A 229387-nucleotide genomic window follows, 5' to 3' on the forward strand; every position below is an offset into this window, starting at 1 on the left:
ACAGCCCTCCTTCCAGGCGCGGACGAACAGGGGCCACGGCAGCTCAGGACTCGCGGTTACGCACGACAGCCCTCCTTCCAGGCGCGGACGAACAGGGGCCACGGCAGCTCAGGACTCGCGGTTACGCACGACAGCCCTCCTTCCAGGCGCGGACGAACAGGGGTCACAGCGGCTCAGGACTCGCGGTTACGCACGACAGCCCTCCTCTCGGCACGTGGTGGCGGACAGCACGGGCTCACGACTCGCGATTACGCACGTCAACACTCCTTTCGGCACGGTAAACAGAGGTCACCACGGCTCAGGACTCGCGATTACGCACGACAGCCTCCCTCCGGCGGTTCGCGCGGGCTTCGGGACGTGGAGGCTCAGGACTCGCGGTTGCGCATGACGGCGGCCTCCCTTCACTGCTCCGAACGTGTGGCAATCATCGATCGGGGCGGCCCGGTGTGGTGGGGTGGATACGGATCGTCGGATCACCCAGGGGAGTTGCACCGCCTTGAGTATGGACGGCGCCCGTCCGGCCCAACCCCGCGCGGGACGGATCCGTGGGGCGCTGAACCCTGCTCACTGGACCCTCTGGCAGCAGCGCGGGTCGCTGATCTTCTACTGCTTCCTCGTCGAGCCCGTGGCGCTCGCCGCCACCGTTCTGGCCGCCGTTGCCGTGCCCGTGCGTGGGTGGGATCTCGCCGTCTTCGGGGTTCTCGCCTGCCTGGGTGTTCTGCAGGCCGAGCTGGGGCGGAAGATCGAACGCGTCCGGCGGCTGGTGTCCGACACCCCGCACATCAACCTGACGTCGGTCTGGACGTTCGCCGGGGTGCTGCTCCTGCCGCCCGCGCTCGTCACCGCGCTGATCGCCGTCCTCTACCTGCACCTCGCCACACGCAGCCTGGCGCGGATGAAGCGTGTGCCGCCGTTCCGGATGACGCTGAACGCGACGCTGGTCGTCATCACCTGCTTCTCCGCCGAACTCGTCCTGGGCCGCCTCGGCGTCCCGGACATGTACGCCGCGCTGACGGCGGGCTGGCGCGGCGTCACGGCCATCACGCTGGCCGCGGTCACCTACTTCCTGGTCTCGGCGATCACCATCGTCCCGGCGCTGACGATCACCAAACGCACGATCAAGGCGTTCTTCGGCGGCCTCGGCGACAACCTCCTCGAGGTCGCGACGCTCTGCCTCGGCCTGCTCACGGCGTTGACGCTGGCGACGCTGCCCGCGCTCGCCGTCGCGATCGTGCCGCCGCTGCTGGTGCTGCACCGGGCGGTGCTGATCAAGCAGCTGGAGATCGCCGCCACGACCGACGAGAAGACCGGCCTGTTCAACACGACCGGGTGGCACCTGCTCGCTTCGCGCGAACTGGCCCGGGCCCAGCGCAGCAAGCGCAGCACGTTCGGCGTGCTGATGATCGACCTGGACTACTTCAAGCTGATCAACGACGAGCACGGGCACCTCGCGGGCGACACCGTGCTGCGCGCGGTCGCGGCGACGATCAAGAGCGCCGTCCGCGACTACGACTCGGTGGGCCGCTTCGGCGGCGAGGAGTTCGTCGTCCTGCTGCCCGACATCGGGCCGGCGGCCGTGCTGGCGGTGGCCGAGCGCATCCGCTCGGCGATCGAGTCCCTGCGGGTCGACTACGAAGACGGCAGCCGCATCCGCTCGATCGGCGGCCTGTCCGCCTCCATCGGCGTCGCCACCTACCCGGACGGCGGCACCGCCGTCGACCGGCTGCTGCAGGCGGCCGACAAGGCCCTGTACCGGGCCAAGGACGCGGGCCGCAACCAGGTCGTCGCCGGCACCGCGTCCGCCTGATCTCCCCGAGAACCCTCCTCTGACCAGGCGACTTGCCGGATTTGCTCGGCTGAGCTAAATTTTGCTCATGCGAGCAAGAACGTTCACCGAGTCCGGCAGGCGGGCCCAGATCGTGCGGGCGGCGATCGCCGTGATCGCCGAAGCCGGCTACCTCAAGGCGTCGTTCAGCCGGATCGCGAAGCACGCCGGCCTGTCGAGCACGGGGATGATCAGCTACCACTTCGCCGGCAAGGACGACCTGCTCGCAGCGTGCGTGACCGAGATCGAAGAGATCACCGGGGCGTACATGCAGCCGCGCATCGACGCCGCCGTCGGGCACGTCGCCCAGCTGCGTGCCTACGTCGAGGCGAACGTCGACCTCGTCGGCGAGCACCCCACCGAGGTCCGGGCGCTGATCGACCTCGTCAAGAACGCCGGCTCGCGCAGCGACGCCGTCAACGGGCGGCTCGCGTTGTTCGAAGAACACTTCCGCACCGGGCAGGCGGCCGGCGCCTTCGGCACCTTCGACGCCCGGACCGCGGCACTGTCCTTCACCTCCGGGCTCGACGCCGTCGTCGCCACGGCGGCGGCCGACGTGCCCGAACCCGCCGAGCTCGCGCGCATCGGCCGTGAGCTCGCCGACCTTTACGTGCGGGCGACCGCACCCGAATCCACTGGGGAACCCGGATGATGATCGAGCAGAAGACCGAACCCGACGCCGGCCTGCGCCGGGTCGTGCGCGCCAACGTGCGGAACGTCGTGTTCGAAGTGATCGTGCCGATGGCGCTGTTCTACGGCCTGCGCGCCGCGGGGGTGAGCCAGTGGTGGGCGCTGATGGCGGGCGTCCTCGTGGCCGCGCCGTACGTGCTGTGGACCATCGCCCGCAACCGCAAGGTCGACCTCGTCGCCCTGGTCACGCTCAGCGTCCTGGTGCTCTCGGTCGTGCTCGGCCTGCTCTCGGACGACCCGCGCACGCTGGTGATCCGCGAAGGCTGGACGGCGGCGCTGGGCGGCCTGTTCGGCGCGTGGATGCTGGTGACGGTCTTCGTCGGCCGCCCGGCGCAGCTGACGCTCGGCCGCACGATCGCCGAGGTCAAGCGCGGCGCCGAGGGCGCGGACGCGTGGGCGGGCCGCTGGGACACCGATGCCCGGTTCCGGCGCGGCCTGCGGGTCAACACGGCCGCCTGGGGCGCGGTGCTGCTGGGCAGCGCGGTGGTGCACATCGTGCTCGTCTACACGCTGCCGATCGACCTGATCGCGCTGGTCACCAACGTGGCGTGGTTCGGCGCGCTGGCCCTGCTGATCGCCTGGCACGTCTGGTACCTCCGCAAGGAGAACCTCGATGCCTGACGTCCTGGTCGCGGGCGCGGGCCCGACCGGCCTGCTGACCGCGTTCGAGCTGGAACGCGCCGGCGTCGACGTCCTGGTCCTCGAGCGCGACGCCGGACCCGCCACGCAGTCGAAAGCGCTCGGCCTGCAGCCGCGGTCGGTCGAGGTGCTGGCCGACCGCGGCCTGCTCGCCGCGATCGAGCCTCATGTCCAGGCCAAGCTGCCCGCCGGGCACTTCTCCGGCGTCCCGATCGACTACACCGACCTGCCGACGTCCTTCCCGTACCAGCTCGGCGTGGAACAGGCCCACGTCGCGGCGGCGATCGAGGCGCGGCTGCGCACGCCGGTGCGGCGCGACGCGGCCGTCACCGCCGTGGCGCAGGACGACGAGGGCGTCACGGTCACCGCGGGCGGGCGCGAGCACCGGGCCGGCTGGCTGGTCGCCGCCGACGGCGGGCACAGCACGGTCCGGACGCTGCTGGGCGCCGCGTTCCCCGGCCGTTCGGCGCGGATCTCGCTGGTCGTCGCGGACATCACCCTCGCCGCCAAGCCCGCCGGGCTCGCGGAGGACTGGCAGCTGCCGTCCTCAGGGTCGGGCTACCTGCTGCCGCTGTCCGAGGGGCGCTATCGCACGATCGTCTTCGGCGAGGAGCAGCAGCGGCTCGGCCGCGACGCACCGGTCACCGCCGGCGAAGTGCAGCGGGCGCTGACCGCCGCGCACGGACCGGAGCTCCTGGTGGGCGACGTGCTGTGGGCGTCGCGGTTCGGCGACGCGTCCCGGCAGCTGGAGCGCTACCGCCACGGCCGGGTGCTGTTCGCGGGCGACGCGGCGCACATCCACCTCCCGGTGGGTGGCCAGGGCCTCAACCTGGGCCTGCAGGACGCGGTGAACCTGGGCTGGAAGCTGGCCGCGACGGTCCACGGCACGGCACCGGACGGGCTGCTCGACAGCTACCACGACGAACGCCACCCGATCGCGGCGCGCGTGCTGGTCAGCACGCGTGCCCAGGCGGTCCTCGGCGTACCCGACCCGGACGCGGCGGCGGTCCGGACGGTGGTGATGGAGCTGCTCGCCGTGCCCGAGGCGCGGCGGGCGGTCGCCGCGGAGCTGTCGGGCATCGGGGTGACGTACCCGGGGATCACCGGGCGCGCGACCGACGTCCCGGCCAGCCCGGACGGCCGCGCGGTCCTGGTCGGCACCACCGTGCCGGCCGGGTGGTCCGGGCGGGTCGAGGGCCGCGAGGGGGCGGCGCCTCGGCTCGTCCGGCCCGACGGGTACGTCGCGTGGGACGGCGGACCGGGGTTGGACGAGGCACTCCGCCGCTGGCTCGGCACACCCGCCTAGCGTCGTGCGCCCCAATGTGGCCTTCGGTGCGCTCAACGCACCCAAGGTGGCCTTCGGTGCGCTCAACGCACCCAAGGCCACATTGGGGCGCTTGAGGCCGGTGCGGTCAGGAAGCCGCGGCCAGAACCGCCTGTTCCACTTCACGCCGCCAGCCCGGCTCGATGCGGCCGCTGCGGGGCGTCACCGCGAAGGAGTCCACCACCGCGCCGCCCAGCGTCGACGCCTTCGCCCAGCGGACCTCCGCGTCGCACCGGCGCAAGGCGCCCGCCACCCGGAACAGCAGGCCGATCCGGTCGGCCGCGCGCAGCTCCAGGACCACCGTGTCCGGGCCCGTCGTCTCGTCGTCGAACCAGAGCACCTTCGGGGCGACCGGTGGCGGGGGGCCGTAGTCGCGCTCCTTCGCCGCCAGCCGCTGGGTCAGCGGCAACGTGCCCGCCACCGCGCGGGCGAACTGCTCCCGCAGCAGCGTCGCGTCCGGCAGCGACCCGAACTTCGGGGACGCCGTGAACACGCCCGCGCGGCCGCCGTCGTGACCGCGCAGGACCGCCGAGTGGACCTCCAGCGAGTTCAGCGCCAGCACGCCCGCCGCCGGGGCCAGGAGTTCCGCCCGGGCCGGGACCGCCAGCAGGACCGTGACCACCTTGCCGTGCGAGCTGATCCGGATCTCGCCCGTCCCCGACGCCACGGCCGCGGCGACGAGCTCGCGCTGTTCGTCGTTCATCGGCTCCGGGGCGGTGAACCCCTTGCCGTGCAACACTTCTTCGCAGCCCGCCGCCAGCTCCGCCATGAGGCGCGCCTTCCAGTCGGTCCAGACTCCCGGACCGGTGGCCAGCGAGTCGGCCTGCGTCAGCGCGTGCAGCAGCTCGACCAGGACGAGGTCGCTGCCCAGGGTGTTCACCACCCGCGCCACCGTGGCCGGTTCGCTGATGTCGCGCCGCGTCGCCGTGTGCGGCAGCAGGAGGTGGTGGCGGACCATCGCCGACACCGTGGCCGTGTCGGCCGGGGTGAGTCCCAGCCGGGCCGCGACCTGGGCGGAGATCTTGGCGCCCAGCTCCGAGTGGTCGGCGTCGCGGCCCTTGCCGATGTCGTGCAGCAGCGCGCCGATCAGCAGCAGGTCGGGGCGCGAAACCGTGGTGGTCAGCTTGGCCGCCTCGACGCAGGTGCGCACCAGGTGCCGGTCGACCGTCCACTGGTGCACCGGCGAGCGCGGCGGCAGGTCGCGGACCGCGCCCCACTCCGGGAACAGCCGGGACCACAATCCGGTGCGGTCGAGCGATTCGACCGCGTCGACCAGGCCTTCGCCGGCGCCGAGCAGCTCGACCAGCGCGTTCAGCGCCTCGGCCGGCCACGGGGCACGCAGCTCCGGGGCCGACTCGGCCAGCGCCTTGAGGGTGCCGAGCGCGATCGGCTTGCCCGTGCGCGCCGACGCCGCGGCGACCCGCAGCAGCAGCGCCGGGTCCTTCGCCGGGACGGCGTCGCGGGCCAGCGCGACCTCGTTCCCGTGCAGGACCACGTTTTCCGCGAGCGGCGTCCGCGACGGACGGCGCCCGAACCGCGTCTTCGGCGGCTCCACAGTGGACCGCAGCGCGACGTCGAGCGCGTACGCGATCGTGCGGCCCGCTCCGGAAAGCTTGCGGGCCAGCGTGAACCGGTCGCCGAAGCCGAGTTCGGCGGCGACCAGTTCGGCCTCCGGCGCGGACAGGACGTCCCGTTCGCGCCGGATCTCACGCCGCAGCTCGGTGCGGACGTCGAGCAGGAGCCCCTTCGCGTCCAGGAGTTCCTCGCCCGGACGCGCGGTGAGCTGCGCCGCGGCGAGGGCTTCCAGGACGGCGAAGTCCCGCAGCCCGCCCCGGCCGTGCTTGAGGTCCGGTTCGGCGGACTGCGCGATTTCGCCGCTGCGGGCCCAGCGCTGCCGGACCGACGCCGTCATGTCCGGGAGCTGCTTGCGCGCGGTGCGGCGCCACTGGTCCCGCGCCGCGGACACCAGCCGGCCGCTCAGCTCGGCGTCCCCGGCGAGGTGCCGGGCGTCGAGCAGGCCCATGGCCACGCGCAGGTCCTCCGAAGCGACCTTCAGCGCCTCACCGGGCGTGCGGACCGAGTGGTCCAGCCCGATTTTCGCGTCCCACAAGGGATACCAGAGCGCGTCCGCGATCTCGCCGACGCCGCTGTTGCCGTTGTGCACCAGCAGCAGGTCGAGATCGGAGAACGGCACCAGTTCCCGGCGGCCGAGCCCGCCCACGGCGACCAGCGCGACACCCGGTTCCGCGGTGTCGACGCCGGCCGCCGAGGCTCCCCTGCCCAGCCAGAACTCATAGAGGTCGACCAGGGCCGCCCGCAGTGCGGACGCCCCCAGCCTCCCGTGCCTGCCCTCGAGCAAACGCTCGGTGGCCTTGACCAGTTCGCCCCCGTCGGCCATCCCAGACGCCTTATAGAGCGTCCGTGCCGCGCTCGCCGGTCCGTACCCGGATGACGGTCTCCACGGGCGTCACCCACACCTTGCCGTCACCGATCTTGCCGGTGTGCGCGGCCGTGGTGATGGCCTCCAGGACCTTCTCCACGTTGGTGTCGTCCGTGACGACCTCGACCTTCAGCTTGGCCACGAAGTCCACCGAGTACTCCGCGCCGCGGTAGACCTCGGTGTGGCCCTTCTGCCGCCCGTAGCCCTGCACCTCGCTGACCGTCATGCCCAGCACGCCCAGCTGTTCCAGCGCGGAGCGGACGTCGTCGAGCGTGAACGGCTTCACAATCGCCGTGATGAGCTTCATGCCTTGCTCTCCTCGAGTTTCGCGGCCGGGGTGGACTTGACCGGGATGGTGTTCGGGTGGCCGAGGCCACCGCCCGTCCCGGTGAAGTCGTAGGCGCTCTCCGCGTGCTGGGCTTCGTCGATGCCGCTGACCTCGTCCTCGGTGCTGACGCGGAAGCCGCCGGCCTTCTTGATCACGAAGCCGATGATGAAGGACAGCACGAAGGAGTACGCGAGCACCGCACCGGCGGCCGCGGCCTGCCGACCCAGCTGGGTGAACCCGCCGCCGTAGAACAGGCCGTCCGCACCGAGCGCGTTGACGCTGGTGGTGCCGAAGAAGCCGATCAGCAGCGTGCCGACGATGCCGCCGACCAGGTGGACACCCACGACGTCGAGCGAGTCGTCGAAGCCGAACTTGAACTTGAGCGAGATGGCCAGCGCACAGAGGACACCGGCGATCAGGCCGATCGCGATGGCGCCGAGCGGGCTCACGAAACCACACGCCGGGGTGATGGCGACCAGGCCGGCGACCGCACCGGAAGCCGCGCCGAGGGTGGTCGGCTTGCCGAACTTGAGCTGCTCCACGATCAGCCAGCCGAGCACGGCGGCGGCGGTGGCGACGGTGGTGTTGGTGAACGCGACCGCGGCGAGGTCGTTGGCGGCCAGCGCCGAACCGGCGTTGAAGCCGTACCAGCCGAACCACAGCAGCGAGGCGCCGAGGAGCACGAAGGGCACGTTGTGCGGGCGGCCGGTGTCCTTCGGCCAGCCCTTGCGCTTGCCGAGCACGATGGCCAGCGCCAGGCCCGCGGCACCGGCGTTGATGTGGACCGCGGTGCCACCGGCGAAGTCGAGTGCCTTGAGGTTGTTCGCGATCCAGCCGCCGACGGCGTTCTCGCCGATGAAGCCGTTGAACGAGAACACCCAGTGCGCGACCGGGAAGTACACGACCGTGACCCAGACGACGACGAACAGCGTCCAGCCCCAGAACTTCGCGCGGTCGGCGATGGCGCCGGAGATCAGCGCGGGCGTGATGATCGCGAACATCAGCTGGAACATCACGAAGGCGAGGACGGGCAGGCCGTCCGAGCCGGGCCAGGCGACCGCCGGCGAGGTGTCGGTCGCGGCGACCGCGAAGCCGGCCACCTTCCCGAAGGTGTTTTCGAGGCCGGCGAAGTGGAAGTTACCGAGGAAACCTCCGAAAGCGTCGTCTCCGAAGGACATCGAGAAGCCGTACAGGGCCCACAGCACCCCCACGACGGCCAGCGCGATGAAGTTCATCATCAGCATGTTCAGGACGCTCTTCGCGCGGACCATGCCGCCATAGAAGAACGCCAGTCCTGGGGTCATGAGCATGACCAGCGCGGCGCTGGCCAATACCCATGCGGTGTCTCCTGCGTTCAGCACATCGTCCTCCCGTGCCCTGGGTTGGTGCGATGGCAGTTTTGGCTCGCGGTGTTTCACGGGGCGGCGCGCGAGGTTTCACCCGCGTGAACTGTCCGCGCCCGGTTGTTACGGCCAGGTTTCCCAGGACCCCTCCTCGGGTGTCCGGTTGCGAAACGTCGTGGTCGAATAGCCCCATGACACCGGCCGACCACGGGAATGACCCACTGCCACCCCCGGTCGTCGCGGCACTGCGGTGTTCGGTGTGCGGTGACCCGATCGGCCCAGCGGGACGCACGCTGCGTTGCGGGAACCGCCACTCTTTCGATCTAGCACGCCAGGGTTACGTGAACCTGTTGCACGCGCGAATCCCGGCCGGCACGGCGGACACCGCGCCGATGGTCGCGGCGCGCGCGGACTTCCTGGCGTCGGGCGCTTACGCGCCGCTGGCGGACGAGCTGGCCCGCGTTTGCGCGGACGCCGGCGGCCTGGTCGTCGACGCCGGTGCGGGCACGGGCTACTACCTCGCGCGGGTGCTCGAGGCGTCGGCGGCCTTCGGTCTCGCGCTGGACGTCTCGGCGGTCGCGCTGCGGCGGGCGGCGCGGGCCCACCCGCGGCTGGGCGCGGCGGTGTGGAACCTGTGGGAGCCGTGGCCGGTGGGCGACGGCGTGGCGTCGGTCGTGCTGAACGTCTTCGCGCCGCGCAACGGGCCGGAGTTCCACCGCGTGCTGCGGCCTGACGGTCGGCTGGTCGTCGCGGCGCCGGCCCCGGACCACCTCCGCGAGCTGGGCGACCTGGTGCTGGCCGTCGACGAGCGCAAGGAGGAACGCATCGAGGGCACCCTGGGCGAGCACTTCACGCGCACGGACCGCACGGAGGTCCGGCGCGAGGTGGAGCTGACGCCGCGGCAGGTCCGCCAGGCGGTCGAGATGGGGCCCGCCGCGTTCCACCTGGACCGCGACGGGCGCCGGGAGCGGCTCGACGCGCTGCACGAGCCGCAGCACGTCACGGTGTCGTTCACGGTCTCGGCGTACCGGCGGCGGTGAGTCTGGAAGGGTGAAGGGGTGAGGCCCGACTGGACCGCGTCCGCGACCCGGCTCGCGGACGCCGAGTGGGTGCGGGCCCGCATCGGCGGCGCGGCGAAGCTGTACGGCTGCGCGCGCCCCGAGGTGCTCGGGAGGATCTGGTGGTACTCGCTGTCGTCGGTGCTGGTCGGGCCGGCGGTGGAAGGCCTGGTGGCCGGGACGCCGGTCGATCCGTCCCTGGACGCCGTGGAGCTCGACCTCGTCGCCGACGGGCGGTTCCTCGGCGCCCGCTCCACCCGGCCGCTCGACGGCGGCCTCCCCGAGCTGGGCGCCGCCCTCACCGGCGCCCTCGGCACCGCGATCACCACCATCGCGGCCGTCAGCGGGGCGCGGGAGCGCGCGCTCGGCGCGATCGCCACCGACTCGATCGGCAACCGGCTGCTGTGGACGTCCGATCCGGAGCGCGCGATGACCCTCGCCGAGCCCTTGGTCGAAGCGATCGACCTGGGCCTGCCGAAGCCGCGGTTCGTCCGCGTGGGCCGCACACCCGCCGTCCGGCGTGCTTCGTGCTGCCTGATCTACGAAGCCGGCAACCCGAAGTGCGTGAGCTGCCCGCGTCAGACGCCGTCAGAGCGCGAAGCACGCCTTCGCGCCGCCTTGGGTTAGAGCACGGCCAGCTCCAGCGCGGCGAGCCGCTCCGGGTCGGCGATGACGTCGATGCCCGTGATGCGGTCGTCGTCGACGCGGAACGCCAGCACCACGGCCAGCCGCCCGTCGCGCACCATGAGCAGCCCGGGAGCGCCGTCGACCAGGGCGAGTTCGCTGGCGCGAGCCCGCTCGGACGCCAGGATCGCGCCGCGGCGCACGCTCTCGACGCCGCGCAGCACGATCGGCGCCGGGCTCGGACCGGCGAACCGGTCGGCGTGCAGCACCACGTCCGGGTCGAGCAACGCCAGCAGGGCTTCGAAGTCGCCGCCGCGGGAGGCCGCCAGGAAGGCTTCGACGACCTTGCGCCGCCGGGGCAGGTCCGCGTCCGTCGTGGTCCCGCCCTTGACCCGGCGCCGGGCGCGGCTCGCGAGCTGCCGGGCGGCGGCCGGGGTCTTGCCGATCACCGGCGCGATCTCGTCGAAGGGCACCGCGAACATGTCGTGCAGCACGAACGCGACGCGCTCGGCCGGGCCCAGCGCGTCGAGGACCACCAGCAGCGCGAGCCCGACCGTGTCGGCCAGCTCCGCCTCCTGCCCGGGGTCGCGGCGGTCGTCGTCCGGCTCGGGCTGCCCGTCGAGGGGCTCTTCGCGGTGGTTGCGGCGCGTGCGCAGCAGCGACAGGCAGACCCGGGCGACCACGGTGGTCAGCCACGCGGGGATGTTGTCGATCTCGCCGGCGCCGGTGCGGTGGAACCGCAGCCACGCCTCCTGGACGGCGTCGTCGGCTTCGGCCGCCGAGCCCAGCATCCGGTAGGCGACCGCCCGCAGCCGCGGCCGCTCCCGCTCGAACCGCTCGGTCAGCGCGTCCACCGTGTCCACCTTGTCCCGTTCCTTCCGCCGTGCGTCGTAAGCAGTAGACCCCGCGGCGGTGGCCGATGTGACCGGAACGGAAGTGATCTCGGTCATCCGGCGGCGGCGCGGCGCAGGACCTCGGCCAGCAGCGCCGCGGGTTCGGAGAGCGGACCCGGCAGCCGCGCCAGCACGACCCGCCGCCGCTCCGCCGGGCCGCCGCGCACCTCCAGCACCCGCACCCCGGGCGGCACCGCCTCGGCCAGCGAAGCGGGCAGCGTCGTCAGCCCGCACCCCGCGGCGACCAGGCTCAGCTTGGCCAGCCAGTCGCGGGCGGTGTGGGCGATTTCGGGCCGCTCGTCCAGCCCCGGCCACACGCCCATCAGCGTGTCCTCCCCCGCCGACGGCCCGGCGATCCAGCGCTGCCCGCGCAGGTCCGCGACGTCGACCGGGCCGGCCCCGGCCAGCGGGTGGCCCGCCGGCACCGCGAGGCGGAGGCTGCGCTCGGCGAGCGTCTCCAGGCGCAACGCCGGCGTCTCGGCGTCCGGCGGGCGGAACGGCGGGACCGAGCCGAGCACGGCCAGGTCGACCGTGCCCGCGCGCAGCGCCCGGACGAGTACTGGGGTGGTGGCCTCCCGGGTGTGCACGGTGACGGCCGGGTGCGTGCGCCGCAGTTCGGCGACGGCGCGCGGCACCAGCACCGCGCCCGCGCTGGGGAACCAGCCCAGGCGGACCGTGCCGGCGTCGGCGGGCAGCCCGGCCAGCTCGCGCCCGGCCGCGTCGATCTCGTCGAGCACCGCGATCGCCCGGCGCAGCACCACGGTCCCGGCGGTGGTGAGGCGGACGCCACCGGGCCGCCGCTCCAGCACGGGCGTCCGCGCCACTCGTTCGAGTGAGGCGATCTGCCGCGACACCGCGGACTGCGTGTAGCCGAGCGCCGCTGCGGCCGCGGTGAGCGTGCCGCGCTCGGCGACCTCGCGGAACACGCGCAGGGCCACCAGGGAGACGTCACCGAAGTCCATGACGTTCACGCATACCAGGGTTGCCGAATTCTCGCTTTTCGCATGAGGCCGGTCGCCTTAGCGTGACGGTATGACACGCACCGCCGTGGTGACCGGGGCCAACCAGGGGCTCGGCTTCGCCCTCGTTCGCGGGCTCGCCGCTCGCCTCGCTCCCGACGACCTCGTCCTGCTCACCGGCCGCGACGCGGGCCGGGTGGCCTCGGCCGCCTCCGCCGTCGCCGCCGATCCGGCGACGCGCAGCCGGGTCGAAGGGCGCGTCCTCGACGTCTCCGACGCGGACGCCGTCGCTCGCTTCGCCGAGCCGGTCGACATCGTGCTTTCGAACGCCGTCGGCCCGCTCGACCCGGACCTCCCGCAGGCCGAGCAGGCCGACGTGTTCCTGGATGTCGCGAACGGCGGCACCCACGCGGTGCTGCGGTCGTTCGCGCCGGTGCTGCGCCCGGGCGGGCGGCTGCTCGTCGTGGCCAGCTCGCTGGGCACCCTGGGCCACCTGCCCGAGCCGCTGCGGCCGCGCTTCGACGGCGTCTCGCTGGACGACGTCGAGAAGGCGATCGAGGACTGGCGCGCGGCGATCCACGACGGCACGGCCCGGGCGGCGGGCTGGCCGGACTGGATCAACGTGCCGTCGAAGGTCGCCCAGGTCGCGGCGGTCCGCGCGGTGGCGGCTCGGCGGAGGGACGCCGACCTCGCGAACGGCACCCTGGTGGCGGCGGTGTGCCCCGGCCTGGTGGACACGCGGGCGTCCCGGCCGTGGTTCAGCGACTTCAGCCAGGCGCAGAGCCCGGACGAGGCGGCCCGGGCGGTGCTGGACCTGGTGTTCGCCGACGTCGACCCGGCGACCTACGGCGAGCTGATCCGGTTCGGGCAGGTGCTGCCGTGGCGAGGTGGCAGCCCGCGCCGCCACGAGGGCCTGATCGGCTAGGGGTGGACCGCCCTGCGCGGCTCGTACCAGCTCTCGCCCACCGGCTCGCCGGCCATGTTCCAGCTCCAGGAGACCCTCGGCGTGATCCGCGCGTACAGCCCGGGCCCGACCAGGCCGGTCCGCTCCACGGGGTCGTCCGCGACGCCGTAGACGCGGATCGCCCGGGCGATGAACGGCTGCAGCGAAACGAGGTCGTCGACCAGCAGGGCGACCTTCCGGCGGCCGGCGGCGACGTTGCGGAACTTCCGCGTCGCCGCCACCGCCGCGCCGACGCCGCCGACCCAGAAGTGCTCGCCGTCGTATTCGAAGGCGAGCGGGACGAGGTCGGGCTGGCCGCCGCGGCCGAGGGTGGCCGCCCGGGCGAGCGGCTGGGAACGCAGGTAACCGATCTCTTCGGCCGTGAACGCCATGGCGACTCCTTCGTGCGGTGGGTGCACCGGCTACACGAACGGGCAGGGCCCGGATGGACCGCTCACAGCACGCAGAACTCGTTGCCCTCCGGATCGGCCAGCACGAAATGATCGGGACGGCCGTCGAGCTTGTCCTCGCGCAGGACGGTCGCGCCGGCGGCGGTCAGCCGGGCGACCGCCTCGATGACCCGCTCCCAGCGCGTCTCCCACGGCACCTCGCGCCCGCCGCCGGCCTGGACGTCCAGGTGGAGGCGGTTCTTCGCCGTCTTCGCTTCGGGCACCTTGAGGAAGCTCAGGCTCGGCAGGACGCCTTCGGGATCGGTCAGGTACGCGCCGTCGTCCCACTCCGCCTCGGGCACGCCGTGCCGGGTGAACCAGGCTTCCCAGCTCGCGAACCCCGGCGGGGGCGGCCGTTCGATGTAGCCGAGGGCCACCGACCAGAACCTCGCCAGCGCCCGGGGGTCCGCGCAGTCGATCGTCACGCTCCAGCGCACCGTCACGGGGTGGAGCGTAGCCGCGTCCACGCCCCGGGAGCGCGTGTCATCCGGGGGATGATGCGGTTACCGTGGGCTCCGATGAGTGAACGCAGCTGGGGCTTCCGCACCCGCGCCCTGCACGCGGGTGGCACGCCCGACCCCGCGACCGGGGCGCGGGCCGTGCCGATCTACCAGACCACGAGCTTCGTCTTCGAAGACGCCGCCGATGCCGCGAACCTGTTCGCGCTGCAGAAGTACGGCAACATCTACAGCCGGATCGGGAATCCGACCGTGGCCGCCTTCGAAGAGCGGGTCGCCAGCCTCGAAGGAGCCATCGGCGGCGTCGCCACCGCCAGCGGGCAGGCCGCCGAATTCCTCACCTTCAGCGCGCTCACCGAGGCCGGCGACCACATCGTGTCCGCGAGCGGCCTGTACGGCGGCACCGTCACCCAGCTCACCGGCACGCTCCGGCGCTTCGGCGTCGAAACGACCTTCGTCAGCGGTGGCATCGACGACTACGCCGCCGCCGTCACCGACCGGACACGGCTGCTCTACACCGAGGTGATCGGCAACCCCGGCGGCGGCATCGCCGACCTCGCCGCGCTGGCGGACCTCGCGCACGCGCACGACATCCCGCTCGTGGTGGACGCGACGCTGGCGACGCCGTACCTGTGCCGCCCGATCGAGCACGGCGCCGACATCGTGCTGCACTCGGCGACGAAGTTCCTCGGCGGGCACGGGACCACGCTCGGCGGGATCGTCGTCGAATCCGGGAAGTTCGACTGGGGCAACGGGAAGTTCCCGCGGATGACCGAGACCGTCGACAGCTACGGCGGCCTGAAGTACTGGGAGAACTTCGGCGAGTACGCGTTCTGCACGCGGCTGCGCGCCGAGCAGCTGCGGGACATCGGCGCGGCCCTGTCGCCGCACTCGGCTTTCCTGCTGCTGCAAGGGGTCGAGACGCTCCCGCAGCGGATGGACGCGCACGTGGCGAACGCCCGCGCGGTCGCCGAGTACCTCGAAGCCGACCCGCGGGTGGCCTGGGTGTCCTACGCCGGGCTGCCGTCGCACCCGCACCACGAGCTGGCCCGCCGGTACCTGCCGGCCGGGCCGGGCGCGGTGTTCTCCTTCGGCATCGACGGCGGCCGCGCGGCCGGCGAGAAGTTCGTCGAATCGGTGGAACTGCTGTCCCACCTGGCGAACGTCGGCGACGCGCGGACGCTCGTCATCCACCCGGCGTCGACCACGCACGCGCAGCTGTCGGAGGAGCAGCTCGCGGCCGCGGGTGTCGGGCCCGACCTGATCCGGCTGTCGGTCGGCCTCGAAGACGTCGAGGACATCCTCTGGGACCTCGACCAGGCGCTGGGCAAGGCGGTGGCCGGATGACGCCCGGCGGCCACCACGTCGGAGCCGTCGAGCGGCGCGCGATCCTCGACCGGACTAAGTCGGTGACGCTGGTCGGCGCGTCGGCCAACCCGGCGCGGCCCAGCTACTTCGTGGCGACGTACCTGCTCTCGTCGACGCGGTACGAGGTCAACTTCGTCAACCCGCGCGTGGACACGCTGTTCGGGAAGCCGGTGTACGCGTCGCTGAAGGACGTCCCGGGCGAGCCGGACCTGGTCAGCGTCTTCCGCAAGCACGACGACCTGCCCCGGGTCGCCGAGGAAGTGATCGACGCCGGCGCGCGGACGCTGTGGCTGCAACTCGGGTTGTGGCACGAGCCGGTGGCCGACCGGGCGCGCGAAGCCGGGCTGGACGTGGTGATGAACCGGTGCGTCAAGATCGAGCACGCGCGCTTCGCGGGCGGCCTGCACCTGGCCGGGTTCAACACGGGCGTGATCAGCTCGCGGCGGCCGTCGGCGCCGTAGGGAAGAGAACGGGCGTTCCCGCCGTTGGCCCGGGTATGACCTTGGGGATCACGTTCTCCGGCGGCCCGACCGCCCTGCTGGAACTGGGCGGCGTCCGGCTGCTCACCGACCCGACCTTCGACGCGCCCGGCGACCACCCCGTCGGCGAGCGCGTGCTGGTCAAGACCGAGGACTCGGTGCTGTCCGAAGACGCGATCGGCGTGGTGGACGCCGTCCTGCTGTCCCACGACCAGCACCCCGACAACCTCGACGACCGCGGCCGCGCCTATCTCGCGACGGTGCCGCTGACGCTGATCACGCCCGCCGGCGCCGCCCGGCTCGGCGGGACGGCGAAGGGCCTGGCGCCGTGGGAAGAGACGCGCGTCGGGCCGCTGACCGTCACCGCCGTCCCGGCACTGCACGGCCCCGAAGGCGCTTCGCGGCTCACCGGCGACGTCACCGGCTTCGTCCTGACCGGCGACGACCTCCCGACCGTGTACGTCAGCGGGGACAACGCCTCCGTCGACCTCGTGCGGGAAATCGCCGCGCGGTTCCGCGTCGACATCGCGGTGCTCTTCGCCGGCGCCGCCCGGACCAAGTTCTTCGACGGCGCTCCCCTGACGCTGACCAGCGCCGCCGCGGCCGAAGCGGCGAAGGTGCTCGACGCGGCGAAGGTCGTCCCGCTGCACTTCCGGGGCTGGCAGCACTTCAGCGAGGGGCCGGACGTGCTGCGGAAGGAGTTCGAGGCGGCGGCGCTGGCCGACCGGCTCGTGCTGCTGGAACCCGGGGAGCGCGCGGAGGTCTGACGCCCGGCCGTGAGAGGCTGGCGACATGGCCAAACCCACCCCGCTCCAGTTCCGCAACCTCCTCGTCGCCCTCCTGGCGGCGGCGGGCTTCGTCTGGAGCATCGTGACGGGCCTGCCGTGGTGGGTCAGCGCGATCGTGGGCTGCGCGGGTGTCCTGTCGCTGGCCTCGGCTTACCTCAACCGCCCAGGGGCCAACGGCTAACGCGTCTTCGCGTATCTCGCCTTCAGGTTCGTGCGGCCCGCTTCGGTGAGCCGGCCGAAGAGCCGCAAGCGGGCCAGGCCGCCGTCCGGGTAGATGTCGAGCCGGGCCTCCGTCACCTCGGGGGCGTCGGGCAGTGCGAACCGGTGGCGGGTGTCCGGCTGCAAGCGCGTCTTCGGCAGCAACGGCACCCACTCGCCGTACGTGTCGCGGCCGCTGACCGACGCCCAGCCCGGCGCGTTGCCCTTCAGGTTGCTCGTGTCCAGTTCCGCGAATCGCACGATCCCGGCGCCGGCCAGCCGCAGCGTCACCCAGTCGTTGCCGGAGTCGCGGCGGCGGGCCGTCTCCCAGCCCTCCGCCTGGTGGGCCGCCAGGCCCGGCGAGAGGATGTTGTTCGGCGACGAATAGAACCGGTTGCTGCAGCCCGTGACGAGCGCGCCGTTCTCCAGCGCCGCCAGGTCGAGCGCGTCCAGGTCGAGCAGCGCCGGGTCCGGGATCGGCGCGCCGTGCACGCGCAGGCGCGCCACGCCGCCGTCCGGGTGCTGCGTCAGCCGCACGTGCGTGTAGCGCCGCGAACCGTTGACCGCGTAGAAGTTCTCCGTGTGCCCGGCCGCCGGGGCCCGGTCGACCAGCGGGTCCCAATCGGCCGTGGCCACCTCCGCCGCCGACGGGTAGCCCGGGAGCGACGTCGCCTCGACCGAGACGAACGGCGGGTAGTTGCCCTTGAAGAACGCCGTGTCGACGATGACGCCGGTGATCGTGCCGGCCAGGCCGAGCCGCACGATGGCCTGGTCGTCGCCCGGTTCCCGGTGGCGGCGGGTCTCCCAGCCGTCGTAGACCTGGCCCTTCGGCCCGAACGTCTCCGCGCGGTGCGCCGGCACCCACGGGTTGACGAGGTTCTCCTTCTCGGCGAACAGCTCGTCGGTCGCCCACATCACCGTCCCGCCGAAGCGGCGGGAGGCGAGGTCGGGCAGTTCTGTCCACTCCGGACGGTCGGACACCACGGCCTCCATTTCAGCAGTTCCTCCGGGTCAGCAGCGCACCGCGCGGCTCGTCACCGGTGATTTCGGTGCCCCGCAGCCAGGTCGAACGCACGACGCCGGCGAGCGGACGCCGGTCGTAGGCGCTGACCGGGTTGCGGTGCTTCAGTTTCGCGACGTCGACCACGAACGCCTCCTCCGGCGCGAACACGCAGAAGTCGGCGTCGTACCCCACCGCCAGGTGGCCCTTGCGGCGCATCCCGGCCTGCGCGGCCGGGCGCTCGGCCATCCAGCGGACGACGTCGGTGAGCGCGAACCCGCGCTGCCGCGCCTGCGTCCAGATCGCCGGGAGGCCCAGCTGCAGGCTGGAAATCCCGCCCCACGCCTGGCCGAAGTCGCCGCTGTCGAAGCGCTTCAGCTCCGGCGTGCACGGCGAGTGGTCGCTGACGATCGTGTCGATGACGCCGTCGGCGAGCCCCTGCCAGAGCAGCTCGCGGTTGGCCGCCTCCCGGATCGGCGGGCAGCACTTGAACTGCGTCGCGCCGTCACGGATCTCCTCGGCGACGAAGCTGAGGTAGTGCGGGCAGGTCTCCGCCGTCAGCGCCACGCCGTCGCGGCGCGCCGCGGCGATCAGCGGCAGCGCGTCCGAAGAGGACAGATGGAGGATGTGGGCCCGCGCCGAGTGGCGCCGGGCCGCCTCGATGACGTGCGAAATCGCGAGGTTCTCCGCCTGCCGGGGCCGCGAGTGCAGGAAGTCGACATAGCGACCGCCGTGTGGCTCGGGTGCCTCGTCGATCTCGTGCGCGTCCTCGGCGTGGACGATCATGAGCGCGTCGAAGGAACTCAGCTCCCGCAACGCTTCGTCGAGCCCGGCCGGGTCGAGCGGCGGGAACTCGTCGACGCCGGAGTGCAGCAGGAAGCACTTGAAGCCGAACACCCCGGCGTCGTGCAGGCCCCGCAAGTCCCCCACGTTGCCCGGGATGGCGCCGCCCCAGAAACCGACGTCGACGTGCACCCGGCCGGTCGCCGCCTTGCGCTTGACCTCCAGGGCCGCGACGTCGACGGTCGGCGGCAGGCTGTTCAGCGGCATGTCCACGATCGTGGTCACCCCGCCCGCCGCGGCCGCGCGGGTCGCCGTCTCGAAGCCCTCCCACTCGGCCCGGCCGGGGTCGTTGACGTGGACGTGGGTGTCGACCAGCCCCGGCAGCAGCACGACGTCGTCGCCGAGCTCGAGGACGCGGTCGCCGGACAGCGCCGTGCCGCCGGGTTCGACCGCGACGATCCGGCCACCCTCGACACCGACGGTCGCCGGGACCTCGCCCTCGGCCGTCACGGCCCGGGCGGCGCGCACCACAAGATCCATCCGAAAGCCCTTCTGCGGGAGGATGACCACCGCCGATTTCACAGAACGGAATGACGGTTTCGCACAACGACAGTAACCACGGCGCGCGCCGCTCGTCAACGACGGCTGTAGCGCGTTACGGTCATCCGCGTGAGGCTTGAGGCGGAGTTCACCAGCGAACCGTTCCACGGCGAGGGTTCGCCGCCCGAGCACGCCGTCGCCGCCCGCGACGCCGCCGCGGAAGCCGGGCTGGACACCGATTTCGGGCCGCTCGGCACGCTCGCCCGCGGCGAGGCGGAGGAGTTGCTCGAGGCCCTTCCGGCGATCGCGAAGGCAGCGCTGGAGGGCGGCGCGACGCGCGTCACGCTGCAGCTGCGCCGGGCCGACGATCCCGGCAGCGCCCCGGTCGTCGAGCTGAACGACGCCCTGGCCCGGCTCATCGCCGACGTCGAGCGCGAACTGGGCGCCAAGCTGGGCGACCTCGACCGCGCGGGCAAGCAGCGCGCGGTGCGGCTGCTGCGCGAACGCGGCGCCTTCGGCCTGCGGAAATCCGTCTCGTCGGTGGCCGACGCGCTGGGGGTCACGCGGTTCACCGTCTACAACTACCTCAACCGGGAAACGGACTGACCAGCGCGTTCAACAAAATGTTGACGGAACTCCGGCGCCGACGTACGGTCAGCGGGACGCCACCCACGAGGAGTTCCCCGTGCCGCTCACCCTCTCCGACTTCAACACCGCCGACGCCGGCGTGGTCCGCCCGGTGCTCACGGCCTGCCTCGCCGTCCCGCGCTGGGTCGACACCCTCCTGGACCACCGGCCGTACGAAACCCGGGACGCGCTGGAAGCCGCCGCAGACCTGCCGCTGAGCAGCGACGAGATCCGGCAGGCGATGGCCGCGCACCCCCGGATCGGGGAAAAGCCCGCGGAAGGCTGGGCGCGGTCGGAACAGTCCGGTGTGGACAATCCGGACGCGTTCGCCGCCGCGAACGCCGAGTACGAAGCCAAGTTCGGGCACGTCTACCTGGTCTGCGCCAGCGGCCGCAGCGGCGGCGAACTGCTGGAGATCCTGCGTGACCGGCTGGGCAACGACCCGGCGACCGAGCTCGCGGTCGCCGGCCGTGAGCTGCTGAAGATCGCCGGACTCCGGCTCGCGAAAGCGGTGACCGCGTGAGCCTCGTGACCACCCACGTCCTCGACACGGCCGCGGGGCGCCCCGCCACCGGGATCGCCGTCCGGTTCGAGACCGCCGGCGGCGAGCCGATCGCCGAAGGCCGCACCGACGACGACGGCCGCATCCGCGACCTCGGCCCGGAAACCCTGGCGCCGGGCGGCTACCGGCTGGTCTTCGACACCGGCGCCTACCTGGGCCCGGACGCGTTCTTCCCGGAGGTCGCGCTGACCTTCCGGATTTCCGACGGCACCGCGCACCACCACGTGCCGCTCCTGCTCAGCCCGTTCGCCTATTCGACCTACCGAGGGAGCTGACCGTGGCCATCACCCTGGGCCCCAACCAGTACGGCAAAGCGGAGGTCCGCCTGGTCACGGTGCGCCGCGACGGCCCGGTGCACCACCTGAAGGACCTGACGGTGTCGACGTCGCTGCGCGGCGAGCTGGCCGCGACGCACCTGACCGGCGACAACGCCGGGGTGCTGGCGACCGACACGCAGAAGAACACGGTGTACGCCTTCGCGAAGGAGGCGCCGGTCGGTGAGATCGAGGACTTCGGCCTGCGGCTGGCCCGCCACTTCACCGGCACGCAGGAGAACATCACGGGCGCGCGCGTCAAGATCGACGAGCACGGCTGGGACCGGATCGCCGTCGGCGGCGAGCCGCACGACCACGCGTTCAGCCGCTCCGGCGACGAGCGCCGCACGACGGCGGTGACGGTGCGGGACGGCCGCGCGTGGGTCGTGTCCGGCATCGACGGCCTGACCCTGCTGAAGTCCACGGGTTCGGAATTCCACGGTTTTCCCCGCGACGAGTACACGACCCTGGCCGAGACCGGGGACCGGATCCTCGCCACCGCCGTCACGGCGAAGTGGCGCTACCAGGGCGAGGACCTCGACTGGGCTTCGAGCCACCGCGAGATCCGGCGGGTGATGCTCGAGACGTTCGCGACGAAGCACAGCCTTTCGCTGCAGCAGACGCTGTACGCGATGGGTTCGGCGGTGCTCGAGGCGCGGCCGGAGGTGGCCGAGGTGCGGTTGTCGCTGCCGAACAAGCACCACTTCCTGGTGGACCTGAGCCCGTTCGGGCTGAAGAACGACAACGAGGTGTTCTACGCGGCGGACCGGCCGTACGGGTTGATCGAGGGCACGATCCTGCGCGACGACGCCGAGGACGCGGGGCCGGCCTGGGACCTCCACTGAGAAGCGCAAGTTGATAGAACGCTCTATTATCACGGCGTGGCAGGGACCAAGGAACGCATCATGGCCGCCGGGGCGGAGCTCTTCCGGCGCAACGGCTACGCCGGCACCGGCCTGAAGCAGATCGTCGCCGAGGCCAACGCGCCCTTCGGGTCCCTCTACCACTTCTTCCCCGGTGGCAAAGAACAGCTCGGCGAAGAGGTCATCCGGACTTCCGGGCTCGCCTACATCCAGCTCTTCGACCTCTTCATCGCACCCGCCGCGGACCTTGTCAGCGGCATCGAAGCTTTCTTCGCCGCCGGGATCGCGACCCTCGAAGCCACCGGCTACGTCGAAGGCTGCCCGATCGCGACCGTCGCCCTCGAGGTCGCCGCCACCAACGAACCGCTGCGGAAGGCCACCGCCGATGTCTTCACCGCCTGGATCGACGCCGGGACCGAGCGGTTCGCGCGGTTCGGGCTCGGCCCGCAAGCCGCGCGGACCCTCACCATCACCGCCGTCAACAACCTCGAAGGCGCCTTCGTCCTCTGCCGCTCGCTGCGGGACACCGAAGCCATGGCCGTCGCCGGGGCCGCGACCGTCGACGTCGCCCGGCGACTCCTCCAGGAGCGCACACAACTTTAGTCGGGAATCCAACACGAGTCACCAACATGGCGCTTGACCACACAGCAAATCACCACCCATCCTGCGGAATGGTCTAGTCCTCCTGCCTCACAACGCCGTCCGGTTGGAGCCGCCATGCGCCGAATCCTCGCCGTCTTCGCCACTGCCCTGGCCGCCGCCTCGATCACCAGCACCCCCGCCCAGGCCCTCGAAAACGGCCTCGCCCGCACCCCGCCGATGGGCTGGAACACCTGGAACACCTTCGAGTGCAACATCAGCGAAACCCTCGTCAAGCAGACCGCCGACCTCATGGTCAGCTCCGGCATGCGCGACCGCGGCTACGCCTACGTCAACCTCGACGACTGCTGGATGACGAAGTCCCGCGACAGCGCCGGCAACCTGGTCGCCGATCCCGCGAAGTTCCCCAGTGGCCTCAAGGCGCTCGGCGACTACATCCACGCCCGCGGCATGAAGTTCGGCATCTACGAAAGCGCCGGCACCATGACGTGCCAGAGCTACCCCGGCAGCCTCGGCCACGAACAGGCCGATGCCACCCTCTTCGCGAGCTGGGGCGTCGACTACCTCAAGTACGACAACTGCTTCAACAACGGCAGCAACAGCCAGCAGGACTACATCCGGCGCTACTCGGCGATGCGCGACGCGCTGAAGGCCACCGGGCGCCCGATCGCCTACAGCATCTGCGAATGGGGTGACTTCGCCCCGGCGACCTGGGCCGGGGACGTCGGCAACCTGTGGCGCACCACCGGCGACATCAGCAACAACTGGGGCAGCATCGACTCGATCTACCGCCAGAACGTCGGGCTCGCCTCCGCCGCGAAGCCGGGCGCCTGGAACGACCCGGACATGCTCGAAGTCGGCGACGGCATGGACTTCCAGGAAGACCGCGCGCACTTCACGCTGTGGGCGGCGATGGCCGCGCCGCTGATCGCCGGGGCCGACCTGCGCTCCGCGAGCGTCGCCACCTTCTCGACCTACTTGAACTCCGACGTCATCGCCGTGGACCAGGACCCGCTCGGCAAGCAGGCGCGGCGGATCGCGACCGGGAACGGGCTGGACGTCCTCGCGAAACCCCTCCAAAACGGCGACGTCGCCGTGGTGCTGTTCAACGAGAACGGCGCCACGAAGACCGTCTCGACGACGGCCGCCGCGGCCGGGCTGCCCGCCGCGTCGAGCTACCGGCTGACCAACCTGTGGTCGAAGGAGCGGACCACGAGCAGCGGCGCGATCAGCGCGGACGTGCCGTCGCACAGCACGGTGATCTACCGCGTGAAGGCGAACGCGTCCGGCACCAGCGTCGGCACCACCCAGCCGATCCAGGGGGCGTCCTCGGCCCGCTGCATCGACATCAACGGCACCGCCCCCACGCCCGGCCCCCAGGTCGACGTCTGGGACTGCGACGGTGGCGGCAACCAGGCCTGGACGTTCACGAGTGCCGGCGAGCTCAAGGCGAACGGGCTCTGCCTGGACGCCAGTGGCGGCACCAGCGCGGCGGGGACGAAGCTCGTCGCCTGGACCTGCCACGGCGGCGGGAACCAGAAGTTCAAGCTCGCGGCCGACGGCTCGATCACGCAGGCCGGGCTGTGCGTCGACGTCACCGGCGGCGACAAGCCCGCCGGCAACGTCAACGGCACGCAGCTCGAACTGTGGAACTGCAGCGACGACGCCAACCAGAACTGGACACTGAAGTAGCTCAGGTGCCGGTGAGGTGCTCCGGCCGCACCGGGACGCGGGTGAGCGCGAGCCCGGTCGCGGCCCGGATCGCGGCCACGATCGCCGGCGTCGACGAGATCGTCGGCGGCTCGCCGACCCCGCGCAGGCCGTACGGCGCGTGCGGGTCCGGGCGCTCCAGGACGTCGATGGTCATCGGCGGCATGTCCAGCACGGTCGGGATGAGGTAGTCGGTGAAGGAGGGGTTCCGGATCTTCCCGCCGGAGGTCTGGATCTCCTCCATCACCGCGAGCCCGAGCCCCTGCGCCGAGCCGCCCTGGATCTGGCCCAGCACGGCCTGGGGGTTCAGCGCCTTGCCGACGTCCTGGGCGCAGTCCAGCGCGACCACCTTGACCAGGCCCAGTTCGGTGTCGACGTCGACGACCGCCCGGTGCGCGGCGAACGCGTACTGGACGTGGGCGCTCCCCTGCCCGGTTTCCGGGTCCAGCGGGGCTGTCGGCCGGTGCCGCCATTCCACGGTTTCGTCGTAGACGTCGTCGCCGAGAACGTCCACCAGATCGGCGAGCACCTGGCCGTCGGCCGCGACGAGCTTGCCGCCGACGACGCGCACCCGCTGGTCGAACCGGGACAGCAGCCGCGCCCGCACCGCCGCGCAGGCGGCCTGCACGGCGCCGCCGGTGACGTAGGTCTGGCGCGACGCCGACGTCGAGCCGCCGTTGCCGATCGAGGTGTCCATCGGCAGGACCGTCACCTGGTCGACGCCGAGTTCGGTGCGCACGATCTGCTGCATGATCGTCACCAGGCCCTGGCCGACCTCGCAGGCCGCGGTGTGCACGGTCGCGGCCGGTTCGCCGCCGACCAGCTGCAGGCGCACGCGAGCCGTCGAGTAGTCGTCGAAGCCTTCGGAGAAGCAGACGTTCTTGATCCCGACGGCATAGCCGACCCCGCGGACGACGCCTTCGCCGTGCGTCGTGTTCGACACCCCGCCCGGCATGTGCCGCAGGTCGAACGGCCGCTCCGGCGGCATCGGCATCTCCCGCACGCGGGACAGCAGCTCCGCGACCGGCGCTTCCGCGTCGACGACCTGGCCGGTCGGCATCAGATCGCCTTCGCTCATCGCGTTGCGGACGCGGATCTCCACCGGGTCGAGACCACAGGCGTCCGCGAGCTTGTCCATCTGGGACTCGTAACCGAACGCCGCCTGCACCGCGCCGAAGCCGCGCATCGCGCCGCACGGCGGGTTGTTCGTGTACGTGCCCCAGCAGTCCACCGCCACGCTGTCCACTTTGTACGGTCCGACCCCGAGCGTGGCCGCGTTCGCGACCACCGCACCCGTCGAGGACGCGTACGCGCCGCCGTCGAGGTACAGGCGCGTGCGCACGTACACGAGACGGCCGTCGCGGGTGGCGCCGTGCTCGTAGTACATCTTCGCCGGGTGCCGGTGCACGTGCCCGTAGAAGGACTCTTCGCGGTTGTAGACCATCTTCACCGGCTTGCCGGTGTGCAGGGCGAGCAGGCAGGCGTGCACCTGCATCGACAGGTCTTCCCGGCCGCCGAAGGCCCCGCCGACGCCGCCGAGCGTCAGCCGCACCTTCTCGATCGGCAGCCCCAGCGCGGCGACGATCTGCTGCTGGTCGACGTGCAGCCACTGCGTCGCGACGTAAAGATCGACGCCGCCTTCGGTGTCCGGCACGGCGAGCCCGGATTCCGGGCCGAGGAAGGCCTGGTCCTGCATGCCGACCTCGTAGACGCCGGAGACGACGACGTCGGCGGTGGGCTCCTGCGGTCCGCGGCGGATCTTGACGTGCCGGACGACGTTGCCGCCTTCGTGCAGCGAAGGCCCTTCGCCCGCCACAGCCGCTTCGGAGTCCGTCACCGGCTCGAGCTCTTCGTAGGTGACGACGATCCGCTTCATCGCGCGGCGGGCGGTCTCCGGGTGGTCGGCGGCGACCAGCGCCACCGGCTCGCCCTGGTACCGCACGACGTCGGAGGCGAGCACCGGCTGGTCGGTGTGCTCGAGGCCGTAGCGGTTCACGCCGGGGACGTCCTCGTGCGTCAGCACCGCGTAGACGCCGGGCACGGCGAGGGCTTCCGCGATGTCGATGCCGGTGATGCGCGCGTACGGATGCGGGCTGCGCAGCGTCACGCCCCACACCATGTCCTCGTGCCAGAGGTCCGAGGAGTAGGCGAACTCGCCGCGGACCTTCACCGTGCCGTCGGGCCGCCGCGGCGACGTGCCGACGCCGTTCGCGGTCGTCGTCGTGACGGACGTGGTGCTGGTCATCTGCCCTCCCGCAACCGGGCGCTCGCGGCGGCCAGCTCGCGGGCGACGGCGGACTCGTCGGCTTCGCGCAGGGTGCCGTCCTCGACGACGGCCTTGCCGCCGACGAACAGCCTGCGCAGCGGCGGCGTGGTGCCGAGCACCAGCGCCGCGACCGGGTCGGTGATGCCGGCGTAGTTCAGCCCGGTCAGGTCCCAGACGGCCAGGTCGGCGAGCTTCCCGGGTTCCAGGGAACCCAGGTCGTCCGCGCGGCCGAGGCAGCGGGCGCCGCCCATCGTGCCCATCCACAGCGCTTCGCGCGTGGTCAGCCCGCGCGGGCCGCCGCGCTGGCGGGCCTGCAGCAGCGACTGGTGCAGCTCTTCGCCGAGACCGCCGGATTCGTTGGACGCGGCGCCGTCGGCACCCAGGCCGACCGGCACCCCGGCGTCCAGGAGGTCGCGGACGGGCGCGATGCCGGCGCCGATGCGGCCATTGGACGTCGGGCAGTGCGCCGACCCGGTGCCGGTGGCGCCGAAGCGGCGGATCGCGTCGGGCGCGAGGTGGATCGTGTGCGCGAGCCAGACGTCGTCGGCGAGCCAGCCGAGCTTGTCGGCGTACTCGGCGGGCGTGCAACCGACTTCGGCGAGGCACTGCTTCTCCTCGTCGAGCGTCTCGGCCAGATGGGTGTGGAGCCGGACGCCCTTGCGGCGGGCCAGCTCGGCCGCGCCGGACATCAGCCGCTCGGTGACCGAGAACGGCGAGCAGGGGCCGGCGGCGATCTGCAGGTGGGCCCCCGCGGAGTCGTCGTGGAAGCGGTCGATCGCCGCTTCGGTGCCGGTCAGCGCGTCCTCGGTCGACTCGACCAGGTTGTCCGGCGGCAGGCCGCCGTCGGACTCGCCGCGGTCCATCGACCCGCGCACCACGTGCAGCCGGACGCCGATGCGCTGGCGGGCCGCGGCCAGCGCCGCGACCTGGTCACCGCCGTCGCGCGGGAAGACGTAGTGGTGGTCGGCGACGGTGGTGCAGCCGGTCAGCGCCAGCCGGGCCATTCCGGCGGTGCCCGCGGCGTGCGTGATCTCGGCGTCGAGGCGGCTCCAGACCGGGTAGAGCGCGACCAGCCACTCGAAGAGCGTGTGGTCGGCGGCCATCCCGCGGGTCGCCCACTGGTAGAGGTGGTGGTGGGTGTTGATCAGCCCCGGCGTGATCAGGCAGCCTTCCGCCTCGACGCGTTCGTCGAACTCGCCGGTGTACACGCCTTCGCCGACCGCGGCGATCCGGTCGTTCTCGACCACGACGTGCCCGCTCGCGTACTCCTCGCCGGAGACGGTGGCGATGGCCGCGTTCGCGATGAGCGTCCTCACGCGACCCCCTCCTTCGCCGCCGCGCGCACCGCGTCGAGGATCTTCTCGTAGCCGGTGCAGCGGCAGAGGTTGCCCGCGAGGGCTTCGCGGATCTCCTCGTCGGACGGGTCGGGGACGCGGTTCAGCAGGTCGTGCGCCGCGACGACCAGCCCCGGCGTGCAGAACCCGCACTGGACCGCCCCGGCGTCCACAAAGGACTGCTGGACCGGGTCGAGGGTGTCGCCGTCGGCCAGTCCCTCGACCGTGCGCACCACGCGCCCCTCGGCCTGCCCGGCCGCGACCAGGCACGCGCACACCGGAAGGTCGTCGAGGTAGACCGTGCACGATCCGCATTCGCCCTGCTCACAGGCGTTCTTCGAGCCCGGCAGGCCGAGCCGTTCGCGCAGCACGTAGAGCAGGCTTTCGCCCTCCCAGACGTCGTCCGCCTGCCGCGGCTCGCCGTTGATCGTGACATTCAGGCGCATGCGCGCACTCCCGTCCGGTGTTCTTCCCAGGCCCAAGTCAACGTACGCCGCGCTAGTACCCCGAGCGCGTGCTTCCGATACGCGGCGCTGCCCCGGACGTCGTCGATCGGCTCGGCGGCCGCGGCGACCAGGTCGCCGAAGCGGCGTTTCAGGGAGTCCGGCAGCGGCTCGGACGACGTCCACGGCAGCTCGGCGGCCAGGAAGTCCTCGGCGTCCCGGGCGTGGCGCGGGGTCGGCGCGGCCGAGCCGATGGCGGCGCCGACCTTGCCTTGCCGGAGCGAGATCGCGAACGAGCAGACCGCGATGACCATCGCGTTGCGCGTGCCGACCTTCGCGAACTGCTGCGGCCCGGCGTGCGCGGGCAGGTGGACGGCGGTGATCAGCTCGTCCGGAGCCAGTGCGTGCCGTTTCACGCCGACGTAGAACTCCGCCGCGTCCAGCAGGCGGGTCCCCCGCACGGAGGCCACCTCGACCCGCGCGTCCAGGGCGAGCAGCACCGGGTGGGTGTCCCCGGCGGGGGACGCAGCGCCGAGGTTGCCGCCGACCGTGCCGCGGTTGCGGATCTGCGGGGACCCGACCGTGCGCGAGGCCATGGCCAGGGCCGGGACGGATTCACCCAGTTCGGTGATGACCCGGGAGTACGGGACACCGGCGCCGAGCCGGACCGTGCCGTCCGAGTGGTCCACAGTGGACCACTCCGCCAGCTCGCCGACCCGGGTCAGGTCGAGCAGGGCCTCCGGGCGCCGGTGGTCGAAGTTCAGCTCGACCATGACGTCGGTGCCGCCGGCGATCGGCACCGCGCCGGGCAGCTCGGCCTTCACGGCGAGGGCCTCGGCGAGCGTCGTGGGACGCAGGAACTCCACTGGTTGCTCCTTCGAGAGGGCGATAGACCAGTAGACGACGGATCACCGCCGGGCGGCAACGGCGCCACGCATGAAACGCGCAGCAGCGAACCGGGGTGCGTTTGTGCTTTCCTACAAGCCTCATGACGACCGTGAAAACACTGCTGGGCCTGCCCGGGCTGCGGCTGCGCCCCCGGGCCGGGACCGACCTGCTCGACCGGCCGGTGACGCGCATCTACGTCACGGAGCTGTCCGACCCCGGACGGTACCTGTCGGCCGGTGAGCTGGTGCTTTCCGGCCTGCTGTGGTGGCACGCCCCGGGTGACGCCGAGCCGTTCGTGGCCGCGCTGGCCCGGGCGGGCGCGGCGGCGCTGGCCGCGTCCGGCGCCGACTCGGGCGGCATCCCGGACGACGTCGTCGACGCCTGCGTCCGGCACCGGATCCCGCTGCTGGAAGTGCCGCCCGACCTGTCGTTCTCGGTGATCACCGAGCAGGTCGTGCTGGCGCTGGCGGCGGCGTCCGACAGTGCGCGCAAACGTTTGCAGGCGGCCGCGGAGGCGCCGGTCGAGACGCTGCTGGACCGCGCGGCGGCGGAACTCGGGCTGCCCTGCTGGGTGCTGTCGGGCCTGGGCCGGCTGATCGCGGGGACGGCCCCGCCGCCGATGCCGCCCGAGGACGTCGTCCGCCGGTACGCGGCCCGCGAGCCGGGGCCGCTGACGCTGGTCCCGGTCGAGGGGCGGCACGCGGTGCCGTGGCTGATCGCCGTGGGCGGGCCGCTGAGCACCGCGCAGGCCGAGCTGGCCGAGGAGGTGGCGGGGCTCGTCGGGGTCACGCGGGCACGGGCGGTTCCTTCGGCCGCCGAACTGCCCGATGAGGTGTGCGTCGTCGGATTGCGGACCGAAGGCAGCGACGAGAGCCGGGACGTCCTGAGCGAATGGCTGCCGGACGCGCTGCTGCTCGAATCCGCCGGGGAAACGTCGTACGCGGCGACCGCGCTGCGGCCCGCACCGGCCGAGCTGTCCATTGTGGAACCCCTGCTCCGGGCGAAGCGGATCGTCTGCGGCGTCAGCGATGCCGGTCCGCGCGACGAGGCGGCGGAGAGCGCGCGGTACGCGGTGGAGGTGGCGGCCCGGCGGCCGGGCCGGGTGGCGGTGGTCCGGGCCGGTGAAGTGGACGCGCACGAGCTGCTGCTGGCCGGGGCGCCGGCGGGGGTGCGCGCGGCCCTGCGCCGCCGGGTGCTCGGGCCGTTGCTGGCTTACGACGCGGAGCAGCACACGGATCTCGTGCACACGGTCCGGGTGTTCCTGGAGTGCTCGGGCTCGCCGACCCGGGCGGCGAAGGCGTTGCACGTCCACGTCAACACGCTGCGGTACCGGATCGGGCGGGCCGGCGAGCTGCTGGGAACGGACCTGACGGAGTTCACCGACCAGCTCGACGTGTACCTCGCGTTGCGCGCCGGCGACTAGAGCTGCCGAACGCCCGCTCGCCCGCTCGGCGCAGGAGGCGCGCCTCGCACCCCATCGGCCGCCGTTGCGCGTTGCGTGGCCGGGGTCCGGGGGGAGGATGAGGGCGTGAACCCCGACATCGGTTCGGCCCGGCAGGCGGCGGACGACGCCCGCGTGCTGGCCTTCGGGTGGCTGCAGGGCGCGGCACACCGGCTCGGGTACCTGCTCGGGCGGGCGCTGGAGCGCGAATGCGGGATCACGCACCTGATGTACGAGGTCCTGCTGCTCGTGGGCCGCACCGGTGAGGACGGGCTGACCATGCGCTCGATCGCGCAGGAACAGGTGCTCACCACCGGCGGGGCGACCCGGCTGGTCGACCGGATGGTCGCGATCGGGCTGGTGACCCGCACCGCTTCCCCGAGCGACCGGCGGGTCCAGCTCGTCCGGCTGACCACGCTCGGCGAGGAGACGGTCGTGCGGGCCAGCCGCGTGCACGTCGAGAACGTCGAGCAGTTCTTCTTCGGGCCGCTGCCCGAGGACCACCGGGAGCGGTTCGCCGACGACCTGCGGACGTTGAGCCACTTCGCCCGGGACGCGCTCCCGCGGCTGCGCTAGACCGCTGCGTCAGACCACCGTCGCCACCGCGAGCCCGAGGAAGACCACCGGCACCGCGCCGGTGGCGAACCGGCGGGCGCGGACGTGGGCGGCGATCGCCCCGAGGTAGTACAAGGTCAGGCCGCTCGCCGCCGCCACGCCGAGGACCGGAACGCCGAGCAGGCCGAGGAGCAGCCCGGCCGCACCGGCGAGCTTCAGCGTGCCGAGAGCGGGAAGCCAGCCCGGCGGAACGTCGACGGCGGCCGAGGTGGCGAGGACGAACCGCGCTTTCAGCAGGTCCGCGAGGCCGATGCCCGCGTTGAGCGCGATCGTGACGAAAACCATGGCAGTGTGCATGCCTTCCCGACGGGCCCGCCGCCCGGAAGGTGACCGGTCAGGCCGCGACCGGCGTCGCTCCTTCGAGGGTCTCCCGCAGTTTGTCCCGATCCAGCTGGCCTTCGGACTTGGCCACCACGAACGTCGCCACGCAGTTGCCGAGCAGGTTGACGAACACGCGCATCGAGTCCATCAGGCGGTCCGCGCCCAGCAGCAGGGCCACGCCCGCCACCGGGAACGCGCCGATCGCCGCGGCCGTCGCCGACAGGGCCAGGAAGCTGGAGCCCGGGACGCCCGCCATGCCCTTCGACGTCAGCATCAGGATCAGCACGGCCAGCAGCTGCTGGCCGAGCGTCATCTCCACGCCGAACGCCTGGGCCAGAAACACCGTGCTGATCGAGAGGTAGATGGTCGCGCCGTCGAGGTTGAACGAATACCCGGTGGGGACGACCAGCCCCGTCGCCGCGCGCGAGCAGCCGGCGTCGGTGAGCTTGGCCATGATCCGCGGCATCACCGACTCCGTCGAGGCCGTGCCCAGCGCGAGCAGGAACTCTTCGCGCGCGTAGCGGAGGAACTTCCAGACCGAAACCCCGGCGTAGAACCGGGAAATCGCGGCGAGGACGAGCGTGAAGAGCACGGCCGCGCCGTAGCAGGCGGCGATCAGCTTGGCGTAGGTGCCCAAAGTGGACAGACCGTACTGGCCGATGATGAACGCCATCGCGCCGAACGCGCCCAGCGGCGCGACCCGCATGATCCAGCCCATCACCTTGAAGATGATCTGCTGCACCTGGTCCACGAAGTCCAGCACCAGTGGCGCCCGCTCCCGCCCGATCGCGGCGAGCGCCACCCCGAAGAACACCGCGAACACGAGCACCTGCAGCAGCTGGTTCTGCGCGAACGCGTTCACCACGCTGTCGGGGATGGTGTGCAGCAGGAAGTCCCCGGCCGACGGCAGCTGCCCGCCCTTGGTCTGGGCGGTGACGGCGTGCGGGTCGAGCGTCGCCGGGTTGATGTCCAGCCCGGCGCCGGGCCGGAAGACGTTCGCCACGACCAGGCCGAACAGCAACGCGAACGTCGTGACGACCTCGAAGTAGACGATGGCCTTGAGCCCGATTCGTCCGACCGCTTTGATGTCTCCCACGGCCGCGATCCCGGTCACCACGACACAGAAGATCAGCGGCGCGATGATCATCTTGATCAGCCGGATGAAGCCGTCGCCGACCGGCTTGAGCTGGGCGCCGAGCACCGGCCAGAAGTGCCCGACCAGCACGCCCGCGACCACCGCCACGAGCAGCTGCACGAACACCGACGTCCACCAGCGCTTCTTGTTCTCCGCCATGGCGGGACCCTAAGCGTCGGATGTTCCGGCGGTGTTAACGCTCGCAGTGACGTACCCGACGCCCGGAAAACCGGCTGCGGCAGACTGAGCCGCGTGGGCAAGCGCAAGCAGATCCGCGTCGGCCCGCCGCCGGCGACGGCCGAGGAATTCAGTGACGCGCTGCTCGCCGCCGCACCGGGTGACGCCGACCGGCTGGCACCGGGCTTCACCCTGCCCGCCGAACTCGTCGAGGCCGCGGACCGGACCGGGCAGCAGCTGATCGGCCGGGCGTGCCGGGGTGGCTGGCTGCCCGAGGACCTCCACCAGGCGGCCCGGCGCCGCCTGGACGAGTTCGCCGGCTCGTACCTGCTCGACACGCTCGCCGCCTACGCCGGGCAGTTCACCGCCGTGCACCCGGCGTGGCGGGAGCAGCTCGAGGCGGCGGGCGCCGTCCGCTGGTGGACGGAGACCGAGCCGCACCTGCCGCAGTGGGCGGCGAAGCACATCCTGACGCCGTCCGAAGCGGTGGCGGCGGTCATCGAAGCCTTCGGCCTGCTGAAGACGCTGCCGGCGCTGACCGTCGTGCTGCCCGCGCCGGGCACCCCGCTGGAGCGGCCGGTCCGGCAGCACGTCGACGAGAAGAAGCTGAGCCGGGTCCGCGCGCTGCTCGCCAAGGCCGAGTCGAGCTCGTTCCCGGAGGAGGCCGAGGCCCTTTCGGCGAAGGCGCAGGAGCTGATGACCCGCCACGCCCTCGACCGCGTGCTGGTCGAAAGCGCCGAGGCCGCACCCGATCGGCCCGCGGCCCGCCGGATCTGGCTCGACACGCCGTACACCGACGCCAAGTCGCTGCTGGTCCACGTGGTCGCGACGGCCAACCGCTGCCGCGCGATCTTCGACCCGCGCTGGGAGTTCGTCACCGTCATCGGCGACGAGGACGACCTGGACTCGGTCGCGCTGCTGACGACGTCCCTGCTGGTCCAGGCCACGCGGGCGATGATCGCCGACCCGGCCGGCCGCTCGCGTCCGTTCCGCAAGTCGTTCCTCGTCTCCTACGCCACCCGGATCGGCGAGCGGCTCGAGCGGGCGGCGGAAGCGACGATCGCCCAGGCGCCGGAGCTGCTGCCGGTGCTGGCTTCGCACGAGAGGAACGTGGCCGCGGCGTTCACCACGCTGTTTCCCGAAGTGGTGACCAAGTCGGTGACGGTGCGCAGCCACGAAGGCTGGGGCGCGGGCCGGGCGGCGGCCGACCGCGCCCGGCTTGGCGAGTGACGCTCACGCAAGCCGCAGCGCGTACTTCTCCAGTTCCGGCCGCCCGAACGGCAGCTCACCCTCGTCCAAAGCCCCGCAGTCCAAGCCCCGCAGCAGGTAGACCGCCAGCGCCTGCGCGGTGGCCGGCTCGTCCAGCACGCCCCCCGACGTCTTCTCCGCGTACGCGCGCAACCGCTCCACCGCCTCCGGGAATCCCGCCCGGTAGAACGTGTACGTCGCCGCGAAGCGGGTCGGCAGCTGATGCGGGTGCAGGTCCCAGCCCTGGTAGAAGCCCCGCTCCAACGAGCGGCGCACCAGCCGCAGGTGTTCCGCCCACGCCATGGGCAGCGCGTCACCGATCGGGAGCTTGTTCGTCGAGCCGTCCGAGAGGCGGACGCCGGTTCCCGCCGCCGAAACCTGCATCAGGCCCTTGGCCAGGTCCGCCGCCGGGTGCTCCATGCTCTGGTACGCCGCCGCGATGCCGAGGCCCGCGCTGTAGTCGTACGTGCCGTAGTGCAGTCCCGAACAGCGACCCGAGGCGGCGTGCACGATCCGCGCCACCGACAGCGTCCCGTCGAGGTCCACAATGGACTGGGACGTCTCGATCTGCACCTCGAAGCGCAAGGTGTTCTCGGGCAGGTCATACGCGGATTCCAACCGCGCCAGGACTTCCGCGGCGACCGAGACCTGCTCCACGGCCGTCACCTTCGGCAGCGTGACGACGAACCCGGGCGGCAGCGGCCCGTTGTCCAGCAGCGATCCCAGGAACAAGTCCAGGGTGCGGATGCCGCGCCGGCGCGTCGCCGCCTCGAAGCTCTTGAAGCGGATTCCGCAGAACGGCGTACCGCCGGTGGTCGCCAGGGTCTGCCCGGCCGCCAGGGCGGCCGCGTCCTCGACGTCGTCGGCGACCCGGCCGTAGCCGTCCTCGAAGTCGATCCGCAGGTCCTCGATCGGCTCGGTCAGCAGCTTCGCGCGGACGCGTTCGTAGACGTCCGCGTCGGCGCCGAGGAGGTCGCCGTGCTCGATGAAGACCCGCATCGCCTGCTTGCCCCAGTCGGCCACCAGGCGGGTCTTGTACCGCGACGCCGGGACGTAGACCGTGTGCACGGGCTGCCGTCCCGGCCGCTCCCCCGGGTACGACGCCGCGACGCGCGCGTCGGCCGCAGCCAGGCGCGCGTCGGCGGCGTCGTAGACGTCCTCGGGCAGCCGCACTACTTGATCCGCTTGTACGCGGGCAGCGTCAGGAAGTCCGGGAACTCGTCGGCCAGGGCGACCTGCTCGAACAGCTCCACCGCGGGCTCCAGCTGCTCGGGCTTGAGCTCGCCGGCCAGCTCGCCGCGGACGTCGGCCAGCACGCCGCGCACCAGCTCCGCCGTGACGACGTCGCCACTGTCCAAAGTGGTCCCGTTCTTGACCCACTGCCAGATCTGCGAGCGTGAGATCTCGGCGGTGGCGGCGTCCTCCATCAGGTTGTGGATGGCCGCCGCGCCGTTGCCGCCCAGCCAGGACGCGATGTAGCGGACGCCGACGTCGACCGCGGCGCGCAGGCCGGCCGCCGTCGCCCCGCCCGGCGTCGAAGCGACGTCGAGCAGCTGGTCGGCGGTGACGCTCACCTCGTCACGGGTGCGGCCGAGCTGGTTGGGCTGGTCGCCGAGGACCTTGTCGAACTCCTCCTTGCAGAGCTCGACCATGCCCGGGTGCGCGACCCAGGAGCCGTCGAAGCCGTCGCCGGCCTCGCGCGACTTGTCCGCGTGGACCTTCTCGAAAGCGCCCTTGTTGGTCTCGGGGTCCTTGCTCGGGATGAACGCGGCCATGCCGCCGATCGCGAAGGCGCCGCGCTTGTGGCAGGTGCGCACCAGGAGCTCGGTGTAGGCGCGCATGAACGGCGCGGTCATGGTGACCGAGTTGCGGTCCGGCAGCACGAACTTCTCGCCGGCGTCGCGGAAGTACTTGATGACGCTGAACAGGTAGTCCCAGCGGCCCGCGTTGAGGCCCGACGCGTGTTCGCGCAGCTCGTAGAGGATTTCCTCCATCTCGAACGCGGCCGGGATGGTCTCGATCAGCACGGTCGCGCGGACGGTGCCGTGCTCGATGCCGAGGGTTTTCTCGGCGTGGGTGAAGACGTCGTTCCAGAGCCGCGCTTCGAGGTGGCTCTCCATCTTCGGCAGGTAGTAGTACGGGCCCTTGCCGCGCTTAAGCAGTTCGGCCGCGTTGTGGAAGAAGTGCAGGCCGAAGTCGACGAGCGCGCCGACGCCCTCGCGGCCGCCGAAGGTGAGGTGGCTCTCGGGCAGGTGCCAGCCGCGCGGCCGGACCACGATCGTGGCGTGCTCGACGTCGTCCTTCAGGGCGTAGCTCTTGCCGCCGCTCTCCAGGGTGATCGTCTCGCGGACGGCGTCGTAGAGGTTGACCTGGCCGGAGACCACGTTCCGCCAGTGCGGCGTGTTGGCGTCTTCGAGATCGGCGAGCCACACCTTCGCGCCGGAGTTGAGCGCGTTGATGGTCATCTTGCGGTCGGTCGGCCCGGTGATCTCGACGCGGCGGTCCCGCAGCGCGGGCGGCGCGCCGGCGACCTGCCAGTCGCCTTCGCGGATCTCCTTGGTCTCCGGCAGGAAGTCGAGCCGGCCGGTGGTCCGGGCCTCTTCTCGGCGCTTGCCGCGCGCCTTGAGCAGCTCGTCGCGGCGGCCGGCGAAGGCGTCGTGGAGGCCGGCGAGGAAGGCGAGCGCCTCCGGCGTGAGGATCTCGTCGCCGCGCTCGACCGGGTCGCCCAGCACCTGGACTTCAGAAGACATGGGGAAACACCTCGAGGGTTCGGATCTTTGGATAACGGCCCTACGGTTTTCTACCAGCCGGACTATAGTTTCTGCATAGCGGAAGCTCAACGCCGACGTAAGGAGGGCCACCGTGCCGGCGGAGAAGAACGGTCGCGACGGCGGCGTCCAGTCCCTGCAGCGTGCCTTCGAGCTGCTGGAACACCTCGCGGACACCGGCGGCGAGGCCAGCCTGTCCGAGCTGGCGACGCTGTCCGGGCTGCCGATGCCGACGATCCACCGGCTGATCCGCACCCTGGTCGACCTGGGGTACGTCCGCCAGAACACGAACCGCCGCTACGCGCTGGGCGCGCGGCTGATCCGGCTCGGCGAGAACGCGAGCATGCAGTTCGGCGCGTGGGCGCGTCCGCTGCTGGCGGAACTGGTGGAGGAGGTCGGCGAGACGGCGAACCTGGCGGTCTTGGAGCGTGACGAAGTCGTGTACGTGGCCCAGGTGCCGTCGAAGCATTCGATGCGGATGTTCACCGAGGTCGGACGGCGGCTGCTGCCGCACGGGACGGGCGTGGGCAAGGCGATGCTGGCGCACCTGCCCGCTTCCGATGTGCGTTCGCTGCTGGAGCGGACCGGGATGCCCGCGTACACGGAGCACACGTTCACCGAGCCGGACGCGCTGGCGGTGGAGCTGTCGCGGATCGCCTCGCAGGGTTATGCGCTGGACGAGGCGGAGCAGGAGCTCGGGGTCAGGTGCGTCGCGGTGGCGGTGCCGGGGGCGCCGGTCCCGGCGGCGGTGTCGGTGTCGGGACCGTCCGGGCGGCTGACCGCCGAGGCGGTGGCGCACATCGCCCCGGCGGTGCAGCGGGTCGCGGACGCCCTGGGAGCGAGCCTGTCCCAGGCGGTCACGGTCTGACGCTGAGTGCCCGCCCGACCACCCATGCCGATATCGTGATCGGCATGCCTGATCTGTTTCGCACTGCTCGAGCCCGAGAGATCCGGCAGCTTCTGGCCGAGCAGACAGCGTTACTCGACGATCTGCTCAGGACTCAACGCGAACACGATCGGCGGCTGGGAAGCACCCACGCCAAGCTCGGCGGCCTGAGGCGGACGATGGACGATGGTTTCGCTGGGTTGAACAGCCGACTCGAGCACATGGCGGGGCTCGCCCAAAAGCTCGCCGACAAGAGCTGACCGCTCAGCTCAGCTCGCCCGCCAGCAGGTCCATCAGCAACCCGTCGTGCCAGGTGCCGTCCGGGGCGCGTTCGTAATCTCGCAACACTCCGACCGGGCGGAAGCCCACCTTCGTGTACACCCTGATCGCCGTCTCGTTCGACGCGGCCGGGTCAATCGTCAGCCGGTGGTGGCCCTGGGCGAACAGGTGCGCGGCCAGGGCGCGGATGGCGTCCGTGCCGACGCCGCGGCCGTGGAAGCCCGGGTGCACCGAGATGTCGATGCCCGCGTGGCGGTACTGCGGATCCAGCTCCTCACAGCTCTGGATCAGGCCGACGACTTCACCGTCGAGTTCGATGACGTAGACGGTGTAGCCCTCTTCGACCTCATACAGGCCTTCGGTCTCGCGATCGGGGTCGCCCCACCAACGGGCGACCTCCGGAGTGGCCAGGATTTCGCGCACCCGGGGGCGATCCGCTGGGCCGATCGGGCGCAGCCGCACCCGATTGCCGTGAATGGCGGTCATGATGGGTCCTCTCTCGTAGCGAATGACGGCTTCGGGGCGTCTGTCACGAGGAGGGGCACGAGCGGAAGTGCGTCAACCGGGCATCCCCGGATTCTGCGCCGGCGCACGACCGCCCGTCATCCGAATATCGCCGGAGGGCCGCATGGACCCGTACACCGGCGGCGCACTGAACTGGCTCGCTCAGGGCGCCGCTTCGAACCTGCTGGACCGGCTCGTGGACCGCGCGCTCGACGGCTCGCCGCAACCGCCCACGTGGCCGCGTCCGGCGAAGTCCGCGCCGGGAACGGTCGAAATCTCGGTTCGCCACCACACCGCCGCGAAGGTGCGGACGCCGGTGATCCTGACGCTGCAGGAAGACGGCAGCCGGACGGGCACGGCGTTCTCGGTGGTGCTGGGCCACACGGCCCGCATCGCCGTCCCGAGCGGCCGCTACTTCGGCGCGGCGATGGTGGTGGATCCGGCCCGGCGCACGCTCCAGGGGATCGGCTGGTCCCGGCTCACGGTGACGGCCCACGGGACGTCCCCGTGCCTCATCCCGGCCGGACGGCCGTCGGCGCCGGTGATGCTGCAGCTGGGCCTGCGCCGGCCCGACGGGACGCCGCTGTTCCGGATCTGATGTCGCGCGTCGCAAGTTGTTTGACGTCCGGGAAGAGCGGGGACCGGGCCGCTGTCACTGAACTTCGGACGCGCGAGGCTAGCCGAGCAGGGCGTCCACGAACGCGCCGGGCTCGAACGGCGCCAGGTCGTCCGGGCCCTCGCCGAGGCCGACCAGCTTCACCGGGACGCCCAGCTCCTTCTGGACCTGGAACACGATGCCGCCCTTGGCGGTGCCGTCCAGCTTCGTCAGGACGATGCCCGTCACGTCGATGACCTCGGCGAACACCCGCGCCTGCATGAGCCCGTTCTGGCCCGTGGTCGCGTCGAGGACCAGCAGCACCTCGTCGACCTTCGCCTGCTTCTCCACGACGCGCTTGACCTTGCCCAGCTCGTCCATCAGGCCGGTCTTCGTGTGCAGGCGGCCCGCCGTGTCGACCAGGACCGCGTCGACCCCCGTGTCCACGCCGCGCTTGACCGCGTCGAACGCCACCGCCGCCGGGTCCGCGCCCTCCTTGCCGCGGACGACCTCCGCGCCCACGCGCTCGGCCCACGTCTGCAGCTGGTCGGCCGCCGCCGCGCGGAACGTGTCCGCCGCGCCCAGCAGCACCGTTCCGCCCTGCGCCACCAGGACGCGGGCGAGCTTGCCCGTGGTCGTCGTCTTGCCCGTGCCGTTGACCCCCGCGACCAGCACCACAGCGGGCTGCTTCTTGCCGTCGACGGTGTGCGGCAGCGCCCGGACCGCGCGGTGGCCGTCGGTGGACAGCTGCGCCGTCAGCACCTCGTGCAGCACTTCGCGCGCCTCGGCCGACGACCGCACCGCACGCCGGGAGAGCTCGTCGCGCAGGCGCTCGACGATCTGGTTCGTGGTGGCCGCGCCGAGGTCGGCCATCAGCAGCGTGTCCTCGACGTCCTGCCAGGAGTCTTCGTCGAGGTCGCCGGCGCCGAGCAGGCCCAGCAGGCTCGTGCCGAACATCGAGCGCGACTTCGTCAGGCGGCCGCGCAGCCGCTCCATGCGGCCCGCCGCCGGCTCGATCTGCTCGGCGACCGGGGCCGGTTCGACGACCTCGGCGTCCGGCAGCTTGACGTCGCGGACCGTGCGCTGCGCCGAGTCGCGCGGCACCGCCGCGTCGTCGCCCACCGCGGGCTGGCCGTCGACCTCCGGCCGGTCCTCGACCGGGTGCTCGTCAGCGGGGGCTTCCACGGGGGCCGCCGTGCCGCCGGGCGCGAGGGCGATGCCCCCGCTCGCCGCGTACGAACCGCCCTTCGGTTTCTCCTCGACCTCGCGCTGGGCGTCCAGGCTGATCCGCCGCCTGCGCGCGATCAGCAGGCCGGTCACCAGCAGGGCGACCAGGACGACGACGGCGACGACTACGAACAGGAACCAGGTGCTCGACACGGACCCATCCTTTCATCCGCGCTCCCCGCGCGCCGGACCCCGCCCCGCACAGGCAATTCATCACGACCTGGGTCCCGATTGGGGCAAGACTTCACCAAGTGGGTTGCGTCACAGGGGAGGCTCCACTAAACCCCTCCGGATGGGGATGCGAGCCAGCCACGGCTTCCGGGTGATCGGCCTGATTTCGGGCACGTCGCTCGACGGGATCGACGTGGCCGCCGCCGACCTGCACGCCGAAGACGGCACGGTCGTGCTGACGCCGCTGGGCGAGCTCGACGTCCCCTACCCCGAGCCGCTGCGCGAGGGCCTGCTCGCGGCGTTGCCGCCGAACCCGTGCACCGCCGGCGAGCTGACGCGGCTGGACACCGGCGTCGGCCAGGCGTTCGCCGACGCGGCCCGGCGTGGGGCCGCGGAACTCGCCGATGGCCGCGCGGACCTGGTCGCGTCGCTGGGCCAGACGGTGTTCCACTGGGTCGAAGACGGGCACGTCCGCGGCACCCTCCAGCTCGGCCAGCCCGCCTGGATCGCCGAAGCGACCGGGCTGCCGGTGTGCGCCGACCTGCGCGCCCGCGACGTCGCCGCGGGCGGGCACGGCGCGCCCCTGGCGAGCACGCTCGACCAGCTCTGGCTGCGCGGCCTCGCCGAGGACACCGGCCGGCCGGTCGCCGCGCTGAACCTCGGCGGCATCGCGAACATCACCGTCGTCGCCGACGGCGAACCGGTGATCGCCTACGACACCGGCCCCGCCAACGCCCTGCTCGACCTCGCGGCCCACCGCGTCGCCGGGCAGCGCAGCGACGTCGACGGCCGGCTCGCCCTCGGCGGGTCGGTGCGCGCCGACCTGCTCCTCCGGCTGCTCGCCGACCCGTACTTCGCCGCCGCGCCACCGAAGTCCACCGGCAAGGAGCACTTCAACGCCGGCTACCTCGACGCGGCCGCGGCCGGCCTGGACCCGGTCGCCCCCGGCGACCTGCTCGCGACGCTGACCGAGCTGACCGCCGTCACCGTGGCCGACCAGTGCCACCGCCACGGCGTCACGACCGTGATCGCCTCCGGCGGCGGCGTCGCGAACCCGGCGCTGATGGCGGCGCTGGCCCACACCCTGCGTTCGGCGGTGCTCAAGACCAGCGACGACCTCGGCCTGCCCGGCGCCGGCAAGGAGGCGTACCTCACCGCGTTGCTGGGCTGGCTCACCTGGTGCGGCGTGCCCGGTACGGTGCCGTCGGCGACCGGTGCCCGCGGCCCGCGCGTGCTCGGCGCGCTTGTTCCGGGCGCCGGGCCCTTGATCCTTCCCGCCCCGCTGGGGGGCGCCGTGACGCGGTTGCGAGTCGCGGAGAAGGCCGGATGACGGTAGGAGATATCCATGCGCGGTGTTGACCTCGCCATCATCGTGATCTACCTGGCGGCGATGCCGCTGATCGGCGTGCTCGTCGGCCGGAAGCAACGGTCGGCGGCCGACTACTTCGTCGGCGAACGCAGTCTGCCGTGGGGTGCGGTGATGCTGTCCGTGGTGGCCACGGAGACCTCGACACTCACCGTGATCAGCACGCCCGGGCTGGTCTTCGGCAACGCCTTCCTGTTCCTGCAGCTGGCCTTCGGCTACATCATCGGCCGGACGATCGCCGCGTTCGTGCTGCTGCCGCGGTACTTCCGGGGCAACCTCGTCAGCGCGTACGCGTTCCTCGGGAAGCGGTTCGGCTCCGGGCTGCAGGGCACCGCGTCGGTGACGTTCGTGGTCACCCGGCTGCTCGCCGAAGGCGTGCGCCTGTTCGCCGGCGCGATCCCGATCAAGGTGATCCTGGCGCACTACAACATCCACCTGGACTACTGGGTGATCGTCGTCATCCTCACCGCCCTGACGCTGGTGTACGCCTACATCGGCGGGATCAAGGCCGTCGTCTGGGTCGACGTCATCCAGCTGTCGCTGTACCTGGGCGGCGCCGCGGTGGCCGCGATCGTGCTGCTGAACAAGCTGCCGGCCGACTGGGTCTCGCAGGCGTCCGCGGACGGCAAGTTCGTGCTCGTCGACTTCACGAAGAACCTGCTGACCAGCCCGTACGCCTTCGTGACGGCGGTGCTCGGCGGCGCGGCGCTGTCGATGGCGTCGCACGGCGCCGACCAGCTGATCGCGCAGCGGCTGCTGGCCACGCGCAGCCTGCGCGACGGCCAGAAGGCGCTCATCGGCAGCGGCATCATCGTCACGATCCAGTTCGCGCTGTTCCTGCTGGTCGGCGCGATGCTGTGGGTGTTCAACGGCCGGAAGTCGGTGGCGCAGCTGGGGCTGCAGAGCCCGGACGACGTGTTCTCGCGGTTCATCATCGACGACCTGCCCGTCGGCGTCTCGGGCCTGCTCATCGCCGGGGTGCTCGCGTCGACCATGGGTGCGCTGGCGTCGGCGCTCAACGCGCTGTCGACGTCCACCGTGTCCGACCTCTACCAGCGGTTCACCAAGCGCTCGCCGGAAGATTCGAAGCTGCTGCAGCACGGTCGCATGTGGACACTGATCTGGGCCGTCGTGTTCGCCGTGTTCGCTTCGCTGTTCTCCACCACGAAGAACTCGGTGATCGAGCTCGGCCTGGCCATCACCGGGTACACCTACGGCGCGCTCCTGGGCTCGTTCCTGCTCGGCCTGCTGATCAAGAAGGCGCGGCAGGTGGACGCGATCATCGCGTTCGTCGTCACGGTCGTGGTGATGGCGTTCGTCATCCTCGGGGTGAAGTTCAACGCGAAGACCGGCGGCCTGATCGGCGTCGACTTCGGCAAGGCGGCCGGGGACAAGGTGGCGCTCGCCTACCCGTGGTACACGCTGATGGGCGTGGTCATCACGCTGGTCGTGGGCGGGCTGCTGGCGCTGCGGCACCGGACGCCGGACCCGAAGGCGGCCGAAGCCGAAGCCGCCGAGGAGACCGCGGAGGTCCGGGCCGCCTGATTCTTCTGAACCGTTTCCGGCGGGCGCCCGTGTCGCATTGCGGGAGCCCGCCGAGAAGCGGCGGGAGGATTTCGAAGGTGGATTCCATGAAGCGGATGACGGTGGCGCTCGCGATCGGCGCCCTCCTGGTCGGCGGCGCGGCGACGGCTTCGGCCACCCCGGCGCACTCGACGGTGCCGGACGCGATCAAGGTCCCGGCGGGCAACCGCGCCTTGGCGAGCTACCCGGCCGAAGGCGTGCAGATCTACGGCTGCACGAACGGCGCGTGGGCCCTGATCCAGCCCGCGGCGGTGCTGTCGCGCCACGGGAAGCCGGTGGCGCTGCACAGCAAGGGCCCGGTGTGGACGTCCATAGTGGACGGCAGCACGGTCGGTGCGGCAGCCGCGGCCAACGCCCCGCGGGACGGCGCGATCCCGGAGCTGCTGCTCAAGGCGAACCTGAACACCGGCGACGGCATCTTCGGCAAGGTGACCTACATCCAGCGCCTCAACACCCGCGGCGGCGTGGCCCCGGCGGGGACGTGCACGGCGGGCGCGCAGACGGCGGTCCGGTATTCGGCGGACTACGCGTTCTGGGTCGCCGGATAAGCGGATGTGGTGCCCCTCCCGCTCCCGTAGCCTGGGACCGGGAGGGGATCACATGGGGTTCTTCATCGGGCTCGGCGCCATCCTCGCGGTGGTGCTCGTCATCGCGCTCATCATGGACCGGTCCGACCGCAAGCGCGGGGTCAAGCACGGCATGCTCCGGCCCCGCGGGCGACGGCCGCAAATGGGCGACGCCGCTCAGGTCGGCAACGACTTGCGCCACTACGAGCCGCGCGTCCGCGGCGAAGATCGCCGCGTCCCGCGCGAAGACGAGATGTGACCGCCTCAGCCGACCGCGACCGGTTCGTCGTCGGCCGTGCGCAGGCGCTGCGAGATCACCTTGGTGATGCCGTCACCCTGCATGCTCACGCCGTAGAGCGCGTCGGCGATCTCCATCGTCGGCTTCTGGTGGGTGATGATGATCAGCTGCGACGAGTCGCGCAGCTGCTCCAGCAGCCCGATCAGCCGGCGCATGTTGGTGTCGTCGAGCGCCGCCTCGACCTCGTCCATGACGTAGAAGGGTGACGGCCGGGCGCGGAAGATCGCGACCAGCATCCCCACCGCGACCAGCGACTTCTCGCCACCCGACAGCAGCGAAAGCCGCTTGACCTTCTTGCCCGGCGGGCGGGCTTCGACGTCGACACCGGTGCTGAGCAGGTCGTCCGGCTCGGTCAGGACCATCCGGCCCTCGCCGCCCGGGAACAGCACGCTGAACACCGTTTCGAACTCGCGGGCCACATCGGCGTAGGCGCCGGCGAAGACCTCGAGGATCTTCTCGTCGACCTGCTTGATGACGGCTTCGAGGTCCTTGCGGGTGTCCTTGAGGTCTTCCAGCTGCGTGGAGAGGAACTTGTACCGCTCCTCCAGCGCCGCGAACTCCTCCAGGGCCAGGGGGTTCACCTTGCCCAGCAACGACAGGTCCTTCTCGGCGCGCTTGGCGCGGCGGGCCTGCGTGTCGCGGTCGTAGGGCATCGGCGGCGGCGGGGTGACGTCCTCGCCGCGGTCCTTGGCCGCCTCGTACTCGGCCATCTCGCCCGCGCTCGGCGGCACCGGGACGTCCGGGCCGTACTCGCGGACGAGGTCCTCCAGCCCCATGCCGAAGTCCTCGGCGATCTTGGCTTCCAGGGTCTCCAGCCGCAGCCGCTGCTCGGCGCGCAGCACCTCGTCGCGGTGCACGGCGTCGGTCAGCTTCTCCAGCTCGCCCGTGAGCTCGCGGACCTTGGCGCGGACGCCGGTCAGGGCCTGCTCGCGGCTCTGACGGCGGGCCTGGACCTGGTCGCGTTCGGTGGCGGCGCGCTGGACCGAGTGCTCGATGCGTTCCAGCGCGAGCTCGCCGGCGTTGACGACGGCGTTGGCGATCCCGGCGCCGCGCTTGCGGGCCGCGGCGGCGCGCTCGGCGCGTTCGCGGGCCTGCTGCTCGGCGTGCGCGGCCCGGCGGAGGCCTTCGGCCTTGCCCGCGATGCTGCGGGCGCGCTCCTCGGAGGTGCGCTGCGCGAGCCGCGCTTCCATCTCCTCCTGCCGCACGACGGCCAGCTCTTCGACGGCCTGGTCGCGTTCGGCGGTGTCCGGGTCGTCTTCGACGGGCTGCTCGGCGACGGCGGCGAGCCGCTCTTCCAGCTCGGCGAGCTGGGCCAGCGCCTGGACGCGGCTCTGCTCGACCTTCGCGCGCTGCCCGGACAGCCGCTCGACCTCGGCTTGGGCCTGGCGGGCGGCCTGCTGCATCCGGTTGAGCCGCTCCGACGAGCGCGCCTTGCGGACCTTCGCCTCGCCGAGCGCGTCCTTGGCCTGCGAGACCTCTTCGCGACGCGCCTGCTGCTCGGCGCGGGCGCCTTCCAGCTCGGCCGCGTACCGCTCCAGCGAGCGCTCGGCCAGGCGGAGCCGCTCCCCCGCCTCGTCGACGGCGGCCTGGACCTCGATCACGCTCTCGCGCTTGCCGGAGCCGCCGATCGCCCAACGGGCACCGAAGACGTCGCCCTCGGCGGTGACCGCCCGGACGTCCGGGTGCACCGCCACCAGGTGACGCGCCGCGTCGAGGTCGCGGACCAGGGCCAGCTTGTCGAGGGCCTGCTCGACGGCGGGCCGCAGCTGCGGCGGCGCGGTGACGACTTCGCGGGCCCAGCGCGCGCCTTCCGGCAGCGACGGCCACGCGTACGTGTCCACAGTGGATTCGGGGCCGCCGAGCAGGATGCCCGCGCGGCCGGAGTCCGTTTCCTTCAAGTACTTCAGCGCCCGCAGGGCGTCTTCGCCGCCGGTCACGGCGACGGCGTCGGCCACCGGGCCGAGGGCCGCGGCCAGCGCGACTTCGTGGCCGGGCTCGACGGTGAGCAGCGCGGCGACCGAGCCGAGCAGGCCCGGCAGTTCGTAGGACGCGCCGAGCAGCGCACCGGCGCCGTCCTTGCGCCGCAAGCCCATCGACAGCGCCTCGACGCGCGCCTTCTCCGACGCGATCTCGCGCTCGGCCGCGCGCTCGGCCTTGACCAGTTCTTCGACCCGCGCCTTGGCGGCGTTGTTGGCCTCGACCGCGCGGTCGTGGCGGTCCATCAGGCCGGCGTCGTCGGACTCCTCGACGCCACCCTCGGCCTTCGCCATCTCGAGTTCCTCGACGGCGATCTCGGCGCGCTCGGCGGCCTCTTCGAGGGAGACACTGAGGCGGTCGATCTCGTCGGAGGTGGCGCCGTTCTTGCTGCGCAGCGCCTCGACCTGGCCGGTCAGCTTGGCCATGCCCTCGCGGCGGTCGGCGATCGCGCGGACGGCGGCCCAGTGCGCGCGCTCGGCGGCCTGGACGCGCTGTTCGAGGTCTTCGCGGCGCAGAATCGTCTGAGCGAGCAGCTCGCGGGCCTCCATGACGGCCTCGTTGAGCTCTTCTTCCTGCTCGGCGACGCGCTCGGCCTCTTCGAGGAGCTCTTCGGGGTCGCGGCCGCCGGTCGACGTCGAGACGTCGGCCGACAGGTGCCGCTGGCGCTCGATCGCGAGCCGGACGGTGCCGCGCAGGCGCTCGGCCAGCGCGGACAGCTTGTACCAGGTCTCCTGGGCGGTCTGCAGCAGCGGCGCGTCCTCGGCGAGCGAGGCTTCCAGCTCGGCTTCTTCGGCCGAGACGATCTCGAGGGTCTGTTCGACTTCGGCGCGGCGCGCGCGGGCCGTCTTCTCGTCGGCCTCTTCGCGGGCGAGGGCGTCGCGCTGGGTGACCAGGTCGTCGGCGAGCAGGCGCAGGCGGGAGTCGCGCAGCTCGGACTGCACCGACTGGGCCTTGCGGGCGATCTCCGCCTGCTTGCCCAGCGGCTTGAGCTGGCGGCGCAGCTCGGTCGTCAGGTCGCCGAGGCGGTCGAGGTTGCCCTGCATGTTGGCGAGCTTGCGCAGGGTCTGTTCCTTGCGCTTGCGGTGCTTGAGGACGCCGGCGGCCTCTTCGATGAAGGCGCGGCGCTCTTCGGGCTTGGACTCGAGGATCGCCGAGAGCTGGCCCTGGCCGACGATGACGTGCATCTCGCGGCCGATGCCGGAGTCCGACAGCAGTTCCTGGACGTCCATCAGGCGGCAGCGGTCGCCGTTGATCTCGTACTCGCTGGCGCCGTCGCGGAACATCCGGCGGGTGATCGACACCTCGGAGTACTCGATGGGGAGCGCGCCGTCGGCGTTGTCGATGGTGAGGGTGACCTCGGCGCGGCCGAGCGGGGCGCGGCCCGCGGTGCCGGCGAAGATGACGTCCTCCATCTTGCCGCCGCGCAGGTCCTTGGCGCCCTGGGTGCCCATGACCCAGCGCAGCGCGTCCAGCACGTTGGACTTGCCCGAGCCGTTCGGCCCGACCACGCAGGTGATGCCCGGTTCGAAGCGCAGCGTGGTGGCCGAGGCGAAGGACTTGAAGCCCTTGAGCGTCAGGCTTTTCAGGTGCACTGGGTGCTGACCCCTCTGGCTGCCGGTACTGGCGATTCAATCGTCCCAGGCTACCTGGGGCCGTCCGGGGGCCGCCGGACGCGCCCCCTCCTCGGCGCGCCTAGCACATCCGCGCCGGCCTCAGCAACACCACGAGCCCCACCGCCCCCGGACGGACCAAACCCGCGCTACCGCTCGGCGAAGCCGCTGAGCCCCCCTTTCGGGTCGGACCAGCGCTCGGCGACGTGCTCCACACTTCCGGGTGATTCTCCCGACCGTAACGCCGCTAACAGCCGCTGACAGTGGTCTCGACTACCTTCCGCTATCACCTCGACACGCCCGTCGGCCAGATTGCTCGCGCTCCCGACCAGGCCGAGCTCCAGCGCACGGCTGCGCGTCCACCAGCGGAAACCGACACCCTGGACCCGCCCCCGCACCCACGCCGTCAGCCGGGTGTGGGTTTCTTCCTCACTCACGCCATTCCTCCCTTCCGGGTCAACCGACCGCGCACAGTAACGGATCAAGGCCACTACCTGGGCGAATACCCGCACGCCGGTGATAATCTCCCGCCGAGGTCACTCCCCCGCCGTGGGCGCACTGCTCCATCAGCACCAGCGCTCCCGTTCACGACCTCGCCGTGTCATCGCTGTGCCGCCTCAAAGCTGTGCCGCCTCCCCTTCCCCAAGGAGCCCCGTATGCCCCGCCCCGCCGGGTCGGATTCGAGCTCTCGGATCACCAGGATCGACACCGCGCCGCCCAAGAGCAGCAAACCGAACCGCACCGGGTACGTCGTGCTCGGCGTGGCCGGGCTGGTCGTCGCGACCGCGTTCGCCGCCGTGGCCGAGCTCGCCGGGCCGATCCCCGCCACCACCGCGGGCGGCACGGGCGGCCCCGGCGGCCAGGGCACCGTCCCGGCCGGCGTGCGGACCCTGCCGGCCACGCCGTCGCCGAGCGACCCGGCGACCTCGTCCAGCGGAGCCCCGACCACGTCGAACCCGACGTCGCCGAGCGCGCCGACGACGGTCGTGTCCGTGAGCCCGGACGGCAAGACGACCACCACGGTCGTCACCCAGCCGTCGCCGCCCCCGCCGCCGCGCATCGACACCGGCGGCAACCCGCCCCCGGTCTCGTCGCCGCCGTACACGCCGCCGACGTCGGCTCCGCCGAGTTCGGAGAAGCCCACGACCACGCCGCCGACGACCCCGGTCACGCCGCCCCCGACGACGACGTCGTCGACCGGTGGCGGCTCGAGCTCGGCCGGCGCCCCCTCGTCGAGCACGACCGGCCCCCGCACCGCAGCCTAGGCCCAAGTGCCCCAACGCTGGGGCACTTGGCTCTAGGCCAGGACGGCGGCGACCATCGCGTCGCGCAGGAACTTCCCGTAGCGCTCCGGGGACCACCCGCGCTCGAGGCAGAGCAGCTCGTACTGCTCCGGGCCGTGGTAGGTCCACAGGATGTCGCGGACGTCGTCGGCGCTCAGGCCCGGCTTGACCTGCCCGGTGTCCAGCAGCTCGGCCGAGAAGTACGTCATGGCCATCAGCATCTCCTGCCGCATCTGCGCCCACACCTCGGCGGCCGCGGGGTCGGCGGCGGCCGCGTCGCGGGCCAGCAGCTGCACCGGGGACACCTCGGGGACGATGCTCACCAGGTGGTCGAGGTACAACTCGATCTTCCGCACGGCGGCCGGCTCGGCCCGGATCCCGGCGATGAAGTCACGGCCGGCGATCGGCACGTCCTCGTCGTCGCCGGCGACCGTGACGTCGAAGACGGCCTTGAGCAGCGTCGCCTTGTTGGCGAACGCCTTGTAGACGGTCTGCACGGCGACACCGGCGGCCTTCGCCACCTCGGGCATCGAGGTCCCCGCGTACCCCTTCTCCCGGAAGAGCGCCGACGCCGCCGCCAGGATCCGGCGGCGGTTCTCGCGCGCCTGCTCCTGACGCCGCGACGTGTCGTAACGACGCTTGACAGGCCCGTCCATTTGGGTAGAGACTCCTCTATCTAATAGATGAACATCTATCATGACACCCTGAGGGGGCGCTGACCATGATGGAACAAGCCACCACCGACGCCGTGACCGCCGCGCGGGAGCTCGCGCCCGAGCTGAGCGCGCGGGCCGTCGAAGCCGAGCAGCTCCGGACCCTGCCTCGCGATCTCGTCGAGCGGGCCCGCGAAGCCGGGCTCTTCCGCCTGGCGACGCCGCGCGGCCTCGGCGGGCAGGAGCTGCCACCCTCCACGATCGTCGAGACGGTCGAGGAGCTGTCGCGCGCGGACGGCTCGGCGGGCTGGACGATCACCATCGGCAACGGCTCGGCGTTCCTCGCCTGGCTGGACCCGGCTGTCGCGGCGGACCTCGTGGCCGCCACCCCCGACCCGATCGGCGGCGGTGTGTTCGCGCCGATGGGCCGCCTCACCCCGGACGGCGCCGGCAAGTTCGCGCTCGCCGGCCGGTGGGGCTTCTGCAGCGGCAGCCCGCACACGGACCTGTTCTTCAACGGCGGCTTCGCCGGCGGCGACCCGCGGGACTGGCGGCTCGCCGCGGTGCCCGCCGCCGAGGTGCGGGTGGTCGAGAACTGGGACGTCAGCGGCCTGCGCGGCACCGGCAGCCACGACGTCGAGATCGACACGGTCGTGGCCGGGGAGCACACGATTTCGCCGTTCACGAACCCGGCGCGCCACGACGGGCCGCTGTGGCGGTTCCCGTTCTTCACGCTGATCGGCACGATGTTCGCGGGCGTGCCGCTCGGCATCGCCCGGCGCGCGCTGGACGAGTTCACCGCGTTCGCGCCCGCCAAGTTCCGCCCGCCGGGCCCGGGCCCGATCGCCGAGGACGGCGACGTCCAGCTCGTCCTGACCCGCGCGGAAGGGCGGCTGCGCTCGGCACGCGCGTTCGTCTTCGAGGCACTCGGCGAACTGTGGGACACCGCGTGCGCGGGTGACGTCCCGGACGTCCGGCAGCGCGGCCAGTTCCTGCTGGCGACCCAGCAGGCGATGCGGGCTTCGCTGAGCGCGGTGAACCTCGCGTTCGGCTACGCGGGCGCGGGCGCGCTGCACGCGGACCAGCCGATGCAGCGCTGCTTCCGGGACCTCCACGCGGCGGCGCAGCACATCTACTTCTCGGCCGCGGCGTCCAAGCGGTACGCGAAGCTGCGGTTCGGGATCGAGCAGCCGACCTTCTGGTTCTAGCGCCGCCTGGATCCGGACGGCTTGGATTCAGACACGGCGCCGCAGCCGGTGGGCGACCAGCGCCCACAGGTAGACCGTCAGCAGGGCACCGGCGCCGGCCGCCGCGACGCGCAACCACGTCGCCCAGCCGGCGCCGCCCTCGAAGGCGGTGAAGAGCCAGCCGAGCGCGCCGAAGGTCGCGCCCACCGCCAGCGTCAGCACGATCACCGGCGGGATGCGCTCACCGCCGAGCAGCCACGTTTTCGACCCGTCCATCTCCGGGAAGAACCCCGCCCGGGCACCGGCTAAACCTCGAAGCGGTAGCCCATCCCCGGTTCGGTCAGCAGGTGCCGGGGCCGGGAGGGCTCCTGTTCGAGCTTGCGCCGCAGCTGGGCCAGGTACACCCGCAGGTAGTGCGACTCCGTCTCGTACGACGGGCCCCACACCTCGTGCAGGAGCTGCTTCTGCGCCACCAGCCGGCCGCGGTTGCGGACCAGCAGCTCCAGCACGCCCCACTCGGTCTTCGTCAGGTGGACCTCCACGCCGTCGTGGCGGCGGACCTTCTTCGCCGCCAGGTCCACGCTGAACGACGCCGTGTCCACGACCGCGTCCGCGCCGTCCGCGCCCGCCACCGCCGAGCGGCGGACCGCCGCGCGCAGCCGGGCCAGCAGCTCGTCCATGCCGAACGGCTTCGTCACGTAGTCGTCGGCGCCCGCGTCGAGGGCCTCGACCTTGTCCGCCGAGTCGCCACGTGCCGAAAGGACGATGATCGGGACCGTCGTCCAGCCGCGCAGGCCCGCGATCACCTCGGTGCCGTCGAGATCGGGCAGGCCGAGGTCCAGCACCACCACGTCGGGCTTGGTCTCCGCGACCGCTTTCAAAGCCGCCGTCCCGTCGTGCGCGGTGATCACCTTGTAGCCGCGGGCGGTCAGGTTGATCCGCAGTGCCCGCACGATCTGCGGCTCGTCGTCCACCACCAGCACGGTGGCACCCGGGTCGCTCATCGCACCCCCTCCTCTTCGAGCTCGACACTGAACGCGGGCAGGGAAACCACGACCGTGAGCCCGCCGCCCGGGGTGTCCTCGGCGCGGATCGTGCCGCCCATCGCCTCGGTGAACCCCTTCGCCACCGACAGCCCGAGCCCGACGCCCGGCGTCGTGTCCCGGTCGCCGCCGAGCCGCTGGAACGGCGCGAACGCCGAATCCGCGGCGCCCTTGCGCAGGCCCTTGCCGTGGTCGACGATCCGCAGCTCGACCTGGCCGGAGTGCGCGCTGGCCCGGGCCGACACCGGTGCGCCACCGCTTTCGCCGGCACCGTGGCGCAGCGCGTTGTCCAGCACGTTCGCCACCACCCGTTCCAGCAGGCCGGGGTCGGCCAGCACCGAGGGGAGCTGGTCGTCGACCGCGACCACGACGTCGTCCGAGCCGTCCACAGTGGACAGCGCGTGCGCGACGACCTCGTCGTAGCCGACCGGCCGCAGGTGCGGGCGGACCGCCCCGGTGGCCAGCCGCGACGAGTCCAGGAGGTTGTCGATCAACCCCGCCAGCCGGTCGGCCGACAGCTCGATGGCCTCCATGAGCTCCGCGGTGTCCTCTTCGGACAACTCCAGGTCCGCGGCGCGCAGGCTGCCGATCGAGGCCTTGATCGACGTCAGCGGCGTCCGGAGGTCGTGCCCGACCGCCGAGAGCAACGTCGTGCGCAGCTCGGTCGCCTCGGCCTTGCGTTCGGCGCGTGCCGCCGCGGCCGCCATCCGCTGCTGGCGCAGGGCCAGCAGCGCCTGGCCGGCCACGGCTTCCAGCACCCGCCGGTCGGTCGCGGGCAGCGCCCGGCCGCGCAGGGTCAGGTGGACGTCGGCGGTGACGGCGATGTCGACGTCGGCCTCGTCCGGGTCGGCGCACGGGTCCTCCCCCGAGGTCGCCACGCACTGCCACACACCGTCCTGCTTCTCCAGCAGCGTCACCGACGTCAGGGCGAAGTTCTCGCGGACCTTCGCCAGCAGCCGCTCGATCGGGTTCGCGTGGGTGAGCACGGTCCGGGCGTAGGAGGCCAGCAGCGCGGCTTCGGTCCGCGCCCGCGCGGCCTGGGCGGCCCGGCGCGCGGCCTGGTCGACGACCAGCGCCACCAGCACCGCGACCACGACCATCGCGATCAGCGTCACGAGGTTCTGCGGGGTGTGCACGTTGAGCGTGTACAGCGGCGGTGTGAAGAAGAAGTTGAGCAGGCCGGCGCCCAGCACCGCCGCGACCAGCGCCGGGCCGAGGCCGCCGATCAGGGCGACGACGACCGTGACCAGGACGTAGGCGATGACGTCGGTGGCGAAGTCGAGCCCGGTCGGCAGGAAGACGCCGACGAGGGTGACCAGCACCGGCAGCACGACGCCCAGCACCCAGCCCGTCACCAGCCGCGAGAGCCCCAGCGGGCTCGCGGTCAGCCCGGTCCGCAGGCGCCCGCCGGCCTCGGAGTGGGTGACCATGTGCACGTCGATCGGCCCCGACCGCCGGACCACGGAAGCGCCGATGCCCTCGTCGAACAGCCGCGCCATCCGGGACCGCCGCGAGGTCCCGATGATCAGCTGGGTCGCGTTGACCCCACGGGCGAAGTCCAGGAGGGCGCCCGGGACGTCGTCGCCGACCACGGTGTGGAACGTCGCCCCCACCTCCTCGGCGAGCTTGCGGCAGCGGGCCATCGCGACCGGACTCGCTTTTTGGGGATACCGTCCGGCGAGGCCGTCGCCACTGAGAATGTGCACCACCTGCAGTTCGGCGCCGGCGCGGGTGGCGATCCGGCTGGCCCGGCGGATGAGCGTCTCGCTTTCGGGGCCGCCGGTGATCGAGGCGACGACGCGTTCGCGTGCCTCCCAGGTGTCGGTGATCCGCTGCTCGGCGCGGTAACGCTGGAGGGCGACGTCGACCTGGTCGGCCACCCAGAGCAGCGCCAGTTCCCGCAGGGCGGTGAGGTTGCCGGGCCGGAAGTAGTTGCCGAGGGCGGCATCGATCCGCTCGGCCGGGTAGACGTTGCCGTGCGCGAGCCGCCGCCGCAGCGCCTCGGGCGTGATGTCGACCAGCTCGAGCTGTTCGGCGCGCCGGACCACCTCGTCCGGGACGGTCTCCTGCTGGACGACGCCGGTGATCCGCTCGACGACGTCGTTGAGGCTCTGCAGGTGCTGCACGTTGACCGTGGACAGCACGTCGATGCCCGCGGCCAGCAGCTCTTCGACGTCCTGCCAGCGCTTGGCGTTGCGGGAGCCCGGCACGTTGGTGTGCGCCAGTTCGTCGATGACGGCGACCTCGGGCGCGCGGGCCAGGACGGCGTCGACGTCCATTTCGTCGAACGCGCGGCCGCGGTGCTCGGCGGGCCGCCGCGGCACGATCTCGAGGCCGTCCAGGAGCACCGCGGTCTTCTCGCGGCCGTGCGTCTCCACCAGCCCGACGACGACGTCGGTGCCGCGGTCGAGCCGGCGGCGCGCTTCGCCGAGCATGGCGAAGGTCTTGCCGACGCCCGGAGCCGCGCCGAGGTAGATCCTCAGCTCTCCCCGGCGCGGCTTCGCGGGCGCGTTCTCCGTGGTCACGCTGTCAGTGTGCCCCTCCGGCCGCGGCGCGCACGGCCAAGTTGAGCGGAAGCACAGTCACCCCGGGGACGCCGATGCCTGCGCCCGAAGTGTTCTGCGCGATCAGCTGCTTCACCCGGTCGAGGGGCAGCCCGGTGTTCCGCGCCACGCGCGCGGCCTGAAGATCGGCGTAGGCGACGCTGATCGCCGGGTCCAGTCCCGATCCCGACGCCGTCACCGCATCCGGCGGTACCTGATCGGGCGACACGCTTTCGCGCTCCGCGATCAGGGCACGCCGGTCCTGGATCGTCTTCACCAGGTCCTCGTTGTCGGGGCCCTTGTTGGACGCGCCGGAGGGCAGCTCGGGGCCCACGACCGAGGGCCGGGTGTGGAACCACGGGTCGCGCGCCGGGTCGGCGGGCACCGGGTCGACGCCGATCAGCGACGACCCGGCGGCTTGGCCGTTCTGCGTGACGACCGAGCCTTCGGCGTGCCCCGCCAGTCCCGGGACGTGGGCGATCGCCCACACCGCCAGGGGGTAGAGGATGCCGAGCAGGACGGTCAGCACGACGAGGACCCGCAGCCCGGCCCAGGTCTGCTTGACGAGAGTGTTCACGGTTTCACCCGATTCCGGGGATGAGGCGCACGAGCAGGTCGATCAGCCAGATCCCGAGGAAGGGGCTGACGATCCCGCCGAGGCCGTAGACGAGCAGGTTGCGGCGCAGCAGGGCCGAGGCCGACGACGGCTTGTACCGCACGCCGCGCAGGGCCAGCGGGATCAGCACGACGATGATCAGCGCGTTGAAGATGACCGCCGACAGGATCGCCGACTTCGGCGTGGCCAGGTGCATGATGTTCAGCCCGCCCAGCTGCGCGTAGATGCCGGTGAACATCGCGGGCAGGATCGCGAAGTACTTGGCCAGGTCGTTGGCGACGCTGAAGGTGGTCAGCGCGCCGCGGGTGATCAGCAGCTGCTTGCCGATCTCGACGATCTCGATCAGCTTGGTCGGGTCGCTGTCGAGGTCGACCATGTTCCCGGCCTCCTTGGCGGCCGAGGTGCCGGTGTTCATCGCGACGCCGACGTCGGCCTGCGCCAGGGCGGGGGCGTCGTTGGTGCCGTCGCCGGTCATCGCGACCAGCCGCCCGCCTTCCTGTTCCTGCTTGATGAGCGCCATCTTGTCTTCGGGCTTGGCCTCGGCGAGGTAGTCGTCGACGCCGGCGTCCGCGGCGATGGCCTTCGCGGTGAGCGGGTTGTCGCCGGTGATCATCACCGTCTTGATGCCCATCGAGCGGAGTTCGGCGAAGCGTTCCTTCATGCCCGGCTTGACCACGTCGGACAACCGGATCACGCCGCGCACCACCGTGTCTTCGGCGACCACCAGCGGCGTGCCACCTTGGGCGCTGATCGCGTCGACCACCCGCTCGGTCTCGTCGGGGAACTCGCCGCCGTTCTCGCGCACCCACGCGCGGACGGCGCTCGCCGCCCCCTTGCGGATCCGCCGGGTGCCGATGTCGATCCCGCTCATCCGCGTCTGCGCGGTGAAGGGGACGAATTCGCCGTGCTCGTCCCCTTCCGCGTGGCCCGACGTCAGCTCGACGACGCTGCGACCCTCGGGGGTCTCGTCGGCCAGGCTGGCCAAGCGGGCGGCGCGGGCGAGCTCGTCAGGAGTGGACGCGCCCACGGGGATCAGCTCGGTGGCGCGGCGGTTGCCGAAGGTGATCGTGCCGGTCTTGTCGAGCAGCAACGTCGAGACGTCTCCCGCGGCCTCCACCGCCCGGCCGCTGGTCGCCAGGACGTTGCGCTGCACCAGGCGGTCCATGCCCGCGATGCCGATCGCGGACAGCAGCGCGCCGATCGTCGTCGGGATGAGGCACACCAGCAGCGCGGTCAGCACGATCACGGACTGCTCTGACCCGGAGTAGCGGGCCATCGGCTGGAGCGCCACGACGGCGAGCAGGAAGATGATCGTGAGCGTCGAGAGCAGGATCGTCAGCGCGATTTCGTTCGGCGTCTTCTGCCGGGAGGCGCCTTCCACCAGCGCGATCATCCGGTCCACGAAGGACTCACCCGGCTTGGTGGTGATCCGCACGACGATCCGATCGCTCAGCACGGTCGTGCCGCCGGTGACGGCGCTGCGGTCGCCGCCGGACTCGCGGATGACCGGGGCCGACTCGCCGGTGATGGCCGATTCGTCGACGGTCGCGATGCCTTCGACGACGTCGCCGTCGCCCGGGATCACCTGGCCCGCCTCGACGACGACCAGGTCGCCGATCTTCAGCTCGGCCCCCGGGACCTGCTCTTCTCCGGTTTCGGTGAGCCGGCGGGCGACGGTCTCCTTCTTCGACCGCCGCAGGCTCTCGGCTTGGGCCTTGCCGCGCCCTTCCGCGACGGCTTCGGCGAGGTTCGCGAACAGGACCGTGAACCACAGCCAGACGGCGATCAGGATGGTGAACACGCTCGGGTCGGTGACCGCGAAGACCGTGGTGAGCGCGGAGCCCACCCACACCACGAACATCACCGGGTTGCCGAGCTGGTGCTTCGGGTTCAGCTTCCGGAACGCGTCCGGCAAGGACGTCCAAAGCCGGCGGGGGCTGAAGACGCCGGCGCCGACCCGGCTCGGGGGTTCGGCGGGAGCCACCCGGGGTCGTTCTTCGGTGACGGTCATGCGAGTGCCTCCGCGATGGGCCCGAGCGCGAGCGCCGGGATGAACGTGAGGGCCGCGACGAGCACCACCGTGCCGGTGAGCAGGGTGGCGAACAGCGGCCCGGTGGTCGGCAGGGTGCCCGCGGTCTCGGGCACCTTGCGCTGGGCGGCCAGCGAACCGGCCAGGCAGAGCACGGCGAGGATCGGCACGAACCGGCCGAACGCCATGGCGACGGCGAACGACGACTGGAACCAGTCGCTCGTCGCGGTCAGGCCGCCGAACGCGCTGCCGTTGTTGTTGCCGGTCGAGGCGTAGCCGTAGAGGACTTCGGACAGGCCGTGCGCGCCCGGGTTGCCCAGCGCGCCCGCCGTGCCCGGCAGCAGCAGCGCGATCCCGGAGCCGAGGAGCACCACGGTCGGCATCGCCAGCATCGCGATCGCCGCGCAGGTGACCTCACGCTTGCCGAGCTTCTTGCCCAGGTACTCCGGGGTGCGCCCGACCATCAGCCCGGCCAGGAACATCGCGATGATCGCCAGCACGAGGATGCCGTAGAGGCCGGTGCCGACGCCGCCGGGCGAGATCTCGCCGTAGAGCATGTTCAGCAGCGGTCCCCCGCCGCCGAGGCCGGACAGGCTGTCGTGGGCGCCGTTCACCGCGCCGGTCGACGTGCCGGTGGTGGTGTCGGCGAACAACGACGTCAGCCCGATGCCGAAGCGCTGCTCCTTGCCCTCCATGCTCGCGCCCGCGGCCCGCGCCACCGGGTTGTTCGCGTAGGCCTCGGAGAACCAGATCAGCGCCAGCGAAGCGGCCCACAGCAGGCCCATCACGCTCAGCAGGACGTACCCCTGGCGGCGGTTGCCGACCAGCGTGCCGAACGCGCGGGTCAGGCTGACCGGGATGACCAGGATCAGGAACAGCTGGACGAGATTGCTCCAGGCGTTCGGGTTCTCGAAGGGGTGCGCGGAGTTGGCGTTGAAGATGCCGCCACCGTTGGTGCCCAGTTCCTTGATCGCCTCCTGGCTCGCGGCCGGGGCCAGCGCGAGGGTGCTTCCGCTGCCGTCGGGGTTCGTGACGGCGACCCCCGCCTTGAGGCTCTGCACGACGCCGAGCGCGACCAGGACGAGGGCGAACACGAAGGCCATCGGCAGCAGCACGCGGACCGTGCCGCGGGTGAGGTCCACCCAGAAGTTGCCGAGCCGGTCGGTCTTCGCCCGGACGAAGCCGCGGGTCACCGCGATCGCCACGGCCAGGCCGACGGCGGCCGAGAGGAAGTTCTGCACGGTCAGCCCGGCCATCTGCACGAAGTGGCCCATCGTCGTCTCGGGGACGTAGGACTGCCAGTTCGTGTTGGTGACGAACGAGATCGCCGTGTTGAACGCGACGCCGGGGCTGACCGAGCCGCGGCCCAGGTCCCACGGCAGGAGCGGCTGCAGGCGCTGCAGCAGGTAGAGCAGGACAACGGAGACGAACGAAAACCCGAGCACGCCCGCGGCGTAGGTCGGCCAGCGCTGCTCGGAGTCGGGGTTGACGCGGAAGAGCCGGTAGAGGCCCTTCTCGAGCTTGAGGTGCTTCTCGCTGGAGAAGACGCGCGCCAGGTAGTCGCCGAGCGGTCTGTAGACCACGGCGAGGGCGGCGAGGAGCAGGCCGAGCTGGATGAGCCCGGCCGTCGAGTCGGTCATTTAAGCCCCTCCGCGGGGGAAAGTACGTCGGGGCGCATCAGAACTTCTCCGGCCTGATCAAGGCGATGAACAAATAGACGAGCAGGCCGAGCGCGAGCAACCCGCCGACCACGTTGGCAACGGTTCCGGCGCCGCTCACAGCTTTTCCAAGCCGCGCAGCACCAGCGCCAGCACCACGAAAACGCCGATCAGGAGAACGGCGTAGAGCAAGTCGGCCACAGGCACCTCTCAGGACAGGTCACCGGGTTCGGTGACCGGGGACGACGTCACTGTGCGGTCCTGGGAGGCCGCCACGTCCACCGGCTGATGGCGCCTTGATGCGTTCCTGACACGCATTTACGCCGTCTTGATGGCCGGTGGCGGCGGTCACGCAAGCGTTTGCCCCGTTCTCACCGCAGGTAGTTGGTCAGTGACAAGCGACACACCGCGTGACCGAACAGGTGCGGAAAGTGCAATTCGGGCAGACAAGATCTTCGGGTCGTGTTACACCTGGGTTACCAATAGTTGTATCTGCTAAGCAATCTCTGGGAGGGGCTTCGCTATGTGCGGTATCGCCGGCTGGGTTTCCTACGACGCCGACCTCACCCGCCGCCAAGACGTCGTCGACGCCATGACGGGCACGATGGCCTGCCGCGGACCGGACGACTCGGGGACCTGGGTGCGCCGGCACGTCGCGCTCGGCCACCGGCGGCTGGCCATCATCGACCTGCCCGGCGGCCGGCAGCCGATGACCGTCTCGACGCCGAACGGCGACATCGCGATGGTCTACAGCGGGGAGGCCTACAACTTCACCGAGCTGAAGGACGAGCTGACGAAGCTCGGGCACACCTGGGAAACCGACAGCGACACCGAAGTGGTGCTGCACGGCTACCTGCAGTGGGGCGACGCGGTCGTCGACCACCTCAACGGCATGTACGCCTTCGCGATCTGGGACGAGCGCGACGACCGGCTCGTGATGATCCGCGACCGGATGGGCATCAAGCCGTTCTACTACTACCCGACCCGCGACGGCGTGCTCTTCGGTTCGGAGCCGAAGGCGATCCTGGCGAACCCGCTGGCCGCGAAGGTCGTCGACACCGACGGGCTGCGCGAGCTGATGGCGTTCACCAAGCGGCCCGGCTGGTCGCTGTGGAAGGGCATGGAGGAGGTCCGGCCGGGCACGATCGTCACGGTGTCCCGCGAGGGCGTCCGGACTCGCACGTACTGGAAGCTGGACGCGAAGCAGCACACCGACGACCAGGAGACGACGGTCGCCCGCGTGCGCGAGCTGATGACCGACATCGTGAACCGGCAGCTGGTCGCCGACGTTCCCCGCTGCGTCCTGCTGTCGGGCGGCCTCGACTCGAGCGCGGTCACCGGGCTGGCCGCGGCCCGGCTCGCTTCGCAAGGTGAGCAGCTGCGGACGTTCTCCGTCGACTTCCTCGGCCAGGAAGAGAACTTCAAGCCGGACGAGATGCGCGACACCGCGGACTCGCCGTTCGTGCGTGACGTCGCCTCGCTGGTCGGGTCCGCGCACCAGGACGTCGTGCTGAACCCGGCCGAGCTGACCGACCCGGAGGTGCGGCGCGCGGTCCTGCGGGCCCGCGACATCCCGGCCGGCCTGGGCGACATGGACACGTCGCTGTACCTGCTGTTCAAGGCGATCCGCGGCGAGTCGACGGTGGCCTTGTCGGGCGAGTCGGCCGACGAGGTGTTCGGCGGCTACCGCTGGTTCTTCGACGAGGCTGCGGTCAACGCCGACATGTTCCCGTGGATCGCCTTCCGCAGCGCGATGATGACCGACCGGACGTCCATCTACACACCCGAGCTGATGGGGAAGATGGACCTGGAGTCCTACGTGCGCGACCAGTACCGCTCCGCGGTCGACGAGGTCGAGCACTTGGACGGCGAGTCCGAGGTCGAGGCGCGGATGCGGACGATCTGCCACCTGCACCTGACCCGGTTCGTGCGGATGCTGCTGGACCGCAAGGACCGCGCGTCGATGGCGGTGGGCCTGGAGGTCCGGGTCCCGTTCTGCGACCACCGGCTGGTGGAGTACGTCTACAACACGCCGTGGTCCCTGAAGACGTTCGACGGCCGGGAGAAGAGCCTCCTGCGGCACGCGACCAAGCACGTGCTGCCTTCGTCGGTCGCGCAGCGGGTGAAGAGCCCGTACCCGTCGACGCAGGACCCGGGATACGCGGCGGCGCTGCAGCAGCAGGCCAAGGAGGTCCTGGCCGAGCCGGGCCACGCGGTCTTCGGCCTGGTCGACAAGTCCTGGACGCACCGGGTGTCCGAAGTGGACTCGGCGACCATGGCCCCGGCGGACCGGATCGGCCTGGACCGGCTGCTCGACCTGTACCACTGGATCGAGATGTACTCCCCGGAGCTACAGCTCGACTGAGGCTCAGCGGTCCGGCGCGGTTCGCCGCGCCGGACCGGTCAGCTCCTCCGGCCGAGCCGCAGGGCCGCGGTGACCTCGTGGCCCGCGGTGGTGAGCGCCGCGCCCGTTCCGGACAGCAGGGCACGGGGCGCCGTGGTTGCCCGCCGTCGTCGAGGCGATGAACCTTTCCGCTCCACTAACGCGGGCCTCCTCCAGCAGCAGTGCCGTCACCTGCCTGCCGATCCCGCGGCCGCGAGCGGTGCGGGCCAGCCAAATACCCGCCTCGACCGCGTCGCCGTGGGGCTCCAGGCGGGCCGCACCGACCGCGGTGCCGTCGGTGTCGATCACCCAGGTGCGTTCCACCGCCGTCGCCGGGTCCAGGCACCGGGCGCGGTGGAACGCCAGGAACGCGGCGCGGCGGGCGGGCGTCCAGCCGGGCGGCCCGCCTACCGGCGGCATCACCTCCAGGGGATCGGCCCCGGCTTCGGCGGCTTCGAGCAGTCGTGTCAGGGCGGCCTCGTCCAACGGCGTCAGCATGACCATGCCCGGATCTTCACCGCCGGTGGCCGGACGCGCGAACGGATTTCGCCTCGCCGCGCCGCTCGCCCGCAAGCTCCTCAGCGCCTGACCTCCGCCAGCCTCACCGGACGCCGCTCCCTCCTCGACACCTCGCAAGCCTCGGCGATGTAGAACGCCTCCAACGCATCCGCCGCCCCGCAGGGCGAAGGGGCCCGCTCCGCGACGACATCCAGGAACGCTCGCAGCTCCGTCGTGTACGCCGGGCGGAAGCGTTCCATGAAGCCCGGGTACGCCGGCCCGGGCAGCGGGGCCACGCCCGGCTCCACCGACCGCAGCGGAGCCCGGTCGTCCAGGCCGACCACCACGCCCGATACCGAACCCAGCACGTCGAGGCGCACGTCGTACCCCGCGCCGTTGTAGCGGGTCATCGACACCGTCGCCAGCGTGCCGTCGTCCAGGGTCAGTGTCGCCGCCGCCGTGTCGACGTCGCCCGCGTCGCGGAAGAACTGCTCTCCGCGGTTCGCGCCGATCGCGTACACCTCGTCGACCTCGCGGCCGCTCACCCAGCGGATGATGTCGAAGTCGTGCACGCCGCAGTCGCGGAACAACCCACCCGAATGGGCGACGTACTCCGCCGGCGGGGGCGCCGGGTCGAACGTCGTCGCGCGCAAGGTGTGCAGCCAGCCCAGTTCGCCGGACGCGACCGCCGCCCGGGCCGCCGCGTATCCCGCGTCGAAGCGGCGCTGGAAGCCGATCTGGACGGGGACGTCCGAGGCGCCGATGCGGTCGATGACCGCCAGCGTGCCCGGGATGTCCGCAGCCACCGGCTTCTCGCAGAACACCGGGAGGCCCGCGTCGACCGCCGCGATGATCAGGCCGGGGTGCGCGTCCGTCGCCGCCGTGACGACCAGCCCGTCGAGCCCCGCGGCGAACAGCTCGTCGAGGGAAACCGATTCGACGCCGAGCTTCGCGGCGGCCGAGACGGCTCGCGCGGGGTCGACGTCGGCCACGACGACCGATTCGACCTCCTCGAAGCCCTTCAGCGTCTCCGCGTGCGCGGTACCGATCCGGCCGGTGCCCGCCAATCCCAACCTCATCGTGGTGTTCCTCCTGTCGCAGACAATTCGGCGGTGGTCGACCGGACCACCAAGGACGGGTGCAGCAGGTGCCGGACCGGCTCCGTGCGCTCCCCGCGGACGCGCTCGATCAGCGCTTCGAAGGCCAGCCGCCCCATCTCGGTACGTGGCTGGTCCACTGTGGTCAGTGAGAGGTGCCGCAGCGCGGCCAGGGACGTGTTGTCGTAACCCACGACCGACACGTCCTCGGGCACGCGCAGCCCGGCCTCCTCCAGGGCCGAGATCGCCCCGACGGCGTTGAAGTCGTTGCCCGCCACCAGCCCGGTCGGCAGGTCGAGCCGCGAGTACGTCGCCAGCAGCTCGCGCACCGCCTTCTCGCCGCCGGTGTCGGTGTGCTCGCTGCGGACGACGATCGGCTCCAGCCCGTGGCGCCGCATCGCCGACTGGAACCCGCGGCGCCGCTGGGCCGCGCCGGCCGCGCCCCCGCCGTCGAGGTGGGCGATGCGCCGGTGCCCGAGGCCGACGAGGTGGTCGACGGCCAGCGCGGACCCCGCCTCGCCGTCGTCGTTCACCGTGTCCACTGTGGACGAGCGAATCGTCCGCGAGACCAGCACGACCGGGCACTGCTTGGCCGCGAGCTGGATCGACGCCGCCGGAACGACCGGCGAAAGCAGGATGATCCCCGCCGGGCGGAAGGAAAGCAGGTTGTGCAGGGCGTTCCACTCGCGGGTGGGACTGCGGCCGCCCGTGTTGAGGATCAGGTCGAAGCCCGCCGCCTGGGCGGCCGCGTCAAGCCCCTCGACGACATCGGCGAAGAAGGCGTTGCGCAGGTCGTTGACCATCACGCCGAGCACGGTGGACGTCCGGCTGGCCAGCGACCGCGCCATCACGTGCGGCTGGTAGCCGAGTTCCTCGGCCGCGCGCAGCACCGCCGCGCGCCGCGCGTCGGACACCTTCGGCGAATTGTTCATCACCAGGGAGACCAGTGCGCGGGAAACTCCCGCCCGCCCGGCGACGTCCTCCATGGTCGGACGCACCATGCGCACCTCCCCTGATCTCGGAAAACTCAGCCTTGACTTGCTGTGACGGACGCTACAAGATTAGAGCGCTCTAATCAATAGAGCGCTCCAACGGACCAACGGAGGCCCCTTGTGACAGCGACGATCCGCGTGGCCGCCGCCCCGATCTCGTGGGGCGTCTGCGAAGTGCCGGGCTGGGGCCGGGTGCTGGACGCGGCGACCGTGCTCGGCGAGATGGCGGCGCTCGGCGTCCAGGCCACCGAGCTGGGCCCGCCCGGGTACCTCCCCCGCGAACCCGCCGCGCTGCGCGAGCTGCTGGCCGGCTACGACCTGACCCTGGTCGGCGGCTTCCTCGCCGTCGTCCTGCATGAAGACCAGCGGGAAGCACTGCGCGAGGCCGAGGAATCGGCCGCGCTCTTCGCCGCCTGCGGGGGTGACGTCCTCGTCCTCGCCGCCGCGACCGGCCTCGACGGCTACGACGACCGTCCGCGGCTCAGCGACGCCGAATGGGCGATGCTGGTCGAGACCGCCGGCAAGATCCGCGACATCGCCGCCGCCCACGGCCTGCGCACGGTGCTGCACCCGCACGTCGGGACGCACGTGGAGCAGCAGGCCGAGGTCGAGCGCTTCCTCGCCGATTCCGATCTCGGGTTGTGCCTCGACACCGGGCACCTGATGATCGGCGGGACGGATCCGGTGGAGCTGGCGAAGCGGTATCCCGAACGGGTGGGGCACGTGCATCTCAAGGACGTCCGGGAAGACCTGGCGGCCGAGGTCCGCGCGGGCCGGCTCGCCTACACCGACGCGGTCGGGCGGGGCATGTACACCCCGCTCGGCGAGGGCGACGTGGACGTGGCGGCGATGGTGCGCTCCGTCCAGGCCGCCGGCTACGACGGCTGGTACGTCCTCGAACAGGACACCGCCCTCGGCGACGCGAGCCCCGACGACCTACCCCGGCGGGACACCGAGCGCAGCCTGGCCCACCTCGCGAAGATCACCGACTCCCTCTGAAACCTGGTCCCAAAGGAGTGACTGTGTTCACCTTCAAGAAGCTGGCCGGCGTGGCGGCGATCGCCGCCGCCGGGCTGATCCTCTCCGCCTGCAGCGGCCCCAGCGCCGACAACTCGAAGAGCAGCTCCAGCAGCAGCCCCTCGGCGGCGGCCCCCAGCTCGGGCGGCCCGCTGAAGGTCGCCGTGGTCACCCACGGCAGCGCCGGCGACGCCTTCTGGAACGTCGTGAAGAACGGCGCCGAGCAGGCGGGCAAGGACCTGAACGTCGGCGTCGACTACTTCTCCGACGGCGACCCGGGCAACCAGGCCCGGCTGATCGACAACGCGGTCGCGCAGAAGGTCGGCGGCCTGGTCGTCTCGATGGCCAACCCGCAGGCGCTGCAGACGTCGATCCAGAACGCGGTGAAGGCCGGCATCCCGGTCGTCACCATCAACTCCGGCGAGGACTTCAGCGCCCAGTTCGGCGCGATCGCGCACGTCGGGCAGAGCGAAGGCCTCGCGGGCCAGGGCGCCGGCCAGCGGCTCAAGGCGGCCGGCAAGACCAAGCTGCTGTGCGTCATCCACGAGGCCGGCAACATCGGCCAGAACCAGCGCTGCGACGGTGCGAAGCAGACCTTCGGCAACGTCACGACGCTGCAGGTCGACATCTCCAACCCGACCGACGCGCAGGCCCGCATCCGCGGCGCGCTGCAGTCCGACCCGTCGATCGACGCCGTCCTGGCGCTGAACTCGCAGGTCGCGGCCCGTGCCGTCGCCGCGGCGAAGGAAGCGAGCTCCAAGGCCCAGGTGGCCACGTTCGACCTGAACGCCGACGTCGTCACGGCCATCAAGGACGGCAGCATCCTGTTCGCCGTCGACCAGCAGCAGTACGAGCAGGGTTACCTGCCGGTCGTGTTCCTGAAGCTGTACAAGGAGAACGGCAACACCATCGGCGGCGGCAAGCCGGTGCAGACCGGCCCGGGCTTCGTCGACAAGACCAACATCGACACGATCGCCCCGTACGCGCAGCGCGGCACGCGATGACCGCAGCCATCCAGGCCCAGCCCGACGAGCGCGTCGCGAAGAAGAGCCTGACCGACCGGCTGGTCGTCAGGCCCGAAATCGGCGCGCTCCTCGGCGCCGTGCTGGTGTTCGTCTTCTTCTCCGTCGTCACCGGCCAGTTCCTCAGCCCGCTGGGCGTGGCGACCTGGCTCGACGACTCCTCGACGCTGGGCATCATGGCCGTCGTGGTCGCGCTGCTCATGGTCGGCGGCGAGTTCGACCTGTCCGCCGGCGTGATGACGGCGTCGACGTCGCTGGTCACCGCGATCCTGGCGACGCAGGCGGGCTGGAACGTCTGGCTCGCGCTGCTGGCGTCGCTGGTCTTCGCGCTCGGCGTCGGCGCCTTCAACGGCTGGCTGGTGATGAAGACCGGGCTGCCCAGCTTCATCGTCACGCTGGGGTCGTTCCTGGCCCTGCAGGGGCTCAACCTCGGCGTGACCCGGCTGGTCACCAACACCGTCCAGGTGTCGGGCATGCGCTCGACCAGCGGTTACGAGTCGGCCGGCGGGCTGTTCGCGTCCACCTTCGACGTCGGCGGCACGGAGTTCCAGTCGTCGATCGTCTGGTGGATCGTCGTCACGGCGATCGCCGCGTGGCTACTGGTGCGGACCCGGTTCGGCAACTGGATCTTCGCGGTCGGCGGGTCGCAGGTGTCGGCGCGCTCGGTCGGCGTGCCGGTGGTGCGCGCGAAGATCCTGCTGTTCATGGGCACCGCGCTCGGCGCGTGGCTGGTCGGCTCGATCAACATCCTGCGGTTCGCCAGCGTGCAGGCGAACCAGGGCATCGGGCTGGAGTTCCAGTACATCATCGCCGCGGTGATCGGCGGCTGCCTGCTCACCGGCGGGTTCGGCTCGGCGGTGGGCGCGGCGATCGGCGCGCTGATCTTCGGCATGGCGCGCCAGGGCATCGTGTTCGCGCAGTGGAACAGCGACTGGTTCATGCTGTTCCTCGGCGTCATGCTGCTGGCCGCGGTCCTGGTCAACAACGCCTTCCGGCGCCGCGCGGAGAGGGTACGCCGATGAGGCTGCATCAATCTGAAGAGCTTCTCTCAGTCCGCTCCATCGGGAAGACCTACGGCAGCGTGATCGCGCTGCGCGATGTGTCCACGGTGGTCAACGCGGGCGAGGTCACCTGCGTGCTCGGCGACAACGGCGCCGGGAAGTCGACGCTGATCAAGATCCTGGCCGGCGTGCACCAGCACGACCGGGGCGAGTTCCTCGTCGAAGGCGAGCCCGTGCGGTTCTCCTCGCCGCGCGAGGCCCTGGATCGCGGCATCGCGACCGTGTACCAGGACCTCGCCGTCGTGCCGCTGATGAGCGTCTGGCGCAACTTCTTCCTCGGCTCCGAGCCGACGACCGGGTTCGGCCCGTTCAAGATGCTCGACCGGAAGAAGGGCCGCGAGACGACGAAGAAGGCGTTGTCCGACATGGGCATCGACCTGCGGGACGTCGAGCAGCCGGTCGGGACGCTCTCGGGTGGTGAACGCCAGTGCGTCGCGATCGCGCGGGCGGTGTACTTCGGCGCGAAAGTGCTGATCCTGGACGAGCCGACCGCGGCTCTCGGTGTCAAGCAGGCCGGGGTCGTGCTGAAGTACGTCGCCCAGGCGCGGGACCGTGGCCTCGGCGTCGTGCTGATCACGCACAACCCGCACCACGCCTACCCCGTCGCCGACCGGTTCCTGCTGCTCAAGCGGGGTGCCGCGCTCGGGCACTACGAGAAGTCCGAGATCGACATCGGCGAGCTGACCCGGCAGATGGCGGGCGGCGCCGAACTGGAAGCCCTCGAACACGAGCTGCGGCAGGTGGAAAAGGCGTGAGTCTCGAAGCGCTGACGATCGGCCGGGTGGGGGTCGACCTCTACCCCGAGCAGAGCGGCGTCCCGTTGGCCGGCGTCAGCACGTTCGCCAAGTCGCTCGGCGGGACGGCGACCAACGTCGCGGTCGCCGCCGCGCGGCTCGGCCGGCGCACGGCCGTGCTGACGAAGGTCGGCCCGGACGGCTTCGGCGACTACGTGCGGCAGGCCCTCGGCGGCTTCGGCGTCTCGCCGGACTTCGTGGGCACTTCCGAAGGCCTCCAGACGCCGGTGGTGTTCTGCGAACTGAATCCGCCCGCGGACCCGCCGCTGCTGTTCTACCGCTCCCCCATCGCGCCCGACCTCACGCTCACCGACGACGACGTGCCGTGGGACGTCGTCGAGTCGGTGCCGCTGCTGTGGGTCACCGGTACCGGTGTGTCCGTGGAACCGGCCCGGGCGACCCAGCGGAAGATCCTCGAGGCCCGGGGGCGCCGGGAGCACACCGTCCTGGACCTGGACTACCGGCCGATGTTCTGGCCATCGGTGGAGCAGGCCCGCGAGGAGATCGGCTGGATGCTCGACCACGTCACGGTCGCGGTCGGCAACCGCGCCGAGGCAGAGGTCGCCGTCGGCACCGCGGACCCGGACACGGCCGCGGACCGGATGCTTTCACGGGGTGTCCGGCTTGCGGTGATCAAGAAGGGCGCCGAAGGAGTCCTGGTGGCGACCCCGGACGGCCGCTGGACGGTGTCGCCGCAGCGTGTCGAGGTCGTCTGCGGGCTCGGCGCGGGCGACGGCTTCGGCGGGGCGCTCATCCACGGCCTGCTGTCGGGCTGGGACCCGGTCCGGATCGCGGAGTACGCGAACGCGGCGGGCGCGCTCGTCGCGTCGAGGCTGGCCTGCGCCGACGCGATGCCCACCGCGGAGGAGATCGAGGAACTGCTGTGAAGGTTGCCGTCGAAGCCGCTGCGAAGGTACTGGAGGCCGCGAAGTGAGCAAGCTGCACCGTCCACTCGGGACACTGTCCGACGACGCCGACCCGGTCCGGCTGACCCCGGACACCGCGGGCTGGCGGTACTCCGGGCTGCGAGTGCTCTCCCTGGGCCCCGGCGAGACGCGCATCCTGCACACCGGCGAGTTCGAGGCCTTCGTCCTGCCCCTTTCCGGTTCCGCGACCGTCCGCGTCGACGGCGAGGTCTTCGAACTCCGCGGCCGCGACTCGGTCTTCACGCGCGTGACGGACTTCGCCTACGTCCCCCGGGACGCCGAAGTCGAGTTGTCGACAAAAGATGGCCTCGAGGTCGCGTTGCCGATGGCGCGCTGCACCCGCCGTCTCTCTCCGAAATACGGACCGGCCGAAGACGTGCCGGTGGAGGTCCGCGGCGCCGGGCAGGCGACGCGGCAGGTGACCAACTTCGGGGTGCCCGGGGTGTGGGACCACGCCGACAAGCTCAACGCGTGCGAGCTGATCACGCCGGACGGCAACTGGTCGTCGTACCCGCCGCACAAGCACGACGAAGCGACCGAGTGCGAGGTCGTCAACGAGGAGATCTACTACTTCCGCATCGCCGGCCGCGACGGCGTGACGCCGTCCCGCGAGGGCTTCGGGCTGCACCGGACGTACACCGCCGACGGCGAGCTCGACGAAGACGTCGCCGTGCGCGATCACGACGTCTTCCTCATCCCGCGCGGGTTCCACGGGCCGTGCGTGGCCGCGCCGGGTTACCCGATGTATTACCTGAACGTTCTGGCCGGGCCGGCCGAGGAGCGGTCCATGGCGTTCTGCGACGACCCCGCGCACGGCTGGGTCCGCGACACGTGGGCGGCGCAGGACCTCGATCCGCGGTGCCCCGTCACGAGTCACGAAGGGCGTGTCCAGTGAAGCTGACGACGGCTCAAGCGCTGGTCCGGTGGATCCTCGCCCAGCGCTCGGAAACCCTCGACGGCGCGGAAGTCCCGCTGTTCCCGGGGGTGTTCGCGATCTTCGGGCACGGCAACGTCCTCGGCCTCGGCACCGCCCTGGAAGGACACCGCGGGGACATCCCGGTCTGGCGCGGGCACACCGAGCAGGGCATGGCGCTCGCCGCGGTCGGGTACGCGAAGGCCACGCACCGGCGGCAGGTCGGCGTGGTGACGTCGTCGATCGGGCCGGGCGCGCTCAACATGGTGACCGCGGCCGGCGTCGCCCACGCGAACCGGCTGCCGGTGCTGCTCCTGCCGGGCGACACGTTCACCAGCCGGGCCCCGGATCCGGTGCTGCAGCAGATCGAGCCGTTCGGCGACGCGACCGCGACGGTGAACGACGCCTTCCGCGCTGTCTCGCGCTACTTCGACCGGATCAGCAGGCCCGAGCAGCTGATCTCGACGTTGCCGCAGGTCGCGCGGGTGCTCACGGACCCGGCCGACGCCGGGCCGGTGACCCTGGCGCTGCCGCAGGACGTCCAAGCCGAAACCTACGACTTCCCGGACGCGCTGTTCGAGCCGGTGACGCACCGGCCGCTCCGCCCGCGCCCGGACAGGCGTTCGGTGACCGAGGCGGCCGGGGTCCTGCGTGCCGCCCGCCGCCCGCTGCTGGTGCTCGGCGGGGGCGTCCGGTACTCCGGGGCCGGGCAGCGCGCGCTCGACTTCGCCGAGCGGCACGGGATCCCGCTCGTGGAGACCACCGCGGGCCGGACGCTGGTGCCGCACGGGCATCCGCTGCACGCGGGTCCGCTGGGCATCACCGGCTCGACGTCGGCGAACGTCGTCGCGGCTTCGGCCGACGTCGTGCTGGCGGTGGGGACGCGGCTGCAGGACTTCACGACGGCGTCCTGGACGGTCTTCTCCCCCGACGTCCGGCTGGTGTCGCTCAACGCGGCCCGGTTCGACGCGGTGAAGCACGGCGCGCTGTCGGTCGTCGGGGACGCCGACGCGGGGCTGGCGGACCTCGCCGTCCAGCTGGAGAGCTGGCGGGTGGATCCGGAATGGACCTCGCGCGCGGCGGTCGAGCGGGGTGCGTGGGACGCGCACATCGACTCGCTGCGGTCTTCTTCGGCCGAGCTGCCGTCGTACGCGCAGGTCGTCGGCGTGGTCAACGACCTGTCGGCGACCGGCGACTACGTCATGACGGCGTCGGGCGGGCTGCCGGGCGAGCTCATCGGCGGCTGGCGCGGGTCCGGCTCGGTCTCCATGGACGTCGAGTACGGGTTCTCCTGCATGGGCTACGAACTGTCCGGCGCGTGGGGCGCCGCGATCGCCCACCCGGGCCTGGTGACGACCCTGCTGGGCGACGGCTCGTACCTGATGCTGAACTCGGAGCTGTTCTCGGCCGCGTTCGCCGGTCACCCGTTCGTCGCCGTCGTCTGCGACAACGACGGGTACGCGGTGATCGCGCGGCTGCAGGAAGGGCAGGGCGGGAAGCCGTTCAACAACTTCTACGCCGACTGCACGACTTCGCACGCTTCGCCGCCGCGAGTCGACTTCGCGCGCCACGCGGAGTCGCTGGGTTGTGTGGTGTTCACGGCGTCCACTGTGGACTCCCTTCGGGCGGCGTACGCGTCGGCCCGCGAAGCAGCCGTCTCGGAGCGGCGTCCGGCGGTGGTCGTGGTGAAGACGCAGCCGTCGGCCTGGACCGAAGCCGGGGCCTGGTGGGAGGTCGGCGTGCCCGAGCACCTGGCCGGGCGCGACGGGTACGAGCGCGGGAAGGGCGGGCAGGTGCGCTACCTCGGGTCCTGAGTGACGGCCGGCGACGCGGCCCCGCCCAGGAGGCGCCGCGGCGCGCCGGAGCCGTCCGCCGGGACCGCCCAGACGGCGTCGTCCAGCCCGTAGAGGATCGTGCGGTCGTCCTGCCAGAGCGCCTGGTCGTCGACGCTGCGGGTCTCCGCGAGCTGAGTCTCCGCCATGCTCGCGAGGTCCAGGACGGCCAGCCGCCAGACGCCGTCGCCGACCTTCTTCTTGAACGCGATCCGCTTGCCGTCCGGGGACAGCGAAGGGCATTCGACGTTCTCGCGCAGGGTCTTCCCGCGGTAACGCCGGTAGTCGGCTTCGACGAGGTAGGTCTTGCCCTTGCTGCCGAGGGTGGCGTAGAAGCGGTTGCCGTCGGGGCCGAAGGTGATGCCCCAGTAGTTGACGTCGGCCGCGAAGTAGCGGTCGTCGCCCTTGAAGACCGGCAGCTCCTCGATCGTCTTGACCAGCCGGCCGGTGTCGACCTCGTAGAGCCCGGCGCGGGTCGAGAAGCCCGTCTGCGCGTAGGAATCGCCGGTGACGAACAGCGTTCAGTCGACGCGCTTGCCGTCCGGCGAGACGCGCGCGCGGCTCGGGGTCCCGGGCACGGTCTCGGTGTGGCGGACGGCGAGGTGGTCGTCGAGGACGAGGACGTCCGTGATCGCCGGGAGCGTGCCGGGCCGGACGGCCAGGCACACCGCCGTCTGCTTCGCCACCGCGAACCGGTCGCACTTCAGGCCGCTGAGCTGCGGTTTCGCCTGCGGGTCGCCGAGCGGGACGGCGCCGACCCGGCCGGTGGCGGTGTCGCGGAACAGCAGCTGCCCGGGGGCCAGGGTCACCGCGGCGGCGGGTTCGGCGGCCGCGGTGTCGTGCCGCGCGCTGACCGTGTACGTGACGGCCGCGGCGATCAGGAGGGCCGTGCCGGCCAGGGCGAGGACGAGTTTCTTCACGGGCGCACCGGTTTCGCGAGGGCGGCGGCGATGGCGACGGCGGCCAGGCAGACCGCGGCGACGAGCACCGCGGGGCGCAGGTCCCACAGCGTCCACGCCAGTCCGAAGAGGACGGAGGAGAGCATCCGGGCCACGGCCTGGCCCGTCTGCACCACGGCCAGCCCGGTGGCGCGCAGGCCGGCCGGGATGAGCGGGCCGGCGGCGGCCATCAGGACGCCGTCGGTGGCCGCGTAGAACACCCCGTGCAGGCCGAGCGCGACCACGGCGAGCCACAGCCCCGCCTGCGGGCCGCAGAGCAGCACCAGGGCCAGGCAGAGGGCCACGTGCCCGCCGAGGAACACCGGCCAGCGGCCGACGCGGTCGGCGAGCTTGCCGAGCGGCACGGCGAGCAGCAGGTAGACCCCGGCGGTGCCCAGCGGCAGCAGCGGGAAGTACGTCGCCGCGATTTCCCAGCGCCGCTGCAGGACGAGGTAGACGAACGAGTCGCCGACCGTCACCAGGCCCAGCAGCGCCGCCCAGAGCGTCACGCGCCGGAAGTCCTGCTGCTTGAGGAGACCGAGCGCGGCTCGGGCGGAGACCGCCGCGCGGTCGACGCTGCCGGGCCGGTCGCGGACGAACAGGGCCAGCAGCAGCACGGCGATGGCCGCGATGCAGAAGCTGGTGACGAACACGCTGGGGTAGCTGCCGAGGCTCACGGCGAGCACCGCCATCGCCACCAGCGGGCCGAGGAACGCGCCGACGGTGTCCATCGCCCGGTGCACCCCGAACGACCGGCCGAGGGTCGCCGGCTCGCTGCTGAGCGAGATCAGCGCGTCACGCGGGCCGGTGCGCAGCCCCTTGCCGGTGCGGTCGGCGGCGAGGACCAGGCCGATGGCCGCGACCGACGAACCGGCCGCGACCAGGCCGAGCTTGCACACCGCGGACAAGCCGTACCCGAACCCGGCGACGGCCTTGAGCCGCCGCCACCGGTCGGCGAGGTGCCCGCCGAGCACCCGCACGACCGCGGTGGCGCCCGCGTAGAGCCCGTCGAGCAGCCCGAACTGCAGCGGGTTCAGGCCGAGGCCGAGCACCAGGTAGAGCGGGAGGACGGCGGTCACCATCTCCGACGAGACGTCGGTGACCAGGCTGACCATCCCCAGCGCCACCACGTTGGCGGACACCCGCTTGAGCGCCGGTTTGCGGTCGGTCTCCGACGCCAGGTCCGAGGTACGGCTTGCCGCGATGTACATGCCCGCGCCTACTGGTGGCAGGTGTAGGTCGGGCTGCTGTCGAGGACCTTGCCGTCGACGCCGATGAGCTGCGTCTGGAACGAGGTGTCCGTCATCGACAGCTTCAGGACGCCGAAGGTCTTCAGCAGCTTGGCGGTCGTCGGGTGCGCCGGGCTCAGGTCGTAGAGGTTGGCGCCGCCGCTGCCGCCGACGATCTCGACCGGACCGTTCGCGTCGGCCTTCCCGTCGGCGTTCTGCGGCACGAACCGCTCGTAGTCGTGGTCGTGGCCGTTGAGGACGAGGTCGACCTTGTCGGCCACCATCAGGTTCCAGAGCTCGATGCTGTCCTTGTTGTCCCCGTGGTCACCCGAGCTCCACCGCGGGTGGTGGTAGTACGCGGCGACGCAGCCCTTCGTGTTGCTCGCCAGGTCCTGCTTCAGCCAGGTGATCTGGGGCGGCTCGGCGAAGTCGTCGTGCGTGGTGAAGTCGTTGGAGTCGAGGGCGATGAAGTGCCAGTTGCCCATTTCCCAGCTGTAGTAGCGCTGGCCCTGCGGCTTGGCGATGGCACCGAAGTACTGGTCGTAGCCCGTGAACCCGCTGTAGGACTCGTGGTTGCCCGGGCTCGGGTGGGTGATGTTCTTGAACTTGCCCCAGCTCTTGTCGTAGTAGTTCTTGAAGTCCGACAGGGTGGGCTCGTCGTACTGGTTGTCGCCCATGGTGATCACGGCCGCGGGGCCCATGTTCTCGACGAGCTTCGCGGTCTTGGGATGGACGCAGCCGGAGCTGCTCGAGGCGCACTGTTCGGCGATGTCGCCGGCCGCGGCGAGGACGAATCCGGCGCTCCCGGCCGCGGTCTTGACCGTGATCGGCGTGCTCGCGGGCGAGGCGTTCCCCGCCGCGTCGCGGGCGCGGACGGCGTAGGTGTAGCTCGTGGCCGGGGTGAGCCCGGTGTCGGTGTAGGACGTCGTCGCGCTGGTGGCGACCGTCGTGCCGTTGCGGAGGACGTCGTACCCGGTGACGCCGACGTTGTCGGTGGCGGCACCCCAGGTCAGGGGCACGCTCGTGGCGGTCGCCGGGCCCGCGGCGAGGCCGGCCGGGGTGGTCGGGGCCTGCGTGTCGCCGGAGGAGTCCGTGGTGCCGAAGACCTGCATCTCCCAGAAGGAGTAGCCGTAGCTGGTGGCGCGGGTGAGGCCGACGAAGCGCACGAAGCGGCCGCGGGCGGTCAGGCCGCCGAGGTCGTCGACCTTGCCGTCACCGGTGTCGACGGTGGCGGCCGTGGCGAACGACGTGCCGTCGTCGGAGACCTCGATCCGGTACTTCTTCGCGTAGGCGGCTTCCCAGTTGAGGACGACGCGGTGGATGCTCGCGGACTGGCCGAGGTCGATCCGCAGCCACTGCGGATCGGCGCCTTCGGCGCTGGCCCAGCGGGTGGTGGTGCTGCCGTCGACGGCCTTGGCACCGGTGTACGAAGAGCTTTCGGTCGTCGAGGTGGCCACGGGCTTTCCCTGCGACAGCAGGGTATCGGCGGCCTGGGTGGTGGCGGCCGCGGCGATCGCGGACGGCAACAGCACCACGGCGGCGAGCACCGGGGTGAGTCGGGCAAAGGGACGTAGTCGGGTGGACGGCACGTCGCGCTCCTTACGGGCCTGGCGGTGGCGGGCGGGCTGCGGCGTCGGGTTAACGGAAGTGAAACTGTTAGGAAAGTTTCCTAACTAAGCGAACGCCTCGGACTGTAACGAGGCGGCGTTCCGGCTGACAAGACTTGTCTTGTCCTTGAATCGGTCAAGAGGGTGAGTTTTTCACGATATCCGCAGCTCACGGCGTGTGCCGGTGAGCGGCATACTGCTCCGCGTCCCGGGACGGGCTCCCGGCTCAGCCGGACTGGGGCGGCGCCTGCAGGCCTTCGAAGACGGCCGCGATCAACCGCCGTCCCTGAGCCGCGCCGTCTTCGTTGTCCGCGACCCGCCACAGGAAACTCATCAGCATGATGATGTCGGCGGGGTCGTGCCCGGGCGCGATGGTGCCCTCGGCCACGCAGGCGTCGACGAGCTTCTTGACCGCCGCGGTGGTCGGCGCCCACGAAGCGCTGATCAGTTCCTGGGCGGCCGCGCCGTGCAGCGCGTCCCCGAGCCCGTGCTTGATGCGGATGTAGGCCGACAGCGTCTCGAACCACTCGACGAAGGCGGCCTTCGCGGACGAATGCCGGGCCAGCACCTCGTCGGCGGTGGTCGTCAGGCGTTCGATGTCGTGCTGGTAGGCCCCGAGGATCAGGTCTTCGCGGGTCGGGAAGTGGCGGTAGAGGGTGCCGGCGCCGACGCCGGCGCGCTTCGCGACCTCGCTCAGCGGAACCAGCGGGTTCTGCGCGAACAGCTCGTGAGCGGCCTCGATGATCGCGATCCGGTTGCGCGCGGCGGCCTTGCGCTGGGTGCCGTACGTGCCGTCGGTCATGCCCCGATCATGCCTCATCTTTGACATGCGGAGAATCCTCCGCTAGTTTCGACATCAGATCCGGAGAATCCTCCGCGAGTTACCCGTCAGGAGAACCCCATGCGTTACGTGAAGCTCGGCGCCACCGGCCTGGACGTCTCACCCGTCGCGATCGGCGCGATGAGCTACGGCGAACCCGACCGCGGCCACCCCGTCTGGTCCCTCGGCGAGGAACAGGCCCGGCCGCTGATCAGGCACGCGCTCGAGGCGGGCATCAACTTCTTCGACACCGCGAACATGTACTCGAACGGGTCCAGCGAGGAGATCCTCGGCCGCGCGCTCAAGGACTTCGCCGACCGCGACGACGTCGTGATCGCCACCAAGCTGCGCCACCCCATGCGCCCCGGTCCGAACGGGAAAGGCTTGTCCCGCAAGGCGATCATGACCGAGATCGACCACAGCCTCCGCCGGCTCGGCACCGACTACGTCGACCTCTACCAGATCCACCGCAACGACCACGCGACACCGCTGGAGGAGACCCTCGAAGCCCTCAGCGACCTGGTGCGGGCCGGCAAGGTGCGGTACCTCGGCGCGTCTTCGATGTTCGCCTGGGAGTTCGCCAAGGCCCTGCACCTGCAGAAGCAGCACGGCTGGGCGCGGTTCGTGTCCATGCAGGACCACTACAACCTGCTGGCGCGCGAGGAAGAACGCGAGATGCTCCCCCTGTGCCTGGACGAGGGCGTCGGCACGATCGTCTGGAGCCCGCTGGCCCGCGGGCGACTGGCCCGCGCCTGGGACGACGCGAAGTCGACGGCGCGGTCCGGCACCGACGGGGCGTACGCGGACCTGCTGTACTCGCCCGCGGAAGAGGCGTCGAACCGCGCGATCGTCGAGGCGGTCGGGAAGGTGGCGGCGGCCCATGGCGTGAGCCGCGCGGCCATCGCCCTGGCCTGGCTGCACCGGCAGCCGGTCGTCACGGCTCCGCTGGTCGGCGCCGGTTCGATTCGGCAGATCGACGACGCGATCGCCTCGCTGGACGTCGAATTGACCGACGAGGACGTGCGCGCTCTCACGGCGCCGTACACGCCGCGATACGACTGGCAGGGCGTCTCGGACGAGGCGACCATGGCGGCGATCCGGGCTCGCGTTCCGGGCATGGCTTTGACGTGAAGCCGACGGCTTTTCCGTTGCCCCGTAACGGAAATGTCCCCTTACAGAAGATCACCCGATTCAGCGATGGCATTCGAACGAATGTTCGGTAGCTTGGGTTTATGGCTCCTCCAACCCGCACCTTCGCCTCCCGCTCCCGGCGAAGACCCTCACCGCTCCAGCAGTTTCCGGATCTCCGTCACGGCGGCCCGGCCGGCCCGGTTGGCCCCGACCGTGCTCGCCGACGGCCCGTACCCCACCAGGTGCAGGCGGGGTTCCAGCACCACCCGCGTGCCGTCCATCCGGATGCCGCCGCCGGGTTCGCGGACGTGCAGTGGCGCGAGGTGGTCGATCGCCGCGCGGAAGCCGGTGGCCCAGAGGATCACGTCGGCGTCGAAGTGCGAGCCGTCCGCCCAGGCGACGCCGCCGGGCGTGATGCGCTCGAACATCGGCCGCCGGTCGAGGATCCCGGCGGCGCGGGCGGCGCGCACCTCCGGCGTCACGGCCAGGTCGGTGACGCTGACGACGCTTTCGGGCGGCAGGCCCGCGCGCACCCGCTCGTCGACCTTGGCGACGGCGTTGCGTCCCCAGTCCTCGCTGAAGGGCTCGTCCCGCCACACGGGCGGCCGGCGGGTGACCCACGCCGTGGCGCGGGCGAGCGGAGCGAACTCCATGAGCAGCTGGACGGCGGACGACCCACCACCGACCACGACCACCCGACGGCCCCGGAAGTCCTCGGGCCCGGTGTAGTCGGCGGTGTGCAGCTGCCGCCTGGCAAAGGTTTCCTGGCCGGGATAGCGCGGCCAGAAGGGTCGATCCCAGGTCCCGGTGGCACTGATGACGGCTCGCGCGGCCCACGACTCGGCGGGGCTCGAGACGACCAGCCGCTCCCCGGCCCGCGTCACGGACTGGACATCGACGGGCCGGAGAACGGGGAGATCGTAAACGCTTTCGAAGCGCGCAAAGTATTCGGAGACGACCTCGGAGGCGGGCCGCGTCACGTCCGGAGTGCCGAAGGCCATGCCGGGAAGATCGTGGATGCCGTGCACCTTCCCGAGGACGAGAGAAGGCCACCGGTACTGCCAGGCACCCCCGGCACGCTTCCCGTGGTCGAGCACAACGAACCCGCTCCGGTTGGCGAACCCGGCCCGCCGCAGGTGGTAGGCAGCGGACAACCCGGCTTGCCCGGCCCCGATGACCACCACGTCCGTCTCGTGATCCGCGCCGCTCATATGAGGTGCAACACTGCACGCGAAGAGGTATTTCGCGTGTTGAATCACAGCGGCGGCACAGCTGGGACGGGTTCCGCTCCCCTCCCGTCACGAACCGCTCCTCGGCCAATCGCCCCCGAGCCACTCTTCGACCGAGCCCCATTTACCCGGGGTGGCACCGAGCCTCCACCCCGCAAAGCACCGCGACCGCCAACCCCACCAGCGAAAGCCGCCCTCCGACCGAGCCCACCCGAGCCACTCCTCGACCGAGCCCCCTTACCTCGGGTGGCAACAGCCCTCCACCCGCAAGCACCACGCCCGCCAACCCACCAGCTGAATCACAGCAGCGGCACGGCTGGACAGATTCCTGTTCACTCCCGTCACGAGCCGCTCGTCGGCCGAACCCACCCGAGCCACCCCTCGACCGAGCCGCACTCACCCCGGGCGGCACCGGCCCTCCACCCCGCAAAGCACCACGCCCGCCAACCCCACCAGCGAAAGCCGCTCTCCGGCGCTTCCCTGGCCCGGCACGCGTCAGACCGCGACCCGGTTCCGACCGGCCTCTTTGGCCCGATACAGCGCCGCATCAGCAGCTCGAAGCACGTCATCGAGAGTCGGTCCGGCGTCCGGGTGCCGCGCGACCCCGATCGACACCGAAAGGCCACTCACCCGGACCGTCCCGGTACCCGTCGAGATCACCACGTTCAGCTCACCCACCGCCACCCGCACCCGCTCGGCGATCGCCAGCACGTCCGCGCGGCCGATGCCCGGCAGCAGCACCACGAACTCCTCACCACCGAACCGGCCCACGGTGTCGCCCTGGCGCACCGAACCGGAGATCGCCACCGCGACCGCCGCCAGCACGTCGTCGCCGGTCAGGTGGCCGTACGTGTCGTTGATGCGCTTGAAGTGGTCGAGGTCGATCATCAGCACCGCGAAGCCCCCGACGGCGCCGCGGCGCTGCACCCGGGCGTGCTCGCGCGTCGCGGATTCGTGCCAGCCCGCGGTGTTGAGCAGCCCGGTCTTCTCGTCCGTGACGGCCGCGACCTGCAGCTGTTGCTTCAACAGCAGATACCGGTGCAGCAGCAGCAACGGCGCCACGACGAACACCACCAGCACCGGCTGCTCGACCAGCGCGAGCGCGGCGAGCCCGCCGAGGCAGAGGGTCGCCAGCTCGAAGGCGTTGTCCTCCCACGTGCCGATCAGGTCGGCCGCCGAGCGCTGGCTGGTGTACAGGTAGATGCCGGCCGCCACGAGGCCGACGTTCACCAGCTCGAACACCGCGGCCGCCAAGCAGAGCGCGAACAACCCGCGCGGCGTCTGCAGCGGTGTCCCATGCAAGCCCGACACGGCGAGAACGGAGGAAGCCGCGAAACAGGAGAGCATCGCCCAAGCCGTGCTCGCGACGAAGCGGTGCGCGGGCCGCGTACGGACCTGTCGCCACACTCGCACCCACAGGTGCGTGTAGAGCACGACGGCCAGCAGCGCCACCCACGCCGGCGGCAGCAGGACGACACCGGCGAGGTACCAGACGGAGGTGACGTTGATGTGCATCTGCCCGCTCATCCACCGGCGCAGCCGCTCGATGCGGCGTGACATCTCGGCCTGAGCGACCCCGAGGGCGACCAGCACGGCAAACCACCCCGGCCGCACGGGACCGCCGAACCCGGTGGCCAGCGCCGTCCCGGTCGCGCCGACGGCGAGCAGTTCGCAGCCGAGGGCGTAGGCGATCCAGCGGGTCTTGGCACCACCCCACATCGCCCATCGCGCGGGCCAGCCCGGCCAGGCGGAAAGCGCTTCCCGGCGCACGGCGGCCTGGGCTCTCAAGAGCCGAGGCCACAGACGCGACGAACCGGCATCGTGACGTACCCCTTGCGCGAAGTTCGGCCGACCAGGTAGCCCAGCGTAGCCGTTCCGGCGACCCGCGTCGCCAGTCCGGGGGTATTGCCGGCAACGCACCGGCGCAAAGACCCGCCCAAAGTAGATCAACGCAGGTCAGCGCCTCAGCAATAGATCACCATCGGGGGCACGCCCGCCCCAGCCGACCAACGCAGGCCGGCTCATTCGCACAGCGCGCGAACGAGCGCCACCAGACGGACCGCCGCGGCACCGGCACCTCGGCAAAATGCACCCACGGCCCCTACCAACGACCCCGCGCGGAGTAAACCGACACAGCCCAGCGGCTCACCCCGGGACACGCCACCAACCCACGCAGACCAGACCAGCCCAGCGGCACGCACCCACCGACCCGGGCCAGCTCACTTACGGAGCGCGGACCAGACCGGCACAACTCAGCGGCCGAGCACCCCGCACACGCCCACCAACCCAGGCCACCTCACTTGCGGACGGCGCGGAGCAGAGCGGCCCAGCCCAGCGGCTCGGCATCCCCGCACACGCCCACCAACCCAGGCCAGCTCACTTGCGGAGCGCGCGGAGCAGACCGGCACAGCTCGGCGGCTAAGCGCCCCGCACACGCCGACCAACGCAGGCCACCTCACTTGCGAAGCGCGCGAAGCAGACCGGCACAGCTCGGCGGCTAAGCACCCCGCGCACACCCACCAACCCAGGCCGGCTCACTTGCGAAGCGCGCGAACGATCGCCACCAGCCCCACCACCGCGGCGACGGCGGCCAGCACCGGGGCCACTCGCTTGAGCACCGAAGCGCCCGCGTAGTCGAGCAGGTCGATCGCCTCGGTCTCCGGGGGTGCCGGGACGCTGTGCAATGCCGGGCGGTCCGCCGGCTTGGGCTTCGGCTCCGTGTTGATCTCCGGGGTGGTCGGTGCCGGCTTGACCGACGGCTGCGGCTTGGCCACCGGCTCGGACGTGGCCGCCGGCGGGCCCTGCTCCGGTACCGGCTTCACGGCCCGTTCGGCCACCGGCTGGGCGGCTGCCGCCGCGGCCGGGTCCGTCCCCTGCGCTGGGGCCTTTCCGGCTTGGGCACTCTGCGCCGGGGCATCCCCGGCCGTCGACGAACCAGCCGCCGCCGGGTCAGCAGCCGCCGGGGCAGCTGCGGGCTTCTCGGCCGCCGCTTCCTTCGCCGGACCCAGCTTGCCCGACAGACAGCCCGCGAACGTGTCGAGGATCTTGCCGCCGACCTCGCTGATCAACCCGCGGCCGAACTGGGCGGGCTTGCCCGTGATCGCCAGGTCGGTCGCCACCGTTCCGTGGGTTCCGCCGTCCGCCTCCGTCAACGTCAACGTCACCGTTGCCGCCGCCGTGCCCGCTCCGCGGGAATCCTTGCCCGAGGCCTTGATCGTCACCTTGCGGGCGGCTTCGTCTTTCTCGAGGAACTCGCCGTTCCCCTTGTACAGCAAAGAAATCGGCCCCAGCTTGACCTTCACCGTTCCGCTGAACTTGTCGCCCTCGACCTTGGTCAGCGTCGCGCCCGGCATGCACGGGGCGACGCGCTCGGGGTCGACGACCGCCTGCCAGACCTCGCCGATCGGAGCCGGGACGGTGAATTCGTGGTCGAGCCGCACGGGCCGACCTCCTTTCTGCCGAACCTGGGGTGTTCGCACCCCACCCTAGCCGCCCCGGGGGCCGCGGCTCGCCGGGCGAGCGGCAGCCCCGGGGCGCGCGTCAGGGTCCGGCCGCCGCCGCGATCGCGCGGCCCGTCAGCACCTGCGCGAGGTGACGGCGGTATTCGACGTCGGCGTTGCTGTCGACCGGCGGATTCGTGCCCTCCGCCGCGTGCGATGCCGCCGCGGCGATCGAATCCGCCGAGGCCTGGACGCCGACCAGTGCCGCCTCGACTCCCGAGGCGCGGACCGGGGTCGAACCCATGTTCGTCAGCGCGACACGTGCCTCCTCGATGACGCCGGCCTCGGTGCGGACGGTGACCGCGACCGCGACCATCGACCACGCCTGGGCGACGCGGTTGAACTTCTCGTAGTGCGCCCGCCACCCCGTGTGCTTGGGGACGCGGATCTCGACCAGCAGCTCGTCCGGGGCCAGCGCCGTGGTGAACAGGTCGCGGAAGAAGTCCGCGGCCGGGACCGTCCGGCGCCCCGACGGCCCGGCCACCACCAGCGAAGCGTCCAGGGCGAGCACCGGCGCCAGCAGGTCGCCGGCCGGGTCGGCGTGGGCGATCGCGCCGCCGAGCGTGCCGCGGTGGCGGATCTGCGGGTCGGCCACCGTGTCCGTCGCCTCTTTCAGCAACGCCGCGTGCGAAGCCACCAACGCGTCCCGCTGGACGTCGTAGTGCGTGGTCATCGCGCCGATCACCAGCGTGTCGCCGTCCTCGCGGACGCCGCGCAGCTCGGCGACGCGCCCGAGGTCGATCAGCGTGGTCGGTGCGGCGAGCCGCATCCGCAGCACCGGCAGCAGGCTCTGCCCGCCGGCCAGCACCTTGGCGTCCTCGCCCGCCGACGCCAGGGCCTGCACCGCTTCATCCACTGTGGACGGGCGGACGTAGTCGAAGGGAGCCGGGATCACTGCGCACCTCCGGTGGCGTCGATCGAACCGAGGCCGCCACCCGCTTCGCCGCGGCCAGGGCCGCCCGCGTCGGTGGTGCCGTGCTGGATGGCGTGCCAGACCCGCATCGGGGTCAACGGCATCTCGATGTCGTCGACGCCGAAGGGCCGGACGGCGTCGATCACCGCGTTGACCACCGCCGGGGTGGACGCGATGGTGCCCGCTTCGCCGACGCCCTTGGCGCCGAGCGGGTTCGTCGTCGACGGGGTTTCCGTGCGGTCGGTGGTGAACGACGGCAGGTCCGCCGCCGACGGCAGCAGGTAGTCGGCGAACGTGCCGGTGGTGAGCGTGCCGCTCTCGTCGTGCTCGGTGCCCTCGAACAGCGCCTGCGCGATGCCTTGCGCGAGCCCGCCGTGCACCTGGCCCTCGACGATCAGCGGGTTCACCGCGACGCCGACGTCGTCGACGCAGACGTACGAGCGCAGCTTGATCCGGCCCGTCTCGGTGTCCACTTCGGCGGCGCACAGGTGCGTGCCGTGCGGGAACGAGAAGTTCTCCGGGTCGAACGTCGCGTCCGAGTCGAGCGACGGCTCGACCCCGTCGGGCAGGTTGTGCGCCGCGAACACCGCGAGCGCGACGTCGCCCATGCTCGTGGACGTGTCGGTGCCCTTCACCGTGAACTTGCCGCCGGCGAACTCGAGGTCGTCCTCGGCGCACTCGAGCAGGTGCGCCGCGATCGGCTTGGCCTTGGCGATCACCTTCTCCGCGGCCTTGATGACGGCGATCCCGCCGACGACCAGCGACCGCGAGCCGTAGGTGTCCATGCCCTTGTGCGACGACTGCGTGTCACCGTGCAGGATTTCGACGTCCTCGAACGCGACACCCAGCTGGTCGGCGACGATCTGGCTCCACGCCGTCTCGTGGCCCTGGCCGTGCGCGGACGCGCCCGTCGTGACCTCGACCTTGCCGGTCGGCAGCATCCGGATCGAGGCGTACTCCCAGCCGCCGGCGCCGTAGTCCAGCGAACCGAGCACCCGGGACGGCGCGAGCCCGCACATCTCGGTGAACGTCGAGATGCCGATGCCGAGCTGCACCTTGTCCTTCGACGCCCGGCGTCGCTCCTGCTCGGCGCGCAGGCCGTCGTAGTCGAAGAGCTGCTTCGCCTTCTCGGTCGCGGCCTCGTAGTTGCCGGAGTCGTAGGTCAGCCCGCACACGGTCGTGAACGGGAACTCCTCGTGCTTGATCCAGTTCTTCTCGCGCAGTTCCAGCGGGTCCATGCCGAGTTCGACGGCGAGCTCGTCCATGATCCGCTCGATCGCGAACGTCGCCTCCGGGCGGCCGGCGCCGCGGTAGGCGTCGGTCAGCGTCGTCGTCGTGTACACGTTGGTGCACGCGAAGTGGTACGCCGGGATCTTGTAGATCGCGTTGAACATGAACGCGCCGAGGATCGGCACACCCGGCCCGACCAGGCCGTTGTACGCGCCGAGGTTGGCGAGCAGCTCGACCTTGAGGCCGGTGACCTGACCGTCGCGGGACGCCGAAATGGTGATGTCCTGGATCTGGTCGCGGCCGTGGTGCGCGGCGAGCATCGTCTCCGACCGCGTCTCGTTCCACTTGACCGGCTTGCCGAGCTTCTGCGCGACGAGCAGCGACATCATCTCTTCCGGCAGGACGCCGATCTTGCCGCCGAAGCCGCCGCCGACGTCCGGGGCGATCACGCGCAGCTTGTGCTCGGGGATGCCGAGCGTCAGCGCCGACATCACGCGCAGGATGTGCGGCACCTGGGTGGCCGACCACATGGTGATCTGCGTGCTGGTCGGGTCGACGACGCAGGCGCGTGGCTCCATGAACGCCGGGACCAGGCGCTGCTGGCGGAAGCGGCGCTTGAGCACGACCTCCGACGAGCTGATCGCGTCCTCGACGTTGCCGCCGGTGCCGGCCTCGGCGGAGTCGAACTTCCAGACCGCGCTCGTGTTGGTGCCCAGGTCCTCGTGGACCAGCGGGGCACCGTCGGCGATCGCGGCTTCCATGTCGAGGACGACCGGCAGCTCGTCGTATTCGACGTCGATCTCCTCGAGCGCGTCGTGCGCTTCGGCGGACGACCGGGCGACGACGACCGCGACGCCCTCACCGGCGAAGTTGACCGTGTCGGCGGCCAGCACCGGACGGCGCGGCGCCTTCATGTCCGGCGTGATCGGCCACGCGCACGGCATGCCGACCGAGCCGTCCGGGTCGAGGTCCTTCGCGGTGTAGACGGCGATGACACCCGGCGCGCTCTTCGCCGCCGACGTGTCGATCGAGACGATCTTGGCGTGCGCGAACGGGCTGCGCAGGACCGCCATGTGCAGCAGGCCGGGCAGGGTGATGTTGTCGGTCCAGCGGGTGCGGCCGGTGATCAGCCGCTCGTCCTCCTTGCGGCGGCGGGACTTCCCGACCTCCGGTTCGATCGTGGCGGTCATCAGTCACCACCCACGCCGACGTGCTTGTTCTCGGCGATCCGCTCGGCTTCCGGCCCGGCGCCGGGGCTCATGTGCTGCGCGGCGTCGCGGACCGCGCGGACGATGTTCTGGTAGCCGGTGCAGCGGCAGAGGTTGCCCTCGAGGCCTTCGCGGACGGCTTGCTCGTCCGGGTTGGGGTTGTCGGCCAGCAGGTCGATCGACTGCATGATCATCCCCGGCGTGCAGAACCCGCACTGCAGGGCGTGGTTGTCGTGAAACGCCTGCTGCACCGGGTGCAGCCGGCCGTCGCGGGCGAGCCCTTCGACGGTGGTGACCTCGCAGCCGTCGGCCTGGACGGCCAGCACGGAGCAGGACTTCACGCTGTGCCCATCCAGGTGGACGGTGCAGGCGCCGCAGTTGCTGGTGTCGCAGCCGACGACGGTGCCGACCTTGCCGAGCCGCTCTCGCAGGTGGTGCACGAGGAGGGTGCGGGGTTCGACTTCGTCGGTGTACTTCGTCCCGTCGACGGTGACGGTGATGCGCATCAGGCCTCCAAAAGCCGGTTCGGGAACGGCCCGCCCGACCGTGATCGGGCTCACAAACCCCGAGCGTGCTACGCGACCTTCGCGCCGACAAGCCCTGATGTCACACGTTCAACTACTTGTTCCGCAGATGCACGTCGAAGTGCGATATGGCTCCGTATGTGCGGGAGTCCGGATGGGTGAACTTTGTGCACCCAGTCGGGGTACTCAGCCGTGAATGCGTCCCGAGAGCTCGGCGAGGCGTTTGCCGCCGCCGCCCCACCGCAGCGCGATGATCTCCGCCGCGATCGACACGGCCGTCTCCTCCGGCGTGCGCGCGCCCAGGTCGAGACCGATCGGCGACGACAGCCTTTCCAGCTCCGCCTCGGTGATCCCCGCTTCCCGCAGCCGCGCGAAGCGGTCGTCGTGGGTCTTGCGGGACCCCATCGCGCCGACGTACCCGACGTCCAGGCGCAGCGCGACCTCCAGCAGCGGCACGTCGAACTTCGGGTCGTGGGTCAGCACCGCGACCGCTGTGCGCCGGTCGATCCGGCCGGCGTCCGCTTCGGCCTGGAGGTAGCGGTGCGGCCAGTCGACGACGACGTCGTGCGCGTCCGGGAACCGGCTGGTGGTGGCGAACACCGGCCGCGCGTCGCACACCGTGACCTGGTAGCCGAGGTAGGCGCCCATGCGCGCCATCGCGGCGGCGAAGTCGATCGCGCCGAAGACCAGGAGCCGGGGCGGCGGCTCGAAGGAGTTGACGAACACCGCCATCCCCTCGCCGCGGCGCTGCCCGTCCGGGCCGTAGTGCAGGGTGCCGGTGCGGCCGCTGGCCAGCAGGCCGCGCGCGTCGTCGGCCACCGCGTCGTCCACCCGCGACGAGCCGAGCGAGCCCGCGGTGCGGTCCGGCCAGACGATCATGTGCTCGCCGACCAGGCCTTCGCGCTCGTGCTCGATGATCGTGACGACCGCGACCGGCTCGCCGCCGCGCACCGACGCGACGACGTCGCCGAGCTCCGGCATCGAGTCGCGGTCGACGTGCTCGACGTAGATGTCGATGATCCCGCCGCAGGTCAGGCCGACCGCGAACGCGTCGTCGTCGGTGACGCCGTAGCGCTGCAGCACCGGCTTGCGCTCGGCGACCACCTCCTGCGCGAGCTCGTAGACCGCGCCTTCCACGCAGCCGCCGGACACGCTGCCGGCGACCGTGCCGTCCGGCGCGACGACCATCGCGGCGCCCGGCGCGCGCGGAGCCGACGAGAAGGTGGCGACCACGGTGCCGAGCCCCACGGTCTCCCCCGCGGACCAGCGGCGGAACACGTCGTCCAGTACGTCACGCATCGGAAATCTCCCCGAGCAGTCGTTCCAAGGTGGCCAGGCTGTGCCCGGCCAGGAGCCGGTCGATGTGGGGCAGCGCGGCCACGATGCCCGACTGGACCGGAGCGTACCCCGCGCGGCCGGCGTGCGGATTCACCCAGAATACGGCGTGCGCGAGCCGGCGCAGCTGCGCGAGCTGCTCGCCGAGCAGGCCGGTGTCGCCGCGTTCCCAGCCGTCGGAGAACACCGTGACCACGGCGCGGCGCGCCACCCCGCGCCGGCCCCAGCGGTCGAGGAACACCTGGAGCGTCTCGCCGAGCCGGGTCCCGCCGGCGAAGTCCGGCACGGCCGAGCCCGCCGCGAGCATCGCGCGTTCCGGATCGCGCTGCCGCAGCTGCCGCGACACCCGGGTCAGCCGCGTGCCGAGCGTGAACACCTCGACGGACGGCGGGGCGGCCCGCGTCAGGACGTGGGCGAACCGCAGCAGGGCGTCGGCGTACGGGCTCATCGAGCCGGAGACGTCGATGAGCAGCACCACCCGCCGTGGCCGCCTGCCGCGCCGGGCGTGCACCAGCTTGAGCGGTTCGCCGCCGCTGGCCAGCATGGCGCGCAGCGTGCGCGACGGGTCGAGGCGGCCACGCCGCGCCGGGGTCCGCCGGGCGGCCGGGCGCCGCGGGAGCGCCGGCTTCAGGGTGGCCAGCAGCTCGCGGAGGTGTTCGCGTTCGGCGGTGGTCAGCTCGGCGAGGTCGCGATGGCGCAGGACTTCCTGGGCGCTGGCGGCGACTTTCAGCTGGTCAGAGCCTTCGCCGCCCTCGGCGTCCGCGCCTTCCGCGGCGGCCAGCGGGGCGATCCTGGCCTTCTTCGGCGCAGCGGACGTCGCCCGCTTCGGAGTGCTGGTCTCGATCGAAAACCACTGGCTGAAGGCTTCTTCGTAGTACGGGAGGTCGTCGGGGCTGGAGCACAGCGTCAGCCGCCCGGCCCAGTAGAGCTGGGTGGGCTCGGCGACGTCGATCTCGGCGACGGCAGTGAGGTAGGCCTGCACGCGGTGCGCGTCGCAGGCGACACCGGCTTCGCGCAACGCGGCGGCGAACCCGGCGTACCCGGCGACGGGATCGGCGGCAGTGGTCACCCGTCCATTGTGCGCTCGATCGTGCGTTATCGGTGTCCCGGCGAGGAGTCGAACCTCGGACCTCGGCGTTCGTAGCGCCGCGCTCTGTCCTGCTGAGCTACCGGGACAAGGGCGGTCTGCGCACGCACCCCTCCCCGGGCAGGCGCGCAGACCGCGCTCTTCGCCGCGGCCGACCCAAGGTAGCGGCGGGTGGGCGCGAAGAGCTCTTCGGAAAGAAAAGGGAATTTCAGCGAACGACGCGGGAGATCGCGCCGCAGGGGTTCCGGTCTTGCCGTCGGGTCACGATCTCCTCCTCTCGGTGGGGCGTGATGTGCTGGTGAAAGAAGGATGCCCGAGTCCGCCGGGAGCGGCAACGCAATTAACGACGCCCGCCTCGGTGGTCCTTTGTGGACCATCGAGGCGGGCGCCGGGTACCGCGGTCAGGCAGCGGCCTTGAAGCCGGGCTGGATGTTCGCGCAGCCCCGCAGCCCCGCTCCCTTGTTCAGCTCCAGGAGCGGCGGCAGGGTCTTCTGGGTGTAGGCCTTGAGCTCCGCCAGCTTCGCGTCGTCGACCAGGTCACGCCGGACGTGGTAGCTGACCCAGTTGCGCGAGTCGATGGTCAGGTTGCCGATCGGCGGGTTGACGAAGATCGTCGCGTATTCGCGCTCGAACCGCGGGTCCTGGTCGAAGCCCAGCGTGCTGATCCACGAACCGATGAACGTGACCAGCGCGGGCTTGGCCTGGTCGAACACGTAGTTGCGGACGCCGGTCACGTCGGACTCGTGCAGGTAGTCGGCGACCTGCTTGTCGCCGAGGCCGGCCAGGTCGAGCACCCGGAGGCGGCTGCCCAGCGACGTCCCACCGAGGTCGATCAGGCCGACCTGGGCGGAGTCCGGCAGCTTGAGGATGTCCGCGAGGCCGTTGATGGTCCGGGCGTCGCGCTCGGCGACGATGCACATCGCCGTCTTGACGTTGGCGCGGTAGGAGGTGCCCTGGTCGTAGAGCCCGCTCACCGAGCTGACCAGCGCCACCACCAGCAGGCAGGCGAGCACGATCCGGCCGCGCAGGCGGGCCGCGGCCAGTGCCTCGACGACCACGATCGCGCCGCCGAACGCACCGAGCGTCCAGACCGGTGTGGCGAACCGCAGCTGCCCCATCCAGTCGAACTCGAGCACGATGTAGGCGGCCACGGTGAGCCCGAACGGCACCAGCAGGGCGACCAGCCCGGTGCGCAGCCGCGACGGCCGGACCATCAGCAGCACCAGGCACGCGACGGCGACCGCGACGATCAGCCAGCCCACGTACGAGACGATTTCGCCGGGACGGGCGAGGTCCTCGACCGTCGGCGGCTCCTGGCCCTTCGCGACGGCGGTGTTCGGGACGAGGCGGCCGAACTCGAACCAGCGGAAGACCAGGTAGGCGGCGTACGGGACGGCGAAGCCGGCGACCGAGAGCACGACCGCGCGGACGCTGCGGCCGAGCAGTTCCCGCTTGAGGAACAGCAGGACGACGATCGGGTACGCGCCGGCGTAGATGATCCCGTCGGGCCGGGTCAGCGCGGCGAGCACGGCGATCAGCCCGGTGCCGACGGCGATCTGGGTGTCGAGGAGTCGGCCGCCGTGGACCGCGCGCAGGATCAGCACCGCGAGGGCGGCGACCGTGAGCGCGTAGAAGGAGTTCTCCAGCCCGGAGAAGCACCAGATGACGAACGACGGGATCGCGGCGAGCGCGGCCCCGGCGACGAAGGTGATGAGGGCCGGGCGGCGGCTGAGCACCTTCGCCCCGGCGTAGAAGAGCACGAGGATGCCCGCGCAGCAGGCCAGCGCGAGTGCCTTCGGGAAGAGGATCTGGTCGGAGACGCCGAAGAGCGTGCCGTGGTCGAACAGGCCGACGAGCTTGCCGAGGGCGAGCAGGATCATCCAGGTCGGGTTGGAGTACCCCTCGACCGGCGCGGCACCGGGCTGGAGCACCGGCCCGAAGCCGTCGGCGACGTTGCGCGAGTAGGCGAACGTGATGGCCGAGTCGTCGATCAGCCAGTGACCGTAGAGGGAGGCGTGCACGGCGATCAGCGCGGTGCCGCCGAGGACCGCGGCCACCGCGGCGAGCTTGCCGCGCCAGCCTTGCCCGGTGGTCGCCGGCCCGGCCGGCCCCGGCCGATCGGGCTCGGTTTCCGACGGCGGCCTGGTCTCCGTCGTCTCCGCCACGCTCATCCGCAGGTTCTCCCTCGCTTCGACCACACCCGGTCCCCGACCCGGGCGGTCAGGCGAACAAGGCGTCGAGTTTCGCCCGGACCCGGTCGAGGTCTTCGCTGTATTTCAGGACGGCTCCGAGCGTTCGGGCCGCCGTTGCCGCGTCCAGCTCGTCACGCTGAAGAGTCAACAAAGCGCGCGCCCAATCGAGCGACTCCGCCACTCCCGGCGGTTTCAGCAGATCCATTTCACGGAGCCGATGCACCGCTTCAGCGATTTGCCGAGCCAGAGCCTCACTTACCCGCGGGATCCTACGGCGCAGGATTTCGACCTCCCGCACCAGGTCCGGGTGTTCCAGCCAGTGGTAGAGGCAGCGGCGTTTCAGTGCGTCGTGCACCTCGCGGGTCCGGTTGGAGGTGAGGACCACCAGCGGCGGATGCTCGGCGCGGACTTCGCCGTACTCGGGAATGGTCACGGCGTGTTCATCGAGCAGTTGCAGGAGAAACGCTTCGAATTCGTCATCGGCGCGGTCGATCTCGTCGATCAGCAGGACGCACGGGGTGGTGATCAGGGCCTGCAGCAGGGGCCGGGCCAGCAGGAACCGCTCGGTGTAGAGCGAGCGCTCCGCGGCCTCGACGTCGAGGTGCCCCTCCCCGGCCGCCTCGAGCGCGCGCAGGTGCAGGAGCTGGCGCGGGAAGTCCCATTCGTAGAGGGCCTGGGCGGCGTCGATGCCTTCGTGGCACTGGAGGCGGATGAGCGGCCGCTCCAGCGCGGTGGCCAGGGCCAGGGCCAGTGACGTCTTGCCGGTGCCGGGCTCGCCCTCGCAGAAGAGCGGGCGGCCCATCCGCAGGGCGAGGAAGCCGGCGGTCGCGAGCCCGTCATCGGCGAGGTAACCGGTCGCGTCGAGGGCGGCGGCGAGTTCTTCGGGCGAGTCCGTCACGCTGTCGATCGTAGGTCTTCACGCGGGCCCCGCCAGATCAGCGGGGCGATCGACGTCCCGGCCGCTGCCGAGGTCGCCGCACTCGACCAGGGTGAGGTCGGCGCGGGTGGCGAGCCAGTCCCGGGCCCCGCGATCCCCCCGGGCGGCGCCGGCGATCTCCCCCCACCAGCGGCGGCCGAGCAGCACGGGGTGGCCGGGCACGCCGTCGTAGGCCGCGCGGGCGACGGCTTCGGCGGAGGCGTGGGCGGTGACGCGGGCGATCACGTCGGCGCCGACCCACGGGAGATCGACGAGGTGGACCAGCGCGGCAGCGGGCTGGCCGGTGCCTTCGGTCCGTTCGGTCCGTTCGGTTCGTTCCAGGGAGGCCAGGCCGGCACGCAGGGAGGCGCCCATGCCGGTCGCCCAGTCCTCGGCTTCGACGGCTTGGGCGGGATCGGGCAGCAGGGCCCGGACTTGCTCGGCGGAGGCCCCGACGACGACCCGCACGGGCGCACACCCGGCGGCGGTCAGCGTGCGGAGGGCACGGAGGACGAGGGGTTCGCCGTCCAGCTGGACGAGAGCTTTCGGGCCACCGAAGCGACGACCCGCACCGGCGGCGAGCAGCAGCCCGGCAACCGGCGGAAGAGAAGAAGGGCCGGTCATGAGGGCGCCCCCGCCGAGGCGACAGCCGGGACGGCTGCGGGCGCCGGCGCCGGTTGCTCGGCCACCAGCACGGTGCGGGGCGGCTGCTCAGCCACGGGCGTGGTCGGGGGCGCCGACCGCCAGGTCCGCTTCGATGGCCCGGGCCGTCTCCAGCAGGGGCGGGACCAGGTCCCTCTGCACCGACTCCGCCGTGGTGCGGCTCGCGTGGGTCGACAGGTTGACCGCGGCCACCACCCGGCCCGTGCGGCCGCGGATCGGCGCGGCCACCGACCGGAGGCCTTCCTCCAGCTCCTGGTCCACCATCGCCCAGCCCTGGCCGGCCACCTTGGCCAGCTCCGCGCGCAGGTGCGCGGGGGCCGTCACCGTGTGGTCCGTCAGCCGGTCCAGGCTGGCCACCAGGAAGTACTCCTCCAGCTCCGCCTCGCCGAGCCCCGCCAGCAGGACGTGACCCATCGAGGTCGCGTACGCCGGGAAGCGGGTGCCCACGTTGATGCTCACCGTCATGATCCGCGAGACCGCCACCCGCGCCACGTACACGATGTCGGTGCCTTCCAGCACCGAGACCGAGCTCGACTCGTGGACGCCCGCGGACAGGTGCTCCAGGTGGGGCTGGGCCACCTCCGGCAACGTCATGCTCGACAAGTACGCGTAGCCGAGCTCCAGCACCCGGGCCGTCAGCGAAAAGTACTTGCCGTCGGTGCGGACGTAGCCCAGGTCGGCCAGGGTCAGGAGGAACCTCCTCGCCGCCGCGCGGGTGAGGCCCGTCGAACGGGCCACGTCGCTCAACGTCAGCTCGGACGCGCCCGCGTGGAACGCCTTGATCACGGCCAGCCCGCGCTCCAGCGACTGCACGTGGTGGGCACCGCGGTGCGCCGGTTCGCTGTCCAGCCGGACGTCCAACGACGGCCTGGTCACGTCCATGCCCGGCACCCTATCCGGCGTCCCTCGGCAGGGCGCTCGGCTCGCCGAGCTCGGCCAGGGTGCGCTGGGCGATGGCGAACGCCGCGTTCGCCGCCGGCGCTCCGGCGTAGACCGCCGTGTGCAGCAGGACCTCGCCGATCTCCGCCGCCGTCAGGCCGTTGCGGACCGCCGCCCGGACGTGCATCGCCAGCTCGTTGTGCGCCTGCAGCGCCGTCAGGGCCGCCAGCGTCACGCAGCTGCGCGTGCGGCGGTCCAGGCCGTCGCGGGCCCACACCGACCCCCACGCACCCTCGGTGATGTAGTCCTGGAACGGACGGCTGAAGTCCGTGGTGCCCGCGACCGCGCGGTCGACGTGCTCGTCGCCGAGCACTTCGCGCCGCACCTTCATGCCCTGCTCGTGGCGGTCCGTCACGCTCGCTCCAAGTGGTCCAGGATCAGCCGGGTGAACTCCGCCGGCTGCTCGTAGTTGCCCAGGTGCGCGGCGTTCGCCACGACCTCCAGCCGCGCGCCCGGGATGCCCTCGGCGATCGGCCGCGCGTGCTCGTCCGGGGACGTGGCCGGGTCCTCCGCACCCGCGATGACCAACGTCGGCGCGGAGATCTTCGGCAGGGTGTCGAGCTGGTCCATCCGCTCGATGGCGCCACAGCAGGCCGCGTAGCCCTCGGCCGGGACGGCCGCGATCATCGCGCGCAGGAACTCGGCCCGGTCCGGGTGCCGCTCGACGTACCCCGGGGTCAGCCAGCGGCGCACCCCGGCCTCGGCCACCGCGGCGGTGCCCTCGGCGCGGACGGTGCGGGCCCGCTCCGCCCACATCGACGGCGGCCCGAGCTTCGCCGACGTGCAGCACAGCACCAGGCTCGCGACCCGGTCCGACGCGTGGACGCCGAGCCACATCCCCGTCATGCCGCCGAGCGACAGGCCCACGTGGTGCGCCCGCTCGACGCCGAGTTCGTCGAGGAGCGCCAGGACGTCGGTGCCCAGGTCTTCGAGCTCGTAGGGACCCGGCGGCACCGGCGACCCGCCGTGCCCCCTCGCGTCGTAGCGGACCACCCGGAAGCCGCGCTCCACCAGCGGCGCGACCTGGGGCTCCCACATCCGCACGTCGCTGCCGAGCGACCCGCCGAACACGACCACCGGCGCGTCCCCGGGGCCGGCCACGACCCGGTGCAGCTTCACGGCGCTCACGGCATCACACCCGGAAGAAGACGGTCTCGCCGTCTCCCTGCAGCCGCACGTCGAAGCGGTAGCCGTCGCCGGTCTTCGCCGCGATCAGCGTGCCGCGCCGCTCCTCCGGCACCGTCGCCAGCACCGGGTCGCCGGAGTTGTCCTGGTCTTCGAAGTAGATCCGCGTGACGACCCGGTGGAGCAGGCCGCGCGCGAACACCGAGACGTCGATGTGCCGGGCCTGCGTGGTGCCGCCCTCACCCGGCAGGACGCCCGGGAGCAGCGTGAAGATCCCGTAGGTGCCGTCGGTCTCCGTCGGGCAGCGGCCGAAGCCGCGGAACTCGCCGTTCGCCGTGCCGCGCGGGTCGTCCGGGTGGCGGAAGCCGCCGTCCGGGTCGGCCTGCCACGTCTCGATCATGGCGTCCGGGACCGGGTCGCCGTGGCCGTCGCGAACGGTCCCGCGGATCCAGAACGCGCCCGGCGTGCCCTCGGGCACGACGTGCGGACCGTCGGGCCAGGGCAGCCCGATCGAAAGGTACGGGCCGACGGTCTGCGAAGGGGTGGGCAGCAGCCTGGTCATCAGTCTTCGTCCTCCTCTTCCTCTTCGAACACCGACGCGTCGCGCCCGCGCAGCACGATGTCGAACTGGAACCCGAGCGCCCACTCGGCCTGCGTGATGTCGTGGTCGTAGCGCGAGACCATCCGCTGCCGGGCCTTCTCGTCCGGGATCGAGTTGAAGATCGGGTCCTGCGAGAACAGCGGGTCGTCCGGGAAGTACATCTGGGTGACCAGCCGCTGCGTGAACGCCGAGCCGAACACCGAGAAGTGGATGTGCGCCGGGCGCCAGGCGTTGTCGTGGTTCTTCCACGGGTACGCGCCGGGCTTGATGGTGGTGAAGGTGTAGCGGCCGTCGCTGTCGGTCAGGGTGCGGCCGACGCCGTCGAAGTTCGGGTCTAGCGGGGACGGCCAGCGGTCGCCGGTGTGCCGGTAGCGGCCGCCCGCGTTCGCCTGCCAGATCTCGACGAGCGAGTCGCGCACCGGGCGGCCTTCGCCGTCGAGGAGGCGCCCGGTGACGATGATGCGCTGGCCCTGCGGTTCGCCGGCATGCTGCCGGGTCAGGTCGTTGTCGTGCTCGCCGAGCCGGCCGGGACCGAGCAGCGGGCCGGTGACCTCGGTCAGCATCTGCGGGAGCAGGACGAGGTCCTGCTTCGGGTACCGCAGTGCCGTGGAGCGGTAGCCGCTGGAGTCGAGGGGCGGGTGAGTGCCTTCGGGGTCTTCCCCGTAGCGCGGCAGCCTGAAATCGGTCGGAGTGGCCATTGCTGTTCTCCCTTACCGGCCTTCGAGGACGACGGCCAGCCCCTGGCCGACGCCGATGCAGATGGCGGCGAGTCCCCAGCCCCCGCCGCGGCGGTGCAGGTCGTGGGCCAGGGTGCCGAGGATCCGGCCGCCGGACGCGCCGAGCGGGTGCCCGATGGCGATCGCGCCGCCGTGGGTGTTCACGATCTCCGGGTCGAGGTCCTTCCAGTCGCGCAGGCAGGCCAGCGACTGCGCGGCGAACGCCTCGTTGAGCTCGACCGCGGCCAGGTCGTCCCAGCCGATGCCGGCGCGTTCGAGGGCGATCTCCGCCGCGCGCACCGGGCCGATGCCGAAGACGTCCGGGTCGACGCCCGCCGCGCCGCGGCCGGCGATCCGGGCGAGCGGGACCTTGCTCAAGCGGCTCGCGGCGGCTTCGTCGCCGAGGAGGAGGGCCGAGGCGCCGTCGTTCAGCGGGGAGGCGTTGCCCGCCGTGACGGTGCCGTTTTCCGTGCGGAACACGGGCTTCAGCTTGGCGAGCTTCTCGGGGCTGGAGTCCGGGCGGATGCCTTCGTCGCGGGCCAGGTCCACGCCCTCGACCGGGACGACCAGGTCGTCGTAGAAGCCCTCGTCCCACGCCTTGGCCGCGTTGACGTGGCTGCGGGCGGCGAAGGCGTCCTGCTCGTCGCGGCCGATGCCGTAGCGCTCGGCGAGCTGTTCGGTGGACTCGCCGAGGGAGATCGTCCACTGCGAAGGCATCGCCGGGTTGACCATGCGCCAGCCGAGCGCGGTGTTGTAGAGGGTCTGGTTGCCCGTCGGGAAGGCCTTTTCCGGCTTCGGCATGACCAGCGGCGAGCGGGTCATGGACTCGACGCCGCCGGCGACGACGAGGGAGGCGTCACCGACCTGGATCGCGCGGCTGGCCTGGATGGCCGCGTCGAGGCCGGAGCCGCAGAGGCGGTTGACCGTGCTGCCCGGGACGGTCGTGGGCCAGCCGGCGAGGAGGGCGGCCATGCGGGCGACGTTGCGGTTGTCCTCGCCCGCGCCGTTCGCGTCGCCGAGGGTCACCTCGTCCACTGTGGACGGATCGAGGTCGTTCCGCTGCTGCAGAGCACGCAGGACCCCGGCGGCGAGGTCGTCCGGGCGGACGCCGGCCAGCGCGCCGCCGTAGCGGCCGAACGGGGTGCGGATCGCGTCGAGGATGTAGACGTCGGTCATGCGCTTGCCTTCTCCAGGTCTCGCAGGAGGGTCAGCTCCTGCTCCGTGGGGGCCGGGGTGGTCTCGAGGTCGTCGGACACCTTCAGTTTCCACCCCGTGGCCGCGATGGCGCTGTCGAGGTCCACGCCGGGGTGGAGCTGAGTCAGCGTCAGCTCCGCCGTCTCCGGGTCGGGGCGCAGGAGGCCCAGGTCCGTCACCACCAGGGTCGGGCCTTGGCCCGGGAGGCCCAGCTTTTCGCGGTCGCCCTTGCCGGTTCCGTGGCCGAACGACGTCACGAAATCGACCTTCTCCACGAAGGCGCGCGGGTTCTGGCGCAGGACGATGAACACCTCGCCGCACGAAGCCGCGATCTCCGGGGCGCCGCCCGCTCCCGGCAACCGGACCTTCGGGTCGTGGTAGTCCGAGCCGATCACCGTCGTGTTGATGTTGCCGAACTTGTCCAGCTGGGCCGCGCCCAGGAAGCCCACGTCGATGCGGCCGGGCTGGAGCCAGTAGTTGAACACCTCGGGCACGCTGATCACCGCGTCCGCCGTGTCGGCCAGCTCGCCGTCGCCGATGGACAGCGGCAGGCGGGACGGCTTGGCGCCCAGGCAACCGGATTCGTAGATCAGCGTCAGGTTCGGCGCGTGCGCGCGGCGGGCGAGGTTCGCCGCCTTGCTCGGCAGGCCGATCCCGACGAAGCAGGACATTCCGTCGCCGAGGGCGCGGGCGGCCGCGACGCTCATCATCTCGTCGGCCGAGTACTCGGCGCTCATGCCTTCACCCCGGTCAGCTCGTTCAACCACTTCGTGAACTCCTCGCGGTCGCGCCCGATCTTGTCCCACGCCTGGTACGCCGCGTTGTCCCGCTCGTAGTACCCCGCCGCGTACGACGGCTTCGCGCCGCCCGGGACCTCGGCCACCGCCGTGACCACCCACGCCGGGAGCACGACCGCGCCCGGGCGGGGTTCCAGCTCGTCCACGATCTCCTCGACCGTCACCAGGGACCGCTTCGCCGCCAGTACCGCTTCCTTCTGGACACCGGTGATGCCCCACATCTGGACGTTGCCGGCGCGGTCGGCGCGCTGGGCGTGGACGATCGAGACGTCGGGGTTCAGCGCCGGGACCGCCGTCAGCTTCTCGCCGGTGAACGGGCACGTGATCGGCTTGATCGTGGCCGTCTGCGCCGGGAGGTCGGTGCCCGTGTAGCCGCGCAGCACCGCGAACGGCAGGCCGGACGCGCCGGCGACGTACCGGTTCGCCATGCCCGCGTGGCTGTGTTCCTCGATCTCCAGCGGTACCGGCCACTCGTGCTGGACGGCGTCGCGGAAGCGGTGCAGCGAGCCGACGCCCGGGTTGCCGCCCCACGAGAAGATCAGCTTGCGCGCGCAGCCCGCGCCGATGAGCTGGTCGTACACGATGTCGGGGGTCATCCGCACCAGCGTGAGATCCCGGCGGCGCTGCCGGATGATCTCCTGCCCGGCCGCGACCGGGATGAGGTGCGTGAACCCTTCGAGCGCGACGGTGTCGCCGTCGTGCACCAGCCGGGCCACGGCCTCCTCCAGCGACAGCAGCTCCGCCATCACACCCTCCACACCGTCCGGAGTGTTCGCATCACGCACACTCGTTCTGCCACCGAACTTAGCATGGCGACCGGTGGCCCGACCAGACGTCTTCCACCCAATGGATGACGCACGCAGGTCGAAGGAGAAAGCTGTCAGCCGATCCGGACCAAGCGCGAGCCGTGCGGCGGCACCGAAGAAGCCGTCCACGAGCCCCGGAACCGCCCGAGGTCCTTGCGCGCGACGAGGTCACGCACCGGCCGCGCCCCGTCGAAGTCCACCGTGATGTCCGCGGGCGCGGAGCCCAGGTTGTAGACGGCGGCGTACGTCCGGCCGTCCGGCGCGCGCTTCGTCCACACCTGATGGTCGCCGCCGGTCACCCGAGTCGGGTAGGTGCCGACCTGGTCGACCCGGATGACCTCGGGATTCGTCAGGATCGACACGGCGGACGCGTCGAGGAACCAGATGTCACCCCCGACGTACAGCGGCGACGACGCCATGGACCAGAACGTCATGACGCTCTGCCGCTCGACGTCGGAGATCCCGTCCTGGATGCCGCTGCCCGTGTTGTTGCTGATCGGCATCGAGTCCAGGTCCGGCCGGTACCGCGGCCCGAACACGCCCAGCCAGTCCGGCAGGTCCGCCCACCGCGCCTTCACCGAGCTGTCCCAGCTGGACACCGTCTCGCAGTAGCACTCGACGTCCGTGTCGACGCGTACCCCGTTCGCGTAGGGGGCCAAGGAAGAACCGATGGACCGCGGCACCGGCCACGCGCTCGCGGTCAGCCACATCGGCCGCCGCGCGTGGTCGATCGCCGCCGACCAGGCCCGGATGTCGGCGACGTTGTCCGCGGTCGTCCCGTCGACCTTGACGAAGTCGACGCCCCAGGACGCGAAGCGGGCCACGACCGAGTCGTAGTACTTCTGGGCGCACGGGTTCGTGAAGTCGACCTTCCAGTTGCCGCCCCAGCCGTTCGACGGCGTCAGCGGCCGGTACGCGATGTCCTGCGCGTGGCACGACGTGCCGAGGATCGGCGCGTTCTTGTCGTAGACCTCCTTCTCGAGGCCGGTCACGGCGTACAGGCCGAGCTTCAACCCGAGCGAGTGCACATACGAAGCCAGCGCCGGAATGCCGGCCGGGAACCGCGCCGGATCGGGGTCGGGGATGCCGTTGACGTCGGTGTGGAACACCCAGGACGGCGAGGCGTTCCAGCCCGAGTCGATGTTGACGTAGGTGTAGCCCGCGGCCTTGAGCTTGCCCGCGAGAGTGGCCGCCGCGTCGCGGACGTGCGACTCGTTCAGCCACGAAGTGCCGTAACCCGCGCGGGTCGACGACTCGAGGCTCCAGCTGCTCCAGCCCATGAACGGCGTGACGAACGGCGTCCGCGCGCCGGCCGGCGGCACCAGGAAAGCCGAAACACCCAGGACGGCGAGGAAAACGGAAAGGAGGCGCTTCATCGGACACTCCTCGATAGGGGACCTACTCCTTGAGCCCGCTCGCCGCGATCCCGCGGACGATGAACCGCTGGGCGACCAGGAACATCGCGACCAGCGGCGCGATGGTGACCAGAGCGCCGGCGAACAGCGCCGGCAGGTTGACCGATTGCGCGGTCAGGAACGTCGAAAGCGCGATCTGCGCGGTCCACGACGACGGGTCCTGCCCGATGACGAGGGGCCACAGGAACGCGTTCCAGCTTTCGATGAACATCAGCGCGCCGAGGGACGCGATCATGCTCCCCGAGTTCGGCAGGACCAGGCGCCGGTAGACGCCGAGGTGGCCGAGCCCGTCGAGCCGGCCGGCCTCTTCGAGCTCGACGGGGAACCGCAGGTAGAAGTTGCGGAACAGGATCACCGTGAACGCGCTGAACAGGTTCGGCGCGATGATGCCCCACTCCGTGTTGACCCCGCCCATCGAGCCGACGACGACGAACGTCGGCACGAACGTCACCGACTGCGGGATCATCAGCGTGACCAGCACGTACGTGAACACGGCACGACGCCCCGGGACGTTGATCCTGGCCAGCGCGTACCCGGCCATCGAGCCGAAGAGCGTGCCGACCGGTGCGGTCACCACGGCGATCAGGAACGAGTTCCCCAACGAGTGCGCCATGGGCACCGACGTGTCGGCGAACAGGTCGCCGAAGTTCACCCACGACAGCGGGTCCGGCAGCCACGACCAGTCCGGCGAGCCGACCTGCTGCCGGGTCATCAGCGCGTTGCGCAGCATGATGTAGAACGGCAGCAGGAAGATCACCGAAAGCACCGACGCGAAGACGTACTTCGGCGCCTTCCGGTAAACCGGGAGGACGGCCATCAGTCCTTCTTCCCGAAGCCGACGAACCGGCCCTGCAGCAGGGTGATCACGATGATGAGCACGGTGAGCAGGAACGCCCCCGCCGAGCCGACGCCGTAGTTCTGGTCGCCGAGCGCGGAGTCGTAGAGGTAGACGAGCGGCGGCTTCACCGGCGCGGTCGCCGTGCCGGAAAGCCCGGTGCCGAACAGGTTGTAGAACTCGTCGAACGCCTGGAACGCCGCAATGAGGATCAGCAGCAGCACCGCCACGGACGTGTTCCGCAGCTGCGGCAGCGTGATGTAGCGGAAGGCCTGCCACTTCGTCGTGCCGTCCAGCTCGCCGGCTTCGTACAGCGACGGCGGGATCGCCTGCAGCCCGGCCATGAAGAGGATCATGTACAGCCCGACCTGCAGCCACAGCCGCAGTGTCACGACCGCGACCCAGTACACCGGCGGGCTCGTCGTCGACAGCCACGGCACGGGATCGGCGCCGAACATTCCGCCGACGACGTTCGCGACGCCGGAGGGCAGCCCGTTGAACAGCGCCATCTTCCAGACCAGCGCCGCGACGACGTAGGACACCGCCGCCGGGATGAGGAACACCGTCCGGAAGAACGCCCGGCCGCGGCGGATGCTGTTGATCAGCACCGCCAACCCGAGCGACGCGACGAAGGTGATCGGCACGATGAAGACCGTGAAGATCGCGATCGTCGACAGCGACGTCAGGAAGGCGTCGTCGCCGAGCAGGAACGCGTAGTTGCCGAAGCCGATCCAGTGCCCGAGCGTGATGGTGCCGCGGGCGTCGTTGAAGCTGAGCAGGAAGCTCCAGCCGATGGCGACGTACTTGAACAGCCCCAGCCCGAGCACGACCGGGCCGGTGAGCACCGCGAACGCGCCGATCGCACGCCAGTCGCGACGCGGGCGCCGCTTCTTCGCCGGCGTCACCGGGACCGCCGGCGCCTCCACCACGGCCGTCATGCCAGCTGCTTGTCGACTTCGGCCTGCGCCTTCTTCGCCGCGTCGCCGAGCTCGGCGGCCGGGTCGGCCTGCCCGTTGGCGATCTTCGTCGCGGCCTGCAGGAACAGCGTCGCCGACGCCTTGTTCCACAGGCCCGAATAGGACTTGCCGAACTGCTGCGAGATCGTCACGGCGTCCTTCGCGGAACCGCTGGAGAACTCGGTCGTCCGCGCCGCGACCTCCTTGCGGGCCGGGATGTGGAAGCCGTACTTGACGCACCAGTCCTTCTGGAGGTCGGCGTTCTTGATCCACAGCCAGTCGATGTACTTCTTGACGGCGTCCAAGTTCGGCGACTTCGCGTTCGCGAGCTGGTACCAGCCACCCACCCGGGCGACCTGCTTGCCGGTGTCCCCGAACTTCGGCCACGCGACGACGCCGAAGTCGTCACCCAGCGCCTTCTTGATGTCCGGCAGCGACCACAGGCCGCCCCACTGCATCGCCGTGGCACCTCCGGTGAACGCGCCCGGGTCGGACCAGTCGGTCGGATAGCCCTGGAGCAGGCCGCCGGTGTCGTGCAGCTGCTTAAGCCCGCCGATCGCGGCGATCGCCTCGGGCGAGGCGAACGCGACCTTCTTGCCGCTCGAGTCGAAGAAGTCGCCGCCGGACGACCAGAGCAGGAGCGTCGCCGCTTCGCCGACGCCGTCAGTGCCGACGTACAGGCCCTTCTGCTTGCCGGTGGTCAGCTTCCGCGTCGCTTCGAGGAGCTCGGCGAACGTCCGCGGCGGCTGGATTCCCGCCGCCCGCAGGGCGCTCTTGCGGTAGTACAGCATCATGACGTCGTCGATCATCTTGACGCCGTAGACCTTGCCCTCGACGGTCGCGGTGTCCAGCGCGGCCGGGCTGAAGTCGGCTTTGACCGGGCCGACAACGTCGTCAAGCGGGGCGAGCAGGCCGTTCTTGACGTTCTGGTAGCGGAAGTCCCCCAGCTCGAACAGGTCCGGCGCCTGCGCGGTGAGCATCGCCGAGTTCAGCTTGGTCTCGTAGTCGCCGGCGATCCAGCTGACGTTGACCGCGATGTCCGGGTTGGCCTGGGTGAACTCCTGGGCGTACCGCTGGACCGCTTGCTGCGTCCCGGATTCGCCGTACGCGTGGTACCACTGCTGCAGCGTGGTCTTCGCCCCCGAAGAGGCGTTCTTGTTCAACGGGTCCGAAGTGCAGCCCGCGAGGGCCGCTCCCCCGGCGAAGAGGACGGAACCGACCAGGAAGCTTCGACGATTCAGTCTGAATGCCTCAGGGCTCACGGTGTCTCCTTAGACGCTGTCGAACACGAAAAGGCTCTGGACGGCGACGGCGGCGGCGCCCCGGGCCCACTCCTCGAACGGCAGCGGCCGGATGACCAGGCCACACCGGGCGGCGCTGCCGAACGCCTGGACCGCGAAGGTCCGGCGGATCTGCTCCTCGAACAGGTCGTAGGTGGCGACGCCTTCGCCCGAGACGACGACCCGTTCCGGGCCGAACAGGTTGACCAGCGCGGCCAGCCCGAGGCCGATCGCGTGGCCGGCCCCGGCGAACACCTCCCGCAGCGGCTCGTCGCCGCCGCGAGCGCGCGCCACGGCGTCTTCCATGGTCAGGGCGGGTTCCCCGGAGACGTCGCGGGCGCGCGTCAGGATCGCTTCGGTGGACGCGATCGCCTCGACGCAGCCCCGCCCGCCGCAATGGCAGGACGGGCCGCCGTCGGCGACCGGGACGTGCCCGATCTCCCCGGCGACGCCGTGCGCCCCGCGGACCAGGTCACCGTTCACCACGAGCGCGCTGCCGATGCCGGCGCCCACGGTGACCAGCGCGAACGACGACGTCCCGACCCCTTCCCCGAACCACTGCTCGGCGACGGCGAGGGCCTTGACGTCGTTTTCGAGGGTCACGGCCAGCCCGGTGGCGTCCTCGAGGAGTTCGGCCAGGGGGACGTCCCGCCAGCCGAGGAACGGGGAGTACCGGACGACGCCGGACGCCCGGTCGACGTCGCCGGACACCGCGACGCCCAGGCAGTAGGCGCGCTCGCGGAGGTCGCCGGACAGCAGCTCCCCGACGAGATCGGCCAGTGCGCGGACGACGTGCTCGACGTCATGGCCGCTCAGCGCGTGGTGGGCGCTGGCCCGGACGTCGGCGCGCAGGTCGGTGACCACGCCGATGAGGTCGTCGCCGGTGATCTTGACGCCGACGAAGTACTCGCGGTCCGGGCGGATCGCGAGGGGGTTCGCGGGGCGGCCGGCCCCGGGGGCGGTGCGGCCTCCGGAGGCGAGTTCTTCGAGGTAGCCGGCTTCGATGAAGGGCCGCGCCGCCTTGGTGACCGCGGCGGAGGAGAGCCCGGTGCGGCGGGCGACGTCCACGCGCGAAACCGGCCCCTCGGTCAGGACCGTGGTGAACACGGTCGCGGCCGCGGGACTGGTGATCGGCGCCCTTGCCGGTGCACTGCGAGGCATGGCCGGAAGGGTAGAGAGATTTAATTAACTTCGTCAAGAATTTATTTCTGTGCTGGTCAGCTCTACGCTGTCGGGCATGTCGCTCGTCGAACACGACCCCGCGCACCGGCTCTGGCTGCTGCGCACCCCCGAAAGCTCGTACGCCTTCCGGCTGGACGCCGACGACCGTCCGCGGCACGTCCACTGGGGCCCGCCGCTGACGCTCGCCCAGGCCACGCAGGTCGCCGCGCGCCGCAACCCGGCCGACAGCAGCTTCGACGAGCCCGGGGACGAGCGGCAGGAGCTCCCCGCCGAGGGCGGCGCGTTCTTCGGCGTCGCGGCACTGGCCGTCCGGTACGCCGACGGCACTTCGGCGCTCGAGTGGCGCTACGACGGCTTCGCGCTCGAAGACGACACGCTCGTCGTGCAGCTCACCGACCGGCACTACCCGCTGGAGCTGTCCCTGCACTACCGCCTCCGCGGCGACGTCGTCGAGCGCTGGACGTCACTGCGGCACACCGGTTCGGCGGAGCCCATCGCGTTGCTGCGCACGGATTCCGCGTCGTGGACACTCCCCCGGCGCGACGGCGTGCGGCTGAGCCGGACCTCCGGCGCGTGGAGCGCCGAGTACGGCCTGCTGCGGGAACCCCTGCCGGTCGGCGAAACCACGCTCACCAGCCGTCGAGGCGCCTCCAGCCACCAGGTCAACCCGTGGGTGATGCTCGACGCGGGCGACGCGACGGAGACCGCCGGCGAGGTGTGGAGCAGTGCGCTGACGTGGAGCGGGAGCTGGCGGATCACCGTGGAGCGCACGCACACCGGCCGCGTCACGTGGACCGGCGGGTTCGGGCACGAGCACGTCACCTGGCGGCTGCGGCCGGGCGAAACGTGGGAGACGCCGGTGTTCGCCGGGCTCTACGCGGCCGACGGCTTCGGTGGCACGAGCCGGCGGTGGCACGCCTACGTCCGCGAGTTCGTCCAGCCGCACCCCGATGAGCTGCGGCCGGTCGTCTACAACTCCTGGGAAGCGACCGGCTGGGACGTCGACGAGCGAACCGAAACCGAACTGGCGGCCGCGGCGGCTCGCGTCGGAGCCGAGCTGTTCGTCATGGACGACGGCTGGTTCGGCGCCCGCACCGGCGACTCGGCCGGGCTCGGCGACTGGACCGCCAACGAGCAGCGCTTCCCGGACGGGCTGGGGCCGCTGGCCGACGCGGTCCACGCGCACGGGATGCGGTTCGGGCTGTGGGTCGAGCCGGAGATGGTCAACCCGGACAGCGACCTCTACCGCGCGCACCCGGACTGGGTGCTGCACATGGCCAACCGCGAGCGCACGACGTTGCGCAACCAGCTCGTGCTGAACTTCGCGCGGCCGGACGTCGCGGACTGGGCCCACAAGTGGCTCGACCGCCTGGTCGGCGAGCACGGCATCGACTACCTCAAGTGGGACATGAACCGCGCGTTCACCGAGGCGGGCTGGCCGGAGGCGGGTCCGGACGCGCACCGGCTGTGGGTCGGCCACGTCCAGGCGGTGTACGCGATCCTGGACCGGCTGCGCGCCGACCACCCGGACCTGCGGATCCAGGGGTGCGCGGGCGGCGGCGGGCGCACCGACCTGGGAATTCTCGCGCGCACCGACGAGATCTGGGCGTCGGACAACACCGACGCCGCCGACCGGATCACCATCCAGCACGGCTACGGCCAGCTTTACCCCGCGGGCACGATGTCGGCCTGGGTGACCGACAGCCCGAACCCGGCCACGAAGCGGGCAGCGCCGCTGAGCTTCCGGTTCCACGTGGCGATGGCGGGCGTGCTCGGCCTGGGCGGCGACCTGCCGCGCTGGACGCCGGACGAACTCGCCGAAGCAGCGTCCCTCGTGGCGCTGTACAAGGAGATCCGGCCGGTGGTGCAGCACGGCACGCTGTATCGGCTGGCGGATCCGGCGGTCTCGGCGCTGACGGCGGTGCAGTACGTGCTCGGCAACGACGTGGTCGTCTTCTTCTGGCGGCGGCCGACGGAGTTCGCGCGGCCGTTCACCCCGCCGCGGCTCGCCGGGCTGGATCCGGCCGGGTTGTACCGCGACCAGGACGGCGTCGGGCACCACGGCGCGGTGTTGCTGAGCCACGGCCTGGACGTCGATCTTCCCGGCAGCGGGTACGCGAGCGCGGTGGTGCGGCTGACGCGGGTGGGCTGAAATGTCGGTGACATCTGGGGCTTCGCCCCAGGTCGGGGGCTCCGCCACCCGAACCCCCGAAAACCGTCGGTGCCGTGACCTAGTCTGTCGGGGTGGCCAAGATCGCGGTGACCCGATGGATTCCCGACGACGCGGTGAAGCTCCTCGCCGAGGCAGGCGAGGTGGAGGTCTCCCCCGCCGATCGTCCACTGACGCCTGCCGAGCTGCACGAGTTCGCCGGCGGCGCGTCGGCCGTGGTCGGGATGCTGCACGACCGGCTCGACGGCGCGCTGGCCGACGCCGCCGGTCCCGGGCTGAAGGTGGTCGCGAACGTCGCCGTCGGGTACGACAACGTCGACGTCCCGGCGCTGGCTTCCCGTGGGATCGTCGTCACCAACACCCCGGGCGTGCTCACCGACGCCACCGCCGACCTCGCCTTCGGGCTGCTGCTCGCCGTCACGCGGCGCCTCGGCGAAGGCGAACGGCTGCTGCGCTCCCGCACGCCGTGGTCGTTCCACCTCGGCTTCCTGCTCGGCTCCGGGCTGCAGGGCAAGACGCTCGGCATCGTCGGGTTCGGGCAGATCGGGCGGGCGATGGCGAACCGGGCGTCGGCCTTCGGGATGTCCGTCGTCTACTCCGGACGGTCCAAAAAGGACACCAACGCCGAGTTCGTGTCGTTCGAGGAACTGCTGGCGCGCTCGGACGTCGTTTCGCTGCACTGCCCGCTGACGCCCGGGACGCGGCACCTCATCGACGCCGCCGCGTTGCGGGCCATGAAACCCGGCGCGTACCTGGTGAACACGACCCGCGGCCCGGTAGTCGACGAAGCCGCGCTGGCCGACGCGCTGGAAGCCGGGGAGATCGCCGGTGCCGCGCTCGACGTGTTCGAAAAGGAACCCGAGGTCGAACCGCGGCTGCTCGGCCGCGACGACGTCGTGCTCAGCCCGCACCTGGGCTCGGCGACGGTCGAGACCCGCACCGCGATGGCCGTGCTGGCCGCGCGCAACGTCGCGGCGGTGCTCGCCGGGCGTCCCCCGCTGACGGAGGTGAAGCCGTGACCCGTGTCGTCATCGCGCCCGACAAGTTCAAGGGCAGTCTCACCGCGGTCGAGGCCGCGGAGGCGATCGCGCTCGGCGTGCGCGATGCCTTGCCGGACGCGGAAATCGTCACCTGCCCGGTCGCCGACGGCGGCGAAGGCACCCTGGACGTGCTGGAGGCCGCGGGCGCGCGGATCGTGCGGCTGGCGGTCCGCGGGCCGCTCGAGGAGTCGGTGCAGGCGCGGTACGCGGTGTTGGACGGCACGGCGTACATCGAATCCGCGCGCGCGTGCGGCATCGAATTCGTCGAACCCTCGCCGGCGACGGCGCTGGCCGCGCACACCTGGGGCGTCGGCGAGCTGCTGGCGGACGCGCTGATCCACGGCGCGCGGCGGCTCGTGCTCACGGTCGGCGGCACGGCCAGCACCGACGGCGGCGCCGGGATGCTGGGAGCGCTGGGCGCCGGCGTGCTCGACGCGTTCGGTGCGCCGGTCGGCCTGGGCGGCGGCACGCTGACGCGAGTGGCGTCGACGGAGCTGACGCCGGTGCGGGAGCGGCTGGCGGGCGTGCGCGTGGCGGTCGCGACCGACGTGACGAACCCGCTGCTGGGCCCGGACGGCGCGGCGGCGGTGTTCGGGCCGCAGAAGGGCGCCGGACCTTCGGAGGTGGCGCTGCTCGACGAGGGACTGGGCCGGTGGGCCCACGCGCTGCAGGTGGGCGGCGCGCCGGACGTCTCGCGGGTGCCAGGATCGGGCGCCGGCGGCGGAGTGGCGGCGGCGGCGATCGCGCTCGGGGCGGGTGTCGAGTCCGGGTTCGATCTCATCGCCGGGCTGACCGGGGTCGACCAGGCGCTGGACGGCGCGGACCTCGTGATCACCGGCGAGGGATCACTGGACGAGCAGAGCTTGAACGGCAAGGCCCCAGCGGGCATCGCCGACCGGGCGCGGCCGCGCGGGGTGCCGCTGCTGGCGCTGGCGGGCCGGATCCAGCTCGACGCGGCGGGGCTGGCGCGGCTGGGTGTGGTGGGGAGCAGCGCGTTGATCGATCACGCGCCTTCGCTGGACCACGCTCGCCGTCATGCGGCGGAGTTGCTGCGGGTCCGGGCGGCGGCGCTGGTTCGCGCTTGGCGAGGGGGGTAGCGCGGGAGAGAAGAGATTCGCGCGGAGGTCGCGCACACCGGCCTGGCCGGCGAGCCCGCATGGGAGGGCGCGAGACTGCTTCGCGCTCGGGCGGATCACGGTTCGCAGCGGTGGCCGCGCACCGATGCCGTCGGTGGCCGCGGCGTCGAGGGCGCTAGCGAACGGACCTTCCGCACCCGAGAGGCGAAAGGCCCGTCCGCCGCGGTCAGCTCGTGTGCTGGGGCAGCACGGCGAACGCCACGCCGCCCGCTTCGTCCTCTTGGACGTCGAGCACCTTGTCGTCCAGCAGCGCGGCTGCCTGGGGCTCCAGGAACACCTTCGGTCCCTGGTCCTCCCCCAGCACGCTGTCGCCTTCTGCCGGCTCGGGGGCCACCGACAGCGCCAGCTGGGCGCTTTCGCCGTCGGCGTTCTGGACCGCCAGGCGGAGCCCGGCGTCACCCTCCCCCTGGCTCGTCAGGGCGGTGATCGCCTCGGCGGCGGCTTCGGTCACGGTCAGCATCTTCGGCCTTCCCTTCGTCGCGGTCCGATGCACTGGTGCCCCACGCTAGGGGCGCCCGAACGGACGTGCAGTCTGAGCGGATCAGCCCTGGCGGGCGGCGCGAATGGCGTCCGCCACCGACTCGCCGGCGTAATCCGGCCGGGCGTCCACCCCCGGGCTGGAATGGCGGCGCGCCACGGTTTCCTCCGGGGCCACCGGCTCGAAGTCCGGCGGCGCGTCCTCGATCGTCTCGTCGAGTTCCGCCGCCGGCGTCGCCGCCAGCGGGCGCTCCGGGACCGGCTCCGGCTCGGCGTCCGGTACCTCTTCGGCCAGGCGCTGGTCCATCGGCTCGCCTTCGCGCATCTCCCGGGGCGTGGTGCCGTAGCGGTTCGCGGCACTCCAGTGCTCGGGCGGCTCGACGCCCTCTTCGAGCGGGTCGACGCGCAGTTCGTCCTCGTCCAGCGCCTCGCTGGGGCTCAAGCTCTGCGGTTCGGCCGAGTCACGGTCACTCACTGGCCCTCCTGGCGCGTCGGAAATTTCCCGTCGCCGGTGACCTACCCCGGCCGGCGGGGCGGCGAAACCCCGCGGTGTCGCCGGGATCACATTTCTTCAACCGGTTTAACACATTCACAAGTTTGTGAACGCGAGGTAGGTTGGGATCATGGCCACCACCAGGTGCGCACCGGAGCACCGGCTGCTCGCCACCGATCCGGACCGCCACCACGAGCTCGGCACGCACGCGGCGTGGTACGTCGTGGCCGGCGTGGTCACCACCGGCCTGCAGGCCGCCCTGTTCCTCCTGCTGCGCGACGAGCTCGGCTCCCAGGTGGCGAACCTGGTCGCGATCGCGCTCACCACGGTCGGGAACACCGAGTTCCACCGCCGCGTCACCTTCGCCGGACGTCCCAGCAACGCCGGGAAGCGGCACCTGCAGGACGTGCTCACCTTCGCCTTCTACGCCCTGTACGGCTCGGCCGTGCTGGCCGTCCTCGACGCCTTCGTCGACCGGCCGACGTCGTGGGAGGAAACCGGCACGCTGCTGCTGGCCAGCCTGGTCGGCGGCTTCGTGCGGTTCGCCGTGCTGCGCTGGTGGGTCTTCGCGCACCGCACCGGACCGGCCGCGGCCGCCCACACCGGCTAGCGTCTGCGGGCGTGGCGTCGGACGACATCAAGCCCCACTCGGGCGGCACCGAACCGGACTACCGCTTCACGCTGGCCAACGAACGCACCTTCCTCGCCTGGCTCCGCACGGCCCTCGGCCTGCTCGCGGGCGGGGTGGCCGTGCACCAGCTGGTGCCGTCGCCGGCCGCGGCGAGCGCGGTGCTCGCCGGGCTGTGCGTCGTGCTGGCCGCCGTCCTCGCCGCGACCGCGTACCCGCGGTGGCGGCGGGTGCAGATCGCGATGCGGGCCGGGGAGCCGCTGCCGCCCAGCCGGATGATCCTGGGACTGACGGGCGGCCTGCTGGCCCTCATCGTCGCCGCGGCCGTGCTGCTGGTGGTCTCGTGAGTGACACGGAAGGCTGCGGACGGTGACGGCTCCGAAATCCGGTCCGGCCGCCCGGTCTGCCCGCCGAGCCGGACGCCCCGGCCCGGACGAAGGGCCTCGCCGGAAGCGAATACCGCCGGTTCGCGATTATCGTGACGTCAAAAATGCCGACAAGCGGCTCGAGGGCCGGCCGTGACCACCCCCGCCGGCGCCCAGGCCGAGCGCACCGGGCTCGCCTGGCGGCGGACCGCACTCTCGTCCGCCGCCTGCACGGTACTGCTCCTGCACGCCGCCGCCCAGCGCCATTGGGGTGGCTCCCTGGTCCCCGCGTTGCTGGCTGCCGGGACATCCGCCCTGCTCGCGGCCATCGGAATGCACCGCGAACGAGCTTTGCGCACCGCCGAACCGGGGCCGCCAAGCCGCGTACTGCCCGCGATCGCGTCGCTGGCCGTGACCGTCACCGCCGCTTCCGTGGTCGTCTTCCACTGACGAGTGAACTCGGCACATCCTGAAACCGATTAATCGCAATGTGCGCGGCAGGGTCGCGGGAACATCACGGTCGATACTGCTAACGGGGTATTGGTCGTTGAAATCTGGACTGACCCGCCTGGAGGTGCTTACGATTACCCTGCGTCGCACGGACCGCAGATGCGCCCCGATCATCCGGAGCATCTGCGATGGATCAGTTACGGAGTGTTGAACCCCCGGCAGCGACGGTCGAGGGTCGGCCGGGGAGACGACCATGACAGCACCGCCGAGGACCACCGAACAATCCGCTTCGAGCCTTCGCGATTATCGCACCCCAGAGACTTTGCCCCGCCCAGGCGGACGGCTCACCAAGGAAGACCTCGACCCCCTCGTCAAGGACGCGGGCGAGGGCAACCCGGCGGCGATCCACTCGCTGCTGCAGATGATCGAGCCGGTGGTGGTCCGCTACTGCCGCGCGCGCATGGGCGGCCGCGACCTCTCCTACCTCTCGGCCGACGACGTCGGCCAGGAGGTCTGCCTCGCCGTGCTCAAGGCCCTGCCCGACTACCAGGACCGCGGCGGTTCCTTCCTCTACCTGGTCCACGCGATCGCGGCCAACAAGGTCGCCGACGCCTACCGCGCCGTCGCCCGGGACCGCTCCGAGCCCGTCCCCGAACTCCCGGAGCGCCCGCTGCTCGCCGGCAACGAGCCCGAGAGCCACGCGCTGCACCTCGACCTGGGCGCCCGCCTCGGCCGGCTGCTCGCCTCCCTGCCCCGCGTGCAGCAGGAGATCCTGACCCTGCGCATCGCCGTCGGTTTCTCGGCGACCGAAACCGCCGAAGCCCTCGGGATCTCCGCGGGCAACGTCCGCGTGACGCAGCACCGGGCCCTGACCCGGCTGCGCGGCATGATCCGCGACGAAGAGTTCTGACAAGCCCGCTTTCCCGCGGCGGGCGGGGAGACTTCGTTTACCCCCTGGAGGAGGTTTCCCCGCCCGCATCCAGCCCGTACGTCGTGCGGGCGTTCTCCTCGAACACGGCCAGGCGCTCGGCGTCCGACAGCGAGCCCGTCAAGGCGATCGCCGCGTCGAGGACCAGCTCGTAGGACGCCGCCAGTTCGCAGACCGGCCAATCCGAGCCGAACAGCAGGCGCTCCGGGCCGAACACGTCGAGGACTTGGTCGACGTACCGGCGCAGGTGCCCGACCTCCCAGCCCGACCAGTCGGCCTCGGTGACCAGGCCGGACAGCTTGCACACGACGTTCTCGCGCGCCGCCAGCGCGGCCACGCCGGACGCCCACGGCTCCCACTCCCCCGCCGCGATCGGGGGCTTCGCCGCGTGGTCGAGGACCAGGCGCAGCTGGGGCAGGCGCAACGCCACCTCGGCCGCCGCCGGCAGCTGCGTGGGTCGGACCAGCAGGTCGAACGCCAGCCCCGCCGCCGCCACGGTGCTCAGCCCGGCGACCACCTCCGGCCGCAGCAGCCAGTCGTCGTCCGGCTCGCCCTCGACCTGGTGCCGGATCCCGACCAGGGGGCCGTCGAAGGCGGCCAGCCGGTCGGCGACGTCCGGAGCCGTGAGATCCACCCAGCCGACCACGCCCGCGATCACCGGCTCCGCCGCCGCGGTCGCGAGGAACTCCGCCGTCTCCTCTTCCGACGGCACCGTCTGGACCAGGACGGTCGCGTGCACGCCCGCGGCCTTCGTCACCGCGCGCAGGTCTTCGACCGTGTACGGGCGGCGGATCGGGTCCATGGCCTCCCCCGCCATCCACGGGTACTCGCGCCGCGAGGGGTCCCACAGGTGGTGGTGCGCGTCGATCATGAGACTCCTTCGGCGATGACGACGTCGGCGCGCAGCAGTCCCGCGTCGGCCAGCTCGGTCCACAGGGCCGGCGGTACGACCGCCCGCGCCCGCCGCGCGTTCACGCTGACCTGCTCCGGATCATGCGCGCCGACGACCACCGACGCCACCACGGGATGGGCCATCGGCAGCGCCAGCGCCGCTTCCGGCAGCTCGACACCGTGCCGCGCGCAGATCGCCGCGATCCGCCCGGCCCGTTCGACCAGCTCCGCCGGCGCTTCGGCGTAGTCGTAGACCCGGCCCGGTTCGGCGGTCGCCAGGATCCCGCCGTTGAACGCGCCCCCGACGACCACGCGGACGTCCCGGTCGGCGCACAGCGGGAACAGCTCGTCCAGCGCGGGCTGGTCGAGCAGCGTGTAGCGGCCGGCCACCAGCAGGACGTCCAGGTCGGTATGGCGGACGAACTCGGCCAGCATCGGCGCCTGGTTCATCCCGGCCCCGAACGCCCCGATCACGCCCTGCTCCCGCAGGTCCCGCAGCGCGGGGAAGGCACCGCGCAGGGCGTCCTCGAAGTGGTCGTCGGGGTCGTGGACGTAGACGATGTCGATGCGGTCCAGCCCCAGCCGGGTCAGGCTGTCGTCGATCGAGCGCAGGACGCCGTCGCGGCTGAAGTCCCACCGGCGCCGGTACGCCGCCGGCACGGCGAAGCCCTGGTCGTCCTGGGTGCCGGCGCCGCCGGGGTTCGGCTCCAGCACGCGGCCGACCTTCGTCGAGAGCACGTACTCGTCCCGCGGGTACGAGTTCAGCGCGGCGCCCAGCCGGGCCTCCGACAGGCCGAGGCCGTAGTGCGGCGCGGTGTCGAAGTAGCGGACACCCTCGTCCCACGCGCGCCGGACGGTCGCGGCCGCCGTCTCGTCGCTGATCGCGTGGTACAGGTTGCCCAGCTGCGCGCAGCCGAGCCCCAGCGGGGACAGGGAGAGTTCCAACGCGGTCACTCCTTCACCGGCGGTTTCCGGACCGGTCCGAGGCCGGTGTCGTCGCCGGAGCAGTCGTCTTCGAGGACGTGGAACGGGTCGAGTCCGTTACGCCGGGTCCGCCGGGAGGGGATACCGGCTTGGCGCGAAGCCACCCGTTGTGGTGTGCGCTGGTGGGTCATCGCCCCTTCCCCGGCCGGGACATGGCACGCTGGGGAGGACCACCGAAACATCCGAGGTCTGTTGCAGGGAGGGCGGACGCGATGCCCGTCACCGATGTCGCGATCGACAAGATCAAGGACATGATCATCACCGGCGAGCTGGCGCCGGGCGACCGGCTGCCGAAGGAGGCCGAGCTCGCCCAGCGGCTCGGGCTTTCGCGCAGCTCCCTGCGGGAGGCGGTCAAGGCGTTGTGCCTGATCAGGGTGCTCGACGTCCGCCAGGGTGACGGCACGTACGTCACCAGCCTCGAGCCCAACCTGCTGCTCGACGCCATGACGTTCGTGGTCGACTTCCACCGCGACGACACCGTGCTCGACTTCCTGGCCGTGCGCCGGATCCTGGAGCCCGCCGCGACCGCGCTGGCCGCGCTGCACATGAGCGACGCCGACATCGCGGAGCTGGGCACCCTGCTCAGCGAGCTGGAGGACTCGCCGACCGTGGAAGCGCTGGTCGCCAACGACCTGCAGTTCCACCGCAAGATCGCCGACGGCTCCGGCAACCCCGTGCTCTGCTCGCTGCTCGACAGCCTCTCCGGGCCGACCGCCCGGGCCCGGATCTGGCGCGGCCTCACCCAGGAGGGCGCGGTCGCGAAGACCCGCGAGCAGCACACGGCGATCTACGAGGCCATCGCCGCCCGCGAGCCGGAACTGGCCCGGTCGTGGGCGACCGTGCACGTCGCCGGCGTGGAGCAGTGGCTGCGCAACGCCCTGGGCACCGCGGACGACCCGACAGTGCCCGACGAACCCGCCGCCGAAGCTTCCTAGCCGCACACTCACCTCCCCGCCCGTCGTGAGTGGTAAGGCGGGTTAGAACCCGCCTTACCACTCACGACCGCCGCAGCAGACTCGGAACACGTCGGATCTTCACGGGGTGAGCGTCAGGTCTGGGGCTTTCCGCCCGCGTACCGGGCGATGATCAGCGCGACCAGGATGATGGCGCCGTAGATCGCCCCCTGCCACTCCGCCGTGACGTGCGCGTAGTTGAGCAGGCTGGACACCGACGACAGCAGCAGGACGCCGGTGAGGGCACCGACCAGGGTGCCCTTGCCGCCGTCGAGCGAGACGCCGCCGATCACCGCGGCCGCGAACACCTGCAGGATCATGCCGGATCCCTGGTTCGCGCCCAAGGCCCCGACGTAACCGGTGTAGGCGAGGCCGCCGATCGCGGCGAGGATCCCGGCGACGACGAACACCGCCCACGCGATCCGGTCGACGCGCACGCCCGCCGCCCGCGCGGCTTCGCGGTTGCCGCCGATCGCGTACAGCGCGCGGCCGACGCGGTGGTAGCGCAGCACCCAGCCGGCGACCGCGAACAGCAGCGCCGCCAGCCACACCGACATCGGCAGCCCGAGGAACGTCGTCGTGGCCAGGTCGGTGAACGAGTCCGGCAGGTTGAACAGCGTCTTGCCCTTGGTCGAGCCGACCTGGACCCCGCGCAACACGGTGAGCATGGCCAGCGTGACGATGAAGGCGTTCAGCTTCAGCTTCACGATCAGGAAACCGTTGACGAACCCGACCAGCGCCCCGCACAGCGGGATCACCAGCAGCCCGATCGCGGCCGGCAGTTCGACACCGAAGCCCGCCGACGCCGCCGGGATCACGACCATCGCGCCCAGCGCGGGCGCCAGGCCCATCGTGGATTCCAGCGACAGGTCGAACTTCCCGGTGATCAGCACCAGCGACTCGCCCAGCACGACCAGCGACAGCGCGGCCGACGCGGTCAGGATGCTGACGATGTTGCTCCAGCCGACGAAGGTGTCGTCGACCAGGCCGCCGATGACGAACACCACGACCAGCGCCGGCAGCAGCGCGAGTTCACGCAGCCAGACGGCCTTGCGGCGGCGGGGTGGGGCGGGCAGCTCCGTCTGCGGAGAGGTCATCACGTCGGTCACGAAAGCTCGACTCCTTCGATGTCGGCCACGAGGTCGCCGTCGGACCACCCGGCCTGGTGTTCGGCGACCACGGCCCCGGCGCGCAGCACCAGGACCCGGTCGCTCAGGCGCAGGTCGTCGAGCTCGTCGCTGACGATCAGCACCGCCTTGCCCTCGGCGCGCACCCGGTCGACGACCGCGAGCAGCGCCTCTTTCGACTTCACGTCCACCCCGGCCGTCGGGTTGATCAGCACGACCACCCGCGGGTCGCTCAGCAACGCCCGCGCCAGCACGACCTTCTGCTGGTTACCGCCGGAGAGGTCGGAGACCGGCTGTTCGGCACCCGCGGCCACGATGTCGTAGTCCTTCAAGGCCTGCGACGCCTTCGCGTGCCGCTTGGCCGGGGACGCGATCCCGCCGCGGCCCAGCTTGTCCAGGATGGACATGGTGGCGTTGTCGGCGATCGAGTGCGTCAGCACCAGGCCTTCGTGGTGCCGGTCGCGCGGCACGCACCCGATCCCGGCCCGCAGCGCCGCCGGGATGTCGCCCGGCCGCAGCGGCGAGCCGTCGACGCGGATCGTGCCCGCGGAGGGCGTCCGCAGGCCGTAGACCGTCTCGGCGACCTGGTGCTTCCCGCTGGCGTTGCTGCCCGCGAGCCCGACCACCTCGCCGCGGCGCAGCCGGAAGGAGACGTCCCGGAAGCTGTCGCCGGACAATCCGTCCACCGAAAGGATCTCCGCGGCATCAGCTTCCAAGGACTCCCGGGAAGCGGCGTCCCGGACCGACAGACCGCCGGGTTCGCCCGTCATCGCGTCGACCAGCTCGGCCTTGCCGACCTCGGCCACCGGGGCGGTGAGCACGTGCTTCGCGTCGCGCAGCACGGTCACCGCCTGGCAGACCTCGTACACCTCGTGCAGGTGGTGCGAGATGAACAGGAACGTCACCCCGCCCGCCTGCATCTGGCGCATCCGCTCGAAGAGCCGCTCGATGGCCTGGCTGTCCAGCTGCGCGGTCGGCTCGTCGAGGACGATGAACCGGGCGCCGTAGGACAGCGCGCGGGCGATCTCGACGAACTGCCGGTCCTCGACCGAGAGGTCCCCGGCCGGGGTGTCGACGTCGACGTGCACGTCCCACGAGTCGAGCAGCTCGCGGGCCTTGCGCCGCAACGACTTCCAGCCGATCGAGAACCCGCCTCCCGCCTGCCGGTTGAGGAACAGGTTCTCGGCCACGGTGAGCTGCGGGACGACCATCGCGTGCTGGTACACGCAGGCGACGCGCGCCTTCCAGTCGTCCTGCTTGGTCAACGGCGGGGCCGGCTCGCCGCCGAACTCGACGTGCCCGGTGTCCGTGGCGGACAGCCCGGTGAGGATGGTGACGAGCGTCGACTTGCCGGCCCCGTTGCGCCCGACGAGCGCGTGTGACTCGCCGGGGTGCACGGTGAGACTGACGTCGTGCAGCGCCACGGTGGGGCCGTAGCGCTTTCCGACTCCTACGGCGCTGACCACCGGGACGGCGGATTCGCCGGCGGGCAGCGCGGTCACAGGTTGTTCCCCCAGAGGGCCTTGTCGTCCACATTGGCCTTGGTGATGACGGGCGCGGGCAGCTGGTCCTCGAGGATGCCGGGGCTGATCTCGACGATGGTGCTGTCGTGGTCGGTCGGGCCCGGCTTGAACGTCTCGCCCGCCATGGCCTTCTTCAGCCAGTACAGGCCGTACTTCGCGTAGGCGTCGGCCGGCTGGGACACGGTGGCGTCCAGCTCGCCGGCGCGGATCGCGGCCAGTTCCTGCGGGATGCCGTCGTTGGAGACGAGCACGATGTGCTTCGGGTCCCCGACCGGGAAGAACAGGTTCTTGCGCTTGAGGGCCTGCTCGGTCGGGGCCAGGTAGACGCCGCCGGCCTGCATGTAGACGCCCTTGATGTCCGGGTTCGCGGTCAGCATGCTGTCCAGGCCGGAGGACGCCTTGTCGGCCTTCCACTCGGCCGGGATCTCCAGCACCTGGATGCCGGGGTACTTGGCCTTCATGCAGTCGCGGAAGGCTTCCGAGCGGTCGCGGCCGTTGACCGACGCGAGGTCGCCCATGATCTGCACGACCTTGCCGGACTTGACCTTTTCGCCGATCGCTTCGCAGGCCTTGGTGCCGTAGGCCTTGTTGTCGGCCCGCACCACCATGGCGACCTTGCCGCTCTCGGGGGCGACGTCGACCGCGACGACCGGCACGCCCTTGTTCTCCGCCTGCTTGAGCCCGGCGACGATGGCCGCCGAGTCCAGCGGCGTCACGACCAGGCCCTTGACGCCCTGGTTGAGGAAGGTGCCGATGTCGGTGATCAGCTTCGCGGGGTCGCTGTCGGCGTTGACCGTCGGGAGGACGTCGACGCCCTCTTCCTTGGCCATCTTCGGCACGTAGTTGTTGTAGGCCTGCCAGAACGGCGAGGTCAGCAGGGGCAGCGTGGCCCCGACCTTGCCGCCGGCGCCGCCGCCCGGGGCGGGCGCCGCGGCATTGTCCTTGGTGGACCCGCAGGCGGCCAGTACCAGGCCGCAGACGGCGGCCGTGGCGGCCACTTGGATCACCCTGTTGTGAAAGAGCACAGCGCGCACCGCATCCTCCTTGATGACAGCGGAAATCAAGTCTTGTTAGTCGTGGTGAACGGGACCGCGAGGACGCAGGCCGTACATGCCGCCGTCGACCGCGAGCGCGGTGCCGGTGGTCGAGGCGGAGAGGGGACTGGCGAGGTAGGCGATGGCGTTCGCGACCTCGTCCGCGGTGACCAGCCGGCCCATGGGCTGGCGGGCCGCGAGGGCCGCGCGTTCGGCCGCCGGGTCGTCGGCGGCGTCGAGCAGCCGGCCCACCCAGGGGGTGTCCGCCGTCCCGGGGCACACGCAGTTGACGCGGATCCGGTCGGGCAGGTGGTCGGTCGCCATGGCCAGGGTCAGCGAGAGCACCGCGCCCTTGCTGGCCGAGTAGAGCGCGCGGTTGGGCAGGCCGGCCCAGGCCGCGATGGAGCAGGTGTTGACGATCGCCGCGGACGGCGAGTTCTTGAGGTGCGGCAGCGCGGCCCGGGCGAGCCGGACCATGCCGACGACGTTGACGTCGAACACGCGGTGCCACTCGTCGTCGTCGTTGGCGGTGACGTCGCCCTGCGCGCCGATTCCGGCGTTGTTGACGAGGATGTCGAGGCGCCCGAAGCGTTCGATGACGGCGTCGATCGCCGAGCGGACTTCGTCATCGGAGGAGACGTCACAGCGGATACCGTCGTCGCCCGGTTTAAGGTCGAGGGCCGCCACCTGGGCGCCGCGGTCGGCCAGCAAGGTCGCGACCGCCTTGCCGATGCCCGAGGCGCCTCCGGTGACGGCGGCCACCAGGCCCTCGAATTCACTCACTTGCGGTCTCCGTCCACTCGGGACCGTCCGGGAAGCGGAACCGGCGCAGCGTGGCGTCGTGCATGCGCGCGGAAAACCCGGGGGCGGTCGGGGCGAGGTAGTGGCCGCGCTCGACGACGGCCGGGTCGGTGAAGTGCTCGTGCAGGTGGTCGACCCACTCGATGGAGCGGTCCGCGTCGGTGCCGGACACCGCCACGAAGTCGAACATCGACAGGTGCCGCACGAGCTCGCAGAGCCCGACGCCGCCGGCGTGCGGGCACACCGGGACGCCGAACTTGGCGGCCAGCAGCAGGATCGCGAGGTTTTCGTTGAAGCCGCCGACGCGGGCGGCGTCCAGCTGCAGCACCGAAATCGCGTCCGCCTGCAGCAGCTGCTTGAACACCACGCGGTTCTGGACGTGCTCGCCGGTGGCGACCTTGATCGGCGCGAGGGCCTTCGCGATCGCCGCGTGCCCGAGGACGTCGTCGGGCGAGGTCGGCTCCTCGATCCAGTACGGGTCGAACGGCGCCAGCGCGGTCATCCAGGTGACCGCGGCGGAGACGTCCCAGCGCTGGTTGGCGTCGACGGCGATCCGGATGCCGTCACCGACCGTCTCGCGCGCCAGCTTCATCCGGCGGACGTCGTCCTCGAGGTTGCCGCCGACCTTCAGCTTGATCATCTCGAAGCCGTCGGCGACGGCCTGCTCGGCCAGCCGCACGAGCTTGGCGTCCGCGTAGCCGAGCCAGCCGGGGGACGTGCTGTAGGCGCGGTAGCCGTTCGCCTGCAGCTGCTTCTCCCGTTCGGCGCGGCCGGGTTCCGCGCGGCGCAGGATGTCCAGGGCCTCGGCTTCGGTGAGCGCGTCGGTGAGGTACCGGAAGTCCACCAAGGACACCAGTTCTTCGGGGGTCATCCGCGCGGCGAACTGCCAGACCGGCAGGCCGGCGCGGCGCGCGGCGAGGTCCCAGGCGGCGTTGACCACCGCCCCGACGGCCATGTGCGCGACCCCCTTTTCCGGGCCCAGCCAGCGGAACTGCGAGTCGCCGACGAGCGTGCGCGACAGGTCGCCGAGCGCGGCCGCGTCTTCCGGGACCTCGCGGCCGACGACGTGCGGGGCCAGCGCGCGGATCGCGGCGGCCTGGACGTCGTTGCCGCGGCCGATGGTGAACGCGAGGCCGTAGCCGTCCGGGCCGCCGTCGGCGTGCAGCACCACGTACGCGGCGGAGTAGTCCGGGTCGGGGTTCATCGCGTCCGAGCCGTCGAGCTCCTTCGACGTCGGGAACCGGACGTCGAGGACCTCCATGCCGATGATCTTCGCCATGGTCAGGCCTGCCTCGCGGTCTGGCGCTGCCGCCCGAGACCGTCGATCTCGAGTTCGACGACGTCGCCGTCGCGCAGGTACGGCTTCGGGTCGGGCTGCCCGAGCGCGACGCCCTCCGGGGTGCCGGTGTTGATCAGGTCGCCCGGCCGCAGCACCATCACCTGGCTCAGGTGGTGCACGATCTCGGCCACGCCGAAGATCATGTCCTTGGTGGAGGAGTCCTGCTTCTTCTCGCCGTTGACCCACAGCCGCAGGCCGAGGTCCTGCGGGTCGGGCACCTCGCTCGCGGGGATCAGCGCCGGGCCGAGCGGGTTGAAGTTCTCGCAGGACTTGCCCTTGTCCCACTGGGCGGTGCGGAACTGCAGCGCGCGCTCGGAGACGTCGTTGGAGACGACGTAACCGGCGACGTACTCGAGGGCTTCGTCGACGCTTTCGAGGTAGCGCGCGGTCTTGCCGATGACGACGCCGAGCTCGACCTCCCAGTCGGTGCTGACCGACCCGCGCGGGATGAGGACGTCGTCGCCGGGGCCGACCACGACGTCCGGCGCCTTCATGAAGACGACCGGCTCGGTGGGCGGCGTCGCGCCGGTTTCCTCGGCGTGGCGGCGGTAGTTCATGCCGATGCAGACGACCTTGCCGGGCTGGGCGATCGGCGAGCCGACGCGCAGCCCGGTCTCCGAAGCGGCCGGCAGCTCTCCCGCGGCGAGCGCGGCGGCGGCGCGCGCGATCCCGTCCGCGGCGAGGAAACCGCCGTCGATGTCGGCGGTGAGGCCGCCCAGTTCGTAGGTCGTGCCGTCGCCGGCGCGCACGAACGGACGCTCACTCCCCGGCTCCCCGAGACGCAGCAGCTGCACGGATGTTTCCCTTCACCCACACCGACCAGACATCCGATGTATATCGCAGTCGAGACCGTCAATCCAGAGCCATCGCCGAATCGGTCGCAAAATTGATCGGATCAGTGTCGGCGCATGGTCGGGTGAGCACGGGGTGTCACCAGTCACAGCCGGAATAGCGCCGGGGCGCTCCCCGCTGGTCCCGGAGAGGGAACGAAGGGACGTGCATGACCACCACGGCGGAACGTACCGCGACGAGCCGGCGGGCGCAGCTGAAGTTCGTCCTCGTGCTGGGTGGCCTCACCGCGTTCGGGCCCCTGTCGATCGACATGTACCTGCCCGCGCTGCCCCGGATGGCGGCCGACCTGCACGCGACGGACAGCACGGTGCAGCTGACGCTGAGCGCGTTCATCGTCGGGCTCGCCCTGGGCCAGCTGGTGCTCGGCCCGCTGTCGGACGCGCTGGGCCGCCGCCGCCCGCTGCTCGCGGGGCTGGCGCTGTACGTCGTGGGCTCGGTGCTGTGCGCGGTGAGCCCGGATGCCTGGCCGCTGGTCGCGGCGCGGTTCGTGCAGTCCCTCGGCGCCGCGGCGGGCATCGTCATCGCCCGCGCCACCGTGCGCGACCTCTTCGAAGGCACCGCGATGACGAAGTTCTTCTCGACGTTGATGCTGGTCAGCGGCCTGGCGCCGATCCTGGCGCCGCTGATCGGCGGGCAGCTGCTGAACTGGACGTCGTGGCGCGGGGTGTTCGTCGTGCTGACGGCGTTCGGCGCGCTGCTGCTGGCCGTGGTGGTGTTCTTCCTGCCGGAGCCGTCGGCCGCGCGGTCTCCGCTCCGGCTCGGCCCGGTGCTGCGGACGTACGGTCGGCTGGCGCTGGACCGGTCGTTCGCCGGCTACGCGCTGGCGTCGGGACTGCTGTTCGCGTCGATGTTCGCCTACATCTCGGGCTCGTCGTTCGCGCTGCAGGGCGTGTACGGGCTCAGTCCGCAGGCGTACAGCGTGGTGTTCGGGGCGAACGGCGTCGGGATCGTGCTGGCGGGCCAGCTCAACGGCCGCCTGGTCGGCCGGATCCGGGAGCGGGCGCTGCTGCGGTCCGGCCTGCTGCTCGGCGTGACCGGCGGCGCCTTGGTGCTGGCTTCGGTGCTCTTCCGGGCGCCGCTGGCGCTGCTCCTGGTGTCGCTGTTCCTGCTGGTGTCGAGCATCGGCCTGGTGATGCCGAACGCGAGTTCCCTGGCGCTGGCTTCGCACGCGCGCTCGGCCGGGGCGGCTTCGGCGCTGCTGGGCGTGCTGCAGTTCGTGGTAGGCGCGGTGGCGACGCCGCTGGTCGGCCTGGGCGGGCCGGGCACGGCGGTGCCGATGGCCGCGACCATGGCCGGGTTCGCGGTGCTGGCCCTGGTGGCCTACCTGGTCTTGACGCGCCCGGCTCCAGTGCTCGTGAGTGGTAAGGCGGGTTAGAACCCGCCTTACCACTCACGAGGGGGTGGACAGGAGGCGTTCGAGCTCGTCGCCCGCCGGTTCGTGGCCGGCGTCGGCGATCCGCTGCAGCTGCAAGAGGTCTTTCGCGGCGACCGCCCGGCGGGTGAGCAGCTCGCCGGCGTGTTCGCAGCCTTCGTCCAGCAGCTCGCTCAGCTCCTCGACGTCCCCGCGGGCGTCGGCGAGGTCGGCCAGCCGGTCGAGCGCGGTCTCGTTGCCCTCGTCGGCCAGCGCGCGCAGGGTTTCGTGATCGGTCATGCGGCCAGCATGCAACCTTGCCCCTGGGGCAAGGTCAAGTGCGAGGATGGCCGGGTGCTCACCATCGGACAGCTCGCCGGGTACGTCGGGGTCACGGCCAAGACGATCCGCGTCTACCACGCGAAGGGCCTGCTCCCCGAGCCGGAACGCGACAGTTCCGGGTACCGCCGGTACCGCGCGTCCGACGCGGTCGAGCTGATCAAGGTCCGCACGCTCGCCGAGGCCGGCGTCCCGCTGGCCCGCATCCGCGAACTCCGCGCCGGCGACGGGCTCGCCGCGGCGCTCCGGCAGATCGACGACGACCTGGCCGCCCGGATCGAGGCCTTGCAGGCCACCCGCTCCCGCCTGCGGCGCCTGGCCGGCGGCGACCTTTCGCCCCTGCCGGACGAGGTGGTGGCCTACCTCGGGCGGCTGCCGGGCCTCGGGTTCAGCGAGCGGTGGATGACCCTGCAGAACGACTTGTGGCTACTGGTCTTCGCCACCCACCCGGAGACGGCCCGCACGAACTTCCGCGACCAGTCGGCGATGCTGAGCGACCCGGTGTTGCTCTCCCTGGTCCTCGAGTACGACCGGATCCACGACCTCGACCCGCACGACCCGCGCGTCGAGGCGCTGGCTTCGCGGCTCGTCGCCGCGACCCGGGCCCGGTACGGCGCGGACCTGCCTTCTTACGAGCGGGGCTCCGCGATCCCGGCGCTGGTGCAGGGTGCGGTCAACGCGTCGTCACCCGCTTGGCGCCGGCTCGACACCCTGCTGCGCGAACGTCTCAGGTCAGCGACGCCAAGTCCGCCGTCCTGAGCTGTTCCGCCGTCACCTTCGTGCGGCCGTCGACCAAGGCACCCAAGGCATCCCCGTCGTCCCACATGTTCACGTTCATCGCCGCCGCCACTTCGCCCTCGCGCAGCCAGAACGCCGTGAACTCGCGGGACGCCAGGTCGCCGCGGATCACCAGTTCGTCGGAGGCCGGGTCCGCCAAGCCGCGGTACTCGCAGCCCAGGTCGTACTGGTCGGTGAAGAAGTACGGCGAGGCCAGGAACGGCTCGTTCTCGCCCAGCAGGTTCCGCGCCACGTGCGTGCCCTGGTCCTTCGCGTTCGCCCAGTGCTCCACGCGGACGCGCCGCCCGTACCGCGGGTGGAAGTGGGCCGCGATGTCGCCCACCGCGTAGACGTCCGGTGCCGCCGTGCGCAGGCCCGCGTCCACCGCCACCCCGCCGTCGTCCGCCAGCTCCAGGCCCGCCGCGTGGGCCAGCTCCACCCTCGGGGCCGCGCCGACCGCGATCAGGACCACGTCCGCCGTCAGCTCTTCGCCGCCGCTCAAGCGCACGCCGCGGACGCCGTCCGGGCCGCCCGTGATCTCCGCGACCTGCTCGCCCAAGCGGTAGTGCACGCCGTTCGAGACGTGCAGGTCGCGGAACACCCCGCCGACCGTCTCGCCGACCACGTTCGCCAGGGGCACCGGCACCGGGTCGACGACCGTCACCTCCGCGTCGTGCTTCCGGGCCGCCGCGGCCGCTTCGGAGCCGATCCAGCCGGCACCGACGATCACCACGCGCTCGGCCGCGGCGAACGCCGAACGCAGCTTGAGCGCGTCGTCGAGGGTGCGCAACGTGTACAGCCCGGGCAGGTCGCCGCCGGGCACCGGCAGCGGGCGCGGCCGGGAGCCGGTCGCCAGCACCAGCCGGTCGTAGCGATGCTCGCCGCCCGCGTCGTCGAGCACCAGCCGGGCGCCGAGCTCGAGCCGGGTCGCCGTGACGCCGGCGCTGAAGCGGATGTCCTTCTCGGCGTAGAACTTCTCTTCGTGCACCCAGTCGGGCTCGTCGGCGTTGCCCAGCAGCACGCCCTTCGACAGCGGCGGCAGCTCGTACGGACGGCGCGGATCCGAGCCCATCAGCAGGATTTCGCCGGTGTACCCGCGTTCGCGCACCGCGGCCGCCGCGGACGCCCCACCCAGGCCCGCACCGACGATGACGATCTTCCGCGGTTCCGACATCCAGACCTCCCGGGGACGGCTCGTGCCCCGGGACGCTACTCCCGAACCGGCCGAGCCACGACCGGAGTTACGCCGAAAACCCGCGAAGCGCAAGACAAAACCCGCGAGTAGGCAGATCGGGTGAACCCGCGTCATAGCTCCGCCGGCGGCCGCTCCCACCCTCGCACGAAGCACGACCACGACAAGGGAAGCGGAGGGCGGCGACCATGAGTCGGGGCGAATGGTCGATCGGCTGCCGGGATCTGGCCGGCAGGCGCAGGGATGTGACGGTGTTCGTCAGCAACGACAAGGTGGTGCTGGTCGCGCCGCCGGGCGAAGCGGCGGTGCTCGGGCCGCTCGACGTCGGACGGCTGCGGGCCGCCCTGCGCGACGCCGTCGTCGCGACGGCCGACGAAGAAGAAAGCTAGCCGGGATCGACCCCGGCAATACTGACAACTACCGTTCCTACTTTGCAGTAGGTTAGAGTCCGTCCCGACTGAAGGGACCGGTCATGACGACCTACTTCGTGACGGGTGCGACGGGCTTCATCGGAAAACGCCTGGTCGCGCGGCTGCTGAAGCGCCCCGAGACGTCCGCGGTGTACGCGCTGGTGCGGGAGACCTCCCGCGAGCGCCTGGCCACGTCGGCACGCGACTGGCCGGGCGCGGACAAGCTGCACCCGGTGCTCGGCGACCTCGCCGAACCCCGGCTCGGTGCCGACCCCGCCGATCTGCCCCACCTCGACCACGTCGTCCACCTCGGCGCGATCTACGACCTCACCGCCGGCGAGGACGCCAACCGGCGCGCCAACGTCGAAGGCACCCACCACCTGCTCGCCTTCGCCGCCGCGGCGCGGGCCGGGCTGGTGCACCACGTGTCGTCGATCGCCGTCGCCGGCGACCACGCCGGGCGGTTCACCGAGACCGACTTCGACCTCGGCCAGCGCTTCGGCTCGCCGTACCACGCGACGAAGTTCCAGGCCGAAAAGCTCGTCCGCGAGCAGTCGCTGCCCTTCCGCGTCTACCGGCCCTCGGCCGTCGTCGGCGACTCGCGCACCGGCGAGATGGACAAGGTCGACGGGCCCTACTACTTCCTCCCGGCGATTTCGCGGCTGGCCGCCCTGCCCCGGCGGCTCCCGCTGGCCGCCCCCGACCTGGGCGCGACGAACCTGGTGCCGGTCGACTACGTCGTCGAGGCGATGGACTTCCTGATGCACCGGGACGCTCCCTCGGGGACGACCTACCACCTCGCCGCCGCACACCCGCAGCCGCTCAACTCCGTCTACAACGCCTTCGCGCGCGCCGCGGGCGGGCCGGTGATCCGGGCCGTGCTGCCCGCCGGGCCCTCGGGCGCGCTGCGGCGCGCGGGCGGCCGCCTGGCGCACGCGGCCGCGGCCGGGCTCGACCGCGTCCCCGGGGGCCGGGGCGCCCGCGCGGCCGTCCTCGAAGAGCTCGGCGTCCCCCTGGCCGTGCTGCCGCACCTGACCATGGACGTCGTCTTCGACACCGCGCGCACCACGACAGCGCTGTTCGGCAGCGGCCTCGAGCTCCCCGAGCTGCGGGACTACGCGGCGCCGCTCTACCGGTATTGGCAGGCCCACCTCGACCCCGACCGCGCGCGCCGCACCCACGGCCTGGCCGGGCGGACGGTGCTGATCACCGGCGCGTCGTCCGGGATCGGCCGCGCGTCGGCGCTCGCCGTGGCCCGCAAGGGCGCGAAGGTGATCCTCGTGGCGCGCCGCGCTTCGGAGCTCGAAGAGGTGCGCGCGGAAATCCTCGCGGCGGGCGGCACCGCCGCGGCGTACCCGTGCGACCTCACCGACGGCGACGCCGTCGACGCGCTGGTCAAGGACGTGCTCGGCGACCACGGCGCGGTGGACGTGCTGGTGAACAACGCCGGCCGCTCGATCCGGCGCTCGGTCGCGCTGTCCACGCAGCGGTTCCACGACTTCGAGCGCACGATGGCGATCAACTACTTCGGCCCGGTCCGGCTGATCCTCGGCTTCCTGCCGTCGATGGCCGAGCGCCGGTTCGGCCACGTCGTCAACGTCACGACCCAGGGCCTGCAGACCGACACCCCGCGCTTTTCGGCCTACCTGGCGTCGAAGGCGGCCCTGGAGGAGTTCGGGCTGACGGCCGGACGCGAGACGCTCTCGGACGGCGTCACGTTCACGTCGGTGCGGATGCCGCTGGTCCGGACGCCGATGATCGCGCCGACCGGCTATCGCGGGATCCCGTCCAGCAGCCCGGAACGCGCCGCGGCGCTGGTGATGCGGGCGTGCGAGGAGCGGCCGGAGATCCTCAGCCTCCCCGAAGGCCGCGCCGCCGAACTGGCGACGCTCGCCGCGCCGAAGCTCGCCCGGTTCGCCGCGCACCTGGCCTACCGGGCGATGCCGGAGTCCGCACCCGAGACACGCGACCTCCCCCGCCGCTCCGCACCCGCGTCGCTCGCCGCGGCGGTGACCCGGCTCATCTGGCGCCGCCGTGCCTGACTCCCGCGAACCCTGACCTACCCGGCCATGCCCGAGTCCGCGCCCGAAACACGCGGCCGCTCGCCGCGGCGGTGACCCGGCTCATCTGGCACCGCCGCGCCTGACTCCCGCGAACCCAGGCCCACCCGGCCATGCCCGAGTCCCCACCCGAAACACGCGGCCGCTCGCCGCGACAGTGACCCGGCTCATCTGGCACCGCCGCGCCTGACTCCCGCGAACCCTGACCTACCTGGCCATGCCCGAGCCCGCACCCGAGACACGCGACCTCCCCCGGCGGTCCGCTCCGGCGTCGGTCGCCGCGGCGGTGACCCGGCTCATCTGGCGCCGCCGTGCTTGATTCCCGCGAATTCCGGCGAAACGGTGGCACGCGACCGACGGTACTTCTACCCTCGCGCGAGTCCCGTGCACCCGTACGGGCTTCAACTGGGGAGTTCGAAATGCCGGTATTCAGCGTAGACAGCTCAGGGCAACGCAGCGCCGCCACCGACAAGACGGCCGTGATCGGCACCGCGCGGCGCACCCTCGGGTGAGTCCGGCCGGGGCCGGGCGCGTGCCCGGCCCCGGTTCGGGGCCTTCGCGGGCGGTTTCCGCCGCGCCCGGTGCCGCGAATGACTCATTCGCGGCGCCGGAGGTCCCGAATGAGTCATTCGCGACCTTCCGGCGACCTTCCGGCGGGCATCCGGGTGCGGTCCGCCGGGTGCGGTGGACCGGCCGCTACCATCGCTTCCCGGGTGTGATCGGGAGCGGAAGGCGGGCGGGGCGTGGCCGTGGCGAGTCCTGCGCACATCGCCACGACGCCGGCGCCCGGCAGGCAGCGCCGGCCGCTGCTGCGCTGGAGCGTCCACGCCGGCTGGGTGCTGCTGCTCGCGCTGGCCACCGAACTCCGCGTCGGCCGCTTCGGTTTCCACCCCTCCGACCAGGGCTTCATCCTCGCCCAGGCGTGGCGCGTGCTGCACGGCGAAGTCCCGCACGCCGACATCATCTCCGCCCGCCCGCTGGGGTCCGCGGTGCTGCACGTCGCCGATTTCGCGCTGCCGATGCCGCTGTTCTTCGGGTCCAGCTTCCTGTCCATGATCGAGATCATCGTGGCCACGATCGCGTTCGCCACGCTGGTCACCAGGCGCCGGGTGCTCGACTGGGGCCCGGGGATGACCGCGCTGGTCGCGGCCGCGTCGCTGATCAACCTCAACGCCTTCCCGCTGATGGCCTGGCACACCGTGGACGGCATCGCGCTCACCGCGTGCGGCGCCTGGGCCCTCGACGCGGGACTGACCAGCGGCCGCGCGCTCGCCCGCCGCGGCGGGCTGGTGCTGCTCGGCTGCGCGGTGTTCGTCAAGCAGAGCTTCGCGCTGGCCGCCGTGATCGGCGTGGTGTGGCTGCTGCTGCACCCGGCCACGCGGGCGGGCGCGCTGCGCACGGCGAGCTGGTGGCGCCGGCTGGTCCTCGACCTTCTCGCGCTCGGCGCGCCCGGGCTGGCGTACGTGGCGTGGGTGAGCCTCGGCGGTGGCTTCGCGGAGATGGTCGAGCAGCTCACCGGCGGCGTGCCCGCCTACGGCGAGCGGCTGCTCGGGCTGTGGCTCGACGACCCGGAGGTGCTGACCAGGGCACCCGTGCGGGAGCTGACCTTCTTCGCCGCGATCGCCGTCGTGCTCCTGGCCGTCCGGCTGCCGGGTGACCGGCTGGGCGTGGCCGGGCGGATCGCGTCCTGGGTGCTGGTGCTGGCGGGCGCCACGGCGGTGGTCTGGACCGTCGTCGACGGCCGGTTCACCGGCTCCTCGCGCTGGGCGGACGTCCTGTGGTGGATCGTCGCGGTCAGCGTGCCGGTGAACGCGGCCGTGCGGCGGAAGGTGCCCTGGGCCGGCCTGCTCGTGCTCGCCACCGGGTTCATGACCAGCCTGTCCTGGGGCAACGACACCCCGACGCTGCTCACCGGCACCCTGGCCCTGACGGCGTTGCTGCTGCTGGCCCAGCTGGTCCCGCCGCGCCCGCGGCCGGGCTGGACCCGGGTGGTGACGGCGACGGCCGGGTGCATGGCGGTGGTGGCGTGCGGGTGGGTCGTCGTCGCCCGCCACGACCAGGCCGCGTACCTCGACCTCGGGCACGAACGGCTGACCGAAGACCTCGGCGCGGTCACCCCGGCCATGGCCGGCATCCGGACCAACCCCTCGACGTTCACCTTCGTCCGGCAGATCCGCGACTGCCTGGACCGCTTCCCGGCCGCGCGGACGGCGATCCTGCCGGACAGCCCGTTCGCCTACCCCGCGTTCGGCCTGCGCAACCCGTTCCCCCTCGAATGGCCGCTGCCGCTGGAGGTCGTCGGCACCGCGCCCGAGCGCATGCTCGCGAGGGCGGACGAGCTGAACCGCGAAGGCGGCTACCTGGTCCTGTTCGAGACGGACTCGATCCGGATGCTCGCGACGGGCGGCCCGGTGCCGGAGTCGATCCCGCCCGACACACCGGTGTTCGACTACCTCGGCCTGGAAAAGGCGATCCAGGCCCGGCTCACCGGCCGGGCCGTGACCTGCGGCAGCTTCGTCGGCAAGTACGCCCCCTAGGACTCCCGCACGGCTCCGGTGAACTCCCGGAACGCGTCGATCAGGACCCGCGGGACGTCGTCCTCCCCGACGCCGGCGAGGAGCTCGTCGAACCGCTTCCCTTCGGCGCCGACCTTGGCGCTGCGCGGGAACATGGCCTGCTCGTACTCCGCGAGCGCGGCTGCGGCGTCGCCGGGGCGGGCGGCCAGGGCGAGGGCGAGCTCGGCGCCGTCGAGCATGGCCAGGTTGGCGCCCTCGCCGTTGGCCGGCATGAGGTGGGCCGCGTCGCCGATCAGCGTCACCCCCGGCACGCGCGCCCAGCGGTGGCCGATCGGCAGGGTGTGGTGCGGCCGCAGGACGGGCGCGGTGTCGCCGTCGGTGATCAGCGCGGTGAGTTCGGGCGCCCAGCCGTCGAACTCCGCCGCGACCCGCGCGGCGGCCGCGGCGGAGTCGGTGAAGTCGATGGCGGCGAACCAGTCCAGCGGCCGGATGAGCGAGACGTAGGTGTGCAGCGTGTCGCCGCTCTCGCGGTGGGCGTGGATGCCCTTGTCCACCGAGGGCACCATCAGCGAACCGCCGCCGACCGCCTTCGCCGCGGCGGGGTGCCGGGTGTCGGCGTCGTACAGGTAGATCTCGACGAAGGATTCGCCGATGTACTCGGGCGTGGCGTCGGTCAGCAGCGGCCGGATCCGCGACCACGCGCCGTCCGCACCGACCAGCAGGCTCGTCACGGCGGTGCGGCCGCCGGCGAAGGTCACCTCGTGGCGGCCGTCGCCGAGGGCGCGGGCCCCGGTCACCTTGTGTCCCCAGTGGACGGTGCCGGGCGGCAGCGCGTCGAGCAGCATCCGCCGCAGGTCGGCGCGCTGCACCTCGGGGCGGCCGCCGGTGCCGTCGTCGGCCTGTTCGGCGAGCACGGTCCCGTGCCGGTCGAGGACCCGCATCGCCTGCCTGCCCTCCAGGATCAAGCCGCCGAACTCCGCCGTGAGCCCGGCCGCCTCGACGGCGAGCTGCCCGTTGTAGTCGTGGATGTCGAGCATCCCGCCCTGCATCCGGGCCATCGGGGAGGGCTCGGCTTCGTAGACCTCGGCCGGGATGCCGTGGACGTGCAGGACGCGGGCGAGGGTGAGGCCGCCGAGGCCGGCGCCGATGATCGTGACGTGCATGGGTGCTCCTTCGCGGTTGGCGTGACACCCCGAAGGCTGGCGAAGATCACTGGCGCGGGCCGCACACGGAGCTGGCACGCCGCTGGCAGGCGCTGTCAGTCGGCCAGCAGGTCGTCCGGGCCGGCGCTCGCCAGTTCCGCCAAGACGTCGAGTGCCGAGGCGAGCGTCGCCACCGGCGGGGCCGACACCGCGAGCCGGACCGCGTTCGGCGCGTGGCCCGGCAGGACGGCGAACGCCGCCGCCGGGGACAGGGCGATCCCCCGGCGGGCCGCCGCCGCGACGAACGTCTCCGCCCGCCAGCGGTCCGGCAGCTCCCACCAGCGGTGGTACGACGCCGGATCACCGCGCAGGCCCGGCAGCTTCTCCGCCACGACGGTCGCGCGCACGGCCGCGTCGCGGCGTTTCGCGGCCTCGATCTCCGCGAGGGTGCCGGTCACGATCCACTGCGTCGCCGCCTCGACGGCGAACCGGGACGCACCCCAGGCGCCCGAGCGCACCGACGACGCCAGCCGGGCCGTCCACGCCTGGGGCGGCACCAGGAACCCCGCCGTCAGGCCCGGCGCGACCCGCTTGGACAGGCTGTCGACGAACACCGTGCGCTCCGGCGCGTACGCGGCGAAGGGGCGTACCTCGTCGCGCAGGAACGTGTAGATGCCGTCCTCGATCACCGGCAGGTCGAGGCGGCCCACGACGTCGGCGAGTTCGGCGCGGCGCTGCGGCGGCATCGTCGTGCCGAGCGGGTTGTGCAGCGTCGGCTGGACGTAGAGCGCGCGGACCGGCCCGGCCGCGGCGAGCGCCGCCGGGATCAGGCCGGACTCGTCGGTCTCGATCGGCACGAGCTCCACACCGAGGCGCGACGCGAGGGCCTTCACCACCGGGTACGTCAGCGACTCGACGGCGAGCCGCTCCCCCACCGGCACGAACGCGGCGATCGAGGCCGCCAGGGCCTGCCTGCCGTTGCCGGTGAACAGGATCTCCGCCGGGTCCGGGCGCCAGTCGCCGCGCGCGAGGAGCCTCGCTGCCGCCTCGCGGGCCGGCGGCGTGCCCGCGGCGCCGATCGGGTGCAGGGCCGCGGTCAGGACGTCGGCGCGCAGCAACGGTTCCAGTGCGCGCGCCAGCCTCGCCGACTCCTCCGGCAGGACGGCGAAGTTGAGTTCGAGGTCGACGCGGGCGCCACCGGGCTCGGCGAGCGCGGGTTCGGGCGGTGGTTTCGCCGCGCGGACGAACGTGCCACGGCCGACCTCGCCGACGGCCAGGCCGCGCCGGACGAGCTCGCCGTAAACGCGGGCCGCCGTGGAGCCGGCGATGCCGCGTTGCCGCGCGAAGCGGCGCTGGGGCGGGAGCCGGTCGCCGGGCCGGAGGCGGCCGGCCTCGATGTCGGCGGCGATGGCGTCGGCGACGACGCGGTAGTCGTCCATGGTCACCTTCCCGCCCGGAAACTGTCGGCGAGCATGATCCCACCCGGGCTAGATTGACCGTGGAGGTGCCATGACCGACCAGATCTGGACCGAAGTCGACGACTACCTCGCCGGCGCGCTGCTCGCCCCCGACCCGGTGCTCGACGCCGCCTCGGCCGATGCCGACGCCGCCGGGCTGCCGCACATCGCCGTCGCGCCGAACCAGGGCAAGCTGCTCCACCTGCTGGCCCGGCTCGCCGGGGCGCGCACGATCCTGGAGATCGGCACGCTCGGCGGGTACAGCACCGTCTGGCTCGCCCGCGCGCTGCCGGCCGGCGGCAAGCTCGTGACCTGCGAGTACGAGCCGAAGCACGCCGAGGTCGCGCGGGCCAACCTGGCGCGGGCGGGCTTCGGCGAGGACGTCGTGGACATCCGCGTCGGCGCCGCGCTCGACACGCTGCCGACGCTGACCGGGCCGTTCGACTTCGTGTTCATCGACGCCGACAAGGTCAACCTCGCCAACTACGTGCGCGCCTCGCTGGCGCTGGCGCGGCCGGGCACGGCGATCGTCGTCGACAACGTCGTCCGGCAGGGCCGGGTGGCCGACGCGAGCAGCGACGACCCGAACGTCCGCGGCGCGCGCGAGATGTTCGACCTGCTGGCCACCGAGGACCGGATCGACGCGACGGCGGTCCAGACCGTCGGCGGCAAGGGGTACGACGGGTTCGTGCTCGCGCTGGTCCGCTGATTCACCGCGGCGGCCCCGCGGCCGCCGCGGTGAACGCGCGCCAGATGTCGGCCGGGACGACGTCGCCGGTCAGTTTCCGGCCGCTCGCGTCCTTGAGCCGCCGTTCGTCGTCGGAGCCGATCCAGACCGCCGTGGCCAGCTGCGGGGTGTAGCCGACGGCCCAGGCGTCCTGGTAATCGGGGCTGGTGCCGTGCTCGGCTTCGCCGGTGTACAGCGCCGGGCCGCCGTCGGCGCGCAGGGTCGCGGTGACCTCCGCGGCGACGTGGCGGCTGGTGTCGTCGTCGCCGAACGCCGGGCTCGAGGTGTCCTGGTGTTCCCAGACGACCGCGCCGCTTTCGTCGCGGACCTTCGCCACCAGGTGCGGGGTGCTGCGCCGGCCTTCGGCGGCGAAGGTGGCGTAGGCGCCGGCCACGTCCAGCGGCCGCAGCGGGTACCGGCCGATGGCGATGCCCGCCCCGATCAGGTAGCCGTCCTTCTCGCGCAGCGTCGGGACACCGTCGACGGCGTCCGGAACGCCGGCTTCCCGGGCGGCTTCGCTCACCGCCTCCGGGCCGAGTTTCTTGGCCAGCGCGACGACGGTGCCGTGGGCGTGCGTTTCCACCGCCCGGCGCGGGGTGCACTTCTTGCCGCAGACTTCCGGGTACTGGAAGTTCTCGCCGAGGAATTCGACCTTCGAAAACGCCGGGATCGGCTGGTCCGGGCCGAAGCCGTGGAGCATCGCCGCGGTGAAGGTGAACGGGTGGAACGCCGTGCCGAGCGCGTGCGGGCTGCCCGCGTAGTCGCGGACACCCTGGTCGCCGCCGTAGTAGGCGCGCACGGCCCCGTTCGCCGGGTCGATCGCGACGACGGCCCCGCGGAACTCCTTCGGCTCGCCGTCCAGCCGCTCCCGCAGGGCTTTCTTCGCCGCGTCCTGCCGGCTGCGGTCCAGCGTCGTCTCGACGGTCATGTTCCCCTGCTGGAGCCGGCCGAGCGGGAAGCCGTCGCGCTCCAGCTCGGCGAGGACCTGCTGCTTGACGTGGAACTCGTCGTAGGTGACGCGGCCGGCGCGGGTCTCCGACGGCGGCTGGATCTCGCCGCCGGGGTAGGCCATCGCTTCGTCGTCCTTGACGTACCCCCGGCTCACGAGCTTGTCGCGCACGTACTGCCAGCGGCGGGCGGCGTGGACGTCGCCCGAGGCGGCGGGGTCGTGGACCGACGGCGACTGGATCATCCCGGCGAGGAAGGCGGCTTCGCTCCAGGTGATCGAGCCGTCGAGCTTCTTGCCGAAGTAGGCGTTCATCGCCGCCGCGGGGCCGAACGTGCCGCGGCCGAAGGAGATGATGTTGACGTAGCTTTCGAAGATCTGTTCCTTGCCCTGTTCCTGGGTGATCTTCGTGGCCAGCACGAGCTCGGCGAACTTGCGCCCGAGCGTCGCGTCGTCGTCGCCGGTGGACTTCTTGATGTACTGCTGGGTGATCCCGGAGCCGCCGCCGACGCCGGTGAGGAACGCGCGGCCGATGCCGGTCGGGTCGAACCCCTGGTTGTCCCAGAAGGTCGGGTCCTCGGTGGCGATGATGGCGTCGCGCAGCTTCGCGGGCACCTGCGTGTAGGGGACGAAACTCCGGTCGCCGTCGGCCGGGATCACCTTGAGCAGCTCGGACCCGTCCGCGTACTTCAGGTCGACGGTCTTGCCGAGCCCGGCCAGGACGTCCTGGGGGCTGCGGACGTCGAGCACGAGGTAGGCGACCCAGAAGGCGATCAGCGGGCCGCCGACCAGGACACCGAACGTCCAGCCGGCGATCCGCCGGACTCGGCGCCACTTTCGGCCGGCCGGCTTCGCGGGGGTTGCGTCATCTTCTTCGTCCGTCGACAAGGTCACGAACGGATGACGGCCGGACGGGTGACAAAGTTCGGGGACAACCCGGCCAAGGTTGTTCGAATCCTGTGAAGCTCAGGAAAGGAAGGCGCGCAGCAGCGAGGCCGTGCCTTCGATGTGCTCCGCCATCGCCCGGCGCGCGGCGGGCGCGTCGCCGGCCAGGATCGCGTCCACGATCGCCTCGTGCTGGGCGTTCGAGTGCTCGAGGTTGGGCGGGAGCAGCGGAATCCGGTCGAGCAGCTGGTTGACGCGGGTCCGGGCGTCGGCCATCGCCGTGGTCAGCGAGCCGGACGCGGTCACCTCGGCGATGGCCAGGTGCAGCCGGGAGTCCTTGCGGCGGTAGTCGCCGAGGTCGGCGCCGGCGGCCTCGGCGAGGGTGCCGGTGAGGTGCTGCCGGTCGGCCGGGCTCAGCGACCGCGCGGCGGCCATCTCGGCGGCGCCGGTCTCGAGGACGTAGCGGAGGCTCAGCGCGTCTTCCAGCGAAACGGTGTCGACCGTCCCGCCGGGCTCGGGCGGGGCGGGCAGGGTGTCGTGCACGAACGTGCCGCCGTAACGGCCCCGCCGTGACTCCACGTAACCGGCGTCGGAGAGCGCCCGGATGGCCTCGCGCAACGTGACGCGGCTGACGCCGAGCCGTTCGGCGAGTTCGCGTTCGGACGGGAGCCGCTCCCCCGCGCCGACCACGCCCAGCCGGATCGCCTGCAGCAGCCGCTCGACGGTCTCCTCGAAAGCGTTGCCGGTGCGGACCGGCCGGAACAGCGCTTCGCCGGCGTTCACCACCGAGGTCGACTCCATCCCGCGAGTCTAGGCGCCGTGCCGAAGCGGCGGTCACACTGTGTTCTTGCCGGCTGTTCGCGCCGGTGTTCGCCGGGCGGAAAACCGGTGGATCCGGGCGGCCACGGTGAGCGACGATGGAGGGACCGACACCGAACATCGACGCAGGGGGCGATCCGGTGCACTTTCTGATGGCCGAGGACCTGGTCCACGAACGGGAGAACGAGTTGCGCCACGGCGTGCGCAACCGCCCACCCGGCCGTGCGACGCCGAGACGCCGCACGGGCACGAGGAGACAGCAGTTCGGCTGGACGCTCGTGGAGGTGGGGCTGAAGCTGGCGGTGGAGCCGGAGGACGGGCCGGAGTGAGGGCGCGCCGGCCGCCGCGAGCGGTCAGCACTCGATGACGTTCACCGCCAGGCCGCCGCGGGCCGTCTCCTTGTACTTCACGCTCATGTCCGCGCCCGTCTCGCGCATGGTCTTGATCGCCTTGTCCAGCGTCACCACGTGGCTGCCGTCGCCGCGCATGGCCATGCGGGCCGCGTGGATCGCCTTCGAGGCGCCCACCGCGTTGCGCTCGATGCACGGGATCTGGACCAGGCCGCCCACCGGGTCGCACGTCAGGCCGAGGTGGTGCTCCACGCCGATCTCGGCCGCGTTCTCCACCTGGGCCGGGCTGCCGCCCAGCACCTCCGTGAGGCCCGCCGCCGCCATCGCCGAGGCCGAACCGACTTCGCCCTGGCAGCCGACCTCGGCGCCGGAGATCGAGCCCGTTTGCTTGAGGATCGAGCCGATCGCGCCCGCGGTGAGCATGAACTTGACGATGCCGTCGTCGGTCGAGTGCCGGATGAAGCGCTGGTAGTAGTGCAGCACGGCCGGGATGATCCCGGCGGCGCCGTTGGTCGGCGCGGTGACCACGCGGCCGCCCGCGGCGTTCTCTTCGTTGACCGCGAGGGCGTACAAGCTGACCCAGTCCATCGCGTACAGCGGGTCGTCCAAGCCGTCCTCGGCCAGCAGCTTTTCGTGCAGCGCCTTCGCGCGGCGCGGCACCTTCAGGCCGCCCGGCAGGACGCCTTCGTGCGTGCAGCCGTTGCGGACGCACTCCGCCATGACCGCCCAGATCGCCAGCAGCCCGTCCCGGACTTCCTCGCGCGTGCGCCAGGAAAGTTCGTTCGCCAGCATGATCTCGCTGATCGGCAGGCCGGTCGACGCGCAGTGGCCGAGCAGGTCCGCGCCGGTGCGGAACGGGTACGGCACCGGTGTCGAGTCCTCGACGAACACCGCGTCCGTCTCGTACGACTCGTCGCGGACGAACCCGCCGCCGACCGAGTAGTAAGTCCGCTCGCGCAGCAGCTCACCGGCCGCGTCGAACGCGCGGAAGACCATGCCGTTCGGGTGCGCCGGCAACGACTTGCGCCGGTGCATCGTGAGGTCGGTGTCCTCGTCGAACGCGATCTCGTGCGTCCCGGCCAAAAGCAGCCGGCCGGACTCGCGGATCTCCGTGACGCGCACCGGCACGGTGTCGGTGTCGATCTCTTCGGGCCGCTCGCCCGAGAGCCCGAGCAGGACGGCTTTGTCACTGCCGTGGCCGAAGCCGGTCGCACCGAGCGAGCCGAACAGCTCGGCCTGGACGCGCGCGGTGCGGTCCAGGTCGGCGCCGAGTCCGTCCACAAAGGTCAGTGCCGCCCGCATCGGCCCGACGGTGTGGGAGCTCGACGGGCCGATGCCGATGGAAAACAGGTCGAAGACGCTGATCGCCATTGATCCGCCCCTTCCTATCGGGCCAGCAGGGAGCTGGCTTCTTGCGCGGCCGGGCCCTGGTCGGCGAGGTGCCGCAGGTTCTCCGGCAGCTCCTCCCCACGGTAGCCCTTGGTCTGCGCGTAGAGCCGTCCCGCGCGGTACGAGGAGCGCACCAGCGGCCCGGCCATGACACCGGCGAAGCCCATCGCCTCGGCGGCCTTCGAGTGCTCGACGAACTCCTCCGGCTTGACCCACCGGTCCACCGGGTGGTGCCGGGCCGAGGGACGCAGGTACTGCGTGATCGTCAGGATCTCGCAGCCCGCGTCGACCAGATCCCGCATCGCCGGCGCGACCTCGTCCGGCGTCTCACCCATCCCCAGAATCAGGTTCGACTTCGTCACCAAACCGGCCTCACGCGCCTTGGTGATGACCTCCAGGGAACGCGCGTACCGGAACCCCGGACGGATCCGCTTGAAAATCCGCGGCACCGTCTCCACGTTGTGCGCCAACACCTCCGGCCGCGACCCGAACACCTCAGCCAACTGCTCAGGGTCCGCGTTGAAATCCGGAATCAGCAGCTCCACGCCGGTACCCGGGTTGAGAGCGTGAATCTGCCGCACGGTCTCCGCGTACAGCCAAGCGCCGCCATCGTCAAGGTCATCACGGGCCACGCCGGTGACCGTCGAATACCGCAAACCCATGGCCTGAACGGACTCCGCGACCTTCCGCGGCTCAGTACGGTCCAGCTCAGCGGGCTTACCGGTGTCGATCTGGCAGAAGTCACACCGCCGGGTGCACTGATCCCCACCGATCAGGAACGTGGCCTCCCGGTCTTCCCAGCACTCGTAAATGTTGGGACAACCCGCCTCTTCACACACCGTGTGGAGACCCTCGCGGCGCACCAGACCCTTGAGTTCGGTGAACTCCGGCCCCATCCGCACCCGCGTCTTGATCCACGGCGGCTTCTTCTCGATCGGCGTCTCACTGTTGCGAACCTCGAGACGCAGCAGCTTCCGGCCCTCGGGCAGCGCGCTCATCGCGCGAGGTCCGCGTACAGCGGGTGCTTCTTCGCCAGCGTCTCGACGCGGTCGCGGAGCTTCGACCGCACGGCGTCGTCGAAGTCCGGCTTCAGCGCTTCCGCGATGACGTCGGCGACCTCGGTGAAGTCGTCCGCCTGGAAGCCGCGCGTGGCCAGCGCCGGCGTGCCGATCCGCAGGCCGGAGGTGATCATCGGCGGGCGCGGGTCGAACGGGACGGCGTTGCGGTTGACCGTGATGCCGACCTCGTGCAGCCGGTCCTCGGCCTGCTGACCGTCCAGCGCGGACCGGACCAGGTCGACCAGCACCAGGTGGACGTCGGTGCCGCCGGTCAGCACCCGCACCCCCGCGTCGGCGCAGTCGGCCTGCGAGAGGCGCTCCGCCAGGATCCGCGAGCCCTCCAGGGTGCGCTGCTGGCGCTCCTTGAACTCCTCGCTCGCGGCGATCTTCAGCGCGACGGCCTTGGCCGCGATGACGTGCTCCAGCGGCCCGCCCTGCTGGCCCGGGAACACCGCCGAGTTGATCTTCTTCGCCAGCTCCTCGCGGCAGAGGATGAGGCCGCCGCGCGGGCCGCCGAGGGTCTTGTGCGTGGTCGTGGTGACGATGTCGGCGTGCGGCACCGGCGACGGGTGCAGCCCGGCCGCGACCAGCCCGGCGAAGTGCGCCATGTCCACCATCAGGCGGGCACCGACGAGGTCGGCGATGCGGCGGAACTCGGCGAAGTCGAGCTGACGCGGGTACGCGGACCAGCCGGCGATGATCAGCTTCGGCTCGTGCTCGACGGCCAGGCGCTCGATCTCGGCGAGGTCGACGATCCCGGTCTCTTTGTCGACGTGGTAGGCGACGACGTTGTAGAGCTTGCCCGAGAAATTGATCTTCATCCCGTGCGTCAGGTGCCCGCCGTGCGCCAGGTCTAGGCCGAGGATCGTGTCGCCGGGCTTGAGCACGGCGAACATCGCGGCCGCGTTGGCCTGCGCGCCCGAGTGCGGCTGGACGTTGGCGTGCTCGGCGCCGAAGAGGGCCTTCGCGCGGTCGATGGCGAGCTGCTCCACGACGTCGACGTGCTCGCAGCCGCCGTAGTAGCGGCGGCCCGGGTAGCCCTCGGCGTACTTGTTGGTCAGCACCGAACCCTGCGCCTCGAGCACGCCCACCGGGGCGAAGTTCTCCGACGCGATCATTTCCAGGGTGGACTGCTGACGGGTCAGCTCGTCGGCGACCGCCGCGGCGACCTCGGGGTCGACGTCGGCGAGGTGAGCGTCGAAAGTCGTCATCAGTTCTCCTGGGTGAGCTGGGCGTACGCGGCGGCGTCGAGCAGGTCCGGCACGTCCCCGGTCAGACGCACCTTCAGGAGCCATCCTTCGGTGTACGGGTCGGAGTTGATGACCTCGGGGGTGTCCGATGTGGTGCCGTTCACCTCGACGACCTCGCCGGAGACCGGCGCGTACAGCTCGCTGACCGACTTGGTCGACTCGACCTCGCCGAACACCTCGCCCGCGGTGATGGCCGAGCCCGGGTCGGGCAGCTGGACGAACACGATGTCACCGAGCGATTCGGCGGCGAAGGCGGTGATGCCGACGGTGGCGACACCGTCCTCGACGGACAGCCACTCGTGTTCCTTGGTGTACTTCAGGTTCTCGGGGATGCTCACAGCTGGCAGTCCTTTACGCGCGGGAGTAGAAGGGCAGGGCGACGACCTCGACGGGCTCGATCCTGCCCCGGATGTCGACGGAGAGCTCGGTACCGGGCTCGGCGTACGCCCGATCGACGTACGCCATGGCGATCGGGTAACCCAGCGTCGGCGACAGCGCGCCGCTGGTGACCTCGCCGATCTCGGTGCCGTCGGCCAGCACCGCGTAACCGTGGCGAGGAGCGCGGCGACCGGCGCCCTTCAGCCCCACCCGCACACGCGGAACGTCCGCTTTGGACCGCTCCTCCAGGGCCGCGCGACCGACGAAGTCACCCGGCTTCTCGAACTTGACGACGCGGCCGAGCCCGGCCTCGAACGGGCTCTGCCCGGCGGTGAGTTCGTTGCCGTACAACGGCATCCCGGCTTCGAGCCGCAGCGTGTCGCGGCAGGCGAGCCCGGCCGGGACCAGGCCGTGGGGCTCGCCGGCCTCCAGCAGCAGCCGCCACAGCGCCGGTGCCTCGTCGGCGTCGACGAACAGCTCGAAGCCGTCCTCGCCGGTGTAGCCGGTGCGGGCCAGCAGGACGTCGTGGCCCTTCACCGACGCCGGGACGCTGGCGTAGTACTTCAGCGCGTCCAGGTCGGCGTCGGTCACGGCGCCCAGGATTTCGACGGCCTTCGGGCCCTGGACGGCGATCAGTGCGGTCGTCTCGGACCGGTCGTCCACGACCGCGTCGAAGCCGGCGACCCGCTCGGCCAGCGCGTCCGAGACGACCTGCGCGTTGCCCGCGTTCGCGACGACCAGGTAGTGCTCGTCGGCCAGCCGGTAGACGACCAGGTCGTCGAGCACGCCGCCCTCGGCGTTGCAGATCATCGTGTACCGCGCCCGGCCCGGCTTGACCCCGGTGAGGTTGCCGACCAGCGCGAAGTCCAGGACGTCGGCCGCCTGCTTGCCGGTGACGTGGATTTCGGCCATGTGCGACAGGTCGAACAGCCCGGCCGCCTCGCGGACGGCCTTGTGCTCGGCCAGCTCGCTGGCGTAGCGGACCGGCATGGACCAGCCGGCGAAGTCGGTGAACAGCGCACCGAGTCCCTTGTGGACTCCGTGCAGGGAGGTTTCTTTGGACACTTCAGCGCGTGACACTGGGGCTCAGCCTTCGTAAGCGTTGAGGGGCGGGCAGGAGCAGACGAGGTTACGGTCACCGCGGGCGCCGTCGATGCGACGCACCGGGGGCCAGTACTTGTTCTTCCGCGAAACACCCGCCGGGTACACGGCCAGCTCGCGGTCGTAGCGCTTGTCCCACGCCCCGACCAGCGTCTCGGCGGTGTGCGGGGCGCCCCGCAACGGCGACTCCTCGGCGCTCCACTTACCGTTCGCGACCTCGTCGATCTCGGCGCGGATGGCGATCATCGCGGCGATGAAGCGGTCGATCTCGCCCAGGTCCTCGGACTCGGTCGGCTCGACCATCAGGGTGCCCGCGACCGGGAACGACATCGTCGGCGCGTGGAAGCCGTAGTCGATGAGCCGCTTGGCGACGTCGTCGACCGTCACGCCGGTCTCCTTGGTGATCTGCCGCAGGTCGAGGATGCACTCGTGCGCGACCAGGCCGTCCTGGCCCGTGTAGAGCACCGGGTAGTGCGGCGCGAGCCGCGAAGCGACGTAGTTCGCGGCCAGCACAGCGACCTTCGTGGCCGCGGTCAGGCCGGGCGCGCCCATCATCCGGACGTAGGCCCAGGAGATCGGCAGGATCGACGCCGAGCCGTAGGGCGCGCCGCTGATCGGGCCGACGCCGGTTTCCGGGCCGGCGGCGTCGAGCAGCGGGTGGTTCGGCAGGTAGGGCGCGAGGTGCGCGCGCACCGCGACCGGGCCGACGCCGGGGCCACCGCCGCCGTGCGGGATGCAGAAGGTCTTGTGCAGGTTCAGGTGCGAGACGTCGCCGCCGAACTCGCCCGGCTTGGCCAGGCCGAGCAGGGCGTTGAGGTTCGCGCCGTCGACGTACACCTGGCCGCCGCCGTCGTGGACGATCTTGGCCAGCTCGTCGATGTCGTGCTCGTACACGCCGTGCGTGGACGGGTAGGTGACCATGATCGCGGCGAGGGTGTCGCGGTGGGCGTCGACCTTGGCCCGCAGGTCGGCGAGGTCGACGTTGCCCTCGTCGGTGCACTTCACGACGACCACGCGCATCCCGGCGAGCACCGCGGACGCGGCGTTGGTGCCGTGCGCGGACGACGGGATCAGGCAGACGTCGCGAGCGTCGTCACCGTTCGCGCGGTGGTAGGCGCGGATCGCGAGGAGGCCGGCGAGCTCGCCCTGGCTGCCCGCGTTCGGCTGCAGCGACACCTGGTCGTAGCCGGTGACCTCGGCCAGCCACTCGGCCAGCTGGGCGACCAGCGTGTGGTACCCCTCGGCGTCCTCGGCCGGGGCGAACGGGTGGATGCCCGCGAACTCCCGCCAGCTGATCGGCTCCATCTCGGTGGTGGAGTTGAGCTTCATCGTGCAGGAGCCGAGCGGGATCATGCCGCGGTCGAGCGCGTAGTCCTGGTCGGCCAGGCGACGCAGGTAGCGCAGCATCGCCGTCTCCGAGCGGTGGGTGCCGAAGACCTCGTGCCCCATGAAGCCGCTCTCGCGGGCCAGGCCGCTGGGCAGCGCGACACCGTCTCGGACGTCCTCGTCGACCCCGAACGCGCGCAGGACCTTCGCGGTGATCGCGGGGGTGCTGACCTCGTCGAAGGCGACCCGGACGTGGTCGGCGTCGACGTGCCCGAGGTTGATCCCGGCTTCGCGGGCGGCCGCGTGGACCTCGGCGGCCTGGCCCGGGACGTGCGCGACGACGGTGTCGAAAAAGGACTCGTGCACGATCTCGACGCCGGTCTTGCGGAGAGCGTCGGCGAAGCCCGCGGCGAGGCCGTGGACGCGCTGGGCGATCTTCCTCAGGCCGTCCGGGCCGTGGTAGACCGCGTACATCGCGGCCAGCACGGCCGGGAGGACCTGCGCGGTGCAGATGTTGGACGTCGCCTTCTCGCGGCGGATGTGCTGCTCACGCGTCTGCAGCGCGAGCCGGTAGGCGGAGTTGCCGTCGGCGTCGACCGAGACGCCGACCAGGCGCCCGGGCAGCGACCGCTCGAGGCCGGCGCGGACCGACATGTACCCGGCGTGCGGGCCGCCGTAGCCGAGCGGGACACCGAAGCGCTGGGTCGACCCGGCGGCGACGTCGGCGCCGAACTCGCCGGGCGCGGTGATCAGGGTGAGCGCGAGGAGGTCGGCGGCGACGGTGAACAGAGCGCCCGCGGCCTTCGCCGACTCGGAAATCGCGTGGTAGAAGCCGCGGCCGCGCAGCACGCCGGACGCGCCGGGGTACTGGACGACGACGCCGAAGAACTCTTCCGGCAGGCCGGTCAGCAGGTCCCGGACCTCGACCTCGATGCCGAGGGCCTCGACCCGGGTGCGCACGACGGCGATGGTCTGCGGCAGGCACTCGGCGTCGAGGACGACCTTGTTCGACTTGGCCTTCGACGCGCGGCGCATCAGCGTGACGGCTTCGGCGACGGCGGTCGACTCGTCCAGCAGCGAGGCGTTCGCGGTGGCCAGGCCGGTCAGGTCGGCGACCATGGTCTGGAAGTTGAGGAGGGCCTCGAGCCGGCCCTGGGAGATTTCCGGCTGGTAGGGCGTGTACGCGGTGTACCAGGCCGGGTTCTCGAGGACGTTGCGGCGGATCACGCCGGGGGTGACGGTGTCGGAGTAGCCCAGGCCGATCATCTGCGTCATCGGCCGGTTGCGGGCGGCGAGGGCGCGCAGCTCCGCGGTGGCTTCCTCTTCGGACGCGGCGGGCGGGAGCCGCAGGTCACGGGTGGCGCGGATGGCGCTCGGGACAGCGGCCCCGACGAGGGCGTCCAGGCTGCCGTAGCCGCACTCGGCCAGCATCTTCGCGCGTTCGGCCTCGGACGGGCCGATGTGGCGGGCGTCGAACTGCGTAGACGTGATGGGGAGCTCCTCGGGCCGGGCACCGGGCAGAACGGTGCGCTGGGAACTCCCCCTCTGTCATGGCACCTGAGAGTTTCACCGTGCGGGACACGGCTTTCACCTTGGGTGAGGCGCGGGTGCGCCTGCTTTCCAGAGTGGCCTCGCACGAAGCGGTAGCAGGTACCTGAGAGATTCCGGGGAGTTTGCTCCTTCGGTGCCCCACCGACTTCGTGAGGGCTCTCCCGCCTCGGCTCGACGGCCCGATCTGCAGTTGTGGCGGCTACGGTACCCGGCGCTTCCCACGGGCGTCTACTTCACCCGGGCAACACCACAGTGATCCTCGACCCCGCCTCGACCGCGCCCCCGGGAGGTCGCGAATGACTCATTCGGGACGTCGGAGGTCTCGAATGAGTCATTCGCGACCTTCGGCGACCCGGTGCGCGACCTGCCCGGCCAGCGCCGGGGGCCGTCGCACCCGGCCCGAGGGCAGGACCAGGCGTTTCAACGGTCCGCCCACGGGCACCGGGGGCAGGCCCGCGCCGAGCAGGACCTGCTCGACGAGTTGCTCGGCGTGCCACGCCACCGAGTCGTTGAGCCGGTCCAGCGAGGGGCGGTCGCCGTCGAAGACGTCCTCGTCGGCCAGGGTCACCTCGAAGTACGCGCAGCCCCCCGGGACCGAAATCGCCTCCTCGATCGCGCGGGCGCCTTCTTCAGGATCGTCGAACCCGGCTTCGAGCAGCGGTTCGCGGTAGATCCGCGCCGCGCGGGCGCGCATGCGAGGGCCGTAGCGGACCACGACCGGGAGCCGTCCGGTCAGGTCCGGCACGGCGAGTCCGTGCAGGAGCATGATCGGCGGCACCGAGTGCACCAGCCGCGGCGCCGGCTCGGCCAGCTCGCGGGCGGTGATCCGGACGCGGTCGGCCATCGCGTCCGGGAGGCCGAAGTAGCGGAAGTCGACGTTGCCGAACCCGAGGCCGTCGGCGACCAGCGACGCCAGCAGCTCGCCGTACCCCCAGATCGGCGACAGCACGACCACCGGCGGCGCGGTGACGACCGGCGACGGCACGGGCGGGCGGGTCGCCTCCTGCTCGGGCACCTGGATGACCAGCCGCGGCGGCTCGTGCCAGTCGTGCACCTCGGCGACCCGCCAGTACAGCCCGAGCGGCCGCCACAGCTCGCCGAGGACGTCGTGCTCGATGATCCGCCGCACCTCGGCGTCGGAGTAGGGGAAGTCCCGCGGCGGCACGATCCCGACGTAGTGGTGGTAGGTGACGCGGACCTCGTCGCCGCGGGTGGCCGAGCGGATCCGCATCTCCCAGTCGATCGGCGACGCCGCGATCGCGTTCGCCACCTGCGTGCCGGGCGAGGAGTAGACGAGCGCGGTGGCCTGCCGGAGGAACTGCCCGGCCCGGTCGATGCCCTCCCGCAGCGCCTTCGCCGCCTGCGCGACGTGCACCGGGCTCGCGAGGCTGTCGGGCAGGACGCCGGCGACGCGCAGGAGCTCGGCTTCGGTCAGTCCGGTGACCTCGGCGAGCTGCGCCCAGTGGTCGAACACCGTCACCTTGGGCGCGTGCCGGTGCTCGATCCAGCTGCGCAGCGTCGACGTCGGGACGCCGATGCGCCGCGCGGCCTCGTCCAGGGAGAGCCCGCGGGAGCGGATGCCCGTCCGGACCGCTTCCGCCCACTCGTCGGCGCGCCAGTGCGTCACCTCACAAAGCTAACGAAACCCGCTAGCTTTGCGCGGGGACAACCCGCCCGCGGCGCTCCGACGCTGGTCACCATGACCACCACCGTCCTCGCCCTGACCCTGATCGTCGGCGGGCTGACCTTCGCCGCCGGCGCCTTCCTCGCCTCCGAGATCGCCGTCCGCGTGCTGCGCCGCCGCGAACGGCTGCTGTCCGAAGAGCGCAAGAAGCTCAATGCGGCCTGGCGCCACCTGCGGGAGGTCTACGGCGTCAAGAAACCGACCAAGCGTTAGAGCGGGGTGACGTACGCGCCGGAGATGCCGCCGTCGACCAGGAACTGCGACGCCGTGATGAAGCTGGCGTCGTCGCTGGCCAGGAAGGCGACCGCGGCCGCGATCTCCTCGGGCTCGGCGAACCGGCCGACCGGCACGTGCACCAGGCGCCGCGCCGCGCGTTCCGGGTCCTTCGCGAACAGCTCCTTGAGCAGCGGGGTGTTCACCGGCCCCGGGCACAGCGCGTTGACGCGGATGTTCTCCCGCGCGAACTGCACCCCGAGCTCGCGGCTCATCGCGAGCACCCCGCCCTTGGACGCGGTGTAAGAGATCTGCGACGTCGCCGCGCCCATCACTGCGACGAACGACGCCGTGTTGATGATCGAACCCTTGCCCTGGCGCTGCATGTGCGGCAGGACGGCCTTGCAGCAGTGGTACACCGACGTCAGGTTGACGCGCTGCACGCGCTCCCACGCCTCGATGCCGGTGGTGAGGATGGAGTCGTCCTCGGGCGGCGAAATCCCCGCGTTGTTGAAGGCGACGTCGACCGAGCCGAACTGCTCGACCGTGCTGTGGAACAGGTTCTCGACCTGCTCGGCGTCGGTGACGTCGGTCTGGATGAACGCGCCGCCGATCTCGTCGGCCGCGGCTTTGCCCGAATCCGGCGTCAGGTCCCCGATGACGACCTTCGCCCCTTCGCTCGCCAGGCGCCGGGCCGAAGCGAGCCCGATGCCGCTGGCGCCGCCGGTGATCACCGCGACGCGCCCTTCGAAACGCTGGACCATTACTCCTCCGTGCTCAGAAAGACGTTCTTGGTTTCGGTGAACGCCGCGGCGGCGTCCGGGCCGAGTTCGCGGCCGAGGCCGGACTGCTTGAAGCCGCCGAACGGCGTCCAGTAGCGCACCGACGAGTGCGAGTTCACCGAGAGGTTGCCGGCTTCGACGCCGCGCGCGACCCGGAACGCGCGGCCGGCGTCGCGGGTCCAGATCGACCCGGACAGGCCGTACTCGGTCGCGTTGGCCATCCGGATCGCGTCGGCCTCCTCCGCGAACGGCACGACGGCGACGACCGGGCCGAAGACCTCCTCCGCGGCGACCGGGTGCCGCAGGTCCGGCGGGGTGACGACGGTCGGCGGGAACCAGAAGCCGCGGCCCGCGGGGGCGGTGCCGCGGATCGCGACGGGCGCGTCGTCCGGCACGTAGGAGGCGACCTTCTCCCGGTGCGCGGCCGAGATCAGCGGCCCCATTTCGGTCTTCTCGTCGCCGGGGTCGCCGACGACGACGCCGTGCACCGCGGGTTCCAGCAGCTCCATGAAGCGGTCGTACGCGCTCGCCTGCACCAGGATCAGCGAGCGGGCGCAGCAGTCCTGGCCCGCGTTGTCGAAGACGCCGTAGGGCGCGGTCGCCGCGGCTTTCTCGAGGTCGGAGTCGGCGAAGACGATGTTGGCGTTCTTGCCGCCCAGCTCCAGCGTCACGCGCTTCACCCGCGCCGCGCAGCCCGCCATGATCTGCTTGCCGACCTCGGTCGAGCCGGTGAACACGACCTTCCGCACGGCCGGGTGCTCGACGAACCGCTGCCCGACCACGGATCCCTTGCCGGGCAGCACCTGGAAGACGTCCTCCGGGATGCCCGCCTCGCGCGCCAGCTCGGCCAGCCGGATGGCGGTCAGCGGCGTCAGCTCGGCCGGTTTGAGGACGACGGTGTTCCCGGCGGCGAGCGCGGGCGCGAACCCCCAGCCGGCGATCGGCATCGGGAAGTTCCACGGCACGATCACGCCGACCACGCCCAGGGGCTCCTGGAAGGTGACGTTGATGCCACCCGGGACCGGGATCTGCTTGCCGAGCAGGCGTTCCGGCGCGGCCGAGTAGTAGTTGAGGACGTCCCGGACGTTGCCGGCCTCCCAGCGGGCGTTGCCGATGGTGTGCCCGGAGTTTTCGACCTCCAGCCGCGCGAGGTGCTCGATGTCGGCCTCGACGGCGTCGGCGAAGCGGCGCAGCAGCCGCGCGCGGTCGCCGGGGGTGACGGCGCGCCACGCCGGGAACGCCGCGTGCGCGCGGGCGATCGCCGCGTCGGTCTCTTCGGCGCTGGTCAGCGCCACTGTCCGCACCACCTCTTCGGTGGCCGGGTTGAGGACGTCGAAACTGCTGGTCATTCCCTCTCCTTGCTCGCTTCGACGAGAGCCTGGAACAGCCGGAGGTCGTCGCTGTCCTGCTCGGGGTGCCACTGCACGCCCAGGACGAACTCGCCGGGCACCTCGGCGGCCTCGATCGTGCCGTCGGCCGCCCACCCGACGGCCTCCATCCCGGCGCCGAGCCGGTCGATCGCCTGGTGGTGGTAGCACAGCGTCTTGGTTTCGGGCCCGAGGATCGCCGCCGCCCGGCTGCCTTCGGCGAGCGTGACCGTGCCCCGGCCGAAGGTCGCGGGCGCGGGCTGGTGCTCGGTGGTGCCCGCGCTTTCGGGCAGGTGCTGGGCCAGGGTGCCGCCGAGGGCGACGCTCATCACCTGCAGGCCGCGGCACACGCCGAGCACCGGCTTGCCCGCTTTGCGCGCGGCTTCGAACAGGCCGAACTCGAAGGCGTCCCGCTCCGGCCGGACGTAGGTGGCCGGGTGCGGCTCGTGGCCGTAGCGCGCGGGCTCGACGTCGGCGCCGCCGGTGAGCACCAGGGCGTCCACAGTGGACATCAGCCGGTCGTACCCGCCGGACACCGGCGGGAGCAGCACCGGGAGGCCGCCCGCCGCGACGACGCAGTCGACGTAGACCCGGTGCAGCAGCACGGCTTCGGTTTCCCAGACGCCGAACTTCGCCGGTTCGAGGTAGCTGGTGAGGCCGATGACGGGCTTGCCCCGATTCGCGTCAGAGCCGTTCGAAGCCACGGATCAGCTCCCAGTCGGTGACGGCGGCGTTGTAGGCGTCGATTTCGATCTTCGCCGCGTTCAGGTAGTGGTCGACGACGTCTTCGCCGAACGCCTCGCGCGCCAGCTCGCTCTCCGCGAGCGCGGCGGCGGCTTCGGGGAGCGTGGTCGGGACGGTACCGAGGCCGGAGTGGTAGGCGTTGCCGGTGAAGGGCTCTTCGAGCTCCAGCTCGTTCTCGATGCCGTGGAGCCCGGCGGCGATGAGCGCGGCCACGGCGAGGTACGGGTTGACGTCCCCGCCCGGCACCCGGTTCTCGACGCGCAGCGACTCGCCGTGCCCGACGACGCGCAGCGCACAGGTGCGGTTGTCGGTGCCCCAGGCGATCGCGGTCGGGGCGAAGCTGCCGGGCACGAACCGCTTGTAGGAGTTGATGTTCGGCGCGAAGAAATAGGTCAGCTCGTGCAGTCCGGCGAGCTGGCCGGCGAGGAAGTGCTCCATCAGCTTCGAGAAGCCGTGCTCGCCGTCCCCGGCCAGCACCGCGCGTCCCTCGGTGGAGCGCAGGCTGATGTGGATGTGGCAGGAGTTGCCCTCGCGCTCGTTGTACTTCGCCATGAAGGTGAGGCTCTTGCCCTCCTGCGCGGCGATCTCCTTGGCACCGTTCTTGTAGACGCTGTGGTTGTCGCACGTGCTCAGGGCATCGGTGTAGCGGAAGGCGATCTCCTGCTGGCCAGGGTTGCACTCGCCCTTGGCCGACTCCGGGTAGAGCCCGGCGCCCGCCATGTCGTTGCGGATGCGGCGCAGCAGCGGCTCCAGCCGCGCGGTGCCGAGCATCGAGTAGTCGACGTTGTACTGGTTGGCGGGCTTGAGGCCGTGGTAGCGCTTGTCCCAGGCGGCCTCGTAGGTGTCTTCGAAGACGATGAACTCGAGCTCGGTGCCGACGAAGGCGGCGAGCCCGCGTTCGGCGAGGCGGTCGAGCTGGCCGCGCAGGATCTGGCGCGGCGACACCGAGACCGGGCCGCCCTGCACGCGCTCGACGTCGGCGAGGACGAGCGCGGTGCCCTCCTGCCACGGGACTTCCCGCAGCGTCTCGAGGTCGGGGCGCAGCACGAAGTCGCCGTAGCCGCTGTCCCAGGAGGAGAGCGCGTACCCGCCGACGGTGTTCATGTCGACGTCGACGGCGAGCAGGTAGTTGCAGGCCTCGGTGGCGTGGCCGACGACCTCGTCGAGGAAGTACTCGGCCGAGCAGCGCTTGCCCTGCAGCCTGCCCTGCATGTCGGTGAGCGCGACCAGCACCGTGTCGATCGTGCCCGCGTCCACGCGCGCCCGGAGTTCGTCGAGCGTGAGCATGCCTCGCCTGCGTGCCATCCGTCGCCCCAAAGGTTTGGTATGAATCCTTTGCCGGTCCTTCCTACCCGGTCACCCGAGCTGGGTCAACCCGAAATAAGGTATCTTTTTGTACCATTGAAGTGGCGGCCGGATTGTCCGGCTTGCCCGGCTGAGAAGAGCCTGTGAATTCGCTCGTCCGGGAGGAAAAGGGGGTCCCCGCACGTTGAACGGGACAAGAGAGGTGAGATCGATGACCACAGCATTCACGCAGCAGACCACGATCGGACAGCAGCAGGCCCGGCCCCAGCTGCCGACCCTGCCCACCGGCTGGCCGATCGGTTCGTACGAGTCCTACGAGCAGGCACAGCGGGCGGTCGACCACCTCGCGGGCACCGACTTCCCCGTCACCGACGTCACGATCGTGGGCGTGGAGCCGCTGCTCGTCGAGCGGGTCGCGGGCAAGATGACGTGGGGCAAGGTCCTCGGCAGCGCGGCGACGTCCGGCGCGCTGTTCGGCCTGTTCCTCGGCCTGATGCTCAGCCTGCTCAACCCGGGCGCCGGCCTGGTCCCCATCGTCATCGGCCTCGTCGCCGGTCTGGGGTTCAACCTGCTCTTCGGCGCGCTGGGCTACGCGGCGAACCGGAACAAGCGCGGGTTCATCTCCCAGAGCCAGCTGGTCGCCCGGCGCTACGACGTCCTGTCCCAGCCCCGCAACGCCGAGAAGGGCCGCGCCCTGCTGGCGGACCTGGCGGCGCGGAGTGCGTTCGGTCACTGACGGTTGTCGACCGAGAAGGCCGCCTCCCCCGGGAGGCGGCCTTCGTCGTGCCTGAGCAGCCCCCGAATTCCACGCTACCGGGAGGGTCCGACAGTTCCCGGCGTCCTCGGCAAGCGCGGCCCGGGTTGTCCACAACGCCGAGCCGGCGCCCCGATCATCCACACCGGCCCACCGGCGGCCGGAAGTTGTCGGCGCCCGCCGGTAGCGTGGAAAACGGGGGCTGCTCAGGTGCCCGGCGACACGATCGGGCACGTCCGGAACCCCCGCCGGATCCAATAGCCGCTCCGGACAGCCCGCGCGCAGCACTCCTGGGACCGCGCCGTCTCCGGAGCTCCCCCGGACGACCCGCGCGCAGCACGTCCGGCACCCCCGCCGCCTCCGGAGCTCCCCCGGACGACCCACGCGCAGCACGTCCGGCACCCCCGCCGCCTCCGGAGCTCCCCCGGACGAACCGCGCACAGCACGTCCGGCACCCCCGCCGCCTCCGGAGCTCCTCCGAACGAACCGCGCACAGCACGTCCGGCACCCCCGCCGCCTCCGGAGCTCCCCCGGACGAACCGCGCACAGCACGTCCGGCACCCCCGCCGCCTCCGGAGCTCCCCCGGACGAACCGCGCACAGCACTCCTGGGACCGCGCCGTCTCCGGAGCTCATCCGGACGACCCGCGCGCGGCACGTCCGGATCCCCGCCGCCTCGGGAGCTTCCACCGGACGCCCCGCCCACAGCAGCTTCCCCCAACTCGCGCGGTCGTCCCGCGCCGGCGGCGCCTCCCGGCCGCTGCCCTTTCTTCACCGAGGCGACCCGCCCCCGGGAATCACCGAGGAGGCCGCCTCCACGATCACTCAGCCACCCGGCAAGCCCGCGCGCCCCCCGCTCAAGTCCCCGACGACACCGTCGGCACGTCCGGAACCCCCGCCGCCTCGGGAGCTCCTACCGGACGCCCCGCCCGCAGCAGCTTCCCCCACCCCGCGCGGTCGTACCGCGCCGCCGGCGTCTCCGCCAAGAACTCCCGCAAGATCTCGAGAAACCGCTCCGGATCCGACCGGTGCGGGAAGTGGCCCGCGCCCTCGAAGAGGACCAGCCTGCTGCCCGGCATCGCCCGGTGCGCCCGCAGCGCGTGGCCGCTCGGCACCACCCGGTCCTCCGTGCCCCACACCAGCAGCGTCGGGATGCCCTCGGTCAGGTAGCACCGATCCAGCATGTTGACCACCTGCCCGCGCCAGTCGACGACCGAGCGCAGCGTCCGCAGGAACGCCGAGCGCGTGCCCGGCTCGACCAGCCGCACGTACCGGGTCAGCACGTAGTCGAGGTCCGCGTCGTCGAAGAGCCGCAGCAGCCCCGCGAACCCGCGCAGCGCCGCCACCGCGGGCGGCGTCCCCAGCAGCGGCAGCACCAGCCCCGCCCCCGGCGCCGCGGCCAGGCGCAGCAGCGGGTGGACGCCCGCGCCGACCCCGCCCGAGCCGACCAGCACGAGGCGTTCGCACCGCTCCGGGAACTGGTAGGCGAACTGCATCGCGACACCGCCGCCGAGCGAGTGCCCGACCACCGTCACCCGGTCGACGTCGAGGGTGGTCAGCAGGTCGCGCATGCCGCACGCGTAGGCCGCGACCGAGTAGTCCGCGCGCGGCTTGGCCGACGAGCCGTGGCCGAGCAGGTCGGGCGCGATCACCGTGAAGTCGGCCGACAGCGACGCCAGCAGCTCCAGCCAGGTCGACGAGTCGTCGCCGATGCCGTGCAGGAAGAGCAGGGCCGGCCCGCGCCCGGCCATCCGGTAGGCGCGCTCGTACCCGTGGACGACCCGGGTGCGCGGGGCGAAGCTGTCCGTGGATGGCGTCACCCGCCCAGCTCAGCACGCGCACGTTCGCCCGGCGTTTCGGGCGCGTTCGCAACGGGTGAACGCGCCCTCGCGGCCCCTTACCTGGTCGGTGTCGGCGTCGGTGACGCCAGCGGCGTGGGGGTCGCGGCCGGCACCGTCACCTTCGGGATCGCCGCGCTGAACGGCACGCCGGCGAGCTCGCGGCAGGCGCCGCGGTGGCCGTTGTAGCCGTTGTAGTTGCCCTGGTCGTCGGTGACGCCCTGCTCGATCTTCGGCCGGGGGAACCGGTTGTCCTCGCCGAGCTTGCGCGTGCCGCCGGTCGCGGGTTCGCAGGCGTAGCGGGTCACGGTGAGCGGCCTGCCCTCTTCGTCGTAGAGGTAGACCTCGGTCAGCGGCTTGCCTTCGGCGTCGAAGGCGTAGACGTTCTCGACGTCGCGGCCGCCGTAGGTCAGCTGGTCGTTGCCGTAGTGGTCGACCGAAGACGAGGAGTACGACGTCGGACCCGAGTAGCTGCTCCCGTGGGCGAACAGGTCGATCGCGATGCCGAACCCGCCGAGGGCACCCCCGATGACGAACGCCGAGATCGGCACCGCCATCCACAGCAGCCGCCGGTCGGTGCGGACCCGCGGGCCCGCCCACAGCGCCCCGACGGCCGCGAGGATCAGCAGCGGCAGCAGCAGCACCGCACTCCGGTGCCGCAGCATGAGCAGCAGCCCGAACGCGACCAGCACGACGGCGCACACCACCCACCACGCCGGCTTGAGCGAACCGGCATAACGCAGGAACTTGCCGGTGTCCTCCTGGTCGCGTCCCTTCGCCACCGTGGCGCGCAGCCACCGCACTTCGGGCAGCGCCAGCACCGGCTCGATCCCGCCGCGCAGCAGCAGCGCCAGGCTGACGAAGAAGACCGGCGCGAACAGGAGCAAGCCGCTGAAGGCGTCCAGGCTGCGGGAGACGGTGGCGCTGAACGCGAGCAGGGCGAGCCCCAGCGAGCAGAACACCAGGCCCCACAACGCGATCCGCGGCTTCGCCAGGCTGGGCGCGCCCGTCGCGAGCACCTGCGTGCCGTCCTCCCCCGGCGCCGGGTACCCCCCGGACGCGCGCAGTTCGGCGGCGTAGCTCTCCGGCGAGCCGAGCCGTTCGATCAGGGCCTCGACGCGGGCACCCTCCCCCAGCTCGGCCTCCAATTCGGCCAGGTGCGGGCGGACGTCCTCGAGGATCTCTTCGATCTCGCTCGCGGGCAGGTCGGCGAGCGCGGTCCGGACCCGCGCCAGATACACCCGCACGGCCGTCGGCTTGTCGCTCATGCTGCCTCTCCCAAAAGCACGTTCATCGTCGATGCGAAGCTCTGCCACGTCTTGCCGGACTCCGCCAGCCGGACCCGGCCCGGTTCGTTCAGGCTGTAGTACTTGCGGTGCGGTCCCTCTTCGCTGGGTACTACGTACGAAGTCAGCAAGCCGGCCTTGTAGAGCCTGCGCAACGTCCCGTACACCGACGCGTCCCCCACCTCGTCCAGGCCGGCGGCCCGGAGTCTTCTCAGTACGTCGTACCCGTAGCCGTCTTCGTCGCGGAGCACCGCGAGAACGGCGAGATCGAGTACGCCCTTGAGCAGCTGACTGATCTCCACTGCACCCTCCAGTCTTACGCTTGGGAAGGTACCACGCATTGCACAGTAGTGTGCACGGCGGAGGGTGGTTCGGCCATCATGCTCCTGACAGAACTTCAGGAGGAGTGAGCGGTGGACCTGATCAAGACGGACTTCCAGCTGCTGGACGAGCGGTTCGCGCGCGTCAACGGCGACGAGTGGACGCAGCGCCTGCACACGGGCTGCCGCTGGACGGAGGGGCCGGCGTACTTCCCGGCCGGCCGCTACCTGGTGTTCAGCGACATCCCGAACGACCGAACAATGCGCTGGGACGAGACAACGGGCCAGGTCGGCGTGTTCCGTCAGCCGTCCGGGTACGCGAACGGCCACACGGTGGACCGCCGGGGCCGGCTGATCAGCTGCGAGCAGGGGCCCCGCCGCGTGACGCGCACCGAGCACGACGGCTCGATCACGGTGCTGGCGTCGAAGTATCAAGGAAAGCGCCTGAACAGCCCGAACGACGTGGTCGAGCACTCGGACGGGTCAATCTGGTTCACCGACCCGAGTTACGGAATCGACAGCGATTACGAGGGGTACCGAGCCGAGAGCGAGATCGGCGCCTGCCACGTGTACCGCGCGGCCCCGGACGGCTCGGTGACGATCGTGGCGGACGACTTCAGCCGGCCGAACGGCCTGGCGTTTTCGGCGGACGAGTCGCGGTTGTACATCGCGGACACGCGCCAGGACCCGAGCCACATCAGGGTGTTTTCCGTGGCGGAAGGCGGAAAGCTGACCGGCGGCGAGATCTTCGCGACGAGCGACAGCGGCGGCTTCGACGGAGTGCGGGTGGACAGCGAAGGCCAGGTCTGGGCGGCGGCCCACGACGGCCTGCACTGTTTCGCTTCGGACGGCACGAGAATCGGCAAGCTGCGGATCCCGGAGGTGTGTTCGAACTTCACGTTCGGCGGCGCACGGGGAAACGAGCTGTTCATCACGGCTTCCAGCTCGGTCTACACCCTGAGGGTGACGGTGAACGGCGCCCGCTACCCGCGCTGAGTGCCGGAGCCGGCCGGGAACACCCCAAGCGCCCCAATGTGGCCTTCGGTGCGCCCAACGCACCCAATGTGGCCTTCGGTGCATCCAACGCACCCAATGTGGCCTTCGGTGCGCCCAACGCAACCAAGGCCACATTGGGGCGCTTTGGGGTCCGCTGTGGCGAGTCGTTCGGGGCGGTTAGGCGGGTGTGGCCGCCTCGACCCGCTCCACCACCGCGTCGAGGCGGCGCCAGGCCCGGCTCACCTGGACCAGCCAAGCCGCCTCGGTCACCACGTCCGCTTCCGTGTCCGGTTCCGCCGCGTGGTCGGGCTCGCGGGCGAAGCGGCGACCCGCGCGGCCCGCCTCGATCGCCGCCGCCAGGGTTACCGCTTCCACCGTGGCCGCCACCTCCGCCTCGCGGACTCCCGCCCGGCGCGCCGCCGCCTCTGCGCGGGCCGGGAGGTCCGGGTCGAAGTGGGCTCGGAGCGCCAGGTGGCCGTCGCGGATTTCGATGACCCTGCGGTACAGCGCGAACTCCGCGCCGCCCGCCAGTTTGCGGCCCGGATCCAAGGCGATGCCCGGGACCGCCGTGCGCAACGCCGTCCACAGCGGCTCGATGCGGCGGTACGCCCGGTACGCGCGGACCCGGCCGACCAGCGACGACACCGCCGGTGACCACGCGCTGAGCGTGGCGCCCGCCGCCACGAAACCGATCGTCACGGCCGCGAGTACCGAAGACGGGACGTCCTCGCGGGCGCCGATCCGCCCTGTTCGCGCCAGCTGCACGACGTCGTCCACGTCCCAGAACGTCCACGCCGCCGCCGCGCCCACGCCGACGACCAGCAGCCACAGCCCGGCGCGCAGCGGTCCCGGCTCCGCGTGCCACGCGCTGCGGACGAACACCGCGAACAGCAGGCCGAGGCTGATCAGGCTGTACACCAGGAACAGCACCTTGTCGCCCACGGCGAACGGCAGGCCGGCGGCCGAAAAGAGCGTGTCATCGCCCACGCGCCGCGGCTCGGAAAGCGCGAAGCACGCCGCGAGCAGCACCATCGTCGCCGCGGTGAACAGCGCGTGCGGGGCGAGCCGGGCGCCGTCGCCGCGCCACACCGACTGCGTGAAGGCGACCGCGAACCCGATCGCGCCCAGCTTCAGCTCGTCGCCGGACAGGTTCAGGACCCACTCGGCCACCGGGCCCGGGCCGGCCAGCGCCGACATCGCCGGCGTCAGCACCAGGATGCCGGCGGCGATGCAGATGCCGAAGCCGGCGAGGAACCACATCGTGCGCACCGGCTGGCTGCGGCGTGCCTCGATCAGCTTGTACCCGAACCCGGCGAAACCCGCCGTGCAGAGGTAGTAGGCGAGGGTTTCGATCACGGCGTGCGGCGGCCGAACAAGGAATCGAAGCGCCGCACGCCATCCGGGACGTCGGGTGCGGGTTCGCGCGGCTCCGCGGGCCGGACGACGCGCTGGGCGAGCAAGCTCGCGACGAGTTCGGCTTCGCGCTCTTCGACCTCCGAGTAGGTGGTGCGCCCGAGCACGCGCCGGACGAGCTCCGGCGAAAGGTTCGGCATGAGCTGCCGCCCGGCGGCGGCATCGATGGCGACGCCGTCGGCGCCGGCGTCGGCGCCGACGTGACCGCACAGCAGGTGCCCGACCTCGTGCAGCAGGATGTGCCGCCGGTGCAACGCGGTCGTGTTCGTCGGGTAAAGGATGTAGTCGGCGCGTTCGGTGCTCATCAGCAACCCGCACGGCGCGCCTTCGGGAGCGCTGACCGGCATGAGTTCGATGGGGCGCCCGCGCTCGGCGGCCAGGCCCGCGACGAAGTCCTCGGCATCGAACGGTTCGGGCAGGCTGACGCCGTCGGCGACCTCGCGGGCCCGCCGCCACAGCGAGCGGGCCGGTCGCCGCCGCCACCATGGTCGCGCCACCTCAGCCCTCCTTCACCACGCCGCGGACGGTTCCAGCCGGATCAACGCGGCAGAGCGCCCGTGGTTGCGCGGCCGTCGAAAATCCGACGCGCGGACGCGGAAGACGGTGCCCCGCGGGCGGCTCGGCGGCCGGAACGACGATTCGCGACGATACCGGGCGACGGCACGCGGAGGTGAGAAAATTCCCGAACCCACGGCGATGGTCCGCAAGCACCGATGGGCAGACGCCCGCAGGCGAATCCCCACCCGCACCAGCGCTTCGCGACAACGCCCGGCAGCTCCCCCGATGGCGAGTTCCTCCCCCTCAGCTCTCCTTCTTCGGGCCGCCGCGGCCGGCCTCCCGCCGGGCGATCGCGTCGATCATGTCGCTGATCGTGTCCAGGCCGTCGGAAGACAACGTCACCGCCCGCAACGCCAAATCCCGGACCCCCGCGTCGCGCAGGGCACCCAGCAGGGCCAGCTCCTCCGCGATCTTCCTGCTCTGCTCGTCGTCGAAGAAGTACGCCGGGGGGACTCCGAAGAACTGCGCCAGCGCCTCGAGGTGCCGCTTGGTCGGGTTGTCGCGGCGGCCCGTGCGCAGCTGCCACAGGTACGTGGTCGAAAAGCTCTCACCCGTCGCTTCGCGACAGGCCTTGGCGACCTCTTCGTTGCTGTACGGCTCCCGATCGGGCCTGCGGACCACGTGGAACAGCCGGTCGATCTTGTCGGCCAGCGTCGACTTTCCGGGCTCCTTGACCACGATGCACTCCCTCAGCTACCAGGCACATTCATCTTAGCTGAAAGGCGAACCCCCTTTATCTACCCGAGTTCGCCCGCGGCCGCGGCTGGCACCGCGGGCACGAGAACGACGAACGGTTCATGAACGGCTCCCGCCGGATCGCCGTGCCGCACCGGTGGCACGGCATCCCCTCCTGGCCGTACGCGTCCAGCGACCGGTCGAAGTACCCCGACTGCCCGTTGACGTTCACGTACAGCGCGTCGAACGACGTGCCGCCCGCCCCCAGCGCCGCGTTCATCACGTCCGACGCCGCCGACAGCAGCTCCCGCCCCTTCGCGAGGGTCAGCTTTTCGGTCGGACGGGCCCAGTGCAGGCGAGCGCGCCACAGGGCTTCGTCCGCGTAGATGTTGCCGATGCCCGACACGAGCGTCTGGTCGAGTAGCGCCCGCTTGACCTCGGTGCGCCGCGACCGCAGCGCGCGCACCGCCGCGTCGAGGTCGAACTCCGGGTCCATCGGGTCGCGGGCGATGTGCGCGATCGTGTCCGGGAGCAGGACGTCGCTGCCGATGTCGCTGAGGTCGTCGAGGGCCAGGCCGCCGAACGTCCGCTGGTCGACGAACCGCAGCTCCGGCCCGTCGTCGTCGAAGCGCAGGCGGACCCGCAGGTGCTTTTCGTCCGGCGCGCCCTCCGGCTGGACGAGCATCTGCCCGCTCATGCCGAGGTGGGCCAGCAGCGCCTCCTTGTCGGACAACTCCAGCCACAGGTACTTGCCCCGGCGCCGCGCCGCCTCGACGCGGGTGCCGGCGAGCCGCTGCGCGAAGTCCTCCGCACCCAGGGCGTGCCGGCGGATGGCGCGCGGGTGCAGGACCTCAGCCTCGCGGATGGTCCGCCCCGCGACGTGCGCCTGCAGGCCCAGGCGGACGACTTCGACCTCGGGAAGTTCGGGCATACGGCCATTGTGCCCGGCGGGTACGACAGTTTCTGTTCGGCGCCGCCGGACGACGCCGTTACGGCGCGCTGGGGCCGACGTCCGCCTTCGTCAGCGGGACCCGCGTCGCGCCCGACGCGAAATACTCGTCCGCGCCGACGTCGAAGGTGCCCGTGCGGGTCTGCAGGTCGAAGTCCTTCGCGGCGAACGGGTACGAACCCACGCCCGCGTCGATCGCCGGGCTGCCCGAAGCCAGCCGGTAGAGCCCGGCCGCGTCCTTGACCAGCTTCGGGTCGACGTTGCGCGACGGAACGCCCGCCGTGCCGCCGAAGGTGATGTTGCCCTCGTACTTGACCGTCGACCCGCTCGGCAGCGTCACGAGCGTCCCCGACGTCCCCTTGACGATGTTGTCCGCGACCACGCAGTCCTTCGGCTTGAAGTCGCCGCCGTCGCCGTCGATCACGCTGGTGCTGCCCAGCACCGTGTTGTACGCGACCGTGACGCGGTCCGGCCGGTCGTGGAGTTTGCTCGTCGGCCCGCTGTCCGCCTCGTCGCCGGAGCCGAACACGATCGCGCGGCCGCCGGAATTCGCCACGTAGTTGCCGACGATCTTGTGGTCGTTGCCGTGGAACCGGATTCCCGAACCGAACAGCACATTGCCTTCGACGGTGCTGCGGTTGCCGTGGCGCAGCACGATGTAGCCTCGGCTGTCGCGGATCGTGTTGTACCGCACCACGTTGTCCGACGACTTGACCGAGATCGCCTCGCTGTCGCCGTCGGCCTTCTCGAACAGGTTGTTTTCGATCAGTGCGTTGGCCGTGTACGACTGGTGGTCGCTGAGGCCCAGCCTGATCGACTCACCACCGTTCGAACCGCTGAACTGGTGGTTGTAGAAGTAGTTGTGGTGCACGTGAACGCGCTTCGCCATGGCGCCGGACGGCCCGAGGATCTGCAGGAACACGCCTTGGCTGGTGCGGTTCTGGAAGACGTTGCGGTCGACGACGGTGTCGTCGCCGCTGACCGTCACCCAGTTGCCGTCGGTGGCGAGCTGGAAGTCGTTGCGGGTCAAGCGGTTGTTCGACGCGCCGGCCGGGACGCTCAGCTTCGCGCTGCCCCGGAACTTGAACCCGCGCAGCACCACGTTCGAGACGCCGCTCGCGAAGGAGAAGGTCTTCGAGCCGGTGATGGTCGCCTGGCCGGTGTGCTCGGCGGCGATCGTCACCGGCGCCGAGGCGGTGCCGGACCGCTTGATCGACAGCGTCGAGCCCGCGGAGTAGCTCCCGTCGGCGAGCGTGATCGTGTCGCCGGGGTTTGCTTTGTCCATTGCGGACTGCAGTGCCGCCAGCGAAGTGACGCGGACCTGCGCGGCCGAGGCCGCCGGTCCGGGCACGACGACGAGCGCCGCGGCGATCAAGGGTACGAAGAACAGACGCATCCGCCAAACCTCTCAGTGAGCTTCGGGCGGCGGATGTCCACACGCTACTGAGCGTTCCGGGAAAGCGTCAACAGGAGTTCCCGCTGATCAGGACGCCGGCTCGGCCTTCTTCTGCGCCTCGAGTTCGGCGGACAGCGAGCGCCAGGCCGTCTCGGCGGCCTTCTGCTCGGCTTCCTTCTTCGTCGAACCGGCGCCGTTGCCCAGGGGACGGCCCGCGACGAGCACCGTGGCCGTGAACTCCTTGCGGTGGTCCGGCCCGGTGTCTTCGACCTTGTACTCGGGCACGCCGAGACCGGCCGACGCGGTCAGCTCCTGCAGGCTCGTCTTCCAGTCGAGCCCGGCCCCGCGCAGCGGAGCTTCGGCGAGCAGGCCGTCGAAGAGGTGGTGGACGAGCTTGCGCGCGATCTCGATGCCGTGTTCGAGGTACACGGCCCCGATCACGGCTTCCAGCCCGTCGGCGAGGATGCTCGCTTTGTCCCGGCCGCCGGTGAGCTCTTCGCCCTTGCCGAGCAACAGGTGCGCCCCGAGCCCGCCCTCGCCGAGCCCGCGCGCCACCCGCGCCAGTGCGTGCATGTTGACGACGCTGGCGCGGAGCTTCGCGAGCTGACCTTCGGGCAGATCGGGATGCGTGTTGTACAGGTGATCGGTGACGACGAGGCCGAGCACGGCGTCACCGAGGAACTCCAGCCGCTCGTTCGGCGGCAGCCCCCCGTTTTCGTACGCGTACGAACGGTGGGTCAGCGACAGCCGGAGCAGCTCGGGGTCGAGAACGACCCCGAGCGCTTCGAGCAACGGCGCCGGATCGGCTGGTGGTCCCCCGGGCGTCTTGCCCCCCATATCGGCTACCCGATCAGGCGGGCTCGACGACCTGGCGGCCGTTGTGCTGGCCGCACGACGGGCACGCGATGTGCTGGAGCTTCGGCTGCTTGCAGGCGCGGTTGGAGCAGGGCACCAGCTGCACCGGAGCCGCCTTCCACTGGCTGCGGCGGGAGCGCGTGTTGGATCGCGACATCTTCCGCTTCGGGACGGCCACGAGTAGATCTCCTTATGACGGTCTGCTCGCGGTGCGAGCGAACTTTCCTCCGGAACGAGCTGGACGCTCGTCAGGCTTGCTCAGCTGGGCCCTTGCGCAGGCTTTTCGCCCGCGTTCTCGTCGAAGCGCTCGACCAGTGCGGCCCACCGAGGGTCTATCTTCTCATGCCCGTGTCCGGGCTCGAGATCGGCCCACTTGACGCCGCACTCGATGCAGAGCCCGGCGCAGTCTTCCGTGCACAGCGGGGCCAGCGGCAGGGCCAGCACGACGGCGTCGCGGACGATGGGTTCGAGGTCGATCCGGTCGTCGATCAGCCGGGGGATCTCGTCTTCGTCCGTGGTCTCCTCGGTGGCCGACCCCGGGTAGGCGAACAGCTCCTGGACCTCGACCTCGACCTCTTCGGTCAGCGGGTCGAGGCAGCGGGCGCAGGTGCCCTTCGCCAGCGCTTTCGCGGTGCCGCTGACGAGGACGCCTTCGACGACGGACTCGAGCAGCAGGTCGAGTTCCAGCTCGGAGCCGGCTTCGATGGTGATGACATCGGGGACGCCGAGCGGCGTCTCCACCGGCACGCTGCGCGTGAGGGCGCGGCTGAGGCCGGCGTGACGGCCGAGCTCACGGGTGTCGATCACCCATGGGCTGCGGTCGTCGAGCTGGGGGGTCTTGTTCTCGGACATCCAGTCCAGGGTACGCACGGGCCGCCACCCCTGTTGAGCTGGGACGGTGTACCAGGGGCCGGGCGGGGGTCCGAGGGTCGCTCCTGGAAGGTCGCGAATGACTCATTCGGGACCTCGGACGTCCCGAATGAGTCATTCGCGACGTCCGGGCGAGCGGCAGCCGGCCGAGAGGCTCGTCACACCTGGTAGTCGTAGAGCGTCGGCCGGCCGCCGGAGCTGGGCAGGTTCGCCGGCGAGCGCAGGTGGTTGCGGCCCGAATCGACCGTTCGCAGCGTGGTCGCCAGCAGCTCCGAGAACTCCGCCAGCTTGCCGTCCACGTACGCGTCGCAGTCCGCTCGCTGGCGGTCCGCCTCCGCGTGGGCCTCGTCCACGATGCGGGCCGACTCCGCGTGGGCCGCCTGGACCACCTCGGTCTGGGCGACCAGGCGAGCCTGCTCGGCCCGGCCGTCTTCGATGGCGCGGTCGTACGCGTCGCGGCCCGCCTGGACCATGCGCTCGGACTCGGCGCGGGACCGGTCCGTGAGGTTCTGGTACTCCGCCTGGCCCGCCGCCACCGTGCGGTCGGCCTGGTCGTGCGCGTCGGCGAGCATCTGCTCCGCCCGGGCCCGCGCGTCGGCAAGGATGCGCTCCGCTTCGTCCGTCGCGTCGGCGATCGCGCGCTCGGCCTCGGCATTCGCGCCCGCCACCGTCTCGCCGGCTTCCTTGCGGGCCGCGTGGATGAGGTCGTCGCGCTTGTCGAGGACGTCCTGGGCGTCGTCGATCTCCGCCGGCAGTGCGTCGCGGACGTCGTCGAGGAGCTCGAGCACGTCACCCCGGGGTACCACGCAGCTGGCCGTCATCGGGACGCCGCGCGCCTCCTCGACGATCGTGACGAGCTCGTCGAGCGCCTCGAAAACCCGGTACACGGCAACTCCAATCCCCTGTCGCTGTGTCCAGTCTGCCCGCATCGGGCGTCGAAGCGGTGAACGCGCACGGCGCCGGGCGTGTCCCCCTGGACCACGCCCGGCGCCGAAGTCACCCGGGCAGCGCGAAGGCCGGATCGGTGATCACGTTCGCGAGCTGCTCCTCGGTCAGCTGCGCCGAGTCGGCGGCGTCGTCGGCGGCGTCGGTGAGGGTCACCGTCGAGCCGTCGGCCCGGTGGAGGACGCCGTTGAAGCCGCGCAGCTTCGTGATCCCCCCGGCGCTCACGTAGCCGGTTTCGAACACCAGCAGCTCGGCCCCGCCCGGCTGCGGGATCCGCTCGCAGCGCAGGTCGACCGACTCCGGCTCGGCGCAGGACCCGATCACGGGCACGCGGTCGCCCGGCGCCCGGCGGCCGTACACCGTCAGCTGGAAGTCCCCCGGCCGTCCGGCCGCGTCGGCGAAGATGGCGGTCACGGCCATCCGCCCGGGGCCGATGACATCGGCCGGGGACGTGCCGACCGTCAGGCCCCGCACCCCCGGCAGCACCCGGGTGACGGCGTCGGTGAGGGCCTGCCGGATCCGTGCCTGGTCGGCGAGCGACGGCGGGGTGGGCGGGGCGGCCGGGGAAACCGGCGGCGTACCGGGGGCGAACACCACCACGGCCGCGACGACCGAGGCCGCGGCGAGGGTGCCGGTGAGTCCCGCCCGGCGACGACGGACGTGGCGCGCCGCGCGGTCGGCGACCGCGTCCGGGTCGAAGCCGAGCGGCGGTTCCGGGACGTCCACCTCGCGCAGGCGGGTTTCGAGTTCGTGCATCACGCGCTCCTCTCCGAGCTGTGCTCGAGCACGCCACGGAGGGTCTCGAGCCCGCGGGCGGCCTGGCTCCGGACGGTTCCTTCCGAGCAGCGCAGCACCTCCGCGACCTCGGCGGCCGGGAGGTCGGCGCAGTAGCGGAGGACGACGGCGGCGCGCTGCTTCGGCGGAACCTCGGCGAGGGCGCGCAGGAGCGGGTCGGAAATCCCGGCCTCGGACGTGGAAGAGGGCTGGTCCGGTACGACGCCGTCACGGCGTTCGCGACGCCGCCACGGCCGCCGCTGCTCGTCGAGCCAGCAGCGCAGCAGGACCTGCCGGGCGTAGTTGTCGACGGGCCCCCGCCGGGCGACCTTCGGCCACACCCGGTACAGCTTGATCAGCGCGACCTGGACGAGGTCCTCCGCGAGGTGCCAGTCGCCGCACAGCAGGTACGCCGTCCGTCTCAGCGCACCCGCCCGCGCCCGGGCGAACTCCCGGAAGTCCGCGTCCTCCGCAGCCCGCATCGCGCCTCCTCGTCCTCGTTTCGGTGTACCTCACGGACGAGGGGGCGCGGCGCGTTGCACGGTTCAGGAATTCAGGTCGATCCGCTTGAAGGTCGCGTAGTGGTCGGGGGTGTAGGCCAGCTCGCCCGCCTTGCCGGAGATCACGCGGTCGTTCGTGCCGACGGTGAAGAGCTTGTAGTAGCCGGACGCGCAGGCCGGGAGCACGCCTTCGCGGTTCTCGTAGGTCGTGCCGGCCGAGGTGCCGTTCCGGACGTTGTCGACGACCGTGCGAGCCGCCGGCGACAGCTGCGAGTAGCCGATCTTCGCCAGGCCCGAGAGATCGCCGCAGGCGTGCGTCGTGCCGCCGCCGATGTCGATGACCTTGAAGGTGGCGTAGTGGTCGCCGGTGTAGAAGTACTCGCCGGCGCTGCCGGTCACGATGCGGCGCGTGCCGCGGGTGCTCGAGCCCGGCGTGGGCACCGTGTACTCGTGGTAGTAGCCCGAGGCGCAGGCCGGGAGCACGCCTTCGCGGTTGTCGAAGACGACGCCGTCGTTCTTCGGGTACGGGAACGGCCCGCCGGTCTGGATCAGGTTGTACGTCTTCGTCGCTTCGGGCGGCAGCGCCGAAAGCGTCGTGTGCGAGAAGCCGGAGAGGTTCCCGCACGCGTTCTGCGCGACGACGGCGGGGGCAGCCGGGGAAGCCGCTGCGGCGGCGGTGACCCCGGCGAACAGCGTGGCCAGGAGCGCGAAGAAGACCGCGACCAGGCGTGATCGGTAGTTGGCCATTTTCGGACCGTAACCCGATCGGATGATCGTCGGGAGACGTCGACGTGAACTCCCGCACCACCGGCCCCAAGTCCCGACGAACGGAGGGGGCCGAACGACGGGAACCGGACAGCCGGCGTCCGATGTGGACTCGGTGGCGGGTCAGCGCCCGAGCTTGGGGAACTTCTCCGAGAGCCGCTCGTAGACGACCGCCGGGACGAGGTGCTCGATGTCACCGCCGAGCGCCGCGACCTCCTTGACCAGCGAGCTGGACACGAAGCCGTACGCCGGGTTGTTCGCCATCAGCAGCGTCTCGACGCCGGTGAGCTCGCGGTTCATCTGCGCCATCTGCAGCTCGTAGTCGAAGTCGCTGACCGAGCGCAGGCCCTTGGCGACCGCCGCGATGTCGTGGTCGCGGCAGTAGTCGACCAGCAGGCCCTCCCAGGAGTCGACCCGCACGTTCGGCAGCTTCGCGGTGATTTCGCGGAGCATGTCGAGCCGTTCGGAGACCTCGAAAAGCCCCTTCTTCGACCGGTTCACCCCCACCGCGACGACGACCTCGTCGAACAGCACGCTCGCCCGTTCGATGATGTCGAGGTGCCCGTTGGTGGCCGGATCGTAGGAACCGGGACAGACCGCACGCCGCATGGCGCGGACGCTACCGTGCCGGACCCGGTCTCCGCCGCGTGGTTCACGCCACAGCTGTGTACTCCGCCCAGAAGACGGCCGTGTCGCCGTACTTCTTCGCGCGCGTCGGCGCGAAGCCCGGCGGCCAGTCCGGCTCACCGTCGCGGGCGGCGCGCTCGATCACCACCAGGGCCGACGACCCCAGCCAGCCGCCCGCGGCCAGCGCCGCCAGCACGGTTCCGAGCGCGGCCGCGTCCACGGCGTAGGGCGGGTCGGCGAGCACGAGGTCGAACGAGGCCGGTGCGGGCGCCGCGACCACCGCCTCGACCGCCCCGGCCCGGACCGTGCCGCCCAGGCCGAGCGCCGCGACGTTGCCGCGCAGGACGTCCACCGCGCGCCGGTCGGACTCCACGAACAGCGCGTCCGCCGCGCCGCGCGAGAGGGCTTCCAGGCCGAGCGCCCCGGACCCGGCGTAGAGGTCGAGGACGTGGGCGCCGTCCAGCTCGCCGGCCGTCTCGAGGGCGTTGAACAGGGCTTCCCGCACGCGCTCCGACGTCGGCCGGGTGCCCTTCGGCGGCACCTTCAGCCGCCGTCCGCCCGCCGTCCCGGCCACGATCCTGGTCACCCCCCGATTGTGCGGGGAACGCGTGCGGCGCGGATGACCGGGACACGGGTGTCCCCGCCCGGGCCACCGCGTAGAGTCGTTCTTCGCCCTCGGAGGCGATCCCAAAGCTGTCAAGGAGCCATGCGTGTCCGAACCTCGGGTCAGACGGGCCGAGATCGCCATCGAGCAAGCCCACGTCGATCGCGTGTACACCCGTCTGGACGAACTGAAGGCCCAGGCCGAGGCGATGCGTACGAAGGGCTACGAGATCGGCCAGGGAGCGCAGCGCGAGGCGATCTTCGAGCAGGCGTCGATGCTGTTCGAGCGCGACATGATGGTCCACCACGCCAACCAGACGCTGCAGACGCTCGACGCGGAGTACGAAGGCCTCGTCTTCGGCCGGCTCGACGACCGCGAGGGCGAACGCACCTACGTCGGCCGGCTCGGCATCCGCGACGCCGAGTTCGACAACCTCGTCACGGACTGGCGCGCGCCGGCCGCGGCCGCGTTCTACCAGGCCACCGCCGAGGAACCGATGGACGTCGTGCGGCGGCGCGTGATCCGCTGCTCCGGCCAGAACGTCCTCGACGTCGACGACGACGTCCTGATCGCCGACGCCGTCCCCGAGGACATGCAGATCGTCGGCGAGGGCGCGCTGATGGCGGCGCTGGGCCGCTCGCGCGGCGAGAAGATGCGCGACATCGTCGCGACCATCCAGAAGGAGCAGGACGAGGTCATCCGGGCGCCCTGGCGGGGCGTCACCGAGATCACCGGCGGCCCGGGCACCGGCAAGACCGCGGTCGCGCTGCACCGCGCCGCCTACCTGCTCTACCGCTACCGCCGTCAGCTCGGCGGGGCCGGGGTGCTGGTCATCGGGCCGTCGGGCGTGTTCACCAGCTACATCTCGCGGGTCCTCCCCTCCATGGGGGAGACGAACGTCGAACTGCGCGCGCTCGGCGAAGTCCTCGACGGCCTGGAGGCGACGCGGCAGGACGCGGCGCCGCTCGCCGCCGTCAAGGGGTCGCTGCGGATGCGGAAGGTGCTGCTGCGGGCGCTGCGGGACACGCCGCCGGAGGCGCCGGAGGAGATGCGGATCGTCTACCGCGGCGAGGTCCTGAAGCTGAACGCGCGCGAGCTGGAGAAGATCCGCCGCAAGGCCCACACGCAGGGCGCGCCGCCGAACCGGTCGCGGATCCGGGCGGCCGAGATGCTGCTCGACGCCCTCGCCGCGAAGGCCGAGGAGCACGCCAAGGACGACGGCAGGCCGTTCGACCGCGCCGAGCTGATCACCGACCTGGGCGAGCGGATCGACTTCCACCGCTTCCTCGTCGTCTGGTGGCCGGTGCTGTACCCGGCGCAGATCCTCAAGTGGCTGGGCGACGAGAAGCGGCTGGCCTCGGCGGCGAAGGGCGTCCTGAACCGGGCGGAGATCTCGATGCTGGCCGCGGACTTCGCGGACCGGTCGCGGGGCTGGTCGATCGCGGACGTGGCGCTGCTGGACGAGCTGCGCGTCCTGACCGGGCCGGAGCCGAAGCGCAAGCGGCGCCAGGTCATCGAGGTCGAGCCGCAGCGCTCGGGCGGCGCGCCGACGCGGCCGGAGCACTACGACGAGTACTCGCACGTGGTCGTCGACGAGTCCCAGGACCTGTCGCCGATGCAGTGGCGGATGGTGGGCCGGCGCGGGAAGTACGCCAGCTGGACGGTGGTCGGGGACCCGGTGCAGAGCTCGTGGCCGGACCCGGCGGAGGCGGCTTCGGCGCGCGACCAGGCGTTCGGTGTCAAGACCGCCCGGCGGCGGTTCACGCTGCGCACGAACTACCGGAACTCGGCCGAGATCTTCGACCTGGCGGCGAAGGTGGTGGCCGGGCACGCGGAGTCCGGCGAGCTGCCGGTGGCGGTCCGCCGCACCGGGGTGGAGCCGGAGGTCCGCCCGGTGGAGGCGGCCGGCCTGGCCGCGGCGACGCAGGCGGCGGTGAAGGAACTGCTGGGCGCGGTCGAAGGCACGGTCGGCGTCATCACCGCGATGGACCGGGTGCCGGAGGTCGCGGGCTGGCTGGCGGGGCAGGCGGACGAGCGGCTGAAGGTCGTCGGCAGCCTGGATTCGAAGGGCCTGGAGTACGACGCGGTGGTGCTGGTGGAGCCGGTCGACCTGATCACGGAATCGACTACCGGCCGCCGGGTGCTGTACGTGGCGCTGACCCGCGCGACGCAGCAGCTGATCGTGCTGGCCTCGAACCCGGACTGGATCCCCGCCGCCTGATCCGGGCGCGAGAGACGCTGAAGGGCCCCTTCGGGGGGCGGGGGGCGGGTTCCCGTGCCCTCGAAGGAGCCCTTCAGACCCCCGGTGAAATGAACGTCGTGGGACGAGCGCGTCCAAGGGCATGTCTAGCCGATCCGGGTTGTTCGGTGTCCGCGCTCACCCACCGAACAACAACGCCGAACAAACTTCGGCGCGCTGTTCAGGGGCAGGGTGGGGCGTAACCGAGGTCCGGGAAGCTTTCGCTCCATTCGGCTTCGGTGATCCGGGGTGACACCGCCGCGCAGATCCGCTGGGCCGCCCGGTCCGGATCGGCCTCCCAGAACCGCACGGTGCCGTCCGCACCCCCGCCCGCCAGGGTGTGGCCGTCCGGCGCGAACTGCGCGGCGTAGACGCGGTCGCGCTGCTCGGGCAGGACCGCGTACGGCGTCGCCGCGGCGACGTCCCACAGCCGGATCGTCCGGTCGTAGCTGCCGGACGCCAGCGTCCGGCCGTCGCCGCTGAAGGACACCGACATGACGACGTCCGCGTGGCCGTCCAGCACCACCGGGGGCGGCACGTGCGCCGGGTCGGTGACGTCCCACAGGCGGACCGTGCGGTCGGCGCTCCCCGTGGCGACGTGCCTGCCGTCGGGGCTGTAGGCGACCGAGAAGATCGTGTCGGTGTGTCCCGTCAGCTTCGCGAGCGGCCGCGGCGCCCGGGGCGCCGAAATGTCCCAGAGCCGCGCGGTGTGGTCCCAGCCCGCGGTGACGAGCGTCCGGCCGTCCGGGCGGAAGGCGAGGGTGTGCACGTCGTCCCCGTGGCCCTCGAGCTTCGCGATCTCGACCGGCCGGGCCCGGTCGGCGAGGTCCCAGAGCCGGGCCGTGTGGCCGTCGCCCGCGGTGGCGAGCAGCCGGCCGTCCGGGCTGAAGGCGACCGCGTCGACGTCGTCGTGGAGCCGGTTGAACACCACCGGCGGCCCGGGCTCGGCCGGGTCGGTGATGTCCCGCAGCGTCATCGTGTGGTCCCAGCTGCCGGTGGCCAGGGTCCGGCCGTCGGGGCTGATCGCGACGCCGCAGACCGCGTCGCCGAACCCGCCGATCGTGGCCGGCTCCCGCGGCGCGCGGGGGTCCGTGCGGTCGTCCAGCCGCACGGTCCCGTCGTAGCCGCCGGAAGCCAGCAGCTTGCCGCCGGGGCCGAAGGTGACGTGGCACGCCTGGGCCGTGTGCGCGGCGACGGCGGGCCCGGGCAGGTCCCAGAGCCGGGCGGACTGGTCGTCGCTGGCCGTGGCGAGGGTGCGGCCGTCGCGGGTGAACACCGCGGCGACGACCGCGCTGGTGTGCCCGGGCAGCGACTGGAGCTCACGCGGCTGCCGCGGGTCGGCGACGTCCCACAGCCGGGCCGTGCGGTCGAAGCCGGTGGTGGCGAGCGTGCGCCCGTCGGCGGCGAAGGCCACCGAGCGCACGATCGCCTTGTGCGTGGTGAGCGAGGCCAGCGGCGCCGGGTGGGCCGGGTCGGCGATGTCCCACAGCCGCGCGGTCTGGTCCTGGCTCGCCGTGGCGAGGACGGCCCGGCCGGGGCTGAACGCCACCGAGTGCACGACGTCGGTGTGCCCGGCCACGACGCCGAGCTGGGTCCGCGAAGCGACGTCCCAGAGGCGGGCGGTCTTGTCGGCCGACGCGGAGGCGAGCAGCCGGCCGTCGCCGCTGAACGCGAGGTTGTTGACGTAGGACGTGTGCCCGGTCAGCTCCCCCACCGGCCGGGGGTGGGCGGCGTCGGTGGTGTCGTAGAGCCGGATCGTGCCCTTGACGTCGGCGGTCGCCAGCAGCGGCCCGGCCGGGCTGAAGGCCACCGCGTACGCCTTGCCTTCGTGCCGCTCGATCGTCGTGCCGGGCCCCGGCCGCGCCGGGTCGGAGACGTCCCAGACGCGGACGGTGCCGTCGAAGCCCGCGGTGGCGGCGGTCCGGCCGTCGGCCGCGAAGGCGACGTTGTTCACGTTGCCTTCGTGCCCGGCGAGCACGCCCAGCGGCGCCGGGTGGTGCGGGTCGTGGACGTCCCAGAGCCGGGCCGTGCCGTCCCAGCTGGCCGTGGCGATCACCCGCCCGTCCGGGCGGAGGGCGACGGTGTTGACCCGGCCCGTGTGCCCGGTGAGCCGCGTCGCGTACGGCGTGCCGAACATGCCGAGCAGGCCGCTGCGCTCGTCGGCCCCGGGATCGAGGCGGTACGCGGCGAGCGCGAGCTGCGCGGCCAGCGCGGGGTTGGTGGCGCGCATGGCCAGTGCCTGGCCGGCGACCTTGTAGGCGAGCGCGTCGTTGCGCTGCTCGGTGGCCGTGGTCTCGGCGCGCACGGCGTAGGCGGTGGCGGCCACGGCGACGACCAGCAGCACCGCGAGCAGCGCGACCAGCTGGCGGAGCCGCCGGGTGCGGCGGCGGTCGCGGTCCCGCTCGGCGTGTTCGACGGCGAGGCTCGCGTCGAGGAACCGCCGTTCGCGCCGCGACAGCGCCGAGTCCTGGTGCGCGGCCCACTCCCGGGCGATGGCCAGCCGGGTGCCGCGGTAGAGCCAGCCGGGGTCCTCGTCGACGGACTCCCAGGCGCCGGTCGCCTCGGTGAGCTGCCGGTGGACGCGCAGGCCTTCGCGGTCCTCGGTGAGCCACTCGCGCAGCCGCGGCCAGCCGCGGATGAGGGCTTCGTGGGCGATCTCGATGCCGGTGTCGTCGAGGGTGACCAGCCGGGCCGCGGCCAGCTCGGCGAGAACCACGGCGGTGTCGGTGTCGTCGGCGTCGTCGGCGTCGAGCTCGGCGCGGCCGATGCGCCGCTTGGTGTCTTCGGTGCCTTCGCCGAGCGCGGTCATGCGGAGGAAGATCTGCCGCGCCAGCCGCTGCTGGCGCGGGGAAAGCTTGGCGAAGGTGCCTTCGGACGTCTGCGCGATGGCCCGTTCGATGCCGCCGGTCGACTCGTACGCGGCGAGGGTGAGCGTGGTGCCGCGGCGGCGCCGCCACGTCTCCAGCAGCGCGTGCGAAAGCAGCGGCAGCACGCCGGGCTGGCCGGTGGCGTCGGCGACGAGCCGGGAGACCAGGGCGTTTTCGACGCGGTACCCGGTGTCGACGGCGGGCCGCGAGATCGCCTGCCGGAGCTCCTCGGTCGTCATCGGGCCGACCAGGATCTGGGCGTCCTGCATGGCCTCGGCGAGCTCGGCGTGCCGCGCGCAGTGGGTGTAGAAGTCGGTGCGGATGCCGAGGACGACCCGGGTGCGGCTGCCGGGTTCGGTGGTCGCGGTGACGAGCGCGTCGAGGAAGCGGGCCCGCTCCTGGTCGTCCTGGCAGAGGGTGAAGACCTCTTCGAACTGGTCGACGACCAGCACGAGGTCCTCGTCCTCGCCGTCGGCCAGCTGACGCGCGGCGAGGCCGAGGTGGCGCGGGTGCGCGGCGAAGTCGTCGAACAGGGCCCCGGGCGCGACGCCGAGCGCGGCGGCGAACTTGACCGCGCACTCCTCCAGCGGGCGGTGCCCCGGGGTGAGCAGCACGGCCGGCCCCTTCACCGAAGGCAGCAGCCCGGCCCGCAGCAGGGACGACTTTCCCGAGCCGGACGCGCCGAGGACGGCGAGAAAACGCTGTCTCCCGAGCCGTTCGACAACTTTTTCGACGAGCCGTTCGCGGCCGAAGAATCGATCCGAGTCGGCGGACGTGAAAGCGGCCAGCCCGACATACGGCGGAGTTTCCCCGGCTTCCGGCTCGCGCGGTGAATCGGTACCGTCCGCACGCGACTCTTCGGCGACGGCGTGCCAGCGTTCCTCCCATTCCCCCGGCGCTCCGCCGCAGGCCCGGACGTAGGCCAGCGTGACCGCCAAGCTGGGGAGTTTCCGCCCGCCGGCGGCTTCCGAGAGCGTTCCCGCCGAGTAGTGCGCGCGCCGCCCGAGCTCGCGGTAGGTCGGATTTCCGGCGCTCTCGCGCAACCGCCGGAGATCGGCGGCGAATTCGACGAGCAGATCGTCCCCGGGATCCAAGGGTCGCTCGGGACGCGGCACCCGGTCCTCCTGTGGCTCATTTACCGGTTCGCCCACCGTAGCCAAAAGCGCGCGATCAGGTGCGGGAATCCAGCGACCGGTGAACCGCTTCCCGGTCGACGCCGAGTTCCGCCAGCAAATCGGCCGCCGGGTCGGGCGGCGCCAGCTTCAGCAGCACCCGCAGCAGCCGCGCCGGATCGCGCGGCCGGGGCGTCCCGCCGATCGCCTCGTTGACGACCGCGCGCGCACCGGAGGTGAACGCTCCCAGCGTCAGCTTTCCGCGCCGCGCCGGGACTTCGGCCGGGCGGAGGCCTTCGACCTCGATGCCGAGCGCCGCCAGGGCCGCCCGGTCCAGGCGGTCCAGGGCCGCGCGGGCCTCGGTCAGGCCGATGCCGAGCGCGAGCGCGCTGTCCGGGTCGTGCAACAAGCCCAGCAGCAGGTGTTCGGTGCCGAGCCGTCGGTCGCCGCGGCGGCGGGACTCCTCCAGGGCCGCCGTCACGACCACGGCGAACGGGCTTTTGGCGATCAGCCGGTCGAGCACGAGGACCTCACTTCCCGTACTTGGCGTGCACGGATTGGCGGGCGACGCCGAGCGCGTCCCCGATCTGCTCCCACGACCAGCCCCGCTCCCGTGCGTGCGCGACGGCCGCCGCTTCGACCTGTTCGGCGAGCCGGTGCAGGGCACCCACCGCCCGCAACGCCACCGCCGGGTCCGTTTCCGAGACGCGTCCCGAAAGCTCTTCCGCTTCCATGGATGTCAGTCTAGCCTGACACCTGCGTCAGTTTGAACTGACACTCTGGAGGGCGTGATGGACGTAGCGGTGATCGGAGCGGGCCCGGTGGGCCTGCTGCTGGCGGCGGAGCTGCGGCTCGGCGGCGCGAAGGTGGTGGTCCTGGACCGGCGGACCGAACCGGACCGGCGGCCGCGCGCGAACGGGCTCGGCGGCCGGATCGTCGAGCAGCTGGACCACCGGGGACTCCTCGACCGGTTCCGGGCCGAGGCGACGTTCGCCGGCCCCTTGCCCGGCTTCCCCTTCGGTCCGGTCCCCCTCGACCTGTCCGGGCCGGACACGCCACTGCGCGGGCTCATGCTGCAGCAGCCACGGATGGAGGCCCTGCTGGCAGAGCGCGCGACCGAGCTCGGGGCCGAACTCCGGCGCGGCCACGAACTGGTGAACCTCGGCACCGTCCGCGGCCCGGACGGGGAGTACCGCATCGAGCCGCGGTACATCGTCGGCTGCGACGGCGCGCGCAGCCGCGTCCGCGAGCTGGCCGGTATCGGCTTCCCCGGCACCACCGGCGACGAGCTGATGCGCCTCGGGCATTTCCGGGCGGACGTGGACCTCTTCGCCACGGTGACAGGACTGGAACGCGGCTGGAACCGCCGTCCCGGCGGCCGGGTGCTGGTGACCTCGCTGACGCCGGGCGTCGTGATCGCCGGCGTCCGCGAAGTGACGCCGGAGCCGCCCGGCGAGCCGACGCTCGACGAGTTCCGCGCCGCCGTCCGGCGGGTCCTCGGCGAGGACCTGCCACTGGGCGAACCGCTGTGGCTGTCGCGAACGGCGAGCTCGGCGAGGCTCGCCTCGCAGTACCGGGCCGGCCGCGTGTTCCTGGCCGGCGACGCCGCGCACCTCTTCCCCGCCGGCGGGTCCTCGCTCAACGTCGGGCTGCTGGACGCGGTCAACCTCGGCTGGAAGCTCGCCGCCGTCGTCCGCGGAACCGCCCCGGAGGCGCTGCTCGACAGCTACCACGCCGAGCGGTACCCGGTGGCCGCGCGGACGTTGACGCAGACCCGCGTCCAGGCCCTGCTCGACCGCCTGACCGGCGAGGACGGCGACGCTCTGCGGACGCTCTTCGGCGAACTGGCCGCGTTTCCCGACGCGACCCGGCACCTGGCCGGGCTCATGCGGGACGCCGACGAGCTCCCGTACGTCCCCGACCTATCCCTGACCGTCGGCAGCGAGCCGACCCGCGTGGCCGAGATCATGCGCGAGGCGCGGACCGTGCTGTTCGACTTCGCCGACCGCGCCGACCTGCGGGAAGCCGCCGGTCCGGGCGTGAAGATCGTCACAGCCGCCTGCCCGGACGCCCCGGCCGACGCGCTGCTCGTGCGTCCGGACGGCGTCGTGGCCTTCCGCGGCGGTGATCCGGCGGCACTCCGGGAAGCAATGGCGGCACCGGGGCGTTGACCCCGGTTGTGAGCTCATTGCCTGACGTGCCGCTGTCCGTGCTCGACCTGTCCCCCGTTTCCGAGGGGAACACCGTCGGCGAGACGCTGCGCAACACCCTGGACCTCGCCCGCGCCGCGGAACGGCTGGGCTACCACCGCTACTGGCTGGCCGAGCACCACAACATGCCCGGCATCGCCAGCTCGGCCACCGTCGTGCTGATCGGGCACGTCGCAGACGCCACCGAGCGGATCCGCGTCGGGTCGGGCGGCATCATGCTGCCCAACCACGCGCCGCTGGTCGTCGCCGAGCAGTTCGGCACCCTGGAGGCGTTCCACCCCGGCCGCATCGACCTCGGCATCGGCCGCGCGCCGGGCACCGACCAGCGCACGGCGCTGGCGCTGCGCGGCCCGGGCGGGCTGTCCGCGGAGAACTTCCCGGAGCACCTGCAGGAGCTGATCGGCTACTTCACCCATTCGGAGGCCCGCGGCGTCAACGCGGTGGTGGCCGAGGGCAACCAGCCGCCGGTGTGGCTGCTCGGCTCGAGCGGCTTCAGCGCCCAGCTCGCCGGGCGGCTCGGGCTGCCGTTCTCCTTCGCCCACCACTTCGCCGCCGAGAACACCGTCCCGGCCGTCCAGCTCTACCGCGAGAACTTCCGGCCGGGGGTGCTCGACGAGCCGTACGTGATGCTCGGCGTGTCCGTGGTCGCCGCCGAAACCGACGAGCGCGCCCGCTTCCTGGCCGGCCCCAGCGGGCTGACGTTCCTCAGCCTCCGCCGCGGCCGCCCGATCGCCTTGCCGACCCCGGAAGAAGCCGCGGAGTACCCGTACACCGAGATGGACCGCGCGTTCCTGGCCGAGCGCTTCGGCTCCAGCATCGTCGGCTCCCCGGAAACCGTCCAAAAGGGACTCGAGCAGCTGCTGGCCGATACCGGCGCGGACGAGCTGATGGTCACCACGATGGTCCACGGCCACGCCGACCGCGTCCGCTCCTACGAACTCCTCGCCGCCCTCAAGTCCTGACCCGTACCCGGAGGGTCGGTTCGCGTACCTGGAGGGTCGGCTTGCGTCCCTGGAGGGTCGGTTCGCGTACCTGGAGGGTCGGTTTGCGTCCCTGGAGGGTCGGTTCGCCGTCCGACCCTCCGGATACGCGAGCCGACCCTCTGGGTACGCAGGCCGACTCCCGGGGTACGCCAACCGACCGCCGGGATGCGCGGGAATTGACAAAGCGGGGTGGAGCGTCAAGCGCGGGTGGGGTTGCCAGCGGAGTTTCTTTTCCTTCGCTGACAACAAGATCGGGTCCGTTTGTCAGCTCTGGACAAGAAATGCTCGGTTACCAGCCCGTGACCCCGTGATCCTGCTCAAGTTCTTGTCTCCCAGCAAGGCCGTCGTTAGCGTACCGACCAGTAGGAAACGGCACGGTACTCCCGAGACCGTGAATGGCCGACAATTATTAGTCCATTCGGTCCATTTCCCTTTGGTCATCTCGGGTGTATTCGGCGTGCCGCCGAAACCGCTGGAGGCACACGAATGGCCGAACGGACGACGACGGCGTCGTTCCCGGGGGCGGCCGCATTGCGGCAGACCGGACGGCTCTACGGACTCGGCCTCGACGTCGTCCGGCTGACCTTCCGCCGCCCGTTCCAAACGCGGGAACTGATCCAGCAGTTCTGGTTCATCGCGAGCGTGTCGATCCTGCCGACGGCGCTGGTCTCCATCCCGTTCGGAGCGGTGATCGCGCTGCACATCGGCTCGCTGACCACGCAGATCGGCGCGCAGTCGTTCACCGGCGCGGCGAGCGTGCTCGCGATCATCCAGCAGGCCAGCCCGATCGTCACCGCCCTGCTCATCGCCGGCGCCGGCGGCAGCGCGATGTGCGCGGACCTCGGCTCCCGCACCATCCGCGAAGAGATCGACGCGATGGAGGTGCTCGGCGTCTCGCCGGTCCAGCGGCTCATCGTGCCGCGGGTGCTCGCCGCGATGGGTGTCGCCGTCTTCCTCAACGGCATGGTCAGCGTCGTCGGCGTGCTCGGCGGCTACTTCTTCAACGTGATCATGCAGCACGGCACCCCGGGCGCCTACCTGGCCAGCTTCTCCGCCCTGGCCCAGCTGCCCGACCTGTGGATCAGCGAGATCAAGGCCCTCCTCTTCGGCTTCGTCGCCGGGGTGGTCGCCTCCTACCGCGGCCTCAACCCCAAGGGCGGCCCGAAGGGCGTCGGGGACGCGGTCAACCAGTCGGTCGTCATCACGTTCCTGCTGCTGTTCGTGTTGAACCTGATCCTCACCACCGTCTACCTGCAACTCGTGCCGCCCAAGGGGAGCTGAAGTGACGACCACGGACCTCCCGAGAACCGCGCGGGTACGCGAGGCCGTCGACCGCCGGTTCGGCTTCCTCGACACCCTCGGCGACCAGATCCTCTTCTTCCTCCGCGCGATCGCCTGGACCCCGCGGGCCCTGCGCCGCTACCTGCGCGAAGTCGTCCGTCTGCTGGCCGAAGTCAGCTTCGGCAGCGGCGCGCTGGCCGTCATCGGCGGCACGATCGGCGTGATGATCGGGATGACCGTCGCCACCGGCACGGTCGTCGGCCTCCAGGGCTACTCCGCGCTGAACCAGGTCGGGACGTCGGCGTTCGCCGGGTTCGTGTCCGCCTACTTCAACACCCGCGAGATCGCGCCCCTGGTCAGCGGGCTCGCGCTGAGCGCCACCGTGGGCTGCGGGTTCACCGCGCAGCTCGGCGCCATGCGGATCTCCGAGGAGATCGACGCCCTCGAAGTCATGGGCATCCCCAGCATCCCGTACCTGGTGACGACCCGGGTGATCGCCGGCTTCCTCGCCGTCATCCCGCTCTACGCGATCGGGCTGCTGTCGAGCTACCTCGCCTCGCGCGAGGTCACCGTGTTGTTCTTCGGCCAGTCCGCGGGTACCTACGACCACTACTTCCTGCTGTTCCTGCCCCCCGGCGACGTGCTGTGGTCGTTCGGGAAGGTCCTGGTGTTCAGCGTCGTGGTGGTCCTGGCGCACTGTTACTACGGCTTCCGCGCGAGCGGCGGCCCGGCCGGGGTCGGTGTCGCGGTGGGCCGCGCGGTGCGCACCGCGATCGTCGCGATCAGCGTCCTCGACTTCTTCCTCTCCCTGGCGATCTGGGGCGCGACGACGACCGTGCAGGTGGCCGGATGAGAAGGGAAACCCGCCGCAAGGCCGGGGTCCGCACCGCCGGGGTGCTGTTCCTCGTGGTGATGGGCGTGCTGGTGACGCTCTCGATCAAGGTGTACGACAAGGACTTCGTCAGCACGGTCCCCGTGACGCTCAAGGCGAGCCGCATCGGCAACCAGCTCTCCCCGGGCGGCCAGGTCAAGGCCCGCGGCGTGCTCGTCGGGGAGATCCGCGGCGTCCGGGCCACCCCGCAGGGTGCCGAGATAGCGCTTGCTCTCGAACCGGGCAAGGTGGACATGCTGCCCCGCAACGTCTCCGCGCTGCTCGTGCCGAAGACGCTGTTCGGCGAACGGTACGTCCAGCTGTCCATCCCGGACGGCGAGCGCGCGCCGCACCTGGCCGCCGGCGACGTCATCGAGCAGGACCGCTCGGCGAACGCGGTCGAGCTGGAACGGGTCTTCGACAACCTGCTGCCGCTGCTGAAAGCCGTCCAGCCGCAGAAGCTGGCGACGACGCTGACCGCGGTTTCGACGGCCCTGGAGGGACGCGGCGAGCAGCTCGGGAAGACGATCGGCACCGCCGCGGATTACCTGAAGGAGTTCAACCCCGACCTCCCGCAGCTGACCTCGGACCTGAAGGACCTCGCCTCGGTTTCCCGGCTCTACGGCGACATCGCGCCTGACCTCCTGGACGCGCTCACCGACTCCGCGGTCACGCTCAACACGGTCAAGGAGAAGCAGGCGGACCTCGCCGGGGTGTACCAGCAGGTGACGTCGTCGTCCCAGGAGGTCGCCACCTTCCTGGCCAACAACCGGAACAACCTCATCTCCCTGGCCGCCGACAGCCGCGCGCCGCTGGAGATCGCGGCGAAGTACTCCCCCAGCTTCGCCTGCACGATCGGCTCGCTCAACGCACTGAGGAAATCCATGGACAAGGTGCTCGGCGCGGGCACGCGCGAACCGGGCGTGCACGCCGATGTCGCGGTCGTCCCCGACAGCGGCAAGTACCTGCCGGGCCGGGACGACCCGCGCTTCACCGGCGGCGGCGAGCCCCGGTGCTACCCCTCCGGCGTCTCCCCGACGATCGGCACCGCCGCGGCGGCCCCGGGTACCACCGGGCACCCGCTGCTCACCGGCGGCCAGGGTGACCTCGGGCTCGCGAACTCGCCGCAGGAGCAGCAGCTGCTGTCCACTCTGGTCGCCCCGTCGATCGGGGTGCCGACGGCCGAGGTGCCGGCCTGGAGCAGCGTGCTCGTCGGACCGCTCTACCGCGGCACGGAGGTGACGCTCAAGTGAGGAACATCGCCGCCCCGCTGATCAAGAGCCTCGTCTTCATCGCCGTCACCGCGCTGGCGACGACCCTGCTCGCCATCTCCATCACGAACTCCGGCGTCGGCGCCACCGAGCGCTACACGGCCAAGTTCCTCGACGCCACCTCGCTCAACATCGGTGACGACGTGCGCATCTCCGGGGTCCGCGTCGGCCAGGTCGAGTCCCTCGACATCGGCGACCGCAACCGGGCGGTGGTCGGCTTCTCCCTCGACCAGGGCCGGCGGCTGCCCGCCGACGTCCGCGCGGTCATCAAGTACCGCAACATGGTCGGGCAGCGGTACGTCGCCCTGGAACGCGGGAACACCGCCACCCGGGACCAGCTGCCCCGGGGCGCCGAGATCCCGCTGGACCGCACGACACCCGCCCTCGACCTCACCGACCTCTTCAACGGCTTCAAACCGCTCTTCCAGGCGCTGTCGCCGAACGACGTCAACGAGCTCTCCGGCGAGCTCGTCCAGGTGCTGCAGGGCGAAGGCGGCACCGTCGAGAGCCTGCTGCAGCACACCGGTTCGCTGACCACCACCCTCGCCGGCCGCGACAAGGTGATCGGCGAGGTGATCGGCAACCTCAACACGGTCCTGAACACCGTCAACGGCAAGGGCGACGCGCTGGCGAACCTCGTCTCCACCCTGCGGCAGCTGGTGTCCGGGCTGGCCGGCGACCGCGCCGCGATCGGCGACGCCATCAGCGGGATCGGCGCGCTGACCGAGTCCACCGCCGGGCTGTTCGAGCAGGCCCGCCCGCCGCTGAAGGACAGCATCACCGGCCTGCAGCAGGTCGCGAGCACGCTGGCCCAGAACCAGTCCGATGTGGACAGCTTCTTGACCAACCTGCCGGTGAAGTTCACCGAGATCGGCCGGGCCACCTCCTACGGATCGTGGATGAACTTCTTCCTCTGCCGCGCCACGCTCGAAGCCGCGCCCCCGCGCGGAGTGCTGACCGAGACGGCGAGGTGCGAACCGTGAAGTCCTTCAAGGAGCGCAACCCGATCGTCCTCGGCGTGATCGGCAGTGTCGCGCTGGCCGCGCTGCTGACCGTCACGCTCAACTACGACAACCTCCCGATCGTCGGCGGCGGCACCACGTACGAGGCCGAGTTCTCCGAAGCCGCCGGCCTGCAGTCCGACGACGAGGTCCGGATCGCCGGCATCAAGGTCGGCGAGGTCCGCCGTGTGGAGCTGGCCGACGACCACGTCCTCGTCTCCTTCCGGGTCAAGAACGCCTGGATCGGCGACCGCACCTCCGCCGAGATCAAGATCAAGACGTTGCTGGGCCGCAAGTTCCTCGCGCTCAACCCCACCGGCGACGACGTCCAGAACCCGGACCAGCCGATCCCGCGAACCCGGACGGTCACGCCCTACGATGTCACCGACGCCTTCAACGGCCTCGCCGACACCGTGGGCGCGATCGACACCAAACAGCTCGCGGACAGCTTCACCACGTTGTCGGACACCTTCCGCAACTCCCCCGAACACGTCCGCAGCGCGCTCGACGGGCTGTCCCAGCTGTCCAAGACGGTCTCCAGCCGCGACAACCAGATCGCCGAACTGCTGGCCAACGCCCGGAAGCTGACCACGACGCTGGCGAACTCGAACGACGACTTCGAGAAGCTGATCGGCGACGGCAACCTGCTGCTCACCGAGCTGAACAGCCGCCGCGACGCGATCCGGGACCTGCTGGACGGCTCGGCACGGCTGGCCGGCCAGCTCAGCGGGCTGGTGCGGGACAACAACGACGCGCTCAAGCCGGCCCTGCAGTCGCTCAACCAGGTCACCGACCTGCTCAAGCGGCAGAACGACAACCTCTCCAAGGGCCTGCAGCTGGCCGGCCCGTACTTCCGGGTGCTCACCAACACGACCGGCAACGGCCACTGGATCGACGCCTACCTCTGCGGGCTGCTGCCCGAGAACCACGACCCCTGCACCCCGCCGAAGAACCCGGGAGGGGCCAAGTGAGCGCACTGACCACAACCCGCGCCGGCGTCCTGGCGAGCCGTTTCGTCGCCGCCGCCCTGCTGCTCGCCCTCGTCGTCACGGCCGCACTGTGGTGGGTGTTCTCCGGCTCCGGGCAGCACCACGTCACGGCGTTCTTCACCCGCGCGGTCGGCGTCTACCCCGGCTCGGACGTGCGCGTGCTCGGCGTCCGGATCGGCCAGGTCGACGCGGTCGCCCCGCGCGGCGAGCAGGTGCAGGTGGACATGAGCATCGACGGCTCGGTCGGCGTCGCCGAGGACACCACGCTCCTGGTGATCGCGCCCAGCGTCGTCGCCGACCGCTACCTGCAGTTCGCCAAGCCGGCCCGCGGCGGGCCGCGGCTGCCGGACGGCGCGACGATCCCGATCCAGCGGACGGCCACCCCGGTCGAGCTCGACCAGCTCTACGCCAGCCTCGACACGATCTCGAAGGCGCTCGGCCCGAACGGCGCCAACTCCCAGGGCGCGCTGTCGGACCTGCTGAAGACCGGCGCGCAGAACCTGCAGGGCAACGGCCGCACGATCAACGACAGCGTCCGCAACTTCGCCCAGCTGGCCCGCACGCTGGCCGGCAACTCGAGCGACCTGTTCGGCACGGTCAGCGAGCTGCAGCAGTTCACCACCATGCTGGCCACCAACGACAGCCAGGTGAGCAACGTCAACCAGCAGCTGGCGCAGATCTCCGGCACCCTGGCCGCCAACAGCGGCGAGCTGGCGCGGGCCCTCGACGGCCTCGGCCGCGCGCTCGCCGATGTCCAGGGCTTCATCCGCGACAACCGCGGCGCGCTCAAGGCGAATGTGGACAACCTGGTGACGACCACGCGCACGCTCGTCGAGCAGCGCGCGTCGCTGGCCGAAACGCTCGACGTCGCGCCGCTGGCCGTGACGAACGTGCTCAACGCGGTCGACCCGGCCACCGGGCGGCTGCTGGGCCGGGGCAACTTCGACTACTACCTCCAGCCGCCGCTGCCACTGCCGGTGACCGGTGACACCTACACGAACGGAGGCGGGCGATGAAGCGGATCGCCGCCGTCGTGGCCGTCGGGTGCCTGACGCTCGCGGGCTGCTCGTCCGGTGAGTTCAAGGGCGTCTACGACCTGCCCCTGCCGGGCGGTGCCGACGTCGGTGACCACCCGTATTCGGTGACCGTGCAGTTCGCCGACGTGCTCGACCTGGTGCCGCAGGCCGCGGTGAAGGTCGGGGACGTCCCGGTGGGCCGGGTGCGGGAAGTCCGGCTGGGCGGGGACGGCTGGACGGCCGAAACCGTGCTGGTCGTCAACGGCGACGTCGTCCTGCCCGCGAACGCGGTCGCGCGGCTGCGCCAGTCCAGCCTGCTCGGCGAGAAGTTCGTCGAGCTGGCCCCACCGGACGGTGACGCGAAAAGCGGTGGCGCGCCGCCCGCCGGGACCCCGCGGCTGGCGAACGGCGCCACGATCACCCTGGACCGCACCAACCGCAACCCCGAGTTCGAAGAGATCTTCGGAGCCCTGTCCCTGCTGCTCAACGGCGGCGGGATCGGGCAGCTGCAGACGATCAACCGTGAACTGTCGAAGGTGATGGACGGCAACGAAGAACAGATCCGGTCGTTCCTCTCCGGGGTGAACACCCTGGTGACCGACCTGGACGCGCACCGCTCGGACATCACCGCGGCGCTCGACGGGCTGAACCGGCTGTCGACCACGCTCGCGAACCGCCACGAGCAGATCTCCGGCGCGCTGACCGACCTGACGCCGGGGCTGAAGACGCTCACCGACCAGCGCACCCAGCTCGTGTCGATGCTGCAGTCGCTGGACCGGCTCGGCACGGTCGCCACCGACGTCGTCGACCGCAGCCGCGCCGACATGGTGGCCGACCTGCGTGCGCTGGCGCCGATCCTCGGGCAGCTGGCCGCGGCCGGGGAGAACCTGCCGCAGTCGCTGCAGATGCTGCCGACGTTCCCGTTCCCGGACTCGGTGCTCGGCGCGGTGAAGGGCGACTACGTCAACGCCTTCGTCTCGATGATCCCGGCACCCGGTGCGCCGCTGCCCCCGCTCAACGAGGGTGTCCCGAAGTCGGGCCTGCCCATCTTCCCCCCGCTGCCGAGCAGCACCCCGGTCCCCTCCGGAGGCCGCTGATGCTGAGCCGCAGAGTACGCGTCCAGGTCGTCCTGTTCGTCGTGATCGCGCTGGCGACGACGGCGTTCGTCGGCGCGAACTACGCCGGGCTGGGCCGGCTGTTCGGCGCCGGCAGCTACACGGTGAAGCTCGAACTCACCGAAGGCGGCGGGCTGTTCACCAACGGCGAGGTGACCTACCGCGGCGTCGCCGTCGGCCGGGTCGGCGAGCTGCGGCTCACCGTCACCGGGATGGAGGCGGACCTGCTGATCGACGACGCGGCCCCGCCGATCCCGGCCGACTCCCGGGCCGTGGTGGCGAACCGCTCCGCCGTCGGCGAGCAGTACGTCGACCTGCAGCCGCGCACAGCCAATGCGCCCTACCTCGACGGCACTTCGGTCATCCGGCGCGAGTCGACGACGCTGCCGCTGCCGGTCAACAGCCTGCTGACGGACCTGGACTCGTTCACCGCGTCGGTGCCGACGCAGGACCTGCGCACGGTGGTGAACGAGCTCGACGACGCCCTGCGCGGCGCGGGCCCGGACCTGCAGACGCTGATGGACTCGGCGACGACGTTCACGCAGGAGGCGAGCAGCCACCTGCCGCAGACGTCGAAGCTGATCGGCGACGGCGCCACGGTGCTGCGGACCCAGCTCGACTCCGCCGGGGAGTGGCGCTCGTTCAGCAGCAACGCGCGCGTCTTCGCCCAGCAGCTGGCGAGCTCGGACGGCGACCTGCGGCGGCTGATCGCGGCCGCCCCGCCGGCGGCGTCCGAACTCGGCGGGCTGCTGAAGGAAAACGACCCGGGCCTGCCGATCCTGCTGGCCAACCTGCTGACGACGGCCCGCGTGTTCGGCACCCGCACCGCGGCGGAGGAACAGCTGCTGTCCGACGTGCCGCGCGCGGTCGCGACGGTCGGGTCGGCGTTGAACGACCAGGGTGACCAGCTGCGCATGGGGCTGGTGCTGAACTTCAACGACCCGCCGCCGTGCCGCCAGGGCTACGAGAAGACGCCGGACCGGCCGAGCAACGACCTCTCGCCGATGCCGTTCAACACCGACGCGGCCTGCACGCTGCCGTACGGGGACCCGAGCTCGGTGCGCGGCTCGCAGAACGGGCCGCACCCGCCGGTCCCGGCCGCGGTGCTGCCGGGCGGGCTGACGAACCCGCTGTCACTCGGGACACAGGCGACGGCGACGACCCTCGGGGAGGTGCTGTGGCTGCGCTGAAGCTCGCGCCGGTGGCGGCGCTGGCCGCAGCGGCGGCCGTGTTCGCGGGCTGGTCGGGGTACTCGTGGTACTCGGCGGCCCACGCTTCTTCGGTGACGTACGGGATGGCCCGCGACGAGGCGCTGGCCACCGGCCGCACGCTGGTGGCGGAACTGAACACGCTGGACTACCACGACGTGAACGGCGGCCTGGGCAAGTGGCTGTCGGCCTCGACGGGCCCGCTGCACGACCAGCTGGCCCGCACGGACGAGACGACGAAGAAGACCCTGGCGGCGAACGCGACGGTGGCCACGGGCCGCGTGGTGGACGCAGGCCTGAGCGAGCTGGACGAGCACGCGGGCACGGCGAAGCTGCTGGCCTCGGTGGAGATCACGATGGCCAAGCAGGGAACGGCCCCGGCGGTCAAGCGCAACCGCTTCGCGGCGGCGCTGAGCCGGACGCCCGAGGGGTGGAAGCTGAGCGCGCTGGACCAGCTGCCGGTGGGTGCCCGATGAGCCGCGCGAAGATTGCCGTGGACGAGCCGGTCGAAGCCGACCCTGCTGACGGCGGCGCCGTTAGCGCAAACACCGCCGAGGGCGGACCCGCCGAGCCCGGCACCGCCGAGGTCGAAGCGGCCGAGCCCGAAGCCACCGGGACCGACCCGGCCGAAGCCGAAGCCACCGAGACCGACCCGGCCGAAGCCGAAACCGAAGTCACCCCCGCCAAGACCCGGCCCGCCTGGCGTCGTCTCCCCGTCCTCCTCCTCGCCGCCGCCGTCGTCCTCACCGGGGCCGGTGTCTGGTTCACCCTCGAAGCCCGCTCCGCCGCGGACAACCCCGCCGCCTCGAACCTGGCGCTCACCGATGTCGGCACCACCGCCGATGTCAGCTCCGCCGTCAGCCTCGCCGTCAACCGGATCTTCTCGTATTCCTACGACCGGACCGACGTCACCGAAAAGGCCGCCGCCGCCGTGTTGCGCGGGCCGGCCAAGGATTCCTACGACAAGCTGTTCGCCGAAGTCAGGCGAAAGGCGCCGGAACAGAAACTCGTGCTCACTTCGCGCGTTTCCGCCATCGCCGTGCAGGAACTCAAGAATGGTCACGCGCGGTTACTCGTCTTTCTCGATCAATCTGCCGTTCGAGCCGACAACAATGCGACCGACAGCGCCGCGGCGCAACTTTCCGTGACCGCGGAGCACACCACCGGCGGCTGGGTCATCACCGAGCTCGAAGCCCGCTGACCCGGCCTGTCGCCATACCGCACGTAACCGTTTCCGGGAGCACCCGGAAACGGCCGGGAAAACGCACAAGGAGGACAACCATGTCCGTGGCAACGAAGCTGAAGAGACTGGCCGTGCTCACGTCGGCGGCGACCGTGGCGATGACCGTGGTCACCGCGACCCCGGCGTCGGCCGAGGTCATCCCGTTCCCGGTCTCCTTCGCGGTGACCGGCAACACGGTGGTGAAGAAGACCGGCAGCACCATGTCGCTCGGCCCCGGCACCCTGGCCGGAAACCTGCTCGTCAACGACGAGACCGGTGAAGTCGGCCTGAGCGCCGACCTGAGCCTGCCGCCGTCCCAGGCGAACATCTCGCTGGTTTCGGGCCTGTTCAAGATCAAGGCGACGGTGAAGGTGATCCCGCTCGGCCCCGCCACCGGCACCCTGGTTGACTCCACGCTGACCACGCACGCCAAGGCCAACATGGAGATCAGCAACATCTGGGTCGGCCTGCTCTCGCCGGTCATCCCGCTGCCCACGGTGCCGGGCGCCTGCAAGACGAAGACTCCGATCGACCTGAACCTGGTGGCCAAGGACATCGACATCTTCTCGCCGATCACGGTCTCGGCCGACTACACGATCCCGGAGTTCACCAACTGCTGGGTCGCCGACCTCGCGCTCGGCGCCCTGGTTTCCGGGCCGGGCAACACGATCAACCTCACCCTGACCCCCAACGCCACGAGCTGACCCACCGGGTGGCGGGCGCACCGCCCGCCACCCGTCCGCTCAGCACGGCGCGGCGGGATCTTCCTTCAGCCCGAAGCTGTCGCTGTCCCCGGCCGAGACCGCGAAGAACGGCCCGCACGGGAGCGGGTCCGGGATGGTCTCGCCGACGATGTTCGAACCCCACGCGATGATGTCGCCGTTGGCCTTGAAGGCCAGGTTGTGGTTGGCCCCGGCGTCGATGCCCACGATGTCCGACAAGGCCGCCTCGGGGACGGTCGCCTGACCGTAGTTGTTGCGGCCCCACGCGTAGACGCTGCCGTCCTTCAAGGCGATGCTGTGCTGGAACCCGGCGGACACCGCGGTGACCCCCGACGACAGGGCCGCCGGCACGGCCGCCTGCCCGTAGACGTTGCTCCCCCAGGCCAGCACGCCGCCGTTCTTGATCACCAGGTTGTGGTCGCCACCGGCGGCGATCGCGGTCACGCCGGACTGCGCCGCCGCCGGCACGTCGGTCCGGGTGCCCCAGCTCACCACCTGACCGCTCTGCTTGAGCGCCAGGCTGTGCATGTAGGACGTCGAGATCGCCGTGACGCCACTGGTCACCGAGGCGGGCAGGTCGGTCTGGCCGTACCAGTCGTTGCCCCACGCCAGGACCGTGCCGTTCTTGAGCGCGAGCTCGTGGCCCCAGCCGGACGCGATCCGGCCGACCCCGGACGACGCCGCGGCCGGCACCTCGTTGGCGCCCCAGTTGTTCGCGCCCCACGCGAGGACCGCCCCGTCCTTCAACGCGAGCACGGTCGTGGTGCCCGCCGACACGGCGGTGACCCCGGTCAGCGCCTCCGGCGGGGGAACGGTGACGCCGAAGTCCGGCTTTCCCCAGCCGACCACGCCGCCCACGGTGGCCGCGGACGCCGGCGAGGCACAGAGCGACAGGGCCATCGCCGCCGAGACCGTCAATACGGCTCCCCTGAGCGATACCCGTTCACAACGTGAAGTAAGTGGCACGGTAGCCTCCTTTCTCGCGTTTCGTTATCCCAGATTGCTTCGGCAAGATCGCGAATGGTAGACCGTTCTCAGCACCGTTCGGCCACGCGGTGGTTCTTTGTCAAGATCCGATGAAGTCGCCGCCGGTCCTGCGCGGGCGCGAACAAGAAATCCGGACCACGCCGGTGCGGTGGACTGCTGATGCCACAAAGTCTTGTTCCATACTGAACCCGCGAGTAGCCTCATTCCCGGCAGATGGACCTCCACCTCGCACGTCGGTGAATTCACGTCCCGCCGCTCGGGGCAATGGGGGCGGGCGAACGTGATCGGAGAGCAACGACGGCGAGCAATCGATCAGCCAAAGCCGAGACTGTACTGAATCAAAGGAGATGGGTATGTCCCGACTCAGCAGGCTGTCCGCCGGAATCGCGACCACCGCTACCGCCGTCGGCGCCATCGCGGTGCTCACCGCCGGCACCGCGGCCGCCGCCACGGTCACCTACACCGCCGGCGGCACCACGCCCCTGACCTACACCTGCACCTTCCCCGGCGTCTCGCCGCAGCCGGTCCTCGTCACCTCGCACCTGGACGCCGAGGACTCCGTCGCGGCAGGCGGCACCCTCACCCCGGCCAACGTGGGCGGCTCCGCGACGATCAGCGCCGGTGTCCACGCGCTGCTCACCGCGGTCGGCTACGACGGCATCCAGGGCACCGCCGACGTGTCGGTGACGGCGGCGTCGGGCACGCTGTCGGCGCCGGCGGCCACCGGGCTCGACATCCCGTCGACCATCTACCCGGCCGGCGGCCCGATCACGGTGAACATCTCGCAGGTCGCGACGTCCAGCGTCCCGACCTACACCGCGCCGGCGACGCCGGGCACCGACACGCTGTCGATGGGCAACACCGTCACGGCGAACGTGCAGTTCCACAAGAAGTCGAACAACACCTGGACGCCGTGGACGATGAGCTGCACCCTGAAGGTCATCAACCCGCCGCAGAACGCCGCGTTCAGCCCGAGCATCACCGTCAACTGACACCGGTCCCGGTGCGGGTTTCCTCGCGAGAGGGGCCCGCACCGGGTTTCCGTCTTCCGCACCACCGAACACACCCAGGGAAACCGATGCCCCGTCGAGTCCGGCCCCGCTCCGTCACGGTGACCGCGCTGGCGGCCGCCGGCCTGCTGTCCGCGGCGAACGGCGCACTGACCGGGGTCGGTTCGGCCGCCCCCGCCCCCGCGGCCCCGCCGGAGAAGACGGCGACGACGTCGGTCTCGGTGACCTGTCCCTTCGCCGACCCGCTCGGCTCGCGCAAGCTCACCGTCGTCACGTCGGCGACCCTGCCCACCCAGCCGAAGAGCGGCACTTCGGCGACGATCGGCAAGTACTCGGTGCAGTTGAGCCTCCCCCGCGACGTCGCGCTGGCGCTCCTGCCCACCGGCGCCACCTCCGGTTCGCTGCAGGGCGCGGTGCAGCTCGACCTCACGGTGCACCAGGGCGACCGCTCGGACAAGCTCCCGGTCCCCCTCACCGTGGCGCCGACGCCACTGCCGGAAACCGGCGACGTCACCCTCACCGCGACCGGCGACGTGCCGGAGATCGCGATCAACACCATCGGGGCCGTCGTCTTCGACGTCACCGCGCCGACACTCGCGTTGACCGCCGTCCCCGCGCCCGACGCGGCCGCCACCCCCGACGCGACGGCCACGCCCGCCGCCCCGCCGGCGCCGCCGATCGCGTGCACCCTCGACCCCGATCAGCAGGCGACGCTGGGCACGGTCCTCGTCCAGCCGACGGCGACGCCGGGTTCCGAGCAGAAGGCCGCGCTCGGTGCGGCTGCCGCGCTGGAAGACGACCCACCGCCCGCGAACGAATACACCGTGCCGCTCGGCCTCATCACCATCTTCACGACGTCGACCATCAAGAAGCTGGGCGCGACGGTCGTGTCCGACCCCGCCCTCCTGATCAACGGGTTCTTCTCGGTGGACCTCGACACCACCGAGTCCCGGGTCTCCGGGTCCGCGGTGTTCAAGCCGGCGACCGCCACGTTCCTCGCCTTCGGGTTCGTGCCGGTGACCGCGACCGTCGAGTTCCTGCCGCACGACTACCGCAACAGCAAGATGATCGAAGTCGGCGGCGGCCTGTACACCGGCGACGACAACGAGATCTGGCTGACCACCCAGCTGTTCGTGATGGGCCGGGTGAGCAACGTGAAGATCAACGGCGTCCCGTTCGACGTCGGCCCCGACTGCGTGACGGAACACGACATCGAACTCCACGTCAGCGGTCACTACGACCCCTTCGCCACCGGCCACATCAAGGACCCGAACTTCAAGCTGCCCGGATTCCGTGACTGCGGCTCCGGCGGACAGGACCTGAGCCCGCTGCTCACCGGCATGAGCTCGGGCGACGGCAACGAGGCCAAAATCGACACGTACAACCTGAACGGGTGCACCGAGCCCGACCACACCAAGTGCCCGAAAGACACCCTTCCGCCCGAGCAGGACTCGCCGGCCGCGGCGGCGAAGGCGGCCGCGAAACCGAGGTAAACCGAGTCGAGGGGGAACGATGAGGATCGGAACGGCGCTCGCAGCGGCGGCACTGCTCGTCACGGGCGTGGCGACGGGAACCGCAGCCGCGACGACGGTGACGACACAGACCGGCGTGCTGACCTACACCGGCACGGTCCCGGGCTTCACACGGCAAGCCACGACATAGCCCGCCCGACTGGACGTCACCGACCCCACCCGCGAGCAGCCGTTCACGGTGGTGCCCTCCGCGCGCAAGTCTTCCCGAGCGACTTGCGCGCGTTGCTGCGCGACTACTCTACCGGTCACCGACTCGGACACGATCTCTTCGTACCCGGTAGGCCACCAATTGACTAGCTCCATTCACTACTTGTTTCTTCTATGTCAATTCCAAGGCATACAATTTCATAGTGTCCGTGTTCGTCGAAACCGATCCGATAATGGTGCAAATCAGCGTCTTTTGCACCGGGCAGCCATTCGCCTTCTGGTGCAATATTTCGATACCAACCCTTGCCGAGGATCCGCTCTTTGAGTTGCGAATCGACGATCTCGATCAACGCAAGTGCGGAATCTTCCGAATTGGATTCAAAATAGGCGATTTTGGATTCGATGAATCGATACTCGAACACTTCGGCGAACGTCAGCCTGGTCGTCGGCCCTGGTCCGGTCCCGCTCCACGCGGCGCAGGGGAACTCCATGATCAAGGTGGGCAGGTTGTTCGGTCGTGCGGCAATGGCAACCCGAGGAGCGGATGTATATCGGGTGCGTGTTTCATCGCCTCCGACGCGTCGGTGAGTCATGGCGCCTCCCCTGGGATGTAGATCACGCCTGGCCGCCGTGGATCGCCATAGTCGATCGTCAAATCACGTTGGGACGGCGTGACAGGTATCCGGACAGACGGCAGTGTATCTCCGAGCGGGTTCCCTTCCCTCAGCCGATCGAGTATGTCCCTGTCAACGCTTCCGTCTTGTATCGCCCGAGCGATCTCCTCGGGCGTGATCAGGATTCGCAGGTTGGTCGGGCGCAGACCGGCCAGACTGAGCACCGCAAGACTCCTATTGTTGTTGGTGACAAGTTCACCACTTTCGAGGTGCCTGAACGCGACTACGTGGAACTGGTCCGGAGATAACCGGCCGTTCATGAGATCACTTGCCACATCGTAGATGTTGCGGTTCCGCAGGTAGTCGGGCGCACTTGGTTTTCCGGAATATTCCGGACTGATTCTGGCCTGTCCGAACAGGATCCTTTCCGGGCCGTCGTTCGTGACAGCGGCCGAGGAATCGGCGAGGCTTCGGCCGGCGGCGCCTGCGAGCGCTTCGCCGGGGATGATGCCGAGTGCTGCCGCTGCGCAGTCGGTGATGGTGTCGCAGTCGTGGAGGCCGATGATGCTGTTGCCGATGTTGAACAGGTCCAGCGGCGACGGTGGCTTCGGCAGGTGCGGGCCACCGGGCGAGTCGGTCAGGCCGAGGGCTTCGCCCACGGCCAGCCCTCCGCTGGTGAGTGTCCCCAGGTCCTCCGGCTGGTATTGGGTCAGCTCGTCGGCCGGCAGCGCGAGCGCGGTGACGACGGAGATCAGCTGCGCGATCGACGCCGCGATCCCGGAACCGGAACCCAGGATCGGGTCGAACGGGTGCGGCTGGGGCTTCTTCGCGTAGTCGGTCGGCGTCGGCGGTGGTGGCGGCCGCGGCACGTACGGGCGGGCGCGGACGGTGGACGCCACGTGTCCGCCGGCTCCGGCTTGGATACCAGTGATGACGGGCAGGGGACGGACGGGCACCTCCACGGTGGGGATGCCGGTGGTGTCTCCGCCCGCCCAGTCCGGGTTGCTGATGTCGGACACGACCTGCGCGGCCAAGCCGCCCCAGATCCCGGCGGCGGCTCCCCAGCCCGCGCCCTGCCAGGCTCCGACGCCCGCGCCGCCGACACAGCCGAGCTCGATGGTCGCGAGGCACCCGATCAGGGCCCCGCCGACGAGGCCGATCGCCCCGCCGACGATGCAACCCCAGCACGTGTGGCCGGTCGGGTCGGTTCCGTTGACCGGGTTCCCGTTGGCGTAGGCGTACGGGTTGGCGTTGGCGCTGGACGGGTTGGGGCTGTTCGAAACCGTGTCGCGGCTGCCGAACTGCCCGTTGTCGCTGTCGTACCAGCGGGCGCCCATGTTGACGCGGCCCGAGGTCCCGTCGGTGTAGCCGGATTGGTAGCCGAGGTCGAACTGGGTGCCCGCGCGTGCGGTCGGCTTGCCGAGCGGGTCGAACGTCGTCGAGCCCGCCAGCGCGGTTCCGCCGGGCGTACTGCTGCCGACGAGGTCGTCGTGCCGGTCGGTGAGGGTGATCAGCGCGCTGCCGGCCTTGGCGGCGGCGTGCCCGCCGCCATCGGCGTGGTGGCTGTAGGTCGTGTCGCCTTCGGACGCGACGGTGGCGCCGAGACCGCTGTAGGCGAATTTCGTGGTGCCGTGGGCGACGAGCCGGCCGAGGGCGTCGTAGCTGCTGTCGCCGGCAAGCTCCTGGTCGAACGCGTCGGACGGCAGGTCGGCGCGGGTACCGCGGGCGGTGTAGCCGTAGGTCCGGGTTCCGTCGTTCACGAGCTGGTCACGGGCGTTGTAGGTCAACGTCCGGGAGCCGATCGTCGGCGGTTGCCCGCGGCGTCGTAGCCGTAGGCCGTGCTCGCGGTTCCGTTGTCCCAAGTGGACAGCCGGCCCGCCTGGTCGTAGGTGTAGGCGTTCGCCGAGGAGCCGGCGAACCCGGTGGTGGTCTTGCCGGTCTCCCGGTCGGCGAGGTCATAGTCGTAGGTGATCGAGCCGGCCGCCGTCCCGGTGCTCGTCTTCCAGGTGTCGGTCTTGAGGCGGTGCAGGGCGTCGTAGGTGAACGCCCGGGTGTTGTTCCCGGTCCCGTAGTCGATCCCGGCGAGCTGGTTCAGCTTCGTGTAGCTGTAGGTCCCCACGACCTGCGCGAGCGGGTCGGTCAGGGTCGCCGGGCGGCCGGCCTTGTCGTAGGTGTAGGCCGTGGTTCCGGCGGCGTCGGTGCGGCTGGTGGTGCGGCCGTCCGCGTCGTAGCCGAACGACGCCTTCCCGGACGGCCCGTCGGTGCCGGTGAGCAGCCCGCGGTCGTCGTAGGTGAAGGTGTTCGTGCCGCCGGGCGCGGACGCCGAGGTCAGCCGGCCGGCGGTGTCGTAGCCGAACTCCCGGTCGGGGGTGTCGACACCGGCGCCGCTGCCGGTTTCCCGTTTCAGGTTGCCGACGACGTCGTAGGTCCGGGTCTGCCGGACCCCGCCGGGCTTCGTGATTTTCGCTGGCCGTCCCGCGGCGTCGTAGCCGGTGGTGGAGGTGCGGTCCGCGAGCGCCGGGAAGGCCGGCGTGCCGGGGTCGACCTGGGATTCCGGCAGGCCCCACGCGTTGTAGGTGCTGATCCACGGATTGCCGTTGCCGTCGGTGTAGCGGGTCCGGTTGCCCGCCGCGTCGTACCCGTAGGTCGTGGCAATGCTCGAAGTGGCTGACGCGTGTTCGAGCTGGCTGACGAGCCGGTTCGCCGGGTCGTAGCCGAACTCCGTGGTCACGCCGGTGGCGTCGGTGATCGAAGTGCGGTTGCCGACCGCGTCGTAGCCGGTGCTGGTGGTCCGCAGCACCGCGCCGGTGCTGTCGGACTCGCTGAGCTTGGTCAGGTGGCCCGCGGCGTCGTAGCCGCGGCTGACCTTGCTGCCGTCGGGCGCGACGGTCGCCACCAGCCGGCCGTTGGCGTAGGAGTTGGTGGTCGTGTTCCCCGCGCCGTCGACCACGGTCAGCTGCTCGCCCGCGTTGTCGAACGTGCCCTTCGTCAGCACCCCGGCCGGCGTGGTCACCGTGGCGAGATCGCCTTGCCCGTTGTAACCGTACGTCGTCGTGTACGCCGCGCCGGTCTGCCGGACGACCTGGGTGCTCGTCAGCTTCCGGCCCAGGTAGTCATAGGTGAGCTGGTTCTGCGCCCCCGTCGGGTCGGTGGCCGCGGTGAGTTCGCCGTCGGCGTTGTAGACGTAGGTCCACTCACCGCCCGCCGGGTCGGTCCGCTTCACCGGCTTTCCGAGCTGGTCGTACGTGAACCCGGTCTGGTTGCCAAGCGGATCGGTCACCGTCGCGGGCAGGCCCAGCTGGTTGTAGGTGGTCACCGTGACCGCGTTGACCGGCGCCGTGGCTCCCGGCGCGGTGTAGGACTGCCTGGCGACCGAAGCCGGGCGGCCGGCCGGGTCGTACCCGGTCGTCGTGATGTTGCCGGTCGGGTCCTGTGTCTCGGTGACGTCGCCGAAGGTGTCGTAGCCGGTCACCGTCCGCGGCCGCGTCGGCGTCGCGGCTCCGCCCGCGACCTCGGTGTTGACCATCGGAGCCAGGACCGACGCGAGCCGGCCGGCTTCGTCGTTTTCGTACGTGGTGGTGTACGCGGCTTTCGAAGCACCCGGCGCGTTGCCCCGGGCGTCGGTCATGGACGTCGTGAGACCGCGCTGATCGACGGTCCAGGTGGTGGTCTGCGTCGTCGTCGGGTGCAGGAGGTTCCCGCCCGCGTACAACGTGCCGATCTGGTCCGCGGTGAGGACCTGCTGGAACACCTTCACGCCCGAGACGCGCCCGTCCAGCCATTCCGAACGGACCTTGGCACTCATCCCCGCCCCGATGACGAGCTTCCCCTCGTACGAAGTGGACGCCGTGTACGGGACCGAACCCGCGAGCTGGCCGTTCACGTAGAGGCTCAGGCGGTGCGCGTCCGCGTCGTAGGCACCCGTGAGGTGGGTCCAGACGCCGGCCACCGGGGTGGTCGCGGACACCGCGCTGGTGAGCGCCGCCCCGGCGGTGTCCGCAACCGGCGCGGTGAGGGCCCACTTCTTCGCCGTGGCGTCGTACCGGAGCGCGAAGGCGGAGAGCGTCGCCCCGTCCTGGGAGACGATGGTCTGCGACTTCGCCGTCGTGTCCAGCTTCGCCCAGGCAGCCACGGTGTAGCTCTTCGTGTGGCCGAACCCGGTGAGCAGCTTGCTTTGGATGGCCCCCGAGGCACCGTCGAACTGCGCGGCACCGCCGTGTTCCGCGGACCAGCTGACCTCGCCGCTGGGCGTGGCTGCCGCGCCTGCCCCCGAGGGGGCGGCCGCGTCGGCGGAACCGTCGGCGAGGCGCCAGTACCCGGCCAGGCCACGCTGCCCCGGTCCGGTACTGGAAGACGTGCGCACGAGATCCTTGACTTCGCTGTCACCCAGCGCCCGGGAGTAGACCCGGACGTTGCTCATCTTGCCGTTGGTGAAAGCGTCCGCCTGGCCGTTGGCGAAGCCCCGCCCGATGAGGAAGGCCCCCTTGGCCGCGAACGGCGTGGTGTCGGTGACGGTCGACTGGAGTTCGCCGTTCACATAGAGCGACATCTTGCCGCTCGGGCGGTCGTAGACGCCGACCAGGTGCCTCCAGAAGTCTCCGCCGGCCGAACTACCCGACACGTAACCCTGCGCCGAAACAACCGGTGCATTCGGAGTATCGGTCAGGGCCCTCGTGAACGCCCACTTGCCGGTCGATCCCTGGTACTCGAGCGCAAACCCGGGCTGCTGGGCGCCTTGCTGAGCGGCGAAAGTCTGGGAGCGAGCGCCGAGCTCCTCCGGTCGTACCCACAGCGACACCGAGAACGAACCGGTGGTGTCGACCACCGGCCCGGCGGTGCTCGCCTGCCCGGTGACACCGTCGAACCGGACGGAGCCCATGGCGTCGTAGGCGTCCGAGTAGTAATCCGTCGCCCTCCAGGACGCGCCACCGGACAACGTCGCGGGGTTGTTGAACCCGACCTGCGCGGAGCGGCTCGTGAACAGCGTCGCACCCGACGGGCTGGTGACAACCAGTTCACCCCGTGCCGTCAGCGAAGCTGTGGAACCGGGGTTGCCCCAGGTTTGGGTATGCCACAGCGCGGTCTTGAACGTCGGATCGCTGTAGATCACGATGTTCCCGTCGGTCTGCAGGCAGAGCACGGCGTTCGGGCTCTTGCCGCCGGTCCCCGAACTCCAGATCGGAACGTTGTCGCTGTTGCGGTAGAGCACGAGGTTGCCGTCGTTCTGCCAGGCAAGGCGGGCGGCCTGCCCGTTCCAGACCTTGCTCGCCGACGCGGGGTACCAGGCGCCGTCCAGCGGAAGCGGGGTCGCCGGGCCGGCGGTCACGCCGGCGAAACCGTCCGCCGCCGTCGTCGTCGTGCCGTCGGCGAGGTCCCACTGCGCGAGCAACGCGGCGTCCGCCGCCTGCGCGGGCAGCGCCTGCTGGACCGTCTCGCTCGTCTTGCGGCCGAGCGGATCGTAGGTGTAGCCGATGTTCGTGCCGTTGACCGAAGGCGACTGCTCGTCCGTGGACGAGACGGTGACCGGGTGGTCGTCCGGGTCGTAGGTCAGCTTGGTGACCGAGTTGCGCGGCTGCGGGACCGGGATAGTGCCGATCTTGGCGGAGTCGTACTGCGTCGTGGCCGTGGTGACCCGGTTGGCCGCGTCGAACCGGTATCGGGTGAACAGGCCCTGGAACAAGGCCTGAGGGCCGTACTGGCAGTTGTTGCGGCACACCGTGATGTTGTTGCCGGCCGAGTCGTACTCGTAGGTGGCTTCCTTGAACCCCGTCTTCCCGGTGACCGGGTCCGGGTGGGACTTCGACTGCAGCTTGCCGTCGTCGTAGTACCGGTAGTTCGTGACCCGCCCCATGGCGTCCGTGGTGGACGCGAGCCGGCCCGCCGGGTCGTAGGCGAGGGACTGGGTGACCAGGTCGCGGGTGGAGCCGTCGGCGGCCTTGTACCCGCGCAGCGTGGTCGTCGCGAGGTGACCGTCCGCCAGGTACTCGTAGGCGGTGGTGGTCCCCGCCGGGTCCGTGAGCGACGTGCGATGACCGAGGACGTCGTAGGTGTACTTCGTTTCGGCACCGGCCGGATCGGTCGTCGAAACCACCCGGTTCGAGTCGTCGTAACCGGTTTTCGTCGTCCGGGCCGCGTCGCCGCCGGTCGTGTCGGCGACGACCTGCTGGACGATGTTGCCGTCCCGGTCGTAGCTCGTGGTCGTCTTGGCGGTGTGCACCGCGCCGGTGACCCGGTCGGTGACGCCGGGCGCGGTCACGGTCGTCTGGCGGCCGGCCGCGTCGTAGGACAGGGCCGTGACCAGACCCGCCGGGTAGCTGTCACTGGTCTGCTTGGAGGTCAGTGCCCGGCCGAGACCGTCGTAGGTGAAGCTCGTGACGAGGCCGGTCGCGTCGGTGACGCCGGCGAGATCCCCGTTCGAAAAGTAGCGGTAGCTCGTCGTCGCACCGCCCGGCGTGGTCGTCTTCGCCGGGAGCGCGGGTGGCGCCGCTCCGCCGTCGATGCTCGGGAACGCCGTCGTCCCGTCGGTGTAGACGGTGCTGGTGGTCTGGCCGGCCGGAGCTCCGTCGACCGCGGGCCCGGCAGTGGAGAGCAGGTTTCCGTTGACGTCGTAGGTGTAGCGGGTCGCGTACCGGGCGTCGGTGGCGTCGGTGGACCGCCCGTTCCGGAAACTGGTCACCACGTCGTTGCGCGGGTCCGGCTGCAGGGAAGTCGAGGTGTCGTCCGGGAAGTAGGTGTAGTAGGCGGTCGAGCACTTCGAACTCCAGAAGTCCTGGCACGTCGTCCGGGAAACCTCGTTGCCGCGGACGTCGTGGCCGGTGATCACCTGGACCCCGTTGGGGTCGGTGACGGTGTGGAGGAATCCGCCGGTGTCGTAGCCGTAGGAAGTCGTGTGGTTCAGCACGTCGCTCGAGCTGACCAGGCGGCCGCCGTTGTACGGGTCGTAGGTGTAGTTCTGGGGGTTTCCGGCCGGGTCCTCGACGGCGACGCTGAGCGTCGGCGAGGCGTGGGACAGCGAATTGCCGTACGCCTTGACGTGGTGGACGACGTCGTCGGAACTCAGCTCGTGCCGGTAGATGGCGACTTCGGCGAGGCTGCCGGTGAAGTAGCTGGGGTGCCCGAGCGTGCTCGTTCCCTGCTGCGGTGCGGCGGGCCACTGGTTCCCGATGAACCCGGCACCGGCATAGATGTATTCACTGGCATCGGAATTGTAATAGTCCAACGTGCCGACCGAGGTGCCGTCCAGGTACAGGGTTTGGAGTGCCCCGTCGACCGACAGGACAGCGTGGTGCCACTTCCCGTCGGTGACCGTGGACTTGCTCTGCAGCGTGAGAACGTTGTTCCCGAAGTCAGAGGCATGCGCGCCGTGGAGCTTGTTGTCGGTCCCCACGTAGAGCGCCGGGGTGTAATCGTCGTAGGTGGCACTCGGAGTCCCCGTGATCGGCTGCTCCGAGTAGGAAAACAGCACTCCGCTGGTCTTCGTGGAGAACCAGAGCTCGATCGCGAACGGCCCATTGGGGATGACCGAAGTCCATCCGGAAACCTGCTTGGGGTCTTCGTTCGCCGGCAGCTGGACGTAACTGCTGGTGCCGTTGAACGACGCGGCGGTGCTGTCGTTCCGCCCGAACGGCCCCTCGACGCCGAGCGTGGCGTCGGTGTAGGTCCCCGTCTGGGTGTCCGTCTCACCGGCGGCCGTCGTGCCCGCGCTGTCACCGAGCCGCCAGTACCCGTACGGCGCCGCGCCCAGGACGGTGGACCGGTAGATCTCCGAAGTCCCCGACACCGTCGGGCCGCCCACGTGCCACGTCCCGGCGTTCTGGTCGGTGAGCTCGACGAGCCGGTCCGCCCGCGTGTCGTAGCGGGCAGAAGCCGCGGTCTTGCCCGAGGGGAGCGTCGTTCCGGTCAGCAGCGCCGCCGGATTGGCGGCGCCGTCGTACTGGGAGGCGATCTGGACGGCCGACAGCGGCTTCGGGTAGACCGCCACGTCGGCGATCGAGCCGTGGAAGTGGGACCACGTGTTGCCGCCGGGAGCGGCGGGCCAGCCGTTCGAGTTGAACACGCCCGCACCGACGATCGTGTACGGGTCGACGTTGAAGATGGTGCCGGATTCCGTGCCGATCGGCTTGCCGTCGAGGTAGAGCGCCTGGGCGCCGGCCGAACCGGTGAGCGTGACCTGGTGCCACCTGCCGTCGTTGACCGGGGCGGCCGAGGCCATGCCGGCCATCGTGGTGTCCCAGAAGTGGCCGTGCAGCTTGTCGTCCGTGCCGATGTAGAGCACCGGCATGGCACCGCCGTTCGGGTTCGCGGTGTTCGCCGGGTCGTTCCCGGTGGCCAGCAGCATCTGCGCGGTCCCGGACGAAGTCGTGGAGAACCACAGCTGGACGGTCAGGAACGCCACGCCCTTGATCTGGTCCTGGGGCAGCTGGACGAAGGACTGGGTGCCGTCGAACTCCGCGGCGGTCGCGGTGGGATTGAGCCCCGGTTTTCCGAACGCGACGTTCACCCGCCGTGCGGTGTCTTCGCCTTCGTTCTGGAGCACCTCGCTCACGGCCTGCTCGGCACCGGGCTGGTCCGCCAGCCGCCAGAAGGCCGAGGGCTCGGCGTCGAGGACGACGGACCTGTCGTGGGCACCCGCCTGGTAGGTGTACCCGGTGCATTCCGGCCCCGGACGGCACGCCGAACTCAGCTGGTCGGCGGTGTACTGGTAGGTGACAGCCGACGCCGGGTTTCCGGCACCGACCGGGTCCGTGGCCACGACGCTGACGTGGGCGGCACGCGCACCGGCCGGGGTCGTCCAGGTGAGGTGGAGCGCGCGGTGCGAAGTCGTGTTGGTCACGGTCGTCAGCCGCCCGCCGGCGTAGGTGAACAGCTCCTGGTGCCCGGGCCGGTCGGTGATCGACGCGATCGGGAACGCGACCGCGCCCGCCGATCCCGTGAACACGTAGGTGGTGCCGAGCTTGTCGACCAGCGTGTATCCCGTGGTACCGGTCGGTGTGAGGGTGGCGTACCGGCCCTGCGGCGCGGTGAACGTGCCGTCGGCGTTGCGGCCGAACCGGACGGCCTGCCCGTTCGGGTAGGTGACCACCACGTTGCCGGTTCCGTCCGCGTCTGGGACGGCCTGCATGTCGAACACCGACCACCACCCGGCTCCGAACGCTCCGGGCGTCCGCGGGTCGAGGCTGTTGTAGGTGCGTTCCACGCCGAGCTTCAGACCTGCCCCTGGCACGGTCAGATCGGTCGCGGCCGTGGTGTAGTTGCCGATCTCGGGGTCGAATCCGCGTTGGTCGGAGTTCTGCGCGAGATGGGAAGTGATGACCGGCTGCCCGACGACCGTGGTGAACCACGAAGGTGCGCTCGGGTAGCTCGCCTGGATGCCGTCGTAGGCCTCGGCTATCCAGTAGTAGCTCTGATTGTAGGCGAGCTTGCCCGCAGGCACGGTCCACGCGCTGATGCCGGCGGGCAGCCAACCGGACGCAGTGCAGCCATCGGGCCACTTCGCGGTGGCCGGGCAGACCCAGAACCCGTAGGTCACCGGGTCCTTGTAGTTGTCCGGGTCGTGGCCGGTCGCGCTGAACGTCGGGGTGAGCGTGCCTTCGGTGACATTGGACGGCGGCGACTGGCGGTCGATCTGCGGCGCGATGTCGGCGGGCGTGTAGTCGAAGGTTTCGGTCGGGGCGAACCAGCTGCTGAAGGACGAGCCGTCCGGCGCCACCATGTCCAGCACCACGCGCAACGGGGTCCCCGGGGGCTGGTGGGCGATCGTGATCGGAATGGTCACCGACTGCTGCGGCGCGACGGTTCCCGGCACGGCCGCGGTGCCCTGGGAGAGGAAGGCGCCGGTGTCGGCGTTCGTCTGCGTGTAGCGCAGCTGGTAGCCGTTGCCCGACGTCCACGCGGCATTTCCCCAGTTCTGGACGGGGACCTGCAGCACGCCGTCGGTCGCGGCGGTGGGCGTGGTGCTCCAGGAGAGGTTTTCCGGCCATTTGACGCCGTACGGGCTGAAGTCCACCGACAGGTACGGCTTGTTGGCCGACGTGCTGGACGCCAGCTGCTTCCAGCTCGACGCCGAGTGGCCGTCGGCGCTGAGGCTCAAGCCGTAGACACCGCCGCCGTGCGCCCAGGAGTCGAACGCCGACGGGTCGAGACCGATCGTGGCCCAGTTGAAGCTGCCCGTTTTCCCGCCGGAGCATTTGGGAGAGCTGGCGAAGGACTTCGACCCCAGCACTGAACCGAACAACGGGCTGTCGGCGTTGACCCCGTCGGGGTACCACTGTTTGGGGATCGACCAGACTTTCACCTCCTGCGGGGTGCAGGACTGGTCGAAGGCGTCGTAAACGGAAAGCCACGCGCCCCGGATGAAGTCGTTGGCGAACGTGCCGGCGAAGTTGTCGAACTTGAGCGCTGCTCCCGCGGCATGCGCTCCGTGGTCGTAGGAGCCCACGTTCAAGAGGGGGGACGCTGAGTGGTTGGTCCAGTCGGTGTTGATGACGTAGGTGGACGCGGTGCTCGTCAGCGTCGTCGGATCGACCACGACGGGGAACTTGCGCGCGGGATCGTGCAGCCACTGCGCGTCCAGGTCGACCTGGAGGGCCGGGCCACCGTTGCTCGTGGTCAGGCGGTAGGTGACGCCGCTGGACCAGGCACCTTCGTTCGACCGCGGGTCGACGGCGGAGTCCATCATCGATCCGTGGGGGATGCGCACGCGCTCCGCGCCCGACTGATCGGTGAAGACCACGTCACCGGACGCGGCGACCGACGGCGTGAGCCCTTGCACGGTCAGGGGGAACACCCACGACGTCGGTGCCGCGGACGACCGCAGCACCAGGGATTCCTTGATACCCGATTCCACGGTCTGCAGCTGCACGTCGGAGTCGGGCCGCACCAGCCGGTAGGTCGCGGAGTCGCCGGAGACCTGCGGCACGGCGGGGGCCGCCCCGGCCACGCCGAACGCAACCCGCTGCCCGGTGCCCACGGCCAGTGAGCCGAGTGCGGCATCGGCCGCGTTCGGGGCCAGCTGGGCGTCCTGCGAGTCGGCTTTCTTGGTCCAGCGCCCGTTTCCGGCCCGCGTCAGCGTGTTGTCGATCGGCGCCCAGCGGCGGTCCGGGCGGAAGTACTGGACGCGGCCGGCCGAAATCTTCGCCGTGCTGGTGCGATCGGGATTGTCGTAGACCAGGGTGTGCTCGTCACCCGCGTTCGCCCGCAGGGAGCTGCGAGCTGCGTCGAAACTGCTCTCGCCCTTGCCCGGCGGCGTGGACGTACCCGCAGCGGTCACCGCCGCGGTATCCGACGAGAGCCGCGGCGCGGCTTCCCGCTGGTGTGCGGTGGCGGCCTGGAGCTGGTGCGGCGCAACCCCGGGCGCGTGTCCCTGGACACCGTCGGGCGCCTTGGTGTCCGCGGCCGACGCTGTGTGCCCTCGTCCCGCAGCCGAGCCGGCGAGCTGGCCGGGTGTGGCGATGTCCCGCGCGGTCACGGTGGCCGAGTACCGCCAGGTGGCCTCGGTCGCCTGGGCGGCCGACTGTCCGAACCCGACGGCCATGGCGACCGTGAAGGCGACAACGGGAACACAGTGCTTGGCGATCCGCCCAGGGCGCACCAGCATGACCACTCCCCCTCGTGGCTGCGGCGATCAAACCGACCGTCAATACAGCACAGTCGAAACCGGGCAGTCAATCGACAAAACCCGGCAAATAGTATTTTTATCATCATTGAACAGTTTTTCCCACCGCCCACGAACGTCCCGTGGCACCGTTAAGCTGCTTTGCATGCCCACAGCTCTCACCACCACTCCGCCACGAAGTGGACGACGAATCGCCATCATTGCTGCGTTCGGAGCAAGTGCATTGGGAATTCTGGCCGCAGTCCTTTTACTCAACACCGAACCGGACCATCCGGACGTATCGTCCCATTTCAAGACATGCTTGCTCACCTCGGCGAACAGCCCCGACACCGACCTCGTCTGGCGGAGCGTTCAAGCCTCGACCGGCGCCGGCTCGATCAACGCACAGAAGCTCGTCGTCCCGAACGACGCCACCACCGAAGCCGGCCCTTATTTCGCCAGCCTCATCGCGTCACAATGCCGGCTCATTGTCGCCGACGGGCAGACCTTTTCCGCCGACCTTCAGGCCGTCGCATCGACCAATCCCGCAACGAAGTTCGTCAACGTCGGAACGCCCGTGAACCTGCCCAACGTTCGCAACATTCCTTCTCCGGTAACCGAACCGAGCCGGATAACCGAAGAAGTACTGGCAGCACAACGCGCAGCCGGCTGAACCCGATCGGTCTGGAACCACCATCCGGTGAACTCCAGTTGATCCCGGTTGCCCATTGAACGGGCCTTCGGGCGTGGCGGCCGACCACCTCGGCTACGGCGCCATCCACTGTGGACGCGAACCGCCCGAGCGCGGGGACGGCAGCAGCTCGCTCACCGGGTACCGCAACGGCATCGGCGCCGCCCCCGCCCGCAACGCCAGCTCCATCTCGAAGCGGGCCGCCGGGTCGCGGAGGCTCTCGCCGAAGGTCGCCTGCAGCTGGCGCATGCGGTAGCGGACCGTCTGCGGGTGGACGCCCAGGCGCTCGGCGATCTCCACCACGTTGCCCTGGCTGTCCAGCCACGCCCGCAGCGTCTCCAGCAGCCGCTCCTGCTGCTTGCCCGTCATCTCCGCCAGCGGCGCGAACAGGCGCTGCCGCAGCGTGCCGACCAGGCCCGTGTCGGAGTTGACCAGCAGCGTCGCCAGGTGCTCCTCCGCGCGCAGCACCGGGCGCGCCGCCAGGACGCCGCGCTCGGCCAGCTGCAGCGCGTTCCGGGCCCAGCGCAGGGAATCCGCCACCGAAGCGAGCGGGACGCACGGGCCGATCGCCAAGCGGCAGTCCGGCAGCGCCACCTGCAGCGCCGCCAGCCGGGCGCCGCTCAGCTCACCCGGGACGACCAGCTTCGGGTCCGGCGTGTCGAGTTCGGCGAGGACGTCCGCGTCCAGCCCGGCGTGCCGGCGGGCCGGGGCGACGCCACTGGCCGGGCAGACCGCCACCGGCGTCGCGTCCACCGGCACCGGCCAGCCGATCAGCTGGGCCAGCTCGGCAATCGCTTTCGGGGACGCGGGCGGCGTCTCGAGGATCAGGTGGAGCAGCTTGCGGCGCCAGGTGTCCAGCGCTCCCGCCGTGCGCGCCTTCGCCTCGAGGTAGCCGTCGAGCGCGACGGAGGCGAGCTCGTCCATGAACGCCAGCATGGCGTCGGCCAGCTGGGACATCACCGCCGAGGAAAGGCCGCTGCGCCGCCCGACGCGCATGATGCGCCGCCACGACACCCGCGCGCCGACGCGGTAGGCCGACTGCAGCGTGTCGAGGCTGCGGCCCTCGCGCATTTCGTTCTGCCCCAGCCGGTGGTGCACCTCGTGAGACTGTTCCTTCGACACCGTCGGGTCCGCGATCTGCGCGACGAACAGCGTGATCGCGTATTCGACGCCGGCCCGGATCGACTTGCCGTAGGGCCCGTCAAGCGGGCGCGCGTAGGCCGGGATGGTCGCGCGGATCTCTTCGACGATTTCGGCGGCGAGGCTGGCCAGCTCGGGGCGCAGGATGTCGGCGAGCTTGCGCGGTAGAGCGGCGGGTGGCGGCGGCGCAGCGTGATCGAATCCGCGCTCCACCGACATCGCAGCTCCTTCGCTCCGCCCCGGACACCGGTCGCGGGCACCTCGCGGCCGGGCACCCGTGCCTGTTGCCCGGATGACAACCGACACATCGAAAAACTAACGCCAAACGTGTCACACCCGTGAAGGAAAACCGATTTCTTGTCATCACGGTGATAATTTCACGAGGTTCGGCTGCGATGAGCTGACAAGTGTCCCGCCGACTGCCCCTGGGCGTGCGTACGAACGGACGAACCTCCAACGACCGGCCCGCGCTGCGGTTACGCCGGTATCTTGTATCGTGTGGTTGATACAAGCTGAGGAGGAACCGCATGCCGTGGGACAACGTGCTCGGGGTTGCCGTGATCTTGGGGCTGTTCGGCCTGGCCATCTTGATCGTGCTCTGGCCGGGCAAGAAGCACGGAAAGCGCTTGCTGGTGCGGTGGGGTATCGCCGACCCCGACGCCGGGGAGGTCGAGCTCGCCGTCCGCTACCTCAAGCGGCGCCGGCTCTGGTACCCGTGGCTGTTCCTCGCGATCCCGCCGCTGCTCGACGACCGAGGGCTGGGCTCGATCCTCACCACGCTGTTGCTGGGCGGCCTGATCGCCGAGCTGCTGGCACAGCGGCCGTCCCGCGGTCCGCGCCGCGAAGCCGATCTGGCGCCGCGGACGCTGCTGGGGATCGTCCCGGCGTGGATCCTGGTGCTCGGCGCGCTGGCGGCCGCGGGATCGCTGCTGCACCTGGGGCTGACCGCGCAGTGGAAGCTGCTCGCGGTGGCCGCGGGCACGGTGGTGGTCAGCGCGGCGATCACGCTGCTGGCGGTGCGCCGCCCGGCGGTCGGAGCCCCGCGCGCCGATCTGGCGCTGCGCTGCCGCAGCGCGCGCGTGGCGGTCGGCCTGGGCATCGGCGCCTGCACGGCGGTCGGCTGGCCGGCGGGCGACTTGGTCTCGTTCCTGGCGGTCGTGGCGGGCTTGGCGGCGTTCCTGGCGGTGACGGCCCCGGCGAAACGCCTGCCGGCGGCGGCGTGAAGATCGTCGTCGACACCGAGAACGGCGTGCCGCCGTGGCGGCAGGTGCACGACCAGGTGATCCGGGCGGTGACGGCGGGAGCCCTGCCCGAAGGGGCCCGGCTGCCGCCGATCCGCCAGCTGGCCCGCGACCTGGGGCTGGCGTCGGGAACGGTGGCCCGGGCCTACCGCGAGCTGGAGGCGGCGGGCTGGGTGGCCACGGCCGGCGCCCGCGGCACGGTGGTGACGCTCCCCTCGGGCCGTCCGGACCGCGCGGCCCTCCTGGCCGCGGCGGCGGCGGAATTCGCGTCCCAGGCCCAGGACCTCGGCGCGGACGAGGCGGCGGCGATGGCAGCGGTCCGCGCCGCCTACGCACCGGACCGGAGCCGGTGAAAGCTCAGCCGAGCAGGCGGCCGATCGCCGCCACCACCGGTTCCAGGACCTCGACCTCGCGCGGTGTCCCCACGCACTCCGTGATCCCCGCGCCGACCACCTCGAACCGGGCCAGCTCGGCCAGCTCCGACACGAGCCGCGCGATCGTCCAGCCGTCCGGCTCCGGGTAGTTCAGCCCGGCGAACTCGGCCGGGTCCAGCACGTCCAGATCCACGTGCACGTACAGCTTCTCCACGCCCGTCAAAGCCGCCACGGAAGTCACCGCCAGCCCCCGCGCAACCGCCGCCCGTTCCTCCGGGTCGAACGCCCGCGTCCCGGCGAGGACCACGTTCCCCGGGGTCAGCGCCGGGTTCGCCGCGAACTCCGGGTCGCCCTCGCCGAACAGGGACCGCAGCACCATGCCGTGGAACGCGCCCGACGGCGACGACTCCGCCGTGTTCAGGTCCGGGTGGGCGTCGAACCACGCGACGCCCAGCCCGGGCCCGTGGCGGAAGCGGGCCACGCCGATCGGCACCAGCTCGACTCCGCAGTCGCCGCCGATCGTCAGGACCGGGCCGCCCGGTGCCTCCAGGGCCGCCAGCTGGGCCGCGCGGTTCGCGCCGGTCAGCTCGGCCCGGGACGCGATCCCACCGTCCACTTCGGACACCGAACGGGTCTGCCGGACGTGGTGCACCGGCCGGCCGAGCACGTGCCCGGCCAGCTCGGACAGGGCCACGCAGCCGTCCGGCAGCTCCGCCGCGCGCGGTCCCAGCGCGCCCTGCCGTTGCGGTACCGCGTTGATCAGCATCCGCCGAGCGTATCGCTCACTCGAGGACCAGCAGAAGGTCACCGCCCTCGACCTGCTGCACCGCGGTGATCGCCCGCCGGGCCACCTTGCCGCCGGCCGACGCCGTGATGGAGGCCTCCATCTTCATCGCCTCGATCGTCGCCACCGTCGCCCCGGCTTCGACCGTGTCGCCCTCGGCGACCTGCAGCGTGACCACGCCCGCGAACGGGGCCGCGACCTGCTTCGGGTTGCCCTTCTCGGCCTTCTCCGTCGCCGGGATGTCCGAGGCGATCGAGCGGTCGCGGATCTGGATCGGCCGCAACTGGCCGTTCAGCGTCGACATCACCGTGCGCACGCCGCGCTCGTCGGCCTCGCCGATCGCCTCCAGCTCGATGAGCAGCCGCACGCCCGGCTCGAGGTCCACCGGGTACTCCTCCCCCGGCCGCAGCCCGTAGAAGAAGTCCTTGCTCGGCAGCACCGACGTGTCGCCGTAGGCCTCGCGGTGCGCCTCGAACTCCTTCGTCGGCCCGGGGAACAGCAGCCGGTTGAGCGTCCGGCGGGGGTGCTCGGCCAGCGCCGTCCGGTCCTCTTCGGACAGTTCGGCGACCGGCTTCGCGGCGGCCCGGCCCTCCAGGGCCTTGGTGCGGAACGGCTCCGGCCAGCCACCCGGCGGGTCGCCGAGCTCGCCGCGCAGGAAGCCGATCACCGAGTCGGGGATGTCGAACTTGTTCGGCTCCGCCTCGAAGTCGGCCGGCGAGACGCCCGCGCCGACCAGGTGCAGCGCGAGGTCGCCGACGACCTTGGACGACGGCGTCACCTTCACCAGGTGGCCGAGGATCTTGTCCGCGGCGGCGTACATCGCCTCGATGTCCTCGAACCGGTCGCCCAGGCCGAGCGCGATGGCCTGGGTGCGCAGGTTCGACAGCTGCCCGCCGGGGATCTCGTGGTCGTAGACGCGCCCGGTCGGCGACGCCAGCCCGGCCTCGAACGGCGCGTAGATCTTGCGCACGCTCTCCCAGTACGGCTCCAGGTCGCCGATCGCCCGCAGGTCGAGCCCGGTGGTGCGGGCGGAGTGGTCGGTGGCCGCCACGATCGACGACAGCGACGGCTGCGACGTCGTGCCCGCCATCGACGACACCGCGCCGTCGACGGCGTCCGCGCCCGCGTTGATCGCCGCGAGGTAGGTGGCCAGCTGGCCGCCCGCGGTGTCGTGGGTGTGGATGTGCACCGGCAGGTCGAACTCCTTGCGCAGCGCGGTGACCAGCTTGGTCGCCGCGGGCGCGCGCAGCAGCCCGGCCATGTCCTTGATCGCCAGGACGTGCGCCCCGGCGCCGACGATCTGCTCGGCCAGCTTGAGGTAGTAGTCGAGCGTGTAGAGCTTCTCGCCCGGGTCGGACAGGTCCGAGGTGTAGCAGAGCGCCACCTCGGCGACGGCGGACCCGGTCTCGCGCACCGCTTCGATGGCCGGGCGCATCTGCTCGACGTCGTTGAGCGCGTCGAAGATCCGGAAGATGTCGATGCCGGTCTTCGTGGCCTCCTGGACGAAGGCGTTCGTCACCTCGGTCGGGTACGGCGTGTACCCGACGGTGTTGCGCCCCCGCAGCAGCATCTGGAGGCAGATGTTCGGCACGGCCTCGCGCAGCGCGGCGAGGCGCTCCCACGGGTCCTCGGCGAGGAACCGCAGCGCGACGTCGTAGGTCGCGCCGCCCCAGCACTCCAGCGAAAGCAGCTGCGGGAGCGTGTTCGCGACGACCGGCGCCACCGCGAGGAGGTCCTTCGACCGGACGCGGGTGGCGAGCAGCGACTGGTGCGCGTCACGGAACGTCGTGTCGGTGACGCCGATGTGCGGCGACTCCCGCAGCCAGCGCGCGAACCCGGCCGGGCCCAGCTCGGCGAGCTTCTGCTTCGAGCCCGGCGCCGGCTGGGCGTCCTTCGGGAGCTTCGGCAGCTTGACCGTGGCGTCCGGCGTCTTCGGGCGCTCGCCGTGCGGCTTGTTGACCGTCTGGTCGGCGAGGTAGGTCAGCAGGCGCGTGCCGCGGTCGGCGGACTGCCGCGCGGTGAGCAGCTGCGGGCGCTCCTCGATGAACGACGTCGTGACGCGCCCGGCGCGGAAGTCCGGGTCGTCGAGGACGGCCTGCAGGAACGGGATGTTCGTGGCGACGCCGCGGATCCGGAACTCGGCGACGGCGCGGCGCGCGCGGCCGACGGCGGTCTTGAAGTCCCGTCCGCGGCAGGTGAGCTTCACCAGCAGCGAGTCGAAGTGGGCGCTGATCTCGGTGCCGGAGAAGGCGGTGCCGCCGTCGAGCCGGATGCCGGAGCCGCCCGGCGAGCGGTAGGCGGAGATCATCCCGGTGTCCGGGCGGAAGCCGTTGGCCGGGTCCTCGGTGGTGATGCGGCACTGCAGCGCGGCGCCGCGCAGGTAGATCTTGTCCTGGCTCAGGCCGAGGTCGTCGAGGGTCTCGCCGGAGGCGATCCGCAGCTGCGACTGCACGAGGTCGACGTCGGTGACCTCTTCGGTGACCGTGTGCTCGACCTGGATGCGCGGGTTCATCTCGATGAAGACGTGGTTGCCCTGCTTGTCGAGCAGGAACTCGACGGTGCCGGCGTTGCGGTAGCCGATCTTCTTCGCGAACTTGACGGCGTCGGCGCAGATGCGGTCGCGCAGCTCGGGGTCGAGGTTCGGCGCCGGGGCCAGCTCGACGACCTTCTGGTGGCGCCGCTGCACCGAGCAGTCGCGCTCGTAGAGGTGGATGATGTTGCCGGCGCCGTCGGCGAGGATCTGTACCTCGATGTGCCGCGGCTCGACGACGGCCTTCTCGAGGAAGACGGTCGGGTCGCCGAAGGCGGACTCGGCCTCGCGCGCGGCGGCCTCGATGGACTCGCGCAGCACGGCGGGGTCCTCGACGCGGCGCATGCCGCGCCCGCCACCGCCGGCGACCGCCTTGACGAAGACGGGGAAGCCCAGCTCCTCGGCCGCGGCGACGAGCGCGTCGACGTCACTCGAGGGTTCGGACGACCCGAGCACGGGCACGCCGGCCTCGCGCGCGGCCTTCACCGCGCGGGCCTTGTTACCGGTGAGTTCGAGAATGTCGGCGCTCGGCCCGACGAAGGTGATCCCCGCTTCCTCGCACGCGCGCGCGAGATCGGGGTTCTCCGAGAGGAAGCCGTAACCGGGGTAGACGGCATCGGCCCCGGCTTTTTCGGCGGCGGCGACGATCTCGTCGACCGAGAGGTAGGCGCGCACGGGGTGACCGGGTTCGCCGATCTCGTACGCCTCGTCGGCCTTCAGGCGGTGCAGCGAGTTGCGGTCTTCGTGCGGAAACACGGCAACCGTGCCGGCACCGAGTTCGTAGCCGGCGCGGAACGCCCGGATCGCGATCTCCCCGCGGTTGGCCACCAGAACCTTGCGGAACATGCCCGGTCCTTCCCTCTTGGATCGGTAAGTCAACGCACGTTACCCGGTTCTTCCCGCTCTGCGGGAGTTCAGTCCCGGGTGATGGACATCATGCGGACCGGGAGGTTCACCGGTCACCCCTGGTGGCAGTCCTCGACGACACCTCGGCGCACGTGGAGGCGGATGCGGTTCGGGCGCAGGTCCAGCGTGACCGCCGAGGATTTCCCGAGGTCGATGACTTGCACCTGGAAGCCGTCACGCTCGCAGCGTTCCCTGGCGTCCTCGGCCTTTCGGCCGACCAGCTCGGCCAGGTCGAACGTCGGCGGGCGTGGCTCGAGCGGGAATCCGGGCATGGCACACCTCCTCCGGGACCGCTTTCTCTTGCGCGACCAGCTTCCCCGAGCCGGGCCCTGGTCGCCAGACGGCGCGTGGCGCAACCGACCGGGCCGTGGCTGCCTGCCCACCGACGGCCCCAGAGCAGGGCCCACCCTCCCGGGGGGTCCGTCCCGTCTCCAGCCTATCGGGCCCCACTGACACATAGGCCGGAAAAGCCGCAGATCGGGCACGGCGTCCACACCCCGGCTGCGTTGTGGACAACCGCCTCCCAGTGGCGTTCGCCGGGGCCTCCGGCCTGGAGCAGATTACGAGCCATAACCGGGGGGCGAGGGTGGGTTGAGCTGCGGTTTCCCTGGGCAGGGCGCGGCGTGGCAGGCGAGGGGGCAGGCTGCACGCGCGGGCGGCGCACCGAGGATGGCAAGACCGCCCCGCGGAGGACCTCACGGGCGACAACCGGCCTCTCAGCCCCCCGGCGGCGCGCCCCTCAGCCTCCCGGCGGCGCGCCCCTCAGCCCCCCGGCACCGCGCCCCTCAGCCCCCCGGCACCGCGCCCCTCAGCCCCCCGGCACCGCGCCCCTCAGCCCCCGGCACCGCGCCCCTCAGCCCCCCGGCACCGCGTACAGCAGCCGGTTGGCCGTCCCGTCCGGAACCCCCTTGAGCACATCCGGCGTCGCCGCGCGGATCAGGGCCTCGTCCACCTGGGCCGGGGTGTCGCCGGGGTGCTGCGCGCGGTACAGCGCCGCCACGCCGGCCGCGAACGCCGCCGCCATCGAGGTGCCCGATTCCGGGCCCGCGCCCGTGCCGCCCGCGATCGGGGTCGGGATGTCGCTGCCCGGGGCGTACAGGTCGACGTCCTGGCCGGAGTTCGACGTCTTGTCCGGACGGTCCTGGGCGTCGGAGGCCGCGACCGTCAGCGCCTCCGGCACCCGGCCCGGCGAGAAGCCGCTCGCGTCGGCCGTCTCGCTGCCGGCCGGCACGGCGATCGGCACCACCGTCGCCAGGCGCTTGACCGCGGCGTCGAGCTGGTCGTTCGGCACCCCGCCGATGCCCAGCACGGCGACCGCGGGCTGCTGGGCGTTCTGCGCGACCCAGTCGATCCCCGCGATGATCTGGTCGGTCGCGCCGCCGCCGTCTTTGTCGAGCACCCGCACCGGCACGATCTGCGCGCCCTTCGCGACGCCGTAGTCCTTGCCCGCGGCGATGCCCGCGAGGCGGGTGCCGTGGCCGTTGAGGTCGGTGGTGTCGGAGCCGCCGTTCAGGAAGTCCCGCCCGGGCGCGACGCGGCCCTGGAAGTCCGGGTGCTTCGCGTCGACGCCGCTGTCGATCACGTAGATCGTGACGCCCGAGGCGTCGCTCGCGTAGTGGTAGGCGTGGTCGAGGCCGGTCCGCTGGTCGATCCGGTCCAGCCCCCAGCTGGGCGGATCGGGCTGCACCCCACCGGTCGAGACCGGCCCGGCGAGCACGGCCACGGCCGCGAGAAGCATCCTCATGATCGTCGTGGTACCCCGGCGCTGCCCGGACGACAACTCAGGACTGTCGCCCGTTCGGCTGATTCCGCGCCCGGACGGCCAGGACGACGGTGTCGGCGGCCAGCAACACGAGGGCCACCACGGCGATCAGCTGCCCGCCCAGCGCCAGGGAACTCGCCTCCACGACGGAGGCGAACGTCGGTGCCAGCACGCCGAGCAGCCCGGCGGTCCCCGTGGCCAGCACGGCGCAGCCGACGGGGCTCGGGCGAAGCGCCATGGCGACGACCGGCACGGACACGGCCAGCAGAGCGCCGAGCAGGAAGTAGGCGGTCGCCCGGCCGGCGTCGCTGGAGTCGTAGGTGTTCAGGTCGACGAGCTGGATGATCCAGCCGATCGCGGCCGTCGCGCCGAGCCCGATCGCCGCCCACGCCGGCCAGCCGCGCACCGGCCCGGCGCCCAGTGCGACCGCGGGGTTCCGCCGGAGCGCCGCGAGCGCGCTCGCCCCCGCGACCAGCCAGGCGATGTGGGCGAGCAGTTCGAAGGTGTAGCCGGTTTTCAGCTCGGTGTCGCCGTTCTGCGACAGCGCGATCGCCTCGCCGAGGAAGCGCAGCAGCCCGAAGACCGCGGCGAGGCCGGTTCCGAACAACAGTGCGGGACCGGTCGACGACCTCGTCCGCGGCGTCAGCGTCAGGATTCCGGCGACCAAGGCGCACGCGGCCACGATCAGGACGGCGGACTCCATGCCGGGCCGGTACTGGGTCAAGGAATAGCCGTAGCGGTAGTCCAGCGACAGCCCGGCCACCGCGAACACCACGCCGGCGATCGCGACGACCCCGGCGAACCCGCCCACCGGATCCATCGCCCCGGCCGGTTCCGTGGCCGGCCGGGCAGCGGGTACCGGAGCAGCCGCCGCAGGCCGCGCTTCCGCCGCGACGACCGGCTCGGGCCCGGAATCCGCCGCGAACCGCCCGGTCTGCTCGGCGGCCACCGAGCCGGGCGCAGCCGCCGCTGCGGGTTCGGGCGCAGCTCCCACCGCGCGCTCACGCTCGACCGCCGCTGCGGGCTCGGGCTCGACCGCCGTTGCAGGCTCGGGCACAGCCCCCACTGCGAGCTCGGGCTCGACCGCCGCCGCGGGCTCCGGCACCGCTCCCACTGCGGGCTCGAGTCCGGCCGCCGGTTTCGGGGCCGCCGGATCCGGCTCGGCCGCCGCAACCACCACTTCCGGCTCCGGCTCAGCCGCCGCTGCGGGCTCGGGCACAGCCGCCGATCCCGCGACCACCGCTTCCGGCTCGGCCTCCGAGACCACCGGCTCCGGTTCCACGACCGGCAGGGCCTCGACCTCCACCGCGACGACCACATCCCCGGTGGGCCCGCTCACCACGACCTTCCCCTGCCGCGTGCCGGACTCCCCCGCCGTGACCGACAGCTGCGCCCCACCCGGAACCTCCGCCACCGCGATCCACGGGTGCGAAGCCTCGAACCGCACCTCCCGCGCCACCGGCGGCCCCGAAACCCGCAACGACGCCGAAGCCCGCGCGCCCGCCGGTGCCGACAACCGCACCGAAGGCGCGTCCACCCGCACCACCGCGAACGACAACGCGTCCGAAGCCGCCGCGGCCACGTGCTCGATGTCCGTCGAGGCCATCGTCTTCAGCGCCTGGAACGCTCCCATCGCCACCGGCAGGTTGGCACTCGACAACCGGCGCCGCAGCTCGGCCACCGCGCCGAGCCTGGTGAACGGGTTCTCCGCCCCGATCGCCGCCGCCAGGTCGGGCGGGACCGCGGACGGCTTGATGCGCCGACGCCGGCTCTTCGCCAGGTACAGCTCTCCCTGCATCTCGATGTCGCGGCTCGGTGTCTGCTTCGGGTTGCGCTCGCGGACGCGGTCGAACAGGTACTCGTACAGCTCACCCAGGGCGATCCAGCCGTCCTCGTCGCGGTCCGCCTCGCCCGTGCGCAGGCCCTCCACCAGCGCCGACGTGAACACCGACGGCTGGGCCGGCTCGTCCGAGGCCAGCCTCGCGCCCTCGAACGCGTACTCGATCGAGTTGGACGCCGTGATGACCGCGCGCCCCCGGCCGCCGCGGAAGCTGTCGAGCACGTTCGCGTCGCCCGAAGCCCGGACCGCCACGCCCTGGCCGAACGCCCCGCCGTAACAGCAGTCCAGCAGCAGGACGATGCTGCGCGAACGGCTCTGCCGGATGCACTGCTGCACGAACTGGGCCGGGACCGCCGTCGACCGCAGGCGGTCGGGCCGGGTGTTGCGGGCCGCGAAGTACAGACCGCCCGAATCGTCCTTCAGGCCGTGGCACGAAAAGTGCATCAGGAGGACGTCGTCGGGCTTGCCCTCGAGACAGAGGTCCTCGATCTCCGCCTGGACGACGTGCGCGGTTTCGTTCCGCACGACGCAGACCTCGAAGTCGCTGATCGCCCGGTCGCCGAGCACCCCGGCCAGGGCGTCGGCGTCCGCCGCGGGGGAGCCCAGCCGCTGCAGCCCCGCGTTGTCGTACTCGCCGTTGGCGACGATCAGCGCCCGCCTCCGCCCGGCCATACCGGTAGGAAACGCCCATCCGCCCGTTACGGCAAGCAGCCGAACGGGCACACCTGTTCAGCGGTGGACCGGAAAAATCGTTTCCTGCTTCTCCAGGCAGACGACGGCGTCCCACGCGGCCGCGACGTCCACCGCGGGTGTCATGTGCGCGTGCCGGATGGCCGTCGCCGCCGGGTGCGCGACCACGCACGGCGCCCGATCCGCCAAGACCGCCTCCACGCTGCCTTCCGCCGGTTCCCCGAGGGGCTGCTCGAACATCCGGAACCCCAGCGGGAAAGCGGGATCGGCCGCCAGGCCGGTCGTCGTCCCCGAGACGGCGGTGAGCGCCAGCGCGAAGTAGCGCTCCCCCAGCTCGGCGGCCAGGAGCGTGCCCGCCGACGGCGCCGTCATGCCCGGCATCGGCGAGAACGGGATGCGCTGGAGGTGTCCGTTGTGGATCATCAGCACGATCTTCTCGCCGGGGAACCGCCGCCGCAGCAGCCGCACGGTGGCCGCCATGTACGTGTCCCGCGACGAGCTCTGCGGCTCGGGCGCGCGGCCCGCCGTGAGCGCGTCGAGCTCCCGCAGGTACAGGTCGACGCGCAGGGCACCCTCCGCGTGGTGCGCGGCGACGGCACCGTAACCGAGGGCCTCGACATGTCCTTTCAGGACGGTCAACGCGGTCGTCGCGGCATCCCGTGCCTCGAGACTCATCGCTGCGTACCGACCCGGTGCGACCGCGCTGCTCACCGACGCGTACGGCTCGCACGCGGAGAGCGCGTTGTCCACAAGGGACACGTTGGCCGGATCCACCCGCAGGACCTCCGCGCGCAGCGCCTGGAGCGCGGGCACCGGCGAGCCCGCCGAACTCGGCACGTCGAGCCCGGAGAACCGGACCCCGCGGCCGCGCAGCCAGGTCAGCATCTCGTGCACCTCCGCCGAGTCGCCGAGGCCGAACGTGAAGCCGTCCCGCGCGATGTCGGCGATCTCACCCGGGCCGCCCCGCAGCCACGCGTCGACCAGGTGCCCCTCCGCGAAGCCGCTCTCGAACCCGAGCACCGTGAACCCGCGCTCGGTGACGAGGTGGCGCAGGAGTCGGTCGCGCAGCACGCCGAACTCGCGGATGTGATGGTTGTTCTCGCCGATGGCGACGACCTCGGCGTCGCCGATCAGGTCGGCGATTTCGGCAACGGCGACGGTTCCTGGCATACTGAGCACACTAACGCAACAGGAGTAGCAGTTGGCAACCGAGATTTCCGGGACGAAGCGTCCGGGCGGCCGCACCGAGCGGACCCGCCTCGCCGCGCTCGACGCCACCCTCGAGCTGCTCGGCGAACGGGGGTACGCGGAGCTGACCGTCGAGGCGGTCGCCGAACGCTCCGGCGTGCACAAGACGACGCTGTACCGCCGCTGGGAGTCCGCCGAAGGCCTGGTCGCGGCCGCCCTGCTGCTGGGCGCCGAGCAGGAGTGGGCGGTGCCGGACACCGGTTCCCTCGAAGGCGATCTGCGCGCGATCAACCTCGAGCTGGTGCGCTACTTCACCACGCCGGGCGAACGCGAGCTGCCCACGGCGTCGATCTCGGCGGCGTTCCTCTCCCCCCGCGCGGCCGACGCCCTGCGCGAGTTCTACGTCGACCGCCACGCCCGTTCGGCGGCCGCCGTGACCCGGGCGATCGACCGCGGCGAAGTCCCGCCCGGCACCGATCCGGTGGAGCCGGTGCGCGTGGCGTGCGGGCCGATCTTCTACCGCCTGTTCGTGTCCCGGGAGGGCGTGACACCGGCGGACGCGGGAATCGCCGCGGCAGCGGCCGCGGCGGCCGCCAAAGCCGGCGTGTTCACGGCAACGGGCGGCGGAACCGCATCTCCTCCAGGGTGACGCGCCCGTCGTCGATCGTCTCCGCCTGGCGGGCGCCGTCGTCCACCCAGCCCTGCCGGACGTAGAAGGCCTTCGCCCGCTCGTTCGTCGCGAGCACCCACAGGACCGCGCTGTCGCCGGAAAGCTCGTCGACGACCCGGTCGTGCAGCGTCCGGCCGAGACCTCGTCCCCAGAACTCCGGCAGCAGGTAGAGCGCGTATAGCTGCGAAGGCCCGAAGGCGGCGAAGCCCGCGACGACACCGTCTTCCTCGAGGACCAGCACCTGCCCGGAGCCCTCACCGATGCGCCGGGCCCACGACGCCGCGCGCGAAGAAGCCGACAGGCGCGCGAGGAAGTCCTCCGGGATCAGGCCCGCGTACGCCGCCTGCCAGGACCGCACGTGGATCTCGCCGATCGCCGGGGCGTCGGCCACCGTGGCGGCGCGGACGGTGCTCAGCTCTTCTCCAGGTACTCCGCGCGCTCGACGTCGACGACGTCGGCGACCATCTGCGCCAGGCCGCGGTACTTCGTCAGCTCCGGGTCCTGCGTGACGAGCTCCTGCGCCAGGGCCCGGGACGCGGCGATCACGTCCTCGTCCCGCAGCAGCGAAAGCAGCTTGAGCGTGGACCGCTTCCCGGACTGCGCGGCGCCGAGGATGTCGCCTTCGCGGCGCAGTTCGAGGTCCAAACGGGACAGCTCGAAGCCGTCGGTGGTCGATTCGACCGCCGCCAGCCGCTCGCGCGTCGCCGTGCCGTCGAGGGTTTCGGTGACCAGCAGGCACAGCCCCGGCACGCTGCCCCGGCCGACGCGGCCGCGCAGCTGGTGCAGCTGGCTGACGCCGAACCGGTCGGCGTCCATGATCACCATCGCCGTCGCGTTCGGCACGTTCACGCCGACCTCGATCACCGTGGTCGCGACGAGGACGTCGAGCTCTCCGGCCGAGAACGCGCGCATCACCGCGTCCTTGCCGTCGGGGGGCATCCGGCCGTGCAGCACGTCGATCTTCAGGCCCTGCAGCGGACCGTGCGCCAGCTCGGGCGCGACCTCCAGGACCGCCAGCGGCGGCCGCTTGTCGCTCTTGTCCGACGGCGGCTCGTCGCCGATCCGCGGGCACACGACGTACGCCTGGTGGCCCTTGCCGACCTCTTCGCGCACGCGCTGCCAGATCCGCTCGAACCAGGCGGGTTTCTCGGCGACCGGCACGACCGTGGTGGCGATCGGCGACCGCCCGACCGGCATCTCGCGCAGCGCCGAGACTTCCAGGTCGCCGTACACGGTCATGGCGACCGTGCGCGGGATCGGCGTCGCGGTCATGACGAGCACGTGCGGGCTGGTGTCGCCGGCGCCGCGGGTGCGCAGCGCGTCCCGCTGCTCGACGCCGAAGCGGTGCTGCTCGTCGACGACGGCGAGGCCGAGGTCGGCGAATTCGACGTGGTCCTGGATCAGCGCGTGCGTGCCGACGACGATGCCCGCCTCGCCGCTGACGATCTCCAGCAAGGACTTCTTGCGCTCCTTCGCGCCCATCGACCCGGTGAGCAGCGTGACGCGGGTGGCGTTTTCCGCCGCGCCCAGCTCGCCCCCCTGACCGAGGTCGCCGAGCATCTCCCGCAGCGAGCGCGCGTGTTGCGCGGCCAGGACCTCGGTCGGCGCCAGCATCGCGGCCTGCCGCCCGTTGTCGACGACCTGCAGCATCGCCCGCAGCGCCACGACCGTCTTGCCCGAGCCGACCTCGCCCTGGAGCAGCCGGTTCATCGGGTGCTCCGTGGCCAGGTCCGCGGCGATCTCGTCGCCGATCCCCCGCTGGCCCGCGGTGAGGTCGAAGGGCAGCCGCTTGTCGAAGGCGTCCATGAGCCCGCCGCTGACGTGCGGGTTGGCCTTCGCCGGGCGTGAGATGGCCGAGTGGCGCCGCTGCGCGAAGATCAGCTGGACGGCCATGGCTTCGTCCCACTTGAGCCGCTTCTTCGACGCCTCCAGGTGCGCCCAGTTCTCCGGGCGGTGGATGCCGCGCAGGGCGTTGTCGAGGTCGGCCAGCTTGTGCAGCCGCCGCAGCTCGGCGGGCATCGGGTCGTCGTCGACCTCGAGGACGTCGAGGACCTGGCGCACGCACTTGGCGATCGACCAGGTCGGCATGCCCTGTGCCGCCGGGTACACCGGGATGATCGCGGCGAGGAAGTTGTCCATCGCCTCGGCTTCGTTTTCGGCGTCGAACAGCTCGTACTCGGGGTTGGTCAGCTGCAGCGTGTCGCGGAAGGCGGACACCTTGCCGGCGAACAGGCCCGTCTTGCCGGGGACGAGGTCCTTCTCGCGCCAGGCCTGGTTGAAGAACGCGCAGGTCAGCCGGCGTTTCCCGTCGGTGATAACCATGTCGATGATGGTCCCGTTGCGTGCCTTCATCCGCCGCTTGCTCACCTTTTCGATGCGCGCCAGCACGGTGGCGTGCTCGCCGAGCTCGAGACCGGCGATGTCGGTGAGCTCGCCGCGCTCGGCGTAGCGGCGCGGGTAGTGGCGCAGCAGGTCGCTGACCGTCTCGATGTCCAGCGACGTGGCGAGCGCCTTCGCCGTCTTGGCACCCAGCAGCAACGGCAGCTTGTCGCGCAGTCCGGCCATCCGCTATTCGACTCCCATCAGCAGCACGGCGTCCGCCTGGCCACTGGCGTAGCCGGCCATCTCCACCTCCGGGTGCTCCACCCGCAGCTGCTCCGCGAGCTCCTCGGCGACCCCCGGCGGGGCCGCCGCCCCGCTCAGCACCGTCACCAGTTCCCCACCGAGCGCGAGCATCCGGTTCAGCACCTTCATCGCGGCCGCGACCAGGTTCGTCTCGGACGCGGGCGCGGGCTCGATCAGCACCACTTCGTCGTCGACCAGGCCGACCACGTCGCCGGACTGGGCCCGGCCCACCCAGGTTAGCGACTCCTCCTGCGCGATCCGCAGTTCGCCACGCCTGGTCGCGGCGGCCGCTTCGGCCATCGCGACGACGTCGTCGTTCGTGCGGCGCCCGGCGTCGTGCACGGCGAGGGCGGCCAGCACCTGCACCGGCGAGGCGCACGGGATGACCACGACGTCCCGGTCGGCGGCCATCGCGTGCCCGGCCGCCGTGTCGGCGGCGGCGGTGAGGGCGACGCTGCCCGGCAGCACGGTCACGTGGCGCCCGGCGGCCTCGTTGAGCAGGCCGATCATGTCCTCGACACTCGGCGTCCCGCCCTCGGGCACGGCCAGCACCGGGATGCTCTCGGCGCGCAGCAGCTCGGCCAGCGCCCCGCCGTGGACGACGGCGACGACCGTGCGATCGATCCCGCCGCCGGGCTCGATCGGGGTCGGTGTGACCAGCGGCTCGACCCGGATCTTGCGCGGGCGGCCGAGCGCGAGCCCGGCCTCGATGGCGGCGCCGATGTCGGCGCAGTGGACGTGCACGGCGTGGCTGCCCGAGCCGTCGCCGGCCACCGTGACGCTGTCGCCGAGCCCGCTGAGCTCCTTGCGCAGGGTCGGCAGGCTCGCCTCGTCGACGCCGTCCAGGAGGTACATGACCTCCCAGGCGTAGGCCTCGGGGGTTTCGGTGCGGACTTCGAGCGCGTGCTCCTGTTCGAGCGGCGCGCCGGTCAGCACGCCGACCAGCGCGTCGAGCACGGCGACGAGACCGCGTGCCCCGGCGTCGACGACCCCGGCCCTGGCCAGCGCGGGCAGTTGCTCCGGCGTCTTCTCGAGGGCGTGCGCGGCCTCTTTCGCGGCCTTCGCCGCGATGTCACCCAAGGAACTCGTGTCACCCCGGACGGCGAGGGCGACGGAATGCAGGACGGTCAGGATGGTCCCGGCGACCGGGCGGCTGACGGCGCCGGTGGCGACCTCGTCGGCGTGGCCCAGCGCCCGGGCCAGCCACGGGCCGTCCAGGTCGCCTTCGGCGCGATCGGCGAGCCCGCGCACGACCTGGGAAAGGATCACGCCGGAGTTGCCCTTCGCGGAGGCGACCGCGCCCCGCGCGAGGATCTTCAGCGCTTCCGCGGCGTTTTCCGGCTCGGCGGCGGCGAGTTCGGCGGCCGCGCCGGTCATCGTGAAGAGCATGTTGGAGCCGGTGTCGGAGTCGGCCACGGGATAGACGTTGATCTCGTCGATGGCCGGGCGCAGGCTCGCCAGGCTGTGCACACAGCCCGCTGCCCAGGCCGACACCGCCGCCGCGTCCAGCACCCGCACCCGTAACCTCCTGACCGGTCCTCGGGCAGCGTATCGACCCGGTGCCGGGGCCTGGGAAAGCAGTAGTTACTATGGTCGAGTTGCCCAGTCCGTCTGGGCTCATCTCTATGACCCAGATCCAAAGGAGTTCGACGTGGCTGCCGTGTGCGACGTCTGTGGCAAGGGACCCGGCTTCGGCAAGTCGGTCTCGCACTCCCACCGCCGTACCAACCGCCGGTGGAACCCGAACATCCAGACCGTCCACGCCAAGGTGGGTGTGTCCCAGCGCAAGCGCCTGAACGTGTGCACCTCGTGCATCAAGGCGGGCAAGGTCGTTCGCGGCTGAGGCGAGAAGAGTTCGAATGGCGGGTGCTCCTCGGAGCACCCGCCATTTTCATGCCTCCACCCGCTCGCGCGCGGCCGGCAAGTGCCGCGAATGACTCATTCGGGACGTCGGAGATCCCGAATGAGTCATTCGCGACCTTCCTGGCCGCTTCAGCTCACTTCAGGAAGTCCGTCAGCAGCGGCTTGAGCGTCTCCGGGAACTGCAGGACGCCGTGATCCTGCCCGTCCAGCGTCTCGTGACGAGCGCCCGGGACCGCCGCGGCCGCCGCGCGGGCGCCCGACTGGAGCGCCTCGTCGCTCGCGCCGCCGCCGATCACCAGCGTCGGTGCCGTGATGCGAGCCAGGTTCTCCGTGCGCGGGCGAGCCTCCGGGCCGCAGATCGTCAGGTCGTACGGGAGCGTGTGCGCCAGCGCCGTGAACCAGCCCCAGACCGGGGCCTGCTTCATCCCCTCGATCATCTCCGCCGGCGTGCCCGCGACCTTCAGGAACGTCGCCACCGCGCCGTCGCGGTCCCCCGCCGCGAGCCGGGCGCGCACGTCGGCCACGACGTCGGCCCGCGGGTGCTCGTCGGTCGCGTACGGCGGCTCGTACGCCACCACGCGATCGATCGGGAGACCGGCCGCGGCCGCCTCCAAGGCCAGGACCGCGCCCGAGGAGTGGCCGAACACCGACGCCGTCCCGCCGACCTCGGCGATCAGCGCCGCGATGTCCTCGATCTCCCGCTCCACCGCGTACTCGGCCGAGTCGCCGGAGTCACCGCGGCCGCGCCGGTCGTAGACGATCGTCGTGAAGTCGCCGGCCAGGACCTCGGCCAGGCCCACCGTGGTCGTCCGGTCGTTGAACGCGCCGCCGACCAGGATCACCGGCGGGCCGTCCCCGCGCTGCTCGAAGAAGATGCTCGTGCCGTCGGCCGAAGTGACGTTCATGGTGTGTCCTCCAAGGTTCCTTTACCCCCTGGTCGGAGCCGTCACACCGATCCGGACACCAACCTTCAGGGAAGTTTCCAGTCCACCGGCGCCGCGCCCTGCTGCTCCAGGAGCTGGTTGGCCCGGCTGAACGGGCGCGACCCGAAGAAGCCGTTGTGCGCCGAGAGCGGGCTCGGGTGCGCCGACTCGATGCACGGCACCTCACCGAGCATCGGGCGCAGGTTGCGGGCGTTGCGGCCCCACAGGATCGCCACCATCGGCTCCGACCGGGCCGCGAGGGCCTTGATCGCCTGCTCGGTGACCTCTTCCCAGCCCTTGCCCTGGTGCGAGTTCGACTTCCCCGGCTGCACGGTCAGCGCCCTGTTGAGCAGCAGCACGCCCTGGTCGGCCCACGGCGTCAGGTCGCCGTTGGACGGCAGCGGGTGGCCGAGGTCTTCGGTGTACTCCTTGTAGATGTTGACCAGGCTCTTCGGGATCGGCCGGACGTCCGGCGCCACCGAGAAGCTCAGGCCCACCGCGTGCCCGGGCGTCGGGTACGGGTCCTGCCCGACGATCAGCACGCGCACGTCGTGGAACGGCTGCTGGAACGCCCGCAGCACGTGTTCACCCGCCGGCAGGTAGGTGCGGCCCGCGGCGATCTCCGCGCGGAGGAACTCCCCCATCGCGGTGACCTGCGGCGCCACCGGTTCGAGGGCTTTCGCCCAGCCTGCCTCGACGATGTCCTGCAACGGTCGTGCGGTCACGGCGCGCAAGCCTACCGGGCGTGGCCGGCGTCACCCGAGCGGGTCGAGCCGCCTCAGCTCGGTCCGGAACCGCTGCGCCCGCCGGACGTAGGAATCGACGACGAGGGCGATGTTCTCCGCGCTGAACGACTTGTTCTCACGCGTCTTACCCGGCACGCCCAGCGCGATCTCGCCGGTCTTGACGTGGGCGCCGTACGACAGCACCGCGCCCGCGCCGACCATGCCGCCGTCCTCGATCACCGAGCCGTTCAGCACCACCGCACCGGACGCGATCAGGCAGCCGGTGCCGATCGTCGCGCCTTCGACGTGCACCGCGTGCCCGATCGCCGACGACGGCCCGAGGATCGTCGGGTGGCGTTCGGTGCAGTGCAGGACGCAGCCGTCCTGGACGTTCGAACGCTCGCCGATCTCGATGTACCCGTGGTCGCCGCGCAGGACCGTCTGCGGCCACACCGACGCGTGCGCGCCGATCCGGACGTCGCCGATCACCGTCGCGTCGGGGTGGACGTAGGCGTCGGGGTGGATCGTCGGCTCGAGCGAACCGAGTGCGTAGATGGCCATGCCGCCTCCGGGTGACCGCGGTTTCACTTCCCGTGCGATTGGATCACGCCATCGCCGCGAACCGGAACGCCAGTACCGGGAGCACCGGACTCGTGCTCCTGCTCGTCGTGCTGACCTGGCTGCTCAGCCTGCCGGTGGTCTCGCCCGCGCTGGCGAACGGCCTCGCCGGCACCCCGCCGATGGGCTGGAACAGCTGGAACCAGGTCCGCTGCCACGACCTCACCGAGGACGTCGTGAAGCAGGCGGCCGACGCGCTCGCCGCCACCGGCCTGCGTGACGCGGGTTACCACTACGTCGTCGTCGACGACTGCTGGCAGGCGCCCACGCGCGCCGCGGACGGCTCACTACGGCCGGATCCGGCGCGGTTCCCGCACGGGATCGCCGACCTCGCCGACTACGTGCACTCCCGCGGCCTGCTGTTCGGCATCTACGCCGTCCCCGGGAGCCGGACATGCGCCATGGCGAACGACGCCTACCCCGCCACCGGCATCGGCTCGCTCGGCCACGAGCGCCAGGACGCCGAGACGTTCGACCGCTGGGGCGTGGACTACCTCAAGTACGACTGGTGCAACGCCGACACCGTCGACGGCCTCGACCGGAAGGCCGCGTTCGAGAAGATGCGCGACGAACTGGCCGCGCTGCCCCGCCCGATCGTCTACGCGATCTCCGAGTACGGCGTCTCCAGCCCGTGGACCTGGGCGCGGCCGGTGGCGAACCTCTGGCGCACCACCTACGACCTGGTCCCGACCTGGGACTCGGTGCTCGCGACGATCGACCAGCAGGCCGGCGTCGCCGCCCACAGCGGCTCGCCCGGCGGCTGGAACGACCCGGACATGCTGCAGGTCGGCAACGGCACGCTGACCGCCGACGAGGCCCGCGCGCACTTCAGCGTCTGGGCCGTGCTGAACGCGCCGCTGTTCGCCGGCACCGACCCGGCGAAGCTCAGCGACAGCGACCTCGCGACGCTGGGCAACGCCGAGGCCATCGCCGTCGACCAGGACTTCGCGGGCAGTCAGGGGCGGCAGCTCGACGCGGGCCCCGGCTACCAGGTGTGGGGAAAACCGTTGAGCGACGGCGGTTTCGCGGTGGTGCTGCTCAACACCGGCAGCACCACCGCGACCGTCTCCGCTTCGATTCCCGGCCGCTGGCAGGTCCGCGATCTCTGGGCCCACCGGGACACCGGCACCGACGTGGCGGCGTCCCTGCGGCCCCACGCGGCGGCCCTGCTGAAGCTCACGCCGAGGTGAGGTCCTTGCCGAAGCAACGGCTTTCCGCCTCGTTCTTGTAGACGCCGAACTTCGGGATCTCGGCGTAGCCCGACGAGGTGTAGAGCGCGATGGCCTCGGGCTGCTTCGTCCCGGTTTCCAGGATCGCGCGCTTGCGGCCGCACAACGCCGCCGTGCGCTCCAGTTCGGACAGGATCATCCGCGCGAACCCGCGGCCGCGGGCGGAGTCGGCGACGTACATCCGCTTGAACTCGGCGTCGCCGTCCTGGAAGTCGGGCTCGGGGCCGTCGTGGGCGCGCCACGCGCCGCAGGCGACCGCTTCCTCGCCCTGGTAGCCGACGAGGAACACGCCCTGGGGCGGATCGAAGTCCGCGGGGCTCAGCGGAGTGGCGTCCTCGCTGCCGTAGCGCTCGATGTACACCTGCTGCACCGCGGTCATGAGCTTGGCCGCGTCGGGGTGGTCGTAGGGGACCGGAACGATTCTCACGCTTCCGGAGCCTAGATCAGCGCCAGTGCGTCCATCCGCCTTCTCGGGTAAACGGTTTCCCGTCGACGGTGATCCCGGAGCCGGCCATGGTGACGACGCCGATCGTGCGCCAGCCGTCCGGGAGCTCGGTGAACGGCGGGAAGGTGGCCGCCAGGGCGTGATCCTCGCCGCCGGTGAGGACCCAGGTGAGGGGATCCGCGCCGAGGGCGGCGCCGACCTCGGTGAGCCGGGCGGGGATGTCGAGGTCGGCGGTGCGGACGTCGATGCCGACGTCGGAGGCCTCGCCGATGTGGCCCAGGTCGGCGAGCAGGCCGTCGGAGACGTCGATCATCGCCGTGGCCCCGGCCAGCGCGGCGCGCGGCCCGGCTTCGTAGGGCGGTTCCGGGCAGCGCTGGGCGTTGACGACGCCGACCGGGGACCGGAAGCCGCGGCCCAGCACGGCCAGGCCGGCCGCGGCCCAGCCGAGCCGCCCGTTCACCGCGACGACGTCACCGGGCCGGGCGCCCGAGCGCGTCACCGGCTCGCGGTCGCCGAGGTCACCGAGGGCCGTGACGCTGATCACGAGCTGGTCGGCACGGACCATGTCGCCGCCGGAGACGCCGATGCCGGCGCGCTCGGCCTCGGCCCACATACCGTCGGTGAGCGCCTTCACCACCTCGCTCGACGTGTCGGGCGGGCAGGCCAGCCCGACCAGGACGGTGGTCGGGGTCGCGCCCATGGCGGCGATGTCGGCCAGGTTGACCGCGACGGCCTTGCGCCCCACGTGCTCGGGCGTGGACCAGTCGAGCCGGAAGTGGACGCCCTGTACGAGGACGTCGGTGCTGGCGACCACCCGGCCGTCCGGGGCGGCGACGACGGCGGCGTCGTCGCCGGGACCGAGCAGCGTGCCCGGGGGCTGGCGCCGTCCTTCGGTGACGGCGCGGATGAGCGCGAACTCCCCGGTCTCGGCGACCGTTCCGTCGTTCGGTGACACCGGTCACCTCTGTCTTTCTCTACCGGGACAAAGATCGATCACCGATAGTCGGATGCCCTATGTTTTTCCGTGAGCTGGCGATACGTTGCTGATGACGTTCCTACCTTGAGCTTTCGATCCCGACGAAAGGGCGCGCCGTGGTCCACGCATACATCCTCATCCAGACCGAGGTCGGCAAGGCGGCCGCGGTGGCTGCCGAGATCTCCAGCATCCCGGGTGTCACCAGCTCGGAGGATGTCACCGGACCGTACGACGTGATCGTCCGCGCGGACGCCGACAGCGTCGACCAGCTGGGCCAGCTCGTGGTCGCGAAGGTGCAGAACGTGGAAGGCATCACCCGGACGCTGACCTGCCCGGTCGTCCATCTCTGAGCAGTGTCATTCCTGGAGGGACGACCCCCCAGACCCCCGAACCGATCGCAGTGGTGTAGTGGTCCGGTGCCAGACTCCGACACCGGTGCACCGCCCCGAGTGGTGCTCGTCACCGCGGCCGCGCTCGCCGTGGCCTTGGCGGTCGCCGTCGCCGTGTTCGCCCTGACCCGGCCGTCCCCTTCGGACTCCGCGGGACCGCTGCCGCTGGTCTCCGTGCCGGCGCCGTTCGCGGGCTCGCCGGGGTGCACGACGCTGCTGGGCGCGGTGCCCACGGAACTGACGTCCAACGGGACTTCTCTGAAGGTGCGGGCGTTGGCGGCCCCGGCGCCGCCCGCGACGGTGGCCTGGGGTTCCACGGACCCTGTGGTGTTGCGCTGCGGCCTCGACCGCCCCCCGGAGCTGACGCCGACGGCGCAGCTGCGGCTGGTGAACAAGGTGCAGTGGCTGCAGGTGCCGGGCGAGGGCGCGTCGACGTGGTACGTGGTGGACCGCGAGGTCTACGCGGCGCTGACGGTGCCGGACAGCGCCGGGACCGGGCCGCTGCAGGCCGTTTCGGACACGGTGGCCGCGAAGCTGGCGCCGCAGCCGCTGCGGTTCGGTTAGCTTTCGGTCAGGTTTGGTCGGGTCCGGTCAGCGCAGGCCGGTTCCGCGGGCGATCGCCGTCTCGATGAGGGTGGTCAGCAGCGTCGCGTAGTCCATGCCGGTGACCTCCCACATCTTCGGGTAGGCGGACTTCGTCGTGAAGCCCGGCATGGTGTTGACCTCGTTGATGATCAGCTCGTGGTTTTCGGTGACGAAGAAGTCGACGCGGGCCAGGCCCTGGCAGTCCAGCGCCCGGAACGCTTCGACGGCCATCGCGCGGAGCTTCTCGGTGAGGGCGTCGTCGAGCTTGGCGGGGATGTCGAGTTCGGCGTCGTCGCCGAGGTACTTGGTTTCGAAGTCGTACCAGGCGTTCTCGTCCTCGGAGAGCACGCGGATCTCGGCGGGCAGCGAAGCTTCGACGCGGCCGTCGGGGAATTCGAGGACACCGCACTCGACCTCCCGCCCGACGACGGCGGCCTCGACGAGCACCTTGGGATCGGTGGCGCGGGCGAGCTCGATGGCGGCGTCCAGCTCATCCCAGCCGGCGACGCGCGAGATGCCCACGGAGCTTCCGGCCCGGGAGGGCTTGACGAACACGGGCAGCCCGAGCTTGGTTTTTTGGTGTTCGTCCAAACTGGACTGCCCCCGCCTCAGGGCGGCGTAGGTCCCGACCGGAAGCCCTTCGGCGGCGAGGAGTTTCTTGGCGGTTTCCTTGTCCATGGCGGCGGCGCTGGCGAGGACCCCGGGCCCGACGTAGGGGATCCCGGCGAGTTCGAGGAGGCCCTGGATGGTGCCGTCTTCGCCGAAGGCCCCGTGCAGCACGGGGAAGACGACATCGACACGGGAAAGCAATTCGCTTTCCCGCCCGGCTTCGACGGCGACGAGCCCTTGGCTGGACGGATCCCCGGCGAGGACGAGGCCTTGGCCGTCTTCGACGGAGGGCAGTTCCCGGCCGCGGATGGCGAGCTGAGCGGAGTCCCCGGAGCCGAGCACCCACCGGCCCTCGCGCGTGATCCCGACCGGGACGGCCTCGAACCGCTCGGGATCGAGGTGGCCCAGGACGCTGCCGGCGGACAGGCACGAGATGGTGTGCTCGCTACTGCGCCCACCGAACACGACGGCCACCCGGATCTTCTCGCTCATGGTGAGCCACCGTACCCGGTGACCTCGCGGAACAGCCGAGCCCGGTGCGCCGGACGGCCCGCTCCACGCGGCGAACGCAACCGGTGATGGCTTTGGCACGTCCGGTGTGTCGAGGGGCTGGTGGGTCCGGTTGGGCCGGGTTCGCTGGGCCGGGTTCGCTGGGCCGGGTTCGCCGGGCCGGGTTCACAGGCCGAGTCCGCCACGCCGGGTTCGCCGGGCCCGGGGTCGCTGGGCCACGTTCGCCGAGCCGGGTTCGCCAGGCCCCGACCGCCAAACCGGGTTCGCCGGCCCGGGTTCGCCGGCCCAGTCCGCCGGGCCTGGTTCGCCGGCCCGGGTTCGCCGGGCCTGGTTCGCCGGCCCGGGTTCGCCGGGCCTGGTTCGCCGGCCCGGGTTCGCCGGCCCAGTCCGCCGGGCCTGGTTCGCCGACCTGGGTTCGCTAGACCCCGACCGCCAAGCCGGGCTCGCCGACCTGGGTTCGCCAGACCCAGTCCGCCGAGCCGGGTTCGCCAAGCCGGGTTCGCCGGGCCAGGGTTCACTGGCCCGGTTCGCCAGCTCACGTTCGCTCAACCGAGTTCGCTGAGCCCAGTCCGTCAGCCCAGACCACCAAGCCGGGATTGCCCAACCACGAACCCCGAGCCAAATTCGCCCAGCCACACTCCCCGAGCCAGATTTTCCCAGCCACGAAACCCCAGCCGGGTTCGCCCACCCACACTCCCCAAACCGGGACCACCGGACCACGCCCACCCAGCCACATCCGCCCAGCGAACAAACGCCCACCCAAAGCCGCCCGAACCCACCACCAGCCCCACCCGGCCCAGAAACAGAACCCGCCCTCCCAGGGGGAACCACCACCACATTGACCGTATCGCCCCCAACCCACACCAGAGCCGGAAAAACCCCGCCCCCACCAAGGTTGTCCCCATCACGACCCGCTTGTGGACAACCTCACCGCAACAGCCCCACCAGCACCGGCAAAGCCGCCACCAGAGCCTCCCGCGAACAGCCCGCGTACCCGATCGCCACCCCGTGCGCGGAAGGCGGCCCGGCGAAATGCCGCGCCAGCCCATCCAGCCGGATCCCCCGCCGCTCGGCCGCCGCGATCACCGACGCCTCCACCGAAGCCGACGAAAACGGCACCACCAGGTGCGCCCCGGCATCGTCCCCCCGCACCGGCACCCCCGCGGCCGACAAAGCCCCCGCCAGCAACGTGCGCCGCTCCGCCATCTCGCGGCGGAGTTTGCGCAGGTGACGGCCCAGATCCCCGTTTCGCGCGAATTCGTACAACACCCGCTGCCCTGCCGGTGACGGCCGCGTCCCGGTCAGGTCCCGATACGCCAGCACCGCCGAAGTGATCGCCTCCGGCGCCACCATCCAGCCCGCCCCCAGCGTCGGCGTGAGGATCTTCGACGTGGTCCCCAAATGCACCACGACGTCCGGCGCCAGCGAAGCCAGCATCGGCAGCGGCGCCACGTCGAACCGCAGTTCGCCGTCGTAGTCGTCCTCGATCACCAGCATCCCGGACGCACGCGCCCGCTCCACCAGCGAAACCCGCCGCGCCGCGCTCAGCCGGCTGCCCATCGGGTACTGGTGCGCCGGCGAGCAGTACACCGCCCGCGCATCGTCCGGAAGAGAATCCGGCCGCAACCCCTCGTCATCCACCGGCACGCCCACGACCCGCATCCCCGCCCGGAGGAACGCCTGTACCGCCCGCTGGTACCCCGGCTCTTCGACGGCGACGACGTCCCCGCGCTCCAGCACCGCCGCGGCCAGTTCGACCACCGCCGCCGTCGTGCCGCCGGTCGCCAGGACCGATCCCGCCGCCAGCCCGCGGTGGCGCAGGAGGTGCTCCGACACCGCCGCGCGGTACTCCGGCAGCCCCGCTCGGTGGGCGCGGATCAGCGGCTCGGGATCCGCCGCCGCCCGCCACGCGCGGCGCCAGGCCGCTCGGTCCAGTCCCGCCGCCCACGGTGTTCCCGGCCCGAGGTCGAGCAGCGGGGACGGCGAGACCTCGACCGCCGGGACCGCGGGCGCCGGGACCTCCGAAGCCGAAACCGAAGGCGGAGTCGTCACGTAGGTGCCGGAACCGTGCCGCCCGGCGATCCAGCCTTCCGCGTGCAGCTGCTCGTACGCCGCCGACGTCACCGTGCGGCTGACGCCGAGCCGGCCGGCCAGCGCCCGTGTCGAGGGCAGCCGGTCGCCGCCGCGCAGGTGACCGCTCGCCGCCGCTTCGCGCAGCGCGTCCGCCAATT

The 229387-nt window shown here is 71.5% G+C and carries 209 protein-coding genes, 1 tRNA gene, 1 pseudogene and 1 riboswitch (1 of these 212 only partly in view); of the genes and pseudogenes, 80 read left to right on the forward strand and 131 right to left on the reverse strand.

All coding sequences use genetic code 11. The features are described 5' to 3' along the window. The first annotated feature begins 502 nt into the window (after window positions 1-502). The 4 genes from AB0M30_RS15645 to AB0M30_RS15660 all read left to right on the forward strand — a co-directional run bounded on the left by AB0M30_RS15645 (window position 503) and on the right by AB0M30_RS15660 (window position 4460). Window positions 503-1807, forward strand: coding sequence for a GGDEF domain-containing protein (locus AB0M30_RS15645; RefSeq protein ID WP_103337511.1), 1305 nt, complete (start codon window positions 503-505; stop codon window positions 1805-1807). Between the two features lie 67 nt (window positions 1808-1874). Next, complete coding sequence (locus AB0M30_RS15650; RefSeq protein ID WP_199191221.1) at window positions 1875-2477, forward strand: TetR/AcrR family transcriptional regulator; 603 nt, start codon at window positions 1875-1877, stop codon at window positions 2475-2477. Next, on the forward strand, window positions 2474-3136 hold the full coding sequence (locus AB0M30_RS15655) for a VC0807 family protein (RefSeq protein ID WP_364584554.1): 663 nt from the start codon (window positions 2474-2476) through the stop codon (window positions 3134-3136). Before AB0M30_RS15650 ends, AB0M30_RS15655 begins: the two co-directional genes overlap by 4 nt. Next, on the forward strand, window positions 3129-4460 hold the full coding sequence (locus AB0M30_RS15660; RefSeq protein ID WP_364584556.1) for an FAD-dependent oxidoreductase: 1332 nt from the start codon (window positions 3129-3131) through the stop codon (window positions 4458-4460). The genes AB0M30_RS15655 and AB0M30_RS15660 overlap by 8 nt, the downstream gene beginning before the upstream one ends. Before the next feature lie 106 nt (window positions 4461-4566). Here AB0M30_RS15660 and AB0M30_RS15665 read toward each other — a convergent pair whose 3' ends face one another. Genes AB0M30_RS15665 through AB0M30_RS15675 form a run of 3 tightly spaced genes read right to left on the reverse strand, consistent with a single transcriptional unit; the run spans window position 4567 to window position 8607 of the window. Further along, on the reverse strand, window positions 4567-6876 hold the full coding sequence (locus AB0M30_RS15665; protein WP_364584558.1) for a [protein-PII] uridylyltransferase: 2310 nt from the start codon (window positions 6874-6876) through the stop codon (window positions 4567-4569). Window positions 6877-6886: 10 nt separating this feature from the next. Beyond that, window positions 6887-7225 carry a P-II family nitrogen regulator gene (locus tag AB0M30_RS15670; protein ID WP_013223833.1) on the reverse strand — a complete coding sequence of 113 codons (339 nt, stop codon included), beginning with the start codon at window positions 7223-7225 and terminating at the stop codon, window positions 6887-6889. After that, window positions 7222-8607 carry an ammonium transporter gene (locus tag AB0M30_RS15675; RefSeq protein ID WP_364584560.1) on the reverse strand — a complete coding sequence of 462 codons (1386 nt, stop codon included), beginning with the start codon at window positions 8605-8607 and terminating at the stop codon, window positions 7222-7224. The genes AB0M30_RS15670 and AB0M30_RS15675 overlap by 4 nt, the downstream gene beginning before the upstream one ends. Before the next feature lie 173 nt (window positions 8608-8780). Here AB0M30_RS15675 and AB0M30_RS15680 point away from each other — a divergent pair, with 173 nt between their 5' ends. After that, the gene (locus AB0M30_RS15680; protein WP_364584562.1) at window positions 8781-9629 is read left to right on the forward strand and encodes a putative RNA methyltransferase; all 849 of its coding nucleotides are present in this window, start codon (window positions 8781-8783) and stop codon (window positions 9627-9629) included. Between the two features lie 18 nt (window positions 9630-9647). Then, entirely contained in the window at window positions 9648-10274 is a 627-nt protein-coding gene (locus AB0M30_RS15685) for a (2Fe-2S)-binding protein (RefSeq protein ID WP_364584564.1), read from the forward strand. On the opposite strand, the gene AB0M30_RS15690 is transcribed toward AB0M30_RS15685, so the two are convergent. Both AB0M30_RS15690 and AB0M30_RS15695 read right to left on the reverse strand, forming a co-directional pair. Continuing rightward, complete coding sequence (locus tag AB0M30_RS15690) at window positions 10271-11125, reverse strand: sigma-70 family RNA polymerase sigma factor (protein ID WP_364584566.1); 855 nt, start codon at window positions 11123-11125, stop codon at window positions 10271-10273. The genes AB0M30_RS15685 and AB0M30_RS15690 overlap by 4 nt on opposite strands. 92 nt (window positions 11126-11217) lie before the next feature. Next, a complete protein-coding gene (locus tag AB0M30_RS15695) occupies window positions 11218-12126 on the reverse strand; it encodes a LysR family transcriptional regulator (RefSeq protein WP_364584901.1) in 909 nt (302 codons plus the stop codon). 70 nt (window positions 12127-12196) lie between these two features. Here AB0M30_RS15695 and AB0M30_RS15700 point away from each other — a divergent pair, with 70 nt between their 5' ends. Continuing rightward, complete coding sequence (locus AB0M30_RS15700) at window positions 12197-13048, forward strand: SDR family NAD(P)-dependent oxidoreductase (protein WP_364584568.1); 852 nt, start codon at window positions 12197-12199, stop codon at window positions 13046-13048. Here the strand turns inward: AB0M30_RS15700 and AB0M30_RS15705 are convergent. Continuing rightward, window positions 13045-13458 carry a PPOX class F420-dependent oxidoreductase gene (locus tag AB0M30_RS15705; RefSeq protein WP_364584570.1) on the reverse strand — a complete coding sequence of 138 codons (414 nt, stop codon included), beginning with the start codon at window positions 13456-13458 and terminating at the stop codon, window positions 13045-13047. The two genes, AB0M30_RS15700 and AB0M30_RS15705, sit on opposite strands and share 4 nt — an antisense overlap. 62 nt (window positions 13459-13520) lie before the next feature. After that, window positions 13521-13958, reverse strand: a complete 438-nt coding sequence (locus tag AB0M30_RS15710) for a VOC family protein (RefSeq protein WP_364584572.1) — start codon at window positions 13956-13958, stop codon at window positions 13521-13523. Window positions 13959-14033: 75 nt separating this feature from the next. Here AB0M30_RS15710 and AB0M30_RS15715 point away from each other — a divergent pair, with 75 nt between their 5' ends. From AB0M30_RS15715 to AB0M30_RS15730, 4 genes are read left to right on the forward strand one after another with little or no spacing between them, the layout of a single operon-like run. After that, window positions 14034-15320 carry an O-acetylhomoserine aminocarboxypropyltransferase/cysteine synthase family protein gene (locus AB0M30_RS15715; RefSeq protein ID WP_364584573.1) on the forward strand — a complete coding sequence of 429 codons (1287 nt, stop codon included), beginning with the start codon at window positions 14034-14036 and terminating at the stop codon, window positions 15318-15320. After that, complete coding sequence (locus AB0M30_RS15720; protein WP_364584574.1) at window positions 15317-15802, forward strand: CoA-binding protein; 486 nt, start codon at window positions 15317-15319, stop codon at window positions 15800-15802. The genes AB0M30_RS15715 and AB0M30_RS15720 overlap by 4 nt, the downstream gene beginning before the upstream one ends. 35 nt (window positions 15803-15837) lie before the next feature. Continuing rightward, window positions 15838-16587 carry an MBL fold metallo-hydrolase gene (locus AB0M30_RS15725; protein WP_364584576.1) on the forward strand — a complete coding sequence of 250 codons (750 nt, stop codon included), beginning with the start codon at window positions 15838-15840 and terminating at the stop codon, window positions 16585-16587. A 25-nt stretch (window positions 16588-16612) separates the two neighbouring features. Continuing rightward, window positions 16613-16789, forward strand: a complete 177-nt coding sequence (locus tag AB0M30_RS15730) for a hypothetical protein (RefSeq protein ID WP_364584578.1) — start codon at window positions 16613-16615, stop codon at window positions 16787-16789. Here AB0M30_RS15730 and alc read toward each other — a convergent pair. Both alc and allB read right to left on the reverse strand, forming a co-directional pair. Continuing rightward, window positions 16786-17799 carry an allantoicase gene (alc, locus tag AB0M30_RS15735; RefSeq protein WP_360169434.1) on the reverse strand — a complete coding sequence of 338 codons (1014 nt, stop codon included), beginning with the start codon at window positions 17797-17799 and terminating at the stop codon, window positions 16786-16788. The two genes, AB0M30_RS15730 and alc, sit on opposite strands and share 4 nt — an antisense overlap. A 1-nt stretch (window position 17800) precedes the next feature. Further along, on the reverse strand, window positions 17801-19129 hold the full coding sequence (gene allB, locus AB0M30_RS15740; protein ID WP_364584580.1) for an allantoinase AllB: 1329 nt from the start codon (window positions 19127-19129) through the stop codon (window positions 17801-17803). A 129-nt stretch (window positions 19130-19258) separates the two neighbouring features. Here allB and AB0M30_RS15745 point away from each other — a divergent pair, with 129 nt between their 5' ends. The 6 genes from AB0M30_RS15745 (at window position 19259) to AB0M30_RS15770 (ending at window position 23787) form a co-directional block, all read left to right on the forward strand. Next, on the forward strand, window positions 19259-19735 hold the full coding sequence (locus tag AB0M30_RS15745) for a helix-turn-helix domain-containing protein (RefSeq protein WP_364584582.1): 477 nt from the start codon (window positions 19259-19261) through the stop codon (window positions 19733-19735). Window positions 19736-19814: 79 nt separating this feature from the next. Next, window positions 19815-20279: a 2-oxo-4-hydroxy-4-carboxy-5-ureidoimidazoline decarboxylase gene (locus AB0M30_RS15750; protein WP_364584583.1), complete on the forward strand. Its 465-nt coding sequence runs from the start codon at window positions 19815-19817 to the stop codon at window positions 20277-20279. Further along, window positions 20276-20593, forward strand: a complete 318-nt coding sequence (uraH, locus tag AB0M30_RS15755) for a hydroxyisourate hydrolase (protein WP_364584585.1) — start codon at window positions 20276-20278, stop codon at window positions 20591-20593. Before AB0M30_RS15750 ends, uraH begins: the two co-directional genes overlap by 4 nt. A 2-nt stretch (window positions 20594-20595) precedes the next feature. After that, the gene (gene pucL / locus AB0M30_RS15760) at window positions 20596-21477 is read left to right on the forward strand and encodes a factor-independent urate hydroxylase (RefSeq protein WP_364584586.1); all 882 of its coding nucleotides are present in this window, start codon (window positions 20596-20598) and stop codon (window positions 21475-21477) included. Between the two features lie 60 nt (window positions 21478-21537). Continuing rightward, window positions 21538-22098: a TetR family transcriptional regulator gene (locus tag AB0M30_RS15765; RefSeq protein WP_364584903.1), complete on the forward strand. Its 561-nt coding sequence runs from the start codon at window positions 21538-21540 to the stop codon at window positions 22096-22098. 114 nt (window positions 22099-22212) lie between these two features. Continuing rightward, entirely contained in the window at window positions 22213-23787 is a 1575-nt protein-coding gene (locus AB0M30_RS15770; RefSeq protein WP_364584588.1) for a ricin-type beta-trefoil lectin domain protein, read from the forward strand. A 1-nt stretch (window position 23788) separates the two neighbouring features. Here AB0M30_RS15770 and pucD read toward each other — a convergent pair whose 3' ends face one another. Genes pucD through AB0M30_RS15790 form a run of 4 tightly spaced genes read right to left on the reverse strand, consistent with a single transcriptional unit; the run spans window position 23789 to window position 28714 of the window. Then, complete coding sequence (gene pucD, locus AB0M30_RS15775; protein WP_364584590.1) at window positions 23789-26050, reverse strand: xanthine dehydrogenase subunit D; 2262 nt, start codon at window positions 26048-26050, stop codon at window positions 23789-23791. Further along, a complete protein-coding gene (locus AB0M30_RS15780; protein WP_364584592.1) occupies window positions 26047-27387 on the reverse strand; it encodes an 8-oxoguanine deaminase in 1341 nt (446 codons plus the stop codon). Before AB0M30_RS15780 ends, pucD begins: the two co-directional genes overlap by 4 nt. After that, the gene (locus tag AB0M30_RS15785) at window positions 27384-27851 is read right to left on the reverse strand and encodes a (2Fe-2S)-binding protein (RefSeq protein WP_364584594.1); all 468 of its coding nucleotides are present in this window, start codon (window positions 27849-27851) and stop codon (window positions 27384-27386) included. The genes AB0M30_RS15780 and AB0M30_RS15785 overlap by 4 nt, the downstream gene beginning before the upstream one ends. Continuing rightward, entirely contained in the window at window positions 27842-28714 is an 873-nt protein-coding gene (locus AB0M30_RS15790; protein ID WP_364584596.1) for a xanthine dehydrogenase family protein subunit M, read from the reverse strand. Before AB0M30_RS15790 ends, AB0M30_RS15785 begins: the two co-directional genes overlap by 10 nt. Window positions 28715-28836: 122 nt before the next feature. On the opposite strand from AB0M30_RS15790, the gene AB0M30_RS15795 reads away from it, so the two are divergent. Further along, a complete protein-coding gene (locus AB0M30_RS15795) occupies window positions 28837-30159 on the forward strand; it encodes a PucR family transcriptional regulator ligand-binding domain-containing protein (protein ID WP_364584597.1) in 1323 nt (440 codons plus the stop codon). A 105-nt stretch (window positions 30160-30264) separates the two neighbouring features. Then, window positions 30265-30753 carry a MarR family winged helix-turn-helix transcriptional regulator gene (locus AB0M30_RS15800; protein WP_364584599.1) on the forward strand — a complete coding sequence of 163 codons (489 nt, stop codon included), beginning with the start codon at window positions 30265-30267 and terminating at the stop codon, window positions 30751-30753. 9 nt (window positions 30754-30762) lie between these two features. Here AB0M30_RS15800 and AB0M30_RS15805 read toward each other — a convergent pair whose 3' ends face one another. Further along, a complete protein-coding gene (locus tag AB0M30_RS15805; protein WP_364584600.1) occupies window positions 30763-31077 on the reverse strand; it encodes a DoxX family protein in 315 nt (104 codons plus the stop codon). A gap of 49 nt (window positions 31078-31126) precedes the next feature. Further along, entirely contained in the window at window positions 31127-32407 is a 1281-nt protein-coding gene (dctA, locus tag AB0M30_RS15810; RefSeq protein ID WP_364584602.1) for a C4-dicarboxylate transporter DctA, read from the reverse strand. Window positions 32408-32500: 93 nt separating this feature from the next. Between dctA and AB0M30_RS15815 the strand changes: the two genes are divergently transcribed. Continuing rightward, the gene (locus tag AB0M30_RS15815; protein ID WP_364584604.1) at window positions 32501-33655 is read left to right on the forward strand and encodes a DUF2786 domain-containing protein; all 1155 of its coding nucleotides are present in this window, start codon (window positions 32501-32503) and stop codon (window positions 33653-33655) included. 3 nt (window positions 33656-33658) lie between these two features. Here the strand turns inward: AB0M30_RS15815 and AB0M30_RS15820 are convergent, their stop codons facing one another. Together AB0M30_RS15820 and aceB are read right to left on the reverse strand one after the other, a co-directional pair. Beyond that, window positions 33659-34846 carry an aldolase gene (locus tag AB0M30_RS15820; protein WP_364584606.1) on the reverse strand — a complete coding sequence of 396 codons (1188 nt, stop codon included), beginning with the start codon at window positions 34844-34846 and terminating at the stop codon, window positions 33659-33661. Further along, on the reverse strand, window positions 34846-36423 hold the full coding sequence (aceB, locus tag AB0M30_RS15825; RefSeq protein ID WP_364584608.1) for a malate synthase A: 1578 nt from the start codon (window positions 36421-36423) through the stop codon (window positions 34846-34848). Before aceB ends, AB0M30_RS15820 begins: the two co-directional genes overlap by 1 nt. A 112-nt stretch (window positions 36424-36535) precedes the next feature. On the opposite strand from aceB, the gene AB0M30_RS15830 reads away from it, so the two are divergent. Together AB0M30_RS15830 and AB0M30_RS15835 are read left to right on the forward strand one after the other, a co-directional pair. Continuing rightward, the gene (locus AB0M30_RS15830; protein ID WP_364584610.1) at window positions 36536-37309 is read left to right on the forward strand and encodes an IclR family transcriptional regulator; all 774 of its coding nucleotides are present in this window, start codon (window positions 36536-36538) and stop codon (window positions 37307-37309) included. A gap of 44 nt (window positions 37310-37353) precedes the next feature. Next, window positions 37354-37587 (forward strand): hypothetical protein, encoded by a 234-nt coding sequence (locus tag AB0M30_RS15835; RefSeq protein WP_364584611.1) that lies wholly within the window; start codon window positions 37354-37356, stop codon window positions 37585-37587. Between the two features lie 4 nt (window positions 37588-37591). Here the strand turns inward: AB0M30_RS15835 and AB0M30_RS15840 are convergent, their stop codons facing one another. Further along, complete coding sequence (locus tag AB0M30_RS15840; protein ID WP_364584613.1) at window positions 37592-38092, reverse strand: GNAT family protein; 501 nt, start codon at window positions 38090-38092, stop codon at window positions 37592-37594. A gap of 142 nt (window positions 38093-38234) precedes the next feature. Between AB0M30_RS15840 and AB0M30_RS15845 the strand changes: the two genes are divergently transcribed. After that, on the forward strand, window positions 38235-38708 hold the full coding sequence (locus tag AB0M30_RS15845; RefSeq protein WP_364584615.1) for a hypothetical protein: 474 nt from the start codon (window positions 38235-38237) through the stop codon (window positions 38706-38708). A 78-nt stretch (window positions 38709-38786) separates the two neighbouring features. Here the strand turns inward: AB0M30_RS15845 and ftsY are convergent, their stop codons facing one another. Beyond that, window positions 38787-40085, reverse strand: coding sequence for a signal recognition particle-docking protein FtsY (gene ftsY, locus AB0M30_RS15850; protein ID WP_364584616.1), 1299 nt, complete (start codon window positions 40083-40085; stop codon window positions 38787-38789). 139 nt (window positions 40086-40224) lie between these two features. Here ftsY and AB0M30_RS15855 point away from each other — a divergent pair, with 139 nt between their 5' ends. The 4 genes from AB0M30_RS15855 (at window position 40225) to AB0M30_RS15870 (ending at window position 43878) form a co-directional block, all read left to right on the forward strand. Beyond that, window positions 40225-41433, forward strand: a complete 1209-nt coding sequence (locus AB0M30_RS15855) for an anhydro-N-acetylmuramic acid kinase (protein ID WP_364584618.1) — start codon at window positions 40225-40227, stop codon at window positions 41431-41433. A 15-nt stretch (window positions 41434-41448) separates the two neighbouring features. Further along, window positions 41449-43014: a sodium:solute symporter gene (locus tag AB0M30_RS15860; RefSeq protein ID WP_364584620.1), complete on the forward strand. Its 1566-nt coding sequence runs from the start codon at window positions 41449-41451 to the stop codon at window positions 43012-43014. Window positions 43015-43100: 86 nt separating this feature from the next. After that, window positions 43101-43601 (forward strand): DUF3455 domain-containing protein, encoded by a 501-nt coding sequence (locus AB0M30_RS15865; RefSeq protein ID WP_103337474.1) that lies wholly within the window; start codon window positions 43101-43103, stop codon window positions 43599-43601. A 52-nt stretch (window positions 43602-43653) separates the two neighbouring features. Continuing rightward, the gene (locus tag AB0M30_RS15870; protein ID WP_364584622.1) at window positions 43654-43878 is read left to right on the forward strand and encodes a hypothetical protein; all 225 of its coding nucleotides are present in this window, start codon (window positions 43654-43656) and stop codon (window positions 43876-43878) included. A gap of 5 nt (window positions 43879-43883) precedes the next feature. Here the strand turns inward: AB0M30_RS15870 and smc are convergent, their stop codons facing one another. From smc to AB0M30_RS15890, 4 genes are all read right to left on the reverse strand, one after another. After that, a complete protein-coding gene (smc, locus tag AB0M30_RS15875) occupies window positions 43884-47486 on the reverse strand; it encodes a chromosome segregation protein SMC (protein WP_364584624.1) in 3603 nt (1200 codons plus the stop codon). A gap of 167 nt (window positions 47487-47653) precedes the next feature. After that, entirely contained in the window at window positions 47654-47941 is a 288-nt protein-coding gene (locus AB0M30_RS15880) for an acylphosphatase (RefSeq protein ID WP_364584626.1), read from the reverse strand. A 164-nt stretch (window positions 47942-48105) separates the two neighbouring features. Next, window positions 48106-48744, reverse strand: a complete 639-nt coding sequence (locus AB0M30_RS15885) for a hypothetical protein (RefSeq protein ID WP_364584628.1) — start codon at window positions 48742-48744, stop codon at window positions 48106-48108. Between the two features lie 57 nt (window positions 48745-48801). Further along, complete coding sequence (locus tag AB0M30_RS15890; protein ID WP_364584630.1) at window positions 48802-49443, reverse strand: helix-turn-helix domain-containing protein; 642 nt, start codon at window positions 49441-49443, stop codon at window positions 48802-48804. A 65-nt stretch (window positions 49444-49508) separates the two neighbouring features. Between AB0M30_RS15890 and AB0M30_RS15895 the strand changes: the two genes are divergently transcribed. Next, window positions 49509-50648 carry an acyl-CoA dehydrogenase family protein gene (locus AB0M30_RS15895; RefSeq protein WP_364584632.1) on the forward strand — a complete coding sequence of 380 codons (1140 nt, stop codon included), beginning with the start codon at window positions 49509-49511 and terminating at the stop codon, window positions 50646-50648. A 27-nt stretch (window positions 50649-50675) separates the two neighbouring features. Here AB0M30_RS15895 and AB0M30_RS15900 read toward each other — a convergent pair whose 3' ends face one another. From AB0M30_RS15900 to kdpF, 7 genes are read right to left on the reverse strand one after another with little or no spacing between them, the layout of a single operon-like run. Then, the gene (locus tag AB0M30_RS15900; protein WP_103337470.1) at window positions 50676-50903 is read right to left on the reverse strand and encodes a hypothetical protein; all 228 of its coding nucleotides are present in this window, start codon (window positions 50901-50903) and stop codon (window positions 50676-50678) included. Window positions 50904-50932: 29 nt separating this feature from the next. After that, the gene (locus AB0M30_RS15905; protein ID WP_354808581.1) at window positions 50933-51631 is read right to left on the reverse strand and encodes a response regulator; all 699 of its coding nucleotides are present in this window, start codon (window positions 51629-51631) and stop codon (window positions 50933-50935) included. Beyond that, window positions 51628-54195 (reverse strand): DUF4118 domain-containing protein, encoded by a 2568-nt coding sequence (locus AB0M30_RS15910; protein ID WP_364584634.1) that lies wholly within the window; start codon window positions 54193-54195, stop codon window positions 51628-51630. The genes AB0M30_RS15905 and AB0M30_RS15910 overlap by 4 nt, the downstream gene beginning before the upstream one ends. Window positions 54196-54199: 4 nt before the next feature. Continuing rightward, window positions 54200-54790 (reverse strand): potassium-transporting ATPase subunit C, encoded by a 591-nt coding sequence (locus AB0M30_RS15915; RefSeq protein WP_364584636.1) that lies wholly within the window; start codon window positions 54788-54790, stop codon window positions 54200-54202. Window positions 54791-54794: 4 nt separating this feature from the next. Further along, window positions 54795-56840 carry a potassium-transporting ATPase subunit KdpB gene (gene kdpB / locus AB0M30_RS15920; protein ID WP_364584637.1) on the reverse strand — a complete coding sequence of 682 codons (2046 nt, stop codon included), beginning with the start codon at window positions 56838-56840 and terminating at the stop codon, window positions 54795-54797. After that, window positions 56837-58498: a potassium-transporting ATPase subunit KdpA gene (gene kdpA / locus AB0M30_RS15925; RefSeq protein ID WP_364584639.1), complete on the reverse strand. Its 1662-nt coding sequence runs from the start codon at window positions 58496-58498 to the stop codon at window positions 56837-56839. The genes kdpB and kdpA overlap by 4 nt, the downstream gene beginning before the upstream one ends. Window positions 58499-58535: 37 nt before the next feature. Beyond that, entirely contained in the window at window positions 58536-58637 is a 102-nt protein-coding gene (gene kdpF / locus AB0M30_RS15930; protein WP_364584641.1) for a K(+)-transporting ATPase subunit F, read from the reverse strand. A 402-nt stretch (window positions 58638-59039) separates the two neighbouring features. On the opposite strand from kdpF, the gene asnB reads away from it, so the two are divergent. Further along, window positions 59040-60881, forward strand: a complete 1842-nt coding sequence (gene asnB / locus AB0M30_RS15935; protein ID WP_364584642.1) for an asparagine synthase (glutamine-hydrolyzing) — start codon at window positions 59040-59042, stop codon at window positions 60879-60881. A gap of 3 nt (window positions 60882-60884) precedes the next feature. On the opposite strand, the gene AB0M30_RS15940 is transcribed toward asnB, so the two are convergent. The 3 genes from AB0M30_RS15940 to AB0M30_RS15950 all read right to left on the reverse strand — a co-directional run bounded on the left by AB0M30_RS15940 (window position 60885) and on the right by AB0M30_RS15950 (window position 63495). Continuing rightward, on the reverse strand, window positions 60885-61403 hold the full coding sequence (locus AB0M30_RS15940) for a GNAT family N-acetyltransferase (RefSeq protein ID WP_364584644.1): 519 nt from the start codon (window positions 61401-61403) through the stop codon (window positions 60885-60887). Between the two features lie 74 nt (window positions 61404-61477). Continuing rightward, complete coding sequence (locus tag AB0M30_RS15945) at window positions 61478-62476, reverse strand: Gfo/Idh/MocA family oxidoreductase (RefSeq protein ID WP_364584646.1); 999 nt, start codon at window positions 62474-62476, stop codon at window positions 61478-61480. Continuing rightward, complete coding sequence (locus AB0M30_RS15950; protein ID WP_364584648.1) at window positions 62473-63495, reverse strand: LacI family DNA-binding transcriptional regulator; 1023 nt, start codon at window positions 63493-63495, stop codon at window positions 62473-62475. The genes AB0M30_RS15945 and AB0M30_RS15950 overlap by 4 nt, the downstream gene beginning before the upstream one ends. Before the next feature lie 111 nt (window positions 63496-63606). Here AB0M30_RS15950 and AB0M30_RS15955 point away from each other — a divergent pair, with 111 nt between their 5' ends. Genes AB0M30_RS15955 through iolD form a run of 7 tightly spaced genes read left to right on the forward strand, consistent with a single transcriptional unit; the run spans window position 63607 to window position 71033 of the window. Continuing rightward, complete coding sequence (locus AB0M30_RS15955; protein WP_364584650.1) at window positions 63607-64485, forward strand: TIM barrel protein; 879 nt, start codon at window positions 63607-63609, stop codon at window positions 64483-64485. Window positions 64486-64508: 23 nt separating this feature from the next. Beyond that, the gene (locus AB0M30_RS15960; RefSeq protein WP_364584652.1) at window positions 64509-65507 is read left to right on the forward strand and encodes a sugar ABC transporter substrate-binding protein; all 999 of its coding nucleotides are present in this window, start codon (window positions 64509-64511) and stop codon (window positions 65505-65507) included. After that, window positions 65504-66547: an ABC transporter permease gene (locus AB0M30_RS15965; RefSeq protein WP_364584654.1), complete on the forward strand. Its 1044-nt coding sequence runs from the start codon at window positions 65504-65506 to the stop codon at window positions 66545-66547. Before AB0M30_RS15960 ends, AB0M30_RS15965 begins: the two co-directional genes overlap by 4 nt. Next, on the forward strand, window positions 66544-67341 hold the full coding sequence (locus AB0M30_RS15970; RefSeq protein ID WP_364584656.1) for an ATP-binding cassette domain-containing protein: 798 nt from the start codon (window positions 66544-66546) through the stop codon (window positions 67339-67341). Before AB0M30_RS15965 ends, AB0M30_RS15970 begins: the two co-directional genes overlap by 4 nt. Further along, window positions 67338-68267 carry a 5-dehydro-2-deoxygluconokinase gene (gene iolC, locus AB0M30_RS15975; protein ID WP_364584658.1) on the forward strand — a complete coding sequence of 310 codons (930 nt, stop codon included), beginning with the start codon at window positions 67338-67340 and terminating at the stop codon, window positions 68265-68267. The genes AB0M30_RS15970 and iolC overlap by 4 nt, the downstream gene beginning before the upstream one ends. A 43-nt stretch (window positions 68268-68310) precedes the next feature. Continuing rightward, window positions 68311-69201: a 5-deoxy-glucuronate isomerase gene (gene iolB / locus AB0M30_RS15980; protein ID WP_364584660.1), complete on the forward strand. Its 891-nt coding sequence runs from the start codon at window positions 68311-68313 to the stop codon at window positions 69199-69201. Beyond that, window positions 69198-71033 carry a 3D-(3,5/4)-trihydroxycyclohexane-1,2-dione acylhydrolase (decyclizing) gene (gene iolD, locus AB0M30_RS15985; RefSeq protein ID WP_364584662.1) on the forward strand — a complete coding sequence of 612 codons (1836 nt, stop codon included), beginning with the start codon at window positions 69198-69200 and terminating at the stop codon, window positions 71031-71033. Before iolB ends, iolD begins: the two co-directional genes overlap by 4 nt. Here iolD and AB0M30_RS15990 read toward each other — a convergent pair. From AB0M30_RS15990 to AB0M30_RS16005, 4 genes and pseudogenes are all read right to left on the reverse strand, one after another. Continuing rightward, window positions 71018-71971 (reverse strand): annotated as a pseudogene (locus AB0M30_RS15990) (hypothetical protein). The gene iolD and the pseudogene AB0M30_RS15990 overlap by 16 nt on opposite strands. Next, complete coding sequence (locus AB0M30_RS15995) at window positions 71968-73200, reverse strand: MFS transporter (RefSeq protein ID WP_364584664.1); 1233 nt, start codon at window positions 73198-73200, stop codon at window positions 71968-71970. The pseudogene AB0M30_RS15990 and the gene AB0M30_RS15995 overlap by 4 nt, the downstream one beginning before the upstream one ends. Window positions 73201-73208: 8 nt before the next feature. Continuing rightward, a complete protein-coding gene (locus tag AB0M30_RS16000) occupies window positions 73209-74765 on the reverse strand; it encodes a discoidin domain-containing protein (RefSeq protein ID WP_364584905.1) in 1557 nt (518 codons plus the stop codon). 286 nt (window positions 74766-75051) lie between these two features. Then, a complete protein-coding gene (locus tag AB0M30_RS16005; protein WP_364584666.1) occupies window positions 75052-75627 on the reverse strand; it encodes a TetR/AcrR family transcriptional regulator in 576 nt (191 codons plus the stop codon). Between the two features lie 99 nt (window positions 75628-75726). Between AB0M30_RS16005 and AB0M30_RS16010 the strand changes: the two genes are divergently transcribed. Further along, window positions 75727-76776, forward strand: coding sequence for an aldo/keto reductase (locus tag AB0M30_RS16010; protein ID WP_364584668.1), 1050 nt, complete (start codon window positions 75727-75729; stop codon window positions 76774-76776). Window positions 76777-76925: 149 nt separating this feature from the next. Here AB0M30_RS16010 and AB0M30_RS16015 read toward each other — a convergent pair whose 3' ends face one another. The 25 genes from AB0M30_RS16015 to AB0M30_RS16135 form a co-directional block, all read right to left on the reverse strand. Further along, complete coding sequence (locus tag AB0M30_RS16015) at window positions 76926-77987, reverse strand: NAD(P)-binding domain-containing protein (protein WP_364584670.1); 1062 nt, start codon at window positions 77985-77987, stop codon at window positions 76926-76928. A 513-nt stretch (window positions 77988-78500) separates the two neighbouring features. Next, window positions 78501-79793, reverse strand: a complete 1293-nt coding sequence (locus tag AB0M30_RS16020; protein WP_364584672.1) for a GGDEF domain-containing protein — start codon at window positions 79791-79793, stop codon at window positions 78501-78503. Window positions 79794-80539: 746 nt separating this feature from the next. Continuing rightward, window positions 80540-81445 (reverse strand): SRPBCC domain-containing protein, encoded by a 906-nt coding sequence (locus AB0M30_RS16025; RefSeq protein ID WP_364584674.1) that lies wholly within the window; start codon window positions 81443-81445, stop codon window positions 80540-80542. Between the two features lie 100 nt (window positions 81446-81545). Then, on the reverse strand, window positions 81546-82400 hold the full coding sequence (locus tag AB0M30_RS16030) for a xanthine dehydrogenase family protein subunit M (protein WP_364584676.1): 855 nt from the start codon (window positions 82398-82400) through the stop codon (window positions 81546-81548). Next, window positions 82397-84838 (reverse strand): molybdopterin cofactor-binding domain-containing protein, encoded by a 2442-nt coding sequence (locus AB0M30_RS16035; protein WP_364584678.1) that lies wholly within the window; start codon window positions 84836-84838, stop codon window positions 82397-82399. Before AB0M30_RS16035 ends, AB0M30_RS16030 begins: the two co-directional genes overlap by 4 nt. Beyond that, a complete protein-coding gene (locus tag AB0M30_RS16040) occupies window positions 84838-85362 on the reverse strand; it encodes a (2Fe-2S)-binding protein (RefSeq protein ID WP_364584679.1) in 525 nt (174 codons plus the stop codon). Before AB0M30_RS16040 ends, AB0M30_RS16035 begins: the two co-directional genes overlap by 1 nt. A 204-nt stretch (window positions 85363-85566) precedes the next feature. Further along, entirely contained in the window at window positions 85567-86679 is a 1113-nt protein-coding gene (locus AB0M30_RS16045) for an XdhC/CoxI family protein (protein ID WP_364584681.1), read from the reverse strand. After that, window positions 86672-87784, reverse strand: a complete 1113-nt coding sequence (locus AB0M30_RS16050) for a VWA domain-containing protein (protein WP_364584683.1) — start codon at window positions 87782-87784, stop codon at window positions 86672-86674. Before AB0M30_RS16050 ends, AB0M30_RS16045 begins: the two co-directional genes overlap by 8 nt. 33 nt (window positions 87785-87817) lie before the next feature. After that, window positions 87818-87891, reverse strand: a tRNA-Arg gene (locus AB0M30_RS16055). Between the two features lie 312 nt (window positions 87892-88203). Then, entirely contained in the window at window positions 88204-90000 is a 1797-nt protein-coding gene (locus tag AB0M30_RS16060; protein WP_364584685.1) for a hypothetical protein, read from the reverse strand. 22 nt (window positions 90001-90022) lie between these two features. Further along, the gene (locus AB0M30_RS16065; RefSeq protein WP_364003937.1) at window positions 90023-90892 is read right to left on the reverse strand and encodes a MoxR family ATPase; all 870 of its coding nucleotides are present in this window, start codon (window positions 90890-90892) and stop codon (window positions 90023-90025) included. A gap of 18 nt (window positions 90893-90910) precedes the next feature. After that, complete coding sequence (locus AB0M30_RS16070; RefSeq protein ID WP_364584687.1) at window positions 90911-91534, reverse strand: nucleotidyltransferase family protein; 624 nt, start codon at window positions 91532-91534, stop codon at window positions 90911-90913. 87 nt (window positions 91535-91621) lie between these two features. Continuing rightward, entirely contained in the window at window positions 91622-92455 is an 834-nt protein-coding gene (locus tag AB0M30_RS16075; protein WP_364584688.1) for an IclR family transcriptional regulator C-terminal domain-containing protein, read from the reverse strand. Window positions 92456-92465: 10 nt separating this feature from the next. Then, window positions 92466-92867 carry a 4-carboxymuconolactone decarboxylase gene (gene pcaC / locus AB0M30_RS16080; protein ID WP_103337438.1) on the reverse strand — a complete coding sequence of 134 codons (402 nt, stop codon included), beginning with the start codon at window positions 92865-92867 and terminating at the stop codon, window positions 92466-92468. Then, window positions 92864-93640: a 3-oxoadipate enol-lactonase gene (pcaD, locus tag AB0M30_RS16085; protein WP_364584690.1), complete on the reverse strand. Its 777-nt coding sequence runs from the start codon at window positions 93638-93640 to the stop codon at window positions 92864-92866. The genes pcaC and pcaD overlap by 4 nt, the downstream gene beginning before the upstream one ends. Window positions 93641-93644: 4 nt before the next feature. Continuing rightward, window positions 93645-94199, reverse strand: coding sequence for a protocatechuate 3,4-dioxygenase subunit alpha (gene pcaG / locus AB0M30_RS16090; RefSeq protein WP_364584692.1), 555 nt, complete (start codon window positions 94197-94199; stop codon window positions 93645-93647). After that, window positions 94199-94936, reverse strand: coding sequence for a protocatechuate 3,4-dioxygenase subunit beta (pcaH, locus tag AB0M30_RS16095; RefSeq protein ID WP_360169223.1), 738 nt, complete (start codon window positions 94934-94936; stop codon window positions 94199-94201). Before pcaH ends, pcaG begins: the two co-directional genes overlap by 1 nt. A 12-nt stretch (window positions 94937-94948) precedes the next feature. Continuing rightward, window positions 94949-96130 carry a thiolase family protein gene (locus AB0M30_RS16100; protein WP_364584694.1) on the reverse strand — a complete coding sequence of 394 codons (1182 nt, stop codon included), beginning with the start codon at window positions 96128-96130 and terminating at the stop codon, window positions 94949-94951. Continuing rightward, window positions 96127-96885 carry a CoA-transferase subunit beta gene (locus tag AB0M30_RS16105; RefSeq protein ID WP_364584696.1) on the reverse strand — a complete coding sequence of 253 codons (759 nt, stop codon included), beginning with the start codon at window positions 96883-96885 and terminating at the stop codon, window positions 96127-96129. The genes AB0M30_RS16100 and AB0M30_RS16105 overlap by 4 nt, the downstream gene beginning before the upstream one ends. Next, complete coding sequence (locus AB0M30_RS16110; protein ID WP_103337433.1) at window positions 96882-97691, reverse strand: CoA transferase subunit A; 810 nt, start codon at window positions 97689-97691, stop codon at window positions 96882-96884. The genes AB0M30_RS16105 and AB0M30_RS16110 overlap by 4 nt, the downstream gene beginning before the upstream one ends. Before the next feature lie 134 nt (window positions 97692-97825). Next, on the reverse strand, window positions 97826-99127 hold the full coding sequence (locus AB0M30_RS16115) for a glycoside hydrolase family 27 protein (protein ID WP_364584698.1): 1302 nt from the start codon (window positions 99125-99127) through the stop codon (window positions 97826-97828). A gap of 22 nt (window positions 99128-99149) precedes the next feature. Then, window positions 99150-99983: a carbohydrate ABC transporter permease gene (locus AB0M30_RS16120; RefSeq protein WP_364584700.1), complete on the reverse strand. Its 834-nt coding sequence runs from the start codon at window positions 99981-99983 to the stop codon at window positions 99150-99152. Beyond that, window positions 99983-100939, reverse strand: coding sequence for a sugar ABC transporter permease (locus AB0M30_RS16125; RefSeq protein ID WP_364584702.1), 957 nt, complete (start codon window positions 100937-100939; stop codon window positions 99983-99985). The genes AB0M30_RS16120 and AB0M30_RS16125 overlap by 1 nt, the downstream gene beginning before the upstream one ends. Continuing rightward, window positions 100936-102219, reverse strand: coding sequence for an extracellular solute-binding protein (locus AB0M30_RS16130; protein WP_364584704.1), 1284 nt, complete (start codon window positions 102217-102219; stop codon window positions 100936-100938). Before AB0M30_RS16130 ends, AB0M30_RS16125 begins: the two co-directional genes overlap by 4 nt. A gap of 9 nt (window positions 102220-102228) precedes the next feature. Then, on the reverse strand, window positions 102229-103398 hold the full coding sequence (locus tag AB0M30_RS16135; RefSeq protein ID WP_364584706.1) for an ROK family protein: 1170 nt from the start codon (window positions 103396-103398) through the stop codon (window positions 102229-102231). 76 nt (window positions 103399-103474) lie between these two features. Between AB0M30_RS16135 and AB0M30_RS16140 the strand changes: the two genes are divergently transcribed. The 3 genes from AB0M30_RS16140 to AB0M30_RS16150 all read left to right on the forward strand — a co-directional run bounded on the left by AB0M30_RS16140 (window position 103475) and on the right by AB0M30_RS16150 (window position 107726). Continuing rightward, on the forward strand, window positions 103475-105571 hold the full coding sequence (locus tag AB0M30_RS16140) for an alpha-galactosidase (RefSeq protein ID WP_364584708.1): 2097 nt from the start codon (window positions 103475-103477) through the stop codon (window positions 105569-105571). Window positions 105572-105663: 92 nt separating this feature from the next. Further along, entirely contained in the window at window positions 105664-106608 is a 945-nt protein-coding gene (locus AB0M30_RS16145; RefSeq protein WP_364584710.1) for a D-glycerate dehydrogenase, read from the forward strand. Beyond that, on the forward strand, window positions 106605-107726 hold the full coding sequence (locus AB0M30_RS16150) for a glycerate kinase (protein WP_364584712.1): 1122 nt from the start codon (window positions 106605-106607) through the stop codon (window positions 107724-107726). Before AB0M30_RS16145 ends, AB0M30_RS16150 begins: the two co-directional genes overlap by 4 nt. A gap of 205 nt (window positions 107727-107931) precedes the next feature. Here the strand turns inward: AB0M30_RS16150 and AB0M30_RS16155 are convergent, their stop codons facing one another. Further along, window positions 107932-108225 carry an iron-sulfur cluster biosynthesis family protein gene (locus tag AB0M30_RS16155; RefSeq protein WP_103337426.1) on the reverse strand — a complete coding sequence of 98 codons (294 nt, stop codon included), beginning with the start codon at window positions 108223-108225 and terminating at the stop codon, window positions 107932-107934. A gap of 81 nt (window positions 108226-108306) precedes the next feature. Further along, window positions 108307-108717, reverse strand: coding sequence for a hypothetical protein (locus AB0M30_RS16160; protein ID WP_364584714.1), 411 nt, complete (start codon window positions 108715-108717; stop codon window positions 108307-108309). Between the two features lie 148 nt (window positions 108718-108865). Between AB0M30_RS16160 and AB0M30_RS16165 the strand changes: the two genes are divergently transcribed. From AB0M30_RS16165 to shbA, 4 genes are all read left to right on the forward strand, one after another. After that, window positions 108866-109345 carry a GtrA family protein gene (locus AB0M30_RS16165; RefSeq protein ID WP_364584716.1) on the forward strand — a complete coding sequence of 160 codons (480 nt, stop codon included), beginning with the start codon at window positions 108866-108868 and terminating at the stop codon, window positions 109343-109345. Between the two features lie 11 nt (window positions 109346-109356). After that, a complete protein-coding gene (locus AB0M30_RS16170; protein WP_364584717.1) occupies window positions 109357-109710 on the forward strand; it encodes a DUF202 domain-containing protein in 354 nt (117 codons plus the stop codon). A gap of 171 nt (window positions 109711-109881) precedes the next feature. Then, window positions 109882-110178: a DUF202 domain-containing protein gene (locus tag AB0M30_RS16175; protein ID WP_364584719.1), complete on the forward strand. Its 297-nt coding sequence runs from the start codon at window positions 109882-109884 to the stop codon at window positions 110176-110178. A gap of 322 nt (window positions 110179-110500) precedes the next feature. Further along, window positions 110501-111088, forward strand: a complete 588-nt coding sequence (shbA, locus tag AB0M30_RS16180) for an RNA polymerase sigma factor ShbA (RefSeq protein ID WP_364584721.1) — start codon at window positions 110501-110503, stop codon at window positions 111086-111088. A 37-nt stretch (window positions 111089-111125) separates the two neighbouring features. On the opposite strand, the gene AB0M30_RS16185 is transcribed toward shbA, so the two are convergent. The 3 genes from AB0M30_RS16185 to AB0M30_RS16195 are packed head-to-tail and all read right to left on the reverse strand — an operon-like array spanning window position 111126 to window position 113112. Further along, complete coding sequence (locus AB0M30_RS16185; protein WP_364584723.1) at window positions 111126-111977, reverse strand: amidohydrolase family protein; 852 nt, start codon at window positions 111975-111977, stop codon at window positions 111126-111128. After that, a complete protein-coding gene (locus tag AB0M30_RS16190; protein ID WP_364584725.1) occupies window positions 111974-112942 on the reverse strand; it encodes an aldo/keto reductase in 969 nt (322 codons plus the stop codon). Before AB0M30_RS16190 ends, AB0M30_RS16185 begins: the two co-directional genes overlap by 4 nt. Window positions 112943-112947: 5 nt before the next feature. After that, on the reverse strand, window positions 112948-113112 hold the full coding sequence (locus AB0M30_RS16195; protein ID WP_364584727.1) for a hypothetical protein: 165 nt from the start codon (window positions 113110-113112) through the stop codon (window positions 112948-112950). A gap of 81 nt (window positions 113113-113193) precedes the next feature. Here AB0M30_RS16195 and AB0M30_RS16200 point away from each other — a divergent pair, with 81 nt between their 5' ends. Then, window positions 113194-113916 carry a FadR/GntR family transcriptional regulator gene (locus tag AB0M30_RS16200; protein ID WP_364584729.1) on the forward strand — a complete coding sequence of 241 codons (723 nt, stop codon included), beginning with the start codon at window positions 113194-113196 and terminating at the stop codon, window positions 113914-113916. Window positions 113917-114029: 113 nt separating this feature from the next. On the opposite strand, the gene AB0M30_RS16205 is transcribed toward AB0M30_RS16200, so the two are convergent. From AB0M30_RS16205 to AB0M30_RS16230, 6 genes are all read right to left on the reverse strand, one after another. After that, window positions 114030-115043 carry an ABC transporter permease gene (locus AB0M30_RS16205; protein ID WP_364584731.1) on the reverse strand — a complete coding sequence of 338 codons (1014 nt, stop codon included), beginning with the start codon at window positions 115041-115043 and terminating at the stop codon, window positions 114030-114032. Then, window positions 115040-116563: a sugar ABC transporter ATP-binding protein gene (locus tag AB0M30_RS16210; RefSeq protein WP_364584733.1), complete on the reverse strand. Its 1524-nt coding sequence runs from the start codon at window positions 116561-116563 to the stop codon at window positions 115040-115042. The genes AB0M30_RS16205 and AB0M30_RS16210 overlap by 4 nt, the downstream gene beginning before the upstream one ends. Beyond that, window positions 116560-117591, reverse strand: a complete 1032-nt coding sequence (locus AB0M30_RS16215) for a sugar ABC transporter substrate-binding protein (protein ID WP_364584735.1) — start codon at window positions 117589-117591, stop codon at window positions 116560-116562. The genes AB0M30_RS16210 and AB0M30_RS16215 overlap by 4 nt, the downstream gene beginning before the upstream one ends. A 63-nt stretch (window positions 117592-117654) precedes the next feature. Next, a complete protein-coding gene (locus tag AB0M30_RS16220; protein WP_364584737.1) occupies window positions 117655-118401 on the reverse strand; it encodes an SDR family oxidoreductase in 747 nt (248 codons plus the stop codon). Then, window positions 118394-119698 (reverse strand): enolase C-terminal domain-like protein, encoded by a 1305-nt coding sequence (locus AB0M30_RS16225; RefSeq protein ID WP_364584739.1) that lies wholly within the window; start codon window positions 119696-119698, stop codon window positions 118394-118396. The genes AB0M30_RS16220 and AB0M30_RS16225 overlap by 8 nt, the downstream gene beginning before the upstream one ends. A gap of 2 nt (window positions 119699-119700) precedes the next feature. Next, window positions 119701-120552, reverse strand: a complete 852-nt coding sequence (locus AB0M30_RS16230; protein WP_364584741.1) for a fumarylacetoacetate hydrolase family protein — start codon at window positions 120550-120552, stop codon at window positions 119701-119703. A gap of 206 nt (window positions 120553-120758) precedes the next feature. Here AB0M30_RS16230 and AB0M30_RS16235 point away from each other — a divergent pair, with 206 nt between their 5' ends. Next, window positions 120759-121985 (forward strand): multidrug effflux MFS transporter, encoded by a 1227-nt coding sequence (locus tag AB0M30_RS16235; protein WP_364584743.1) that lies wholly within the window; start codon window positions 120759-120761, stop codon window positions 121983-121985. 15 nt (window positions 121986-122000) lie between these two features. Here AB0M30_RS16235 and AB0M30_RS16240 read toward each other — a convergent pair whose 3' ends face one another. Next, window positions 122001-122261, reverse strand: coding sequence for a hypothetical protein (locus AB0M30_RS16240; protein WP_364584745.1), 261 nt, complete (start codon window positions 122259-122261; stop codon window positions 122001-122003). Between the two features lie 54 nt (window positions 122262-122315). Between AB0M30_RS16240 and AB0M30_RS16245 the strand changes: the two genes are divergently transcribed. Further along, window positions 122316-123059: a MerR family transcriptional regulator gene (locus tag AB0M30_RS16245; RefSeq protein WP_364584747.1), complete on the forward strand. Its 744-nt coding sequence runs from the start codon at window positions 122316-122318 to the stop codon at window positions 123057-123059. Here the strand turns inward: AB0M30_RS16245 and AB0M30_RS16250 are convergent. Further along, the gene (locus AB0M30_RS16250; protein WP_364584749.1) at window positions 123028-124251 is read right to left on the reverse strand and encodes an FAD-dependent oxidoreductase; all 1224 of its coding nucleotides are present in this window, start codon (window positions 124249-124251) and stop codon (window positions 123028-123030) included. The two genes, AB0M30_RS16245 and AB0M30_RS16250, sit on opposite strands and share 32 nt — an antisense overlap. Before the next feature lie 206 nt (window positions 124252-124457). Between AB0M30_RS16250 and AB0M30_RS16255 the strand changes: the two genes are divergently transcribed. The 3 genes from AB0M30_RS16255 to AB0M30_RS16265 all read left to right on the forward strand — a co-directional run bounded on the left by AB0M30_RS16255 (window position 124458) and on the right by AB0M30_RS16265 (window position 129276). Beyond that, window positions 124458-124658, forward strand: coding sequence for a hypothetical protein (locus AB0M30_RS16255; RefSeq protein ID WP_013223722.1), 201 nt, complete (start codon window positions 124458-124460; stop codon window positions 124656-124658). A gap of 83 nt (window positions 124659-124741) precedes the next feature. Further along, window positions 124742-126721 (forward strand): SDR family oxidoreductase, encoded by a 1980-nt coding sequence (locus AB0M30_RS16260; RefSeq protein ID WP_364584751.1) that lies wholly within the window; start codon window positions 124742-124744, stop codon window positions 126719-126721. Between the two features lie 761 nt (window positions 126722-127482). Next, the gene (locus AB0M30_RS16265; protein ID WP_364584752.1) at window positions 127483-129276 is read left to right on the forward strand and encodes a hypothetical protein; all 1794 of its coding nucleotides are present in this window, start codon (window positions 127483-127485) and stop codon (window positions 129274-129276) included. Here AB0M30_RS16265 and AB0M30_RS16270 read toward each other — a convergent pair. Both AB0M30_RS16270 and AB0M30_RS16275 read right to left on the reverse strand, forming a co-directional pair. Continuing rightward, window positions 129273-130418, reverse strand: coding sequence for an FAD-dependent monooxygenase (locus AB0M30_RS16270; protein ID WP_364584754.1), 1146 nt, complete (start codon window positions 130416-130418; stop codon window positions 129273-129275). The two genes, AB0M30_RS16265 and AB0M30_RS16270, sit on opposite strands and share 4 nt — an antisense overlap. Before the next feature lie 95 nt (window positions 130419-130513). Further along, window positions 130514-131836 (reverse strand): PLP-dependent aminotransferase family protein, encoded by a 1323-nt coding sequence (locus tag AB0M30_RS16275; protein WP_364584755.1) that lies wholly within the window; start codon window positions 131834-131836, stop codon window positions 130514-130516. A 70-nt stretch (window positions 131837-131906) separates the two neighbouring features. Here AB0M30_RS16275 and AB0M30_RS16280 point away from each other — a divergent pair, with 70 nt between their 5' ends. After that, complete coding sequence (locus AB0M30_RS16280; RefSeq protein ID WP_103337405.1) at window positions 131907-132563, forward strand: O-methyltransferase; 657 nt, start codon at window positions 131907-131909, stop codon at window positions 132561-132563. Between the two features lies 1 nt (window position 132564). Here AB0M30_RS16280 and AB0M30_RS16285 read toward each other — a convergent pair whose 3' ends face one another. Both AB0M30_RS16285 and AB0M30_RS16290 read right to left on the reverse strand, forming a co-directional pair. Beyond that, entirely contained in the window at window positions 132565-134421 is a 1857-nt protein-coding gene (locus tag AB0M30_RS16285; protein ID WP_364584757.1) for a transglycosylase domain-containing protein, read from the reverse strand. A gap of 72 nt (window positions 134422-134493) precedes the next feature. Beyond that, the gene (locus AB0M30_RS16290) at window positions 134494-135213 is read right to left on the reverse strand and encodes an FCD domain-containing protein (protein WP_364584759.1); all 720 of its coding nucleotides are present in this window, start codon (window positions 135211-135213) and stop codon (window positions 134494-134496) included. Between the two features lie 116 nt (window positions 135214-135329). On the opposite strand from AB0M30_RS16290, the gene AB0M30_RS16295 reads away from it, so the two are divergent. Further along, the gene (locus AB0M30_RS16295) at window positions 135330-135560 is read left to right on the forward strand and encodes a hypothetical protein (protein WP_364584761.1); all 231 of its coding nucleotides are present in this window, start codon (window positions 135330-135332) and stop codon (window positions 135558-135560) included. 24 nt (window positions 135561-135584) lie between these two features. Here the strand turns inward: AB0M30_RS16295 and AB0M30_RS16300 are convergent, their stop codons facing one another. From AB0M30_RS16300 to AB0M30_RS16330, 7 genes are all read right to left on the reverse strand, one after another. Next, the gene (locus tag AB0M30_RS16300; protein ID WP_360169132.1) at window positions 135585-136952 is read right to left on the reverse strand and encodes an L-serine ammonia-lyase; all 1368 of its coding nucleotides are present in this window, start codon (window positions 136950-136952) and stop codon (window positions 135585-135587) included. A gap of 14 nt (window positions 136953-136966) precedes the next feature. Next, the gene (lipA, locus tag AB0M30_RS16305) at window positions 136967-137968 is read right to left on the reverse strand and encodes a lipoyl synthase (protein WP_364584764.1); all 1002 of its coding nucleotides are present in this window, start codon (window positions 137966-137968) and stop codon (window positions 136967-136969) included. Beyond that, window positions 137965-139239 (reverse strand): serine hydroxymethyltransferase, encoded by a 1275-nt coding sequence (gene glyA / locus AB0M30_RS16310; protein ID WP_364584766.1) that lies wholly within the window; start codon window positions 139237-139239, stop codon window positions 137965-137967. The genes lipA and glyA overlap by 4 nt, the downstream gene beginning before the upstream one ends. Further along, on the reverse strand, window positions 139239-139616 hold the full coding sequence (gcvH, locus tag AB0M30_RS16315) for a glycine cleavage system protein GcvH (RefSeq protein ID WP_103343557.1): 378 nt from the start codon (window positions 139614-139616) through the stop codon (window positions 139239-139241). The genes glyA and gcvH overlap by 1 nt, the downstream gene beginning before the upstream one ends. Window positions 139617-139629: 13 nt before the next feature. Next, a complete protein-coding gene (gene gcvT, locus AB0M30_RS16320) occupies window positions 139630-140721 on the reverse strand; it encodes a glycine cleavage system aminomethyltransferase GcvT (protein ID WP_364584768.1) in 1092 nt (363 codons plus the stop codon). A gap of 21 nt (window positions 140722-140742) precedes the next feature. After that, window positions 140743-143574, reverse strand: coding sequence for an aminomethyl-transferring glycine dehydrogenase (gene gcvP / locus AB0M30_RS16325; protein WP_364584907.1), 2832 nt, complete (start codon window positions 143572-143574; stop codon window positions 140743-140745). A 44-nt stretch (window positions 143575-143618) separates the two neighbouring features. Next, window positions 143619-143717: riboswitch (glycine riboswitch) on the reverse strand. Between the two features lie 248 nt (window positions 143718-143965). Beyond that, complete coding sequence (locus AB0M30_RS16330; protein WP_364584770.1) at window positions 143966-145261, reverse strand: helix-turn-helix transcriptional regulator; 1296 nt, start codon at window positions 145259-145261, stop codon at window positions 143966-143968. A 72-nt stretch (window positions 145262-145333) separates the two neighbouring features. Between AB0M30_RS16330 and AB0M30_RS16335 the strand changes: the two genes are divergently transcribed. Next, window positions 145334-145531 carry a hypothetical protein gene (locus AB0M30_RS16335; RefSeq protein WP_364584772.1) on the forward strand — a complete coding sequence of 66 codons (198 nt, stop codon included), beginning with the start codon at window positions 145334-145336 and terminating at the stop codon, window positions 145529-145531. Here the strand turns inward: AB0M30_RS16335 and AB0M30_RS16340 are convergent. Genes AB0M30_RS16340 through AB0M30_RS16355 form a run of 4 tightly spaced genes read right to left on the reverse strand, consistent with a single transcriptional unit; the run spans window position 145528 to window position 149711 of the window. Beyond that, window positions 145528-146295, reverse strand: coding sequence for a 3-oxoacyl-ACP reductase (locus AB0M30_RS16340; protein ID WP_013223704.1), 768 nt, complete (start codon window positions 146293-146295; stop codon window positions 145528-145530). The two genes, AB0M30_RS16335 and AB0M30_RS16340, sit on opposite strands and share 4 nt — an antisense overlap. Then, on the reverse strand, window positions 146295-147662 hold the full coding sequence (locus AB0M30_RS16345; protein WP_364584774.1) for an aldehyde dehydrogenase family protein: 1368 nt from the start codon (window positions 147660-147662) through the stop codon (window positions 146295-146297). The genes AB0M30_RS16340 and AB0M30_RS16345 overlap by 1 nt, the downstream gene beginning before the upstream one ends. Further along, window positions 147659-148384: a gamma-glutamyl-gamma-aminobutyrate hydrolase family protein gene (locus AB0M30_RS16350; protein ID WP_364584776.1), complete on the reverse strand. Its 726-nt coding sequence runs from the start codon at window positions 148382-148384 to the stop codon at window positions 147659-147661. The genes AB0M30_RS16345 and AB0M30_RS16350 overlap by 4 nt, the downstream gene beginning before the upstream one ends. Beyond that, the gene (locus AB0M30_RS16355; protein ID WP_103343550.1) at window positions 148365-149711 is read right to left on the reverse strand and encodes a glutamine synthetase family protein; all 1347 of its coding nucleotides are present in this window, start codon (window positions 149709-149711) and stop codon (window positions 148365-148367) included. Before AB0M30_RS16355 ends, AB0M30_RS16350 begins: the two co-directional genes overlap by 20 nt. A gap of 229 nt (window positions 149712-149940) precedes the next feature. Here AB0M30_RS16355 and AB0M30_RS16360 point away from each other — a divergent pair, with 229 nt between their 5' ends. Beyond that, window positions 149941-150465: a general stress protein gene (locus AB0M30_RS16360; protein WP_103343549.1), complete on the forward strand. Its 525-nt coding sequence runs from the start codon at window positions 149941-149943 to the stop codon at window positions 150463-150465. An 874-nt stretch (window positions 150466-151339) separates the two neighbouring features. Here AB0M30_RS16360 and AB0M30_RS16365 read toward each other — a convergent pair. From AB0M30_RS16365 to AB0M30_RS16375, 3 genes are all read right to left on the reverse strand, one after another. Then, entirely contained in the window at window positions 151340-152302 is a 963-nt protein-coding gene (locus AB0M30_RS16365) for an alpha/beta hydrolase (RefSeq protein WP_364584779.1), read from the reverse strand. A 77-nt stretch (window positions 152303-152379) separates the two neighbouring features. Beyond that, window positions 152380-153588 carry a hypothetical protein gene (locus AB0M30_RS16370; RefSeq protein WP_364584781.1) on the reverse strand — a complete coding sequence of 403 codons (1209 nt, stop codon included), beginning with the start codon at window positions 153586-153588 and terminating at the stop codon, window positions 152380-152382. Beyond that, window positions 153585-153908 carry a PadR family transcriptional regulator gene (locus tag AB0M30_RS16375; protein ID WP_360169097.1) on the reverse strand — a complete coding sequence of 108 codons (324 nt, stop codon included), beginning with the start codon at window positions 153906-153908 and terminating at the stop codon, window positions 153585-153587. Before AB0M30_RS16375 ends, AB0M30_RS16370 begins: the two co-directional genes overlap by 4 nt. A gap of 111 nt (window positions 153909-154019) precedes the next feature. On the opposite strand from AB0M30_RS16375, the gene AB0M30_RS16380 reads away from it, so the two are divergent. Continuing rightward, complete coding sequence (locus tag AB0M30_RS16380) at window positions 154020-154922, forward strand: SMP-30/gluconolactonase/LRE family protein (protein ID WP_364584783.1); 903 nt, start codon at window positions 154020-154022, stop codon at window positions 154920-154922. A gap of 177 nt (window positions 154923-155099) precedes the next feature. Here the strand turns inward: AB0M30_RS16380 and AB0M30_RS16385 are convergent, their stop codons facing one another. The 14 genes from AB0M30_RS16385 to rsmD form a co-directional block, all read right to left on the reverse strand. Then, on the reverse strand, window positions 155100-156278 hold the full coding sequence (locus tag AB0M30_RS16385; RefSeq protein ID WP_364584785.1) for an MAB_1171c family putative transporter: 1179 nt from the start codon (window positions 156276-156278) through the stop codon (window positions 155100-155102). Further along, window positions 156275-156832, reverse strand: coding sequence for a hypothetical protein (locus AB0M30_RS16390; protein WP_364584786.1), 558 nt, complete (start codon window positions 156830-156832; stop codon window positions 156275-156277). Before AB0M30_RS16390 ends, AB0M30_RS16385 begins: the two co-directional genes overlap by 4 nt. A gap of 304 nt (window positions 156833-157136) precedes the next feature. Continuing rightward, on the reverse strand, window positions 157137-157571 hold the full coding sequence (locus AB0M30_RS16395) for a helix-turn-helix domain-containing protein (protein WP_013223693.1): 435 nt from the start codon (window positions 157569-157571) through the stop codon (window positions 157137-157139). A gap of 55 nt (window positions 157572-157626) precedes the next feature. Next, a complete protein-coding gene (gene mutM / locus AB0M30_RS16400) occupies window positions 157627-158499 on the reverse strand; it encodes a bifunctional DNA-formamidopyrimidine glycosylase/DNA-(apurinic or apyrimidinic site) lyase (protein WP_364584788.1) in 873 nt (290 codons plus the stop codon). A gap of 58 nt (window positions 158500-158557) precedes the next feature. Beyond that, window positions 158558-159913 carry a polysaccharide lyase 6 family protein gene (locus AB0M30_RS16405; protein WP_364584790.1) on the reverse strand — a complete coding sequence of 452 codons (1356 nt, stop codon included), beginning with the start codon at window positions 159911-159913 and terminating at the stop codon, window positions 158558-158560. Window positions 159914-160000: 87 nt separating this feature from the next. Next, window positions 160001-160750, reverse strand: coding sequence for a ribonuclease III (rnc, locus tag AB0M30_RS16410; protein WP_364584792.1), 750 nt, complete (start codon window positions 160748-160750; stop codon window positions 160001-160003). Between the two features lie 13 nt (window positions 160751-160763). Next, window positions 160764-160946 carry a 50S ribosomal protein L32 gene (rpmF, locus tag AB0M30_RS16415; protein WP_013223689.1) on the reverse strand — a complete coding sequence of 61 codons (183 nt, stop codon included), beginning with the start codon at window positions 160944-160946 and terminating at the stop codon, window positions 160764-160766. Window positions 160947-161026: 80 nt separating this feature from the next. Then, window positions 161027-161620, reverse strand: a complete 594-nt coding sequence (locus tag AB0M30_RS16420) for a YceD family protein (RefSeq protein WP_364584794.1) — start codon at window positions 161618-161620, stop codon at window positions 161027-161029. A 176-nt stretch (window positions 161621-161796) separates the two neighbouring features. After that, window positions 161797-162525 (reverse strand): DivIVA domain-containing protein, encoded by a 729-nt coding sequence (locus AB0M30_RS16425; RefSeq protein ID WP_103343880.1) that lies wholly within the window; start codon window positions 162523-162525, stop codon window positions 161797-161799. Window positions 162526-162634: 109 nt separating this feature from the next. Then, window positions 162635-163339 (reverse strand): hypothetical protein, encoded by a 705-nt coding sequence (locus tag AB0M30_RS16430; protein WP_364584795.1) that lies wholly within the window; start codon window positions 163337-163339, stop codon window positions 162635-162637. Further along, the gene (locus AB0M30_RS16435; protein ID WP_364584797.1) at window positions 163339-163839 is read right to left on the reverse strand and encodes a SigE family RNA polymerase sigma factor; all 501 of its coding nucleotides are present in this window, start codon (window positions 163837-163839) and stop codon (window positions 163339-163341) included. Before AB0M30_RS16435 ends, AB0M30_RS16430 begins: the two co-directional genes overlap by 1 nt. A 63-nt stretch (window positions 163840-163902) precedes the next feature. After that, the gene (locus AB0M30_RS16440) at window positions 163903-164604 is read right to left on the reverse strand and encodes a ribonuclease domain-containing protein (protein ID WP_364584799.1); all 702 of its coding nucleotides are present in this window, start codon (window positions 164602-164604) and stop codon (window positions 163903-163905) included. 141 nt (window positions 164605-164745) lie between these two features. After that, the gene (coaD, locus tag AB0M30_RS16445; RefSeq protein ID WP_103343876.1) at window positions 164746-165231 is read right to left on the reverse strand and encodes a pantetheine-phosphate adenylyltransferase; all 486 of its coding nucleotides are present in this window, start codon (window positions 165229-165231) and stop codon (window positions 164746-164748) included. A gap of 43 nt (window positions 165232-165274) precedes the next feature. Next, window positions 165275-165835: a 16S rRNA (guanine(966)-N(2))-methyltransferase RsmD gene (rsmD, locus tag AB0M30_RS16450; RefSeq protein WP_364584801.1), complete on the reverse strand. Its 561-nt coding sequence runs from the start codon at window positions 165833-165835 to the stop codon at window positions 165275-165277. Between the two features lie 124 nt (window positions 165836-165959). On the opposite strand from rsmD, the gene AB0M30_RS16455 reads away from it, so the two are divergent. Further along, complete coding sequence (locus AB0M30_RS16455; protein WP_364584803.1) at window positions 165960-168074, forward strand: ATP-binding domain-containing protein; 2115 nt, start codon at window positions 165960-165962, stop codon at window positions 168072-168074. A 199-nt stretch (window positions 168075-168273) separates the two neighbouring features. Here the strand turns inward: AB0M30_RS16455 and AB0M30_RS16460 are convergent, their stop codons facing one another. From AB0M30_RS16460 to AB0M30_RS16470, 3 genes are all read right to left on the reverse strand, one after another. Continuing rightward, window positions 168274-172053 carry a hypothetical protein gene (locus AB0M30_RS16460; protein WP_364584909.1) on the reverse strand — a complete coding sequence of 1260 codons (3780 nt, stop codon included), beginning with the start codon at window positions 172051-172053 and terminating at the stop codon, window positions 168274-168276. Window positions 172054-172129: 76 nt separating this feature from the next. Continuing rightward, complete coding sequence (locus AB0M30_RS16465; protein WP_364584805.1) at window positions 172130-172594, reverse strand: Clp protease N-terminal domain-containing protein; 465 nt, start codon at window positions 172592-172594, stop codon at window positions 172130-172132. A 7-nt stretch (window positions 172595-172601) separates the two neighbouring features. Further along, on the reverse strand, window positions 172602-172805 hold the full coding sequence (locus tag AB0M30_RS16470) for a helix-turn-helix domain-containing protein (RefSeq protein WP_013223678.1): 204 nt from the start codon (window positions 172803-172805) through the stop codon (window positions 172602-172604). A gap of 57 nt (window positions 172806-172862) precedes the next feature. Between AB0M30_RS16470 and AB0M30_RS16475 the strand changes: the two genes are divergently transcribed. The 13 genes from AB0M30_RS16475 (at window position 172863) to AB0M30_RS16535 (ending at window position 185942) form a co-directional block, all read left to right on the forward strand. Then, window positions 172863-174242, forward strand: coding sequence for an FAD-dependent monooxygenase (locus AB0M30_RS16475; RefSeq protein ID WP_364584911.1), 1380 nt, complete (start codon window positions 172863-172865; stop codon window positions 174240-174242). Between the two features lie 8 nt (window positions 174243-174250). After that, window positions 174251-175243 (forward strand): LLM class flavin-dependent oxidoreductase, encoded by a 993-nt coding sequence (locus AB0M30_RS16480; protein WP_364003749.1) that lies wholly within the window; start codon window positions 174251-174253, stop codon window positions 175241-175243. Between the two features lie 507 nt (window positions 175244-175750). After that, window positions 175751-176545 carry an ABC transporter permease gene (locus tag AB0M30_RS16485; RefSeq protein ID WP_364584807.1) on the forward strand — a complete coding sequence of 265 codons (795 nt, stop codon included), beginning with the start codon at window positions 175751-175753 and terminating at the stop codon, window positions 176543-176545. A gap of 1 nt (window position 176546) precedes the next feature. After that, window positions 176547-177398 (forward strand): ABC transporter permease, encoded by an 852-nt coding sequence (locus tag AB0M30_RS16490; protein ID WP_364584809.1) that lies wholly within the window; start codon window positions 176547-176549, stop codon window positions 177396-177398. Next, window positions 177395-178669, forward strand: a complete 1275-nt coding sequence (locus AB0M30_RS16495; protein ID WP_364584811.1) for an MCE family protein — start codon at window positions 177395-177397, stop codon at window positions 178667-178669. Before AB0M30_RS16490 ends, AB0M30_RS16495 begins: the two co-directional genes overlap by 4 nt. Continuing rightward, entirely contained in the window at window positions 178666-179670 is a 1005-nt protein-coding gene (locus AB0M30_RS16500) for an MCE family protein (protein ID WP_364584813.1), read from the forward strand. Before AB0M30_RS16495 ends, AB0M30_RS16500 begins: the two co-directional genes overlap by 4 nt. Continuing rightward, window positions 179667-180659, forward strand: a complete 993-nt coding sequence (locus AB0M30_RS16505; protein WP_364584814.1) for an MCE family protein — start codon at window positions 179667-179669, stop codon at window positions 180657-180659. The genes AB0M30_RS16500 and AB0M30_RS16505 overlap by 4 nt, the downstream gene beginning before the upstream one ends. Continuing rightward, a complete protein-coding gene (locus AB0M30_RS16510) occupies window positions 180656-181693 on the forward strand; it encodes an MCE family protein (protein ID WP_364584816.1) in 1038 nt (345 codons plus the stop codon). Before AB0M30_RS16505 ends, AB0M30_RS16510 begins: the two co-directional genes overlap by 4 nt. Further along, on the forward strand, window positions 181690-182790 hold the full coding sequence (locus tag AB0M30_RS16515) for an MCE family protein (RefSeq protein WP_364584818.1): 1101 nt from the start codon (window positions 181690-181692) through the stop codon (window positions 182788-182790). Before AB0M30_RS16510 ends, AB0M30_RS16515 begins: the two co-directional genes overlap by 4 nt. Beyond that, window positions 182790-183998, forward strand: coding sequence for an MlaD family protein (locus AB0M30_RS16520; protein WP_364584820.1), 1209 nt, complete (start codon window positions 182790-182792; stop codon window positions 183996-183998). Before AB0M30_RS16515 ends, AB0M30_RS16520 begins: the two co-directional genes overlap by 1 nt. Beyond that, entirely contained in the window at window positions 183986-184492 is a 507-nt protein-coding gene (locus AB0M30_RS16525) for a hypothetical protein (protein WP_364584822.1), read from the forward strand. The genes AB0M30_RS16520 and AB0M30_RS16525 overlap by 13 nt, the downstream gene beginning before the upstream one ends. Beyond that, window positions 184489-185217 (forward strand): hypothetical protein, encoded by a 729-nt coding sequence (locus tag AB0M30_RS16530; protein WP_364584824.1) that lies wholly within the window; start codon window positions 184489-184491, stop codon window positions 185215-185217. Before AB0M30_RS16525 ends, AB0M30_RS16530 begins: the two co-directional genes overlap by 4 nt. An 80-nt stretch (window positions 185218-185297) precedes the next feature. Next, window positions 185298-185942, forward strand: coding sequence for a hypothetical protein (locus AB0M30_RS16535; protein WP_364584826.1), 645 nt, complete (start codon window positions 185298-185300; stop codon window positions 185940-185942). A 39-nt stretch (window positions 185943-185981) separates the two neighbouring features. On the opposite strand, the gene AB0M30_RS16540 is transcribed toward AB0M30_RS16535, so the two are convergent. Beyond that, complete coding sequence (locus AB0M30_RS16540; protein ID WP_364584827.1) at window positions 185982-186878, reverse strand: hypothetical protein; 897 nt, start codon at window positions 186876-186878, stop codon at window positions 185982-185984. Window positions 186879-187300: 422 nt separating this feature from the next. Here AB0M30_RS16540 and AB0M30_RS16545 point away from each other — a divergent pair, with 422 nt between their 5' ends. The 3 genes from AB0M30_RS16545 (at window position 187301) to AB0M30_RS16555 (ending at window position 189619) form a co-directional block, all read left to right on the forward strand. Further along, window positions 187301-187939 carry a DUF6801 domain-containing protein gene (locus tag AB0M30_RS16545; RefSeq protein WP_364584829.1) on the forward strand — a complete coding sequence of 213 codons (639 nt, stop codon included), beginning with the start codon at window positions 187301-187303 and terminating at the stop codon, window positions 187937-187939. Between the two features lie 86 nt (window positions 187940-188025). Then, window positions 188026-189450 carry a DUF6801 domain-containing protein gene (locus AB0M30_RS16550; RefSeq protein ID WP_364584831.1) on the forward strand — a complete coding sequence of 475 codons (1425 nt, stop codon included), beginning with the start codon at window positions 188026-188028 and terminating at the stop codon, window positions 189448-189450. A gap of 19 nt (window positions 189451-189469) precedes the next feature. Further along, complete coding sequence (locus tag AB0M30_RS16555; protein WP_364584832.1) at window positions 189470-189619, forward strand: hypothetical protein; 150 nt, start codon at window positions 189470-189472, stop codon at window positions 189617-189619. Between the two features lie 163 nt (window positions 189620-189782). Here AB0M30_RS16555 and AB0M30_RS16560 read toward each other — a convergent pair whose 3' ends face one another. From AB0M30_RS16560 to AB0M30_RS16570, 3 genes are read right to left on the reverse strand one after another with little or no spacing between them, the layout of a single operon-like run. Further along, window positions 189783-190229: a hypothetical protein gene (locus AB0M30_RS16560; protein ID WP_364584833.1), complete on the reverse strand. Its 447-nt coding sequence runs from the start codon at window positions 190227-190229 to the stop codon at window positions 189783-189785. Then, window positions 190226-192037, reverse strand: a complete 1812-nt coding sequence (locus tag AB0M30_RS16565) for an RHS repeat-associated core domain-containing protein (RefSeq protein WP_364584835.1) — start codon at window positions 192035-192037, stop codon at window positions 190226-190228. Before AB0M30_RS16565 ends, AB0M30_RS16560 begins: the two co-directional genes overlap by 4 nt. Continuing rightward, window positions 192034-201846, reverse strand: coding sequence for a LamG-like jellyroll fold domain-containing protein (locus tag AB0M30_RS16570; RefSeq protein WP_364584837.1), 9813 nt, complete (start codon window positions 201844-201846; stop codon window positions 192034-192036). Before AB0M30_RS16570 ends, AB0M30_RS16565 begins: the two co-directional genes overlap by 4 nt. Before the next feature lie 163 nt (window positions 201847-202009). Here AB0M30_RS16570 and AB0M30_RS16575 point away from each other — a divergent pair, with 163 nt between their 5' ends. After that, the gene (locus AB0M30_RS16575; RefSeq protein ID WP_364584839.1) at window positions 202010-202516 is read left to right on the forward strand and encodes a hypothetical protein; all 507 of its coding nucleotides are present in this window, start codon (window positions 202010-202012) and stop codon (window positions 202514-202516) included. A gap of 93 nt (window positions 202517-202609) precedes the next feature. Here the strand turns inward: AB0M30_RS16575 and AB0M30_RS16580 are convergent, their stop codons facing one another. Then, entirely contained in the window at window positions 202610-203893 is a 1284-nt protein-coding gene (locus AB0M30_RS16580) for a helix-turn-helix domain-containing protein (protein WP_364584841.1), read from the reverse strand. A 308-nt stretch (window positions 203894-204201) separates the two neighbouring features. On the opposite strand from AB0M30_RS16580, the gene AB0M30_RS16585 reads away from it, so the two are divergent. Both AB0M30_RS16585 and AB0M30_RS16590 read left to right on the forward strand, forming a co-directional pair. Beyond that, complete coding sequence (locus AB0M30_RS16585) at window positions 204202-204897, forward strand: hypothetical protein (protein WP_364584843.1); 696 nt, start codon at window positions 204202-204204, stop codon at window positions 204895-204897. Then, the gene (locus AB0M30_RS16590) at window positions 204894-205268 is read left to right on the forward strand and encodes a GntR family transcriptional regulator (protein ID WP_364584845.1); all 375 of its coding nucleotides are present in this window, start codon (window positions 204894-204896) and stop codon (window positions 205266-205268) included. Before AB0M30_RS16585 ends, AB0M30_RS16590 begins: the two co-directional genes overlap by 4 nt. Before the next feature lie 4 nt (window positions 205269-205272). Here AB0M30_RS16590 and AB0M30_RS16595 read toward each other — a convergent pair whose 3' ends face one another. The 6 genes from AB0M30_RS16595 to AB0M30_RS16620 all read right to left on the reverse strand — a co-directional run bounded on the left by AB0M30_RS16595 (window position 205273) and on the right by AB0M30_RS16620 (window position 214971). Next, on the reverse strand, window positions 205273-206055 hold the full coding sequence (locus AB0M30_RS16595) for an arginase family protein (protein WP_364584847.1): 783 nt from the start codon (window positions 206053-206055) through the stop codon (window positions 205273-205275). Between the two features lie 16 nt (window positions 206056-206071). Continuing rightward, entirely contained in the window at window positions 206072-209449 is a 3378-nt protein-coding gene (locus tag AB0M30_RS16600) for a pyruvate carboxylase (RefSeq protein WP_364584849.1), read from the reverse strand. A 113-nt stretch (window positions 209450-209562) separates the two neighbouring features. Beyond that, window positions 209563-209781, reverse strand: a complete 219-nt coding sequence (locus AB0M30_RS16605; protein WP_364584851.1) for a hypothetical protein — start codon at window positions 209779-209781, stop codon at window positions 209563-209565. A gap of 581 nt (window positions 209782-210362) precedes the next feature. Beyond that, on the reverse strand, window positions 210363-211247 hold the full coding sequence (locus AB0M30_RS16610; protein ID WP_364584913.1) for a S8 family peptidase: 885 nt from the start codon (window positions 211245-211247) through the stop codon (window positions 210363-210365). Between the two features lie 43 nt (window positions 211248-211290). Beyond that, window positions 211291-213783 carry a caspase family protein gene (locus tag AB0M30_RS16615; RefSeq protein ID WP_364584853.1) on the reverse strand — a complete coding sequence of 831 codons (2493 nt, stop codon included), beginning with the start codon at window positions 213781-213783 and terminating at the stop codon, window positions 211291-211293. A 57-nt stretch (window positions 213784-213840) separates the two neighbouring features. Then, window positions 213841-214971, reverse strand: a complete 1131-nt coding sequence (locus AB0M30_RS16620; protein WP_364584855.1) for an erythromycin esterase family protein — start codon at window positions 214969-214971, stop codon at window positions 213841-213843. Window positions 214972-215002: 31 nt separating this feature from the next. Here AB0M30_RS16620 and AB0M30_RS16625 point away from each other — a divergent pair, with 31 nt between their 5' ends. After that, window positions 215003-215638 (forward strand): TetR/AcrR family transcriptional regulator, encoded by a 636-nt coding sequence (locus AB0M30_RS16625; RefSeq protein WP_364584857.1) that lies wholly within the window; start codon window positions 215003-215005, stop codon window positions 215636-215638. Here the strand turns inward: AB0M30_RS16625 and AB0M30_RS16630 are convergent. Genes AB0M30_RS16630 through AB0M30_RS16640 form a run of 3 tightly spaced genes read right to left on the reverse strand, consistent with a single transcriptional unit; the run spans window position 215598 to window position 219802 of the window. Continuing rightward, complete coding sequence (locus AB0M30_RS16630; protein ID WP_364584914.1) at window positions 215598-216074, reverse strand: GNAT family N-acetyltransferase; 477 nt, start codon at window positions 216072-216074, stop codon at window positions 215598-215600. The genes AB0M30_RS16625 and AB0M30_RS16630 overlap by 41 nt on opposite strands. After that, on the reverse strand, window positions 216071-218224 hold the full coding sequence (gene recG / locus AB0M30_RS16635) for an ATP-dependent DNA helicase RecG (RefSeq protein WP_364584859.1): 2154 nt from the start codon (window positions 218222-218224) through the stop codon (window positions 216071-216073). The genes AB0M30_RS16630 and recG overlap by 4 nt, the downstream gene beginning before the upstream one ends. A gap of 3 nt (window positions 218225-218227) precedes the next feature. After that, entirely contained in the window at window positions 218228-219802 is a 1575-nt protein-coding gene (locus AB0M30_RS16640) for a DAK2 domain-containing protein (protein ID WP_364584861.1), read from the reverse strand. Window positions 219803-219935: 133 nt separating this feature from the next. On the opposite strand from AB0M30_RS16640, the gene rpmB reads away from it, so the two are divergent. Then, a complete protein-coding gene (gene rpmB / locus AB0M30_RS16645; RefSeq protein ID WP_003091970.1) occupies window positions 219936-220127 on the forward strand; it encodes a 50S ribosomal protein L28 in 192 nt (63 codons plus the stop codon). 154 nt (window positions 220128-220281) lie between these two features. On the opposite strand, the gene AB0M30_RS16650 is transcribed toward rpmB, so the two are convergent. From AB0M30_RS16650 to AB0M30_RS16660, 3 genes are all read right to left on the reverse strand, one after another. Next, complete coding sequence (locus AB0M30_RS16650; RefSeq protein ID WP_364584863.1) at window positions 220282-221052, reverse strand: alpha/beta hydrolase; 771 nt, start codon at window positions 221050-221052, stop codon at window positions 220282-220284. A gap of 65 nt (window positions 221053-221117) precedes the next feature. Further along, the gene (locus AB0M30_RS16655) at window positions 221118-221795 is read right to left on the reverse strand and encodes a uracil-DNA glycosylase (protein WP_360168945.1); all 678 of its coding nucleotides are present in this window, start codon (window positions 221793-221795) and stop codon (window positions 221118-221120) included. A 30-nt stretch (window positions 221796-221825) separates the two neighbouring features. Beyond that, on the reverse strand, window positions 221826-222356 hold the full coding sequence (locus AB0M30_RS16660) for a gamma carbonic anhydrase family protein (protein WP_364584866.1): 531 nt from the start codon (window positions 222354-222356) through the stop codon (window positions 221826-221828). Between the two features lie 32 nt (window positions 222357-222388). On the opposite strand from AB0M30_RS16660, the gene AB0M30_RS16665 reads away from it, so the two are divergent. Beyond that, window positions 222389-223603: a glycoside hydrolase family 27 protein gene (locus AB0M30_RS16665; RefSeq protein WP_364584868.1), complete on the forward strand. Its 1215-nt coding sequence runs from the start codon at window positions 222389-222391 to the stop codon at window positions 223601-223603. Here AB0M30_RS16665 and AB0M30_RS16670 read toward each other — a convergent pair. Further along, entirely contained in the window at window positions 223590-224069 is a 480-nt protein-coding gene (locus AB0M30_RS16670; protein WP_364584870.1) for a GNAT family N-acetyltransferase, read from the reverse strand. The genes AB0M30_RS16665 and AB0M30_RS16670 overlap by 14 nt on opposite strands. A gap of 16 nt (window positions 224070-224085) precedes the next feature. Continuing rightward, window positions 224086-225042 carry a thiamine-phosphate kinase gene (locus AB0M30_RS16675; RefSeq protein WP_364584872.1) on the reverse strand — a complete coding sequence of 319 codons (957 nt, stop codon included), beginning with the start codon at window positions 225040-225042 and terminating at the stop codon, window positions 224086-224088. Between the two features lie 137 nt (window positions 225043-225179). On the opposite strand from AB0M30_RS16675, the gene AB0M30_RS16680 reads away from it, so the two are divergent. Together AB0M30_RS16680 and AB0M30_RS16685 are read left to right on the forward strand one after the other, a co-directional pair. Beyond that, window positions 225180-225413, forward strand: a complete 234-nt coding sequence (locus AB0M30_RS16680) for an Lrp/AsnC ligand binding domain-containing protein (protein WP_103341116.1) — start codon at window positions 225180-225182, stop codon at window positions 225411-225413. Between the two features lie 66 nt (window positions 225414-225479). After that, complete coding sequence (locus tag AB0M30_RS16685; RefSeq protein WP_364584874.1) at window positions 225480-226016, forward strand: DUF3515 domain-containing protein; 537 nt, start codon at window positions 225480-225482, stop codon at window positions 226014-226016. Between the two features lie 27 nt (window positions 226017-226043). Here AB0M30_RS16685 and AB0M30_RS16690 read toward each other — a convergent pair whose 3' ends face one another. After that, window positions 226044-227138, reverse strand: a complete 1095-nt coding sequence (locus AB0M30_RS16690) for a D-alanine--D-alanine ligase family protein (RefSeq protein WP_364584876.1) — start codon at window positions 227136-227138, stop codon at window positions 226044-226046. 945 nt (window positions 227139-228083) lie between these two features. Further along, on the reverse strand, window positions 228084-229387 hold the 3' portion of the coding sequence (locus tag AB0M30_RS16695) for a PLP-dependent aminotransferase family protein (protein WP_364584878.1). The gene runs 61 nt beyond the window's last position; 1304 of the gene's 1365 nt are visible here — the last part of the coding sequence; the start codon falls outside the window, past its right edge; it ends in the stop codon at window positions 228084-228086.

It is taken from the genome of Amycolatopsis sp. NPDC051716 (genome assembly GCF_040681595.1).
Lineage (GTDB): Bacteria > Actinomycetota > Actinomycetes > Mycobacteriales > Pseudonocardiaceae > Amycolatopsis.

Coding starts and splice junctions, on each gene's coding strand:
- AB0M30_RS15785 (WP_364584594.1), bottom strand. CDS start 27,851: ATGCGCCTGAATGTCACGATCAACGGCGAGCCGCGGCAGGCGGACGAC.
- AB0M30_RS16475 (WP_364584911.1), top strand. CDS start 172,863: ATGGACGTAGCGGTGATCGGAGCGGGCCCGGTGGGCCTGCTGCTGGCG.
- AB0M30_RS16075 (WP_364584688.1), bottom strand. CDS start 92,455: ATGGACGTGACCAGGCCGTCGTTGGACGTCCGGCTGGACAGCGAACCG.
- asnB (WP_364584642.1), top strand. CDS start 59,040: ATGTGCGGTATCGCCGGCTGGGTTTCCTACGACGCCGACCTCACCCGC.
- AB0M30_RS16435 (WP_364584797.1), bottom strand. CDS start 163,839: ATGCGGGCTGCGGAGGACGCGGACTTCCGGGAGTTCGCCCGGGCGCGG.
- rnc (WP_364584792.1), bottom strand. CDS start 160,750: ATGGGGGGCAAGACGCCCGGGGGACCACCAGCCGATCCGGCGCCGTTG.
- AB0M30_RS15705 (WP_364584570.1), bottom strand. CDS start 13,458: ATGGCGTTCACGGCCGAAGAGATCGGTTACCTGCGTTCCCAGCCGCTC.
- AB0M30_RS15945 (WP_364584646.1), bottom strand. CDS start 62,476: ATGAGGTTGGGATTGGCGGGCACCGGCCGGATCGGTACCGCGCACGCG.
- AB0M30_RS15970 (WP_364584656.1), top strand. CDS start 66,544: ATGAGGCTGCATCAATCTGAAGAGCTTCTCTCAGTCCGCTCCATCGGG.
- AB0M30_RS16270 (WP_364584754.1), bottom strand. CDS start 130,418: ATGCACGTCACGATCATCGGCGCCGGCCTCGGCGGCCTCACCCTCGCC.
- AB0M30_RS15835 (WP_364584611.1), top strand. CDS start 37,354: ATGCCTGATCTGTTTCGCACTGCTCGAGCCCGAGAGATCCGGCAGCTT.
- AB0M30_RS16195 (WP_364584727.1), bottom strand. CDS start 113,112: ATGACCCACCAGCGCACACCACAACGGGTGGCTTCGCGCCAAGCCGGT.
- AB0M30_RS16520 (WP_364584820.1), top strand. CDS start 182,790: ATGCTGAGCCGCAGAGTACGCGTCCAGGTCGTCCTGTTCGTCGTGATC.
- AB0M30_RS16495 (WP_364584811.1), top strand. CDS start 177,395: ATGAGAAGGGAAACCCGCCGCAAGGCCGGGGTCCGCACCGCCGGGGTG.
- AB0M30_RS16560 (WP_364584833.1), bottom strand. CDS start 190,229: ATGACTCACCGACGCGTCGGAGGCGATGAAACACGCACCCGATATACA.
- AB0M30_RS15950 (WP_364584648.1), bottom strand. CDS start 63,495: ATGGTGCGTCCGACCATGGAGGACGTCGCCGGGCGGGCGGGAGTTTCC.
- AB0M30_RS15905 (WP_354808581.1), bottom strand. CDS start 51,631: ATGAGCGACCCGGGTGCCACCGTGCTGGTGGTGGACGACGAGCCGCAG.
- aceB (WP_364584608.1), bottom strand. CDS start 36,423: ATGTCTTCTGAAGTCCAGGTGCTGGGCGACCCGGTCGAGCGCGGCGAC.
- AB0M30_RS16370 (WP_364584781.1), bottom strand. CDS start 153,588: ATGAGCGACAAGCCGACGGCCGTGCGGGTGTATCTGGCGCGGGTCCGG.
- AB0M30_RS15995 (WP_364584664.1), bottom strand. CDS start 73,200: ATGTACATCGCGGCAAGCCGTACCTCGGACCTGGCGTCGGAGACCGAC.
- AB0M30_RS16595 (WP_364584847.1), bottom strand. CDS start 206,055: ATGCTGATCAACGCGGTACCGCAACGGCAGGGCGCGCTGGGACCGCGC.
- AB0M30_RS15870 (WP_364584622.1), top strand. CDS start 43,654: ATGGGGTTCTTCATCGGGCTCGGCGCCATCCTCGCGGTGGTGCTCGTC.
- dctA (WP_364584602.1), bottom strand. CDS start 32,407: ATGGCGGAGAACAAGAAGCGCTGGTGGACGTCGGTGTTCGTGCAGCTG.
- coaD (WP_103343876.1), bottom strand. CDS start 165,231: ATGCGGCGTGCGGTCTGTCCCGGTTCCTACGATCCGGCCACCAACGGG.
- AB0M30_RS16585 (WP_364584843.1), top strand. CDS start 204,202: ATGCCGTGGGACAACGTGCTCGGGGTTGCCGTGATCTTGGGGCTGTTC.
- AB0M30_RS15845 (WP_364584615.1), top strand. CDS start 38,235: ATGGACCCGTACACCGGCGGCGCACTGAACTGGCTCGCTCAGGGCGCC.
- AB0M30_RS15700 (WP_364584568.1), top strand. CDS start 12,197: ATGACACGCACCGCCGTGGTGACCGGGGCCAACCAGGGGCTCGGCTTC.
- AB0M30_RS15665 (WP_364584558.1), bottom strand. CDS start 6,876: ATGGCCGACGGGGGCGAACTGGTCAAGGCCACCGAGCGTTTGCTCGAG.
- AB0M30_RS16570 (WP_364584837.1), bottom strand. CDS start 201,846: ATGCTGGTGCGCCCTGGGCGGATCGCCAAGCACTGTGTTCCCGTTGTC.
- AB0M30_RS16165 (WP_364584716.1), top strand. CDS start 108,866: ATGGCCACCACCAGGTGCGCACCGGAGCACCGGCTGCTCGCCACCGAT.
- AB0M30_RS15840 (WP_364584613.1), bottom strand. CDS start 38,092: ATGACCGCCATTCACGGCAATCGGGTGCGGCTGCGCCCGATCGGCCCA.
- AB0M30_RS15650 (WP_199191221.1), top strand. CDS start 1,875: ATGCGAGCAAGAACGTTCACCGAGTCCGGCAGGCGGGCCCAGATCGTG.
- AB0M30_RS16110 (WP_103337433.1), bottom strand. CDS start 97,691: ATGGCGGAGCTGCTGTCGCTGGAGGAGGCCGTGGCCCGGCTGGTGCAC.
- AB0M30_RS16345 (WP_364584774.1), bottom strand. CDS start 147,662: ATGACCAGCAGTTTCGACGTCCTCAACCCGGCCACCGAAGAGGTGGTG.
- AB0M30_RS16420 (WP_364584794.1), bottom strand. CDS start 161,620: ATGTCCGAGAACAAGACCCCCCAGCTCGACGACCGCAGCCCATGGGTG.
- AB0M30_RS16340 (WP_013223704.1), bottom strand. CDS start 146,295: ATGGTCCAGCGTTTCGAAGGGCGCGTCGCGGTGATCACCGGCGGCGCC.
- AB0M30_RS16535 (WP_364584826.1), top strand. CDS start 185,298: ATGTCCGTGGCAACGAAGCTGAAGAGACTGGCCGTGCTCACGTCGGCG.
- AB0M30_RS16035 (WP_364584678.1), bottom strand. CDS start 84,838: ATGACCGCCACGATCGAACCGGAGGTCGGGAAGTCCCGCCGCCGCAAG.
- AB0M30_RS16135 (WP_364584706.1), bottom strand. CDS start 103,398: ATGCCTCGCAGTGCACCGGCAAGGGCGCCGATCACCAGTCCCGCGGCC.
- AB0M30_RS15680 (WP_364584562.1), top strand. CDS start 8,781: ATGACACCGGCCGACCACGGGAATGACCCACTGCCACCCCCGGTCGTC.
- AB0M30_RS16485 (WP_364584807.1), top strand. CDS start 175,751: ATGGCCGAACGGACGACGACGGCGTCGTTCCCGGGGGCGGCCGCATTG.
- kdpB (WP_364584637.1), bottom strand. CDS start 56,840: ATGACCGTCACCGAAGAACGACCCCGGGTGGCTCCCGCCGAACCCCCG.
- AB0M30_RS15965 (WP_364584654.1), top strand. CDS start 65,504: ATGACCGCAGCCATCCAGGCCCAGCCCGACGAGCGCGTCGCGAAGAAG.
- AB0M30_RS16545 (WP_364584829.1), top strand. CDS start 187,301: ATGTCCCGACTCAGCAGGCTGTCCGCCGGAATCGCGACCACCGCTACC.
- AB0M30_RS16115 (WP_364584698.1), bottom strand. CDS start 99,127: ATGAAGCGCCTCCTTTCCGTTTTCCTCGCCGTCCTGGGTGTTTCGGCT.
- AB0M30_RS16290 (WP_364584759.1), bottom strand. CDS start 135,213: ATGGAGTCGACCTCGGTGGTGAACGCCGGCGAAGCGCTGTTCCGGCCG.
- AB0M30_RS15795 (WP_364584597.1), top strand. CDS start 28,837: ATGACGACCGTGAAAACACTGCTGGGCCTGCCCGGGCTGCGGCTGCGC.
- AB0M30_RS16335 (WP_364584772.1), top strand. CDS start 145,334: ATGACCACCACCGTCCTCGCCCTGACCCTGATCGTCGGCGGGCTGACC.
- AB0M30_RS16690 (WP_364584876.1), bottom strand. CDS start 227,138: ATGAGCGAGAAGATCCGGGTGGCCGTCGTGTTCGGTGGGCGCAGTAGC.
- AB0M30_RS16255 (WP_013223722.1), top strand. CDS start 124,458: ATGAGTCGGGGCGAATGGTCGATCGGCTGCCGGGATCTGGCCGGCAGG.
- AB0M30_RS16185 (WP_364584723.1), bottom strand. CDS start 111,977: ATGATCGACGCGCACCACCACCTGTGGGACCCCTCGCGGCGCGAGTAC.
- AB0M30_RS16275 (WP_364584755.1), bottom strand. CDS start 131,836: ATGGACGACTACCGCGTCGTCGCCGACGCCATCGCCGCCGACATCGAG.
- allB (WP_364584580.1), bottom strand. CDS start 19,129: ATGGATCTTGTGGTGCGCGCCGCCCGGGCCGTGACGGCCGAGGGCGAG.
- AB0M30_RS16105 (WP_364584696.1), bottom strand. CDS start 96,885: ATGAGCGCCGAGTACTCGGCCGACGAGATGATGAGCGTCGCGGCCGCC.
- AB0M30_RS15890 (WP_364584630.1), bottom strand. CDS start 49,443: ATGGACGGGCCTGTCAAGCGTCGTTACGACACGTCGCGGCGTCAGGAG.
- AB0M30_RS16100 (WP_364584694.1), bottom strand. CDS start 96,130: ATGACCGACGTCTACATCCTCGACGCGATCCGCACCCCGTTCGGCCGC.
- AB0M30_RS16440 (WP_364584799.1), bottom strand. CDS start 164,604: ATGGCCAACTACCGATCACGCCTGGTCGCGGTCTTCTTCGCGCTCCTG.
- AB0M30_RS16125 (WP_364584702.1), bottom strand. CDS start 100,939: ATGACGGCCGTGGTGGAGGCGCCGGCGGTCCCGGTGACGCCGGCGAAG.
- AB0M30_RS15730 (WP_364584578.1), top strand. CDS start 16,613: ATGGCCAAACCCACCCCGCTCCAGTTCCGCAACCTCCTCGTCGCCCTC.
- mutM (WP_364584788.1), bottom strand. CDS start 158,499: ATGCCCGAACTTCCCGAGGTCGAAGTCGTCCGCCTGGGCCTGCAGGCG.
- AB0M30_RS15805 (WP_364584600.1), bottom strand. CDS start 31,077: ATGGTTTTCGTCACGATCGCGCTCAACGCGGGCATCGGCCTCGCGGAC.
- AB0M30_RS16650 (WP_364584863.1), bottom strand. CDS start 221,052: ATGAACGTCACTTCGGCCGACGGCACGAGCATCTTCTTCGAGCAGCGC.
- AB0M30_RS16610 (WP_364584913.1), bottom strand. CDS start 211,247: ATGCTTCTCGCGGCCGTGGCCGTGCTCGCCGGGCCGGTCTCGACCGGT.
- AB0M30_RS16040 (WP_364584679.1), bottom strand. CDS start 85,362: ATGCGCATCACCGTCACCGTCGACGGGACGAAGTACACCGACGAAGTC.
- AB0M30_RS16605 (WP_364584851.1), bottom strand. CDS start 209,781: ATGCCCGGATTCCCGCTCGAGCCACGCCCGCCGACGTTCGACCTGGCC.
- AB0M30_RS15855 (WP_364584618.1), top strand. CDS start 40,225: ATGGGGATGCGAGCCAGCCACGGCTTCCGGGTGATCGGCCTGATTTCG.
- AB0M30_RS16280 (WP_103337405.1), top strand. CDS start 131,907: ATGACCGACCAGATCTGGACCGAAGTCGACGACTACCTCGCCGGCGCG.
- AB0M30_RS16225 (WP_364584739.1), bottom strand. CDS start 119,698: ATGGCGAAGATCATCGGCATGGAGGTCCTCGACGTCCGGTTCCCGACG.
- AB0M30_RS15655 (WP_364584554.1), top strand. CDS start 2,474: ATGATGATCGAGCAGAAGACCGAACCCGACGCCGGCCTGCGCCGGGTC.
- AB0M30_RS15765 (WP_364584903.1), top strand. CDS start 21,538: ATGGCCGCCGGGGCGGAGCTCTTCCGGCGCAACGGCTACGCCGGCACC.
- AB0M30_RS16470 (WP_013223678.1), bottom strand. CDS start 172,805: ATGGAAGCGGAAGAGCTTTCGGGACGCGTCTCGGAAACGGACCCGGCG.
- AB0M30_RS16600 (WP_364584849.1), bottom strand. CDS start 209,449: ATGTTCCGCAAGGTTCTGGTGGCCAACCGCGGGGAGATCGCGATCCGG.
- AB0M30_RS15725 (WP_364584576.1), top strand. CDS start 15,838: ATGACCTTGGGGATCACGTTCTCCGGCGGCCCGACCGCCCTGCTGGAA.
- AB0M30_RS16155 (WP_103337426.1), bottom strand. CDS start 108,225: ATGCTGACCGTGACCGAAGCCGCCGCCGAGGCGATCACCGCCCTGACG.
- AB0M30_RS16010 (WP_364584668.1), top strand. CDS start 75,727: ATGCGTTACGTGAAGCTCGGCGCCACCGGCCTGGACGTCTCACCCGTC.
- pcaH (WP_360169223.1), bottom strand. CDS start 94,936: ATGGCCACTCCGACCGATTTCAGGCTGCCGCGCTACGGGGAAGACCCC.
- AB0M30_RS15645 (WP_103337511.1), top strand. CDS start 503: ATGGACGGCGCCCGTCCGGCCCAACCCCGCGCGGGACGGATCCGTGGG.
- recG (WP_364584859.1), bottom strand. CDS start 218,224: ATGGCCGGACTGCGCGACAAGCTGCCGTTGCTGCTGGGTGCCAAGACG.
- AB0M30_RS16260 (WP_364584751.1), top strand. CDS start 124,742: ATGACGACCTACTTCGTGACGGGTGCGACGGGCTTCATCGGAAAACGC.
- AB0M30_RS16300 (WP_360169132.1), bottom strand. CDS start 136,952: ATGGCGATCAGCGTCTTCGACCTGTTTTCCATCGGCATCGGCCCGTCG.
- alc (WP_360169434.1), bottom strand. CDS start 17,799: ATGGAGGCCGTGGTGTCCGACCGTCCGGAGTGGACAGAACTGCCCGAC.
- AB0M30_RS16200 (WP_364584729.1), top strand. CDS start 113,194: ATGCCCGTCACCGATGTCGCGATCGACAAGATCAAGGACATGATCATC.
- AB0M30_RS15860 (WP_364584620.1), top strand. CDS start 41,449: ATGCGCGGTGTTGACCTCGCCATCATCGTGATCTACCTGGCGGCGATG.
- AB0M30_RS15865 (WP_103337474.1), top strand. CDS start 43,101: ATGAAGCGGATGACGGTGGCGCTCGCGATCGGCGCCCTCCTGGTCGGC.
- AB0M30_RS16240 (WP_364584745.1), bottom strand. CDS start 122,261: ATGACCGATCACGAAACCCTGCGCGCGCTGGCCGACGAGGGCAACGAG.
- AB0M30_RS16295 (WP_364584761.1), top strand. CDS start 135,330: ATGGAGGGACCGACACCGAACATCGACGCAGGGGGCGATCCGGTGCAC.
- glyA (WP_364584766.1), bottom strand. CDS start 139,239: ATGACGACTTTCGACGCTCACCTCGCCGACGTCGACCCCGAGGTCGCC.
- AB0M30_RS16660 (WP_364584866.1), bottom strand. CDS start 222,356: ATGGCCATCTACGCACTCGGTTCGCTCGAGCCGACGATCCACCCCGAC.
- AB0M30_RS16615 (WP_364584853.1), bottom strand. CDS start 213,783: ATGGCCGGGCGGAGGCGGGCGCTGATCGTCGCCAACGGCGAGTACGAC.
- AB0M30_RS16575 (WP_364584839.1), top strand. CDS start 202,010: ATGCCCACAGCTCTCACCACCACTCCGCCACGAAGTGGACGACGAATC.
- AB0M30_RS15895 (WP_364584632.1), top strand. CDS start 49,509: ATGATGGAACAAGCCACCACCGACGCCGTGACCGCCGCGCGGGAGCTC.
- AB0M30_RS15715 (WP_364584573.1), top strand. CDS start 14,034: ATGAGTGAACGCAGCTGGGGCTTCCGCACCCGCGCCCTGCACGCGGGT.
- AB0M30_RS15940 (WP_364584644.1), bottom strand. CDS start 61,403: ATGGTCATGCTGACGCCGTTGGACGAGGCCGCCCTGACACGACTGCTC.
- AB0M30_RS16235 (WP_364584743.1), top strand. CDS start 120,759: ATGACCACCACGGCGGAACGTACCGCGACGAGCCGGCGGGCGCAGCTG.
- AB0M30_RS16580 (WP_364584841.1), bottom strand. CDS start 203,893: ATGTCGGTGGAGCGCGGATTCGATCACGCTGCGCCGCCGCCACCCGCC.
- AB0M30_RS16550 (WP_364584831.1), top strand. CDS start 188,026: ATGCCCCGTCGAGTCCGGCCCCGCTCCGTCACGGTGACCGCGCTGGCG.
- AB0M30_RS15900 (WP_103337470.1), bottom strand. CDS start 50,903: ATGGACGGGTCGAAAACGTGGCTGCTCGGCGGTGAGCGCATCCCGCCG.
- AB0M30_RS16430 (WP_364584795.1), bottom strand. CDS start 163,339: ATGCACGAACTCGAAACCCGCCTGCGCGAGGTGGACGTCCCGGAACCG.
- AB0M30_RS15695 (WP_364584901.1), bottom strand. CDS start 12,126: ATGGACTTCGGTGACGTCTCCCTGGTGGCCCTGCGCGTGTTCCGCGAG.
- AB0M30_RS16250 (WP_364584749.1), bottom strand. CDS start 124,251: ATGTCGGAACCGCGGAAGATCGTCATCGTCGGTGCGGGCCTGGGTGGG.
- AB0M30_RS16555 (WP_364584832.1), top strand. CDS start 189,470: ATGAGGATCGGAACGGCGCTCGCAGCGGCGGCACTGCTCGTCACGGGC.
- AB0M30_RS15770 (WP_364584588.1), top strand. CDS start 22,213: ATGCGCCGAATCCTCGCCGTCTTCGCCACTGCCCTGGCCGCCGCCTCG.
- AB0M30_RS16070 (WP_364584687.1), bottom strand. CDS start 91,534: ATGACCGGCCCTTCTTCTCTTCCGCCGGTTGCCGGGCTGCTGCTCGCC.
- AB0M30_RS16515 (WP_364584818.1), top strand. CDS start 181,690: ATGAAGCGGATCGCCGCCGTCGTGGCCGTCGGGTGCCTGACGCTCGCG.
- pucD (WP_364584590.1), bottom strand. CDS start 26,050: ATGACCAGCACCACGTCCGTCACGACGACGACCGCGAACGGCGTCGGC.
- AB0M30_RS16530 (WP_364584824.1), top strand. CDS start 184,489: ATGAGCCGCGCGAAGATTGCCGTGGACGAGCCGGTCGAAGCCGACCCT.
- AB0M30_RS15660 (WP_364584556.1), top strand. CDS start 3,129: ATGCCTGACGTCCTGGTCGCGGGCGCGGGCCCGACCGGCCTGCTGACC.
- AB0M30_RS16620 (WP_364584855.1), bottom strand. CDS start 214,971: ATGCCAGGAACCGTCGCCGTTGCCGAAATCGCCGACCTGATCGGCGAC.
- AB0M30_RS16360 (WP_103343549.1), top strand. CDS start 149,941: ATGACCACAGCATTCACGCAGCAGACCACGATCGGACAGCAGCAGGCC.
- pcaG (WP_364584692.1), bottom strand. CDS start 94,199: ATGACCAGGCTGCTGCCCACCCCTTCGCAGACCGTCGGCCCGTACCTT.
- AB0M30_RS15720 (WP_364584574.1), top strand. CDS start 15,317: ATGACGCCCGGCGGCCACCACGTCGGAGCCGTCGAGCGGCGCGCGATC.
- AB0M30_RS16355 (WP_103343550.1), bottom strand. CDS start 149,711: ATGCTCACGCTCGACGAACTCCGGGCGCGCGTGGACGCGGGCACGATC.
- AB0M30_RS16140 (WP_364584708.1), top strand. CDS start 103,475: ATGTCGCTCGTCGAACACGACCCCGCGCACCGGCTCTGGCTGCTGCGC.
- lipA (WP_364584764.1), bottom strand. CDS start 137,968: ATGAGCGCGCTGCCCGAGGGCCGGAAGCTGCTGCGTCTCGAGGTTCGC.
- kdpA (WP_364584639.1), bottom strand. CDS start 58,498: ATGACCGACTCGACGGCCGGGCTCATCCAGCTCGGCCTGCTCCTCGCC.
- AB0M30_RS16120 (WP_364584700.1), bottom strand. CDS start 99,983: ATGGCCGTCCTCCCGGTTTACCGGAAGGCGCCGAAGTACGTCTTCGCG.
- AB0M30_RS15670 (WP_013223833.1), bottom strand. CDS start 7,225: ATGAAGCTCATCACGGCGATTGTGAAGCCGTTCACGCTCGACGACGTC.
- AB0M30_RS16005 (WP_364584666.1), bottom strand. CDS start 75,627: ATGACCGACGGCACGTACGGCACCCAGCGCAAGGCCGCCGCGCGCAAC.
- AB0M30_RS16405 (WP_364584790.1), bottom strand. CDS start 159,913: ATGCGTCTGTTCTTCGTACCCTTGATCGCCGCGGCGCTCGTCGTCGTG.
- AB0M30_RS16015 (WP_364584670.1), bottom strand. CDS start 77,987: ATGAGCGGCGCGGATCACGAGACGGACGTGGTGGTCATCGGGGCCGGG.
- AB0M30_RS16045 (WP_364584681.1), bottom strand. CDS start 86,679: ATGCGTGACGTACTGGACGACGTGTTCCGCCGCTGGTCCGCGGGGGAG.